This is a genomic window from Rhodococcus sp. NPDC003322 (assembly GCF_053589555.1).
The window spans coordinates 172506-403191 of the sequence record NZ_JBSFSC010000003.1; the positions used below are offsets into that span (position 1 = coordinate 172506).

At 70.0% G+C, this 230686-nt stretch carries 213 protein-coding genes, 3 tRNA genes and 1 pseudogene (2 of these 217 only partly in view); 144 read left to right on the forward strand and 73 right to left on the reverse strand.

Going from position 1 to position 230686, the window contains the following annotated elements; genetic code table 11:
* The 9 genes from ACWDUM_RS13025 to proB form a co-directional block, all read left to right on the forward strand.
* On the forward strand, positions 1–948 hold the final stretch of the coding sequence (locus ACWDUM_RS13025) for a valine--tRNA ligase (protein ID WP_450134307.1). It extends 1716 nt beyond the left edge of the window; the window shows 948 of its 2664 coding nt (coding positions 1717–2664); its start codon lies beyond the left edge, outside the window; it ends in the stop codon at positions 946–948.
* Entirely contained in the window at positions 945–2360 is a 1416-nt protein-coding gene (gene folC / locus ACWDUM_RS13030) for a bifunctional tetrahydrofolate synthase/dihydrofolate synthase (protein ID WP_450134308.1), read from the forward strand. Before ACWDUM_RS13025 ends, folC begins: the two co-directional genes overlap by 4 nt.
* A complete protein-coding gene (locus ACWDUM_RS13035) occupies positions 2357–2773 on the forward strand; it encodes a DUF4233 domain-containing protein (protein WP_450112111.1) in 417 nt (138 codons plus the stop codon). The genes folC and ACWDUM_RS13035 overlap by 4 nt, the downstream gene beginning before the upstream one ends.
* 19 nt (positions 2774–2792) lie before the next feature.
* Positions 2793–3212 carry a nucleoside-diphosphate kinase gene (gene ndk / locus ACWDUM_RS13040; RefSeq protein ID WP_450112112.1) on the forward strand — a complete coding sequence of 140 codons (420 nt, stop codon included), beginning with the start codon at positions 2793–2795 and terminating at the stop codon, positions 3210–3212.
* Between the two features lie 443 nt (positions 3213–3655).
* Positions 3656–6769 (forward strand): translation initiation factor IF-2 N-terminal domain-containing protein, encoded by a 3114-nt coding sequence (locus ACWDUM_RS13045; protein WP_450134309.1) that lies wholly within the window; start codon positions 3656–3658, stop codon positions 6767–6769.
* Positions 6770–6981: 212 nt separating this feature from the next.
* Complete coding sequence (rplU, locus tag ACWDUM_RS13050) at positions 6982–7293, forward strand: 50S ribosomal protein L21 (RefSeq protein ID WP_387470023.1); 312 nt, start codon at positions 6982–6984, stop codon at positions 7291–7293.
* A gap of 43 nt (positions 7294–7336) precedes the next feature.
* Entirely contained in the window at positions 7337–7600 is a 264-nt protein-coding gene (gene rpmA / locus ACWDUM_RS13055; RefSeq protein WP_345343038.1) for a 50S ribosomal protein L27, read from the forward strand.
* A gap of 103 nt (positions 7601–7703) precedes the next feature.
* The gene (obgE, locus tag ACWDUM_RS13060) at positions 7704–9164 is read left to right on the forward strand and encodes a GTPase ObgE (RefSeq protein WP_450112114.1); all 1461 of its coding nucleotides are present in this window, start codon (positions 7704–7706) and stop codon (positions 9162–9164) included.
* A gap of 5 nt (positions 9165–9169) precedes the next feature.
* Positions 9170–10270, forward strand: a complete 1101-nt coding sequence (gene proB / locus ACWDUM_RS13065) for a glutamate 5-kinase (RefSeq protein WP_450134310.1) — start codon at positions 9170–9172, stop codon at positions 10268–10270.
* Between the two features lie 34 nt (positions 10271–10304).
* Here proB and ACWDUM_RS13070 read toward each other — a convergent pair whose 3' ends face one another.
* Positions 10305–11141 (reverse strand): NAD-dependent protein deacetylase, encoded by an 837-nt coding sequence (locus tag ACWDUM_RS13070; RefSeq protein WP_450134311.1) that lies wholly within the window; start codon positions 11139–11141, stop codon positions 10305–10307.
* A 68-nt stretch (positions 11142–11209) separates the two neighbouring features.
* On the opposite strand from ACWDUM_RS13070, the gene ACWDUM_RS13075 reads away from it, so the two are divergent.
* Positions 11210–11671: a VOC family protein gene (locus ACWDUM_RS13075; RefSeq protein WP_450112117.1), complete on the forward strand. Its 462-nt coding sequence runs from the start codon at positions 11210–11212 to the stop codon at positions 11669–11671.
* A gap of 29 nt (positions 11672–11700) precedes the next feature.
* On the opposite strand, the gene ACWDUM_RS13080 is transcribed toward ACWDUM_RS13075, so the two are convergent.
* The gene (locus tag ACWDUM_RS13080) at positions 11701–11865 is read right to left on the reverse strand and encodes a hypothetical protein (RefSeq protein WP_450134312.1); all 165 of its coding nucleotides are present in this window, start codon (positions 11863–11865) and stop codon (positions 11701–11703) included.
* A gap of 161 nt (positions 11866–12026) precedes the next feature.
* On the opposite strand from ACWDUM_RS13080, the gene ACWDUM_RS13085 reads away from it, so the two are divergent.
* Positions 12027–12656, forward strand: a complete 630-nt coding sequence (locus ACWDUM_RS13085) for a TetR/AcrR family transcriptional regulator (RefSeq protein ID WP_450112119.1) — start codon at positions 12027–12029, stop codon at positions 12654–12656.
* A gap of 60 nt (positions 12657–12716) precedes the next feature.
* Here the strand turns inward: ACWDUM_RS13085 and ACWDUM_RS13090 are convergent, their stop codons facing one another.
* The 11 genes from ACWDUM_RS13090 to ACWDUM_RS13140 all read right to left on the reverse strand — a co-directional run bounded on the left by ACWDUM_RS13090 (position 12717) and on the right by ACWDUM_RS13140 (position 24197).
* Entirely contained in the window at positions 12717–14096 is a 1380-nt protein-coding gene (locus ACWDUM_RS13090; RefSeq protein WP_450134313.1) for an ABC transporter substrate-binding protein, read from the reverse strand.
* A 20-nt stretch (positions 14097–14116) separates the two neighbouring features.
* A complete protein-coding gene (locus ACWDUM_RS13095; protein WP_450134314.1) occupies positions 14117–14830 on the reverse strand; it encodes an SDR family NAD(P)-dependent oxidoreductase in 714 nt (237 codons plus the stop codon).
* The gene (locus ACWDUM_RS13100) at positions 14827–15636 is read right to left on the reverse strand and encodes a TauD/TfdA dioxygenase family protein (RefSeq protein ID WP_450134315.1); all 810 of its coding nucleotides are present in this window, start codon (positions 15634–15636) and stop codon (positions 14827–14829) included. Before ACWDUM_RS13100 ends, ACWDUM_RS13095 begins: the two co-directional genes overlap by 4 nt.
* 16 nt (positions 15637–15652) lie before the next feature.
* Positions 15653–16192, reverse strand: a complete 540-nt coding sequence (locus tag ACWDUM_RS13105; protein ID WP_450134316.1) for a hypothetical protein — start codon at positions 16190–16192, stop codon at positions 15653–15655.
* Positions 16193–16241: 49 nt separating this feature from the next.
* A complete protein-coding gene (locus ACWDUM_RS13110; protein WP_450134317.1) occupies positions 16242–16712 on the reverse strand; it encodes a hypothetical protein in 471 nt (156 codons plus the stop codon).
* Positions 16713–16729: 17 nt separating this feature from the next.
* Positions 16730–18118 (reverse strand): aromatic ring-hydroxylating oxygenase subunit alpha, encoded by a 1389-nt coding sequence (locus tag ACWDUM_RS13115; RefSeq protein WP_450134318.1) that lies wholly within the window; start codon positions 18116–18118, stop codon positions 16730–16732.
* Between the two features lie 572 nt (positions 18119–18690).
* Positions 18691–19614, reverse strand: a complete 924-nt coding sequence (locus ACWDUM_RS13120; RefSeq protein WP_450134319.1) for a D-isomer specific 2-hydroxyacid dehydrogenase family protein — start codon at positions 19612–19614, stop codon at positions 18691–18693.
* A gap of 16 nt (positions 19615–19630) precedes the next feature.
* A complete protein-coding gene (locus ACWDUM_RS13125) occupies positions 19631–20029 on the reverse strand; it encodes an ectoine synthase (protein WP_450134320.1) in 399 nt (132 codons plus the stop codon).
* 15 nt (positions 20030–20044) lie between these two features.
* Positions 20045–21307, reverse strand: a complete 1263-nt coding sequence (ectB, locus tag ACWDUM_RS13130; RefSeq protein WP_450112128.1) for a diaminobutyrate--2-oxoglutarate transaminase — start codon at positions 21305–21307, stop codon at positions 20045–20047.
* Positions 21307–21822, reverse strand: coding sequence for a diaminobutyrate acetyltransferase (ectA, locus tag ACWDUM_RS13135; RefSeq protein ID WP_450134321.1), 516 nt, complete (start codon positions 21820–21822; stop codon positions 21307–21309). The genes ectB and ectA overlap by 1 nt, the downstream gene beginning before the upstream one ends.
* Before the next feature lie 278 nt (positions 21823–22100).
* The gene (locus tag ACWDUM_RS13140) at positions 22101–24197 is read right to left on the reverse strand and encodes a DEAD/DEAH box helicase (protein ID WP_450134322.1); all 2097 of its coding nucleotides are present in this window, start codon (positions 24195–24197) and stop codon (positions 22101–22103) included.
* Between the two features lie 89 nt (positions 24198–24286).
* On the opposite strand from ACWDUM_RS13140, the gene ACWDUM_RS13145 reads away from it, so the two are divergent.
* On the forward strand, positions 24287–25513 hold the full coding sequence (locus ACWDUM_RS13145; RefSeq protein ID WP_450134323.1) for an amidohydrolase: 1227 nt from the start codon (positions 24287–24289) through the stop codon (positions 25511–25513).
* Between the two features lie 36 nt (positions 25514–25549).
* Here ACWDUM_RS13145 and ACWDUM_RS13150 read toward each other — a convergent pair whose 3' ends face one another.
* The 3 genes from ACWDUM_RS13150 to ACWDUM_RS13160 all read right to left on the reverse strand — a co-directional run bounded on the left by ACWDUM_RS13150 (position 25550) and on the right by ACWDUM_RS13160 (position 29871).
* Entirely contained in the window at positions 25550–27340 is a 1791-nt protein-coding gene (locus ACWDUM_RS13150; protein ID WP_450134324.1) for an AMP-dependent synthetase/ligase, read from the reverse strand.
* Between the two features lie 75 nt (positions 27341–27415).
* Positions 27416–28306 carry a ribokinase gene (locus ACWDUM_RS13155; protein WP_450134325.1) on the reverse strand — a complete coding sequence of 297 codons (891 nt, stop codon included), beginning with the start codon at positions 28304–28306 and terminating at the stop codon, positions 27416–27418.
* 86 nt (positions 28307–28392) lie between these two features.
* A complete protein-coding gene (locus tag ACWDUM_RS13160) occupies positions 28393–29871 on the reverse strand; it encodes an MFS transporter (protein ID WP_450134326.1) in 1479 nt (492 codons plus the stop codon).
* A 372-nt stretch (positions 29872–30243) separates the two neighbouring features.
* Between ACWDUM_RS13160 and ACWDUM_RS13165 the strand changes: the two genes are divergently transcribed.
* The 11 genes from ACWDUM_RS13165 to holA all read left to right on the forward strand — a co-directional run bounded on the left by ACWDUM_RS13165 (position 30244) and on the right by holA (position 41706).
* The gene (locus ACWDUM_RS13165; RefSeq protein ID WP_450134327.1) at positions 30244–31518 is read left to right on the forward strand and encodes a glutamate-5-semialdehyde dehydrogenase; all 1275 of its coding nucleotides are present in this window, start codon (positions 30244–30246) and stop codon (positions 31516–31518) included.
* Positions 31519–31542: 24 nt separating this feature from the next.
* A complete protein-coding gene (locus ACWDUM_RS13170) occupies positions 31543–32424 on the forward strand; it encodes an AAA family ATPase (RefSeq protein ID WP_450134328.1) in 882 nt (293 codons plus the stop codon).
* 29 nt (positions 32425–32453) lie between these two features.
* Positions 32454–33902 carry a vWA domain-containing protein gene (locus ACWDUM_RS13175; RefSeq protein WP_450134329.1) on the forward strand — a complete coding sequence of 483 codons (1449 nt, stop codon included), beginning with the start codon at positions 32454–32456 and terminating at the stop codon, positions 33900–33902.
* Between the two features lie 45 nt (positions 33903–33947).
* Entirely contained in the window at positions 33948–34649 is a 702-nt protein-coding gene (gene nadD, locus ACWDUM_RS13180; RefSeq protein ID WP_450112247.1) for a nicotinate-nucleotide adenylyltransferase, read from the forward strand.
* The gene (gene rsfS / locus ACWDUM_RS13185; RefSeq protein ID WP_450134330.1) at positions 34650–35114 is read left to right on the forward strand and encodes a ribosome silencing factor; all 465 of its coding nucleotides are present in this window, start codon (positions 34650–34652) and stop codon (positions 35112–35114) included.
* A gap of 101 nt (positions 35115–35215) precedes the next feature.
* A complete protein-coding gene (locus tag ACWDUM_RS13190; protein WP_450134730.1) occupies positions 35216–35797 on the forward strand; it encodes a histidine phosphatase family protein in 582 nt (193 codons plus the stop codon).
* The gene (gene octT, locus ACWDUM_RS13195) at positions 35787–36566 is read left to right on the forward strand and encodes a diglucosylglycerate octanoyltransferase (RefSeq protein WP_450134331.1); all 780 of its coding nucleotides are present in this window, start codon (positions 35787–35789) and stop codon (positions 36564–36566) included. The genes ACWDUM_RS13190 and octT overlap by 11 nt, the downstream gene beginning before the upstream one ends.
* A 5-nt stretch (positions 36567–36571) precedes the next feature.
* On the forward strand, positions 36572–37459 hold the full coding sequence (locus ACWDUM_RS13200; protein ID WP_450134332.1) for a DegV family protein: 888 nt from the start codon (positions 36572–36574) through the stop codon (positions 37457–37459).
* A gap of 87 nt (positions 37460–37546) precedes the next feature.
* A complete protein-coding gene (locus ACWDUM_RS13205; protein ID WP_450134333.1) occupies positions 37547–38383 on the forward strand; it encodes a ComEA family DNA-binding protein in 837 nt (278 codons plus the stop codon).
* A 50-nt stretch (positions 38384–38433) separates the two neighbouring features.
* The gene (locus ACWDUM_RS13210) at positions 38434–40710 is read left to right on the forward strand and encodes a ComEC/Rec2 family competence protein (protein WP_450134731.1); all 2277 of its coding nucleotides are present in this window, start codon (positions 38434–38436) and stop codon (positions 40708–40710) included.
* Positions 40711–40740: 30 nt separating this feature from the next.
* A complete protein-coding gene (gene holA, locus ACWDUM_RS13215; RefSeq protein WP_450134334.1) occupies positions 40741–41706 on the forward strand; it encodes a DNA polymerase III subunit delta in 966 nt (321 codons plus the stop codon).
* A gap of 89 nt (positions 41707–41795) precedes the next feature.
* Here holA and rpsT read toward each other — a convergent pair whose 3' ends face one another.
* Entirely contained in the window at positions 41796–42056 is a 261-nt protein-coding gene (gene rpsT / locus ACWDUM_RS13220; RefSeq protein ID WP_387469975.1) for a 30S ribosomal protein S20, read from the reverse strand.
* A 217-nt stretch (positions 42057–42273) separates the two neighbouring features.
* On the opposite strand from rpsT, the gene ACWDUM_RS13225 reads away from it, so the two are divergent.
* Genes ACWDUM_RS13225 through ACWDUM_RS13240 form a run of 4 tightly spaced genes read left to right on the forward strand, consistent with a single transcriptional unit; the run spans position 42274 to position 46566 of the window.
* Positions 42274–43944: a circularly permuted type 2 ATP-grasp protein gene (locus ACWDUM_RS13225; RefSeq protein WP_450134335.1), complete on the forward strand. Its 1671-nt coding sequence runs from the start codon at positions 42274–42276 to the stop codon at positions 43942–43944.
* A complete protein-coding gene (locus ACWDUM_RS13230) occupies positions 43931–44899 on the forward strand; it encodes an alpha-E domain-containing protein (protein ID WP_450134336.1) in 969 nt (322 codons plus the stop codon). Before ACWDUM_RS13225 ends, ACWDUM_RS13230 begins: the two co-directional genes overlap by 14 nt.
* Complete coding sequence (locus tag ACWDUM_RS13235; RefSeq protein WP_450134337.1) at positions 44896–45738, forward strand: transglutaminase family protein; 843 nt, start codon at positions 44896–44898, stop codon at positions 45736–45738. The genes ACWDUM_RS13230 and ACWDUM_RS13235 overlap by 4 nt, the downstream gene beginning before the upstream one ends.
* Before the next feature lie 54 nt (positions 45739–45792).
* Entirely contained in the window at positions 45793–46566 is a 774-nt protein-coding gene (locus tag ACWDUM_RS13240) for an aquaporin (protein WP_450134338.1), read from the forward strand.
* Between the two features lie 66 nt (positions 46567–46632).
* Here ACWDUM_RS13240 and ACWDUM_RS13245 read toward each other — a convergent pair whose 3' ends face one another.
* Positions 46633–47184 (reverse strand): type II toxin-antitoxin system PemK/MazF family toxin, encoded by a 552-nt coding sequence (locus ACWDUM_RS13245; protein WP_450112147.1) that lies wholly within the window; start codon positions 47182–47184, stop codon positions 46633–46635.
* 140 nt (positions 47185–47324) lie between these two features.
* Here ACWDUM_RS13245 and ACWDUM_RS13250 point away from each other — a divergent pair, with 140 nt between their 5' ends.
* From ACWDUM_RS13250 to ACWDUM_RS13260, 3 genes are all read left to right on the forward strand, one after another.
* Positions 47325–49214 (forward strand): alkyl/aryl-sulfatase, encoded by a 1890-nt coding sequence (locus ACWDUM_RS13250; protein WP_450134339.1) that lies wholly within the window; start codon positions 47325–47327, stop codon positions 49212–49214.
* Between the two features lie 199 nt (positions 49215–49413).
* Entirely contained in the window at positions 49414–51288 is a 1875-nt protein-coding gene (gene lepA, locus ACWDUM_RS13255) for a translation elongation factor 4 (RefSeq protein WP_450134340.1), read from the forward strand.
* Between the two features lie 83 nt (positions 51289–51371).
* The gene (locus tag ACWDUM_RS13260; RefSeq protein ID WP_450134341.1) at positions 51372–52301 is read left to right on the forward strand and encodes an NAD(P)H-dependent flavin oxidoreductase; all 930 of its coding nucleotides are present in this window, start codon (positions 51372–51374) and stop codon (positions 52299–52301) included.
* 109 nt (positions 52302–52410) lie between these two features.
* Here the strand turns inward: ACWDUM_RS13260 and ACWDUM_RS13265 are convergent, their stop codons facing one another.
* A complete protein-coding gene (locus tag ACWDUM_RS13265) occupies positions 52411–54408 on the reverse strand; it encodes a glycoside hydrolase family 15 protein (protein ID WP_450134342.1) in 1998 nt (665 codons plus the stop codon).
* Positions 54409–54472: 64 nt separating this feature from the next.
* Here ACWDUM_RS13265 and ACWDUM_RS13270 point away from each other — a divergent pair, with 64 nt between their 5' ends.
* The 6 genes from ACWDUM_RS13270 to ACWDUM_RS13295 all read left to right on the forward strand — a co-directional run bounded on the left by ACWDUM_RS13270 (position 54473) and on the right by ACWDUM_RS13295 (position 58849).
* The gene (locus ACWDUM_RS13270) at positions 54473–54685 is read left to right on the forward strand and encodes a hypothetical protein (protein ID WP_450112152.1); all 213 of its coding nucleotides are present in this window, start codon (positions 54473–54475) and stop codon (positions 54683–54685) included.
* Positions 54686–54822: 137 nt separating this feature from the next.
* Positions 54823–54912 (forward strand): Ms4533A family Cys-rich leader peptide, encoded by a 90-nt coding sequence (locus tag ACWDUM_RS13275; protein WP_354003507.1) that lies wholly within the window; start codon positions 54823–54825, stop codon positions 54910–54912.
* Positions 54913–55079: 167 nt separating this feature from the next.
* A complete protein-coding gene (locus ACWDUM_RS13280) occupies positions 55080–56126 on the forward strand; it encodes a sulfate ABC transporter substrate-binding protein (protein WP_450112153.1) in 1047 nt (348 codons plus the stop codon).
* A 7-nt stretch (positions 56127–56133) separates the two neighbouring features.
* On the forward strand, positions 56134–57057 hold the full coding sequence (gene cysT, locus ACWDUM_RS13285) for a sulfate ABC transporter permease subunit CysT (protein WP_450134343.1): 924 nt from the start codon (positions 56134–56136) through the stop codon (positions 57055–57057).
* The gene (gene cysW, locus ACWDUM_RS13290) at positions 57054–57860 is read left to right on the forward strand and encodes a sulfate ABC transporter permease subunit CysW (RefSeq protein WP_450112155.1); all 807 of its coding nucleotides are present in this window, start codon (positions 57054–57056) and stop codon (positions 57858–57860) included. The genes cysT and cysW overlap by 4 nt, the downstream gene beginning before the upstream one ends.
* Positions 57857–58849, forward strand: a complete 993-nt coding sequence (locus ACWDUM_RS13295) for a sulfate/molybdate ABC transporter ATP-binding protein (protein ID WP_450112156.1) — start codon at positions 57857–57859, stop codon at positions 58847–58849. The genes cysW and ACWDUM_RS13295 overlap by 4 nt, the downstream gene beginning before the upstream one ends.
* 80 nt (positions 58850–58929) lie before the next feature.
* On the opposite strand, the gene ACWDUM_RS13300 is transcribed toward ACWDUM_RS13295, so the two are convergent.
* On the reverse strand, positions 58930–60231 hold the full coding sequence (locus ACWDUM_RS13300; protein ID WP_450134344.1) for an outer membrane protein assembly factor BamB family protein: 1302 nt from the start codon (positions 60229–60231) through the stop codon (positions 58930–58932).
* A gap of 271 nt (positions 60232–60502) precedes the next feature.
* Between ACWDUM_RS13300 and ACWDUM_RS13305 the strand changes: the two genes are divergently transcribed.
* Positions 60503–60772 (forward strand): hypothetical protein, encoded by a 270-nt coding sequence (locus tag ACWDUM_RS13305; protein WP_450134345.1) that lies wholly within the window; start codon positions 60503–60505, stop codon positions 60770–60772.
* Positions 60773–60789: 17 nt separating this feature from the next.
* Positions 60790–61533, forward strand: a complete 744-nt coding sequence (locus tag ACWDUM_RS13310; protein ID WP_450134346.1) for an acyltransferase — start codon at positions 60790–60792, stop codon at positions 61531–61533.
* A gap of 88 nt (positions 61534–61621) precedes the next feature.
* On the opposite strand, the gene ACWDUM_RS13315 is transcribed toward ACWDUM_RS13310, so the two are convergent.
* The 3 genes from ACWDUM_RS13315 to ACWDUM_RS13325 are packed head-to-tail and all read right to left on the reverse strand — an operon-like array spanning position 61622 to position 65240.
* Positions 61622–62866, reverse strand: a complete 1245-nt coding sequence (locus tag ACWDUM_RS13315) for a glycosyltransferase family 4 protein (protein WP_450134347.1) — start codon at positions 62864–62866, stop codon at positions 61622–61624.
* On the reverse strand, positions 62863–64419 hold the full coding sequence (locus tag ACWDUM_RS13320; RefSeq protein WP_450134348.1) for a 1,4-alpha-glucan branching protein domain-containing protein: 1557 nt from the start codon (positions 64417–64419) through the stop codon (positions 62863–62865). The genes ACWDUM_RS13315 and ACWDUM_RS13320 overlap by 4 nt, the downstream gene beginning before the upstream one ends.
* Entirely contained in the window at positions 64416–65240 is an 825-nt protein-coding gene (locus ACWDUM_RS13325) for a methyltransferase domain-containing protein (protein ID WP_450112250.1), read from the reverse strand. Before ACWDUM_RS13325 ends, ACWDUM_RS13320 begins: the two co-directional genes overlap by 4 nt.
* A 255-nt stretch (positions 65241–65495) precedes the next feature.
* Here ACWDUM_RS13325 and ACWDUM_RS13330 point away from each other — a divergent pair, with 255 nt between their 5' ends.
* The 9 genes from ACWDUM_RS13330 to ligA all read left to right on the forward strand — a co-directional run bounded on the left by ACWDUM_RS13330 (position 65496) and on the right by ligA (position 75248).
* On the forward strand, positions 65496–66281 hold the full coding sequence (locus ACWDUM_RS13330; protein WP_450112162.1) for an electron transfer flavoprotein subunit beta/FixA family protein: 786 nt from the start codon (positions 65496–65498) through the stop codon (positions 66279–66281).
* A 45-nt stretch (positions 66282–66326) separates the two neighbouring features.
* Entirely contained in the window at positions 66327–67280 is a 954-nt protein-coding gene (locus tag ACWDUM_RS13335) for an electron transfer flavoprotein subunit alpha/FixB family protein (RefSeq protein ID WP_450112163.1), read from the forward strand.
* Between the two features lie 145 nt (positions 67281–67425).
* Positions 67426–68220, forward strand: coding sequence for a GNAT family N-acetyltransferase (locus ACWDUM_RS13340; RefSeq protein ID WP_450134349.1), 795 nt, complete (start codon positions 67426–67428; stop codon positions 68218–68220).
* 41 nt (positions 68221–68261) lie between these two features.
* A complete protein-coding gene (locus ACWDUM_RS13345) occupies positions 68262–69068 on the forward strand; it encodes a lysophospholipid acyltransferase family protein (RefSeq protein ID WP_450134350.1) in 807 nt (268 codons plus the stop codon).
* A 171-nt stretch (positions 69069–69239) separates the two neighbouring features.
* The gene (locus tag ACWDUM_RS13350; RefSeq protein WP_450134351.1) at positions 69240–70526 is read left to right on the forward strand and encodes a cysteine desulfurase family protein; all 1287 of its coding nucleotides are present in this window, start codon (positions 69240–69242) and stop codon (positions 70524–70526) included.
* Complete coding sequence (gene mnmA / locus ACWDUM_RS13355) at positions 70526–71641, forward strand: tRNA 2-thiouridine(34) synthase MnmA (protein ID WP_450112167.1); 1116 nt, start codon at positions 70526–70528, stop codon at positions 71639–71641. Before ACWDUM_RS13350 ends, mnmA begins: the two co-directional genes overlap by 1 nt.
* Positions 71638–72663, forward strand: coding sequence for a methionine synthase (locus tag ACWDUM_RS13360; protein ID WP_450134352.1), 1026 nt, complete (start codon positions 71638–71640; stop codon positions 72661–72663). The genes mnmA and ACWDUM_RS13360 overlap by 4 nt, the downstream gene beginning before the upstream one ends.
* Before the next feature lie 9 nt (positions 72664–72672).
* A complete protein-coding gene (locus tag ACWDUM_RS13365) occupies positions 72673–73116 on the forward strand; it encodes a DUF1801 domain-containing protein (RefSeq protein ID WP_450134353.1) in 444 nt (147 codons plus the stop codon).
* 41 nt (positions 73117–73157) lie between these two features.
* Complete coding sequence (gene ligA / locus ACWDUM_RS13370; RefSeq protein ID WP_450134354.1) at positions 73158–75248, forward strand: NAD-dependent DNA ligase LigA; 2091 nt, start codon at positions 73158–73160, stop codon at positions 75246–75248.
* Between the two features lie 31 nt (positions 75249–75279).
* On the opposite strand, the gene soxR is transcribed toward ligA, so the two are convergent.
* Positions 75280–75753: a redox-sensitive transcriptional activator SoxR gene (gene soxR / locus ACWDUM_RS13375; protein WP_450134355.1), complete on the reverse strand. Its 474-nt coding sequence runs from the start codon at positions 75751–75753 to the stop codon at positions 75280–75282.
* Between the two features lie 300 nt (positions 75754–76053).
* On the opposite strand from soxR, the gene ACWDUM_RS13380 reads away from it, so the two are divergent.
* The gene (locus ACWDUM_RS13380) at positions 76054–76542 is read left to right on the forward strand and encodes a GNAT family N-acetyltransferase (RefSeq protein WP_450134356.1); all 489 of its coding nucleotides are present in this window, start codon (positions 76054–76056) and stop codon (positions 76540–76542) included.
* A gap of 49 nt (positions 76543–76591) precedes the next feature.
* Here the strand turns inward: ACWDUM_RS13380 and ACWDUM_RS13385 are convergent, their stop codons facing one another.
* Positions 76592–77242, reverse strand: coding sequence for an amino acid-binding protein (locus tag ACWDUM_RS13385; protein WP_450112173.1), 651 nt, complete (start codon positions 77240–77242; stop codon positions 76592–76594).
* A gap of 298 nt (positions 77243–77540) precedes the next feature.
* Here ACWDUM_RS13385 and gatC point away from each other — a divergent pair, with 298 nt between their 5' ends.
* Both gatC and gatA read left to right on the forward strand, forming a co-directional pair.
* Positions 77541–77840, forward strand: coding sequence for an Asp-tRNA(Asn)/Glu-tRNA(Gln) amidotransferase subunit GatC (gatC, locus tag ACWDUM_RS13390; protein ID WP_450112174.1), 300 nt, complete (start codon positions 77541–77543; stop codon positions 77838–77840).
* The gene (gene gatA, locus ACWDUM_RS13395) at positions 77837–79312 is read left to right on the forward strand and encodes an Asp-tRNA(Asn)/Glu-tRNA(Gln) amidotransferase subunit GatA (protein ID WP_450112175.1); all 1476 of its coding nucleotides are present in this window, start codon (positions 77837–77839) and stop codon (positions 79310–79312) included. The genes gatC and gatA overlap by 4 nt, the downstream gene beginning before the upstream one ends.
* 54 nt (positions 79313–79366) lie before the next feature.
* Here gatA and ACWDUM_RS13400 read toward each other — a convergent pair whose 3' ends face one another.
* The 4 genes from ACWDUM_RS13400 to ACWDUM_RS13415 form a co-directional block, all read right to left on the reverse strand.
* A complete protein-coding gene (locus ACWDUM_RS13400) occupies positions 79367–81520 on the reverse strand; it encodes a molybdopterin-dependent oxidoreductase (protein WP_450134357.1) in 2154 nt (717 codons plus the stop codon).
* A 101-nt stretch (positions 81521–81621) separates the two neighbouring features.
* The gene (locus ACWDUM_RS13405; protein WP_450134358.1) at positions 81622–82758 is read right to left on the reverse strand and encodes an NAD(P)/FAD-dependent oxidoreductase; all 1137 of its coding nucleotides are present in this window, start codon (positions 82756–82758) and stop codon (positions 81622–81624) included.
* 54 nt (positions 82759–82812) lie between these two features.
* Complete coding sequence (locus tag ACWDUM_RS13410) at positions 82813–84153, reverse strand: alpha/beta-hydrolase family protein (protein ID WP_450134359.1); 1341 nt, start codon at positions 84151–84153, stop codon at positions 82813–82815.
* The gene (locus ACWDUM_RS13415) at positions 84150–84782 is read right to left on the reverse strand and encodes a hypothetical protein (protein ID WP_450134360.1); all 633 of its coding nucleotides are present in this window, start codon (positions 84780–84782) and stop codon (positions 84150–84152) included. Before ACWDUM_RS13415 ends, ACWDUM_RS13410 begins: the two co-directional genes overlap by 4 nt.
* Before the next feature lie 280 nt (positions 84783–85062).
* On the opposite strand from ACWDUM_RS13415, the gene ACWDUM_RS13420 reads away from it, so the two are divergent.
* Together ACWDUM_RS13420 and ACWDUM_RS13425 are read left to right on the forward strand one after the other, a co-directional pair.
* Positions 85063–86184: a sensor histidine kinase gene (locus ACWDUM_RS13420; RefSeq protein WP_450134361.1), complete on the forward strand. Its 1122-nt coding sequence runs from the start codon at positions 85063–85065 to the stop codon at positions 86182–86184.
* Between the two features lie 9 nt (positions 86185–86193).
* Entirely contained in the window at positions 86194–86856 is a 663-nt protein-coding gene (locus ACWDUM_RS13425; protein ID WP_450134362.1) for a response regulator, read from the forward strand.
* Between the two features lie 59 nt (positions 86857–86915).
* Here the strand turns inward: ACWDUM_RS13425 and ACWDUM_RS13430 are convergent, their stop codons facing one another.
* Positions 86916–87869, reverse strand: coding sequence for a quinone oxidoreductase family protein (locus tag ACWDUM_RS13430; protein ID WP_450134363.1), 954 nt, complete (start codon positions 87867–87869; stop codon positions 86916–86918).
* Positions 87870–87971: 102 nt separating this feature from the next.
* Here ACWDUM_RS13430 and ACWDUM_RS13435 point away from each other — a divergent pair, with 102 nt between their 5' ends.
* Positions 87972–88547, forward strand: coding sequence for a TetR/AcrR family transcriptional regulator (locus tag ACWDUM_RS13435; RefSeq protein WP_450134364.1), 576 nt, complete (start codon positions 87972–87974; stop codon positions 88545–88547).
* 24 nt (positions 88548–88571) lie between these two features.
* On the opposite strand, the gene ACWDUM_RS13440 is transcribed toward ACWDUM_RS13435, so the two are convergent.
* Positions 88572–89099 carry a mycothiol transferase gene (locus ACWDUM_RS13440; protein ID WP_450134365.1) on the reverse strand — a complete coding sequence of 176 codons (528 nt, stop codon included), beginning with the start codon at positions 89097–89099 and terminating at the stop codon, positions 88572–88574.
* Between the two features lie 119 nt (positions 89100–89218).
* Between ACWDUM_RS13440 and ACWDUM_RS13445 the strand changes: the two genes are divergently transcribed.
* The 3 genes from ACWDUM_RS13445 to ACWDUM_RS13455 all read left to right on the forward strand — a co-directional run bounded on the left by ACWDUM_RS13445 (position 89219) and on the right by ACWDUM_RS13455 (position 93195).
* Positions 89219–90250: an ATP-dependent 6-phosphofructokinase gene (locus tag ACWDUM_RS13445; RefSeq protein WP_450112185.1), complete on the forward strand. Its 1032-nt coding sequence runs from the start codon at positions 89219–89221 to the stop codon at positions 90248–90250.
* Between the two features lie 76 nt (positions 90251–90326).
* Positions 90327–91838, forward strand: a complete 1512-nt coding sequence (gene gatB / locus ACWDUM_RS13450) for an Asp-tRNA(Asn)/Glu-tRNA(Gln) amidotransferase subunit GatB (protein WP_450134366.1) — start codon at positions 90327–90329, stop codon at positions 91836–91838.
* Between the two features lie 133 nt (positions 91839–91971).
* The gene (locus ACWDUM_RS13455) at positions 91972–93195 is read left to right on the forward strand and encodes a cation:proton antiporter (RefSeq protein ID WP_450134367.1); all 1224 of its coding nucleotides are present in this window, start codon (positions 91972–91974) and stop codon (positions 93193–93195) included.
* Between the two features lie 47 nt (positions 93196–93242).
* Here ACWDUM_RS13455 and ACWDUM_RS13460 read toward each other — a convergent pair whose 3' ends face one another.
* Positions 93243–94382 (reverse strand): PQQ-dependent sugar dehydrogenase, encoded by a 1140-nt coding sequence (locus ACWDUM_RS13460; protein WP_450134368.1) that lies wholly within the window; start codon positions 94380–94382, stop codon positions 93243–93245.
* Positions 94383–94458: 76 nt separating this feature from the next.
* Here ACWDUM_RS13460 and ACWDUM_RS13465 point away from each other — a divergent pair, with 76 nt between their 5' ends.
* Positions 94459–95280: a DoxX family protein gene (locus tag ACWDUM_RS13465; RefSeq protein WP_450112189.1), complete on the forward strand. Its 822-nt coding sequence runs from the start codon at positions 94459–94461 to the stop codon at positions 95278–95280.
* Between the two features lie 88 nt (positions 95281–95368).
* Here ACWDUM_RS13465 and ilvD read toward each other — a convergent pair whose 3' ends face one another.
* On the reverse strand, positions 95369–97210 hold the full coding sequence (gene ilvD / locus ACWDUM_RS13470; protein WP_450134369.1) for a dihydroxy-acid dehydratase: 1842 nt from the start codon (positions 97208–97210) through the stop codon (positions 95369–95371).
* A gap of 188 nt (positions 97211–97398) precedes the next feature.
* Complete coding sequence (locus ACWDUM_RS13475) at positions 97399–97941, reverse strand: PH domain-containing protein (protein WP_450112191.1); 543 nt, start codon at positions 97939–97941, stop codon at positions 97399–97401.
* A 284-nt stretch (positions 97942–98225) separates the two neighbouring features.
* Here ACWDUM_RS13475 and ACWDUM_RS13480 point away from each other — a divergent pair, with 284 nt between their 5' ends.
* From ACWDUM_RS13480 to ACWDUM_RS13505, 6 genes are all read left to right on the forward strand, one after another.
* Positions 98226–100169, forward strand: coding sequence for an acetolactate synthase large subunit (locus tag ACWDUM_RS13480; RefSeq protein WP_450112192.1), 1944 nt, complete (start codon positions 98226–98228; stop codon positions 100167–100169).
* Entirely contained in the window at positions 100166–100669 is a 504-nt protein-coding gene (ilvN, locus tag ACWDUM_RS13485) for an acetolactate synthase small subunit (protein WP_387469874.1), read from the forward strand. Before ACWDUM_RS13480 ends, ilvN begins: the two co-directional genes overlap by 4 nt.
* Positions 100670–100732: 63 nt before the next feature.
* Positions 100733–101734 (forward strand): ketol-acid reductoisomerase, encoded by a 1002-nt coding sequence (gene ilvC, locus ACWDUM_RS13490; RefSeq protein WP_450112251.1) that lies wholly within the window; start codon positions 100733–100735, stop codon positions 101732–101734.
* A 149-nt stretch (positions 101735–101883) separates the two neighbouring features.
* A complete protein-coding gene (locus tag ACWDUM_RS13495) occupies positions 101884–103572 on the forward strand; it encodes a SulP family inorganic anion transporter (RefSeq protein WP_450134370.1) in 1689 nt (562 codons plus the stop codon).
* Between the two features lie 156 nt (positions 103573–103728).
* Positions 103729–105321: a phosphoglycerate dehydrogenase gene (serA, locus tag ACWDUM_RS13500; RefSeq protein WP_450134371.1), complete on the forward strand. Its 1593-nt coding sequence runs from the start codon at positions 103729–103731 to the stop codon at positions 105319–105321.
* A 97-nt stretch (positions 105322–105418) separates the two neighbouring features.
* Complete coding sequence (locus tag ACWDUM_RS13505; RefSeq protein WP_450112195.1) at positions 105419–106432, forward strand: 3-isopropylmalate dehydrogenase; 1014 nt, start codon at positions 105419–105421, stop codon at positions 106430–106432.
* Between the two features lie 106 nt (positions 106433–106538).
* Here the strand turns inward: ACWDUM_RS13505 and ACWDUM_RS13510 are convergent, their stop codons facing one another.
* Positions 106539–107753, reverse strand: coding sequence for an MFS transporter (locus tag ACWDUM_RS13510; protein ID WP_450134372.1), 1215 nt, complete (start codon positions 107751–107753; stop codon positions 106539–106541).
* 75 nt (positions 107754–107828) lie between these two features.
* Here ACWDUM_RS13510 and ACWDUM_RS13515 point away from each other — a divergent pair, with 75 nt between their 5' ends.
* The 5 genes from ACWDUM_RS13515 (at position 107829) to ACWDUM_RS13535 (ending at position 110644) form a co-directional block, all read left to right on the forward strand.
* Complete coding sequence (locus ACWDUM_RS13515) at positions 107829–108602, forward strand: fumarylacetoacetate hydrolase family protein (RefSeq protein WP_450134373.1); 774 nt, start codon at positions 107829–107831, stop codon at positions 108600–108602.
* A 96-nt stretch (positions 108603–108698) separates the two neighbouring features.
* Complete coding sequence (gltX, locus tag ACWDUM_RS13520) at positions 108699–110174, forward strand: glutamate--tRNA ligase (protein WP_450134374.1); 1476 nt, start codon at positions 108699–108701, stop codon at positions 110172–110174.
* Positions 110175–110311: 137 nt separating this feature from the next.
* Positions 110312–110383: transfer RNA gene (locus tag ACWDUM_RS13525), tRNA-Gln, on the forward strand.
* 84 nt (positions 110384–110467) lie between these two features.
* Positions 110468–110543, forward strand: a tRNA-Glu gene (locus ACWDUM_RS13530).
* Positions 110544–110571: 28 nt separating this feature from the next.
* Positions 110572–110644, forward strand: a tRNA-Glu gene (locus tag ACWDUM_RS13535).
* Between the two features lie 65 nt (positions 110645–110709).
* Here the strand turns inward: ACWDUM_RS13535 and ACWDUM_RS13540 are convergent.
* The 3 genes from ACWDUM_RS13540 to ACWDUM_RS13550 all read right to left on the reverse strand — a co-directional run bounded on the left by ACWDUM_RS13540 (position 110710) and on the right by ACWDUM_RS13550 (position 112274).
* On the reverse strand, positions 110710–110877 hold the full coding sequence (locus tag ACWDUM_RS13540; protein WP_450112199.1) for a DUF5302 domain-containing protein: 168 nt from the start codon (positions 110875–110877) through the stop codon (positions 110710–110712).
* An 80-nt stretch (positions 110878–110957) separates the two neighbouring features.
* Positions 110958–111461: a pyridoxamine 5'-phosphate oxidase family protein gene (locus tag ACWDUM_RS13545; RefSeq protein ID WP_450112200.1), complete on the reverse strand. Its 504-nt coding sequence runs from the start codon at positions 111459–111461 to the stop codon at positions 110958–110960.
* A gap of 93 nt (positions 111462–111554) precedes the next feature.
* Positions 111555–112274, reverse strand: coding sequence for an IclR family transcriptional regulator (locus ACWDUM_RS13550; protein ID WP_450112201.1), 720 nt, complete (start codon positions 112272–112274; stop codon positions 111555–111557).
* Positions 112275–112432: 158 nt separating this feature from the next.
* Here ACWDUM_RS13550 and leuC point away from each other — a divergent pair, with 158 nt between their 5' ends.
* The 3 genes from leuC to ACWDUM_RS13565 all read left to right on the forward strand — a co-directional run bounded on the left by leuC (position 112433) and on the right by ACWDUM_RS13565 (position 115310).
* Positions 112433–113866: a 3-isopropylmalate dehydratase large subunit gene (gene leuC, locus ACWDUM_RS13555; RefSeq protein WP_450112202.1), complete on the forward strand. Its 1434-nt coding sequence runs from the start codon at positions 112433–112435 to the stop codon at positions 113864–113866.
* Positions 113867–113894: 28 nt separating this feature from the next.
* The gene (gene leuD, locus ACWDUM_RS13560; RefSeq protein ID WP_450112203.1) at positions 113895–114509 is read left to right on the forward strand and encodes a 3-isopropylmalate dehydratase small subunit; all 615 of its coding nucleotides are present in this window, start codon (positions 113895–113897) and stop codon (positions 114507–114509) included.
* Positions 114510–114662: 153 nt separating this feature from the next.
* Positions 114663–115310, forward strand: a complete 648-nt coding sequence (locus tag ACWDUM_RS13565; protein ID WP_450134375.1) for an HU family DNA-binding protein — start codon at positions 114663–114665, stop codon at positions 115308–115310.
* 99 nt (positions 115311–115409) lie between these two features.
* On the opposite strand, the gene ACWDUM_RS13570 is transcribed toward ACWDUM_RS13565, so the two are convergent.
* The 3 genes from ACWDUM_RS13570 to cofC form a co-directional block, all read right to left on the reverse strand.
* Positions 115410–116348, reverse strand: coding sequence for an NUDIX hydrolase (locus ACWDUM_RS13570; protein ID WP_450134376.1), 939 nt, complete (start codon positions 116346–116348; stop codon positions 115410–115412).
* Positions 116349–116374: 26 nt separating this feature from the next.
* Positions 116375–118492 (reverse strand): RNA degradosome polyphosphate kinase, encoded by a 2118-nt coding sequence (locus ACWDUM_RS13575; RefSeq protein ID WP_450134732.1) that lies wholly within the window; start codon positions 118490–118492, stop codon positions 116375–116377.
* A gap of 160 nt (positions 118493–118652) precedes the next feature.
* Complete coding sequence (cofC, locus tag ACWDUM_RS13580; protein ID WP_450134377.1) at positions 118653–119333, reverse strand: 2-phospho-L-lactate guanylyltransferase; 681 nt, start codon at positions 119331–119333, stop codon at positions 118653–118655.
* Positions 119334–119456: 123 nt separating this feature from the next.
* Between cofC and ACWDUM_RS13585 the strand changes: the two genes are divergently transcribed.
* The gene (locus tag ACWDUM_RS13585; RefSeq protein ID WP_450112207.1) at positions 119457–120455 is read left to right on the forward strand and encodes an NAD(P)H-dependent glycerol-3-phosphate dehydrogenase; all 999 of its coding nucleotides are present in this window, start codon (positions 119457–119459) and stop codon (positions 120453–120455) included.
* Positions 120456–120489: 34 nt separating this feature from the next.
* The gene (locus ACWDUM_RS13590; protein ID WP_450134378.1) at positions 120490–121596 is read left to right on the forward strand and encodes a D-alanine--D-alanine ligase family protein; all 1107 of its coding nucleotides are present in this window, start codon (positions 120490–120492) and stop codon (positions 121594–121596) included.
* 109 nt (positions 121597–121705) lie between these two features.
* Here ACWDUM_RS13590 and ACWDUM_RS13595 read toward each other — a convergent pair whose 3' ends face one another.
* Together ACWDUM_RS13595 and ACWDUM_RS13600 are read right to left on the reverse strand one after the other, a co-directional pair.
* Positions 121706–122341 (reverse strand): DUF3515 domain-containing protein, encoded by a 636-nt coding sequence (locus tag ACWDUM_RS13595; RefSeq protein WP_450134733.1) that lies wholly within the window; start codon positions 122339–122341, stop codon positions 121706–121708.
* Positions 122342–122409: 68 nt separating this feature from the next.
* Positions 122410–122643: an Lrp/AsnC ligand binding domain-containing protein gene (locus tag ACWDUM_RS13600; RefSeq protein WP_450112209.1), complete on the reverse strand. Its 234-nt coding sequence runs from the start codon at positions 122641–122643 to the stop codon at positions 122410–122412.
* 182 nt (positions 122644–122825) lie between these two features.
* On the opposite strand from ACWDUM_RS13600, the gene ACWDUM_RS13605 reads away from it, so the two are divergent.
* The 3 genes from ACWDUM_RS13605 (at position 122826) to ACWDUM_RS13615 (ending at position 125043) form a co-directional block, all read left to right on the forward strand.
* On the forward strand, positions 122826–123758 hold the full coding sequence (locus ACWDUM_RS13605; protein WP_450134379.1) for a thiamine-phosphate kinase: 933 nt from the start codon (positions 122826–122828) through the stop codon (positions 123756–123758).
* Between the two features lie 68 nt (positions 123759–123826).
* The gene (locus ACWDUM_RS13610; RefSeq protein WP_450112211.1) at positions 123827–124348 is read left to right on the forward strand and encodes a gamma carbonic anhydrase family protein; all 522 of its coding nucleotides are present in this window, start codon (positions 123827–123829) and stop codon (positions 124346–124348) included.
* The gene (locus ACWDUM_RS13615; protein WP_450112212.1) at positions 124348–125043 is read left to right on the forward strand and encodes a uracil-DNA glycosylase; all 696 of its coding nucleotides are present in this window, start codon (positions 124348–124350) and stop codon (positions 125041–125043) included. The genes ACWDUM_RS13610 and ACWDUM_RS13615 overlap by 1 nt, the downstream gene beginning before the upstream one ends.
* Before the next feature lie 80 nt (positions 125044–125123).
* Here the strand turns inward: ACWDUM_RS13615 and ACWDUM_RS13620 are convergent, their stop codons facing one another.
* Together ACWDUM_RS13620 and rpmB are read right to left on the reverse strand one after the other, a co-directional pair.
* Positions 125124–125921 (reverse strand): enoyl-CoA hydratase-related protein, encoded by a 798-nt coding sequence (locus ACWDUM_RS13620; RefSeq protein ID WP_450134380.1) that lies wholly within the window; start codon positions 125919–125921, stop codon positions 125124–125126.
* Positions 125922–126042: 121 nt separating this feature from the next.
* The gene (rpmB, locus tag ACWDUM_RS13625; protein ID WP_378483851.1) at positions 126043–126234 is read right to left on the reverse strand and encodes a 50S ribosomal protein L28; all 192 of its coding nucleotides are present in this window, start codon (positions 126232–126234) and stop codon (positions 126043–126045) included.
* A 214-nt stretch (positions 126235–126448) separates the two neighbouring features.
* On the opposite strand from rpmB, the gene ACWDUM_RS13630 reads away from it, so the two are divergent.
* The 7 genes from ACWDUM_RS13630 (at position 126449) to ACWDUM_RS13660 (ending at position 136529) form a co-directional block, all read left to right on the forward strand.
* Positions 126449–128083 (forward strand): DAK2 domain-containing protein, encoded by a 1635-nt coding sequence (locus tag ACWDUM_RS13630; protein ID WP_450134381.1) that lies wholly within the window; start codon positions 126449–126451, stop codon positions 128081–128083.
* A gap of 29 nt (positions 128084–128112) precedes the next feature.
* A complete protein-coding gene (recG, locus tag ACWDUM_RS13635; protein WP_450134382.1) occupies positions 128113–130449 on the forward strand; it encodes an ATP-dependent DNA helicase RecG in 2337 nt (778 codons plus the stop codon).
* A 67-nt stretch (positions 130450–130516) separates the two neighbouring features.
* Positions 130517–131050 carry an Rv2732c family membrane protein gene (locus ACWDUM_RS13640; protein WP_450134383.1) on the forward strand — a complete coding sequence of 178 codons (534 nt, stop codon included), beginning with the start codon at positions 130517–130519 and terminating at the stop codon, positions 131048–131050.
* 151 nt (positions 131051–131201) lie between these two features.
* Positions 131202–134615, forward strand: coding sequence for a pyruvate carboxylase (locus ACWDUM_RS13645; RefSeq protein WP_450112217.1), 3414 nt, complete (start codon positions 131202–131204; stop codon positions 134613–134615).
* Positions 134612–135175, forward strand: a complete 564-nt coding sequence (rsmD, locus tag ACWDUM_RS13650; RefSeq protein ID WP_450112218.1) for a 16S rRNA (guanine(966)-N(2))-methyltransferase RsmD — start codon at positions 134612–134614, stop codon at positions 135173–135175. Before ACWDUM_RS13645 ends, rsmD begins: the two co-directional genes overlap by 4 nt.
* On the forward strand, positions 135172–135663 hold the full coding sequence (gene coaD / locus ACWDUM_RS13655) for a pantetheine-phosphate adenylyltransferase (RefSeq protein WP_450112219.1): 492 nt from the start codon (positions 135172–135174) through the stop codon (positions 135661–135663). Before rsmD ends, coaD begins: the two co-directional genes overlap by 4 nt.
* Positions 135664–135764: 101 nt before the next feature.
* A complete protein-coding gene (locus tag ACWDUM_RS13660) occupies positions 135765–136529 on the forward strand; it encodes a DivIVA domain-containing protein (RefSeq protein WP_450134384.1) in 765 nt (254 codons plus the stop codon).
* Between the two features lie 47 nt (positions 136530–136576).
* Here the strand turns inward: ACWDUM_RS13660 and ACWDUM_RS13665 are convergent, their stop codons facing one another.
* On the reverse strand, positions 136577–139363 hold the full coding sequence (locus ACWDUM_RS13665) for a cation-translocating P-type ATPase (RefSeq protein ID WP_450134385.1): 2787 nt from the start codon (positions 139361–139363) through the stop codon (positions 136577–136579).
* 8 nt (positions 139364–139371) lie between these two features.
* Positions 139372–140298 (reverse strand): polyphosphate kinase 2, encoded by a 927-nt coding sequence (gene ppk2 / locus ACWDUM_RS13670; RefSeq protein ID WP_450134386.1) that lies wholly within the window; start codon positions 140296–140298, stop codon positions 139372–139374.
* Positions 140299–140613: 315 nt separating this feature from the next.
* On the opposite strand from ppk2, the gene ACWDUM_RS13675 reads away from it, so the two are divergent.
* The 4 genes from ACWDUM_RS13675 to mutM are packed head-to-tail and all read left to right on the forward strand — an operon-like array spanning position 140614 to position 143025.
* On the forward strand, positions 140614–141192 hold the full coding sequence (locus ACWDUM_RS13675; protein ID WP_450134734.1) for a YceD family protein: 579 nt from the start codon (positions 140614–140616) through the stop codon (positions 141190–141192).
* 2 nt (positions 141193–141194) lie between these two features.
* A complete protein-coding gene (gene rpmF, locus ACWDUM_RS13680; RefSeq protein WP_450112223.1) occupies positions 141195–141377 on the forward strand; it encodes a 50S ribosomal protein L32 in 183 nt (60 codons plus the stop codon).
* Positions 141378–141382: 5 nt separating this feature from the next.
* Complete coding sequence (gene rnc / locus ACWDUM_RS13685) at positions 141383–142153, forward strand: ribonuclease III (protein ID WP_450112224.1); 771 nt, start codon at positions 141383–141385, stop codon at positions 142151–142153.
* Between the two features lie 5 nt (positions 142154–142158).
* The gene (mutM, locus tag ACWDUM_RS13690) at positions 142159–143025 is read left to right on the forward strand and encodes a bifunctional DNA-formamidopyrimidine glycosylase/DNA-(apurinic or apyrimidinic site) lyase (RefSeq protein ID WP_450112225.1); all 867 of its coding nucleotides are present in this window, start codon (positions 142159–142161) and stop codon (positions 143023–143025) included.
* Here the strand turns inward: mutM and pdxR are convergent.
* Complete coding sequence (gene pdxR / locus ACWDUM_RS13695) at positions 142961–144433, reverse strand: MocR-like pyridoxine biosynthesis transcription factor PdxR (RefSeq protein WP_450134387.1); 1473 nt, start codon at positions 144431–144433, stop codon at positions 142961–142963. The genes mutM and pdxR overlap by 65 nt on opposite strands.
* 77 nt (positions 144434–144510) lie before the next feature.
* Between pdxR and ACWDUM_RS13700 the strand changes: the two genes are divergently transcribed.
* From ACWDUM_RS13700 to ACWDUM_RS13765, 14 genes are all read left to right on the forward strand, one after another.
* Positions 144511–145170 carry a pyridoxamine 5'-phosphate oxidase family protein gene (locus tag ACWDUM_RS13700; RefSeq protein ID WP_450112227.1) on the forward strand — a complete coding sequence of 220 codons (660 nt, stop codon included), beginning with the start codon at positions 144511–144513 and terminating at the stop codon, positions 145168–145170.
* A 286-nt stretch (positions 145171–145456) separates the two neighbouring features.
* On the forward strand, positions 145457–145555 hold the full coding sequence (locus ACWDUM_RS13705; RefSeq protein WP_450112228.1) for a potassium-transporting ATPase subunit F: 99 nt from the start codon (positions 145457–145459) through the stop codon (positions 145553–145555).
* Between the two features lie 4 nt (positions 145556–145559).
* Positions 145560–147260: a potassium-transporting ATPase subunit KdpA gene (gene kdpA / locus ACWDUM_RS13710; protein WP_450134388.1), complete on the forward strand. Its 1701-nt coding sequence runs from the start codon at positions 145560–145562 to the stop codon at positions 147258–147260.
* Positions 147257–149368: a potassium-transporting ATPase subunit KdpB gene (gene kdpB, locus ACWDUM_RS13715; protein ID WP_450134389.1), complete on the forward strand. Its 2112-nt coding sequence runs from the start codon at positions 147257–147259 to the stop codon at positions 149366–149368. The genes kdpA and kdpB overlap by 4 nt, the downstream gene beginning before the upstream one ends.
* A 6-nt stretch (positions 149369–149374) precedes the next feature.
* Positions 149375–150019 carry a potassium-transporting ATPase subunit C gene (locus ACWDUM_RS13720; protein WP_450134390.1) on the forward strand — a complete coding sequence of 215 codons (645 nt, stop codon included), beginning with the start codon at positions 149375–149377 and terminating at the stop codon, positions 150017–150019.
* Between the two features lie 7 nt (positions 150020–150026).
* Positions 150027–152579 (forward strand): DUF4118 domain-containing protein, encoded by a 2553-nt coding sequence (locus ACWDUM_RS13725; protein ID WP_450134391.1) that lies wholly within the window; start codon positions 150027–150029, stop codon positions 152577–152579.
* A gap of 20 nt (positions 152580–152599) precedes the next feature.
* Complete coding sequence (locus tag ACWDUM_RS13730; protein WP_450112233.1) at positions 152600–153280, forward strand: response regulator; 681 nt, start codon at positions 152600–152602, stop codon at positions 153278–153280.
* 54 nt (positions 153281–153334) lie between these two features.
* Complete coding sequence (locus ACWDUM_RS13735; RefSeq protein WP_450112255.1) at positions 153335–153778, forward strand: OsmC family protein; 444 nt, start codon at positions 153335–153337, stop codon at positions 153776–153778.
* 13 nt (positions 153779–153791) lie between these two features.
* Positions 153792–154976, forward strand: coding sequence for an SMP-30/gluconolactonase/LRE family protein (locus ACWDUM_RS13740; RefSeq protein WP_450134392.1), 1185 nt, complete (start codon positions 153792–153794; stop codon positions 154974–154976).
* A 2-nt stretch (positions 154977–154978) separates the two neighbouring features.
* Complete coding sequence (locus tag ACWDUM_RS13745) at positions 154979–155269, forward strand: acylphosphatase (protein WP_450112235.1); 291 nt, start codon at positions 154979–154981, stop codon at positions 155267–155269.
* Positions 155270–155602: 333 nt separating this feature from the next.
* Complete coding sequence (locus ACWDUM_RS13750) at positions 155603–156103, forward strand: hypothetical protein (protein ID WP_450134735.1); 501 nt, start codon at positions 155603–155605, stop codon at positions 156101–156103.
* Between the two features lies 1 nt (position 156104).
* The gene (locus ACWDUM_RS13755; RefSeq protein ID WP_450112236.1) at positions 156105–157271 is read left to right on the forward strand and encodes a glutathionylspermidine synthase family protein; all 1167 of its coding nucleotides are present in this window, start codon (positions 156105–156107) and stop codon (positions 157269–157271) included.
* 43 nt (positions 157272–157314) lie between these two features.
* Positions 157315–157770, forward strand: a complete 456-nt coding sequence (locus ACWDUM_RS13760) for a DUF350 domain-containing protein (RefSeq protein WP_450112237.1) — start codon at positions 157315–157317, stop codon at positions 157768–157770.
* Positions 157771–157969: 199 nt separating this feature from the next.
* Positions 157970–158962, forward strand: coding sequence for an alpha/beta hydrolase (locus ACWDUM_RS13765; RefSeq protein WP_450134393.1), 993 nt, complete (start codon positions 157970–157972; stop codon positions 158960–158962).
* Positions 158963–159026: 64 nt separating this feature from the next.
* On the opposite strand, the gene ACWDUM_RS13770 is transcribed toward ACWDUM_RS13765, so the two are convergent.
* Positions 159027–160604 carry an APC family permease gene (locus ACWDUM_RS13770; RefSeq protein WP_450134394.1) on the reverse strand — a complete coding sequence of 526 codons (1578 nt, stop codon included), beginning with the start codon at positions 160602–160604 and terminating at the stop codon, positions 159027–159029.
* Positions 160605–160849: 245 nt separating this feature from the next.
* Here ACWDUM_RS13770 and ACWDUM_RS13775 point away from each other — a divergent pair, with 245 nt between their 5' ends.
* From ACWDUM_RS13775 to smc, 5 genes are all read left to right on the forward strand, one after another.
* A complete protein-coding gene (locus ACWDUM_RS13775; RefSeq protein WP_450134395.1) occupies positions 160850–161734 on the forward strand; it encodes an ABC transporter ATP-binding protein in 885 nt (294 codons plus the stop codon).
* On the forward strand, positions 161731–162582 hold the full coding sequence (locus ACWDUM_RS13780) for an ABC transporter permease (RefSeq protein WP_450134396.1): 852 nt from the start codon (positions 161731–161733) through the stop codon (positions 162580–162582). Before ACWDUM_RS13775 ends, ACWDUM_RS13780 begins: the two co-directional genes overlap by 4 nt.
* Positions 162572–162814, forward strand: a complete 243-nt coding sequence (locus ACWDUM_RS13785; protein WP_450112242.1) for a helix-turn-helix transcriptional regulator — start codon at positions 162572–162574, stop codon at positions 162812–162814. Before ACWDUM_RS13780 ends, ACWDUM_RS13785 begins: the two co-directional genes overlap by 11 nt.
* Positions 162815–162922: 108 nt before the next feature.
* Entirely contained in the window at positions 162923–163702 is a 780-nt protein-coding gene (locus tag ACWDUM_RS13790) for a VOC family protein (RefSeq protein WP_450134397.1), read from the forward strand.
* 54 nt (positions 163703–163756) lie between these two features.
* Positions 163757–167371 carry a chromosome segregation protein SMC gene (gene smc, locus ACWDUM_RS13795; protein WP_450134398.1) on the forward strand — a complete coding sequence of 1205 codons (3615 nt, stop codon included), beginning with the start codon at positions 163757–163759 and terminating at the stop codon, positions 167369–167371.
* 103 nt (positions 167372–167474) lie between these two features.
* On the opposite strand, the gene ACWDUM_RS13800 is transcribed toward smc, so the two are convergent.
* Genes ACWDUM_RS13800 through ACWDUM_RS13825 form a run of 6 tightly spaced genes read right to left on the reverse strand, consistent with a single transcriptional unit; the run spans position 167475 to position 175346 of the window.
* Entirely contained in the window at positions 167475–168254 is a 780-nt protein-coding gene (locus ACWDUM_RS13800) for an SDR family NAD(P)-dependent oxidoreductase (RefSeq protein WP_450134399.1), read from the reverse strand.
* A 37-nt stretch (positions 168255–168291) separates the two neighbouring features.
* Positions 168292–170049 carry an N-acyl-D-amino-acid deacylase family protein gene (locus ACWDUM_RS13805; protein ID WP_450134400.1) on the reverse strand — a complete coding sequence of 586 codons (1758 nt, stop codon included), beginning with the start codon at positions 170047–170049 and terminating at the stop codon, positions 168292–168294.
* Between the two features lie 49 nt (positions 170050–170098).
* Positions 170099–171757, reverse strand: a complete 1659-nt coding sequence (locus ACWDUM_RS13810; RefSeq protein WP_450134401.1) for a class I adenylate-forming enzyme family protein — start codon at positions 171755–171757, stop codon at positions 170099–170101.
* 29 nt (positions 171758–171786) lie between these two features.
* Positions 171787–172827: an NAD(P)-dependent alcohol dehydrogenase gene (locus tag ACWDUM_RS13815; protein WP_450134402.1), complete on the reverse strand. Its 1041-nt coding sequence runs from the start codon at positions 172825–172827 to the stop codon at positions 171787–171789.
* Entirely contained in the window at positions 172827–173966 is a 1140-nt protein-coding gene (locus ACWDUM_RS13820) for a serine hydrolase domain-containing protein (RefSeq protein ID WP_450134403.1), read from the reverse strand. The genes ACWDUM_RS13815 and ACWDUM_RS13820 overlap by 1 nt, the downstream gene beginning before the upstream one ends.
* A 12-nt stretch (positions 173967–173978) precedes the next feature.
* Positions 173979–175346: a flavin-containing monooxygenase gene (locus ACWDUM_RS13825; protein ID WP_450134404.1), complete on the reverse strand. Its 1368-nt coding sequence runs from the start codon at positions 175344–175346 to the stop codon at positions 173979–173981.
* A 198-nt stretch (positions 175347–175544) separates the two neighbouring features.
* Here ACWDUM_RS13825 and ACWDUM_RS13830 point away from each other — a divergent pair, with 198 nt between their 5' ends.
* From ACWDUM_RS13830 to ACWDUM_RS13860, 7 genes are all read left to right on the forward strand, one after another.
* Positions 175545–176192 carry a TetR/AcrR family transcriptional regulator gene (locus ACWDUM_RS13830; protein ID WP_450134405.1) on the forward strand — a complete coding sequence of 216 codons (648 nt, stop codon included), beginning with the start codon at positions 175545–175547 and terminating at the stop codon, positions 176190–176192.
* Positions 176193–176256: 64 nt separating this feature from the next.
* Entirely contained in the window at positions 176257–177762 is a 1506-nt protein-coding gene (gene ftsY / locus ACWDUM_RS13835; protein WP_450134406.1) for a signal recognition particle-docking protein FtsY, read from the forward strand.
* 184 nt (positions 177763–177946) lie between these two features.
* Positions 177947–179320: an ammonium transporter gene (locus ACWDUM_RS13840; protein ID WP_450116904.1), complete on the forward strand. Its 1374-nt coding sequence runs from the start codon at positions 177947–177949 to the stop codon at positions 179318–179320.
* Between the two features lie 5 nt (positions 179321–179325).
* Positions 179326–179664 carry a P-II family nitrogen regulator gene (locus ACWDUM_RS13845; RefSeq protein WP_450116903.1) on the forward strand — a complete coding sequence of 113 codons (339 nt, stop codon included), beginning with the start codon at positions 179326–179328 and terminating at the stop codon, positions 179662–179664.
* On the forward strand, positions 179654–182194 hold the full coding sequence (locus ACWDUM_RS13850) for a [protein-PII] uridylyltransferase (RefSeq protein ID WP_450134407.1): 2541 nt from the start codon (positions 179654–179656) through the stop codon (positions 182192–182194). The genes ACWDUM_RS13845 and ACWDUM_RS13850 overlap by 11 nt, the downstream gene beginning before the upstream one ends.
* Positions 182195–182260: 66 nt before the next feature.
* Positions 182261–183835, forward strand: a complete 1575-nt coding sequence (ffh, locus tag ACWDUM_RS13855; protein WP_450116901.1) for a signal recognition particle protein — start codon at positions 182261–182263, stop codon at positions 183833–183835.
* Positions 183836–183838: 3 nt separating this feature from the next.
* Positions 183839–184933, forward strand: a complete 1095-nt coding sequence (locus ACWDUM_RS13860; protein WP_450134408.1) for an amidohydrolase family protein — start codon at positions 183839–183841, stop codon at positions 184931–184933.
* Positions 184934–185010: 77 nt separating this feature from the next.
* Here ACWDUM_RS13860 and ACWDUM_RS13865 read toward each other — a convergent pair whose 3' ends face one another.
* A complete protein-coding gene (locus tag ACWDUM_RS13865) occupies positions 185011–185685 on the reverse strand; it encodes a TetR/AcrR family transcriptional regulator (RefSeq protein ID WP_450134409.1) in 675 nt (224 codons plus the stop codon).
* A gap of 116 nt (positions 185686–185801) precedes the next feature.
* Between ACWDUM_RS13865 and ACWDUM_RS13870 the strand changes: the two genes are divergently transcribed.
* Positions 185802–186569: a carboxymuconolactone decarboxylase family protein gene (locus ACWDUM_RS13870; protein WP_450134410.1), complete on the forward strand. Its 768-nt coding sequence runs from the start codon at positions 185802–185804 to the stop codon at positions 186567–186569.
* Between the two features lie 52 nt (positions 186570–186621).
* A complete protein-coding gene (locus ACWDUM_RS13875; RefSeq protein ID WP_450116897.1) occupies positions 186622–187452 on the forward strand; it encodes a mycofactocin-coupled SDR family oxidoreductase in 831 nt (276 codons plus the stop codon).
* 12 nt (positions 187453–187464) lie between these two features.
* Here ACWDUM_RS13875 and ACWDUM_RS13880 read toward each other — a convergent pair whose 3' ends face one another.
* On the reverse strand, positions 187465–188259 hold the full coding sequence (locus ACWDUM_RS13880) for an NADase-type glycan-binding domain-containing protein (RefSeq protein WP_450134411.1): 795 nt from the start codon (positions 188257–188259) through the stop codon (positions 187465–187467).
* On the reverse strand, positions 188256–188912 hold the full coding sequence (locus tag ACWDUM_RS13885; RefSeq protein ID WP_450134412.1) for a DUF5336 domain-containing protein: 657 nt from the start codon (positions 188910–188912) through the stop codon (positions 188256–188258). The genes ACWDUM_RS13880 and ACWDUM_RS13885 overlap by 4 nt, the downstream gene beginning before the upstream one ends.
* 284 nt (positions 188913–189196) lie before the next feature.
* Between ACWDUM_RS13885 and rpsP the strand changes: the two genes are divergently transcribed.
* From rpsP to trmD, 4 genes are read left to right on the forward strand one after another with little or no spacing between them, the layout of a single operon-like run.
* Positions 189197–189664, forward strand: coding sequence for a 30S ribosomal protein S16 (gene rpsP / locus ACWDUM_RS13890; RefSeq protein ID WP_450116894.1), 468 nt, complete (start codon positions 189197–189199; stop codon positions 189662–189664).
* The gene (locus ACWDUM_RS13895) at positions 189661–189903 is read left to right on the forward strand and encodes an RNA-binding protein (protein ID WP_450116893.1); all 243 of its coding nucleotides are present in this window, start codon (positions 189661–189663) and stop codon (positions 189901–189903) included. The genes rpsP and ACWDUM_RS13895 overlap by 4 nt, the downstream gene beginning before the upstream one ends.
* Before the next feature lie 4 nt (positions 189904–189907).
* Positions 189908–190483 carry a ribosome maturation factor RimM gene (rimM, locus tag ACWDUM_RS13900; protein ID WP_450134413.1) on the forward strand — a complete coding sequence of 192 codons (576 nt, stop codon included), beginning with the start codon at positions 189908–189910 and terminating at the stop codon, positions 190481–190483.
* Positions 190484–190485: 2 nt separating this feature from the next.
* Entirely contained in the window at positions 190486–191181 is a 696-nt protein-coding gene (gene trmD / locus ACWDUM_RS13905) for a tRNA (guanosine(37)-N1)-methyltransferase TrmD (RefSeq protein ID WP_450134414.1), read from the forward strand.
* Between the two features lie 7 nt (positions 191182–191188).
* Here the strand turns inward: trmD and ACWDUM_RS13910 are convergent, their stop codons facing one another.
* Both ACWDUM_RS13910 and ACWDUM_RS13915 read right to left on the reverse strand, forming a co-directional pair.
* Positions 191189–192277 (reverse strand): hypothetical protein, encoded by a 1089-nt coding sequence (locus ACWDUM_RS13910; protein ID WP_450134415.1) that lies wholly within the window; start codon positions 192275–192277, stop codon positions 191189–191191.
* Positions 192278–192373: 96 nt separating this feature from the next.
* Positions 192374–193897, reverse strand: coding sequence for a serine hydrolase domain-containing protein (locus ACWDUM_RS13915; protein ID WP_450134416.1), 1524 nt, complete (start codon positions 193895–193897; stop codon positions 192374–192376).
* 149 nt (positions 193898–194046) lie between these two features.
* Between ACWDUM_RS13915 and ACWDUM_RS13920 the strand changes: the two genes are divergently transcribed.
* A complete protein-coding gene (locus ACWDUM_RS13920) occupies positions 194047–196410 on the forward strand; it encodes a Tex family protein (RefSeq protein WP_450116888.1) in 2364 nt (787 codons plus the stop codon).
* Between the two features lie 68 nt (positions 196411–196478).
* Here the strand turns inward: ACWDUM_RS13920 and ACWDUM_RS13925 are convergent, their stop codons facing one another.
* Entirely contained in the window at positions 196479–197150 is a 672-nt protein-coding gene (locus tag ACWDUM_RS13925; RefSeq protein ID WP_450116238.1) for a GAP family protein, read from the reverse strand.
* 90 nt (positions 197151–197240) lie between these two features.
* On the opposite strand from ACWDUM_RS13925, the gene ACWDUM_RS13930 reads away from it, so the two are divergent.
* From ACWDUM_RS13930 to ACWDUM_RS13955, 6 genes are all read left to right on the forward strand, one after another.
* The gene (locus ACWDUM_RS13930) at positions 197241–198164 is read left to right on the forward strand and encodes a formylglycine-generating enzyme family protein (protein WP_450134736.1); all 924 of its coding nucleotides are present in this window, start codon (positions 197241–197243) and stop codon (positions 198162–198164) included.
* Positions 198164–199009 (forward strand): hypothetical protein, encoded by an 846-nt coding sequence (locus tag ACWDUM_RS13935; RefSeq protein WP_450134417.1) that lies wholly within the window; start codon positions 198164–198166, stop codon positions 199007–199009. Before ACWDUM_RS13930 ends, ACWDUM_RS13935 begins: the two co-directional genes overlap by 1 nt.
* Before the next feature lie 159 nt (positions 199010–199168).
* Positions 199169–199510 carry a 50S ribosomal protein L19 gene (rplS, locus tag ACWDUM_RS13940; protein ID WP_450116236.1) on the forward strand — a complete coding sequence of 114 codons (342 nt, stop codon included), beginning with the start codon at positions 199169–199171 and terminating at the stop codon, positions 199508–199510.
* Positions 199511–199704: 194 nt separating this feature from the next.
* Positions 199705–200490: a signal peptidase I gene (gene lepB / locus ACWDUM_RS13945; protein WP_450116235.1), complete on the forward strand. Its 786-nt coding sequence runs from the start codon at positions 199705–199707 to the stop codon at positions 200488–200490.
* Positions 200491–200516: 26 nt separating this feature from the next.
* Positions 200517–201209 (forward strand): ribonuclease HII, encoded by a 693-nt coding sequence (locus ACWDUM_RS13950; RefSeq protein ID WP_450116234.1) that lies wholly within the window; start codon positions 200517–200519, stop codon positions 201207–201209.
* A gap of 64 nt (positions 201210–201273) precedes the next feature.
* Entirely contained in the window at positions 201274–201597 is a 324-nt protein-coding gene (locus ACWDUM_RS13955) for a DUF2469 domain-containing protein (protein ID WP_345343313.1), read from the forward strand.
* A gap of 31 nt (positions 201598–201628) precedes the next feature.
* On the opposite strand, the gene ACWDUM_RS13960 is transcribed toward ACWDUM_RS13955, so the two are convergent.
* From ACWDUM_RS13960 to ACWDUM_RS13980, 5 genes are all read right to left on the reverse strand, one after another.
* Entirely contained in the window at positions 201629–202141 is a 513-nt protein-coding gene (locus ACWDUM_RS13960; protein ID WP_450134418.1) for a TIGR04338 family metallohydrolase, read from the reverse strand.
* Entirely contained in the window at positions 202138–202893 is a 756-nt protein-coding gene (locus ACWDUM_RS13965) for a DUF2786 domain-containing protein (RefSeq protein ID WP_450134419.1), read from the reverse strand. Before ACWDUM_RS13965 ends, ACWDUM_RS13960 begins: the two co-directional genes overlap by 4 nt.
* Positions 202894–202988: 95 nt before the next feature.
* The gene (locus ACWDUM_RS13970) at positions 202989–206357 is read right to left on the reverse strand and encodes a DUF4132 domain-containing protein (protein WP_450134420.1); all 3369 of its coding nucleotides are present in this window, start codon (positions 206355–206357) and stop codon (positions 202989–202991) included.
* Between the two features lie 92 nt (positions 206358–206449).
* Entirely contained in the window at positions 206450–207088 is a 639-nt protein-coding gene (locus tag ACWDUM_RS13975; protein WP_450134421.1) for a LuxR C-terminal-related transcriptional regulator, read from the reverse strand.
* Positions 207079–208326, reverse strand: a complete 1248-nt coding sequence (locus ACWDUM_RS13980) for a sensor histidine kinase (RefSeq protein WP_450134422.1) — start codon at positions 208324–208326, stop codon at positions 207079–207081. Before ACWDUM_RS13980 ends, ACWDUM_RS13975 begins: the two co-directional genes overlap by 10 nt.
* A 111-nt stretch (positions 208327–208437) precedes the next feature.
* Between ACWDUM_RS13980 and ACWDUM_RS13985 the strand changes: the two genes are divergently transcribed.
* From ACWDUM_RS13985 to ACWDUM_RS14010, 6 genes are all read left to right on the forward strand, one after another.
* Positions 208438–209202, forward strand: a complete 765-nt coding sequence (locus ACWDUM_RS13985; protein ID WP_450116228.1) for an ABC transporter ATP-binding protein — start codon at positions 208438–208440, stop codon at positions 209200–209202.
* 2 nt (positions 209203–209204) lie between these two features.
* Positions 209205–211673 (forward strand): ABC transporter permease, encoded by a 2469-nt coding sequence (locus tag ACWDUM_RS13990; RefSeq protein WP_450134423.1) that lies wholly within the window; start codon positions 209205–209207, stop codon positions 211671–211673.
* Positions 211674–211785: 112 nt separating this feature from the next.
* Entirely contained in the window at positions 211786–212142 is a 357-nt protein-coding gene (locus ACWDUM_RS13995; RefSeq protein ID WP_450134424.1) for a YraN family protein, read from the forward strand.
* Entirely contained in the window at positions 212142–213650 is a 1509-nt protein-coding gene (locus tag ACWDUM_RS14000) for a YifB family Mg chelatase-like AAA ATPase (RefSeq protein ID WP_450134425.1), read from the forward strand. The genes ACWDUM_RS13995 and ACWDUM_RS14000 overlap by 1 nt, the downstream gene beginning before the upstream one ends.
* A complete protein-coding gene (gene dprA / locus ACWDUM_RS14005; RefSeq protein WP_450134426.1) occupies positions 213647–214765 on the forward strand; it encodes a DNA-processing protein DprA in 1119 nt (372 codons plus the stop codon). The genes ACWDUM_RS14000 and dprA overlap by 4 nt, the downstream gene beginning before the upstream one ends.
* Positions 214766–214812: 47 nt before the next feature.
* Positions 214813–215340 carry a hypothetical protein gene (locus tag ACWDUM_RS14010; RefSeq protein WP_450134427.1) on the forward strand — a complete coding sequence of 176 codons (528 nt, stop codon included), beginning with the start codon at positions 214813–214815 and terminating at the stop codon, positions 215338–215340.
* Positions 215341–215359: 19 nt separating this feature from the next.
* Here ACWDUM_RS14010 and ACWDUM_RS14015 read toward each other — a convergent pair whose 3' ends face one another.
* Positions 215360–215935 carry a hypothetical protein gene (locus ACWDUM_RS14015; RefSeq protein ID WP_450134428.1) on the reverse strand — a complete coding sequence of 192 codons (576 nt, stop codon included), beginning with the start codon at positions 215933–215935 and terminating at the stop codon, positions 215360–215362.
* A 136-nt stretch (positions 215936–216071) separates the two neighbouring features.
* Here ACWDUM_RS14015 and ACWDUM_RS14020 point away from each other — a divergent pair, with 136 nt between their 5' ends.
* Positions 216072–216848 carry a siderophore-interacting protein gene (locus ACWDUM_RS14020; protein WP_450134429.1) on the forward strand — a complete coding sequence of 259 codons (777 nt, stop codon included), beginning with the start codon at positions 216072–216074 and terminating at the stop codon, positions 216846–216848.
* A 40-nt stretch (positions 216849–216888) separates the two neighbouring features.
* On the opposite strand, the gene ACWDUM_RS14025 is transcribed toward ACWDUM_RS14020, so the two are convergent.
* A complete protein-coding gene (locus ACWDUM_RS14025; RefSeq protein ID WP_450134737.1) occupies positions 216889–218076 on the reverse strand; it encodes a multidrug effflux MFS transporter in 1188 nt (395 codons plus the stop codon).
* Between the two features lie 85 nt (positions 218077–218161).
* On the opposite strand from ACWDUM_RS14025, the gene ACWDUM_RS14030 reads away from it, so the two are divergent.
* Positions 218162–219112 (forward strand): tyrosine recombinase XerC, encoded by a 951-nt coding sequence (locus ACWDUM_RS14030; RefSeq protein WP_450116210.1) that lies wholly within the window; start codon positions 218162–218164, stop codon positions 219110–219112.
* A 7-nt stretch (positions 219113–219119) separates the two neighbouring features.
* Here ACWDUM_RS14030 and ACWDUM_RS14035 read toward each other — a convergent pair.
* A pseudogene (locus ACWDUM_RS14035) lies at positions 219120–219599 on the reverse strand (M23 family metallopeptidase); the annotation flags it as partial.
* A gap of 286 nt (positions 219600–219885) precedes the next feature.
* Here ACWDUM_RS14035 and rpsB point away from each other — a divergent pair.
* Both rpsB and tsf read left to right on the forward strand, forming a co-directional pair.
* The gene (gene rpsB / locus ACWDUM_RS14040) at positions 219886–220734 is read left to right on the forward strand and encodes a 30S ribosomal protein S2 (protein WP_450116209.1); all 849 of its coding nucleotides are present in this window, start codon (positions 219886–219888) and stop codon (positions 220732–220734) included.
* Positions 220735–220823: 89 nt separating this feature from the next.
* Positions 220824–221648 (forward strand): translation elongation factor Ts, encoded by an 825-nt coding sequence (gene tsf / locus ACWDUM_RS14045; RefSeq protein ID WP_450116208.1) that lies wholly within the window; start codon positions 220824–220826, stop codon positions 221646–221648.
* A gap of 78 nt (positions 221649–221726) precedes the next feature.
* Here the strand turns inward: tsf and ACWDUM_RS14050 are convergent, their stop codons facing one another.
* Entirely contained in the window at positions 221727–222518 is a 792-nt protein-coding gene (locus ACWDUM_RS14050; RefSeq protein WP_450134430.1) for an SDR family oxidoreductase, read from the reverse strand.
* A 197-nt stretch (positions 222519–222715) separates the two neighbouring features.
* On the opposite strand from ACWDUM_RS14050, the gene pyrH reads away from it, so the two are divergent.
* The 4 genes from pyrH (at position 222716) to ACWDUM_RS14070 (ending at position 225741) form a co-directional block, all read left to right on the forward strand.
* On the forward strand, positions 222716–223459 hold the full coding sequence (pyrH, locus tag ACWDUM_RS14055; RefSeq protein ID WP_450116206.1) for a UMP kinase: 744 nt from the start codon (positions 222716–222718) through the stop codon (positions 223457–223459).
* Positions 223460–223540: 81 nt separating this feature from the next.
* The gene (gene frr / locus ACWDUM_RS14060; RefSeq protein WP_387469699.1) at positions 223541–224098 is read left to right on the forward strand and encodes a ribosome recycling factor; all 558 of its coding nucleotides are present in this window, start codon (positions 223541–223543) and stop codon (positions 224096–224098) included.
* A 3-nt stretch (positions 224099–224101) separates the two neighbouring features.
* Positions 224102–225001: a phosphatidate cytidylyltransferase gene (locus ACWDUM_RS14065; protein WP_450116204.1), complete on the forward strand. Its 900-nt coding sequence runs from the start codon at positions 224102–224104 to the stop codon at positions 224999–225001.
* A 14-nt stretch (positions 225002–225015) separates the two neighbouring features.
* Positions 225016–225741 (forward strand): class I SAM-dependent methyltransferase, encoded by a 726-nt coding sequence (locus ACWDUM_RS14070; protein ID WP_450134431.1) that lies wholly within the window; start codon positions 225016–225018, stop codon positions 225739–225741.
* A gap of 1 nt (position 225742) precedes the next feature.
* Here ACWDUM_RS14070 and ACWDUM_RS14075 read toward each other — a convergent pair whose 3' ends face one another.
* Both ACWDUM_RS14075 and ACWDUM_RS14080 read right to left on the reverse strand, forming a co-directional pair.
* Entirely contained in the window at positions 225743–226651 is a 909-nt protein-coding gene (locus tag ACWDUM_RS14075; protein WP_450134432.1) for a cation transporter, read from the reverse strand.
* A 3-nt stretch (positions 226652–226654) separates the two neighbouring features.
* A complete protein-coding gene (locus ACWDUM_RS14080; RefSeq protein ID WP_450134433.1) occupies positions 226655–227041 on the reverse strand; it encodes a lipopolysaccharide assembly protein LapA domain-containing protein in 387 nt (128 codons plus the stop codon).
* Positions 227042–227136: 95 nt separating this feature from the next.
* Between ACWDUM_RS14080 and rlmN the strand changes: the two genes are divergently transcribed.
* Entirely contained in the window at positions 227137–228246 is a 1110-nt protein-coding gene (gene rlmN, locus ACWDUM_RS14085) for a 23S rRNA (adenine(2503)-C(2))-methyltransferase RlmN (RefSeq protein WP_450116200.1), read from the forward strand.
* A gap of 82 nt (positions 228247–228328) precedes the next feature.
* On the opposite strand, the gene ACWDUM_RS14090 is transcribed toward rlmN, so the two are convergent.
* Positions 228329–228577, reverse strand: a complete 249-nt coding sequence (locus ACWDUM_RS14090) for a DUF2631 domain-containing protein (RefSeq protein ID WP_450134434.1) — start codon at positions 228575–228577, stop codon at positions 228329–228331.
* Positions 228578–228680: 103 nt separating this feature from the next.
* On the opposite strand from ACWDUM_RS14090, the gene ACWDUM_RS14095 reads away from it, so the two are divergent.
* The 3 genes from ACWDUM_RS14095 to ACWDUM_RS14105 all read left to right on the forward strand — a co-directional run.
* Positions 228681–229196, forward strand: a complete 516-nt coding sequence (locus ACWDUM_RS14095) for an SRPBCC family protein (protein WP_450134435.1) — start codon at positions 228681–228683, stop codon at positions 229194–229196.
* Positions 229197–229302: 106 nt separating this feature from the next.
* Positions 229303–230469: a 1-deoxy-D-xylulose-5-phosphate reductoisomerase gene (gene dxr, locus ACWDUM_RS14100; RefSeq protein ID WP_450116197.1), complete on the forward strand. Its 1167-nt coding sequence runs from the start codon at positions 229303–229305 to the stop codon at positions 230467–230469.
* A 35-nt stretch (positions 230470–230504) separates the two neighbouring features.
* Positions 230505–230686 carry the 5' end (the start) of a M50 family metallopeptidase gene (locus ACWDUM_RS14105; RefSeq protein WP_450134436.1) on the forward strand. Its footprint extends 1024 nt past the window's final position, so 182 of the gene's 1206 nt are visible here — the first part of the coding sequence; it begins with the start codon at positions 230505–230507; its stop codon lies beyond the right edge, outside the window.

The window sequence follows — 230686 nt, forward strand, 5'->3', positions numbered from 1 at the left end:
GGCAGCGACCTCGCGGTCGGTGAGGACCACGCGCAGTCGTCCCGCAACTTCGCGAACAAGCTGTTCAACGCCACCAAGTTCGCGCTCATGAACGGCGCCGTCGTAGCCGACCTGCCGCCGCGCGAGCAGCTCACCGACGCCGACCGTTGGATCCTGGACCGCCTCGAGCAGGTCCGCACCGAGGTCGACGAGGCGTTCGAGCGCTTCGAGTTCTCCAAGGCGTGCGAGGCGCTGTACCACTTCGCGTGGGACGAGGTCTGCGACTGGTACCTCGAACTGGCCAAGGTCCAGGTGGCCGAGGGCTCCGTGCACGCCGACGGCACCAAGGCTGTGCTCGGCAACGTCCTCGACACGCTGCTGCGTCTGCTGCACCCGGTGATCCCGTTCGTCACCGAGACCCTGTGGAAGGTGCTCACCGGTGGCGAGTCCGTGGTGATCGCGTCCTGGCCGTCCGCAACCGGCGTCCCTGCCGACGCCGACTCCGCCCGCCGGATCGGTGACCTGCAGAAACTTGTCACCGAGATCCGCCGGTTCCGCAGCGACCAGGGCCTCAAGCCGTCCCAGAAGGTGGCCGCCCGGCTGACCGGCGCCGCCGACGCGGACATCGAGGGCCAGCTGGCGGCAGTGTCCTCGCTCGCCAAGCTCACCGAGCCCGCGGACGGGTTCGCCGCCACCGCATCGGTGGAGGTGCGGCTGAGCCGCGCCACCGTCACCGTCGAGCTCGACACCTCCGGTGCCGTCGACCTCGGCGCCGAGCGCAAGCGACTGGAGAAGGATCTCGCGGTCGCCGAGAAGGAACTCGCCGGCACTGCCGCGAAGCTGGGCAACGAGGCGTTCCTCGCCAAGGCGCCCGACGCCGTCGTGGACAAGATCCGCGGCCGGCAGCAGGTGGCGCAGGAGGAGATCGCCCGCATCACCGCGCGACTGAAGGAGTTGGGTCAGGCGTGAGCGACGAGCAGGGGACACCGTCCCCGGTGGATCTCGCGGAGCTGGCACTGGTCGAGGCGGAACTCGACAAGCGTTGGCCCGAGACGAAGATCGAGCCGTCCCTGACCCGGATCGCGGCGCTGATGGACCTGCTCGGGTCGCCGCAGCAGGCATACCCGGCGATCCACGTCGCCGGAACCAACGGCAAGACGTCGGTGACCCGGATGGTCGACGCCCTGCTCACCCGGCTGCATCGCCGGGTGGGCCGGACCACCAGTCCGCACCTGCAGCTGGCGACCGAGCGGATCAGCATCGACGGCACGCCGATCTCGCCGCGCACCTACGTCGACACCTACAACGAGCTCGCGCCGTACATCCAGATGGTCGACACCCAGTCGCAGGCTGCGGGTGGCCCGGCGATGAGCAAGTTCGAGGTGCTCACCGCGATGGCGTTCGCCGCGTTCGCCGAGGCGCCCGTCGACGTCGGCGTCATCGAGGTCGGGCTCGGGGGCCGCTGGGACGCAACGAATGTCATCGACGGTCAGGTCGCGGTGATCACTCCGATCAGCCTCGACCACGCCGAGTACCTGGGTACCGATCTCGCCGGTATCGCCGCCGAGAAGGCCGGGATCATCAAGAAGGCACCCGACTCGCTGGTCCCGCGCGACACCGTGGCGATCCTGGCGCAGCAGGAACCCGAGGTGATGGACGTACTCCTGCGTCGCGCCGTCGAGGCGGACGCCGCCGTCGCGCGCGAGGGATTGGAGTTCAAGGTCCTGGCCCGGCAGATCGCCGTCGGCGGGCAGCAACTCGAACTGCAGGGCCTCGGCGGCGTGTACACCGACATCTTCCTGCCGATGCACGGCGAGCACCAGGCGCGCAACGCCGCCCTCGCCCTCGCAGCGGTCGAGGCGTTCTTCGGCGCAGGACCGGACCGGCAGCTCGACGTCGACGCGATCCGTGAAGGCTTTGCGTCCCTGACGAATCCGGGTCGGCTCGAACGGGTCCGCAGCGCGCCGACGGTGTTCCTCGACGCCGCGCACAATCCCGACGGCGCTCGCGCGCTCGCCGCGGCCCTGGCCGCCGAGTTCGATTTCCGCAAGCTCGTCGGTGTCGTCGCGGTTCTCGGGGACAAGGACGCCGACGGCATTCTCACCGCGCTCGAGCCGGTGTTCGACGAGATCGTCGTCACCCGCAACGGCTCTCCGCGCGCGATGGACGTCGAGCAACTCGCCGACCTGGCCGTCGCCCGTTTCGGCGACGAACGGGTGGTGGTGGCACCGACGCTCCCGGATGCGCTCGAGACGGCGATCGGGCTGGCAGAGGAGGTCGCCGAACCCGGCGAGGCCATCTCGGGAGCCGGCGTCGTCGTGACCGGATCCGTCGTCACCGCGGGTGAGGCCCGCACCCTGTTCGGAAAGGACCCCGCGTGAGCACCCCCGACAACTCGGCGGCAGACGAATTCGGCGGATTCAAGCCGCCCACCACCGACCCGTGGAAGGGATTCCGCGGCGTGTGCTCCGGCACCCTGATCCTCGAGGCCATCGTGGTCTTCCTCGGGATCCCCGCGGTCGCCAAGCTCGGTACGGGCATCGGTACCGGCTCGATCGTGTATCTGACCGTCCTGGGTGTCCTGATGATCCTGGCGTGCGGTGTGCAGTCCCGTCCGTGGGCGTTGGGCCTGGACCTCGGCCTGCAGGTGGCGCTGATCGCGGGTTGGTTCATCCATCCGGCGATCGGTGTGATGGGCCTGGTCTTCGCCGCGGTGTGGATGTACCTGCTGTATCTGCGCAAGGACATCCAGACGCGGATCGAGCGGGGACTGCTTCACGGCCAGCGGGACTGACCCACTACTCTGACACCCCGTGACTGAGCGCACCCTGGTACTGATCAAGCCCGACGGCGTTGCCCGCAACCTCGTCGGGGACATCCTCGCGCGAGTTGAGCGCAAGGGCCTGTCCGTCGCCGCGCTGGAGATGCGGACCGCCGACGTCGACGTCGCGGGCAAGCACTACGCCGAGCACGCCGAGCGTTCGTTCTACCCGGACCTGCTCGAGTTCATCACCTCCGGCCCGCTCGTCGCGGCCGTCGTCGAGGGTCACCGCGCCATCGCCGCGTTCCGGCAGATCGCCGGCGGCACCGACCCGGTCGAGAAGGCGCTCCCCGGGACCATTCGTGGCGACTACGCCCTCGACGGTCAGCAGAACCTCGTGCACGGATCGGATTCGACCGAGTCCGCCGAGCGCGAGATCGCGCTCTGGTTCCCGCAGCTCGCCCGCTCCTGAAGTTCCCCACTCTCACGACCCGCCTCAGGTTCCCCGGCCTCGCGCCGGGGAACCTGAGGCGGTTTCGGGTGGCTGTGGTGCGGCGTTGGCGCGGGCCGCAGTCGACGTGTGGGATACTGGTGACGGTCGACCCGCACCCGCTTCGTGGTGACTCGAATTCGGGTGTGGTCCGACCGGATGACACCACGACTCGATGCCCGCATCGCTGCCGCCCGGCGGAGGAAATCCCTCCCCGTCGGCACGCTGGATGATCAGGCGCACGGGACGCGGAGATCAGCCTGCCAGGCGCCGCACGAATTGGACGTGACCGCTTCGATCACCGACAAACCGTGCGGGGCGAGACCAGACGAACTCACACCCAGGTGTGAGCACACAGACAGCGCCCTCGAGTGGCCGCGCACATCCGCATGGGTGGACGCGCCCGGGGGCCCGAGGAGACTTACGTGGCCGATCAAGCGCCGCCCGAAACTTCACAGCCCACCGAGCCGGCCTTCCCGGAGAAGATGCGCGTCCACGCGCTGGCGAAGATGCTGGGACTGACCAGCAAGCAGGTCCTCGCCCAGCTCGCCGAGTTCGGCGTGGAACTGCGCAGCGCGCAGTCCAGCCTCGACCGCGCGCTCGCCGAACGCGTGCACGCCGCGCAGAGTGCGCCCGAAGCCGCGCCGGCCGAGCCCACCGGTGCCGAGTCCACCGGTGCCGAGCCCGCCGCCGAAGCGGTGCGGGCCGGAGCCGATCTGATCGCCGAGGCGCAGATCCCCGAACAGCCGGGCCTGTTCACCGACGTGGACACCGAGCAGGCGCCCGCCCCGGCGGACGAGGCTCCGCTGTTCCAGGCGCCGTTGTTCCTGCAGCCCGAGGCCCCGGTAGCCGAGCCCGCCCCGCGTCGTCGCCGTGCCCGACGAGAGGCCGCGGCTCCCGACGAGGCCGCGCCGATCGAGGTCACCACGGCTGGGGTCGCCGAGCCGGCTGCCGCCGAGCCCGCGGTCGTCGAGCCGACCGCGACGGAGGAGGCCGCGACCGAGGCGCCCGCCGAAGCGCACGCCGAGGACGAGACCGGCGAGGGTCACGGCCGTCGCCGCCGCCGTGGCCGCCGTGGCCGAGGGCGTGGCCGAGGCGAGCAGGGCTCGGAGAGCGAGACCACCGAAGAGGCAGAGGCGACCGAGGCCGAGACCGCCGAGGAGACGTCCGGCGGCCCGGAGTCCGAGGGCGCCGAAACCGCGGAGGCAGAAACCGAGGGCGAAGCGGCCGAGGGCGAGGAGACCGAGGGCGAGGAAGGCGGAACCAGCCGTCGCCGCCGTCGTCGCCGCCGCCGCAAGGGCAGCGCCGACACCGACACCACCGAGGACGACGGCGTCGCGACGGTGGTCCACGAACGTGAACCCCGCACCAAGGCCCGGGCGAAGGACGAGGTGCAGGGCATCTCCGGCTCCACCCGGCTCGAGGCGAAGCGGCAGCGCCGTCGCGACGGACGTGACGCAGGCCGTCGGCGCCCGCCGATCCTGACCGAGTCCGAGTTCCTGGCCCGCCGCGAGGCGGTGGACCGGGTGATGGTGGTCCGCGAGAAGAGCGGTGCCGCGCACCCCGACGGCCTGACGCAGGTGGCGGTGCTCGAGGACGAGGTCCTCGTCGAGCACTTCGTCACCACGTCGGCGTCCGCGTCGATGGTCGGCAACGTCTACCTCGGCCGCGTGCAGAACGTGCTGCCGTCGATGGAGGCCGCGTTCATCGACATCGGACGCGGACGCAACGGTGTCCTGTACGCCGGCGAGGTCAACTGGGATGCCGCTGGACTGGGCGGGAACAGCCGCAAGATCGAGCAGGCACTCAAGCCCGGCGACCAGGTGCTGGTTCAGGTCTCCAAGGACCCCGTCGGACACAAGGGTGCCCGGCTGACCACGCAGATCTCCCTCGCGGGCCGGTTCCTCGTGTACGTGCCGGGCGGCACGTCCACCGGAATCAGCCGCAAGCTGCCCGACACCGAACGCAAGCGTCTCAAGGAGATCCTGCGTGAGGTCGTGCCGCCGGAGGCCGGTGTGATCATCCGCACCGCAGCCGAGGGCGTCAGCGAAGAGGAGCTCGCCCGCGACGTGCAGCGGTTGCAGTCGCAGTGGAGCGAGATCGAGAAGCAGGCCGAGGCCGCGGACAAGGGCAAGTCGGGCAACCCGAAGGCCCTCTACGAGGAGCCCGACCTGCTGGTGAAGGTCGTGCGCGACCTGTTCAACGAGGACTTCTCCAAGATCGTCATCGAGGGCGAGAAGTCCTGGTCGACGGTGGAGAACTACATCAAGACCGTCGCCCCCGACCTGCTGCCGCGGGTCGAGCGGTACGAGCCGCAGTCCGGTGGACCGGACATCTTCGCGGTCAAGCGGATCGACGAGCAGCTCGCCAAGGCGCTCGACCGCAAGGTGTGGCTGCCGTCCGGCGGCACCCTGGTCATCGACCGCACCGAGGCGATGACCGTCGTCGACGTCAACACCGGCAAGTTCACGGGATCCGGCGGCAACCTCGAGGAGACCGTCACCCGCAACAACCTCGAAGCCGCCGAGGAGATCGTGCGGCAGATGCGGCTGCGCGACATCGGCGGCATGATCGTCGTCGACTTCATCGACATGGTGCTCGAGTCGAACCGGGACCTGGTCCTGCGCCGGCTCACCGAGGCGCTCGGCCGGGACCGTACCCGCCACCAGGTCTCCGAGGTCACCTCGCTGGGCCTGGTCCAGATGACCCGCAAGAAGCTGGGCACGGGCCTCGTCGAGGCGTTCTCCACCACGTGTGAGCACTGCCACGGACGCGGCATCATCGTGCACGCCGACCCCGTCGAGGTGCGCTCCGGTGACGACGGTGGCGCGCGGACTCAGGGCAAGGGCGAGTCGGGCGGTGGCCGTCGCAAGCGGGGCCGCGACAAGTCGGCCGCGCCCGCCGAGCAGCCGGTGGTGGAGAAGAACGGACACACCCCCGAAGCGGACGCGACCGCCAAGCGCGCCCACCCGGTGGCACTCGCGATGGCCGCGCACCTGCACGACGAGGAGGCACCCGCAGAGCCTTCGGGTGAGGTGAAGGCCGGCGAACCGGAGACCACCACGCAGGCGGAGCCCGAAGTCGTCGCAGCGGTCGAGCCGGCCGCTGCTGCGGAGTCGGCCGCTGCTGCGGAGGCGGAGCCCGAAACAGTCGCCGAGGCGGAGCCCGAAGCAGTCGCGGTGGCGGAGCCGGAAGCTGTTGCGGTGGCGGAGCCGGAAGCTGTTGCGGTGGCGGAGCCCGAAGTTGTCGCCGAAGTGATCGAGGCACCCGCCGCACCTGCGCGTGGGCGTCGCCGGGCACGACGTGCCTCCCGTGCGTCGGCCGCGCCGACGGCCACCGACATCCCGGAGTCGGGCACGGTGGTCACCATCGCGGCCCCCGAGCGGGTGGAGGAGCCGACCGCGGTCGTCGTCGAGGCGCCGGTCGCGGAGCCGGCGGTGTCCGGCGGTGACGGCACCGCGCCGGAACCCGTCGTGGCGAAGCGCCGGCCCCGCAGGCGCGCCGCCGGACGTCCTGCGGGACCGCCCGCGGAGGCGTGAGCGGCCGACCGGTCGAGGTCACGGGAATGGTGACGGGTGGGGCGGTTTGACCCTGCCTCGCGCCATCCCGTAATCTTGACCGGTCGCTACTCGGTGACACAGCTCTGCTGCGCCCGACAGGGTGCCGGGGGTGTCCGGGAAGCAAGTACACCAGACCAGTCGCGTGGCTACTGCCGCGCGAGCACGTTCGAACTAGCAAGGGGTAGCCGTCGATGGCAACGTATGCGATCGTCAAGACCGGCGGAAAGCAGTACAAGGTCGCTGTTGGTGACCTCGTCAAGGTCGAGAAGATCGAGGGTGAGCCCGGCGCTGCTGTCTCGCTGACCCCGGTTCTCGTCGTCGACGGATCCGAGCTGACCACCGACGCCGACAAGCTGGCCAAGGTCACTGTCACCGGTGAGGTCGTCGAGCACACCAAGGGCCCGAAGATCCGGATCCACAAGTTCAAGAACAAGACCGGCTACCACAAGCGTCAGGGCCACCGGCAGAAGCTGACGGTCCTCAAGGTCACCGGCATCAAGTAACTCGAACTTCCGAGACTTTTTCTAGAACCCAGGAGGGTCCGTCATGGCACATAAGAAGGGTGCATCCAGCTCGCGCAACGGTCGCGATTCGAATGCCCAGCGACTCGGCGTGAAGCGTTTCGGCGGTCAGTCCGTCAGCGCAGGCGAGATCCTGGTGCGTCAGCGCGGCACGCACTTCCACCCGGGCGTCAACGTCGGCCGTGGCGGCGACGACACCCTGTTCGCCCTCGCTGCCGGTGCCGTGGAGTTCGGCACCAAGCGTGGACGCAAGACCGTGAACATCGTTCCGGTCGAAGCACAGGCCTGAGTCTGCTGCTTCGAGCAACGCTTCCAGGAGGGGCGGGCCAGGGTCACACACCCGGCCCGCCCCTCTTGCTTTTCACCGACTGAAGGAAAGGGATCCGGCAGTCATGTCACGATTCATCGACCGCGTGGTGCTGCACGTCAGCGCAGGCAAGGGCGGCAACGGTTGCGCCTCCGTGCACCGCGAGAAGTTCAAGCCGCTCGGCGGCCCCGACGGCGGCAACGGCGGCCGGGGCGGTGACGTGGTCCTCGTCGTCGACTCCAACGTGCACACGCTGCTGGACTTCCACTTCCACCCGCGCGCCAAGGCCACCAACGGCAGGCAGGGCGAGGGCGGAAACCGGGAGGGCGGCAACGGTTCCGACCTGATCCTCAAGGTTCCGGACGGCACCGTCGTGCTGGACAAGGACGGCCGGATCCTCGCCGACATGATCGGCACCGGAACGCAGTTCATCGCCGCGCAGGGCGGTCGCGGTGGCCTCGGCAACGCGGCGCTGTCGTCGAAGGCACGCAAGGCGCCCGGCTTCGCCCTCCTCGGCGAAGAGGGTGTCGAGCGCGACCTGGTGCTGGAACTGAAGTCGGTCGCCGACGTCGGCCTGGTCGGTTTCCCGTCCGCGGGTAAGTCGTCGCTGGTGTCCGTCCTGTCCGCCGCCAAGCCCAAGATCGCGGACTACCCGTTCACCACGCTGCAGCCGAACCTCGGTGTCGTCTCCAGCGGTGACACCACCTTCACCGTCGCGGACGTGCCCGGCCTGATCCCCGGCGCCAGCGACGGCCGCGGTCTCGGCCTGGACTTTCTGCGTCACCTCGAGCGGTGCGCGGTGCTGGCACACGTCGTCGACTGTGCCACTCTCGAACCGGGCCGCGACCCGGTGTCCGACGTCGACGCGCTCGAGGCGGAACTGGCGGCGTACAAGCCCGCCCTGTCCGGCGACGCGAGCCTCGGCGACCTGGCGGACCGGCCGCGCATCGTGATCCTCAACAAGGCCGACGTGCCGGACGCCGCGGAACTCGCCGAGATGGTGACTCCCGAATTCGAATCGCGCGGCTGGCCCGTGTTCACGATCTCCGCGGTGAGCAGGGAAGGCCTGCGGCCCTTGACCTTCGCGCTCGCGAAGATGGTCGAGGAGTACCGCATCGCGCATCCGCCGGCTGCGCCGAAGCGTCAGGTGATCCGGCCGATCGCCGCCGACGAGACCGGGTTCAGCATCATCGCCGACCCCGAGACCCCCGGTGGATTCATCGTCCGCGGCACCCGTCCCGAGCGCTGGATCCGGCAGACCGCATTCGACAACGACGAGGCCGTTGGCTACCTCGCAGACCGGCTGGCCCGGCTCGGTGTCGAGGACCAGCTCGTCAAGATGGGTGCCGAGCCCGGTTGCTCGGTCACCATCGGTGACGTCAGCTTCGACTGGGAGCCGCAGACTCCCGCCGGCGTCGATCTCACCCGTACCGGACGCGGCACCGACGCCCGACTCGACCAGGTCGATCGCATCGGTGCCGCCGAACGCAAGCACGCGCACCGGGTTCGGCGCGGCCTCGAGGCCGCGGACCCCGAAGACCAGTGACCGGGGTGTCGAGCACTCGCACCCAGATCGCGGGCGCACGCAGCGTCGTGGTGAAGATCGGCTCGTCCGCGTTGACGAGCCTCGAATCCGGTTTGGACCGGCGCAAACTCGATGCCCTCGCGGACGCGATCGAGGCGCGGATGCAGGCCGGATCCGATGTGGTCGTCGTGTCGTCGGGCGCGGTCGGTGCGGGCATCGCCCCGCTCGGGTTGTCGAGGCGTCCCCGGGACCTCGCGACCAAGCAGGCCGCGGCCAGCGTGGGCCAGCTCCGGCTCGCACACGCCTGGGGCACGTCGTTCCACCGCTACGGCCGGGTGGTCGGGCAGGTGCTGCTCACCGCCGACGACATCGCCCGCCGCACCCAGTACCGCAACGCGCAGCGGACCCTCGACCGGCTGCGGTCCCTGCACGCGGTCGCGGTGGTCAACGAGAACGACACCGTCGCCACGGCGGAGCTGCGGTTCGGTGACAACGACCGGCTCGCGGCGATGGTCGCACACCTGGTCAGTGCCGACGCGCTGGTCCTGCTGTCCGACGTCGACGGCCTCTACGACGGTGATCCCCGCAAGGGCGGTGCGACGCTGATCCCGGAGGTGACCAGCCCCGAAGACCTCGACGGCGTGGTCGCCGGGTCCGGGGGAGCGCTCGGCACCGGCGGCATGGCGTCGAAGCTGTCCGCGGCCCGGCTCGCCGCCGACTCCGGGGTGCCGGTGCTGCTCGCCGCCGCGACCGACGCCGCGGAGGCACTGTCGGCCGCGAGCGTCGGCACCGCGTTCGCGGCGCGGCCCACCCGGCTGTCGGCGCGCAAGTTCTGGGTCCGGCACGCCGCCGACACCCGGGGGGAGCTGCACCTCGACGCCGGCGCGGTCCGGGCCGTCGTGGACAAGCGCCGATCGCTGCTGCCCGCGGGCATCACCGCCACGAGCGGGCGGTTCCTCGGCGGTGATGTGGTGTCGCTCGTCGGCCCCGAGGGTGCGCCCGTGGCGCGAGGGGTGGTGGCGTACGACGAAGCCGAACTCGAGGAGATGCTCGGCCGGTCGACGATGGAGCTGCCCTCCGACATGCAGCGCCCCGTCGTCCACGCCGACGACCTGGTCCGCCTCTGACCCCACCCCGGGGGAGGGTGGAAGCCGGTAAGGGTCAGGTGGTGAGGGCGGCGAGGGTTTCGGAGCAGCCGGCGTCGAGCTTGAGGGTTGCGAACTCGTCGCCGCGGGTGGTGCCGCGGTTGACGATCGCGACGGGCATGCCGAGCTTCGCGGCGCGCCGGACGAACCGCAGGCCCGACATCACCGTCAGCGACGAGCCCAGCACCAGCAGCAGGTCGGCGGACTCGACCATGGCGAACGCGGCGTCGACGCGGTCGCGGGGGACGGACTCGCCGAAGTACACGATGTCCGGCTTGAGGATGCCACCGCAGCGTTCGCAGTCGACGACGCGGAAGTGTGCGGTCTCCTCGATCACCGCATCGGCATCCGGCGCGATCTCGACGCCCGTTGCGGCGGCGACGGATTCGGCGAATCCGGGGTTCGCGGCGTCGAGGCGTTCGGCGAGGGCGATGCGCGAGATCCGGTGCTCGCAGCCCATGCATCGCACCTGCGCGTAGCTGCCGTGCAGGTCGATCACCGACCTGCTGCCCGCCTTGGTGTGGAGCAGGTCGACGTTCTGGGTGAGCACGCCGCGTACCACGCCGGCCCGTTCGAGCGCGGCCAGTGCGCGATGCCCCGCGTTGGGCCGGGTGCCGTCCATGTACCGCCAGCCGAGGTGGTTCCGCGCCCAGTAGTGCCGCCGGAACTCGGCATCGCCCATGAACTGCTGGTACGTCATCGGGTTGCGGGGAGGGGAGTCGGGCCCGCGGTAGTCGGGGATGCCGGAGTCCGTGGACACACCCGCGCCGGTCAGCGCGACCGCGGTCCGGCCCCGGATCAGCGTCGCCAGGTTCGCGACATCCGTCGACGGCGGTACGGACGTGGCGGTCATGGAATCCAGGCTAACCCTGTCGTGAATCTTCAAGACCCTGAGCCTGCCGGCGGCGCAGGCTGGCTGTCATGACCACCGTTGATCCCATCCCCGCCGGATACCGCACCCTGACCCCGTTCCTCGCCGTGCCCGACGGCGCCGCCGCCCTCGACTTCTACCGCCGCGGCCTCGGCGCCGAGATCGTCGATCGGATGGACGCCCCCGGCGGCGGCGTGATGCACGCCGAGATCCGGGTCGGCGACTCGATGCTGCAACTGTCCGACGAGATGCCCGACTACGGTCTGCGCGCGCCCGAGCCGGGGTGGGTGCACAGTTCGCTGGTCGTGTATGTCGAGGACTGCGACGCCTTCGTCGATCGTGCCGTCGGAGAGGGCGCGACCCTCGTGACAGAGGTGCAGGACACCTTCTCCGGTGACCGGCACGGCGTGTTCATCGACCCGTTCGGTCACCGCTGGGCCGTGTGCACCAAGGTCGAGGACGTCCCGTCCGAGGAGGTCGCACGCCGCGCCCGGGAACTGTTCTACGCGTAGGTGTTTCGGTTCACACGCCGTGGTCGCCGTCAGCGGTCCCTGTGTTTGCCCTCGTCGTCGATCACCGTCGGCGGGCCGTCGGGGTGCGGTGCGCCGCCCTCGTTGAGCCAGTCGGCGATTTCGGCGGCGTCCTCGGATGTGACGGGCCGACGCTTGCTGAACAGGGATTTGACCTTGTTGCCGATCTTCGACATGAGCTGATGCTATCGGCGCGGGCGCCGCGGGCCGACGAGCCCGGCGAATCCCCAGCTACCCGGGCGTGGCATGCGACCGCCCATCGGTGGTCGGACCCGGCCGGGTCGAGGCCGGGTGTGAGAAGGTTGGCGGAGAAGCTTCCGACCAATCAGGAGATGTCGTGTCGACCACCTCGCTGCCGCTGGGGCGACCCGTGGGGTCCAAGGGGGAGGAGACGCGGGAGCGCATCATCGCGGCGGCGATGCGTTGCGTGGCCGAACTCGGGTACTCGCGTGCCACCATTCGCGAGATCGCGCGGACGGCCGGAATCACCAGCGGCAGTCTCTACCACTATTTCCCCAACAAGTCCGAGCTCGTCACCGCGACATTCCTCGAGCTCGCGGAGCTCTCGATTCCTCGGTTCACGGCCGCCGCGGACCGGGCGGACGGCGTCGTCGACAAGCTCATGGCGGTGTTCGACGAGGGTGGCCGGCTGATGCGCGACTACCCCTTCGCGGTTGCGTTCGATCGGGCCATCCGGGTCGAGGCGGCCGAACATCTGCATCTCGGCGAGGACAGCGATTCGATCTTCGCGGCGCTGCGCGGTGTCGTGGTCGGCATCGTCGAGCAGGCGGACGCGGACGGTGCACTCGCTTCGGGCGTGGAGGTCGACAGCGCTGTGAACGTGATCCACGCGATTCTGCGCGGGCTCAACGAGCAGGCGGCGACGGCGACACCGGAGGAGTACCACGCGACGGTGCGTGCGTTGAAGTTGCTGCTCCAGGGCAGTCTGTTCCACATGACCGGATAGACGCATCACGCACCGCGGTGGCTCCGCGGTGCGTGATGCGCTATTGGTCACGCCGTGCTGTCAGCGAAAGTCGCTCTGGCTCAGGCCGACATCGGCGAGGGTCATCGGCTGACCGAAATCGGCCGTGTACTTGCGAGGCGGAATGTCGCAGCGGTAGATGCCGTTGTCGGGCTTGAAGTCCGCGGCGGTCCATCCACTGGACGTCGCGCGCTCGACGTTGAAACAGGGTTGCGGCGGAATCGGTTCGGCCAGGTTTGCCGCGGCGTGCAATCCGCCTCCGGTCCAGGCGGTCTCCTGCTGTGCCTGGTTGAACACACACGCGCGGGTGAGGTCGTCACCGCAGTGTGACGCCGCCTTGGCGAACAGCAACCAGGACGACCACGCCCGCATGGCGGGCAGTGTGATCTTCGCGTCCGGCGCGTACTTGTCGTACAGCGACCGGAGTTCGGCAACGGTGGGGTCGTCGCTCTCCAGCGGGGTCATGCCGCTGAGGTCGACGACGTTGTTCTGGAAATCTGCGGACTTGCCCAGCAATTCGATGAACTGGGGGTTGTAGGCGTTGTTGTTCGCGTCGATCCAGTCGAGCTTGTAGTCCATGGCGGTGAGGACGTCCTCGAGCTTCGCGAGTTGCTCCCAGGTTCCCATGAAGATGAGACCCTTGACGCCCTTGCTCTTGATGGCCTGGGCGTATGGCGTCCAGTCCGACACCCCCATGGCCGGGTACAGCTCGTCGTAGACGACCGTCGCACCCATGGATGCGAGCGTCTCGGCGTTCATCTGACCGAGGACCTTGGTGACGGCCGAGTCGCCGTTGATCATGCCGACGGCCGCCTTGGAGTCCGGATACGCCTCGTTCAGCGTCCACGTGCGGAACCCGGCGTAGTTGTCGTATCCCGGGATCTTCGCCGGCGATGCACTTATCTCGAGGTCGGCGCCTGCGGACCGTTCCTGGACCACCTGGGCAGGAAAGCTCGGCAACAGGCAGCTGAGCCGTTCCTTGACGCCGAGGGCATCGAGGCCCGCGCCGCCGCCGCACAGTGCGAAGTCCTCCCGGCACGCTTCGATCATCCGCTGCCGCGGCTCCATCAGCTTCGCGTCGCGGGTCTCCGCGACGATCTTGCGGCCGTTGATGCCGCCGGCGTCGTTGCACCACGACGTGAACACCTTTGCGGCGTCGACGAACTCGGAGTTCTTCGTGAATCCGATGTCGGAGAACACCCCGACCTGGATTGCGTCGGCGGTGACGCCCTGGGCGGACGCACTCGAGGCGTCTCCGGGCTGACAGATGTCCGTCAGATCACCGAAATCGGCGGAGGCCGCAGCCCCCGAGGGCGACTTCGCGGGCCCCGCGTCGGATTCCACGCTACCGCTGCGGCCGCTGCATCCGGCGACCAGCACGGCCGTCGCCGCCAGCGCTACCACTACCTTGTGTCGTTTCAACGATGGCTCCTTCTCTCGGCCTAGGTGTTGCGCCCGCCGTTCACGCCGAGAATCTGGCCGGTGATGTAGCCGGCTTCCTCGGACGCGAGGAACGAGCACGCGGCGGCGATGTCCTCGGGCCGGCCCGCCCGGCGGACCGGGGTGCGTGCGATGTGCTCGTCCACGGTGCCGCCCAGCTGACCGCGGGACTCGGCCCGGCGCAGCATCGGGGTGTCGACGAACCCCGGAGGAACGGCGTTGACCGTGACACCCCGCGGGCCGTACTCCAGTGCGAGCGCCTTGGTCAGGCCGTTCACCCCGGACTTCGCGGCGACATACGAGGACATGAACGGCTGGCCCGAATGGGTACTGGACGAGGAGATGTTGACGATCCGGCCCCAGCCTGCTTCGACCATGTCGGGCAGCGTGGCCTGGGTGCAGTGGAAGACGCCGTGCAGGTTGACGTCGATCGTCGCCCGCCATTGCTCGAAGGTCAGCTTGCGGAACGGTCCGAACACCTCGTTCCCCGCCCCGTTGACCAGGATCGTCACCGGCCCGAACCGCTCGCGGACCTCGGCGAGGGCCTCCTCCACCCGGTTCCGGTCGGTGACGTCCACGACGTAGCCGTGCTCGTCGTCGGCCGGCGCCAGGTCGAACACCGCGACCCGGTGTCCGTCGAGCCGCAGCCGCTGTGCGACCGACTTCCCGATGCCGGACCCGCCTCCGGTGACCACCGCGGTCCGCGCTGCGCTCACGTCCACGGCTCGTCACCGACGACGGTGCTGCGCCGCATGAGACGTTCGGACGACGCGTCGTAGGGCAGGGCACGGTGCAGCATCCCGGTGTTGTCCCACACCACCATGTCCCCGGCCTCCCACTCGTGGGTGTGGCAGAAGCGTTCCTGCGTCGCCCACTCCTGCACCTCGTCGAGAAGGGCGCGGCTCTCGACCGGGTCCATCCCGACGACGTGGTCGGCGGTCGCACCGATCACGAGCGATCGGCGGCCGTCGCGGCGTTCCCAGATCAGCGACGACTCGTGGGTGGGCAGCGTCCGCCAGCCGGCGAGCTGTTCGTCCGTCGGATCGGGGCAGGCGGTGCGCTGCGCCGCCTCGAAACTGTGCAGCACCCGAAGTCCTTCGTACCGTTTGCGTTCCGCCTCCGGCAGTGCCTCGTAGGCCGCGTAGGTGCTGGCGAACTCCGTGCCACCGCCGGTCGCTGCGGGCTGCCGGCAGGTCAGCACCGTCACCTTCGCCGGTACGTCACTGCAGGTGTCGTCGATGTGCCAGTTCAGGGTGGCGTGGAGGTACTCGGCCGACCGGCTGACCGCCGGATCGAGGGAGACGGTCATCAGTTCCATGCCCGTCCGTGGTTGCACCACCTCGCCGAACCGCCGGCTGAAGGCGAGCTGTGCCTCGTCGTCGAGGTGCAGTCCCCGCACCACCAGGACGCCGCGCCACCGCAGGGCCTCGGTGAGACGCGCGACGACGGTGTCGTCGGTGAGATCGACGTCGCCGGTCACCTCGACACCGAAGGTGGCGGCCAGGGCTTTCGTCGCCATCATCGGATTCCCCTCCGGCTCACAGGGACACGCCGGCTCGGTCGAGGCACCGGTGTACCGCCTCCATGTACGCGGTTTGGCCGTGGAACGGCCCGCTCACCCCGATCGCGACCTCGAGGAAGGGGCTGTACTCGTCGTTGACGTGGGTCTCCCAGCGGGTGATCTCGGCGTCGTCGTTGGTCTCGACGAAACTGTACGAGTAGAAGCCCATCGAGACGCCGTCGACCGTGGTGCCCTGCCAGCGGGTCTTCATGACGAAGCCGTTCTCCGCCGGCCAGTGCTTGAAGCTCGTCGGCTTCCAGTCCGGGAAGGTCAGCGAATACGCCTTGGCCTCCAGGGTTGAGGTCCGGGCCGTGTCCTCGGCGACCTCGCTCATGAGGATCACCTGCTCGCCCGTGAAGTAGGGCGAGGTGTAGATCGCGTCGGGCGCGAATTTCCACGCACCCGGGCCGTTTTCGTCGGTGTACTCCTCGCCGTCCTGCACACCTTGACGCAGGTATGCGTTGCCGTAGCCCTCGGCCATGGCGCGATGGCGTGCGATGCGTTCTTCCAATTCCACTTTCGGTCTCCTCACTCGAATGTTGTGAATGCTGGGTGCCGGCAACCGGTCACCCCGAGATCTCGACGCCCTCGTAGCTCTCGAGCATCCCGTTATCCGGCAGTGCCATCTGCAGGTAGACGTCGATGTGTCGGATCCTGTCCGAGTCGTCGAACTCGTACACCGACACCGAGTTGACGACGCTGCTGAAATCGCCGATGGTGCTGCGTTCTTCGAGTTCGAGGAACACCGCGTCCGGCGTCTCGGTGACGCGCTTGAACGAGCAGTCCCAGTCGGAGGATGTGGCCCAGTTGGTGAGGAACTCGACGTAGCCGGTCCAGTCCATCACTTCCTTGAAGTTCCCCACACGCTCGAACTCGTCGACTGCCACCAGGCGAGCCAGCGGCGCCCAGCCGTCGGTGGTGAAGCCGGGCTTCTTCGCCTCGTCGACGAGACGTTTGGTGGTGAGGCCGTACTCGAGGACGCGGCGTGCGCGCCCGGTGTGCTCGTCGAGGACGTCTTCGATTCGCTTTTCGGTCATGGGTTTCTGCTCCCGTCTCAGGACGTCGCGGCTGCGTCGAGGTAGCGGTCGACGACGGCGTGGTAGTGCGCGATGACGACTTCCTCCTTGACCAGGGTGAGGTGGTCGAGTGCGCGATTGCGCAGACCCCGTTGCTGTCGCGGCATCTGCTCGTAGTCCTGCTGGAGGGCGAGGAAGTACTTGAAGCTCCCCGGCTCGTCGACCTCGATCGGTTCGGCGCGGTAGGCGTCACGCAACTCCTGTGGCAGCCACATATAGCTCGTGACGTGCCAGATGCAGCGGTTCGGGTCGCCGTCCGGATCGGGCAGAGCCATGATGACGGTGGCCTCGCCGGCCCGGATCGTCATGAAGAAGTTGGGGAAGAGCACCCATCCGTGGTTGTCGCTCATCTGCGCATCGGTGAGCTCGCTGACGTCCAGGCCCATCGCAGTCAGGGTGTCCCGGGTCGCTTCCTGCAGAATCGTCCGGGCGGTCACTCCGTCCGGGAAGGTCAGCGGGCTGCCCTCGGTGCGGTGCGCGTCGACGAGTTCCTCGAATCGGGGCAGGATCGCGGTGAGAGACGGGAAGGTTTCGGGGAGTTCGCGGATTCCTTCGACCTGTTCCTCGGGGCCGGCGTCACCGACCTGCGCGACCTCGAACGGCGCGCACGAGACGATGTGCTTGTCCAGGAAGCGGTAACGGCTCATCGTCGGGTCGATCGTGATCGCCCTGAGCAACTGGGGGTGGATTCCGGAGATGTGATAACCCTCGGAGAAGGCGTCGATGACCACCTTCCAGTTGCAGTCCAGTCCCTCGCGGACGTTCATGACGGTGACCATGTCCTCGAGGTGATACGGCTCGAGCATCGCGCGGACCTCGGGGCCGAGGAAGTCGGCCAGTGGTTCCGCGTCCGGGTCGGGATTGAGGAAGACGAACCCGGCGAAGGTGTCGACCGAGACCTCGAGCAGTGAGTTCTCGTCCTTGTCGATCGGTCCGAGCACCTTCTCGTGCAGGACGCCGCGCAGTTTGCCGTCGAGATCGTAGGACCACAGGTGGTACTGGCACAGGAATCGCTTCGAGTTTCCCCGGCCGGCGCACAGCGGGTTGCCCCGGTGTCGGCAGGCGTTGACGAAGCCCCTGATCCGCTCGTCCTTGCCGCGCACGAGGATGAAGGACTGGTCCAGAATCTGGTAGACCTTCCAGTCGCCGACCGCGGGCAGTTCGTCGACGCGACCGGCGATCTGCCAGATCTTCATCCAGACCGCATCGCGTTCCCGGTCGGCGTATTCGCGGGAGGTGTAGCGGTCGGTGGGAACGCGCATGGTGAACTCGTCGGGTCCGATGTCGGCCAGGCCGCGACCGGTGTCCACCCAGTCGCCCGGACGCGGGGGCTGTGCCGAGTCGGGTGTCGTTGATACGGACTGCATCGAATTCGCTCCTCTTGGTGGTGAGCACCCCGGTGTCGGGGGAGGGCTGTGGGTTCACCGACACCCGTACGCCGGGTGTCGGTGAAGGAACTGTCTGTGGCGCAGATGGTTACGAGACAGGTGTGGACACGTCGAGGCATGCCCCGACGGCACGAGCGCGCAATGGCTGGTGCCGGGGACCGGTGACGGTCGTACAACTGGTGGTGAGTGGTGCCGGTTTCCGATCGAAACGGAGACCGCAGATCACGTGCGGGACTGGCTCTCTCCCCGTGCGTCGAGGGCGCGACGCCGTGGTCGAGGTGAAGCTGTCTACGGGCTGACGTGCTCACAGGCGGGGGTGGTGTGACCGCGCCGGTGTCGCCGGACTGTGCGTCGGGTTCGCGCGGTGGGCGCGGACCCCCATCCCCTAAAATCAATCGCGTGATTGATTAATTCATGATGACCACAGCGGTCCGGGGTTGTCAATGGGATTCGGCGGATTCGGCACGAGACAGCAGTGCGCCCCGGGTGGCGACCGGTGCGAGTGCAACCGGTTGCCACCCGGGGCGCGGGGGAGCGTGTCAGTTGGCCGGTCAGTAACCGGTCGACGGGTCGATCCGGGCGACCAGCGGCTCGCCGCCCGCGAAGCGGGCGACATTGGCGGCGACGTGCTCGGCGAATGCCGGGGGCCGCACCGCCGGCGGGTTCGAGCAGTGCGGGGTGATGATGGCGTTCGGCAGGGCCCACAGCGGATGCCCGTCGGGCAGCGGTTCGGGGTCGGTGACGTCGAGCCCGGCACCGCCGATCGTGCCGTCGCGCAGCGCGGTGACGAGGGCGTCGGTGTCGACGAGGGAGCCGCGCGCCACGTTGATCACCCAGGACCGGGGGCCCAGCCGCCGCAACTCCTCGGCACCGACCAGGTGCCGGGTGTCGGCGGTCGCGGGGGCCGCGATCACGACATGGTCGACCTGGCTCCACATCTCGTCGGTGCGCTCGGCGGGCAGCGTCACCTCGGCGCCGGGTACCGGTGTTCCGGACCGGTTCACCGCCACCACGGTCGCGCCGACCGCCGTCAGCATCGGGACCAGCGCGCGGCCGATGCCGCCGGCGCCGAGGATGCCGACCCGGCTGCCACGCAGCGTCCCGACCCGGCCGAAGAACTCCTGCTGCCGCCAACGGGTCGCGGTGATCTGGTCGGGGAGCGAACGCACACCCGCAAGCAGCAGGGTGAGCGCGTGCTCGGCGACGGTGGCCGCGAACGCCCCCGCCGCCGAGGTCCATTCGACCCCCGGATGGCGGGCGATGATGCCCGCGGCGAACCACTCCTCGACCCCGGCCGAGTAGAGCTGCACCCAGCGGATCGACTCCGGCAGCGTCTCGGGGAACCTCTCCGGCCCGGCGTCCCAGACCAACGCCCGTGCCCCCTCCATCGGTGACCACTGTCCGCCGGCGCGGACGATCGCGTCCATCAGGGCCGGATCGGCGTGAGGTCCGAGGGCGACGGGCACGGGCGTCATGGCGTACTCCTGAACGTCAGGCGGGCATCTCGATCAGCGGGTAGACGCCATTCTCGTCGTGCACCTCCCGGCCGGTGACCGGGGGGTTGAACACGCACAGCATCCGCATCTGCGTGACCGGTTCGACGCGGTGCCGTTCGTGGCCGTCGAGCAGGTACATGGTGCCCGGCCGCAGTTCGTGCACCTCGCCGCTGTCCAGGTCGGTGAGGATGCCGTCGCCCTCGATCAGCCAGACGGCCTCGATGTGGTTGGCGTAGTGGAACTCGTTGACCGAGCCGGGGGCGATGGTGGTCTCGTGGAAGGAGAACCCGACGCCGTCGCCGGCGAGCACGATGCGCTTGGAACGCCAGTTGCCGTCGGCGCTCGTGATGTCGCGGTCGGTGTCGGTGATCTCATCGGTGGTGCGAACGATCATTGGGAAATCTCCTCGTCAGGCGCAGACCTTGGCAGTGGCTTCGGCGAGAATGCTCAGGCCGTGGTTCAATTCGTCGCTCGTGATCGTCAGGGGCGGAAGAAGTTTCACGACCTCGTCCGACGGGCCCGAGGTCTCGGCCAACAGGCCCTCGTCGTATGCGAGGCCGCACACCTTCACCGCCTTGCCCGGATCGTCGAACACCAGGCCCTGCACCATTCCGCGACCGCGGGTGCTGACGCCGTCGAACGAATCCGCGAGGTTGGCGAAGATCTCCCCGATCCGCCGGCCCTTGGATGCGGTGGACAGCTGCAGCAGATCGTCGGACCAGTACTGCTCGAGCGCGGCGGTGGCCGTGACGAAGGCGGGGTTGTTGCCACGGAAGGTGCCGTTGTGTTCGCCGGGGGACCAGACGTCGAGTTCCGGCTTGAACAGGGTCAGTGCCATCGGAAGGCCGTAGCCGCCGATGGACTTCGAGAGGGTGACGATGTCGGGCGTGATGCCGGCGATCTCGAATGAGAAGAACGGGCCGGTGCGACCGCAGCCCATCTGGACGTCGTCGACGATGAGCAGGATCCCGCGCGAGGAGCACAGGTCGGCGAGGGCGCGGAGCCACTCGGGGCGGGCGACGTTGACGCCCCCCTCGCCCTGGACGGTCTCGACGATGACGGCGGCGGGCCGGTTGAGGCCGCTGCCCGCGTCGTCCAGGACGCGCTCGAACCAGTGGAAGTCGGGCATCTCGCCGTCGAAGTAGTTGTCGAACGGCATCGGCGTGGAGTGGACGAGGGGGACCCCCGCGCCCGCGCGCTTCATGGAGTTGCCGGTGACCGAGAGGGATCCGAGGGTCATGCCGTGGAAGGCGTTGGTGAAGTTGACGATCGACTCGCGTCCGGTGACCTTGCGGGCGAGCTTGAGCGCCGATTCGACCGCGTTGGTGCCGGTGGGTCCGGGGAACTGGACCTTGTAGTCGAGTCGGCGCGGCGTCAGGACGAGGTCCTCGAAGGTCTCGAGAAAGCGCCGCTTGGCGACGGTGTGCATGTCGAGGCCGTGGGTGATGCCGTTGGCGTCGATGTAGTCGAGGAGGGCCCGCTTGAGGACCGGGTTGTTGTGGCCGTAGTTCAGTGCGCCTGCCCCGGCGAAGAAGTCCAGGTACTCGCGACCGTCCTCGGCGCGCAGCCAGGACCCGGACGCGGACTCGAAGACGGTCGGCCAGGACCGGCTGTAGCTGCGGACCTCGGATTCGAGGGTGGTGAAGATACTGGTGTCGACTGCGGTGGTCATCATCGCGCTCCTTCGGTGCTCTCGTCCCCGACGACGTAGAGCTCTTCGGATTCGTGCGTATCGGGAAAGTGACTGGGGGTGAAAAGTTCTCGCTTCGTGATGGTGGTGTAGCGGTTGCGGGCCAATGCCGTGAACAGGGCGATCGACGCGGTGTTGTCCGGGCTGATCGTCGTTTCCAGGCGGGTGATCCCCTGGTGTGCAAGGTGATCGAGGAGGTCGCCGAGCATCGTGGCGGCCACTCCCTGGCCGCGTGCGCTCTCGTCGACGGCGACCTGCCAGACGAACACGGTCTGCGGGTCCTGTGGCCGGACGAATCCGGTGACGAACCCGACGACGCGACCGTCGATCTCGGCGACGGTGGAGCTGTCGTGGAAATCTCTGCACCACAACAGGTAGGAGTAGCTGGAATTGAGATCGAGCACTCGCGAGTCGCGGGCGATCTCCCACATCCTGGTTCCGTCGGCGACCGTCGGCCTGCGGCAGGCGGTCGCCCGGTGCCTCGGGTCGTCCGTCATCGTCGGCGGGTGAAGTGACAGGGTTGGGGTACTGCTCTCCGTAGCTGGCTTCATATGCAATCCGAACGTAACAACGGGAGCACGGCCGTTTCACCCCCGTGATGCGAAATTGGTTGCAACACGCCGGGTTCGATGCTGGTGAGACCATGGATGTGATGTACGACACATTGTGTAGCGCTCGGGGTGTTTCGGGCGATTGTGGTCGTCCTCGCGGACCTCGTCGGCGCGGCACCCGACAGGCGGACGGGCACCGTCGTCAGGGGCCGTCCGCGGCTCGATCAGCTGACGCTCGCCAACGCGAACGGCAGGACGGCGTCGGCGCCCGCCGACCGGAGTTCGCGCGCCGCCATCGTCAACGTCCAGCCGGTGTCCGACAGGTCGTCGACGAGCAGGATCGGCCCGCTGACCGCGGTCAGGTCCGGTGCCGTCCACGCGCCCGCCAGCCCGGCGACGCGGTACGCGGAATTCGCCGCCGACACCGGGGGGTGGCCGGGTGTGCGGGGCAGGACGCCGAGATCGGTCAGCCGGCCCACCTGCGCCAGCCGGGCCGCAAGCGACGCCACCAGCTGCGGTCGGGACTCGGACTCGAGCGCGATCACCGAGGTCGGGCGCACCTCCCAGTCCCAGGACGCCAGCACCTTGATCGCGGCGTCGACCACGGCGTCCGGGACGGGACCGTCCGGGCCGTCGAACAGTGCGCGCAGTCGCTGACCCCAGCCGAGGTCGGACAGCCTGCCGAGCACCCGCCCCGTCTCCGGGCCGTCGGTGATCTTCCCGGACAACGAGACTCCGAGCTTCGCCAGGCCGGTCGGCCACTGTTTGCGGGGCGCCAGGTCCACACCGGGGCGGTCCAGGCGGGCCCTCGCCCGGGCGATCGACTCCGCGTCGACGGTGGCGTCGACGGCGACGCCGGTGCAGTTGTCGCAGCGACCGCACGGCGCCGCAGCGTCCGACAGCAGCGGGTCGTCGAGCTGGCGACGCAAGAACTCCATCCGGCACATCGACGTGGTCTGATAGTCGACCATCGCCTGCTGCTCGGCCGACCGGGCCCGCTCGAGCCGCTCGTAGCGCGGTGCGTCGTACACCCACGGCTGCCCGGTGCCGATCCAGCCGCCGCGCACCCGGCGGACCGCCCCGTCCACATCGAGCACCTTGAGCACCATTTCCAGCCGCGACCGGTTCAGCTCGACCAGCGGTTCGAGGGCCTGCGTGGACTGAGGACGCTCGGGGTCGAGCACCTCGAGCACGCGCCGCACCACGTGTTCACGCGGGAAGGCAACGGAGGCAAAGTAACTCCAGATCTGCCGATCCTCGTGCCCGGGCAGCAGCACCACCTCGGCGCGGTCGGTGGAGCGGCCGGCGCGGCCGACCTGCTGGTAGTACGAGATCGGGGAGGACGGCGCCCCCAGGTGCACGACGAACCCCAGGTCGGGCTTGTCGAAGCCCATCCCGAGGGCCGACGTCGCGACCAGTGCCTTGACCCGGTTGTTCAACAGGTCCGCCTCGAGTTGCTCACGCTCGGCGGTGTCGGTTTGCCCGGTGTACGCGGCGACCGTGTGCCCCTGCTCGGCCAGCAGCGCGGCGAGGTCGCGGGCCGCGGACACCGTGAGGGTGTAGATGATGCCCGACCCGGGCAGCGAGTCGAGCCGTTGCCCGAGCCAGGCCGCCCGCTCGGTCGCCTCGTCGATACGGACCACCGACAGCGACAGCGACTCGCGTTCGAGTCCACCGCGCAGCACCAGCGTCTCGGCGCCGCCGACGCCGAGCTGGGCGGAGACGTCCGCGACCACCCGGTCGTTGGCGGTCGCGGTGGTGGCCAGCACCGGGATGCCGTCGCCCAGTTCGGCGATCAGGGTGCGGATGCGCCGGTAGTCGGGACGGAAGTCATGGCCCCAGTCGGAGACGCAGTGGGCCTCGTCGACCACGACGAGGCCGGCGTCCGCGGCCAGGGACGGCAGCACCTGGTCCCGGAAGTTGGGGTTGTTCAACCGTTCGGGGCTGACCAGCAGCACGTCCACCTCGCGGTCCGCGATGCGCTGGTGGATCTCGTCCCACTCGGTGACGTTGCCGGAGTTGATCGTCGCCGCCCGCACCCCGGCGCGTGCGGCGGAGTCGACCTGGTTGCGCATCAACGCCAGCAGCGGCGAGACGATGACGGTCGGGCCGTGCCCGCGGGCCCGCAGCAGCTTCGCGGAGATGAAGTACACCGCGGACTTGCCCCAGCCGGTGCGCTGCACGACCAGTGCGCGCCGCCGCTGGACGACCAGCGCCTCGATGGCGACCCACTGGTCCTCCCGCAGCCGTGCGTCCGGGCCTGCGAGCTCCCGTAGCAGGGCTTCGGCGTCGGCGCGTAGGTCCGTGGTGGCTGAGGTCATGGCGTCCATCGTGCCCGACGACACCGACAACGATGACCGCCTGCCGGGACCTGACGCCGAAATCCGCTACGGCGTGGTAGGCCTGACGGATGGACGTGACCGATCACACGATTCTGTCGGGTTTCGACGCGCTCGCCGCCGAGCTGGTCGACCTCTACCGAGACCTGCACGCGCATCCCGAGCTCTCGCACGCCGAACACCGCACGGCGGGAATCGTCGCCGAGCGCCTCGCCGCGTCCGGGTACGAGGTGACCGCGGGGATCGGAGGCACCGGCGTGGTCGGGGTGCTGCGGAACGGCGACGGGCCGGTGGTGCTGCTGCGGGCCGACATGGACGCGTTGCCGGTCCGCGAGGACACGGGGCTCGAGTACGCGTCCACCGCCACCGCGGTCGACGGCGCGGGCGACACAGTGCCGGTGATGCACGCGTGCGGTCACGACATGCACGTCACCTGCCTGCTCGGTGCCGCGGACCTGCTCGCCGCCGGGCGGGAGCAGTGGTCGGGCACTCTCGTCGCGCTGTTCCAGCCCGCCGAGGAGCTCGGCGACGGCGCCCGCCGGATGATCGACGACGGTCTCTACTCGAAGATCCCCGCCCCGTCGGTGGTGCTCGGCCAGCACGTCATGCCGGGCCCGGTGGGCACCGTGTTCGCCAGCCTCGGCACCGCGATGGCCGCGGCGCGCAGCGTGCAGATCCGGATGTTCGGCCGCGGCGGGCACGGGTCGATGCCCGACCACACGATCGATCCGGTCGTGATGGGCGCCTCGACCGTGATGCGGCTGCAGACCCTGGTCTCGCGTGAGGTGTCGCCGACCAACCCGGCCGTGGTCACCGTCGGCTCGTTTCAGGCAGGCACCAAGGAGAACGTCATCCCGGACGAGGCGGTGCTCAAGGTCAACACCCGAGCCTTCGACACCCACGTCGCCGAGCAGCTCGCCGAGGGCATCACCCGGATCGCCAACGCCGAGGCCGACGCGTCCGGTGCCCCGATGCAGCCGGAGATCACCGAGCTGAACAGCTTCCCGCTCACCGTGAACGACGCCGACGCCACCCGGCGCACCCTCGGGGTGCTGCGCGGCCTGCTCGGCGACGACAAGGTGTTCGAGATCGGGCCCGTCGCGGGCAGCGAGGACGTCGGCGACCTCGCCACCGAACTCGGAATCCCGCTCGCCTACTGGTTCTTCGGCGGGTTCGACATGAGCGACGGAACGCCGCTGCCGTCCAACCACTCCCCGCAGTTCGCCCCCGCGATCCGGCCCACCCTGGACACCGGGGTGGCGGCGCTGGTGACGGCCGCGCTGGAGTGGCTGGACTGACGGCGGCGCCGGGGTGGGCGCCGCCGTCCCGGCGGGTCAGTCCGTGTACATCGCGTCGAACACGGCGGCGAAGTTCTCGCCGACCACCTTCCGTTTGATCTTCAGGGTCGGGGTCAGCTCGCCGGTCTCCTGGGACAGGTCCCGGTCGGCGATGGCGAACTTCTTGACCTGTTCGGGCTGAGCCAGTTTGGCGTTCGCGGCGTCCACAGCCTGCTGGACGAGATCGACGACGGTCGGGTGTGTCGACAGCGCGGCGATCGAATCCGGGAGGCCCTGGGCCTGCGCCCAGGGCAGTACCGTCTCCGGGTCGAGGGTCACCAGCACCACCGGGTAGGGGCGGCGGTCGCCGTGCATCACGGCCTGGCTGATCCACGGCGACCGCTTGAGATCGTTCTCCAGGTTCGCCGGTGTCAGGTTCTTGCCGCCGGAGGTGACGATGATGTCCTTCTTGCGGCCGATGATCGAGACGTAGCCGTCCTCGTCGATCGACGCGAGGTCGCCGGTGTGCAACCAGCCGTCGGTGATCGCCCCGAACGACGCGTCCTCCATCTTGTAGTAGCCCTGGAAGATGTTGCCGCCCTTGAGTAGGAGCTCGCCGTCCTCGGCGACCCGGGCCTCGATGCCGGGCAGCGTCCGGCCGACGGTGCCGAACCGGTGGTTCCGGGCGGTGTTCACCGTCGCGCCCGTGGAGGTCTCGGTCATTCCGAAGCCCTCCATCAGCGGCACGCCGCAGCCGTAGAAGAACTCGAGGATCTCCTTCGAGATCGGGGCGGTTCCCGTGATCGCGAGATCGAGGTTGCCGCCGAACAGGCCCCGCACGCCCTGGAACAGTGCGGCATCGGCGGCGTCGAACTGCGTCCTCAACTCGGCGGGCACCGGTTCGCCCGCCTGCTCCATGTCCCGCACCCGGACCCCGAGTGCCGCGGCGGCGAGGATCCGGTCACGCTCCTCGGCAGGCTTGGATCCGACCGCCAGGGTGTAGACCTTCTCGAACACGCGCGGCACCGACGGCAGATGGGTGGGCCGCACCTGCATCACCTCGGCGACGATGCGGGCGGTGTCGCCGCCCCAGTAGGCGATGACCCCGCCGCGGTCGAACGCCAGCAGTTGGAAGAGCAGCGCGAATGCGTGCGCGAGCGGCAGGAACAGGTACAGCACCATGTCCTCGTCGGATTCGATGCCCTCGATCTCGTCCAGGGCGACATTCGCGGTCATGATCGCGCGGTAGTTGCCGTGGGAGAGGACGCAGCCCTTCGGCGGCCCCGTGGTGCCCGAGGTGTACATGAACACGTACGGATCCGACGGATCGACCGCGGCCGAACGTCGCCGCAGTTCCTCGGCGCCGGCCGCGCGGCCCCGTTCGCGGATCTCGTCCGCCGGCACCGCACCCTCCGCCTCACCGCCCTGGACGACGATCCACTCCAGAGCCGGGAGCTGGTCGCGGACGGCCGCGATCTTGGCGACCTGCTCGGCGTTCTCGCAGACGATGCCGCGGGCCTCCGAATTGCCCACCACCCACGCGCATTCTTCCGCGGAGTTGGTCGGGTAGACCGAGACGTGCACGCCGCCCGCCGCGACGATCGCCAGGTGCGCGATCGACCAGTCCGGGCGGGTGGCTCCGAGGACCGCGACGCGGTCGCCGGGGGACAGCCCGAGGTCGATCAGGCCGGCCCCGAAGTCGGTGACCCGGTCGGCGAGCTCCCGGTAGTTGATCTCTTCCCACTGGTCCGGTGCGCTCTGCCAGCGCGCGGCGGGACGGTCGCCGTACGCCTCGGCGGCACGGAACGCGAGATCCGCGATGGTCGTGCCCGCAACTGTCCGGTTCATCCGGTACCCCATTCGACGGGCGGCATGTGATCTGACTCACTCTGGCCGCAGTGGGGCGATGGTATGCCAGGCGAACTAGTTGCGCATCGGTTTGGCGTCCGGATGTCGCGCGAGCAGATCGTCCACCTCCGCGGCGGTGGGGGAGGACGCCGCCGCGCCGGGTCGGGTGGTCGCAAGTGCCCCGGCCGCGGTCGCGCGCTGCAGCGCCGCCGTCGGACCGAGGTGCCACGACGCGGCGAGGGTGCCGGTGAACGCGTCGCCGGCGCCGGTGGTGTCGACGACCGCGACGGCGTGCGCCTCGGCGTGCGCCGAGGCACCGTCGGGTCCTCGCCAGCGGGCGCCGCGACCGCCCAGTGTCGTGATCAGGTGGGGCACCCGGTCCAGGGTGGCTTCGCCGAGTTGCGCGGCCTCGGTCTCGTTGACGACGAGTACATCCACGGCAGCGACGAGCGCATCCGGAAGTGGCCCCGCCGGAGACGGATTCAGGAACACCGTGCTGCCCGCAGCGCGGGCGTGGGCAGCAGCGGCGGTGACCGTCGGGACCGGCAGTTCGAGCTGGCACAGCAGCACGTCGGCGCGTGCGACGGCGGCGAGGTCCGCCTCGGTCAGGGTGGTGACGGTGGCGTTCGCGCCGGGCACCACCACGATCGAGTTCTCGCCCGTCGCATCGACGGTGATCGCGGCGACCCCGCTCGGTCCGGGCGCCACGCGCAGCAGTGTCACGTCCACCCCCGCGTCGGCCAGGCCGGCCCGCAGTGGTGCGGCGAACGTGTCGTCGCCGACCGCACCGAGGAAGGTGACGTCCGCGCCCGCGCGTGCCGCCGCGACCGCCTGGTTGGCGCCTTTCCCGCCCGACCCCGTATGGAATCCGTTGCCCAGCACTGTTTCTCCTGGACGCGGCATTCGGGGAGTGGTGGCCACGAGGTCCATGTTGACGCTGCCGAGGACGGTCACGGTGCCGGACATGAGCTCAGGGTACTGACCGAATGTGGGATTCGATCACTTCACGTGATCGAATCCCACATTCGGTCGGATGGTGGGGTTGTGACTGCTCAGGCGTGATCGGCCTGCGGCCGGCGGGCGAGTTCGGTTGCGGCGTGTGCGGTTCGGGTCCGCAGGCGCCGCAGCACGGTACGGGCCTCGGATTCCGTGGCGACCGCGGGGGCGCAGCCCTCGAGCGGGCGTCGTGCGGTCTCGGGGATCAGCAGGACCGCGAAACCACCGATCAGGGCGGCGCCCATCATGTAGAAGGGTGCGACGAGGGTGCTCCCGGTCGCGTCCTCGAGTGCCGTGATCGCCAACGGGGTCGTGCCGCCGAACAGTGAGACCGCGAGGTTGTACGCGATCGCGAGCGCACCGTAGCGGACACCGGTGGGGAACAGGGCGGGCAGCACCGACGGGAAGACGCCGACGAACAGCAGCAGCAACGCACCGAGGATGGCCAGGCCGACGATCACCGGGAGGTAGCCGCCCTGTCCGATCAGCAGGTACGCCGGCAGGGACAGGACGAAGAAGCCGGCGAAACCGATGAGCAGCAGTGGCTTTCGGCCCAGCCGGTCGGAGAGTGCGCCGACCCGGGTGATCGCCACCATCATCGCGACCATCACCACGATCATCAGGAGCAGGCCGTGCGTCTCGTCGTATCCGAGGGTGTTCGACAGGTAGGTCGGCATATAGGTGAGCAGACCGTAGTGCGCGATGTTGTAGGTCGCGACGAGGACGATGCACAGCAGCATCGGCCGCCAACTGCCCGTGACGGTCTCCCGCAGCTTCGCCAGCGCACTCACCTGGGGGGACTCCGCGGTCCCGTCGGTCTCGGTGCGGGCGTCCTCCAGCGCCCGGAATGCCGGTGTCTCCTCCAGCCGCAGACGCAGGTACAGGCCGATCAGCCCGAGCGGGCCCGCGATCAGGAACGGGATCCGCCAGGCCCAGCCGACCAGGGCCTCGTCCGTGGTCAGCGCCTGGATCGTGGTCACGAGGGCTGCGGCGGCGACGTAGCCGGCGAGCGTGCCGAGTTCGAGGAAGCTGGCGAAGAATCCGCGGCGGCGGTCCGGGGCGTACTCGGCGACGAAGGTGCTGGCGCCGCCGTACTCGCCACCGGTTGAAAAGCCCTGCAGGAGACGGAACACCACCAGCAGGATCGGTGCGGCCACCCCGATCGACGCGTAGCTCGGCACGAGTCCGATCGCGAACGTGCTGGCGGCCATCATGACGATCGTCGTGGCCAGCACGCGTTTGCGTCCGATCCGGTCGCCGAGTGGCCCGAAGAAGAGCCCGCCGAGTGGGCGCACGACGAAGGCCGCGGCGAAGATCGCGAAGGTGGACAACAGCTGTGCCACGCCGCTGGCCTCGGGGAAGAAGACCTTCCCGAGTGTGGTCGCCAGGTAGGCGTACACGCCGAAGTCGAACCATTCCATCGCGTTGCCGAGCATCGTCGCCTTCACGGCCCGCTTGACCGATGACTCGTCGACAACGGTGACGTCGGGTGACGCGGTGATGTCGGCGCTGCTGATCTGTGATTGTGGGTTCATGTGTGCGCTCCTCAGCGCTGCCGTCCCGAGCTCGTGCCCGGCAGGCATGTGCCGCGCCGGCGGGGTACGTACCTGATGCACGCATCTTTTCGACGCCCGCACGGCGGCGGTGCTGGTCGGGTGTCGACGGCGCGCGGCCCTGTGGCTCTGTCCGGCCCCCACCGGATGGCTCTGGCTCGCGGCAATGCTCCGAAACCGTTCCGGTACACCGTCACGTCGACGCGGTACCCGGTCCGAAGCCACCAGCGGATAACGAAGCCACGCTAACAATCGCCCATGTGCGTGTCGAACTTCCGTGCGCGTGTCGAACTTCGCGGTGTCACGGGCTCTCCGCCCCGTACCCCTGTGCTTAGCGGTCGTTACGCTGTACTCATGACCGCCGTGAACGAGGGTGCCCAGGTGACCGACTCCGTCCGGGAGGCCGTGCACGCGGCCGCGCGCCGCGCACGTGTGGCGTCGCGAACGCTGGCGCTGCTGACCACGGCGCAGAAGGACGCGGCACTGCACGCCGCCGCCGACGCCGTCCTCGCCTCGACCGACACCGTGCTCGCGGCCAATGCCGCCGACGTCGAGGCCGCGCGGGCCGCCGGCACCGAGGAATCCCTGATCGACCGGCTGCGGCTGACCGCCGACCGGGTCGACGGCATCGCCTCGGGCCTGCGGCAGGTCGCCGGTCTCGCCGACCCGATCGGCGAGGTCGTCCGCGGCACCACCCTCCCGAACGGCCTCGAGATCCGGCAGCTGCGCGTCCCGCTCGGCGTCGTCGGCATGGTCTACGAGGCCCGCCCCAACGTCACCGTCGACGCGTTCGGCCTCGCGCTCAAGTCCGGCAACGCGGCCCTGCTGCGCGGCTCGTCGTCGGCGAAGAACTCCAACGCCGCGCTCGTCGAGGTGCTGCGCGGCGCGCTGACCGCTCAGGGGCTGCCCGCCGACGCCGTCCAGCTGCTGCCGAGCGAGGACCGGTCCTCGGTCACCCACCTGATCCAGGCCCGCGGACTCGTCGACGTGGTCATCCCGCGCGGCGGGGCCGGGCTGATCAGTGCCGTCGTCCGCGACGCCACCGTGCCGACCATCGAGACCGGCGTCGGCAACTGCCACGTCTACGTGCACTCCGCCGCCGACCTGGTCAAGGCGGAGAAGATCGTGATCAACGCCAAGACCCGCCGGCCCAGCGTGTGCAACACCGCCGAGACGATCCTGATCGACGCCGCCATCGCGGACACCGCGGTCCCCGCGCTCACCCAGGCGCTGCAGGCGCAGAGCGTCGTCATCCACGGCGACCTGCCCGGCCAGGTGCCCGCCACCGAGTCCGACTGGGCCGAGGAGTACCTGACCCTCGACGTCGCCATGAAGGTCGTCGCCGACCTGAACGAGGCCGTCGAGCACATCGACCGCTACGGCACGGGGCACACCGAGGCCATCGTCACCGACGACCTGTCCGCGGCCCGCGAGTTCACCGCCCGCGTCGACGCGGCCGCGGTCATGGTCAACGCGTCGACCGCCTTCACCGACGGTGAGCAGTTCGGGTTCGGCGCCGAGATCGGCATCTCCACCCAGAAGCTGCACGCCCGCGGACCGATGGGCCTGCCCGAGCTCACCTCCACCAAGTGGGTGGTGTGGGGCGACGGTCACACCCGCCCCGCCTGACCTCCAGCCCGAAAGGTTCCCATCGTGGATCGAGCACTCCCCGCCACCCCGCCCGTGTTCAGCAGCGTCGACGACGTCATCGCCCGGCTCGCCGAGACCGGGTACCTCGCCGACAAGGGCACCGCGACCGCGGTGTTCCTCGCCGACCGACTCGGCAAGCCGCTGCTCATCGAAGGTCCGGCCGGTGTCGGCAAGACCGAGCTGTCGCGGGCCGTCGCGCAGACGTCCGGCGCCGAGCTGGTGCGGTTGCAGTGCTACGAGGGCGTCGACGAGGCGCGCGCCCTCTACGAGTGGAACCACGCCAAGCAGATCCTGCGCATCCAGGCCAGCTCGGAGCACTCGTGGGACGAGACGAAGCAGGACGTGTTCGCCGAGGAGTTCCTGCTCTCACGCCCGCTGCTGACCGCGATCCGCCGCGAGGATCCGACCGTGCTGCTGATCGACGAGGTCGACAAGGCGGACGTCGAGATCGAGGGGCTGCTGCTCGAGGTGCTCAGTGATTTCGCGGTCACGGTGCCCGAACTCGGCACCATCACCGCCACCCGCAAGCCGTTCACGGTGCTGACCTCCAACGGCACCCGGGAGCTGTCCGAGGCGCTCAAGCGGCGCTGCCTGTTCCTGCACCTGGACTTCCCCGACGCCGACCTCGAACGCCGCATTCTCGCCAGCCGGGTTCCCGAGCTGCCCGAGGCCGTCGCCGAACAGCTCGTGCGCACCATCCGGGTGCTGCGTGGCATGCAGCTCAAGAAACTGCCGTCGGTCGCGGAGACCATCGACTGGGGTCGCACCCTGCTCGCACTCGGGATGGACACCCTCGACGACGACGCGATCCGCACCACGATGGGCGTCGTCCTCAAGCACCAGTCCGACCAGCAGCGGGCCGCGGCCGAGCTGCGCCTCAACTAGGTCGCGGGCGAGAAGACACAGGAGGCGTCATGGCCGTCACCGCAGGCCCGTCCGGGGTTCCCGCGGCACCGTACGGGCTGCCCGGGCATCTCGTGGACTTCGTGGAGGCCCTGCGCAAGCGGGGGATCGCCGTCGGGCCGTCGGAGACCGTCGACGCCGGTCAGGTGATGTCGGTGCTCGACCTCCTCGACCGGGAGGCGCTGCGGGAGGGGCTCGCCTGCGCGCTGCTGCGCAGGCCCACCCATCGGGCCACCTACGACGCCCTGTTCGACCTGTGGTTCCCGGCCGGGGTCGGGCAGCGCGCCGACGGCACCGGGGAGATCGACGTCGACATCCCGCGGGGCGAGGACGGCGAGGTCGACTTCGAGGCGCTGCGCGAGCTGATCGCCGGACTGCTCGTGGACGGTTCCCCGGAGGCACTTGCCCGGGTCGAACAGTTGACGGCGCAACTCGTCGAGCAACTCGGTCAGTACCAGTCCTCGAAGGGGCCCTCGTTCTCCGCCTACCAGGCGCTGCGGGACGTGGCGCCGGAGACGCTGCTGTCGCGGATCCTCGACGGCCTGCTCGGCAACGCCGGCCAGGCCGAGCACGAGGCCGCCGACTACGCCACCGAGATCGCCCGCCGCACGGCGGCGCAGCGGATCGCGGACTTCCGCAAGATGGTCGAGGTCGAGACCCGCCGCCGCTCCGCCGAACAACTCGGCAGGGAACGGGTCGCGAGCTACGGGGTGCCCAAGCTCGCGGAGGAGGTCGACTTCCTGCGCGCGTCCGACACCGAGATGGTGGCGTTGCGGCGCACCGTGAGCCCGCTGGCGCGCAAGCTCGCGAGCAGGCTCGCCGCCCGCCGCAGGCGGTCCCGGGCCGGGGCGATCGACCTGCGCAAGACCCTGCGCAAGTCGATGTCGACCGGCGGGGTCCCGATCGACCTGGTGCTGCGCAAGCCCCGTCCCGCCCGCCCGGAGCTGGTGGTGTTGTGCGACGTGTCGGGATCGGTGGCCGGGTTCTCGAACTTCACGCTGCTGCTCGTGCACGCGCTGCGGGAGCAGTTCTCCCGGGTGCGGGTCTTCGCGTTCATCGACACCACCGACGAGGTCACCCGGTTCTTCGACTCGGGGGCCGATCTCGGCGCGTCGATGTCGCGGATGATCCGGGAAGCCGACCTGATCGCCTACGACGGGCACTCCGACTACGGCAACGCGATCGGGGTGTTCGCGGAGCGGTTCGCGCACACGCTGACCGGGAAGACGTCGATGCTGATCCTCGGCGACGCCCGCAACAACTACCGCGACACGAACGTCGCGTCGCTCGCACACCTGGCCACCGTCGCCAAGCACACGCACTGGCTGAACCCGGAGCCGCGCGGACAGTGGGGCAGCGGCGACTCCGCCGCCAAGGTGTACGCCGACGTGGTGCAGATGCACGAGTGCCGCAACGCGCAGCAGTTGGCGGCCGTCGTCTCCGGGCTGCTGCCGATCTGACGCCGGACCGTGCCAGTAAGCTCGATCCTCGTGCGAAACGCAGAGATGGCCGGCAAGCGCCGACGGCGGCTGGGCGTGATGGGTGGCACGTTCGATCCCATCCACCACGGACACCTCGTCGCGGCCAGTGAGGTAGCCGACCGCTTCGACCTCGACGAGGTCATCTTCGTCCCGACCGGGCAGCCCTGGCAGAAGGCGGGCAAGGACGTCAGCGCCGCCGAGGACCGCTACCTGATGACGGTCATCGCGACCGCGTCGAACCCGAGCTTCTCCGTCAGCCGGGTCGACGTGGACCGCCACAAGGACACCTACACCGTCGACACCCTCCGTGACCTGCACTCCCAGCACCCCGACGCGGACCTGTTCTTCATCACCGGCGCCGACGCGCTCGAGACGATCCTGTCCTGGCAGAATTGGGAGGAGATGTTCGAGCTGGCCAAGTTCGTGGGTGTGAGCCGGCCCGGGTACGAGCTCGGCGACGACCACCTGGCCGAACATCTCGCCGACCGCCCGGACGCCCTGACCCTCGTCGAGATCCCCGCAATGGCGATCTCGTCCACGGACTGCCGGAAGCGGGCAAGTGAGAACCGGCCCGTCTGGTACCTGGTGCCGGACGGGGTGGTGCAGTACATCTCCAAGCGCAACCTGTACCGACCACGCGATGCCGAGCGCCTCGACGGGGCGGTCACGGTGTCGGGGCCGGCACCGCAGAACAACATCAGTCAACCGAACCGGGAGAACACCTAAGTGAGCGCATCCGCCGAAGCACTCGAGATGTCGCGGATCGCCGCGCTGGCCGCAGACGAGAAGCTGGCCAACGACGTGGTGGTGCTCGACGTGTCCGAGCAGTTGGTCATCACCGACTGCTTCGTCATCGCCTCCGCCTCCAACGAGCGCCAGGTCAACTCCGTCGTGGAGAACATCGAGGACAAGCTCCGCGAGGCCGGGCACAAGCCGGTCCGCAAGGAGGGCACCCGGGAGGGCCGCTGGGCGCTGCTCGACTACGTCGACCTGGTGGTCCACGTCCAGCACGACGACGAGCGCAACTTCTACGGCCTGGAGCGGCTGTGGAAGGACTGCCCGATCGTCCCGGTCGACGGCATCGAGCCGCGCAGGGCCGAATGGGGTGCCGACTCCGACGGTGACGTCGTGGACGAGCAGGCCGCCGAACTGGGCGGCGCCGACCAGGGCGAGCCGGAGTCCGGGCGGTGACAGCTGCCGCGGCGTCTCCGGCGCGGCATTCGATCGCGGCCCCGCCGCGGCGACTGATCCTGCTGCGGCACGGGCAGACCGAGTACAACGCCGGTGACCGGATGCAGGGTCAGCTCGACACGGACCTGTCCGAGCTCGGGCGCGTGCAGGCCAAGTTGGCGGCCCGGGCGTTGGGCGAGCGCGGCCCGGCCGAGATCGTCAGCTCCGACCTGCGTCGGGCGCTGGACACCGCGACCGCGCTCGGTGATCATGCCGGGCTGGCCGTCGCCACCGACCAGCGACTGCGGGAAACCCACCTCGGCGAGTGGCAGGGGCTCACCCACACCCAGGTCGACGAGCGTGATCCCGGTGCCCGCGCCGCCTGGCGTGCCGACGCCACCTGGGCCCCGCCCGGCGGGGAGAGCCGAGTCGACGTCGCCAGGCGGTCGGTCCCGGTCGTGCAGGAACTGCTCGCCGCCCGCCCGGGATGGGGCGAGGACCCGGTCGTGCTGGTCGCGCACGGTGGCCTGATCGCCGCACTGACCGCCGCGCTGCTGGATCTGCCGGTGGACCGGTGGCCGGTGTTCGGCGGTCTCGGCAACACCAGTTGGGTGCAGTTGACCGGGCACGGGGAACCCGACGCGGTGTCCTGGCGCCTGGACGTGTGGAACGCCTCCGCGAGGGTGGCCGGCGATGTCCTCTGACCTGGATACGGCTCCCGGGCGGGGCGACCGCCCGACCCTGCTGGTGATCGCCGACTCGCTCTCGTACTTCGGACCCAAGGGCGGCCTGCCCGCCAACCATCCTCGGATCTGGCCGAATCTCGTCGCCGCCGAACTCGGCTGGGACGTCGAGTTGGTCGCGCGGATCGGCTGGACCAGCCGGGACGCGTACTGGGCGCTGATCCAGGATCCGCGGGTGTGGGCGACGGTGCCCAGGGCCGCTGCGGTCGTGTTCGCGGTCGGCGGGATGGACTCGCTGCCGTCCCCGTTGCCGACCGCGCTGCGGGAACAGTTGCGGTACCTGCGGCCGCCGGCGCTGCGCCGTCAGGTCCGCAACGCCTACCAGTGGCTGCAACCCCGACTGTCCCCGCTCGGGTGGCCGGTCGCGCTGCCGCCGAAACTGAGCGTCGAGTACCTCGAGGAGTGCCGCACGTCGCTGGCCTACATGCGGCCGGAACTGCCGGTGATCGGCTGCCTGCCGTCGGTGCACCTGAGCGACGCCTACGGCAAGGTGCACGCCGGCCGGCCGGCCGCGGTCCGTGCGCTCGAGCAGTGGAGCGCCGAAACGGGTGTTCCCCTGGTCGATCTGGCACAGGCGGTCCGCCCGGACATCTTCTCCGGCGAGGGAAACCCGGACGGCATCCACTGGGGCTGGGCCGGACACGAGGCCGTCGCCGAGGCGATGCTGTCCACGATTCGCGGCGTCCTCGCCGGGGACGGCGCGCACGCGGTCGTCGACGAGGCCCGGTAGGCCCGATGTCCGTCGTCGTCGTCACCGACTCCTCGGCCTACCTCGACCCGGACCTGGCCGAGGAACTCGGTATCCGGGTGGTTCCGTTGCACGTGCTCGTCGACGGGGAGGACCTGCGGGAAGGGCTCGACCCGATGCCGGAGGATCTGTACATCGGTACCGGGGTGACCACCTCCGGCGCCTCGCCGGGCGAACTGACGGCCGTGTATGCGCAGGCGCTCGAGGACAGCGGCGGCGACGGCGTCGTCGCCGTGCACATCTCGCGACAGTTGTCCGGGACGTGGGAGGCGGGCCGACAGGCTGCGCAGGAGCTGGGGGAGAAGGTTCGCATCGTCGACTCCCAGTCCACTGCAATGGCTTTGGGATTCGCCGTACTGGCGGCGGCTCGGGTCGCGCGAGCGGGTGGCGGATTGCGCGCCGTCTACGAGCGGGCCGTCGAGGTCGCGGACCGGGGCCGGGTCCTGATCATGGTCGACCGGCTCGACCACCTGCGTCGCGGCGGCCGTATCGGTGCCGCCGCCGCGCTGCTCGGTACCGCGCTCGCGATGAAGCCGGTGCTGCACCTCGTAGACGGCAAACTGGTGCTGCGGGAGAAGACCCGCACCGCGACCAAGGCGCTCGCCAAGCTGGTCGACGCCGCCGTCGACCAGGCCGGTCCCGGCGACGTCGCGGTCGCGGTGCACCATGTCGGCGCAGCCGAGCGGGCGGCCGAGGTGGCCGCGGCCCTGCGCCCACGACTGCCGGACGCGAGCGAGTTCGTCGTCGCGGAGTTGGGGCCGGTCATCGCCAGCCATCTGGGGCCGGGTGCGGTCGGGTTGCTGGTCGTCCCGGGGGGTGCGGGCGCAGGTCCGGAAGTCGGCGACCCCGCGCCGGACCCCGGCGACGCCGAGTAGTCCACAGCGCCGGAATTCATCCACAGCCCAGCGGGTTTGCGCTCGTTGTGCGGAAATTCGCTCCGAGCGCCGTCCTAGCGTCGGGGCATGGGCAGCACCGACGAGGCACGCGAGCAGATCCGGCGCAGACTCGACGCCGTCACCGGACGAGGCGCAGCGGCGCCCGGGACGGGGGAGGGCGCCGACCCGTCACCTGACGACGCGCAGCCCGGCTGGCTCGACCCGGATCCCGAGCCGTCCGGTCCGCGGCTGCGCTTCGCACCCGGCCGGCGAGGGGTGGTCGCGCTGGCCCTCGTCGCACTGACCGCGGCAGGGATCGGCGCGGTCGTGGTGTGGCGGGACCGTCCGGTCGCGCAGACGGTGGCACCGCTGCCGGTCGCCGCGACGGTCCCCGCCGGCGACGAGCCGACCGACCCGCCGCGGTCCGACCCTGCGCCGTCCGGGCCGCCGGCCGAGGAGCTCGTGGTCAGCGTGGTCGGTCTCGTGCACACCTCCGGCCTGGTCCACCTGCCGGAGGGCTCACGGGTCGCCGACGCGCTGGCCGCTGCGGGAGGTGCCCGCGACGGGGCGGACCTGTTGGGGCTCAACCTCGCTCAACGACTGAACGATGGAGATCAGGTGCTGGTCGGGGTCGCTCCGCCGCCCGGTGCGGCACCGGTCGCGGGCAGCGCGACCGTGGGTGCCGGGCCGGGTGCCGGGACGGCTGCGGCCGGCTCGGCCGGTGCGAACGGGCCGGTGAACCTGAACGCGGCCACCGAGCAGCAGCTCGATGCGCTGCCCGGCGTCGGTCCGGTCACAGCCGCCGCGATCCTCGCCTGGCGCACCACCAACGGCCGGTTCACCGATGTCGAGCAGCTCGGAGAGGTGGACGGCATCGGCCCGGCCCGCCTGGAGAAGCTGCGCGACCTCGTGACGGTTCGGTGACGGACCGGCAGGCCCGCCCGATCGACCTGCGGCTGCTGCCCTCCGCCGTGATGTGCTGGGCCGCAACCGCGATCGGACTCGTGGCCGGCTGGCGTGCGGCACTGTGGGTGGCGGTCGTCGCCGTGTCGGGTGCGGTGGCGATCGGGCTGATCGTCCGTCGCGGCCGGTGGTCCGCGCTGGCCGGAACCGCCGTCGCGGCGTTGCTCGTCGGCGCCGGATTCGCGGGAGCCACCGCGGTGCGTGCACACGCCGTCGCGACGCATCCCCTCGCCGACCGCAGCGGGTACGTCACCCTCACCGTCGACACCCGCGGCGATCCCGAGCCGGTCCGTTCCGCGCGCGAGGACACGGTGATGGTGCGGGCCGCGTTGCGGACGATCGGGCAGGGCACCGGCGCGGTCGAGGTGGGCGGCGCGGTCCTGGTGTTCGCGCCGTCCGACGGCTGGCAGGATCTGTTGCCCGGCCGGCGCGTGGAACTGCGTGGCGCGGTGAGCAAACCGAAGCGCGCCGACCTGACCGTCGCGGTGGTCCGCGCCACCGGCCCACCCCGCCCGCTCGGGGAGCCGTCCTGGGCGCAGCGGGCCGCCGGACACGTGCGGGACCGGTTCGCCGCGGCATCGGCGCGGTCCCTGCCGCCCGACGCCGCGGGACTGCTGCCGGGACTCGTCGTCGGTGACACCACCGCTCTGCCGGAACTGGTGGAGGACGACTTCACCGCCGCCGGGCTGAGCCACCTGACGGCGGTCTCGGGCGCCAACGTGAGCATTCTGCTCGGTGCGGTGCTGCTGCTGACCCGCGCGCTCGCGCTCGGGCCACGCACGACCGCAGTCGTCGCCGGAATCGCGTTGGTGGGCTTCGTGATTCTCGCCCGGCCGTCGCCCAGTGTGTTGCGGGCCGCCGCGATGGGGGCGGTGGTCCTGCTGGCGATGGTCGTTGGCCGGCGGCGGCAGGCGATGCCCGCGCTCGGCGCCGCGGTCATCGCGCTGCTCGCCCTGTACCCGGACCTGGCCGTCAGTTTCGGCTTCGCACTGTCCGTGGCCGCGACCGCGGCGCTGGTGCTGGTGGCGCCGCGCTGGGCGCGGTGGCTGCAGCGGCGCGGCTGGCCGCGGGTGGCGGCCGAGGCGGTCGCGGTTGCCGTGGCCGCGCACGCCGTCACGGTGCCGCTCGTCGCCGCGATGGCCGGGACCGTGAGCACGGTGGCGGTCGCGGCGAACCTCGCGGTCGCGCCGGTCATCGCCCCGGTCACGGTGATCGGCGCGGTGGTCGCGGCGGCGGGCACGGCGTGGCTTCCCCTCGGTGCGCTCGCCGCCCACGTCACCGCGCCGCTGCTGTGGTGGCTGCTGTGGGTGGCGCGGACGTCGGCCGCCCTCCCCGGCGCGTCGGTCTCGGTGCCGTCCGGTGCGATCGGGTTCGCGGTCATCGCCGCCGTGGTGGTCGCGGCGGTGACGGCGATCGCCGTGCGGCGGCTGCGGGTCCTGCTCGCCGCGATGCTGCTCGGGGTGGCCCTGGTGTGGCTGCCGGTCCGGATGCTGTGGCCGGGATGGCCGGCGCGCGGCTGGGTGCTGGTGGCGTGCGACGTCGGGCAGGGCGACGCGTTGGTGCTCGACGCCGGGAACGGGTCGGTGGTGGTCGTCGACGCGGGGCCACAACCGAGACCGGTCGACGACTGTCTGCACCGTCTCGGCGCGCGATCGGTGGCCGCCGTCGTGCTGACCCACCTGCACGCGGACCACATCGACGGACTGCCCGGGGTGCTGCGAGGGCGGTCGGTGGGCGGCGTGGTGACCGGCCCGATGCGGCTGCCGGAGGAGGGGTTCGGCCAGGTGCAGCAGCAGGCGTCGGCGGCGGGGGTGCCGGTGGTCGAGGCGCGGGCCGGGCAGACGCTGACCGCGGGGGCACTCACATTCCGGGTGCTCGGCCCCACCCTGCCCGCGCCGCGCGACCCCGGCGACGGCGACGACGCCGCCAACGACCAGTCGCTGGTGCTGTCCGTGGACACCGACGCAGGCCGGGTCCTGCTCACCGGGGACGTCGAGGCGGACGGACAGCGGGATCTGCTGCGGGACCGGGTTCCGGTCGCCGCGGAAATCCTCAAACTTCCGCACCACGGCTCGCGCACCACCACGCCGGAGTTCCTTCGCGCGGTCGGGGCGCGGCTGGTGATCGTCTCTGTCGGCGCCGACAACACCTTCGGCCATCCCAACCCCGGGATCCTGAGGACCCTGCAAGAGATGGGCGCGACCGTCGCCCGCACCGACCGCGGCGGCGACGTCGCGGTCAGCCGCGGCGGGGGCGGGGGTGTCGCCGTCACGCACCGCCGACGCTGACGCGTCGGCCGGGCGTGACAGGATCGTGGGGTGACCTCCGCCGCTCCCGCACAGCTGCATCTCGTTCTCGGTGACGAGGAGTTCCTCGTCGCCCGTGCCGTCTCCGCCATCGTCGCGGAGGTACGGGCGGCGTCCGACAATCCCCAGGACGTGCCCGTCAGCCGGTTGCGGACCGGCGACACCAGTCCCGCCGAACTCGCGGAACTGCTCAGCCCGTCCCTGTTCGCCGAGGACAAGGTCATCGTCCTCGAGGCCGCCGCCGAGGCAGGCAAGGATGCGGTCACCCTGGTGCTCGACGCCGCGGCCGCGCCACCCGACGGGTTCACCATCGTCGTGCTGCACTCCGGGGGAGGCCGGGCGAAGGCGATGGTCGGGGCGCTGCAGAAGTCGGGCGCCCAGGTGCACGAGTGCGCGAAACTCAAGCCGACGGAACGCGCCGACTTCGTGCGGTCCGAGTTCCGTGCCGCGGGGGTGAGGGTGTCCCCGGAGGTCATCGAGACGGTGCTCGACGCGGTCGGCTCCGACCTGCGCGAGCTCGCCGCGGCCTGCTCACAGCTCGCCGCGGACACCGGCGGGAAGATCGACGCCGCGGCGGTGCAGCGGTACTACTCCGGCAAGGCCGAGGTGTCCGGATTCGACGTCGCGGAACTGGCGGTCGCGGGGGACCGGTCCGGGGCACTGGAGGCTCTGCGCTGGGCGATGCTTCGGGGTGTGCCGCACGTGCTGCTCGCCGACGCCCTCGCCGACGCCGTGCACACGATCGCCCGGGTGGACTCGGCCGGCCGCGGCGACCCGTTCCGGATGGCGTCGGGCCTGGGCATGGCCCCGTGGAAGGTGAAGAAGGCGCAGGCGCAGGCGCGTGGCTGGCGGCCGGAGACTCTCGGTTCGGCGCTCGAGGTGGTGGCCCAGCTCAACGCCGACGTCAAGGGTGCCGCGGCCGATGCCGACTACGCGGTGGAGTACGCCGTCCGCCGGGTTGCCGAGCTGCGCGGCTGACCGGTCTTTCGCATGTCCGGCCCGGCCCCCGGACATGCGAAAAGACCGCCCGGTCGAGGACCGGGCGGTCTCCAGCGATGACGTTTAGGTCAGAGCTTGTTCGCAGCCAGCGCGAGCGCCGACTTCTTGTTGGCAGCCTGGTTGGCGTGGATGACGCCCTTGCTGGCAGCCTTGTCGAGCTTGCGGCTGGCGGAGACGAGGAGCTCGTTGGCCTTGTCCTTGTCGCCCGCGGCAGCAGCCTCGCGGAAGGAACGGATCGCGGTACGCAGCGAGGACTTCACCGACTGGTTGCGCAGTCGCTGACGCTCGTTGGTACGGATCCGCTTCACCTGGGACTTGATGTTGGCCACGCGTAAAATCCTGTCGTCTTCGCTGGTTTTCTGGTTGAGAAAGCTTCGGGTGCGTATGTGCACCGACAGGCCACGTTACCAGTGCCGAACCTGATGACCCAAACCGCGGGTCGCTCCAGGCTGTTGCCAGGTGCCGGAAACGCAGTTGTTTCAGGCTGCTCACCTGCACGTTACCGTGCGCGCTGCCGGGTGGCTGCCGCTGGCGGACCATGGGCGGATGAACGCCCGAACAGTCACGAAACCAGTCCCCGGAACCGGGGCCGGGGACGTGTTCGACGGATACAACGACATCGGCCGCTACGCCCTCGCCTACGACGAGATGTTCGATGCAGGCGGTGCCGTGCGGCCACCCTACGAGGGGATCTTCGCTGCCCTCGAGCCGTCGAACGCCGCCGATCTCGCCGCCCGCGCCGACGCGCTCGCCCGGGCGTTCGTCGATCAGGGGGTCACCTTCTCCCTCTCCGGGCAGGAGCGGCCGTTCCCGCTGGACCTGGTGCCCCGGGTGATCGCCGAACGCGAGTGGGCCACCCTCGAGCGGGGCATCACCCAGCGCGTCCGGGCGCTGGAGATGTTCCTCGCCGATGTGTACGGAGACCAGGAGATCCTGCGTGACCGGGTGGTCCCGAAACGTCTCGTCACCTCGTGTGAACACTTTCACCGCGAGGCTGCCGGGATCGTGCCGCCCAACGGTGTCCGGATCCACGTCGCAGGCATCGACGTCGTCCGCGACGCCACCGGCACCTTCCGGGTGCTCGAGGACAACCTCAGGTCCCCGTCCGGGGTGTCCTATGTGATGGAGAACCGCCGCACCATGGCGCGGGTGTTTCCCGACCTGTTCTCCTCGCACCGGGTGCGGGCCGTCGGTGACTACGCCGCACAACTGCTGCGGGCGCTGCGGGCGTCGGCCGCGGTCAACACCGCGGACCCGACGGTAGTGGTGCTGACCCCCGGCATCGCCAACTCCGCGTACTTCGAGCACTCGCTGCTGGCGCGGCAGATGGGTGTCGAACTCGTCGAGGGCCGGGACCTGTTCTGCCGCGACAACGTCGTCTACATGCGCACCACCGAGGGGGAGCGGCAGGTCGACGTCGTCTATCGCCGCATCGACGACGACTTCCTCGACCCGATGCACTTCCGGCCCGACTCCGTCCTCGGCGTCGCCGGGCTGCTCAACGCGGCCCGCGCGGGCAACGTCGTCATCTCCAGCGCCGTCGGCAACGGGGTCGGTGACGACAAACTGGTCTACACGTACGTGCCCGCGATCATCGAGTACTACCTCGGCGAGAAGCCGTTGCTGGCGAACGTCGACACCTACCGGTGCTGGCTGCCGGACGAGTGCGAGGAGGTGCTCGACCGGCTCTCCGAGCTCGTGATCAAGCCGGTCGAGGGGTCCGGTGGCTACGGCATCGTGTTCGGGCCGGACGCCTCGCGCCGGGAACTCGCCGAGGTCGCCGCGAAGATCCGCGCCGACCCGCGCGGCTGGATCGCGCAGCCGGTGGTCCAGCTGTCCACCGTGCCGACCAAGGTCGGGGACGTCCTCGCGCCGCGACACGTGGACCTGCGCCCGTTCGCCGTCAACGACGGCGAGGGCGTGTGGGTGCTGCCGGGCGGGCTGACCCGGGTGGCGCTGCCGGAGGGGTCGCTCGTCGTCAACTCCAGCCAGGGCGGCGGCAGCAAGGACACCTGGGTGCTGGCCGGCCGGGTCCCCGACACCGAACGCGAGCTCGGCGGCGGCGAACTGGTCGGGGAGCCGGTCCGGCCCGGGCACAGCGAACTCGGCCCGGAACTGTCCGCCGGACAGCAGCAGCAACAGCAGCAGCAAAACGCCAGACAACGGCAGGCGGCCGGGTCGGACGGGAAGGCGGTGGGCCCCGATGCTCGCACGTAACGCGGAGTCGATGTACTGGATCGGCAGGTACGTCGAGCGGGCCGACGACACCGCCCGGATCCTGGACGTCGCGGTCCACCAGCTGTTCGAGGACTCCACCGTCGACCCGGACCGGTCGTCACGGCTGCTGCTTCGGGTGCTCGGCATCGACACGCCGGAAGGTCCGCTCGACGTGTGGTCGCTCACCGATCTGGTCGCGTTCGGTAGGGATCGAGGGGGCTCGATCGTCGACTCGCTCTCGCGCGCACGGGAGAACGCCCGCGGTGCAAGGGAAGTGACGTCCACCGAGATGTGGGAGTGCCTGAACACCACGTATCACGGTCTCGCCGAACGGGAGAGGGCCGCGCGCAGGCTCGGTCCGCACGAGTTCTTCGCCTACGTCGAGACCCGCGCCGCCATGTTCGCCGGCCTCGCCGACTCCACCCTCAGTCGTGACGACGGCTACCGCTTCCTGCTGCTCGGCCGCTCCGTCGAGCGGGTCGACATGCTGGTGCGACTGCTGCTCTCGCGTGCCGGGGACCGCAACAGTTCCCCGGCCTGGGTGACGGTGCTGCGGTCGGCCGGCGCCCAGGACACCTACCTGCGCACCTACCGCGGGGCCCTCGACGCCCACCGCGTCGTCGAGTTCATCCTGCTCGACCGGTTGTTCCCGCGGTCGGTGTTCCACGCGATCCGGCAGGCGGAACTGTGTCTCGACCAGCTCGACACCCACCCTCACAGCCGGGTCGGGACCCGCGACGAGGCGCAGCGCATCCTCGGGCGGGCCCGCAGCGAGCTCGAGTTCCTGCCGCCAGGGGTGGTGATGGAGGACCTGCAACTGCGCCTGCTCGCGCTGCAGGACACCTGCCGCACCCTGGGGGAGGCGATCGCGCAGCAGTACTTCCACTCCGCCCCCTGGGTGGCGTGGACCGACGCCGGGGCCGGGGTGGCCGCGGGAGTGGAGGGGGAGCGATGACCTGGCGACTGAGGGTGGTGCACACCACCGGGTTCGCGTACAACGCACCGGTGACGTCGTCGTTCAACGAGGCCCGGTTGACGCCGCGCAGCGACGCGCGGCAGAACGTCATCCACAACCGGGTCGAGACGGTGCCCGCCACCCGGGCGTACCGCTACACCGACTACTGGGGTACTGCCGTCACCGCTTTCGACCTGCACGCCCCGCACACCACGCTCGCCGTCACCGGCTCGTCGGTGGTCGAGACCGAGGCCGTCACGATCCCGGCGGACACCGTCGGCTGGGATCGGCTGGGCGAGGATCACATTCGCGACCAGTACGGCGAATACCTGTGCGGCACCGGCTATGTCCCGGCCAGTGACCACTTCGACGACGTCGCGCAGCGTCTGCGTCGCGAGTGCCGGCCCGCCGAGGCCGTCGTCGCGGCCGCCGGATGGGTGCACGAGCAGATGTCGTACGTTCCGGGGTCGACCGGCGTGCACACCTCCGCACTGGAGGCGTGGGAGGAGCGACGCGGGGTCTGTCAGGACTACGCGCACCTCACCTTGCTGCTGCTGCGTGCCATGGGAATTCCCAGCCGATACGTGTCCGGCTACCTGCATCCGAATCCGGATGCGGCACTGGGGGAGGCGGTCAGTGCCGAGTCACATGCCTGGGTTCAGGCGTGGACCGGGTCGTGGTGGGGATACGACCCGACGAACGCGGTCCTGGTGAACGAGCAGCACGTGTCGGTTGCCGTCGGGCGGGACTACGCGGACGTGCCGCCGCTCAAGGGAATTTACTCGGGAGGCGGCTCGACAGACCTCGATGTCGTTGTGGAGATGGTACGTCTCGCGTAGCGTCCGACCGGAGCTATTCCCGTTCCGTCCTTCGACGCAGCAAAAAGGTGGCACATGTCTCCCACAGCACAGGAAATCTCCGAGAAGGAACACTTTTCCGATGCCAAGAAGTACGTCGCCGAAGGCATCGGCACGTTCGTGCTGGTGTTCGTCTCGGTCGGCACGGCCGTCATCGCGGGCAGCAAGGTCGGCAATCTCGGGGTCGCGCTCGCGTTCGGTCTGACCCTGGCGTTGCTCGTCTACGCGATCGGCCCGGTGTCCGGCTGCCACGTCAACCCGGCGGTCACCTTCGGCCAGTTCCTGATCGGGCGCATCGAGGCCGTGAAGGCGTTGATGTACGTGGGCGCCCAGGTGCTCGGCGGTCTCGTCGCCGGTGTGGTGCTGTTCGCGGTCGCCAAGAGCCTGCCCTCCTACGATCGGGCGACCAACGGGCTCGGCGCGAACGGATGGGGCGACCACAGCCCGTCCGCGATCCAGGGGCCGCTCGGCGGCGTCCTGCAGAGCGGCTACGGGATCGGCGCGATGATCGTGATCGAGATCCTGCTCACCGCGCTGCTGGTGTTCGTGGTCCTCGCGTCCACCGACCAACTGTCCGACGTGCCGCTCGCCGGCATCGCGATCGGCTTCACCCTCGCCGTCATCCACATCATGTCGATCCCGATCGACAACACCTCGGTCAACCCGGCGCGCAGCTTCGCCGTCGCCTGGTACCAGGACGGCGCGCCGGTTCAGCTGTGGGCCTTCATCGTGTTCCCGCTGATCGGTGGTGCGCTGGGCGCGTTCGCCTACCGCTCGCTGTTCGGACGCTTCGACCGGCTCCACGACTGACAACTCGTTTCGCGACCGATGATCGGGCGCCGGCCACTGTTGGCCGGCGCCCGATCCGCGTTCGTGTCAGGACCAGCCGTGGTCTCGGCGCAGCCGGGCGGCGACCTTGTCGAAACGGCCCTTGTCGAGAATCGCGCCCTCACGGCGGATCCCGGCCTCGGGGACGTCGAGGACCCGGTCGAGTCGCACCCAGCTCGGGCGGTGCTCGCCGTCCCAGGCGCCGGCACCCAGCGCCAGCCAGTTGCGCTGGCCCTCCCGGTCCGAGTTCGACGACAGCATCAGGCCGAGCAGGGTCTCGCCGTCGCGTCCGACCACGAGCACCGGCCGGTCCTTGCCCTTGCCCGCGTCCTCCTCGTACGCGACCCAGGTCCAGACGACCTCGCCGGGATCGGCGCGGCCGTCCAGGTCCGGTGCATACGCGACGGTGCGGGCGCGGTGCGCCGTCGGGGCCGAGGTCGACGACACCGGGCGCCCGGGCCGGACCGGCTTTCGTTCCGGCGCCGCGGTCTTCGCCCGGGGCAGCACCCCGGATTTCTGCAATCCCTTCAGCAGCCGCGGACCCTCACGCAGTGCGATGTCGCCGAGTTGCCTGCCGATCCGCGTCCACTTCGAAGCCATGCCTCCAACCTAGCGACGGGTGCGGTCCGGTCGGATGGGCACCCGCCACGGCACCGATTCATCCGGTCTGGATGAGGGCACCGGATCGTCGCCGGTGACATGCTCGCGGCGAGCCCCGAGGAATCACGAGGAGAGATGCCATGAGCAGCGATGCCACCGCGACTGTCCAGAACGGGAACGCGAGCGCGTCCCGAGAGCTCCCGTTCGGCGACGTTCAGGACTTCGAGGACGCCCGCCGCGGCTTCGTCGCGGCGCTCGAACCCGGGGTGGTCACGAACGCGAGCGGCGAGGTGGTGTGGGACAGCGACGGATACGCGTTCCTCGACGAGGACTGCCCGCCAACGGTCCATCCGAGTCTGTGGCGGCAGTCCCAGCTGTGCGCGATGCAGGGGCTGTACGAGGTCGCCGACGGGATCTACCAGATTCGCGGGCTGGACCTGTCCAACATGACCCTGGTCGAGGGCGACACCGGGGTGATCGTGATCGACCCCCTGATCTCGGCCGAGACCGCCGCGGCCGGGCTGGCCCTGTACCGCGAGCACCGCGGTGAACGGCCGGTGACGGGAGTGATCTTCTCGCACTGCCACATCGATCACTTCGGCGGCGTCAAGGGCGTCACCACCGAGGAGGACGTGGCCGCGGGGCGCTGCCCCATCCTGGCGCCGACCGGATTCGTCGAGCACGCGGTGGCGGAGAACGTGTACGCCGGCACCGCCATGGGGCGGCGGGCGGCCTACATGTACGGCGCTGCGCTGCCGCGCGGGCCGCACGGAGCGGTCGGCGCCGGTCTCGGACCGACCACCTCGACGGGAACGCCGACCCTCATCACGCCGACCGTCGACATCGGCCGGACCGGGCAGACCGAGGTGCTCGACGGCGTCCGCATCGAATTCCAGCTCACCCCCGGCACCGAGGCGCCCTCGGAGATGAACTTCCATTTCCCGGACCGGCGAGCCCTGTGTATGGCGGAGAACGCCACGCACACGCTGCACAACCTGCTCACCCTCCGGGGTGCGCTGGTCCGCGACCCGCACGTGTGGGCGAAGTACCTGACGGAGTCGATCAACCGGTACGCGGCGGAATCGGACGTCCTGTTCGCCTCGCACCACTGGCCGACCTGGGGCACCGAGCGGCTCACCGAGTTCCTGTCCCTGCAACGCGACCTGTACGGCTACCTGCACGACCAGACGCTGCGGGCGATCAACAAGGGCGTCACGGGAATCGAGTTCGCCGAGGAGATTCAGCTCCCGCCCGCGATCGAGCAGGCGTGGCACACACACGGCTACTACGGTTCGGTCAGCCACAACGTCAAGGCCATCTACCAGCGCTACATGGGCTGGTTCGACGGCAACCCCGCGACCCTGTGGCAGCACACGCCCGTCGACGCGGCGCAGCGGCACGTCGAGTTCATGGGCGGTGCGCAGGCGGTCCTGGACAAGGCCCGCGAGTCGTTCGCCGCGGGCGACTATCGCTGGGTCGCACAGGTGGTGAACTATGTGATCTTCGCCGATCCGGACAACGCCGAGGCGAAGGCGCTGCAGGCCGACACGCTCGAGCAACTCGGATTCGGGTCCGAGAACGGCACGTGGCGCAACTTCTTCCTCATGGGCGCCTACGAACTGCGCCACGGCGCGATCGGAACCCCCACCGTCACGGCATCCCAGGACATCTCCGCGGCGCTCAACGTGGAGCAACTGTTCGACGCGATCTCGCTGCGGGTCGACGGGCCGCGCGCCTGGGCAGCGAGGATCACGATCGACTGGCATCTGACGGATCCCGCGCTCACCCACCGCACCCAACTCCGCAACGGGGTGCTGGTGCACTTCGACGTGGACGGCGAGATGCCCGCACCCGATGTCGCGTTCACCCTGACACGGCAGAATCTGCACGACGCCCTGCTCGGCCGCCGCGGTCTCGACGCCATGATCGCGGCGCAAGAGGTGGCGGTCGACGGTGACGCCGGCAAGCTGGTCGAGCTGGTCGGCTATCTCGATGCGCCCGACCCGGACTTCGCCATCGTGACGCCCTGACCTCACGGCCCACCTTCGACCCCGGACCGCCGGACGTGCGGTCCCCGCGCAGTGAAGTCGCCGGTGGTGACCCTCGATGTGTACGCGCACCTGCCGTCAAGGGATGATGGGAGGGCACGGGACGCGGCAGACGTCGTCCCGGTGCGGGACCAGTGCGGGACGGGCGACCGGACCGGGTCGGTACAGGTGCGCGAGTGAGATGAGGGAATTGGGCTTGAGCAGCAACTTCGCGGAGACGACGTTCACGGATCCGTCGCGGATCCGGAACTTCTGCATCATCGCGCACATCGACCACGGCAAGTCGACGCTGGCGGACCGGATGCTGCAGCTCACCGGGGTCGTCGAGGAGCGCGCGATGCGCGCGCAGTACCTCGACCGGATGGACATCGAGCGCGAACGCGGCATCACGATCAAGGCGCAGAACGTGCGGCTCCCGTGGACCGTCGAGAACGAGGACGGCACCACCGAACAGATCGTCCTGCACCTGATCGACACGCCGGGCCACGTCGACTTCACGTACGAGGTCTCCCGCGCGCTCGAGGCATGCGAGGGTGCGGTGCTGCTCGTCGACGCCGCGCAGGGCATCGAGGCCCAGACCCTGGCCAACCTGTACCTGGCGATGGAGAAGGACCTCACCATCATCCCGGTGCTCAACAAGATCGACCTGCCCGCGGCCGACCCGGACAGGTACGCCGCCGAGATCGCGCACATCGTCGGCTGCGAGCCGGAGGACGTGCTGCGGGTCTCCGGCAAGACCGGTGTCGGTGTGAAGGAGCTGCTCGACGAGGTCGTCAAGCAGGTGCCCGCGCCGGTCGGCGACGCGGACGGTCCGGCGCGCGCGATGATCTTCGACTCGGTCTACGACGCCTACCGCGGCGTCGTCACCTACGTGCGAGTGGTGGACGGCAAGATCCGTCCCCGCGAGAAGATCACCATGATGTCGACCGGTACCACCCACGAACTGCTCGAGGTGGGCATCATCTCGCCCGAACCCAAGGCCACCGTCGGCCTCGGAGTCGGCGAGGTCGGCTACCTCATCACCGGCGTCAAGGACGTGCGCCAGTCGCGAGTCGGCGACACCGTCACCACCTTCCGCAACGGCGCGACCGAGCCGCTGACCGGCTACCGCGACCCCAAGCCGATGGTCTACTCCGGTCTGTACCCGATGGACGGCTCCGACTACCCGGTGCTGCGCGACGCGCTGGACAAGCTGCGCCTCAACGATGCCGCGCTGGCCTACGAGCCGGAAACGTCCGTGGCGCTGGGCTTCGGCTTCCGCTGCGGCTTCCTCGGCCTGCTGCACATGGAGATCACCCGGGACCGCCTGGAGCGTGAGTTCGGCCTCGACCTCATCTCCACCGCACCGAACGTGGTGTACCGCGTGATCATGGAGGACGGCTCCGAGCACGAGGTGACCAACCCCTCGTACTGGCCCGAGGGCAAGGTGCGCGAGGTGTACGAGCCGATGGCCAAGTGCACCGTCATCGCGCCGAGCGAGTACACCGGCGCGATCATGGAACTGTGTCAGAGCCGCCGCGGCGAGCTCGGTGGCATGGACTACCTCTCGGAGACGCGTGTCGAGCTGCGTTACACGCTGCCGATGGGCGAGATCATGTTCGACTTCTTCGACGCCCTCAAGTCCCGGACCAAGGGCTACGCCAGCCTCGACTACGAGGAGGCGGGCGAGCAGCAGGCCGCGCTCGTCAAGGTCGACATCCTGCTGCAGGGCGAGGCCGTCGACGCGTTCAGCGCGATCGTGCACAAGGACGCCGCCTTCGCCTACGGCAACAAGATGACCACCAAGCTGCGCGAGCTGATCCCGCGCCAGCAGTTCGAGGTGCCGATCCAGGCCGCGATCGGCTCGAAGATCATCGCCCGCGAGAACATCCGCGCGATCCGCAAGGACGTGCTCGCCAAGTGCTACGGCGGCGACATCAGCCGTAAGCGCAAGCTGCTCGAGAAGCAGAAGGAGGGCAAGAAGCGGATGAAGACCATCGGTCGGGTCGAGGTCCCGCAGGAGGCCTTCGTGGCGGCGCTGTCGAACGAGTCTGTCGCGGACAAGCCCAAGAAGTAGGCGCTGCGCGCCCGTGAGTCTTACCGGTCCGCACCGGGCCGCACAGACTCACGGGCGGCGGAGTCGCAGCCGAGAGGGGAACGATGCTCGAGACCTGGTTGACGGAGACGTTGGGACTCGAGGTGCCGATCCTCGGCGCCCCGATGGGTGGACGCGCCGGCGGCGCGCTGGCCGGCGAGGTGTCGAAGGCCGGTGGCCTCGGCATGCTCGGCGCGGCCCGGTACACGACGCCGGAGTGGATCGCGGCGGAGGCGGCGGTCGCGCGTGAGCGCGGCGGTCGGGTCGGCATCGGCCTGATGACGTGGTCGCTCGACGACGACGACACCCTCCTCGGCGCTGCGATCGACGAGAACCCGACACTGCTGACCCTGTCGTTCGGTGATCCCGAGCCGTACGTGAAGCGGGCGCACGCCGCCGGGATTCTCGTTGCCTCCCAGGTGAACACGCTCGAGGATCTGCGGGTCGTCGAGCGGGCCGGGGTGGACGTGGTCATCGCGCAGGGCGGCGAGGCCGGCGGGCACACCGGGCGGATCGGCACCCTGCCGTTGCTGCAGGAACTGCTCGACGCCACCGAGTTGCCGGTCCTGGCGGCCGGCGGCATCGGCACCGGCCGCGGCCTGGCGGCGGTGATCGCGGCCGGTGCGCAGGGTGCGCTGATCGGCACCGCGCTGCTGGCCAGCCCCGAGACCGTCGGCCCCGACTACGCCCGCACCGCCGTCGTCGACGCAGGCAGCGCCGACACCGTCTACACCGCGGTGTTCGACCGGGCACGGCACCAGCCGTGGCCCGAGCGATGGGGCGGACGGGCCATCGCCAACGACTTCACCCGCGACTTCCACGGCACCGACACTCCGGTCGAGCAGTTGGAGCAGGCGTACGACGCCGCCGATCCGCGCCGCGGCGTGGTGTACGCGGGCGAGGCCGTCGGCCTGGTGCGCGACGTGCGGCCCGCGGGTGAGGTGGTGCGGCAGATCGCCGCCGACGCCGAGCGGCTCCTGTCCCGCTTCTCCTGACCCCTGGCACACCCCGTCCATCTGACCGAATGTGGCATTCCGTCACTTGAAGTGACCGAAGGCCACATTCGGTCGAATGGGCCGGGGGTGGCGGGACGGGCGGGTGGGCTCACATGGGGGAGTGCGCGGGCTGGAAGGCTCCGGTGTCGCCGGCCTCCTCGGCGCGGATGACGTGCACCACCGCGTTGATCAGCGCCAGATGGGTGAACGCCTGCGGGAAGTTGCCGAGATGCCTTCCGGTGCGGGGGTCGATCTCCTCCGCGTACAGCTTGAGTGGACTCGCGAAGCCGAGGAGCCTCTCGCACAGGCGCTTCGCGCGGGCAAGCTCACCGATCTCGACGAGTGCGGACACCAGCCAGAACGAGCAGATCGTGAACGTGCCCTCCTCGCCGGACAGTCCGTCGTCGGTGGTTTCGACGCGGTAGCGAAGCACCAGGCCGTCCTCGGTGAGCTCGTCCGCGATGGTCAGCACGGTGGCGCGGACGCGGTGGTCGTCGGCGGGCAGGAAGCGCAGCAGCGGGACCAGTAGCAGCGAGGCGTCCAGCGACGGGTGCCCGTACCGCTGGGTGAACACCCCCCGCTCGTCGACGCCGTGCTCGAGGACGTCGGCCTTGATCTCGTCTGCGATCTCCGACCACTGCTGCGCGTACGACTTCTCGCCGTGCAGCGCAGCGAGTTTCGAACCCCGGTCGAGCGCCACCCAGCACATCACCTTCGACGAGGTGAAGTGCTGTGGTTCGCCGCGCACCTCCCAGATGCCGCGATCCGGTTGCCGCCAATGCTTGATCGCCTCCTCCACCTGGCGTTTGAGCAGCGGCCACAGTGCGTCCGGCACCTGGTCACGGGAGCGGACGTGCAGGTACACCGAGTCGAGCATGGTGCCCCAGATGTCGTGCTGCTTCTGGTTGTAGGCGCCGTTGCCGATGCGGACCGGGCGGGCACCGTCGTAGCCGGACAGGTGGTCGAGTTCGGACTCCTCGAGCGTCTTCTCGCCGCCGATCCCGTACATCACCTGCAGCGAGTCGGGGTGTCCGTGGTCGGACTGCGACACGTCGGAGATGAACGCGAAGAAGTCGTTGGCCTCCCGGTCGAGTCCCAGGGTGTACAACCCCCACAACGCGAACGTGGAGTCCCGCACCCACGCGTAGCGGTAGTCCCAGTTTCGCTCCCCACCCGGCGTTTCCGGCATCGACGTGGTGGACGCGGCGAGCAGTGCGCCGGTCGGGGCGTAGGTCAGTCCCTTCAGCGCCAGGGCGCTGCGCTGCAGGTAGCCGCGCCACGGGTGGTCGGGGAAGCGGCCGATGGTGATCCACTGGCGCCAGCACTCGGCTGTCGTCCACATCTTGTCGGCGGCCTCGTCGAACGTCTGCGGCGCAGGCAGATCCGACCACGACAGCGCAACGAAGACGTTGTCGCCCTCCTTCATCCGGGTGCGGGCCCGCGCCTCGCGGCCCTCGATGCCCAGCTTCAGGTTGGACGTCAGGCGCAGCGTCGGGTGTGCGCCGATCGCGCTGCCGTCGCAGGTCGCGGTGGCCTCCTCGTAGACCTTGCCGGTGTACTCCCACTTCGCCGGAGTCCGGTGGTAGTCGAACGAGGGCTCGCAGCTCATCTCCAGCTCCACCACGCCGCTGACACATTTCACCGTGCGCAGCAGAATGTGCTCGGCGTCCCAGTCGGTCGGGGTGCGGCGGTGGCTGCGCGACCGTTGGTCGTTGTTGTGCCACGCACCCATCACCAGGGCATCGCGGACGATCAGCCACCCGGTCTCGGTCTGCCAGGTGGTCTCGACGATGAGCCCGCCCGGCAGGTACCGGCGGGCCGCCGGGACGTTCTGTCCGTACGGACCGATCCGGAAATGACCCGCGCTGCGGTCCAGCACCGCGCCGAACACGCTCGGCGAGTCCGGTCTCGGGATGCACATCCACTCCACCGAACCGTTGCGCGCGATCAGGCACGTCGTCTCGCAGTCCGAAAGGAACGCGTAGTCGTCGATCGGGGGAAACCTGCTGCGGTGCGTCGTGGTCTCGACCGTCGCAGGCAGGTTCGCGGAGAGCGACTCGTCGGTGCCGGTGCTCAGCCCGTTCACATCGTGTTCGGTGGCCGTCATCTCCACATCATGGGCGCGGTGGGCGCCGTCGTCCACCGCAGACGCGCCCGCGTAGGGTGAGGGCGTGAATCAGATCGCCAGTTGGTGGGACGGCCTCGAATTGTGGGTCATCGGTCTGCCCTACGTTCCGCAGTTGCTGCTGGTGATGGCGGTCGCGATGCCTGCCGCATACGGTGTCGCGCGCATCTTCGACGTGGCGCTGGCGCGGGCGCTCGCCTTGCTCGGACGCGACCGGGACCAGGTCTCGGCGGAGGTCGTCGCGGCGGGTGAGCGCTGATGCCCCGGTCTCGCGTCACCCTGATGCTCATCGCGCTGCTGGTCCTCGTCCTCATCGGCTGGCTGCTGACCCGCTGACCCGCCCCCCGGCGGCCGCCGGGTTAGATCCGTCACCCGACCTCTGCTAGATTCGTCGGCGTGTCTGCCACTGCCGTACACCAGGTCCGCCATGAATTGGCGTTGATCGCTGTCGGCATGCTCGCAGTCGCCGACATCGACTGTTGTTGATCCCCTCCGCCGTTGCGCATCGCGCCGGCCGGTTCGCCCCACGCAGCGGGCACCTTCCTCACACTTCGTGTCCGTGAACGCAGCCGCCCGGCCGCGGCGTTCACGGCGGTCTCGACGACCCCCGTCCCCCCATTCGCCCCGCGCGGCGAATCGTGAAAGGCATCTCGATGAGCGTTCGTGCCCGCATCTCCCGTTTCGGCCTCCTGGCCGCCGTCGTCACCGCGGGAGCCGTCGCCCTGACCGCGTGCAGCGGCGGGTCCAGTGACGTGGCCGGGGGAGGCGAGAGCGGTTCCGGTGACGGCAGCGGCGGCACCGTCAGCCTGTACGCCTACGCCGTGCCGAAGCCCGGCTTCGACAAGGTGATCCCGGCGTTCCGGGAGACCGAAGCCGGCAAGAACGTCGATTTCCAGCAGTCCTACGGTGCGTCCGGTGACCAGTCGCGGAAGGTCAAGGACGGCGCGCAGGCCGACGTCGTCAACTTCTCGGTCGAGCCCGACATCACCCGCCTCGTCGACGCCGGCCTGGTGAGCGCCGACTGGAACAAGGACGCCTACAACGGAATTCCGTTCGGGTCGGTCGTCACCCTGGTCGTGCGCGAGGGCAACCCCAAGGGCATCAAGGACTGGGACGACCTGCTCGCGCCGGGCGTCGAGGTCGTCACCCCCAACCCCTTCAGTTCGGGCTCGGCGAAGTGGAACCTGCTCGCCCCGTACGCGGCGAAGAGCGACGGCGGCAAGAACCCGCAGGCCGGTCTGGACTACGTGAACGCGCTCGTGACCGATCACGTGAAGGTGCAGCCGAAGTCGGGCCGGGAGGCGACCGAGACCTTCCTGCAGGGCACCGGTGACGTGCTGATCAGCTACGAGAACGAGGCGATCTTCACCGAGCGCAACGGCGATCCGGTCGAGCACGTCACCCCGCCGACGACCTTCAAGATCGAGAACCCCGTCGCCGTGATCCAGAACAGCAAGGTCCTCGAGCAGGCCAACGCCTTCAAGGACTTCCTCTACACCACCGAGGGGCAGACCCTGTGGGCCGAGGCCGGCTTCCGGCCGGTGGACCCGGCGGTCGCGGAGAAGTTCGCCGCCGACTTCCCGGCTCCGGCGAAGCTGTGGACCATCGCGGACCTCGGCGGCTGGAAGGCCGTCGACGCCTCGCTGTTCGCCAAGGACACCGGGTCGATCGCCGTGATCTACGACGCCGCGAGCAAGTAGTCTCACCGTGACCAGTACCACTACGACGGGGGGATCGGTGTCCGAGATCGGCGGACCCGGCCCCGAGCCCGAAGACTCGTCCGCGACGCCGAGCGCGTCCACCCCACCCACCCGCCGCAGGCGCCGATGGTTCACCGTCACCGGCACCGTCGGGCCGCTCGGCATCGGCATCACGATGCTGTGGCTGAGCGTGATCGTGCTGCTGCCGCTGGCGGCGCTGACGGTCACCTCGTTCGAGGACGGCCTCAGCGGCTTCTGGGACGCGATCACCAGCCCCGCGGCCCTCGCGTCGCTGCGCGTCACCGTCTGGGTGTCGGTCGTGGTGGCACTGATCAATGTGGTGATGGGGACACTCATCGCGTGGGTGCTGGTGCGCGACGAGTTCCCCGGCAAGCGTTTCGTCAACGCCCTGATCGATCTGCCGTTCGCGCTGCCGACCATCGTCGCCAGCATCGTGCTGCTGTCGCTGTACGGGCCGAACAGTCCGATCGGCGTGCAGCTCAACGCCACCCAGCCCGGACTGGTCGTCGCGCTCGCGTTCGTCACCCTCCCGTTCGTGGTCCGGTCGGTGCAGCCGGTGCTGATCGAGACCGACCGTGAGGTCGAGCAGGCCGCCGCATCGCTGGGCGCGAGCAACTGGACCATCTTCCGCAAGGTGGTGCTCCCGACCCTGACCCCGGCGATCATCAGCGGTGCCGGCCTCGCGTTCGCCCGAGCCATCGGTGAGTACGGGTCCGTCGTCCTGATCGGCGGCAACATCCCTCGCGAGACCCAGATGACGTCGCAGTACATCCAGCAGCAGATCGAGATCGACCGGCCCGTGAACGCGGCAGCGGTGTCGGTGGCGCTGCTGGCGATCGCGTTCGTGACGCTGTTCGTGCTGCGCATCCTCGCGAGCCGCAGCCAGCGACGTGAGGAGCAGACGGCATGAACGTCTCGACCCCGACCCGCCTCGGTATGCGGGTGGTCGCCCTCGGCTACCTGGTGCTGCTGCTCCTCGTGCCCATCGGGGTGATCCTGTGGCGCACGTTCGAAAGGGGCATCGTCAGCTTCTTCGAGGCGATCTCCACCCCGGCGGCGATCTCGGCGCTGAACCTGTCGCTGCTGATCGTGGCGATCGTGGTGCCGATCAACGTGATCTTCGGCGTGATCACCGCCCTCGCGCTGGTCCGTGGCCGGTTCCCCGGTCGCGGACTGGTGCAGGCGGTGGTGGACCTGCCGTTCGCGGTCTCACCGGTCGTCGTGGGTGTGTCGCTGATCCTGCTGTGGGGTGTCAACGGCTGGTTCGGCGGGCTGGACTCGCTCGGGTTCCGGGTGATCTTCGGGCTGCCCGGCATGGTGCTGGCGACGATCTTCGTGACGCTGCCGTTCGTCGTTCGTGAGGTCGAACCGGTGCTGCACGAGATCGGCGACGAGCAGGAGCAGGCCGCCGCGACGCTCGGCGCCTCCAAGTGGCAGACGTTCTGGCGGATCACCCTGCCCGCGATCCGCTGGGGTCTGACGTACGGCATCGTCCTGACCGTCGCCCGCTCGCTCGGCGAGTTCGGCGCCGTGATCATGGTGTCGTCGGGCTTCCCCGGCGTCTCGCAGACACTGACCCTGCTGGTGCACTCGCGCTACATCGACGACCACAACACCTACGGCGCGTACTGCGCGGCGACGCTGCTGATGGGCATCGCCCTGGTGACGCTGCTGCTGATGACGCTGCTGGACCGCAAGAGGAGCAACGCATGATTTCGGTGATCGGCGCCCGTAAGAACTACGGCGACTTCGCCGCGCTCGACAACCTCACCCTGGACATTCCGTCGGGATCGCTGACCGCGTTGCTCGGACCGTCGGGATCCGGCAAGTCGACGCTCCTGCGGTCCATCGCCGGGCTCGAGCATCCCGATTCCGGCTCCATCACGATCGCGGGCAAGGACGTGACGGGGGTGCCGCCGCAGAAGCGCGACATCGGGTTCGTGTTCCAGCACTACGCGGCGTTCAAGCACATGACGGTGCGCGACAACGTCGCGTTCGGCCTCAAGATCCGCAAGCGTCCGAAGGCGGAGATCGACAAGCGGGTCAACGAGCTGCTGGAGATCGTCGGGCTCGACGGCTTCCAGCACCGTTATCCGGCGCAGTTGTCAGGTGGACAGCGTCAGCGCATGGCGCTGGCCCGCGCGCTCGCGGTCGACCCGCAGGTGCTGCTGCTCGACGAGCCGTTCGGTGCCCTCGACGCGAAGGTTCGCGAGGACCTGCGCACCTGGCTGCGGCGTCTCCACGACGAGGTGCACGTGACGACCGTGCTCGTCACGCACGACCAGGAGGAGGCGCTCGACGTCGCCGACCGGATCGCGGTGCTCAACAAGGGCCGGATCGAACAGGTCGGCACCCCGCGCGAGCTCTACGACAGCCCGGCGAACGACTTCGTGATGTCGTTCCTCGGCCCGGTCGCCAAGCTGAACGGGCAGTTGGTGCGCCCGCACGACATCCGCGTCGGCCGCGACCCCAGCATGGCGGTCGCGCAGAAGGCGGGGACCGCGGAGTCGGCCGGCGTCACCCGGGCGACGGTCGAACGCGTCGTGCATCTCGGCTTCGAGGTGCGGGTCGAGCTGCGCAACGCGGCCACCGGTGACCTGTTCGCCGCTCAGGTCACCCGCGGTGACAGCGAGGCGCTGCAGTTGAAGGAGGGCGAGACCGTCTACGCCCGCGCCACGCTGATCCCGAACATCCCGGCCTGACTCGAACGAGAGCCGAGTCGAACAAGAGCGGGGCCCGGTGGTTCTCACCACCGGGCCCCGTTTCGCGTCTCGGGCGCCGCTCAGGGCTTCAGGACGAACAGTTCGCCGATCAGGGTGGGGGTCAGGACCTCGCCGCCGGGGCCGATGGAGGTTCCGACGGTGAAGCCCGTGCCTCCCGGCAGCGTGTCCTGGTCGACGGTCTCGCCGGTGGCGGTGTCGAAGGTGATCACGGCGAGGCCGTCCTCGCCCTCACGGACGGCCGTGTAGGCGGTCCCGCCTGCGGTCTGGGCGGGGACGCCGAGGTGCAGCAGATCCTTCCGCTCCCAGATCACCTCGGCATGGTCGCCGCGGTCGCGGAGCGCGAGCAGGTGCCCGTCGCGGCCGCCCGCCGGAATGATCAGACCGTCCCCGGAGGTGGAGGGACTACCCGCGGCGGCGTACCCGATGTCGTGGTGCCAGCGAGGCTCGCCCGTCGACGCGTCGAGCGCCCAGAGTGCGCCCTCGTTGTCGTTGACGTAGACGGTGGCGCCGTCGGCGGAGATGTCGGGGCTCGATGCGCTGCCCCCGGGCAGGACGTCGGAGGACCACTCCTCGGTCAGCGCGCCGCCCTGGTAGCGCATCGCCACCAGGTCTGCCTGTGGCCGACCCGGCCGCCAGAGCGTGAGGTAGAAGCGACCGGTGGACAGATCTATCGCCGGGGTGTTCGCGACCGGGCACTCCGCGGATCCGAAGAAGCACTTGTCGAGTCCCTGCGCGGCGGCGGGCAACGGGACGTTCTGGGCCTGGTCCGCCGTCGGTGCCGGGATCAGCTGGTAGGACGGGACGATCTCCTTGCCGGTCTGGGGGCTGAGCACGGAGACGACACCGAAGTGGGTGACGAAGAGCAGGTTGCCGTCGCCGGTGAACTGCGCCGAGAGCGGGGTGCCGCTGACGACCGTCCGCCACCGCAACTGTCCGTGTTCGTTGAACGAGTTCATCGCGCCGTCCTCGCCGATGTACACGTTCGTTGCGGAGTCGACGAGGGGAGTGGATGCCGCGACGCCGGGGCCGAGTCGCGTGCACCAGCGTTTGCGTCCGGTTTCCATCTGAAATGAGAACAGGTTGCAGCCGTTGTCGCTCCGGGTGGTGACGAATATCTGGCCGGTGGCGGCCACGGAGGCATAGGTGGCGGTCGGGGCGCCGAGTGGGCGGGACCAGTCGAGTGAAATCGAGCGGGAACCGGTCACCGGGCTGGTGTCGCTGTTGCGGGCGTCGGCGTGCATGGCGGGCCAGCCGCCCGGCGAGTAGTTGCCGATGACCTGCGAATCGCTGCCGCAACCGGCTGTGACCAGCGCTGTCGTCGCTGTCAGTGCCACCGCTGCCGACCGTAGGACCCGCCGCATGCATCACTCCTCGTGTGGATTTCGCTCGCTGCACACTATCCGGAGGACGGGGCGGGGTGAGCACCCGACCTGGGTGGCTCTCGGCCCCGGTTGGACACGCGATGTCCGGCCCAATTTCCCAATTACTGAAAGGTAATAATTGCTCGAAATGTGACGGATGGGAGCCCTGTGACCTCGTGATTGTTCTGTGATTGATTCTTGGACAATTGTCCTGAAATGTTAGTCATTCAAATTAGGAGAAATTCGGCGGCCGTGTGTGTTGAAATGACTCATGGCATCGGTCGGGGTGAACGCCGGAACGACGCGCTCGTCCGGAATCGACGGCGACGTCGACCACCTGCTCGGGTCGCCGGTCGCGGGTGTCGTGATCGTCGTCGCTCTCATCGTGGGCAGCGCCGCGCTGATCGGCGTGATGACCAGTTCGCTGCTCGCCGTCGCGGTCGTCGGGGTCGGCGCGGTCGGGGTCGCGCTGATGCTCAGTGGGCTCGATCGTGCGGGACGGCGCTCGGGGCCGGGCCGTGACCGACCTCACCATCGGTGAACGTAGGCTGTCGGGTCATGACCAGCATGTGGGGCGCACCGTTGCGCACGAGGTGGCGTGGATCCCGGCGGACCGACCCGGATCAGGCCAAGTTCCTTACCCGTGACTCGCTGCGGTGGGTGATCGCGAACAAGGCGTACACGCCGTGGTACCTGGTGCGGTACTACCGGCTCGCGAAGTTCAAACTGGCCAACCCGCACGTGATCCTGCGCGGGATGGTCTTCCTCGGCAAGCGGGTCGAGATCCACTCCACGCCTGGCCTGTCGCGGCTCGAGATCGGCCGGTGGGTCCACATCGGTGACGGCAACGCCATTCGCTGCCACGAGGGCTCGCTGCGGATCGGCGACAAGGTCGTCTTCGGCAAGGACAACGTCGTCAACACCTACCTCGACATCGAGATCGGCGCCTCGACCCTCGTCGCGGACTGGTGCTACATCTGCGACTTCGACCACCGCATGGACGACGTCAACACCCCGATCAAGGATCAGGGCATCGTCAAGGGGCCGGTGCGGATCGGACCCGACACGTGGATCGCCGCGAAGGTGACCGTCCTGCGCAACACCATCACCGGCCGTGGCTGTGTCCTCGGTGCACACGCCGTGGTCAAGGGCGTGGTACCGGACTACAGCATCGCGGTCGGCGCGCCGGCGAAGGTCGTCAAGAACCGCAAGGAGGCGTGGGAGGCCGGCGCGGAGGAGCGCGCGAAGTTCATCGCCGCGCTCGAGGACATCGAACGCAAGAAGGCCGCGGCCGCCGGATAGGCGTCGCGGCCGCCAGAAGGGCGCGTCGCGCCTGTGCGCCTTTCCGGTGGTTCTCGCTACCGGAAGCGCGCACAGGCGCAGTGGCCCGTCAGCGGCCGGGCAGGGGACGCTGGGGGATCTCGGGGCGGCCGAGGGGGTGCCGGACGCGACGCTTGGCGCTCAGGTACACCTGTGCGGTGTCCAGCGCCACCTGGTGCCAGTCGAAGTCCTCGGTCAGCCGCTCCCGGGCGGCCCGGGCGCGGCGCTGAGCCGCCGTCGGGTCGTCGAGCACCTCCCGGACCGCGGAGGTCAGCCCGTCCACGTCCCCGGGCTGGAACGACAGCCCCGTCAGCCCGTCGACGACGGCCTCGCCGAGTCCGCCCGCGGTCGAGGTGACCAGTGGGGTTCCCGCGGCCGCGGCCTCGAGCGCGATGATGCCGAACGGCTCGTACCGGCTCGGCAGGACGATCGCGTCCGCGCCGTGCAGCCAGCCGAGCAGCTCCGTGTGATCGAGTGAGCCGAGGAAGTTCACCGACCGCAGCACCCGATGCGTGCGGGCCTGTTCGCGCAGCCACTCGTACTGGGTGCCCTCCCCGGCGACCGCGAGGGTTGTGCCGGGGTGGCTGCGCCGGATTCGCGGCAGTGCGGCGATCGCGTCCTGCACGCCCTTCTCGTACTCGAGCCGGCCGACGAACAGCAGCCGCGGCGGCCCCGACCGTGGCGCGCGGTCCCGGTAGCTCCACGTGGCGACGTCGATGCCGTTGCGGATCACCGTGACCGGCGCGAGGTTCGGGCCGTAGAGGTCGCTGACCTCCTCCTCCATCGACGCCGAGCACGTGATGATCGAGTCGGACTCGTTGGCCAGCCACCACTCCACCGAGTGCACCTGACGGTTGATCGTCCCCGAGAGCCAGCCGCTGTGCCTGCCTGCCTCGGTGGCGTGCAGCGTCGACACCAGCGGGACGTCGTAGTACTCGGCCAGTGCGATCGCCGGGTGCGCGACCAGCCAGTCGTGCGCGTGCACGACGTCGGGCCGCCAGCCCTCGCCGATCCCCGGGCGGGCCAGGCCGACTCCGGCCCGGACCATCGCGTGCCCCATCGCGAGGGTCCACGCCAGCATGTCCTCGCCGAAGACGAAGTGCGGCGCGTCCTCCGCGACCGCCACGACCAGCACGCCCTCGGCGATGTGCGTGACCGTCGGGTGGGTCGACGCGTCGGTGCCGGTGGGGCGCCGCGAGAGCACCACCACCTCGTGCCCGGCCGCGACCAGTTCGGTGGCCAGGTGGTGGACGTGCCTGCCGAGGCCGCCGACGACCACCGGCGGGTACTCCCACGACACGATCAGGACCTTCATCTCGTCACCCCCACCTCGGCGTCGGCGGGCAGTCGCCGGGCGTCGAGCCCGGGGAACAGTCCGTCGGCGTGATTCCAGCCGTCCGCGAGCCGCCGGGCCCGGTCGGGATGTCCCGACGCGAGGGCCTCGGCGATCTCCCGGGTCGCGTGTGCGTGTTTGTGGGCGCGGTCGCGGGCGTATCCGGCGGCCGAGTCCTTGCTGACCATGAACGCCCAGTCGCTCTGCACCGTCATGATCGCCTCGCGCAGGATCTGGTCGTTGACCCGGTCGCGCAGTTCGGGTCGGCCGGGAGCACGGGTGGCGCCGCGGGCCTTGTCGACGGTGTCCAGCGCGGTCTGCACGACCTCGGCGTTCAGCTGCACCAGGTCCGCGACCTGATCGCCCGCCCACACCCGCCAGTCCTTGCCGCTGCCCCACGAGGAGTCGGTGAGCTCGACCGGCTCGCCGACGTAACCTTCGGCCCGCGCCTGCGCGAGGGTGCCGACACGGACACCTGCCTCCGGCAGCGCGCGCAGCACCTTCTCCAGCCACTGCGGTCCCTCGAACCACCAGTGGCCGAACAGTTCGGTGTCGAACGCGGCGACGACGAGCGCGGGCCTGCCGGTGCGGTCGTGTTCGCTGCGAATCCGGTCGACGACGGTGCGCACGAAGTCCTCGACGTGCCGGTCCACTGCCGCGGCCGCCAGTTCGGGGTCGTAGGGCGCCTTGTCCTTCGAGTCGACGGTCTTGCCCGTCACCCGCGACGGTTTCAGCCCCGTGTCGTGGTCGTAGGTGTGGAAGTCGCGGTAGGCGGCGTGCCCCGGGTAGCCGGACTTCGGCGACCAGACCCGGTAGGAGACCTGCAGGTCGCGACCGAACGCGACGACGTCGGACTCGCGCACCGGTCGGCCGACGGAGGTGTCGCCGCGCAGCGAGGGGCCGTCCACCATGAAGTGGGTGATCCCGGCGTCGGCGTACTCGCGTTCCATGCCGGCGGTGTACCCGCATTCGGGCGCCCAGATGCCGGAAGGCTTTGTGCCCCAGCGCATCCGCGCGTCCTCCAGGCCCTCCGCGAGTTCGAAGCGACGCAGTCGGGGATGCAGCAGCGGCTGGAACGGGTGCGCGAGCGGCCCGCCGAGCAGTTCGATCGTGGAATCGTCGATCAGCCGGCGCAGCACCGGGGACGCGCCGTGCCGCCAACGCTCCTCGAATTCGGTGAGCGCCTGGGCGGAGAGCCGGTGCTCCCGGGCGCCGAGGTCGCGGCGCGCGCGGTCCGGCATCAGGGCGGCCTCGTGGGCGCGCAGCTGCCAGTTCCCGAGCCAGTGGTGCATGCCCGCCAGGCAGTGTGGGTCGTCGAGCATGGCGGCGAGCACGGGGGTGATGCCGAGCGTCAGCAGGTTCTCGCGGCCCTCGTCGGCGAGCGTGCGGAGCACCCGCGTCACCGGCAGATAGGTCGCCGCCCACGACTGGTAGAGCCACTCCTCGCCGACCGGCCAGCGGCCGTGGTTGGCCAGCCACGGCAGGTGCGAGTGCAGCACCAGGGCGAACATGCCCGGTTGGGTGGGGCTCGTCATTTGTCGACCTCGGGAACTCGGGGGGTGGTGCCTGCCCCCGGCTTGCGCGCGATGGCGACCAGATCGAGGCTGGCGTCGATGTCGGCCTCGGTGAGGGCGAAGTCGTCGATCGTGATCGACTCGACGTCGCGGACCAGGTCCGCCGGCCACGGCTCGCCGGCCAGGGCGCGGTCGATCTGGGCGTCGATGAACGATCCGCCGTGTGCGGCATCGAGTTCGCGCAGGCGCGCGCCGTGGTGCACGCCGGTCATCGTCGTCACCTCGAAACCGGCCTCCTCGAGCAGCTCCGTCAGTTCGGCGGCGTTGAGCTCGCGGGTGTGGAACGGGTTGAGCGGGGTGTCGCGGCCGGGGGAGAAGGTGATCCGGTTCGGGGTGCTGATCAGCAGTTCGCCGCCCGGCTCCAGGACCCGGAAGCACTCGGCGAGGAACTGCGCCTGATCCCACAGGTGCTCGATCACCTGGAAGTTGACGACCGTCCCGACGGTGGCGGCGTCGAGGGGCAGTTCGGCGAGGTTGCCCTGCCGCATGTCGATCCGCGGGTACCGCGCGCGGACGTGTTCGACCGCCGAGGTGTCGTAGTCCAGGCCGATGACCTGCTCGGCGACGTCCGCGATCATGTTCGCGCCGTATCCCTCCCCGGATCCGGCCTCGAGAACGACACGCCCGGCGCAGCGGCCGAGCAGGCGCTGGTAGACCACCTCGTGGCGGCGGAACCAGTAGTTCTCCTCGGGCACGCCGGGGACGGTGCGCTCGCCGGTCAGCGGCAGGGTCGCGTGGTCGCCGGTCGTGGCGGTGGAAGGCGCACCGGCGGTGCCGGTCATCGGCGCAGATGAGTCACTCACCGGTGCCAATTTACTGCTACGTGTTCCAGTGCGGGTCGTGGTGGTTCAGATCACAGGCCCGGCAACGGGGTTCGGGGCCGCGAACGCCGGAAATTCAGCCTAAGTTACCCATCGGTAACTTAGCGTGTTGTAGTGTGACGCACGGTCATCGTGCGAAGTAGATGAATACCCGAGAGCTCGGCCACCGCAGAGCAGCTCACTGAGAAGACAGACACAGGAGGTCGACGAAGACCCATGACGAACATCGTCGTTTTGATCAAGCAGGTTCCCGATACCTGGTCCGAGCGCAAGCTCACCGACGGTGACTTCACGCTCGACCGTGAGGCCGCGGATGCCGTGCTCGACGAGATCAACGAGCGCGCCGTCGAGGAAGCCCTGCTCATCAAGGAGGCCCAGGGCGGTGAGGTGACCGTGCTGTCCGCCGGTCCCGACCGTGCCACCGACGCCATCCGCAAGGCGCTGTCCATGGGTGCCGACAAGGCCATCCACCTCAACGACCCGGCTCTGCACGGCTCCGACGCGATCCAGACCGCGTACGCGCTCGCCGCTGCACTCGGCCAGATCGAGGGCGTCGAGCTGGTCATCGCAGGCAACGAGGCGACCGACGGCCGCGCCGGTGCCGTGCCCGCGATCATCGCGGAGTACCTGGGCCTGCCGCAGCTGACCCACCTGCGCAAGCTGACCGTCGCCGACGGCAAGGCCACCGGCGAGCGCGAGACCGACGAGGGCGTCTTCTCGCTCGAGGCCCCGCTGCCCGCGATCGTCTCGGTCACCGAGAAGATCAACGAGCCGCGCTTCCCGTCCTTCAAGGGCATCATGGCCGCGAAGAAGAAGGAAGTTCAGGTCCTGACCCTCGCCGAGATCGGCCTGGACCCGTCCATCTTCGGTGTCGCGAACGCCGCCACCACGGTCACCGCGTCCACCCCGAAGCCCCCGCGTACCGCTGGCGAGCGCATCACCGACGAGGGAGAGGGCGGCAACCAGATCGCCGCCTACCTGGTCGGTCAGAAGATCATCTGATTCGCGCCCCACAACCAGCAGACTCACACGTAGGAGAAAGAAGCAATGGCTGAAGTACTCGTGCTCGTCGAGCACGCCGAGGGCGCGCTCAAGAAGGTCAGCACCGAGCTGATCACCGCCGCCCGTGTCCTGGGTGAGCCCTCCGCCGTCGTCGCGGGCCCCGCCGGCACCGCCGACAAGCTGCAGGACGCCCTGGCCGCCGCCGGTGCCGCCAAGGTGTACGCCGCCGAGTCCGACGACATCGACGGCTACCTGATCACCCCGAAGGTCGACGTCCTCGCCTCGCTGGTCGAGTCCGTCTCCCCGGCAGCGGTCCTGACCGCCGCCTCGACCGAGGGCAAGGAGGTGTCCGGTCGCCTGGCCGCGCGCATCGGTTCCGGCCTGCTGGTCGACGTCATCGAGGTCAAGGCCGACGGCGCCGTGCACTCCATCTTCGGTGGCGCGTTCACCGTCGACGCCAAGGCCAACGGCGAGGTCCCGGTCATCTCGGTCCGCCCGGGTGCTGTCGAGGCCCAGCCGCAGGCCGGTGCCGCCGAGCGCGTCGCGGTCGAGGTCCCGGCGCAGGAGGAGAACGCGGTCAAGGTCACCGCGCGTCAGCCGATCGTCGGTGGCGACCGCCCCGAGCTCACCGAGGCGTCGGTCGTCGTCTCCGGTGGCCGTGGCGTCGGTTCCGCCGAGAAGTTCTCGGTCGTCGAGGAGCTCGCCGACGCGCTCGGTGCCGCCGTCGGCGCCTCGCGTGCCGCCGTCGACTCGGGCTACTACCCGGGCCAGTTCCAGGTCGGTCAGACCGGTAAGACGGTCTCCCCGCAGCTGTACATCGCCCTCGGCATCTCCGGCGCCATCCAGCACCGCGCCGGCATGCAGACCTCGAAGACCATCGTCGCGGTCAACAAGGACGAAGAGGCCCCGATCTTCGAGATCGCGGACTACGGCATCGTCGGCGACCTGTTCAACGTCGCCCCGCAGCTCACCGAGGCCGTGAAGGCTCATAAGGGCTGATTCACGCCGCTCGCGGCACGCGCGGCCCCGCTCCCCTCGAGGGGAGCGGGGCCGTTGCCGTTTTCCGGGCATGTTCATCGACCCGCCATCGACGTGACATGCCGGCGACGCCGGGTCGCCGCCCGGCAGGTCGACGCTTCCCGGTATGAGTGCCATCGAGGTCACGGCTCCGATCCGCCCCGACGTTCTCACCTCCCGATATCGACTGCTGCTGTCCTCCGATCGCGAACACCGCGAGGCGGCACAACGCCTGCGCCACACCGTGTTCGCCGCCGAACCCGGATTCACCGCGGCCACCGGGCCGGGTGACCGGGATGTGGACCGCTTCGACGAGTACTGCGAGCACCTGCTGGTCCGCGACGAGGTGGCCGACGAGACCGTCGGCTGCTACCGCATCCTCACCCCGGACGCCGCGCGCGCGGCCGGTGGCCTCTACACGGCAACGGAATTCGACGTCGATGCCCTCGACCCGCTGCGTGCGGACATGGTCGAGCTGGGCCGGGCGTGCGTGCATCCGGGCCACCGGACCGGTGCGGTGCTCGCCATGATGTGGGCAGGGATGCTGAACTTCCTCGACCTCTCCGGTCACCGGTGGGCGGTCGGCTGCGTGTCGGTGCCGATGCGGCTGCGAGCCGACGACGCCGAGGGTGCCAATGTCCGCGCGGTCCGCGACCGGTTGCTCGCCGACCATTCGAGCGGGGCGGATCTTCGGGTCCGCCCGCTGCGGCCGGTTCCGGGAATCGACACCCTTGTGCCCCCGGCGAGGCCAGAGCTGCCGCCCCTGTTGCGTGGCTACCTCCGTCTCGGCGCCCGGATCTGCGGGGAACCCGCCCACGACCCGGACTTCGGGGTCGCCGACTTCGTGGCGCTACTCGGCATGCACGACGTCGACCCGCGATACCTGCGGCGACTGCGGTCGGTCCCGGTGGCGATGCGATGAACCACGCCTGGATGCCGTCGAGCCCCTGCGGGGACGGATGCATGACCGACCACGGGATCCGCGCCGGAGCGGTGCGTATCGGACTGCGGGGTGCCGGGCTGGCCGTGCTGCTGTCGGGGTTGCCGATGCTGGCGGTTGGCGCGGCCCTGCCGTCGCCGTGGCGACGCGGCCTGCACCGCGGCTACGCGCGGTCGGCGCTGCGGGTGCTGGGACTGCGGCTGCGGGTCAGCGACGAGCGGGACCGGACTCCCGAGAGCGGGGGAGTGCTCGTCGTCGCGGGCCACGTCTCGTGGCTCGACGTGCTCGCGCTGACGGCCGTCGAGCCCGGCGCGTTCGTCGCCCGCTCCGACCTGCTCGACTGGCCGCTGATCGGACCGTTCGTCCGGCGCGTGCGGGTCGTGCCGATCGACAGGGCGCGGCTGCGGGCGCTGCCCGCGGTCGTCGGCGACGTGGCGACGCGCCTTCGCGGCGGAGCTCGTGTGGTCGTGTTCCCCGAGGGCACCACCTGGTGTGGGAGGGCGTACGGCCGCCTGCGCCCGGCGCTGTTCCAGGCCGCCGTTGACGCGGGCGTCGCAGTGGCCCCGATCGGGTTGCGGTACGTGGGTCCGGACGGGACGACGGCGACCGGGGCCTGTTTCGTCGGAGACCAGACCTTCGTGGCGTCGCTGCGGCGGATCGTCCGGCTGCGCGAGGTGCACGTCGAGGTCCGCCTGGCCCCACTGCAGCAGCCGGGCACCGATCGCCGCGAGCTGGCCGCCCGATGTGAGCGGCTGATTCGCGACGGTCGCCGCGAGTCCGGCGCGGCACCGTCCGCGTTCCCGCGGAGCCGAGCGTCGCTCGCCGCGTGAAAGCGCCGGGCACCGCCGGCCGCGTGAAAGGGCCGCGTGCCGCCGGCCGTGGGAAAGCGCCGAGCACCGCCGGCCGTGGGAAAGCGCCGAGCACGGCCGGCCGTGTGAACCCGCCTACCTGCGCGGTCGGCGTCCGGCCCGACACGGGGGACGGGCTATCCTGGTCGGGTCATGACTTCGCCCCGCCCCCACACCACCGGAGCCGGTGATCACGGCCGCGCCGACGCGCCGCGGCCCGCCCCGTCGCGCCCCGTGTATCTGGATCACGCCGCAACCACGCCGATGCTGCCGGAAGCGATCGCCGCGATGACCGACGTCCTCGCGACCGTCGGCAATGCCTCGTCCCTGCACGGCTCCGGTCGCGCGGCCCGTCGCCGGGTGGAGGAGTCGCGGGAGTCGATCGCCGCCGACCTCGGTGCGCGGCCCTCGGAGGTCGTCTTCACCTCGGGTGGCACCGAGTCCGACAACCTCGCGGTCAAGGGCATCTACTGGGCGCGCCGGGACGCCGACCCGCGCCGTCGCCGGATCGTCACCAGCACGGTCGAGCACCACGCCGTTCTCGACGCGGTCGAGTGGCTGGCGGCGCACGAGGGTGCCGAGGTGACCTGGCTGCCGGTCGACGCGGACTGCCGGGTGGACCCGGACGACCTGCGCCGCGAACTCGAGATCCATGCAGACGAGACCGCGCTGGTCACCGTGATGTGGGCGAACAACGAGGTCGGCTCGATCATGCCGATCGCCGAACTCGCCGCGGTCGCAGCGGAGTTCGGTGTGCCGATGCACAGTGACGCCGTCCAGGCCGTCGCGCAGCTGCCGGTGGACTTCGCTGCGAGTGGACTGTCCGCGCTCAGCGTCGCGGCTCACAAGTTCGGCGGTCCTCACGGGTCCGGTGCCCTGCTGCTCGGCAGGCAGGTGCCGTGTGTGCCGCTGGCTCACGGCGGCGGGCACGAACGAGACCTGCGCGCGGGCACGCTGGACACGGCCGCAACGGTGGCCACCGCGGCCGCACTGCGCAAGACGGTGTCGGACAGGGAGTTCCGTGCCGCCGAACTGACCCGGTTGCGGGATCGGCTGATCGACGGCGTGCGCGCACTGGTGCCGGACGCGGTGCTCAACGGTCCGGCCGGTGCGGACCGGCTGCCCGGCAACGCGCACTTCACCTTCCCCGGCTGTGAGGGCGACTCGCTGCTGATGCTGCTGGATGCGGCCGGTGTCGAGTGCTCCACCGGGTCGGCCTGCACGGCCGGAGTGGCCAGCGCCAGCCACGTGCTGCTCGCGATGGGGGTCGACTCCCGCATCGCGCGCGGGTCACTGCGATTCTCGCTCGGGCACACGTCGACCGACGCGGACGTCGACGCCCTGCTCGCGGCGCTGCCGCAGGTCGTCGAACGGGCCCGCGCGGCGGGGTTGGCCGGCTCGAGGTCGAGGCGCATGCAGAGCACGGGAGGAGCGCGCTGATGCGGGTACTGGCGGCAATGAGCGGCGGGGTCGACTCCGCGGTGGCGGCGGCCCGGGCGGTCGAGGCCGGGCACGAGGTGGTCGGGGTGCACCTGGCGCTGTCCACGGCCCCGGGCACCTTGCGCACCGGGTCGCGCGGCTGCTGTTCCAAGGAAGACGCCGGTGACGCGCGTCGTGCCGCGGATGTACTCGGAATCCCGTTCTACGTCTGGGATTTCGCGGACCAGTTCAAGGAAGACGTGATCGACGACTTCGTCGCGGCCTATGCCGCAGGCGAGACGCCGAACCCGTGCCTGCGGTGCAACGAGAAGATCAAGTTCGCCGCCCTCGCCGACCGGGCGATCGCACTGGGCTTCGACGCCGTCGCCACCGGGCACTACGCGCGTTTGGAGGACGGGGTCCTGCGCCGGGCCGTGGACGAGGACAAGGACCAGTCCTACGTGCTCGGTGTGCTGACCGCCGAGCAGCTCGCGCGGGCGATGTTCCCGGTCGGGGACACCCCGAAGCCGCAGATCCGGGAGGAGGCCGCGGCGCGCGGACTCGCGGTCGCGGACAAGCCGGACAGCCACGACATCTGCTTCATTCCGTCCGGGGACACCCGCGCGTTCCTCGGCGCGAAGATCGGTGTCCGGCCCGGCAAGGTCGTCGACGCGGACACCGGCGCCGAACTCGCCGACCACGACGGCGTGCACGGATTCACCATCGGTCAGCGGAAGGGTCTCGGTGTCGAGGGCCCGGCCGCCGACGGCAGGCCCCGCTACGTCACCGCGATCGAACCCGACACGGGGACCGTGAAGGTCGGGTCCGCGGAACGCCTGCAGGTGTGGACGATCCGCGCCGAGAGGGCGATCTGGACCTCCGGTTCGGCGCCGGACGGGCCGATCGAGTGCACCGTCCAGGTGCGTGCCCACGGTGGCCTCGCAGACGCCGTCGTCGACGACGTCGACGGGGGACTCGTGGTGCGACTGCGCGAACCGTTGACCGGTGTCGCGCGGGGGCAGGCGGTGGTCCTCTACCGCCGTGACCCCGCCGGTGACGTCGTGCTCGGCAGCGGCACCATCGCAGGCACCGGCGGTGCCGACGAGCCCGGCGCCGCCGGCAGTGAATCACGGTGACGGACACCGTCTTTCCCGTCGGTGTCGCGACGGGCGTCGGCTCGTGGCCGGGCGTCGACGCTCGCGAGGCCGCCGCGATCGTGGTCGGCGAACTGCCGGAACTGCCGCACCTGGTGGAGCTTCCGGCGCGGGGGCTCGGCGCCGACATGATCGGCCGTGCCGCGGCCCTGCTGGTCGACCTGCCGCTCGACACCTCGACGACGGGCTACCGCGTCGCGCAGCGGCCAGGGCCGGTCACCCGTCTCGCCCGCGACCTGCTCGCCCGCGACCTCGATGCGCTCGAGGAGTCGTGGGAACTTGCCGGCCGGCGTGGTACCGACCAGCCGGTGAAGGTGCAGGCCGTCGGACCGCTCACTCTGGCCTCACAGGTGGAACTCGTCGGCGGGCACCGCGCGCTGACCGACCCCGGGGCACTGCGGGATCTGGCCGAGTCGCTGGCGGAGGGCGTCCGCGGGCACGTCGCGGAGGTTGCGCGGCGGCTGGGCTCGCCGGTGGTGCTGCAGTTCGACGAGCCGGGACTGCGATCGGTACTGGACGGATCGCTGTCCGGGGTGTCGATCCTGCAGACGCCGCGCGCCCTCCCCGAACCGGAGGCGCTGGCGGTCCTGCAGTCGGTGATCGCGGCCGTGGACGTTCCGGTCCTCGTGCACTGCTGCGCCGCGACCCCGCCGCTGGATCTGCTGCGTCGCAGCGGTGCCGCGATGGTGGGCCTGGATGTCGGCGTGCTCCGGGCCGCGGATCTGGACGGGGTCGGGGAGGTGCTCGAGTCGGGACTGTCGCTCGCCCTGGGCCTGGTGCCACCGGTCGCGCCCGAGCGGGTACCCGGCTGGCGGGACCTGGCGCGACCGGCGGTCACTCTCGTCGACCGGCTCGGTTTCCCGCGCACCGTGCTGGCCGAGCGGGTGCTGATCACCCCGGCCTGCGGGCTGGCCGGGGCGGGCGCCGAATGGTCCCGACGGGCGTTGCGCGGCGCGGCCGAGGTCGCCCGGGCGTTCGCCGACGGAGCCGAGTTCGACCAGTAGGCTGCCGCCATGGCAGATCCTCGTGGGCTGGACCCGGCGGTGCGGACCTTCCTGGACGGGGTGAGTCACCGGGTCCGCAGGCGCGACGCCGAAACCCTGCTGGCACTGATGGAGTCCGTGACGGGGGAGCGCGCCGCACTGTGGGGGCCGTCCATCGTCGCCTTCGGCACCTACCACTACAAGTACGAGAGCGGTCGCGAGGGCGACGCGCCCGCGGCGGGTTTCTCGCCACGTAAGGCCGCGTCGGTGGTCTATCTGTCCGACGGTGTCGGTGCGCATGCCGACCTCGTCGACCGTCTCGGGCCGCACACCTCCGGGGTCGGGTGCCTCTACATCAAGGACCTCACGCAGGTGGACCTCGGCGTGCTCGAACAGCTGGTGGCGCGCTCGTACGCCGCGCTCACCGCCGGAACCCACGGGCTGCGGGCGAGGGAGGGCGGCGCGGGCTCCTGAGGCGTCGGGCGGTGTCGGCCCGCTGGGATAGCCTTTCTGGCGTGACCGAGAACGTGGCAGCGACCGCCGAGGAACGTGACGAGTGGCAGCGGCTCGCGGAGGAGGTGCGTGAGCACCAGTTCCGCTACTACGTCAAGGACGCGCCGACCATCTCGGACGGCGAGTTCGACGCGCTGCTGCGGCACTTGACCGACCTCGAGGACCGTCACCCGGACCTCCGCACCCCGGACTCGCCGACCCAGCTCGTCGGTGGCGGCTTCGCCACCGAGTTCACCGCGGTCGACCATCTCGAACGAATGCTCAGCCTGGACAACGTCTTCGACGAGGCGGAACTGCGCACCTGGATCTCCCGAGTCGAAGCCGAGACGGGCCCCGATCTGCACTACCTGTGCGAGGTGAAGATCGACGGCGTCGCGCTGAGCCTGGTCTACGAGAACGGCAAGCTGGTTCGGGGCGCCACCCGCGGCGACGGCCGCACGGGGGAGGACGTCACCCTCAACGCCCGCACCATCGACGACATCCCCCACACCCTCACGGGAACCGACGAGTACCCGGTGCCCGCGCTGCTGGAGGTGCGCGGCGAGGTGTTCTTCCGGCTCGAGGACTTCGAGGCGCTCAACGCCTCCCTCGTCGCAGAGGGCAAGGCGCCGTTCGCGAACCCCCGAAACTCCGCCGCCGGTTCGCTGCGGCAGAAGAACCCCGCGGTCACCGCGAAGCGGCGGCTCGGGATGATCTGCCACGGCATCGGCCGAACCGAGGGTTTCGACCCGGTCAGTCAGCACGACGCCTACACCGCGCTTGCCGCGTGGGGGCTGCCCGTCTCGACGCACACCGCGCGGGTGCGGGGCGCCGACGCGGTCGTCGCCAAGGTCGCCTACTGGGACGAGCACCGGCACGACGTCGAGCACGAGATCGACGGCCTGGTCGTCAAGGTCGACGAGATGTCCCTGCACCGCCGCCTCGGGGCCACGTCGCGGGCGCCGCGGTGGGCAACCGCCTACAAGTACCCGCCGGAGGAGGCCACCACCAAGCTGCTCGACATCCGGGTCAGCGTCGGCCGCACCGGTCGGGTCACCCCGTTCGCGTACATGGAACCGGTCACCGTGGCCGGGTCGACGGTGGCGCTGGCGACGCTGCACAACGGGTCCGAGGTCAAGCGCAAGGGCGTGCTGATCGGCGACACCGTCGTCATCCGCAAGGCGGGCGAGGTGATTCCCGAGGTCCTCGGCCCGGTCGTGGACATGCGCGACGGCACGGAACGCGAGTTCGTGATGCCCACGCACTGCCCCGAGTGCGGAACGGAACTGGCGCCCGCGAAGGAGGGCGACGCGGACATCCGCTGCCCCAACACGAGGTCCTGCCCGGCCCAGTTGCGGGAGCGGGTGTTCCACGTCGCCGGCCGCGGAGCATTCGACATCGAGGTGCTCGGCTACGAGGCGGCGACCGCGCTGCTCGAGGCGGGCGTGATCCGCGACGAGGGTGACCTGTTCTCACTCACGGCCGACGACCTGATGAAGACGTCGCTGTTCACGACCAAGGCCGGCGCCCTGTCCGCGAACGGGAAGCGTCTGCTCGACAACCTGGACTCGTCGAAGACGCAGCCACTGTGGCGGGTGCTGGTGGCCCTGTCGATCCGGCACGTCGGCCCGACCGCGGCCCGCGCGCTGGCCTCGGCGTTCGGCAGCCTGGAGCGGATCGAGTCGGCGTCGGTGGAGGAGCTGGCCGCGGTGGACGGCGTCGGCGGCACCATCGCCGCGGCCGTTGTCGAGTGGTTCGCCGTCGACTGGCACCGCGACATCGTCGAGAAGTGGCGCGCCGCAGGCGTTTCCATGGAGGACGAACGGGACGAGTCGATCGAGCGCAACCTGGAGGGGCTCTCCATCGTGGTCACCGGGTCGCTGGTCGGATTCACCCGCGACGGCGCGAAGGAGGCCATCCTGCAGCGCGGCGGCAAGGCCGCCGGCTCGGTGTCGAAGAAGACCGCGTTCGTGGTCATCGGCGATGCACCGGGCTCGAAGGCGGACAAGGCCGAGCAGCTCGGCGTTCCCATCCTCGACGAGGACGGATTCGTCCGGCTGCTCGCGGGCGGTCCGGAGGCGGTGACCGCGGCGGTCGAGGGCGAGTCGGACTGACGACTGCGAGAGTTGCTCTGCAGCAACCGGATCAGTGGTGGTGATCTCCGCCGTCGCGGTGGAGTGCCTCGGGCAGGAAGGCGGCGCCGGGACCATAGGTGGCGGCGGAGTCGTTCGGGTTCGAAAGCGCGCAGGTCTGCAGCGACAGGCAGCCGCAGCCGATGCAGGACTCGAGGCCGTCGCGCAGCGCCTCCAGTGCCTCGATCTGCTCGTCGAGGCGGGCGCGCCAGCTACGGGACAGGCGCGCCCAGTCGGCCCGGGTCGGCGCTCGCCCGCCGGGCAGTGTGCCCATGGTCGCGGCGATCTCGTCGAGGCTGAGCCCGATGCTGCGGGCGGCCCGGATGAACGCGATCTTGCGCAGCACGCTGCGCTGGTAGCGGCGCTGGTTGCCGGACGTTCGGGTGCTCTCGATCAGCCCCTGGCTCTCGTAGTACCGCAGGGCGGATGCGGCCAGCCCACTGCGTTCGGACACCTCGCCGACCGTCAGTAGATCCGTGGTGCGCACGCGGTTCCTCCTCTGCGGGTGCCGTCAACACAGGTGAAGTCGACTTCAGCTTCCGCTCGGACGGGGCCGGCGGCAAGTGGTCGATCTCACGACGAACCACCCGTGGTGGTGATCATCACCTCGATGTGCGCCGTGGTGGCCGCCGAACACCTCGCCGGCGATTCCGTCACAGCCGACGATTGTGCAGGTGAGCGGGCTGTCGGTGATTGCGGGACCGTCCGGCCGGGGTGCTGCTCCGGGCCCCGACCTGCCCGTTCGGGGAGGTTGAGGCGGGTACGCCGTTGCTGCGATAGTGACGCCATGATCTCCATTCGCCCCGTCGACCCCGCCGATTTCGACGCCGTCGCGGACCTGACCGTCGACTCCTATGTCGGCGGCGGATTCGTCGCCGAGGCCAGCGGCTACGTCCAGCGGCTGCGTGACACCGCGACCCGCGCCGATCAGGCCGAGGTACTGGTCGCGGAATGGGACGGTGAGGTCGTCGGCTCGGTGACGATCGCCGAGCCGGGCACCCCGTTCTCCGATGTCGCGCAGGCCGGCGAGCTCGAGTTCCGGATGCTCGCGGTCTCCTCCGAGGCTCGCGGCAAGGGTGCCGGTTCCGCGCTGGTGCGGCACGTGCTCGACACCGCCTACGACCGGGGGCTGCAGGCCGTGGTCATCTCCACCGAACCGGAGATGGTCGACGCCCGCCGCATCTACGACCGCAACGACTTCGTGCACGTCCCCGACCGGGACTGGCAGCCGGTGCCGGGGATGGAGCTGACCGTCCTGGTCCGCGAGATCGTCTGATCCGTCGGCCCCTCCGCCGGTCGGACCCGCAGACCGCCGATCGGACCGGTCAGCCCAGCACCGTGGCGACGATGCCGGCGAGGTATCCCAGCCGGGCGATCTCGGACGGCCGGAATTCCGGACCGCCGGAGCGCCCGAGCAGCAGCACCCGGCCGGAGTGGCCCAGCGGAGCCGCGGCGAGGGTGGTGTCGACGTTCCTCCACGTGTCCGGCACCCAGTCGGCCTGGTCGTCGAGGATCGTCGGCTTCTGCAACGGCATCCACGGCACGTCACCGGCGTGCGTCTCCGGTGCGCCGCCGCTGCCGACGACGCGGAAGGCGCCGTGCGGCCCGATCCCGATCACGGTCGCCCAACTGACGCGCAGCACGCGGGCGGCGCCGTCGACGAGGACCTGCAGCCGATCGTCGCGCGCGGTCGCGACCTGGTCGATCAGTTCCAGCTCGCGGTGTGTGTCGAGCAGTCCGGTGTAGGGGCGGATCGAATCGACCCGAACGCCGGAGAGGTTCTCGGCGGCGGTGATGAGGGTGTCCGGCAACGATCCCTGCGCCACGTCGACCACCAGGTCGTCGACGGCGAAACCGGCGCCGCGCTCGACGACGTCGAGGGAGAGGATGTCCGCGCCCACGGAGCCGAGCGCGACGGCGAGCGAGCCCAGGCTGCCGGGTCGGTCGGGTAGCTGGACACGCAGTAGGTACGACACGGAATTCCTTTGTCACAACGGTTCGGCGGCGGTCGAGGCGGCTCGGCCGCCCGGCCGGACGGGGAGTCGTCGATGCCCCCGCGGCAACCATCCTTCCACCCCGGACCGACCGGTGAGGGCTGTGCCGGAACACCCCGTGGGAAACGCCCAGCTCGCCGCAGAATCGTCACCGCCGAGACATGCAGGCGTTCCGAGACGGAAACAGATCGCCCGAGCGAGGCGCTGGATGCAGGCCGCCGCGGCGCAGCCGATAGGCTGGTGGGCATCGTGTGTTCGCCGACCTGAAAGGGGCCCACGGGTGCCTGCCATCTCCCGCGACGAGGTCGCCCACCTCGCCCGGCTGTCCCGGCTCGCGCTGACCGACGCGGAACTCGACGAGTTCGCCGGCCAGCTCGACTCGATTCTCAGCCACGTCAAGACCGTCGCAGAGGTCGCCGCGGATGACGTGCCGCCCACCGCGAACCCGTACGCGCTGGTCAACGTGACCCGCCCCGACGTCGTCGTGCCGGGACTGTCTCCCGAGCAGGCGCTGTCCGGTGCGCCCGCCGTCGAGCAGGAACGTTTCGCCGTCCCGCAGATCCTGGGAGAAGAGCAGTGACCGCCGAGCTGACCGCACTCGACGCCTCCGTCCTCGCGTCGAAGATCCATGCCCGCGAGGTGTCCTCGGTGGAGGTCACCCAGGCGCATCTGGACCGCATCGCCGCCGTCGACGGCGAGTACAACGCCTTCCTGCACGTGTCCGGCGAGGCGGCGCTCGCCGCGGCCAAGCAGGTCGACGACGCCCTCGCGGCGGGTGAGGCGCCGGCCTCGCCGCTCGCCGGAGTCCCGTTGGCGCTCAAGGACGTTTTCACCACCACCGACGCCCCGACCACCTGCGGATCGAAGATCCTCGAGGGCTGGGTCGCGCCGTACGACGCGACGCTGACCACCCGGTTGCGCGAGGCGGGCATCCCGGTGCTCGGCAAGACCAACATGGACGAGTTCGCGATGGGCTCGTCGACGGAGAACTCCGCGTACGGCCCGACCCGGAACCCGTGGGACACCAGCCGGATTCCCGGCGGCTCCGGCGGCGGCAGCGCGGCCGCGCTGGCCTCGAACCAGGCGCCGCTCGCGATCGGCACCGACACCGGCGGCTCCATCCGGCAGCCGGCCGCTGTCACCGCCACCGTCGGCACCAAGCCCACCTACGGCACCGTCTCCCGTTTCGGCCTGGTCGCCTGCGCGTCGTCGCTGGACCAGGGTGGCCCGTGTGGCCGCACCGTCCTCGACACCGCGTTGCTGCACGAGGTGATCGCCGGGTACGACCCGCGCGACTCCACGTCGATCGACGCGCCGGTGCGTCCGGTTGTCGAGGCCGCCCGCCAGGGCGCGACCGGAGACCTGAAGGGTGTCCGGATCGGTGTGGTCAAGGAACTGCACTCCGACAGCTACCAGCCCGGCGTGATCGCCTCCTTCGACGCCGCCGTCGCCCAGCTGAAGGAACTCGGCGCCGAGGTCGTCGAGGTCTCCTGCCCGAGCTTCGAGTACGCGCTCGCGTCCTACTACCTGGTGCTGCCCAGCGAGGTCTCCTCGAACCTGGCCCGATTCGACGCGATGCGGTACGGCATGCGCGTCGACGACGGAAACATGAGCGCCGACCAGGTGATGGCCGCGACCCGTGCCGCCGGTTTCGGCAAGGAAGTCAAGCGCCGCATCATGATCGGCACCTACGCGCTGTCGTCGGGCTACTACGACGCCTACTACGGCTCCGCGCTCAAGGTTCGCACCCTGATCGCCCGCGACTTCGACGCCGCGTACGAGAAGGTCGACGTCCTCGTCTCGCCGACCAGCCCCTTCACCCCGTGGAAGCTGGGGGAGAAGGTCGACGATCCGCTGGCGATGTACCTGTCCGACCTGTGCACGCTGCCGACCAATCTGGCCGGGCACTGCGCGATCTCGGTGCCGTCCGGTCTCTCGGCGGACGACGGCCTGCCGGTCGGCCTGCAGGTGATGGCCCCGGCTCTCGCCGACGAGCGGCTCTACCGGGTCGCCGCGGCCTACGAGGCCGCCCGCGGACCGATCACCCGCTGACGCCGTCCGCTGACGATCGGCCCGACATTCGCCGCGGATGTCGGGCCGATCGCGTCACCGCGCCGCGGTCACACACACCATGGTCGCGTTCACCGCGGCGTTCCCGGTGAACGTGTCGGTCACGGCGGGATCGTGGAGCAGGTTGACGTTCGCGCCGGGGTGCGCCGCGGCGGTCGACCAGCCGACCCCCTTCTCGCCGTGTCCCCATCCGTGTGGGATCGCGACGGTGCCGACCCGGATCTCGTCGCTGACCTCGACAGGGACCTCGATGCTGCCGACGCGTGAGCGCACCGTCACCGGCTGCCCGTCGACGAGTGCCCGGGCCGCGGCGTCGTCCGGGTGCATCAGGACGGTGCAGCGATCACGGCCCTTGACCATGGCCGGCACATTGTGCAGCCACGAGTTGTTCGATCTCAGGTGCCTGCGGCCGATCAGCCTGAGATCGAATTCGTTTTCGAGGCACTCGGTTTCGTTCGTCTCGACGAGTCGCCGGGCCTCCGCGACGAATTCCGCAGGCGCGAGTTGCACCCGCCGGTCCGGGGTCGAGATCAGCGACGCGAGGCGGGGCTCGAGAGGGCCGAGGTCGACGCCGCCGGGCGTGCGCCGGATCCGGTTCATCGTCAGCCCGCCGCGGCCGCGGCGCAGCATGCCGTGCGGGCCGGTCAGGACGCCGAGCGCACCGATCCGGAGCGGGCTGATCCGGTCGATCACTCGCCGAAGCGGTGTCGTCAGCAGCGATCGCAGCGGAACCGGCACCACCTCCAGCAGCAGCCGGGCGAGGATCTGCCAGTCCTCGAGCGCGTCCTCCGGCGGATCGAAGACGCGCGCATTGAAGCGGGCGTTGTTTCGGACCGAGAAGACCGGGAACAGGAAGTCGAACTCCTCCCGCTCGAGGTGTGACGTCGGCGGCAGTACGACGTCGGCGTGCCGCGAGGTCTCGGTGAGGTACATGTCGACCGCGACGTAGAAGTCGAGTGCGTCGAGCGCCTCGTCGAGCCGGCCGCCCTGCGGGGTGGACAGCACCGGATTGCCCGCGTAGGTGATCAGCGCCCGGACCGGTCCCGGTGATCCGGGCCCGTCGCCGAGGATCTCGTCGGCGAGCCCGACCACGGGGAGCTCGGTGCGGAAGGCCTTGCGGTCCCCGCCGCGGTTCGTCCACCGTCCGTATCCCGACCCGAGGCGGCGCACGAATCGCGCGGCGTCGATCGGGGGCGTCGCGTACATCTGCCCACCGGGCCGGTCCAGATTGCCGGTCACGGCGTTGAGCGTGTTGACCAGCCAGTGCGTGATGGTCCCGGTGACCTGGTGGCACACGCCGATTCGGGCGTACGCCACCGCCGAGGTCGCGTCGCGATGGTCGCGTGCGAGTCGCCGGATCGTGTCCGCGTCCACCCCGGCCCTCGGTGCCATCGCTTCGGGCGTGTACGGGCGGACCAGGTCGGCCAGCTCACGCCAGCCCGCGATCGGCACGGTGCCCTCGGGTTCGGTTGCGCCGTCGGCGACGAGGGTGTGCAGCATTCCCAGCAGCAGGTACGGGTCGCCGCCCGGTCTGATCGCGACATGCTCGTCCGCCAGTCGCGCCGTCTCCGTGCGGCGCGGGTCGACCACCACCACCGTCCCGCCGCGGCGGCGGATCGCGCGAATGCGGCCCCGGGCGTCCGGCATCGTCGTGATCGAGCCGTTCGACACGGCGGGATTGGCCCCGAGGACCAGCAGCCGGTCGGTCCGGTCCACGTCGGCGATCGGCATCAGCACGTTCGAGCCGTACATCTTCCACGCCGCGAATTCCTGGGGGAACTGGTCGATCGACGAGGCCGAATAGAAGTGCCGGGTCAGCAGGGCGACGCGCAGCGCCATCCCGTAGACCACCGAGGAGCTGTGCGCGGCCGGGTTGCCGAGGTACATCGCGATCGCGTCCCGGCCGTGCCTGCGCCGGACCGCGCGCAGGTTGCGGCCGATCAGCGCCGATGCCTCCTCCCAGCCGATCTCCTCGAAGCCGTCACCCACTCGGCGCAGGGGGCGCCGCAACCGCTCCGGATCGTGGTGCAGGTCGCCAAGCGCGGTCGCCTTCGGGCAGATGTACCCGTGGGACAGCACGTCGTCCGGGTCGCCCTCGACGCGAGTGACATGGTCGTTCTCGACGGTGACCAGGACGCCGCAGTGTGCCTCGCAGAGCGTGCACTGCCGGGCGACGGTACGTGTGGACATGCTCGGGCCCCTCCACGGTTGTGCCCGGAACTTAGCACCGGCGAGTCGGTCCGGTGAGCGGTTCCGCCGTGCCGGACGACAGGTGGAACCGGCCTGCCGTCTCAGGGCCCGAACCAGCGCCGCCGACGGTCGGCTGCGAACTCGGCCTTCTCCCTGGCGAATTCGACCGACGGTCCGCGGAACGGGGCGACCGGGGTCGGACCGGACAGGAAGTCCGCCTCCACCTTCCCGACTAGACCGCCACCGAACTCGATGTGGCACGTGCCCTGGCCGAGATACCTGTCCCCGTGCGGGCTGTCGTGCAGGTGGGAGATGATGTCCACCGCGACGGTCCGCGCGGCGGTCTCGGCGAACACCCCCGCCCGGGGTACGGGGGCGTCCGCGCAGTCGCCCAGCGCGTACACCCCGGGGTGCGGGGTCGCGAGGGTCGCCGCGTCGACGTGGATCCAGCCGTCCGCGCCGCCCTCCGTCAGTCCGGAGGTCTGCACGACGTCCGGCACCCGGTGGCGGGGGACCCCGATGAACAGGTCGTAGGCGAGATCGCCGTCGTGCGTCGACGCGGTGTGCGTGGCCGGGTCCAGCGCGTGCACCCGCGTTCCCGGCGTGTATTCGATGTCGCGGTCCGCGAGTGCGCCGACGATCGCGGCGTTGGAGCTGGGGGACACGGGGATGGGGGAGTCCATCGGGGTGAGCAGCTGCATGCGGGTCGCACCGCGCAGGTCCCGCCGGACGAGTTCCTCGTGGAGCAGCAGCGCGCCCTCGTACGGTGCCGGCGGGCACTTGAAGGGGACACTGAGAATCGAGAGCAGGATGGTGCCGCCGGTGAAGGCGTCGAGGCGTTCCCGCAACCGGTGGACGCCCTCGAGCGAGTAGAACTCGTGACCGTCCTCGACGAATCCGGGGGTCGCACCGCAGTCGTACTCCGCGCCGAGCGCCACGACGAGCGTGTCCGCCCTGTACTCGCCGCGGTCGGTGGTGACGTGACGCGTGGCGGGATCGATCGCGGTGACCGTCTCGCGGCGGAACTCCACGGCCGGAAGGTTGAGGGTGTCGTACGGAATCCGGACGTCGTCGATCGTGCGGCCCCGGAACAGCACGTCCATCTTGGCGAAGCCGAACACGAATCCGTCGGCGCGGTCGAGGAGGGTGACCCGAACCTCGTCCGGCACGGATCGGGACAGGCTGGCGGCGAGTTCGAGCCCACCGAACCCCGCTCCCAGGATCAGCACGGTGTGCATCGTTCGAGTATCCACCCTCCCGCGTACGAAACCCAGGGTTGACAGCCGGAGCGGTCACGGTGCCGGTCGGCAGTCCGGCAGTGCGGTGCCCTGATCGGTGCCGTACCGATGGCCGTGGCCCGGTGCGGCGTCCAGCGAGGTGACCAGGTCGACCGTGGTCTGCAGGAAACTGACCACCGGCAACCACGCCGGGGTCGGGGCATCCGGCCGCACGCCGTCCAGTCGGGGCGGCGCCACCAGCAACCGGGGCGACCAGTGGACGACCGGGTCGGACGCGTTGGCGAGCACCGTCGTGCCCGGACGGATCGGTGCGCCCCCGGGCGGCCCGGCGAGCAGGACGCCGCAGTCGGCGCCCACGGCCGCGGCTCCGAGCGCGCCGAGGCTCTGTCCGTACAGGTGCAGCGCGGGACGTTCGTCCGGTGACATTCGCGAGATTCTCTGCGCGAGTGCGGTGTAGAGGGCGCGCGCCGACTCCGTCGCGCCGGCGCGGTCGGTGACGAAGGTGACCCAACTCGGCGCCGCCGAGTACTGCACCGCGATCTCGGCGACGTCCCCGCCGAAGCGTCGTTCGAACCCGGCGACCGCGTTCGAGTCGATCCACCCCGATCCGGTCGGCACCGCGACCACCACGTGCGACCGCGCCAGTCCACCGGCCCGGTCCAGTTCCCGGACGGCCAGGTCGACCCGGGCGTCGAGGCTCGGTGCGCTGCCCAGACCGACATAGGTGCGCACCGTCCCCGGGGCGGCCGGGGCCGAGACGAACCGCCGCCCGTGCGCGCCGAGCGACTCCCAGGGGACGAGCGAGTCGGCTGCTCCCGACATCGACGACGTCGCAGGACGGGCAGGGCCGCTGGCGTCCGCGGTCCGGGAGAGCGCGGCCGGCGCGCCCCAGGCCGTCGCGGTGACCGCCGTGACGAGCACCGCGGCGCCGACCCGTCTCCCGTGCGGCCGCCGCGCCAGCGCGCCGAGCCCCCGCGCACCGCCGATCAGGACGGCGGCCACCGCGCCGCCGAGTACCAGGACCAGTGCCCAGTGGGCGGGCCCGACCGCGGCGACACCCATCGCGGACCGCACCCCGTTCTGCCAGTGGTCGGCGATCAGCACCGCCCACCCCACCGTCACAACGCCCGCGCCTGCGGCCACCGTCCGCGTCGTCGATCCGGATTCGGTTGTCGCCGAGCGCCGGCCGGGGCGCCGATGCCACAGCGCTGCGAGTCCCCATCCGGCCGCCACGAGCAGGCCGGTGAGGAGCGCCTGCACGAGCGCGGGGCGGGGCAGCAGTGACGGCGCGAGCGACGCCGTCGCGGCGGACGCCACGGCCACCGTCGTCGCGATCCGGGGTGCGGTGACCGTGACACCGGGCAGCGACAGGGCACGGGGGAGGGTCGCCGTCATGCCGTCACCACCGGTGCGGCGGTGCCGTTGCTCCCGGACCGGCGGCGGAGGGCGACGGCGCCGCCGAGCGCCGCCGTGCCCAGGAGGGCCGCCGACAGGCCGATCGGTTCGGGGTGGGGCGCGGCGTAGTTCTGCCGCCACGAATTCGAGTTCACCGCGGTCGCCGCGACCGTCGCGACCGCCCGGCACGAGGCCCGGGTGACATCGTCGGGGCGGGCGGCGCACGCGGCGTGCAGCCGATCGTCGAGCTGCCGGTCCAGACTCAGCCGGGCCCACGCACCGACCGGCGCCCCGGCCCGGTCCGCGTAGCGGAGCAGATCGTATCCGAGGTCGTGCCCCATGCAGGCGGTGTCGAACTCGGCGGGCAGCGGGACCGGCGACGAGCAGGTGCCGTGCGGGTTGACGAGCATCCCGTCCCGGACCAGGGGCCGGTACCCGAAGTCCTGCTCGAAGTCGGCGGGAATCCGCGCCGCGGCGGCGATCGGATCGGTGGTCGTGAGGGCCTCGATCGCGAGCGCGGCCGGAGCGTCGCGCTCGTCGGGAGTGGCGCCGGCCGTGTGCGGCGCGAGGAGGGTGGAGGCGGCGATCGCGCATCCCACCGCGAGGACTGTCCAGGTCGATTTCCGCATGGTTCCGACGCTAGAAATCGCCCGTACCTGCGAACATCACTCCGCGGCTTGGTTCGCTGCCGGCACCGTGGCGTCGGGGAACCGCCCGGACTCACCCGTCGGTGCCAGGGCGATCTCACCCCACGGTATGAGGACATCTCGGGTCCCGCTTCCTAGGGTTCTTCGCGTGGGTAGGACGAAACGAGCACTTCGCAGGACCGCACAGGGGGCCGCGACGAGAGCGAGACCGAGGCTCGCGCGACTGAGCGGCGGCCAGTGGCTCGACATCGGGGTGGTGTTCGTGACTGCGGTGCTGTTCGCGATCGCGTGGCCGACACTGCAACTGACCCACCGGGTTCCCGTGGGAGTGCAGCCGGTGATCGCCGGCCTCGCCACGCTGCCGCTGCTGTTCATTCGAGCGAATCCAGCTCTGGGCTGGGCGATCTCGGCCGCCGGGGCGCTGGTCATCCCGGTCGCCTATGACCGCACCGCCGACTACGACTTCCCGTGGCAGGTCGTGCACGTGATGGTGCTGATGGCCCTGCTGCTTGCCGTCAGCCTGCGGTCCCCGCTGCCGGTGGTTGCCGTCGCGGGAGTGTCGACCGCCCTGCTCTTCCTCGCGAACGCCCCCGGGCAGGACGGACGCGGGTGGGCCGTCGGGCTCACCGCCCTCGTCGCGTTCGGGTTGCTGATCCGCTGGCTGGTGCTCTCCCGTCGGCAACTCGCCCGGCAGGAGGAGGAGAACGAGGTCGAGCGGGCGCGCCGCGCGATCCTCGAGGAGCGGGCGAGGATCGCTCGCGACCTGCACGACGTCGTCGCCCACCACATGTCGCTGGTGGTCGTGCAGGCGCAGAGCGCCCCCTACCGCCTCGGCGGCCTGTCGGCCGAGGCGACAGCCGAATTCGACTCGATCGGTGCGACCGCCCGCGAGGCGTTGAACGAGATCCGCGGCATGCTCGGCGTGCTGCGCAGCGACGGTCAGGCCCCCGAGAACGCCCCGATGCCCGGACTCGACCGGATCGACGAGTTGATCGAGGCCGGCCGGCGGGCCGGAATGGCGGTGACCGTCGAGCGCGGGCCGCTGCCGGCGTTGCCCGAGACGTCCGGACTCGCGCTGTACCGGATCCTGCAGGAGTCGCTGGCGAACGCGGCGCGCCACGCACCGGGCGCGGCCGTACGGGTGGACCTGGCCGGGGACGCGGCCGTGACCGAACTGGTGGTCGTCAACGAGGCCGCGGCGCAATCCGTGCCGGCCTCGAATTCCGGTGGCGGCCACGGCATCGTCGGGATGCGGGACCGGGCCCGGTCGGTCGGGGGAACGCTGACCGCGCATCCCGCGGTGGGCGGCGGATTCGAGGTGCGGGCCCGGGTCCCGTCGACCGCGGGCGGCTCGGTGCCCGAACCGGGCGTGGGTCGGGCCTAGGCTTGCCGGGTGGCGATCACGGTCTTCATTGCAGACGATCAGGCGATGGTGCGGCAGGGGTTCGGGGCGCTGCTCGCCGCACAACCCGACATCAGCGTGGTCGGCGACGCCCCGAACGGGAAGGTCGCGGTCGACGAGGTGCTCCGGCTGCGGCCCGACGTCGTGCTGATGGATGTGCGGATGCCGGAGCTGAACGGGTTGGAGGCCGCAGAGCGGATCCTGTCCGCGGCGCTGCAGCCGCCGGTGCGGGTGCTGATGCTCACCACCTTCGACATCGACGACTACGTGTACGAGGCGCTTCGGGTGGGGGCGAGCGGCTTCATGCTCAAGGACGCGCCCGCCGACGAACTGGTCCGCGCGGTCCGTGTCGTCGCGGACGGTGAGGCGCTGCTCGCGCCGTCGGTGACCCGCCGCCTGATCGCGGACGTCACCAGTCGGCGTGCTGCCCGCCGGCCGGAGCCTGCGCGACTCGCGACGCTGACCCCCCGGGAACGCGAGGTGCTCGAGCTGATCGCCCGCGGGCTGTCCAACACCGAGATCGCCGAGTCGTTGTTCGTCGCCGAACAGACCGTCAAGACCCACGTGGGGAAGGTGCTCGCGAAGCTGCATCTGCGTGATCGCGCGCAGGCGGTCGTCCTCGCGTACGAGGCCGGGGTGGTCACTCCCGGCTGAGGCCGGCCGCGAGTCGGTCCTGTTTCGCCGAGCGACGTAACGGACGGCCCCGGCCCGGTTCAGGGGGTGAGTACGAACATGCCGTTCGCGTGTCGCATTTCGATCCGGTCGTGTGCGCGCCCCGCGTCGTCGAACCCGATCACGCTGTCGATGATCGGGGTGAGGGCGCCGCCCGCCGCGAGTTCGAGGGCAGCCGATCGCGCGGAGGCAACCCGACCGAGCCAGGCCGGGCCACTGCAGCCGGTGAGCGACAGCCCGTGGGTCAGCAGGTCCGAGGGCGTGATGGCGGCGGGTGTGCCACCGAGCATTCCGTAGTAGAGCATTCGCCCGCTCAGTGGCGTCATCGCGTCGAGGACGGCGAGTGAGCTCGCGCCGCCGATGGATTCGAAGACGACGTCGATCGTGGCGCCCCGCAACGCCTCCGGGAGGCGAGCGGCCCAGTCCGGTTCGGTGTGGTCGATGACGACGTCCGCCCCGAGACTGCGGGCGCGTTCCCGGTTCGCGGGGTTGCCTGCGGTCGCGATGATCCTGCCCGCGCCGTGCGAACGCGCGAGCTGGGTCAGGTAGCCGCCGACGCCGGTGCCGGCGGCTTCGATCAGGACCGTGTCGTCACGCGTCAGGCGTGCGGTCTCGTGCAGGGTCATGGCGACGGATCCGCCCATCATGACCGCGGCGGCATCGACGGACGAGAGCCCGTCGGGGATCGGGACGGTGGATGTCGCAGGCGCGCACACCAACTCGGCATGAGCGCCGATCCCCATGCCCGCGGCCATCACTCGGGTGCCGACGAGCGCCGTGTCGACGCCTGCGCCCACCTGGGTGACGACGCCTGCGGCCTGCGTACCGAACACCGCCGGTGGCCCCGCCGGGGCGGGAAAGACGCCGGATCTGATCTGCGTCTCGACGAACAGAATCGGGGTGGCCTCGGTGCGGATCAGCACCTCCCCGTCCGCCGGGGACGGCGCGGGGACCTCTCGGGTGACGAGGACGTCGGGGCCACCAGTGGCCGTCATCACGACTGCTTTCATTATGATCTCCCCTAATCTGACCGTCGGTCCGGTTCCTGGTGCATCCGAACGATATGGACCGTCGGTCAAGTTGTCAATGGAGGTTTTGTGTCGTCCGACGGCCAGAGAACAGAGCGAGCCGATGCCGCGCGGAACAGGCGCGCAATCCTCGATGCGGCAGGTCGGCTGCTCGCCGAACACGGCCCGGGCGAGGTGTCGATGGAGCAGATCGCGGCGGCGGCCGGCGTCGGGAAGGGGACCCTCTTCCACCGCTTCGGCAGCCGCGCCGGCCTGATGCGCGCGCTCGTGCTCGAGCGGGCCGAGGACCTGCGCCGGGCCGTGACGAGCGGCGAGCCTCCGCTCGGCCCGGGGGCGCCGGCAGGCGAGCGGCTGCTGGCGTACTTCGACGCCATGACCGACCTCGTCGTCGCCAACATCGGGCTGATGGTGGCCTACGACACCGCCGCCGACGATCCGCACGCCGACGAGATCCACGCCTTCTGGTACCGGCACATCGCCGAACTGCTGTCGCAGGCCCGACCGGACGTCGACGCCGACATGCTGGCACGGCTCCTGCTCGGCACTCTCGGCGGCGAGCTCGTGCTGCATCTCATCCAATCGGGGCAGACCGCACGACTCAAGGCCGGTGTCCACCAGCTCGTCGACTCCGTTCTGCGCACCTGAACCGACGGAGCGCGGACAACCCGATCACCGCGCCTGGTGCAGGCCCCGCACGTACGCGGCCTGCCCCAGGTGCTGGAGGCAGTCCCCGATGACGCTGACCAGGCGCACCGCGACCGTGACCGGGGGATCCCACCGCCGGTCCACGATGCGGTCGAGCTCGGTGGGGGTGAGCTCGTCGACGTACTCGAGCGTCGCGAGGTGCACGTCGCCGTGGTAATCGGCGAGCAGGGCCGCCTCCGGGTGCACGGCGGCGACTTCGGAACTGCCGTGCCCGTAACCCGTGTCGGAGGCCGGGAACGGCAGATCGAACCGCTCCCGCCAGCCTCGGGAGGTCCACGCCTGCTCCACGTCGGCGGCATCGCTGACGTGATCGTCCTGCACGCGGGTCAGGTGCCAGATCAGCCAGGCGATCGAGTTCGCCTGCGGGCCGGGGCGATAACCGGCCACCTCCGGTGTCAGGCCGTCGGTCACCGCGACCACCAGTTCGCGGATCCTCTCGAACTGATCCCGCAGGACTGCGCGCGCCGCGTCCGTCTCGGTGTCCCGGCTCATCCCTCCACGGTAGGAGCGCGCGGGGAAGTGCGCAGCCGATCGATCAGGATGCCGCGGGCACCCGGCGGGTGCAGTATTGGTCACGGACCCAGCCGAGGGTGCGCGGACAGGGGTGTGCGATGACGAAGGTCGGGATTCTCACCAGTGGCGGTGACTGCCCGGGACTGAACGCGGTCATCCGAGGTGCGGTGCTCAAGGGCACCACCGTGTACGGGCAGCAGTTCGTCGGGTTCCTCGACGGGTGGCGCGGCCTGGTCGAGGGCGATGTGATGGACCTCGACCGCCCGACCGTCCGAGGGTTGTCGCACGAGGGCGGAACCATCTTGGGCACCAGTCGATTCGGTCCGTACCAGGGCCCGCACGGAGGGCCGGAGAACATCGCGCGAACCATGGAACGCCTCGGTGTCGACTCGGTGATCGCGATCGGTGGTGAGGGCACCGCGGCCGCCTCGCAGCGTCTGTACGACGCGGGCATCAAGATCGTCGGGGTCCCCAAGACCATCGACAACGACGTCGACCAGACCGACTACACCTTCGGCTTCGACACCGCCGTGGAGATCGCCACCGAGGCGATCGACCGGCTGCGCACCACCGGCAACTCGCACAAACGGTGCATGGTGCTCGAGGTGATGGGGCGCGGCGCCGGCTGGATCGCGCTGCACTCGGGCACCGCGGGCGGTGCGCACGCGATCCTCATCCCCGAGCACCCGGAGAGCATCGAACAGATCTGCGCGTGGGTCACCAGCGTCCGGGATCGGGGTCGCGCGCCGATGGTCGTCGTCGCCGAGGGGTTCACCCTGCCGGACATGACCGAGGCGTACTCGACGAAGGGGCTCGACGGGTTCGACCGGCCGCGCCTCGGCGGCGTTGCCGAGGTGCTGGCGCCGATGATCGAGGAACGCACCGGGATCGAGTCACGCGCGACCGTGCTCGGGTACATCCAGCGTGGCGGCGTGCCCACGGCCTTCGACCGGGTTCTCGCGACCCGCCTCGGGATGGCGGTCACCGACCTCGTCGCGCGGCAGGAGTGGGGAAACATGGTCGCGTTGCGCGGCACCGACATCGTGCAGGTGCACTTCGACGAGGCCCTCGCCGACCACAAGAGTGTCCCGCTGGAGCGATATCAGGAGATGCGGGTCATCTTCGGCTGAGCCGGATGCGAGTCGTGCCCGGGCCGAGCCGGATGCGAGTCGTCCCTCCCCGGCGGGGGCGAATAAACTCGGGACCATGACTGCCGCCATGTCCGATGCCCTGCTCGCCTACGACGAGGTGCTCGCGAAGTTCGAGCCCGTGATGGGCATGGAGGTGCACGTCGAGCTGCACACCGCCACCAAGATGTTCTGCGGCTGCCCGACCACGTTCGGGGCCGAGCCGAACACCCAGGTGTGCCCCGTGTGCCTGGGCCTTCCGGGTTCGCTGCCGGTGGTCAACCGGTCCGCGGTCGAGTCCGCGATCCGGATCGGTCTGGCACTGAACTGTTCGATCACCCCGTGGGGGCGGTTCGCGCGCAAGAACTACTTCTACCCGGACCAGCCGAAGAACTACCAGATCTCCCAGTACGACGAGCCGATCGCCACCAACGGCTACCTCGACGTGGTCCTCGACGACGGCACCACCTGGCGGGTCGACATCGAGCGGGCGCATATGGAGGAGGACACCGGCAAGTCGCTGCACGTCGGCGGCGCGACGGGACGCATCCACGGCGCCAGCCACTCGCTGCTCGACTACAACCGCGCCGGTGTGCCGCTGGTCGAGATCGTCACCAAGCCGATCACCGGTGCCGGCGAGCGGGCACCGGAGGTTGCGCGCGCCTACGTCACCGCGCTGCGGGACCTGCTCAAGGCCCTCGACGTGTCCGACGTCCGGATGGATCAGGGGTCGATGCGCTGCGACGCGAACATCTCCCTGATGCCGATCGGCGCGCAGGAGTTCGGCACCCGCACCGAGACCAAGAACGTCAACTCGCTCAAGTCCGTCGAGGTCGCGGTGCGCTACGAGATGCGCCGGCAGGCCGCGGTCCTGGTGTCCGGCGGTGAGGTGATCCAGGAGACCCGGCACTTCCAGGAGGCCGACGGCACCACGTCCGCCGGGCGCCGCAAGGAGACCGCCGAGGACTACCGCTACTTCCCCGAGCCCGATCTCGAACCGGTCGCACCGGACGCCGAATGGGTCGAGGAACTGCGTGGCACCCTGCCCGAGCTGCCGTGGCTGCGCCGCGCCCGGATCCAGGCCGAGTGGGGCGTGTCCGACGAGGTGATGCGCGACCTGGTCAACGCAGGCGCGCTCGACCTGGTCATTGCCACCACCGAGGCCGGTGCGCCCGCCGACGCGGCGCGGTCCTGGTGGGTGTCCTACCTGACGCAGCAGGCCAACACCCGCGGTGTCGAACTTGCCGATCTGCCGATCACCCCGGCTCAGGTCGCTCAGGTCGTCGCGCTGATCGACAGCGGCAAGCTCAACAACAAGGTCGCCCGTCAGGTCGTCGACCACGTGCTCGCCGGCGAGGGCGACCCGGAGCAGGTCGTCGCCGCCCACCCGGAGCTGGTCGTGGTCCGTGACGACACCCTGATCAAGTCCGCGGTCGACGAGGCCCTGGCCGCGAACCCCGATGTCGCGGAGAAGATCCGCAGCGGCAAGGTCGCCGCGGCGGGCGCCATCGTCGGCGCCGTCATGAAGGCCACCAAGGGACAGGCCGACCCGGCCCGCGTCAAGGAACTGGTCATCGAGGCCTGCTCCTGACCCACTCCGGCTGACGCCGGGTGCGCGGTTGCCGTCGTCGCCTCTGGCGCGATGCGATGATATCCGCACACTCGGCGGGCCGGACCGGCGCGGGCTGACCCGAAACGGGCTGCGCGGCCACCATAATCGGGCAATGCCCTCGGTCGGAGCCTCCCTCTTCTGGATAGCCCTGTGCGCGGTGATCGCGCCGCTGCTCGCGGGTCTGGTGCCGCGCAAGCTGGTGCCCGAGGTCGTGCTGCTGTTGATCGCGGGCATCGTCATCGGCCCGCACGTCCTCGATCTCGCGGTCCAGGGGCCGGAGATCGGGCTGCTGCGTGAACTCGGGCTGGGCATGCTGTTCCTGCTCGCCGGCTACGAGATCGACACCGACGAGCTGACCGGGCGGGGCGGACGCCGCGCGTTGGTCACCTGGCTGGTGTGTCTTGCGCTCGCGTTCACCGTGATCGGACTGCTCGGGATGGCCGAGGTGATCAATGCCGAGGTCGCGATCGCGATCGCGCTGACCTCGACCGCACTCGGCACGTTGCTCCCGATCCTCAAGGACAGCGGGGTGATCGACACCCGACTCGGGAAGACGGTGCTCAACCACGGCGCGGTCGGGGAACTCGGGCCGGTCGTCGCGATGGCGGTGCTGCTCGGCTCGCGCGGCACCGTCGGTTCGCTGATCGTGCTGGCGCTGTTCGCCGCTGCGGCGGTGGGCGTCGCGTTCATTCCGGCGACGGTGCGCCGTGAGGGCTCGAAGGTGCTCTCGATCATCCGCCTCGGGTCCGAGACGACAGCCCAGACCACGGTGCGGTTGACGATCCTGCTGCTGGTCTCGCTCGGGGCGCTGGCGAGTATCTTCGACGTGGACGGCATCCTGGCCGCGTTCGCCGCCGGCTTCATCCTCCGCCGGGCCTTCCCGCGCGGAGACGAGAAGCTCGAGGCCAAGCTCGACGGGTTGGCGTTCGGACTGCTCATCCCGATCTTCTTCGTCACCTCGGGCATGTCGATCGACGTGTCCGCGGTGGCAGCCCATCCCGGCGTCCTGGTGGCCTTCTTCCTGCTGATCCTGCTGGTGCGTGGGTTGCCGGTGTTCGTCGCGGAGCGCTTCGACCGGGGCGGCGACGGGACGCAGCAACCACCAACGGTCCGCGAGCGGGCCCGGGTGGCGCTGTACGCGGCGACGGGTCTGCCGCTGATCGTCGCGGTCACCGAGGTCGCGGTGAACGCGGGACAGATGACCACGGCGAACGCGTCGATCCTCGTCGCCGCCGGGGCGATCACCGTCCTCCTGCTGCCCACCGCCGCATCGCTTCTCGGCGGATCGAGACGGGACGCGGCCGCCGTGCCGCAACCCGCAGGCGAGACGAGCTGACCGGAGGGAGACGGCGGTCCGCGGTTTCGCCGTTGCAGCGCCCGCGGTCAGTCGAAGCCGCCGCCGCCCTGGGGCGCGGGGATCCGGACCACGCGGTCGTCGCTCGGAGCCGGGACGTCGCCACCGGACTTGTTCACCGTCGACACCCACACCTCGCTGTTCGCGCCGAGGGCGGCCCCGCCGAGTCGGCCGTACTTGTCCTGCGCGACAAGGGACGGTGCGGCCTGGGCGGCACCGGTGTGCGCGTCGAGCGGCAGCACCGCGAGGGCCTTGCCCGCCGACAGGGACACCGCGACGCCGCCGTCGACCGGGGTGCACCCGGCCACCCCGGGACGATCGGGCCAGGTCCACACCGGCATCCCGGTGGCGCCGTCGGCCGCGACCCGCTGCAGGCGGTCCTCGAGGACGGTCCGGTCGGTGATCCAGACGCCACCACGGGGGTCCGGGCAGACGTCGCCGGCGGTACCGATCCCGGACAGCACGATCTGGGGCATCGGCTGCACGGGCGCCGGTGTCAGGGCGGTCACCCGCAGGACCTTTCCGGCCAGCGATCCGGGATCGTTTGCCGCAGCGGGGTTCCCGGCATCGCCGGTGAGAACGGTCAACTCGCCGGGGGCGGTGAACAGGAGTGCGCCCGCATTCCCGCTCGCGCCGCGTGGAATGCCGGTGAGCACGTCCTTCGGGGTGTCGCCGGGGGCGATCCGCACCACCCGGTTGTCGCCACCGGTGGTGACGTACGCGTACAGCAGGTTGTCCTCGGTGTACGTGGGGGAGAGCGCGACGTCGAGCAGTCCGCCGTCGCCGGATCCGTCGACGGCGAGCCGGGCCACCTCCTGGACGGGTGTGCCGGGCGTCACCCGCAGGATCCGTCCGGTCCGACGCTCGGTCACCAGCACCGACTGTCCGCCGGGCAGCATCGTGACCGAACCGGTGGTGTCCAGGCAGGTGGCCACCACGGCCGGGTCGGGATCGGCGCAGGGCATCGGGGTGGCGGTCGGTGCGGCCGCACCCGGTGTCGGGGTGGGCGGTGCACTGGGCTCGCGGGGTCGGACCTCCCCGGCGGAGAAGGACGGTACCGGGGTGAACGGGCTGGACGCGCTGTCGTCGAAGCGTGCGCAGCCGGCGACGGCGACCGCGGCGAGGGTGGACAGCACCGCGGTGCGGTACGCCGCACGAGAGATCGCCATACCTGGCACGGTACGACAAACGTTGTCCCGCGCGCCGAACCGGTCGGTGGTCCTCACCCGTTCTACGCTGGGATTCGTGACCGACAACCCGCGACAGAACACGGACACCGAGAGCTTCGGCCGGTCCGCGTCCAGCCCGTTCGACCAGCCGACGGAACGGTTTCCGACCACCGACGACGACCTCGGGTTGATGCCGACCGAGCAGATTCCGACGTACTCCGGGGCCCGCATCCCGGACCCGGAGGACGACGTGGTGGCTCCCGCCATGCATCCGACCGAGGAACTGCGGACCGCCGACTCCTACGACCGCGAGCTGGCGGCCGCGCTGGCCGCGCCTGTCGCGGCACCCGAGGTGGTGGCCCCGACGCCGGCGCCGGTCACCCCACGAGGCACGCTCGACCTCGGGCTGCTCGTGCTGCGGGTGGCGGTGGGTGCGTTGGCGCTCGCGCACGGGCTGCAGAAACTGTTCGGCCTCTGGGGCGGGCCGGGTCTCGACGGTTTCGAGATGTATCTCGTCGACTCCGGTTATCAGCAGGCGAAGCTGCTGGCCACCGCCGGGGCGATCGGTGAGGTCGTGGCCGGTGGGTTCCTGATCCTCGGCCTGTTCACCCCGCTCGCCGCGGCCGGGTTGCTCGCCGTGCTGATCAACGCGTGGTGCGTCCGGCAGGCCGCCGAACCCGGACTGCAGTGGTTCGCGCCGGACGGTCCCGAACTCGAACTGCTCCTGGTGGCGATGCTGGTCGCGATCATCCTCGCCGGCCCGGGCCGGATCTCGGTCGAGGGACGGCGCAAGTGGGCCACCCGCCCGCACGTCGGGTCGTTCCTGGCTTTGGTGCTCGGCGTCGCGGGCGGTGTGTGCCTGTGGATCTTCCTGAACGGGGCGAATCCACTGGTCTGACCGGGCCGGGCGCGAACCCGAACGAACGGAAGCAGGCAGTCGATCGGATCGACTGCCTGCTTCCGTTGTTCTGTCTCGTGCCGTGGAGTTACGGGACCTGTCGGACCGCGCCCTTGTCCGCGGAGGTGGCCAGCGCCGCGTAGGCGCGCAGCGCGGTGGTCACGGTGCGCTGCCGGTCGACCGGCTGCCACGGGCGCTCGGACGCCTCCATCTTCGCCCGCCGCTCGGCGAGCACGCCGTCGTCGACGAGCACCTCGAGGGTGCGGGTCGCGACGTCGATCCGGATCTGGTCGCCGTTCTCGACGAGTCCGATCACGCCACCGGCCGCGGCCTCGGGGGAGATGTGGCCGATGGACAGGCCGGAGGTGCCGCCCGAGAAGCGGCCGTCGGTGATCAGCGCGCACACCTTGCCGAGACCGGCGCCCTTGAGGAATGCGGTCGGGTGCAGCATCTCCTGCATGCCGGGACCGCCCTTGGGGCCCTCGTAGCGGACCACGATCACGTCGCCCGGCTTGATCTGCTTCTGCAGGATCACCGAGACCGCCTCCTCCTGCGACTCGACGACGACCGCCGGGCCCTGGAAGGAGAAGAGGTCTTCGTCGATGCCCGCCGTCTTGAGGATCGCGCCGTCGACGGCGATGTTGCCGCGCAGCACGCAGAGGCCGCCCTCGACGGTGTAGGCGTGCTCGAGGTCGCGGATGCAGCCGCCCTCGGCGTCGGTGTCGAGCGCGCTCCACCGGTTGTCGGTCGAGAACGGCTCGGTGGTGCGGACGCCACCGGGCGCGGCGTGGAACAGTTCGAGCGCCTCGTCGGACGCATTGCCGGAGCGGATGTCCCAGGTGTCGAGCCACTCGTCGAAGCTCTTGGTGTGCACCGTGGAGACCTCGGTCTCCAGCAGGCCGGCGCGACGGAGCTCCCCGAGCAGGGCGGGGATGCCACCGGCGCGGTGCACGTCCTCCATGTGGTAGTCGGAGTTCGGGGAGACCTTCGACAGGCACGGCACGCGGCGGCTGATCTCGTCGATGGTGGACAGGTCGAAGTCGACCTCGCCCTCCTGCGCCGCGGCGAGGGTGTGCAGCACCGTGTTGGTGGAACCGCCCATCGCGACGTCGAGCGCCATTGCGTTGCGGAAGGCCTTGGGGGTGGCGATGTTCCGGGGCAGGACCGACTCGTCCTCGTCGCGGTAGTAGCGCAGCGCGGCCTCGACGACGGTGGTGCCGGCCTTGCTGAACAGCGCGCGGCGGGCCTCGTGAGTGGCCAGCGTCGAACCGTTGCCCGGCAGCGCGAGGCCGAGAGCCTCGGTGAGGCAGTTCATCGAGTTCGCGGTGAACATGCCCGAGCACGAACCGCACGTCGGGCACGCACTGCGCTCGACCTCGTCGAGGCCCTCCTCGGACACGGAGTCGTTGGCGCTCGCGGAGATCGCGGTGATCAGGTCGGTGGGAGCCTGCGCGACGCCTCCGACCACGACGGCCTTGCCGGCCTCCATCGGACCGCCGGAGACGAACACCGTCGGGATGTTCAGGCGCATCGCGGCATTGAGCATGCCGGGAGTGATCTTGTCGCAGTTGGAGATGCACACCAGCGCGTCGGCGGTGTGGGCGTTGACCATGTACTCGACCGAGTCGGCGATGATCTCGCGGCTCGGCAGCGAGTACAGCATGCCTCCGTGGCCCATCGCGATGCCGTCGTCGACGGCGATCGTGTGGAATTCGCGCGGGACACCGCCGGCGGCGCGGACGGCCTCGGCGACGATCTCGCCGACATTCTTGAGGTGCACGTGACCCGGGACGAACTGGGTGTAGGAGTTCGCGATCGCGACGATCGGCTTGCCGAAGTCGGAGTCCGTCATTCCGGTGGCACGCCACAGCGAGCGGGCTCCGGCAGCGTTGCGTCCGACAGTGGTGGTGCGTGACCTCAGCGGGGGCATGGGTGTCCTTCGCTCATCGGGGCGCGTCCGCCGGGCCGGTGGGCTGGGACCGTCGGGTGCGCCGTGAATCGTCGAACCCGACGTGCGGGGCTGTTTCGGACGGTCACAGGGGCTGTGCCCAGGAGGTCGACAGAGCCGAAGGACCGCCCGACCGACGTCGGGTGCTCGTCGTCAACGGTACGCGCGTGTTATTCGGTGTCCGGAGCCGACTCGGCCCCATGCTCCTCGGCGGCCTCGCGTTCGGCCCGCTCCTGCTCGCGCCGTTCGCGTTCGATGCGGTCGGCGACCGCGTACGGGTCGGTGACCCGGCCGCCGCTCGCCTCGGCGATCAGGGGGAGCCGACCGAAGGTGACCACCGGCAGTGTCTTCTCGGTGCCGTCGGTCAGTTCGGCGCGCGCCCAGCCGCTGCGCTTCGGGAACCGGATGCCCTTCACCTGGTCCCAGGTGATCACCTCGCTGCTGAACGGTCGGCGAACGTGCAGGCCGACGGTGTCGACGACGGTCCGGACGCGCAGCATCCAGTAGGCGACGGCGATCGGGATCAGCCACAGGACCGACACCCACGGCGGGCTGGGGAAGATCACGAAGCTCAACCCGAAGGCGAGCAGGAACACCCCGAGCAGGCCGAGGCTCGAGATCTGGATGGAATGCCGGACCGGCTCCGTCGCGGCGGCGGGCTCGGCGGCGGTGTGGGACGGCTCGCCGGTGTGGGAGGATGAGGGCGGTGGCACGGGCTGCGATGGGGACGACACAGCACCATCCTCGCATTGCGGCCGGCGCTTCTCACATTCTGGAACAGCTTGCTCAAAAAGTTGACTGTTCACCCTTGACGCGCCTACCTTCGATCGCGTGAAGCAGAATGAGTTGCTCGTAATCGGCCGGCGCGTCGTCGCCTGAGTCGATTCCACGTCAACTCGCAAAGCACGACGCGCCACCCTCGTACAGCAGACAATGCTGACGGGGGTTTTTTGTTGCCCGGAGTCAGCTCGAACCGTCAACGCCAGAGGAATCACCAGTGAGCGCACCAACCGCACGGCCGCAGCCCACGCCGCGCAAGACCGGGGCTCAGCCCGGCCCCACGGCGGCCGCACCCCAGCCCGGAACCCGACGCCAGGTCGCCCCCGAGCGGGTCACCGGCGCCCAGTCTGTCGTCCGCGCCCTCGAGGAGCTCGAGGTGGACACCGTGTTCGGTATTCCCGGCGGCGCGGTCCTCCCGGTCTACGACCCGCTCTTCGATTCGCAGAAGGTTCGGCACGTCCTCGTCCGGCACGAGCAGGGCGCCGGCCACGCGGCGACCGGCTACGCGCAGGCGACCGGCAAGGTCGGTGTCTGCATGGCCACCTCCGGTCCCGGTGCCACCAACCTGGTGACCCCCCTCGCGGACGCCCAGATGGACTCGGTCCCCGTCGTCGCGATCACCGGCCAGGTCGGTCGCGGCCTGATCGGCACCGACGCATTCCAGGAAGCCGACATCTCCGGCATCACCATGCCGATCACCAAGCACAACTTCCTGATCACCGACGGCATCGACATCCCGCGCATCATGGCCGAGGCGTTCTACCTGGCGTCCTCGGGACGTCCGGGTGCCGTCCTCGTCGACATCCCGAAGGACGTGCTGCAGGCGCAGACCACGTTCTCCTGGCCGCCGGAGATGCGGCTGCCCGGCTACCGCCCGGTGTCCAAGCCGCACGGCAAGCAGGTGCGTGAGGCGGCGCGGCTGATCGCGGAGTCCAAGTCGCCCGTGTTCTACGTCGGTGGCGGCGTCATCAAGGCCGAGGCCAGTGCGGAGCTGCTCGCGCTCGCGGAACTGACCGGCATCCCGGTGGTCACCACCCTGATGGCGCGTGGCGCGTTCCCCGACAGTCACCCGCTGCACTGCGGCATGCCCGGCATGCACGGCGCCGTCGCCGCCGTGGCCGCATTGCAGAAGTCGGACCTGCTGATCACCCTCGGTGCCCGCTTCGACGACCGGGTCACCGGCCAGCTCGACTCGTTCGCACCCGACGCCAAGGTCATCCACGCGGACATCGACCCCGCGGAGATCGGCAAGAACCGCTACGCGGACGTGCCGATCGTCGGTGACTGCAAGGAGGTCATCGTCGAGCTGATCGAGGCGATCCGCGCCGACCAGGCCACCGGCACCACCCTGGACCTGACCACGTGGTGGGAGTACCTCGACGGTCTCCGCAAGACCTACCCGCTGGCGTACGGCAAGCCGTCCGACGGCGCCCTCTCGCCCGAGTTCGTCATCGAGGCCGTCGGCCGGCTCGCCGGACCCGACGCCATCTACTGCGCCGGCGTCGGCCAGCACCAGATGTGGGCCGCGCAGTTCGTCAAGTACGAGAAGCCGCGCACCTGGCTCAACTCCGGCGGCCTCGGCACCATGGGTTACGCGGTCCCCGCCGCGATGGGCGCCAAGATGGGCATGCCGGACAGGGAAGTGTGGGCCATCGACGGCGACGGCTGCTTCCAGATGACCAACCAGGAGCTCGCGACCTGCGCGGTCGAGGGCGTGCCGATCAAGGTCGCGCTGATCAACAACGGCAACCTCGGCATGGTGCGGCAGTGGCAGACCCTCTTCTACGAGGAGCGCTACTCGAACACCAACCTGGGAACGCACGGCACGGTCCGGATCCCCGACTTCGTCAAGCTCGGTGAGGCCCTGGGCTGCCACTCCATCCGCGTCGAGCGTGAGGAGGACGTGGAGGCCGCGATCCGCGAGGCGCAGTCGATCAACGACAAGCCGGTCGTCATCGACTTCATCGTCGGCGCGGACGCCCAGGTGTGGCCGATGGTCGCCGCGGGCACCAGCAACGACGAGATCCAGGCGGCGCGGGGCTTCCGTCCGCTGTTCGACGACGACGAGGCCGCCGCCGAGCCTGCCGTCATCCACGAGGCCATGGAGCGCGAGCAGCGCTCCGGCGCCGCCGCTGCCACCGAAACGGAGGACACCAAGTGAGCACCAGTCACACCCTCAGCGTTCTCGTCGAGGACAAGCCGGGCGTGCTGGCGCGAGTCGCGGCGCTGTTCTCCCGGCGTGGGTTCAACATCGAGTCCCTCGCCGTCGGTGGCACCGAGCTGCCCGACATCTCGCGCATGACGATCGTCGTCACCGTCGACGAGTTCCCGCTCGAGCAGGTCACCAAGCAGCTGAACAAGCTCGTCAACGTCATCAAGATCGTCGAGCAGGAAGGCGAGGCTTCGGTCGCGCGGGAGCTCGTGCTGATCAAGGTGCGTGCCGACGCCAGCGTGCGCACCCAGGTCATCGAGACGGTGAACCTGTTCCGCGCCAAGGTGATCGACGTCTCGCCCGAGTCGCTCACCGTCGAGGCGACCGGCACCCGGTCCAAGCTCGACGCGCTGCTGCGGATGCTCGACCCGTACGGCATCAGGGAGATCGTCCAGTCCGGTGTCGTCGCCGTCGGACGTGGCCCGAAGTCGATCACGGCCACTCGCTAGCTAAGTTCTACATATTCACGCAAGGCTCTAACCAGAGGAGAGGTAATACCAGTGGCAGTCGAGATGTTCTACGACGATGACGCCGACCTGTCGATCATCCAGGGCCGCAAGGTCGCGGTGATCGGCTACGGCAGCCAGGGCCACGCGCACTCGCTGAGCCTGCGCGACTCCGGTGTCGACGTCCGCATCGGCCTCAAGGAGGGCTCGAAGTCCCGCGCGAAGGCCGAGGAGCAGGGCCTGACCGTCGGCACCCCGGCGGAGGTCTCGGAGTGGGCCGACGTGATCATGGTGCTCGCACCCGACACCGCGCAGGCGTCGATCTTCAAGAACGACATCGAGCCGAACCTCAAGGACGGCGACGCGCTGTTCTTCGGTCACGGCCTCAACATCCACTTCGACCTGATCAAGGCTCCGGAGTTCGTCACCGTCGGCATGGTCGCCCCGAAGGGCCCCGGCCACCTGGTGCGCCGCCAGTTCGTCGACGGCAAGGGCGTTCCGGCCCTGATCGCCGTCCACCAGGACCCGAAGGGTGAGGGCCAGGCCCTGGCTCTGTCCTACGCCAAGGGCATCGGCGGCACCCGCGCCGGCGTCATCAAGACCACGTTCAAGGAAGAGACCGAGACCGACCTCTTCGGCGAGCAGGCCGTGCTCTGCGGTGGCACCGAGGAGCTCGTCAAGACCGGCTTCGAGGTCATGGTCGAGGCCGGCTACGCGCCCGAGATGGCCTACTTCGAGGTGCTGCACGAGCTCAAGCTCATCGTCGACCTCATGTACGAGGGCGGCATCGCCCGCATGAACTACTCGGTCTCCGACACCGCCGAGTTCGGTGGCTACCTCTCCGGCCCGCGCGTCATCGACGCCGGCACCAAGGAGCGCATGAAGGAGATCCTGGCGGACATCCAGTCCGGCGAGTTCACCCGCCGCCTGGTCGCCAACGTCGAGAACGGCAACACCGAGCTCGAGGGCCTGCGCAAGGCGAACGCCGAGCACCCGATCGAGGTCACCGGCAAGAAGCTGCGCGACCTGATGAGCTGGGTCGATCGCCCGATCACCGAAACCGCTTAGGCGGCTGCGCCACCCGTGCGCTGATTTCACCCTTCACGGGTGAGAGCGCCGACGGCGCGAAGCGCATTTCGGGACCCGATGTCCCTCTCCGGCAGTGCACACTGTTCGGGAGGACATCGGGTCCTCGCGTTTTGCGAGGCGGTGGGCGCATGGCACGTGAATCGTTGTTGCGCACGTGGTTACCGGGCGTCGTGGTTGCCCGGAACTATGAGCGGTCCTGGCTGCGTTCCGACATCACCGCCGGTATCGCGCTGACCGCACTGCTGATCCCGGCCGGGATGGGTTATGCGCAGGCGGCAGGTCTGCCACCGGAGACCGGCCTGTACGCGACCATCGTGCCCCTCGTCGTCTACGCCCTGGTCGGTCCCTCCAAGATCCTGGTGCTCGGCCCCGACTCCTCACTCGCCCCGATCATCGGCGCGGCCGTCCTCCCGCTCGCTGCAGGAAGTCCGGACCGGGCTGTCGCCCTCGCGGGACTGCTCGCGATCCTCATGGGCACGATCCTGATCGTCGGCGGACTGCTCAAACTGGGCTTCGTCACCGACCTGCTGTCCAAACCGATCCGGCTCGGCTACCTCAACGGCATCGCGCTGGTCGTCGTCGTCAGCCAGATCCCGAAACTGCTCGGATTCTCCGTCGACGGGGTCAACCTGATCGACGAGATCCGGCAGACGGTGTCCGCGATCGTCGGAGGCGAGATCGACGGCCGAGCGGCGGCCATCGGTGTCGGCGGTATCGCGGTGATCCTGGCGTTCAAGCTGTTCCACAGTCGCATCCCCGGTGTGCTTGTCGCCGTGATCGGATCGATCGTGGTCGCATATCTGCTCGGCCTCGCCGACGAGATCCCGATGGCCGGCGCACTGCCACACGGTCTGCCCGCGCCCGCCCTCGGCGGCCTGCAGTGGTCGGACGTCGGCGAACTGATCGGGCCCGCAGCGGGAATCGCGCTCGTCGCATTCGCCGACACCGGCGTCCTGTCGCGGACGTTCGCGGCCCGCCGCGGCGAATCCGTGGACGGCAGTCACGAGATGCGGGCGATCGGGACCGCGAATGTCGCGAGCGGACTGCTCGGCGGGTTCCCGATGTCGGCGAGCTCCTCCCGAACGCCGGTCGCCGAACAGAACGGTGCCCGAACGCAGCTCGCCGGTGTGGTCGGGGCGGTCCTGATCGTGGTGTTCATCCTGGTCGCACCGCGTGTCACCGCCTACCTGCCGTCGGCTGCCCTTGCCGCCGTCGTGATCGTCGCTGCGACGTCGCTCGTCGACATCCGGAGCATTGTCGAGATGTGGCACATGAGCCGGGTCGAGACCGGCCTCGCGATCGCCGCGTTCCTCGGGGTCGCCCTCGTCGGGGTACTCGAGGGCATCCTCGTCGCGATCGCCCTGTCCTTCGTGTCGGTGGTGGTGCACGCGTGGCGTCCCTACCGGACCGAGCTGGTGGTGACGCCGGAGGTGGCCGGCTATCACGACATCAAGCGCTACCCGTCCGGTGCCCGGATCCCGGGATTGGCGATCGTGCGGTTCGACGCGCAACTGTTCTTCGCCAACGGCGCGATCTTCGACGACTACACCCGACGGGTCGTAGCCCGTGCGCCGGAGCCCGTCCAGTGGGTGGTCATCGCCGCCGAACCCATCACCGGTGTCGACACGACCGCGATGGACGAACTCGTCGAACTCGATCAGTACTTGTCCGGCAACGGGATTCAACTCGTATTCGCCGAAATGAAGGATCCGGTCAAGGACAAGCTGCGCGCGCTCGGACTGGGGGAGCGGTTCGGGACCGACCACTTCTATCCGACCATCGACACGGCGGTGGAGGCGTTCCGGAGCCGGTCGTGAACACTTCCGTCGGCGTCCACGATGTGGTATTGCCGACCCGCGGGGTGATATCGGGCCGTCCGGGCCACTAAGCTGTTCGGGTCACGAACTCGTGGGCGCCGATGGGGCCCGGTTCGCGGACGATCCGCCCAGACACCTAGCACAGGGAGTTCACTCGTGAGCCAGAATGGCCGCCCCGTTGTCCTGATCGCCGACAAGCTCGCACAATCGACCGTCGATGCGCTCGGAGACGGTGTCGAGGTGCGTTGGGTGGACGGCCCGGACCGTCCCGCCCTGCTGGCCGCCGTGCCGGAGGCCGACGCGCTGCTGGTGCGCTCCGCGACCACCGTCGACGGCGAGGTGCTCGCCGCCGCGACCAAGCTGAAGATCGTCGGCCGCGCCGGCGTCGGCCTCGACAACGTCGACATCCCGGCCGCGACCGAGCGTGGCGTGATGGTCGTCAACGCCCCCACCTCGAACATCCACTCCGCCGCCGAGCACGCCGTGTCGCTGCTGCTGTCGACCGCCCGCCAGATCCCGGCCGCCGACCGCACCCTGCGTGAGAAGACCTGGAAGCGGTCCAGCTTCAACGGCACCGAGATCCTCGGCAAGACCGTCGGCGTCGTCGGCCTCGGTCGCATCGGCCAGCTGTTCGCCCAGCGCCTCGCCGCGTTCGAGACCAACGTCATCGCGTACGACCCCTACCTGCCCGCCGCGCGCGCCGCGCAGCTCGGCATCGAACTGGTCGACATCGACGAGCTCGTCGAGCGCGCCGACTTCATCTCCGTGCACCTGCCGAAGACCAAGGAGACCGCCGGCCTGATCAACGCCGAGCGCCTCGCCAAGGCCAAGGACGGCGTCATCATCGTCAACGCCGCCCGCGGCGGCCTGATCGACGAGGACGCGCTCTACGACGCGCTCGTCGGCGGCAAGGTTCGCGCCGCCGGCCTCGACGTGTTCAACACCGAGCCGTGCACCGATTCCAAGCTGTTCGACCTCGACAACGTCGTCGTCACCCCGCACCTCGGCGCCTCCACCTCCGAGGCGCAGGACCGCGCAGGCACCGACGTCGCGAAGAGCGTCCTGCTGGCCCTGGCCGGCGAGTTCGTGCCCGACGCCGTCAACGTCTCCGGTGGCCCGGTCGGCGAAGAGGTCGCGCCGTGGCTCGAGCTGGTCCGCAAGCTCGGCCTGATCGCCGGCACGCTGTCCCCGGAAGCCGTGCAGAACGTGCAGGTCGTCGTCAGCGGTGAACTGTCCGCCGAGAACGTCGACATCCTCGGACTGGCGGCGCTGCGTGGTCTGTTCTCCGCGAGCAGCGACGAGGCCGTCACCTTCGTCAACGCCCCGCAGCTCGCCGAGCAGCGTGGGGTTGCGGTCGAGGTCGACAAGCACAGCGAGGCACTGACGCACCGCAGCGCCGTCGAGGTGCGCGCGGTCGCCGCGGACGGCACCGTCACCGCCGTTGCGGGCGCGCTGACCGGTCTCCAGCAGGTCGAGAAGATCGTCAACATCAACGGCCGCAGCTTCGACCTGCGCGCCGAGGGCCACAACATCGTGGTCCACTACGCGGATCGTCCGGGTGTGCTCGGTGTGCTCGGCACGGTGCTCGGCACCGCCGGCATCGACATCCAGGCCGCCGCGTTGAGCCAGGACGTCGAGGGCGAGGGCGCCACCGTCATCCTGCGTGTCGACCGTGTCGTCGGTGACGCCGAGGTCGCGCAGGTCGTGGAGAAGCTCGACGCCCGCGTCGCGCAGGTCGACCTGTCCTGATCCCCTCCATCTCCACCCGGTGGCCGCGATCGTCGACGACGGTCGCGGCCACCGTCGGATTCTCCCGCTGTCGGTTCTACGAGAAGAGAGTGTGTCCATGAAGCTTGCGGTCATCCCCGGTGACGGCATCGGTGTCGAGGTCACCGCAGAAGCGCTGAAGGTACTGCGGAAGCTGGTGCCCGACGTGGAGACCACCGAGTACGACCTCGGTGCCAAGCGCTACAACGAGACCGGCGAGCTGCTGCCCGAGGCGGAGCTCGCGGAGATCCGTCGGCACGACGCGATCCTGCTCGGTGCGATCGGTGACCCGCGCCTCGTCGGTCCGGGCATCCTCGAGCGGGGCCTGCTGCTGAACATGCGGTTCCTGCTCGACCACCACGTGAACCTGCGCCCGGCCCGCACCTACCCGGGCTCGAGCTCGCCGCTGGCGGCCAACCCGGACATCGACTTCGTCGTCGTCCGCGAGGGCACCGAGGGCCCGTACACCGGCAACGGCGGCTCGATCCGCGTCGGCACGCCGCAGGAAGTCGCGACCGAGGTGTCGGTCAACACCTGGTTCGGTGCCGAGCGTGTCGTCCGCTACGCCTTCGAGCTGGCGCAGACCCGGCGCAAGCACCTGACGCTGATCCACAAGACCAACGTGCTCTCGAACGCGGGCCGGATCTGGACCCGCGCCGTGGAGACCGTCGGCGCCGAGTTCCCCGACGTCGAGACGGCGTACTGCCACATCGACGCGGCCACGATCTACATGGTCACCGATCCCGCGCGCTTCGACGTGATCGTCACCGACAACCTGTTCGGCGACATCATCACCGACCTCGCCGGCGCGGTCACCGGTGGCATCGGTCTGGCCGCGAGCGGCAACATCGACGCCTCGGGCACCAACCCGTCGATGTTCGAGCCGGTTCACGGCTCCGCGCCGGACATCGCCGGTCAGGGCATCGCGGACCCGACCGCCGCGATCCTGTCCGTCGCGCTGCTGCTGCGTCACCTCGGCCGCGAGGACGACGCCGCTCGCATCGAGCGGGCCGTCGAGGCCGATCTCGCCGCGCGCGGTGACGCCCCGATCGTCACGGCCCTGGTCGGAGACCGGATCGCCGCCGCGCTCTGATCCACACGAGCACACGACACCGCCCGCGCACCGATCGGTGCGCGGGCGGTCTTGTCGGTCGGGGCGTCCTGCCTGCCCGCCCGCGTGAACGGAGCGTTCGGCCGGTCTACTCGACCGAACGATCCCGTTCGGTCGAGGCATCGGAGGGGACGAGGGGCACCGCGAGGGCCGGAACCAGCGCCGCCAGGGCGAACGCGGCGGGGAACCCGATGGCGCCGACAGCGGCACCGAACACCGGACCGACTGCCGCTGCGGCGATGAACTGGCCCGTGTTCTGGACGCCAAGCGCCCGTCCACCCCAGTAGGGGCCGGCGATCTCGGCCACCGCCGTGAAGGCCAGGCCGTTGGGGGCGACGGTGGCCACCGACGCGATCACCAACAGCACGACGGCGACCGGAGAGCCGGTGGCCGCGGCGGCCGCCAGTGCGCACATGGACGCGACCACTGCCACCGCCACGAGCCGCAGGGGGCGCAGCCGGCTGCCGACCCGATCGGACCACACACCCGCCGCGACCCGGCCCGCCGCACCGAGGAACTGTGCCGCGGTGATCACGATGCCTGCGGCAGACTCGGCCCACCCCTGATCGGTGACCAGCCACACCAGCGCAAACGTCCACACCACGTATTGCGGCACCACCAGCAACACCGAGGTGGCGTGGATGCGTTGCAGGACGCTGCCCTGCCGGTACGGATTGGCGAGCAGGCCGAGCTGCGCGGCGTGACCGCGTTCGGGGCGCGGCGGATCGGCGATCCCGACGGCGCACGCCACAGCCGCGAGCGCGGCCACCGCCGCGGGGAAGGCGAGTGCCCAGCCGATCCCGTGGTCGCGGGCGAGCAGGGGGATCGTCAGGGCCGCGAGCGCGACACCGAGGGGAATCGACATCTGGCGGATTCCCATGGCGAGTCCGCGTTGGTCCGGTGGGAACCACCCGACCACGACCCGCCCGCTGGCGGCATTGGCAGCCGCGCTCGCGGCGCCTCCGAGTGCCAGCAGTACCGCCAGCGCGGCCGTGGACGAGGTGGCGGCCGCAGCGGTGGTGGCCACGGCCGCCAGCGCCAGGCCGGCGGTCAGGACGAGGCGTTCGCCGTACCGGTCGGCGAGTGCGCCCCAGGCGACGAGGGTCAGCATCACGCCGAACACCGGTGCGGAGGCGAGGGTTCCCGCCTGGGCGAGGCTCAGCCCGTACTCGTCGTGCAGCGTCGGGATCAGGAACGCGGTTCCGTTGACCAGGACGGCCTGGGCCGCCTGGGCGAAGACGCCGAGCCCGAGGACGACCCAGCGCCGGGCGGTGTGGCCGGGGGGCGCCTGAATGCTGGTCATGCCTCCACGGTACGTAGCCCTTCTCAAAGAATGAAACGCATTTCTCATAATGTGAAACAGCGCTAGTATTCGCACATGCGCCTAGGTCGAATTGCCAGCCCGGACGGGGTCGCCTTCGTGTCGATCGAGGGGGAGGGGGACGCGCGGACCGCGAAGGAGATCGCCGAACATCCCTTCGGGACTCCGACGTTCACCGGTCGCAGCTGGCCGCTCGCCGATGTCCGGCTGCTCGCGCCGATTCTCGCGAGCAAGGTGATCTGCATCGGCAAGAACTACGCCGCTCACGCCGCCGAGATGGGCGGTGAGGCGCCGGAGGATCCGGTCATCTTCATCAAGCCCAACACCTCGATCGTCGGCCCGGGTGCGCCGATCGTGTTGCCGCCCAGCTCGAACGAGGTCCACTACGAGGGCGAGCTCGCGATCGTCATCGGCCGGCCCTGCAAGGACGTGCCCGCGTCCAAGGCCCTCGACGTGGTGCTCGGTTACACGGTCGCCAACGACGTTTCGGCCCGCGATCACCAGCGCCAGGACGGTCAGTGGACCCGAGCGAAGGGTCACGACACCTTCTGTCCGCTCGGCCCGTGGATCGAGACGAACCTCGACGCCTCCGATGTCGAGATCCGCACCGAGGTGAACGGCGAGGTCAAGCAGCGCAGCCGGACTTCGCTACTGCTGCACGACATTCCGAAGATCATCGAGTGGATCTCGGCGGTCATGACGCTGTTGCCCGGTGACGTCATCCTGACCGGGACGCCCGAGGGTGTCGGTCCGATCGTCGCCGGGGACAGCGTGAGCATCACGGTCGAGGGCATCGGAACGTTGACCAACCCGGTGGTCGCGAAGGGCTGATCACCGCCCTCGCCGTGGCGACGGCACGCACGCGGCATTTGCGTCGGGGAGGACTAACCTGGGAGTGACCCCTGTCCTCCTCGACCCAAGTGAGCCATGACCACCAGCGAAGTGCGCGTCCGTTTCTGTCCGTCTCCCACCGGAACCCCGCACGTCGGGCTCGTCCGCACCGCCCTGTTCAACTGGGCCTATGCGCGGCACCACGGCGGCAAGTTCGTCTTCCGCATCGAGGACACCGACGCCGCCCGCGACTCGGAGGAGTCGTACCAGGCGATCCTCGACGCGTTGCGTTGGCTCGGCCTGACCTGGGACGAGGGTCCCGAGGTCGGCGGCCCGTACGAGCCGTACCGGCAGTCCCAGCGCCGCGACCTGCACCTGGACGTCGTCGCGAAACTGCTCGCGGCCGGTGAGGCGTACGAGTCGTTCTCCACGCCCGAGGAGGTCGAGGCTCGGCACATCGCCGCGCGCCGTGACCCGAAGCTCGGCTACGACAACTTCGACCGCGACCTGACGCCGGAGCAGCGGCAGGCGTACCTCGACGAGGGTCGCAAGCCCGTCGTGCGCCTTCGCATGCCCGACCACGACCTGACCTGGGTCGACCTGGTTCGGGGGGAGACCACCTTCAAGGCGGGCACGGTCCCCGACTACGCGCTCACCCGCGGCAACGGCATCCCGCTGTACACGCTCGTCAACCCGGTCGACGACGCGTTGATGAAGATCACACACGTGCTGCGCGGCGAGGACCTGCTGTCCTCGACCCCGCGGCAGCTGGCACTGTACGAGGCGCTGCAGCGCATCGGTGTGGCGGATTTCACTCCGGAGTTCGGCCACCTGCCGTTCGTGATGGGGCAGGGCAACAAGAAGCTGTCCAAGCGTGATCCCGAGTCGAATCTGTTCATCCACCGGGATCGGGGCTTCATCCCCGAGGGCCTGCTGAACTACCTGGCACTGCTCGGCTGGAGCATCGCCGACGACCGCGATGTGTTCTCCCTCGACGAGATGGTCGCGGCCTTCGACATCGGCAAGGTCAACTCGAATCCGGCGCGGTTCGACCAGAAGAAGGCCGACGCCATCAACGCCGAGCACATCCGGCTGCTCGAGCCGGCGGACTTCTCGGCCCGCCTCCGGGCGTACCTGACGTCGCACGGCCATCCTGTCGACGCGGTGACCGCCGATCAGTTCGACGTGGCCGCCGACCTCGTGCAGACGCGCATCGTGGTGCTCTCGGACGCCTGGGACCTGTTGAAGTTCCTGTTCGTCTCCGAGGGCGAGTTCGCGATCGATCCGGCGGCCGCGGCGAAGAACCTGGGTGCCGACGCCGCACCGGTGCTGGACGCGACCATCGCGGCGCTCGAGGGCCTCGCCACGTGGGCGACGGCCGACCTGGAGGAGTCGCTCAAGGTCGCACTCATCGAGGGGCTGGAGCTCAAGCCGCGCAAGGCGTTTGCCCCGGTGCGGGTCGCGGTCACCGGCTCGCACATCAGCCCGCCGCTGTACGAGTCGATGGAACTGCTCGGCCGGGAGACGACCCTGAGCCGGCTGCGCGCCGCTCGCGCGTCCATCACCCAGTGACTCCGTCGGCTGGTCGGGCGGCTCAGTTAGGGCCCCTGACCAGCCGATTTGGAGGATTGCGGGTGGGCTTTGCTATTGTTCTCCTCGGTTCGAACGACGGCCGAAGCCGCGCAGCGGAGGTCGTCGGGACAAGCCATTGGGGTATGGTGTAATTGGCAACACAGCTGATTCTGGTTCAGCCATTCTAGGTTCGAGTCCTGGTACCCCAGCGGAAATCCGGTGAACGTTCACTGTGATGCTCAGGCATCGCGGCGGTCGAATATCGGGTTGCCATGCAGTACGGCACGTTCCCTGGCCCCGTCGTCTAGCGGCCTAGGACGCCGCCCTCTCAAGGCGGTAGCGCGGGTTCAAATCCCGTCGGGGCTACCACGGAGAGCGTGCCTGTTCTGCAAGTCCTGGCCCCGTCGTCTAGCGGCCTAGGACGCCGCCCTCTCAAGGCGGTAGCGCGGGTTCAAATCCCGTCGGGGCTACAAAGCGAAGGTCCCTCCGGCACACGCCGGAGGGACCTTCGTCGTTGTGGGGGTCGCCGCGTCCATCAGCCGCTCTTGCGGCGGAATTCACGCTTGTGGTCGGCGGGCCCGTGGGTGTGATGAATCTTCGAATCACCGGCGGTCGCCGTGGTCGGCGCCGCGTTCTTGTGGTTCTTCTTGTCGAGAGCCTCGCGGAACTGTTGCTTGATTTGTTCGTTCTCGGACTCGGTCACGATGCGTTCCTCCTGTTTGTCGGTCGCATCGTGACCGTACCGCCGTACGGGCGCCGCGTCGCGCCCATTTTCGACCGGAACTACTCCGGCAGGTACTGCGCGGTGCTGCCGCCGAGCGGCATTGCCGGCAGCCCGAGCTTGCGGTGGTCCCAAGAGCGCACCCGGTCCGGCTTCACCCGGACCGCAACGCGCTTGTTGAGCATCATCTCGATCGCCGGATCGACGTCCTTGGTGTACGGACCGGTGTAGCGCTCCCAGATGCTCACGCCGACCGCCCACAGCGCGGCGGGGTCGTCAACGATCTCGGCGGTGCCCTCGAAGGAGACCCCACGGAGGGTGTCGTAGGTTTCGCCGTCCTCGATCATCACCGTGATGCGGTTGTCGCGGCGGAGATTGACGGCCTTCTGCGACTTCGCCTTTGTCTCGAACCACAATTCGCCGTCGACGATCGCGTACCACATCGCGATCAGATGCGGGGCGCCGTTCGGCCCGATGGTGGCCATCGTCGCGACCCGGCTGCGTTCGACGAATTCGGTGATCTCGGCGTCGGTCATGGTGACCTGCGCCCGCTGGTTGGTGCCCACTGCGGCGGCTCCCGTTCGGATCGAAGGAACGTGTTCTCGCAAGCACTGTGCCACGAGCGGACCGCGCAGGAAACGGTGATGGACCGGCGGATTTCAGAGTCGCTTGTGCAAGGCTTCCGCGGCCGCAAGCAGATCCGCCGCCCAGCGGGCCCCCGGGCGACGACCCATTCGGTCGATCGGCCCGGACACCGAGATCGCGGCGACGACTGCACCGGTGCGGTCCCGGACCGGAGCCGCCACGCTCGCGACGCCGGGTTCGCGCTCGGCCGCACTCTGAGCCCAGCCGCGCTTGCGGACCTCGGCGATGACCCGTTCGCTGAAGAGGGCGTCGGGCAGGACGGTTCGCTGCACCTGGGGGTCCGCCCACGCGAGCAGCACCTTGGCGCCGGAACCCGCGGTCATGGGCAGGCGGGCGCCGACGAGGACCGTGTCGCGCAGGCCGGTGGGCGGTTCCATCGCGGCGACGCACACGCGCTGCACGCCCTCGCGCCGGTAGAGCTGAACGCTCTCGCCGGTGATCTCGCGCAGTCGGGGCAGCACGAGTGCGGCGGCCTCGAGGAGGTTGTCGTTCGCGGTCGGTGCCAGCTCCGCCAGTCCGGGACCCGGTCGCCACAGTCCGTCCGCGTCGCGCGCGAGCAGTCGGTGCACCTCGAGTCCGACGGCCAGACGGTGCGCGGTCGCGCGGGGGAGTCCCGTTCGTGCGCACAGCTCGCCGAGATTGCAGGGCGCTTCGGCCACCGAGTGGAGAACCGACATCGCCTTGTCGAGAACCCCGATCCCGCTGACAGCCGCAGGGGCGCTATGCTTTCTCATAGATCGATACTAGCGTCTCGCATTCTGAGAATCCCAATCGAATCCCAATCGGGATCGACATCCGGTCGAGACGGTGGCAACGACACGAACCGAGAGATGATGGAGGTCGGATCCCGGCGGGCCAGCCCGTAGCCCGCGAGCCGACCGATCACGAAGAGGTGGAGAACATGGCCAGCAGAGGGCGCACTCTGGCGGAGAAGGTGTGGGATGACCACGTCGTCGTCCGCGGTGAAGGCGAAGGCGCTGCGCGTCAGCCCGACCTGATCTACATCGACCTGCACCTCGTGCACGAGGTGACCAGCCCGCAGGCGTTCGACGGGCTCCGGTTGGCGGGACGCCGGCTTCGGCGCCCGGACCTGACGATTGCGACCGAGGATCACAACGTCCCCACCGTCGACATCGACCAGCCGATCGCCGATCCCGTTTCGCGACTTCAGGTCGACACGTTGCGACGCAACTGTGAGGAATTCGGCGTCCGACTGCATCCGATGGGTGACCTGGACCAGGGCATCGTGCACGTGGTCGGTCCGCAGCTCGGTCTGACCCAGCCGGGCACGACGGTCGTCTGCGGTGACAGCCACACCTCCACGCACGGCGCGTTCGGTGCTCTCGCAATGGGAATCGGCACCAGCGAGGTCGAGCACGTGATGGCGACGCAGACGCTGTCGCTGCGTCCGTTCAAGACGATGGCCATCACCGTCGACGGTGAACTCGCCCCCGGTGTCACGAGCAAGGACCTGATCCTCGCCGTAATCGCCAAGATCGGCACCGGTGGCGGTCAGGGCTACGTGCTGGAGTACCGGGGCGAGGCCATCCGCAAGATGTCGATGGAAGCCCGAATGACGATCTGCAACATGTCGATCGAGGCGGGCGCCCGGGCCGGGATGATCGCCCCCGATCAGACGACGTACGAATTCATCAAGGGTCGTCCGCACGCCCCGAGCGGTGCCGACTGGGACGCCGCCGTCGCCGCGTGGGATCAGCTGAAGACCGACGACGACGCGGTTTTCGACGCCGAGGTGCACATCGACGGGGCGAGCCTGACACCGTTCGTCACCTGGGGTACCAACCCCGGTCAGGGTGCCCCGCTGGGCGACTCGGTGCCGAACCCCGCCGACATCGTCGACGAGAGCGACCGTGCCGCAGCCGAGAAGGCGCTCGACTACATGGGTCTCGAAGCGGGTACGCCGCTGCGTGAGGTCGCCGTCGACACCGTCTTCGTCGGCTCGTGCACCAACGGCCGGATCGAGGACCTGCGGGCGGTGGCCGGAGTCCTGAAGGGCCGCAAGGTTGCAGATGGGGTGCGGATGCTGATCGTGCCCGGCTCGATGCGGGTGCGAGCGCAGGCCGAGGACGAAGGTCTCGGTGAGATCTTCACGGCCGCCGGTGCGGAGTGGCGTCAGGCGGGGTGCTCGATGTGCCTGGGCATGAACCCGGACCAACTGGCTCCGGGTGAGCGTTCGGCATCGACGTCCAACCGGAATTTCGAGGGACGTCAGGGCAAGGGCGGTCGGACCCACCTGGTTTCGCCGCTCGTCGCCGCGGCGACTGCGGTCCGCGGAACGCTGTCGGCGCCGGCGGACCTCGACTAGAGACTGGGAACGAGTAGGAGATATTTCGATGGAAGCCTTCACCACTCACAAGGGCATCGGCGTCCCGCTGCGACGTTCCAATGTCGACACCGACCAGATCATCCCCGCGGTCTACCTAAAGCGCGTGACCCGCAGCGGTTTCGAGGACGGCCTTTTCGCCGCCTGGCGCACCGACCCCGGATTCATCCTGAACACCGAGCCGTACGACAAGGGCACCGTTCTGGTGGCCGGTCCGGACTTCGGAACCGGGTCCTCCCGCGAGCACGCGGTGTGGGCGCTGTCGGACTACGGTTTCCGTGTCGTCATCGCCTCCCGCTTCGCGGACATCTTCCGCGGCAACGCCGGCAAGGCCGGTCTGCTGGCCGCTCAGGTCGAGCAGTCGGACGTCGAATTGCTCTGGAAAGCGCTCGAAGAGCAGCCCGGTCTGGAAATTGTCGTGGATCTCACTTCTCGGACTGTGAGCGCCGGAACTTTGGTGGTGCCCTTCGCCATTGACGACTACACGCGCTGGCGTCTTCTGGAGGGTCTCGACGACATCGGGCTGACATTGCGCCAGGTAGACGCGATTTCCGAGTTCGAAAAGTCAAGGCCGTCATGGAAACCGGTGACCCTCCCGGCCCGGGTTGAGGGCACCGACTCGTAGGGGCGCTAAGCACATCGGAAGCCGGAATTGGGTAGCCACGCCGCTGAGTGAGGCATGAGAATTGGCGTGGCACATAGACTCTTGCCCAATTCCGGTTTACCGTGTTTGCTAGTCGGTCCATCAGTGGGCCATTGGTATGCGGAGGAACATCCAATGAACAAAGCAGAGCTCATTGATCAGCTGACCGAACGGTTGGAGTCTGATCGACGCAGCGCCACCGATGCGGTCGAGCACATCGTCGACATCATCGTCCGTGCGGTCCACGCCGGCGAGAACGTCACCATCACCGGTTTCGGTGTCTTCGAGCAGCGTCGTCGCGCGGCTCGCGTCGCGCGCAACCCGCGCACCGGTGAGACCGTCAAGGTCAAGCCGACGTCGGTTCCGGCGTTCCGTCCCGGCGCTCAGTTCAAGGCCGTCATCGCGGGCAAGCAGAAGCTGCCGGCGTCCGGTCCGGCCGTGAAGCGTGGTTCGGCGGCTGCGGCTCCCGCGAAGAAGGCGGCGGCCAAGAAGACCGCGGCGGCCAAGAAGGCTGCGCCCGCGAAGAAGACGGTCGCGAAGAAGGCGGCTCCCGCGAAGAAGGTCACCGCGGCGAAGAAGACCACCGCCACCAAGGCGGCCGCGGCGAAGAAGACCACCGCGGCGAAGAAGACCACCGCCACCAAGGCGGCCGCGGCGAAGAAGACCACCGCGGCCAAGAAGGCGGCACCGGCGAAGAAGACCGTCGCCAAGAAGGCTGCGCCCGCCAAGAAGGCTCCGGCCAAGAAGGCTCCGGCCAAGAAGACCACCGCCCGCAAGCGGTGACACGGGTCTGAACCAACGAGGGTGGCGACGGAGAAATCCGTCGCCACCCTCGTTTTCGTGTGTACACGGGACGGGGCCCTGCCCGTCCCGGCCGGTGGTTCAGGCTTCGGGGAGTGCGCTGTCGATGTGGTTGGCATCGACCAGCCTGCCGCCCGACAGTGACAGCACCCAGGTGCTGCCCTTGCGATTGCGGGCCGCGGGCAGGGCGACGCCGTCTCGATCGGCCCACCACTGCAACAGGTCGGGAATCACCCGGCCCTGACTGCAGATCACCTGGACGCCGCCGAGGGCGGCGATCTTGCGGACCAGTGCCTGTGCCGCCGAGGGATCCTCGAGGTATGCCTCTTCGGTCAGAGCCGGTTCGAGGGTGATGCCGGTGCCGAGGTGGCGGGCGAGCGGTTCGACGGTCTGCACGCAGCGGGTCCGGTCCGCCGAGTGGATCTCCGTCGCCCCGAAGGCCTGCAGCAGTACCGACAGCGCCTCGGCCTGTGTGCGTCCGACCTTGTCCAGCGGCCGCAACGTGTCGTCCCCCTTGTATCGGCCGCGCCGGCCGGCCCTGGCGTGCCGCACCATCAGAACCGTTGTGGTGTCGGCCGGAACCTTCAGGAAGCGGCGTGTCACCTTGAGGTCGACGGGGTACGACAGCGCGGCGGGCAGGTCTTCGGGCGGCAGCCACCGCAACTCGTCGACCTCGTCGTTGGGTACGAACTCGCCGCCGCGTGCCTCCGCCGCCCAGTAGTCGACGCGCTTGCGCTTGCGGTGCCCGGGCACCTCGTAGGCGACCCGGGTGACGTGCCGGCCCAACTGGACCCGCATGCCCGTCTCCTCCTCGACCTCCCGCACCGCGGCCACCACCGGGATCTCACCGGGATCGAGCTTGCCCTTGGGGAACGACCAGTCGTCGTACTTGGGGCGGTGGATCAGCGCGACCTCGATCTCGTACGGGTTGGTGGGGGACTTGCGCCACAGCACTGCCCCCGCGGCAAAGATGTTGGCCTTGATGGCGGTCGACTTGGGGCGATCCGACTTCGAGCTCACCTTCTACCTCCTGTCGCAGTCGGCGGCTACGCCGAGCCGCCCCGCCGACTGCGCATCAGTTCCTCTTGGTGCTCGCGGACGCGTTCGCCCCGTTCCGGGGACGCGGCCCAGTGTCCGTCCGACTGCAGCACCCAGCAGCGGGTCGTGGGATCGAGTGCGGAGTCGAAGATGTCGCCGAGCTGGCGGGTGAGGCGGGGATCCTTCACCTGTGCCATCACCTCGACGCGGCGATCGAGATTGCGGTGCATCATGTCCGCGCTGCCGATCCAGAACTCGTCCGACCCCTCGAAGTGCATGATCCGAGAGTGCTCGAGGAAGCGGCCGAGAATCGAACGGACCTCGATGTTCTCGCTCAGTCCCGGAACGCCGGGACGCAGTGCGCAGATGCCTCGGACGACGACCTGGACGGGAACACCGGCCTGTGACGCCCGGTAGAGCGCGTCGATGACCTGTTCGTCGACGAGGGCGTTGGCCTTGAGTCGGATGCCTGCCGGCCTCCCGGCCAACTGGTGGTCGATCTCTCCGTGGATCCGCGCCACGATGCCGGCCCGTACGCCGTGGGGGGCGACGAGGAGATTGCGGTAGTTGGCTTTTCGGGAGTAGCCGGTCAGCGTGTTGAACAGGTCGGTCAGGTCCGCGCCGATCTCGGGGGCCGCGGTGAGCAGGCCCACGTCCTCGTACAGGCGGGCCGTCTTCGGGTTGTAGTTGCCGGTGCCGATGTGGCAGTACCGACGGATCGTCGAACCCTCGCGGCGAACGACGAGGCATGTCTTGCAATGCGTTTTGAGACCGACCAGTCCGTAGACGACGTGGACGCCGGCCTGTTCCAGCTTTCGCGCCCACTTGATGTTCGCCTGCTCGTCGAAGCGCGCCTTGATCTCCACCAGCGCCACCACCTGCTTGCCTGCCTCGGCGGCGTCGATGAGTGCGTTGACGATCGGGGAGTCGCCGGAGGTCCGATACAGGGTCTGCTTGATTGCCAGCACCTGCGGGTCCGCGGCCGCCTGCTCGATGAACCGTTGCACGCTGGTGGAGAACGAGTCGTACGGGTGGTGCACCAGGACATCGCCCTCGCGCAGGGTGGAGAAGACGCTCTTGGGCGTTTCGCGCTCACCGAAGGCCGGATGGGTGGCGGGCACGAACGGGGCGTCCTTGAGCCCGGGGCGGTCGACACCGTACACCTGCCACAGGCACGACAGGTCGAGCAGGCCGGGCACCTGGATCACGTCACCGGGATCGACGTCGAGTTCACGCAACAGCAGATCGAGCATGTGCTCGGTCATGTCGTCGGCCACCTCGAGACGGACCGGCGATCCGAAACGGCGGCGGGCCAGTTCGCGTTCGAGGGCCTGCAGCAGATCCTCGTCGCGATCCTCCTCCACCTCGAAATCCGCGTTGCGGGTGATCCGGAAGGCGTGGTGCTCGACGATCTCCATCCCGGGGAACAGCACGTGCAGGTGGGCGGCGATCAACGCCTCCATCGGCAGGAACGCCGGGATGGCCGTCGGTGCGTCGCTGCGGGTGACCCGCACGAACCGGTCCACGTTGTCGGGCACCTTCACGCGCGCGAAGTGCTCGCCGCCGGTCGACGAATCCTTCACCGTCACCGCGAGGTTCAGACTCAGTCCACTGATGTAGGGGAACGGGTGCGCCGGGTCGACGGCGAGCGGGGTCAGCACCGGGAAGACCTGGTCCTGGAAGTACTCCGACAGCCGGGCGGCCTCCTCTTCGTCGAGGTCGGACCACCGGATGATCGAGATGCCCTCGTGCGCGAGCTGCGGGAGGACGTGGTCGAGGAACGTGCGCGCGTGCAGTTCCGCGATCTCCTGGGTGCGTTCGTTGATCAGCGCCAACTGCTCTCGTGGCGTGAGCCCGTCGGCGGACCGCACCGACAGTCCGGTCTCGTCCCGGCGCTTGAGCCCGGCGACCCGCACCATGTAGAACTCGTCGAGGTTCGAGGCGAAGATGGCGAGGAACTTGGCCCGTTCGAGCAGGGGGAGTGACGGGTCCTCGGCGAGGGCGAGAACCCGGGAGTTGAAGTCCAGCCAACTCAGTTCGCGATTGAGGTAGCGGTCTGCTGGGAGCGGGACCCCCGAGCCGTCCACCGTGAGGGGAGTTGCCGCGGGCGGTACGGTCGGGATCACCGGGAGGTGTCCGCTGACCGGCGACGGCCCGCCTGCCTCGCCGTCAACCGTTGTCGTCTGTACCGTCTCGTGTCCCGCGCCCTCGCCGTTGCTCACCGGTCGATCATCCCTCAGATCGTGAGCACGCGACAATCAGACGTGCCTGGATTCGGGTGAATTCTCAACGACAGCGGGACGAATCCCACCATCCGATCGACCGTAGCGCTCGCGTCGTCTCCGGACCGGGGCCGACCGCTGCGGCCGCGTCGAGGTCGGCCGGGGTGTCGACGTCGAGTCGCAGGCCCGGCCAATCGCCGGTCAAAGCCGTTGCCCCGGAGTCGATGTGCTTGCGCGCGGAATCGGAGCCGAAGCGCGGTGCCAGGTCGGCGGCCACCGCGGCGATCAGTGCGGAGGTCCCGGTGCCGTGGTGGTCGACGACGACCGCGCGCCGGTGCGTTCGTGCGGCGACGACCGCCTCCGACAGTTCGGCGGCGGACAGGCACGGCAGGTCGCCCTGCAGTGCGACGACAGGTCCCCGATCGTGTCCGCGGGCGCGTGCGGCCGAATCGAGGATGCGGTTCAGTCGATCGGGGTCGTGGTCGCCGTCGTCCGGGAACCACGCGGCGCCGGCGGCTTCGGCCGCGGCCGCGACCACCGGGTCGGGGGTGATCACGGTGACCTCGGCGACGGCATCCGATGCCCGCGCGGCGGCGAGGGTGTCGCGCAGCATTGCCAGCACCAGCGTGGCCCGCTGGCCGCCGTCCAGTCGCGGCGCCAGCCGACTCTTCGCTCTGTCGAGGTGCTTGACCGCGATCAACACGTGGGCGCGCACCGCCGTCGGGGGTGGGGGTGCGGCGCTCATGTGACCAATCCTGCCAGTCCTGCCCGGTGTGGACTCGAGTGCTCCGTGCGCAGGACCGATTCGCCGGGCCGGTACTACTGTCGTCACTGCCAAACAGTTGGGGCGCGAACGGTCGGAGGGCAGATGGTCAGGGCGGCGGTACTGGGTGCGGGATCGTGGGGGACGGCGTTCGCGAAGGTGCTGGCCGATGCCGGAACCGACGTGACGATGTGGGCGCGCCGGCCCGAGGTGGCCGCGACGATCACGAACGACCATGCCAACCCCTACTACCTGGACGGCATCGAGCTGCCCCCGACGCTGACCGCGACCAGCGACCACGAGACGGCGCTCGCCGGGGCGGACCTCGTCGTGCTCGCCGTCCCGTCCCAGTCGTTGCGAGAGAACCTCGCGGGATGGGCGCCGTCGATCGGGACGGACGCGACGCTGCTGTCGTTGGCGAAGGGCATCGAGTCCGGCACCCTGATGCGGATGAGCGAGGTGATCGTCGAGGTCGCCGCGGTCGCACCGGAGCGGGTCGCGGTGCTGTCCGGACCGAACCTCGCGCGCGAGATCGCGATCGGGCAGCCGTCCGCGACGGTCGTCGCCTGTGTGGATCACGAGCGTGCAGTCGCCGTTCAGAAGGCTTGCGCCACGGGCTATTTCCGCCCGTACACGAACGTCGACGTGGTCGGCTGCGAGATCGGCGGGGCCTGCAAGAACGTCATCGCGCTGGCCTGCGGCATGGCATCAGGACTCGGATTCGGCGAGAACACCAATGCCTCGATCATCACCCGCGGACTCGCCGAGATGATCAGACTCGGCGTCGCACTCGGGGCCAATCCCGCCACGCTCGCCGGCCTGGCCGGGATCGGCGACCTGGTTGCCACCTGCTCGTCGCCACTGTCGCGGAACCGGACCTTCGGTGCACATCTCGGGCACGGGGGAACCCTCGCCAGCGCCCAGGCCGCGACCAAGGGACAGGTGGCCGAGGGCGTCAAGTCGTGCACCTCCGTGCGGGCGCTGGCCGCACAGCACGGTGTCGAGATGCCGCTGACCGACGCCGTCCACAAGGTCTGCCACGAGGGCCTGTCCGTGCCGGAGGCGGTCGGGATGCTGCTCGGGCGGCGCATCAAACCCGAGTGAGTCCGCGGTGCCCGTACAACGGTAGGGTTTCCGGGTGAACAATCCTCGTACCAGGGTCGCTGTCGTTTTCGGTGGCCGGAGCAGTGAGCACTCGGTTTCGTGCGTTTCCGCCGGTAGCGTGCTGCGCAATCTCGACCCGGAGGTCTACGAGGTGGTGCCGATCGGCATCACCCCGGACGGTGCGTGGGTGCTCGCGTCCACCGATGCCGACGCGCTGACCATCGACGGCCGCGCGCTTCCGACCGTCGATGCGTCCGGAGCCGCACTGACCCTGACCGCCGACCCCACCCGCTCCGGTGCGGTGGTCGCGCTCGCCGCGGACCAGGCCGGTCAGGTCCTCGCCTCCGTCGACGTGGTGTTCCCCGTCCTGCACGGCGCGTACGGCGAGGACGGCACCATCCAGGGACTGCTCGAACTCGCCGGCCTGCCCTACGTCGGTCCCGGCGTGCTGGCCAGCGCCGCAGGCATGGACAAGGAATTCACGAAGAAGCTCCTCGCCGCGGAGGGTCTGCCGATCGGGCACCAGGTCGTGCTGCGGCCGGGTGTCGACACCGTGTCCCCCGAGGACCGTGAGGCGCTGGGCCTGCCGGTGTTCGTCAAGCCCGCCCGCGGCGGATCCTCGATCGGCATCACCCGGGTGACGAGTTGGGACGGTCTCGACGCGGCCATCGCCCACGCCCGCACCCACGACCCGAAGGTCATCGTCGAGGCCGCGATCGTCGGGCGCGAGGTGGAGTGCGGCGTCCTCGAGTTCCCGGACGGCACCGTCCGTGCGAGCGTTGTCGCGGAGATCCGGATGCCGGAGATCACCGAGGACGAGGGCGCCTTCTACGACTTCGACACCAAGTACCTCGACGACATCTGCGAGTTCGACGTGCCTGCCAAACTGGACGACGACGTCAGCGACGAGATCCGGGCGATCGCGGTCCGCGCGTTCGAGGCGCTCGACTGCCAGGGCCTCGCCCGGGTGGACTTCTTCGTCACCGAGAACGGCCCGGTCATCAACGAGATCAACACCATGCCGGGCTTCACCTCGATCTCGATGTTCCCGCGCATGTGGGACGCCGCCGGCATCGACTACCGGACGCTGGTGTCCACCCTGGTGGACACCGCTCTCGCGCGCGGCACCGGCCTGCGCTGACCGCCGGTCACCGGTAGGCCGGTCGCCGGGAAGCCTGCCGTCACGACGCGAAAAGGGGCGCCGCCGTCGAACTGTCGACGGCGGCGCCCTTTCCGGTGCGACGAAGGGGTCAGGATCCCGGGGCAGGGGCCGGTTCCGGCGCGGGGACTGCAACCGGCGCCGGGTCGATCGGCTTGGCCTCGAGTGCGCCGGACACTGCGGCGGACGCGTCCTGCAGCGGTGTCGGGCCCAGGCCGTGCGGGACGGTCAACGCCACGTAGACGCCGCGATCGACAGCGAACCAGGTGCTCGCATCGACGCCCTCGCCGCCGGGGATCTCCAGCCACTGCACGCCGTCGACGACCTGCAGCGCGCTGGCGGCATCGAATTCCGCCGGACGGTCCAGGCCGCAGCGCAGCACGATCTCCTGCGCGTCAACGGACTGCCACGCGGCGGCGCCCTCGGGTGCGGGATCGACGAGCTCGGCGCGACCGAAGTCGCCCACCTGGTCCGGCAGGTTCTCGAGCAGTGCGGTGCATTCGGCGGACCCGGCGGCAGGCGCGGGGACCGGACCGAGCGCGACCGGATCGAGCGCGGGGTTGCGGTTCGCCACGATCGCGGCGGCGACGATGCCGGCGACCAGCGCGACGGGGAGTGCGACCGCCGCGGCGATCAGGGCGGGGCTGCGGCGGGCGTCGGGAGCGTCCGTGTCGGTGCCGGTCGTGCTGCTGGGGGATTCTTCGCTGTTCTGGGCTTCTTCGTTCACGAGGTCGGTGCTGTCGTTTCGGTAGTCGGGTGCGGCCGTGTCTGAGTCCGGGTTCGGGGTCGGCGATCTCACGCGCTCGCGGCCACCTCGCAGGTGAGGGTCCGGGTGATCCCGGCGACCTGCTGGATGCCCTTCACGACCGGCGCGAACCCGGAGCCGTCCTGTCCCTCGATCCGCACGACCACGTCGTACGGGCCGATGACGTCCTCGGCGGTCAGCACCCCCGGCAACTGCCGGATCTGATCGGCGATCACTGTGGCCTTGCCCACCTCGGTCTGGATCAGTATGTATGCCTGCGCCACCGGTGGGCCCCTTCCCGGCACAGCGCCGCCGCGGCCTCGGTAGAGTCGCGGTGGCTCTGGCTCTGTCATGCTCGGCCGGGTCGTTTCCCGGCCGCCTTCCCAGGGTACCGCGACCGATTTCGACGAAAGGCCCTGTCATCGACACACCGGATCCGGCCCGGGACCCGGACAAAGGACCCACCGTGGCCGACATCGGGGAGTTCGCCGTCATCGACCGCGCGGTGGCCGGTCGCGCCCAGCCTCGCACCACGCTGCTCGGCCCCGGTGACGACGCCGCGGTGGTGCGCGCCGCCGACGGCCGTGTCGTGGTGTCCTCGGACATGTTGGTGCAGGGCAGGCATTTTCGGCTGGACTGGTCGACACCTGCGGAGGTCGGGCGCAAGGCGGTGGCGCAGAACGGCGCGGACATCGTGTCGATGGGTGCGTGGCCGACCGCGTTCCTCGTTTCGCTCGGATGTCCGCCCGACACCCCGGTCGCGGTGGTCGACGCGCTGACCGAGGGGATCTGGGCGGAGGCGTCCGCGCTGGGCGCGGGTGTCGTCGGCGGCGACACCGTGCAGTCCGATCAGGTGGTGCTCTCGATCACGGTGCTCGGCGACCTCCAGGGCCGTGCCGCGGTGCTGAGGTCAGGGGCGCGGCCCGGGGACCAGGTCGCGGTGGCGGGTCGGCTGGGGTGGTCCGCGGCGGGCCTGGCGCTGCTGTCGTCGGGCGACGAGAGTTTTCCGGAAATCGTTGCAGCGCATCGTGTTCCGACTCCACCCTATGGGAGTGGGCTGGATGCGGCACGGGCGGGAGCGACCGCGATGACGGACAACTCCGATGGTCTGATCGCCGATCTCGGTCACCTCGGCGTAGCCTCGGGCGTCCAGATCGACCTCGAACCGGTCGCGTTGGACCCGGATGCACCACTGCACGCCGCTGCCGAAGTGCTCGGCGCGGATGCACTGCACTGGGTGCTGACCGGGGGAGAGGACCACTCCCTTCTCGCCACCTTCCCGAGCGGCACCGCACTGCCCGACGGCTGGCGCCGGGTCGGAGTCGTCCGCGAGGGTTCGGGGGTCCTCGTCGGCGGCCGTGAGTGGACCGGATCCGGCGGCTGGCAGAGCTTCGACTGACGGGTGGGCGGTACGGACCGATCCGACACCGTCATCCGGCGTGAACCCCGCATGGTTAGGTGGCACCCATGGCCATTTACGCACTCGGCGATCGCGAGCCCGACATCCATCCCGACGCCTACGTCCATCCCGATGCCGTGGTGATCGGCGCCGTGACCCTGGGGGCGGGGGCGTCGGTGTGGCCACAGGCCGTGCTGCGCGCCGACTACGGGACGATCACGATCGGTGAGCGGACCAACATCCAGGACGGCACCGTCATCCACTGCACCGCACTGGAACCGACCGTTCTCGGGGCCGGGTGTGTGGTCGGTCACAGCGCCCACATCGAGGGCGCGACAATCGGAGACGAGTGCCTGATCGCGTCCGGATCCGTGGTCCTGAACGGGTCGACGATCGGCGCCGGTTCGATCGTCGGGGCGGGGGCGGTGATCCCGTTCAAGTTCGAGGTGCCGCCGCGCCGAATGGCGCTGGGCGTGCCCGCGAAGATCCGGGAGGGCTACGAGGTGCCTGCCGGTCACCTGGAGCTGAACGTGAAGATGTACGCCGCGAACGCGGCGTACTACCGCGACGCACTGCGCAGGCTCGACTGATGGCCGCCCGCCCGCTCACCGAGCTGGTCGACCCCGGTTGGGCCCAGGCGCTGGCGCCGGTCGCCGACCGGATCGCCGCGATGGGGGAGTTCCTGCGCACGGAGAACGACGCCGGTCGCGGCTATCTGCCCGCCGGAGAGAACGTGTTGCGCGCGTTCAGCCAGCCGTTCGACGACGTCCGGGTCCTGGTGGTCGGCCAGGACCCGTACCCGACACCGGGTCACGCGGTGGGGCTGAGCTTCTCCGTCGCCCCCGACGTGCGGCCGGTGCCACGGAGCCTGACCAACATCTTCACCGAACTGGGCACCGATCTCGGGCTGCCGACGCCGGCGAACGGCGACCTCACACCGTGGGCGCAGCAGGGGGTGCTGCTGCTCAACAGGGTGCTGACCGTGCAGCCCGGGCAGGCCGCGTCGCACCGGCGCAAGGGCTGGGAGGAGGTCACCGAGCAGGCCATTCACGCGCTCGTGGCCCGAACCGACCCGAGCGGTCGGCGTCGACCGCTCGTCGCGATCCTGTGGGGCCGCGACGCCGGGACGCTGAAGCCGATGCTCGGTGACACCCCGTTCGTGGAGTCCGCCCACCCGTCGCCGCTGTCGGCGTCGCGCGGCTTCTTCGGGTCGCGGCCCTTCAGCCGCGTCAACCGGCTCCTCGAGGAGCAGGGCGAGAAGCCGGTCGACTGGAGCCTCGCCTGACCGACCGTGACCGCATGAACGGAACCGTTCAGTCGATCAGATCGAATGAACGGTTCCGTTCATGCCGCTGGGGGAGTGGGTCAGCGGACGGAGGTGAAGTCCGGCTTGCGCTTGCCGACGAAGGCGTCGACGCCCTCGCGGCCTGCGGCGCTGCCCGCGGCCGAGGAGATCGACGCGGCCTCGGCGTCGAGCTGATCCGACAGGGTGGACTCCTCGGACCGCGCGAGCAGGGTCTTGATGCCGGCGTACGAGCTGGTCGGGCCCGCGGCGAGGCCCTGCGCGACCTTCAGCGCCTCGGACTGCACCTCGTCGTCCGCGACGGTCCGGCTGAGCACCCCGAGATGAACGGCTTCCTCGGCGTCGAGGATCGCGTCGGTGAGGATGATCTCGCGGGCGCGGCGGGCGCCGACGATGCGCGGCAGGTTCCAGGACATGCCGCCGTCCGGGGTGAGCCCGATGCCGGGGTAGGCGGGCCGAAGCTTGGTGGAGACGCCGCCGATGGCGATGTCGGACGCGCAGACCAGGCTCATGCCCGCGCCGGCAGCCCAGCCGTGCACGGCCGCAACGACGGGGACGGTGACGTCGGCGACCAGACGGACGAAGTCGTGCAGTTCGTTCGCGATCTCGAGAAGGTAGGCGGAACGATCCGGCGCGCCCGCGAAGGCTCGGACGTTGCCACCGGCGCAGAAGTTCGCACCCTCACCGACGAGGAGTACCGAGCCGGCGGCGATCTCGCCCGCTGCGAGCGCGCGCAGCGCGGTGGTGCCCTGGTTGACGCCGGTGAAGTCGAGGGAGGTGCCGTTGTCGGCGGTGGCAATGGCGATGCGGAGGACGCCGCCGTCGAGGCGGACGTGGCTGAGGCCGTCGAGTGAAGTCACCGTTAAACCTTATCCGTGCGCACGATTCGCCTGTGGCGCAGCTCCCATCAGGTGACCGGATGCGCAGACGACTGTGCCCCCGACACCGGATGGTGTCGGGGGCACAGTCGGTGCTGAAAAATCAGCCGCGGACGACCTTGCCGGCCTTCAGGCAGGAGGTGCACACGTTGAGCTTCTGACGCGTACCGGATCCGACCTGGGCCCGGACAGTCTGAATGTTCGGGTTCCAGCGACGGTTGGTACGCCGGTGCGAGTGCGAGACCGACTTACCGAAGCCGGGTCCCTTGGCGCAAACGTCGCAGACGGCAGCCATAGTCGCGAACTCCTTGATGTGATGCGGATGGTTTTCAGTCGCGGGCAGGGGACAATGGTGCGGCCCTTGCCAGGCAACCGTGTCAGATTAGCCGGAACAACCTCGTTTGACCAAACCGGCGTCCTGAGGTGCTGCGAGGTGAGCGGGCTGTCGGGCCCTGCCGCTAATCTTGCGGAACCGACGATACCGAACCGGGGCGGAGGACGGAACCGAGGTGCTCGAGGCCCTGCAGAACGTGGACGGCACGGCGTTGCGCCGCTGGGCGAGGGTCTGTGTCGACGGACTGACCAGCCGCTGCGACGACATCAACCGACTGAACGTGTTCCCCGTTCCCGATTCGGACACCGGCACCAATCTGCTGTTCACCATGCGCGCGGCAGCCGACGAGGCATGTGCGACGGATCCGGATGCCCCGGCCTCCGAGGTCGCGGCGGCGCTCGCACGCGGTGCGGTGACCGGGGCTCGCGGCAACTCCGGGGTGATCCTCTCGCAGGTGCTGCGGGGGATCGCCGAGGTCGCCCGCGCCGGGTACCTCGACGCCGACACCGTCCGCAGCGCATTGAACGAGGCCGCGGTGCTGGCGACCGAGGCGATCAGCATCCCAGTCGAGGGCACCATCGTCACGGTGCTGCGCCACGCGGCCGCCGCCGCGGACGGATGTCCGGCCGGCACGCCGCTGGCCGGGGTCGTGACCGTGGCCGCGGAGGGTGCCGTCGAGGCCCTCGCCCGGACGCCCGCGCAGTTGGCCGAACTCGGCCGGGCCGGAGTCGTGGACGCCGGCGGATTCGGCCTGGTCGTCATCCTCGACGCCCTGGTCGGAGTGGTCACCGGTGTCACACCCGACCGGGCCGGCCTTTCGTTGGTCGCGCCGCAGGTCGCCGTGACGGCGCCCGAGCCGGTGTCAGGCGTGTGCACCGACGAGGCCGGCGACCAGGACTACGAGGTGATGTACCTGCTGGCCGGCAGCGACGAGCGGCGGGTGGGGGAGTTGCGCCGGAGTCTCGACGGCCTCGGCGACTCGGTGATCATCGTCGGGGATGGGGCGGGAGCGTGGTCGGTCCACGTGCACTGCACCGACCCCGGGGCGGCGGTGGAGGCCGGTCTCGCGGCCGGCGCCGTGCACAGCATCCGGATCTCCTGCTTCGCGCTCGACGCGATTCGTGCGTTGCCCGGCGCGACCGTCCCGGTGCCCGGGAAGCGGCGCATCCTCGCGGTCGTGTCCGGGGACGGCGCCGCCGACCTGTTCGCAGTCGAGGGCGCCGAGGTCCTGCGCAGCGACGAACCGGTCACCCCGCAGCGGCTGCTTGCCGCGATTCGCGGCCTCGACTGCGCGGAGGTCCTCGTGCTGCCGAACGGGGCGCTGCCGGCGCAGGAACTGGTGACGGTCGGCGTCGCCGCCCGCGACGACCACCGGGCGGTGCACCTGTTGCCGACGTCGTCGGCGGTGCAGGGGCTCGCCGCGCTCGCCGTGCACGACGACGGTCGCGCCGCCGTCGACGACGCGTTCGCGATGTCCGAGGCGGCCGCGTCCACCAGGTGGGGTTCGGTGCGGGTCGCGGAGGAGCGGGCGCTGACGCTGATGGGCACCTGCGATGCGGGGGACGGGCTGGGGCTGATCGGACACGAGGTGGTGGTCATCGCCCCGGATGCCGCCGAGGCCGGGCGAAGGCTTCTCGACCAGGTGCTCGGGGTCGGCGGCGAACTGGTGACGCTGCTGGTCGGGGTGCGGGCGCCGACAGCCCTGGCCGACGCCCTCGCCGACCACGTCACCCGCAACCATCCCGGTGTCGAGGTGCACGTGTACCCCGGCGGACAGGACGGCGACCTGCTGCAGGTCGGCGTCGAGTAGGACTTCCAGGCAGGACGAGAGACGCACCGATGGCAACCCTGAACGACCGCATCGACCACCTGCTCGGGACGAAGGTCGCCGCGCCGCTGGCGCAGGACTTCGAGATCCACACCGTGGAGGATCTGCTGCGGCACTACCCGCACCGGTACGCGACGCAGGGCGCGGACCTCGGCGAGAGCAAGCCCCCCGAGGGTGAGCACATCACGATGGTCGCGACCGTCGTCAAGGCCGACGTCGTGTCGTTCAAGAACCGCAACGGCAAGATGCTCCGCACGGTGCTCGCCGCGGACACCCAGCGGGTCGACGCCACCTTCTTCAATCCGCAGAAGGTGGCGCATGTGATCAAACCGGGTGTGCGGGCAATGTTCTCGGGAACCGCCAAGTACTTCCGGGAGCAGCTTCAGCTGACCCACCCGAGCTATCTGATCCTGCCGACCGGCGACGGCGAGCCGGTCGTCGGCGGTCGGGTCCGTGGATCCGGCGAGCTGGCGGACATGGCCCGCAGCGCCCAGGGGTCCGACTCGGCCGTGGACATGGAGATCTTCGACCGCGCGCTGATCCCCGTGTACCCGTCGACCCGCGACGTGCAGAGCTGGACGATCGCGAAGTGTGTGCGGCAGATCCTCGACCAGCTCGATCCGGTGCCCGACCCGCTGCCCACCGCGACCCGCGCCGAGCTCGGCCTGATCGGTCTGGACGAGGCGTTGCGGCTCGTCCACCAGCCCGACACGAAGCAGGACGTCGAGCGGGCGCGCGAGCGACTGCGGTTCGACGAGGCGGCGGCCCTGCAGCTGGTCCTGGCGCAGCGCAGGCACGCCGTGGACGAGCGAGTCGCGCCCGCATGCCCGCCGAAACCCGGCGGGCTCGCGGCGGCATTCGACGCGCAGTTGCCGTTCACCCTCACCGACGGCCAGCTCGCGGTGGCCGAGGAGATCTCCGCCGACCTGGCCCGTCCGCACCCGATGAACCGTCTGCTGCAGGGTGAGGTCGGCTCGGGCAAGACGATCGTCGCACTTCGGGCGATGCTGCAGGTGATCGACGCCGGGTACCAGTGCGCGCTGCTGGCGCCCACCGAGGTGCTCGCCGCCCAGCACGCCCGGTCGCTACGACAGATGCTCGGAAGCCTGGCTCTCGCAGGCGAACTCGGAGCCGCTGACGGTGCCACCCGGGTGACGCTGGTGACCGGGTCCATGTCGGTGCCGGCCAAGCGGGCGGCGCTCAACGAGGTGATGGTCGGGGACGCGGGCATCGTGATCGGTACCCATGCGCTGATTCAGGACAAGGTCGAGTTCTTCAACCTCGGCATGGTGGTCGTCGACGAGCAGCACCGCTTCGGTGTCGAGCAGCGGGACGCCCTGCGCGGTCGGGCCAGGGAGGGACTGAGCCCGCACGTGCTGGTGATGACCGCGACCCCGATCCCGCGGACCATCGCGATGACCGTTCTCGGCGACCTGGAAACGTCCGCGCTGCGGGAGCTTCCGCGCGGCCGCTCGCCGATCGTCAGCAATGTGGTCTCGGCGTCGGAGAAGCCGGCGTGGGTGGACCGGGCGTGGGCGCGGATCTGCGAGGAGGTGGCCGCCGGTCGTCAGGCGTACGTCGTGTGCTCCCGGATCGGGGAGGGCGACGAGGACGCCGAGGACGGCGGCGAGCTCGAACTCGACCCCTTCTCCGACGACCTCTTCGCCGACCGCGCCGCGCCGCAGCCGCGCAAGCCCGCCCGTAAGGCGAAGCCGCCCAAGGGTGGTGAGCCGCCGCAGACCGCGGCCGCGCTCGCCGTGTTCGAGGAGTTGCGCCACGGCGCGCTGGCGTCGGTGCGGGTCGGGTTGCTCCACGGCAGGCTGCCGTCGGACGAGAAGGACTCGGTGATGCGCGATTTCACCGTCGGCGACATCGACGTCCTGGTCTGTACGACCGTCGTCGAGGTCGGTGTCGACGTGCCCAACGCCACCGTCATGGTGATCGTGGACGCGGATCGGTTCGGTGTCAGTCAGTTGCACCAGTTGCGTGGCCGGGTGGGCCGCGGCGCCCACCAGGGGCTGTGCATCCTGATCACCGGGTCGCGGCCCGAGTCGCCGGCGTTCCGGCGGCTGAGTGCGGTTGCCGGCACCAACGACGGCTTCGAACTCGCGCAACTGGATCTGGCGCAGCGCCGCGAGGGCGACGTGCTCGGCGTCGCCCAGTCCGGCACCTCCACGAAACTGCGTCTGCTGTCGCTGCTCGATCACGAGGAGGTCATCGAGACGGCCCGCGAGTTCGCTCGGCAGGTCGTCGCAGAGGACCCCGACCTGTCTGCGCACCCGGGTCTGGCCTCGATGGTCACCGCGGGCCTGGATGCCAGGGGCGTCGAGTTTCTGGACAAGTCGTAGGTTGGTCGCGGCGGTGGTCATCGGGCCCCGCCCGCCGAAGCCCGCAACGCAGACCCGAGGAAGAGTCATGACCGACGACCTGTCCGCTCCGTCCGACGACCTGTCCGCGTACGAGGACGACCTGTCGGCAATCGAGCGGCGGGTCACCCGGGAGTTCTCCTTCGGCAGGCTGCGCCCTGTCGTCGTGGGGCTGATCGCGACACTGGTGGTCGCGCTGTTCCTGCCGCACGCCGGCGGGCACTCGGCGGTCGCGGTGATCGGTGGTGCGGGCGGTGCCGGAGTGACGGTGCCGCTGCGGCTGTTCCTCGGGTTCGTGGTCGTGTTCGGCATCGGGGTCGGGACACTGGCGGTCGTGACCCGGCGATGGGCGTTGTCCTGGCTGGCGATGATCGGCACGTCGATGGGCATCGTGTTCGGCATGCTGGCGTGCTGGTCGCAGCAGTCACTGCCCGCGGAGACGCGACCCTCGGGACTCGGTGCGGGGCTGCTGCTGGCGTGGGCGGCGACGACGCTGCTTGCGATCCAGTGGGCGTCCGTGACGTGGAGTCGCGCGAACGTCATGCAGGCCCGTCCGAGGCGCGGTACGGGCCTCCGGAAGTAGCGGAATCTGCAGCTCACCGTGGGTGCCGTGGTCGTGTGAGGTGGGGCACGGTAGCGTACTGCATCGTTACAGGCGTCCGAACGTCCGGGGGTTTCCCGGATGTTGGAACGTTCAGCCGTGTTGGCCGTGAACGCAAGGGTAGTTTTCAGCGATGTTCTCAAAAGTCTTGGTTGCCAATCGCGGTGAAATCGCGATCCGGGCATTCCGTGCCTCCTACGAGCTGGGTGCGGGCACCGTCGCCGTCTTTCCGTACGAGGACCGCAACTCGGTCCACCGGTTGAAGGCAGACGAGAGTTATCAGATCGGCGAGCAGGGGCACCCGGTGCGGGCGTACCTGTCGATCGGCGAGATCGTCTCGGCGGCGAAGAAGGCCGGTGCGGATGCCATCTATCCGGGCTACGGGTTCCTGTCGGAGAACCCGGACCTGGCGGCGGCGTGCGCGGCGGAGGGCATCACCTTCGTCGGCCCGTCCTCGGAGATTCTGGAGCTGACGGGCAACAAGGCCCGCGCGATCGCCGCGGCGAAGGCGGCCGGGTTGCCGGTGCTCGCGTCGTCGGCGCCGTCCGCGGATGTCGACGAGCTGGTGGCGGCATCGGAGTCGATGGAGTTCCCGATCTTCGTCAAGGCGGTCGCCGGTGGCGGTGGCCGCGGCATGCGTCGCGTCGCCGAGCGGGCCCAGTTGCGAGAGGCGATCGAAGCCGCGGCCCGCGAGGCGGAGTCCGCATTCGGTGACCCGACGGTGTTCCTCGAGCAGGCCGTCGTCGACCCGCGGCACATCGAGGTGCAGATCCTCGCCGATCAGCAGGGCAACGTCATCCACCTGTTCGAGCGCGACTGCTCGGTGCAGCGCCGCCACCAGAAGGTGATCGAGCTCGCGCCCGCGCCGAACCTGCCGGAGGAGCTGCGGCAGAAGATCTGTGCGGACGCGGTCGCGTTCGCCAAGCAGATCGGCTACTCGTGCGCCGGCACCGTCGAGTTCCTGCTCGACACCCGGGGCAACCACGTCTTCATCGAGATGAACCCGCGAATCCAGGTCGAGCACACGGTCACCGAGGAGATCACCGACGTCGACCTGGTGCAGGCGCAGCTGCGGATCGCGTCGGGCGAGACCCTGGCCGATCTCGGTCTGTCGCAGGATTCGATCACGATCCGCGGTGCGGCACTGCAGTTGCGGATCACCACCGAGGATCCGGCGAACGGGTTCCGTCCGGACACCGGCCGGATCACCGGCTACCGCACCCCCGGCGGCGCCGGTGTGCGCCTGGACGGCGGCACCATGGTCGGCGCGGAGGTCGGCGCCTACTTCGACTCGATGCTCGTCAAGCTGACCTGCCGCGGGCGCAGCCTCGAAGCAGCCGTCGCCCGCGCCCGCCGCGCGGTCACCGAATTCCGCATCCGTGGTGTCGCGACGAACATCCCCTTCCTGCAGGCCGTTCTCGACGACCCGGATTTCATCGCAGGCAACGTGACCACCTCGTTCATCGAGGAGCGGCCGCAGCTGCTGACCTCCCGCGCCTCGGCGGACCGCGGCACCAAGATCCTGACCTACCTCGCGGACGTCACGGTCAACAAGCCGCACGGCGATCGGCCGTCGACGGTGTACCCGCACGACAAGTTGCCTGCCATCGACCTGAAGGCGGCCCCGCCGTCCGGGTCGAAGCAGCGTCTGATCGAGCTCGGCCCGGAGGGATTCGCCGCGGCGCTGCGCAAGCAGGACGCCCTCGCCGTCACCGACACCACCTTCCGCGACGCGCACCAGTCGCTGCTGGCCACCCGGTTGCGCACCCGCGACCTGCTCACCGTCGCCGGGCACGTGGCCCGCATGACGCCCGAGTTGCTGTCGGTGGAGGCGTGGGGCGGCGCGACGTACGACGTGGCACTGCGGTTCCTGCACGAGGATCCGTGGGAGCGGCTCGCGGCGCTGCGTGAGGCGATGCCGAACATCTGCCTGCAGATGCTGCTGCGCGGCCGGAACACCGTCGGCTACACCCCGTACCCGGAGACGGTGACCCGCGCGTTCGTGCGGGAGGCCACCGCGACCGGTGTCGACATCTTCCGGATCTTCGACGCACTCAACAACGTCGACCAGATGCGGCCGGCGATCGACGCGGTCCGCGAGACCGGCACGGCGGTCGCCGAGGTCGCGTTGTCCTACACCGGCGACCTGTCGAACCCGAACGAGGATCTCTACACCCTCGACTACTACCTCAAGCTGGCCGAGCAGATCGTCGACGCCGGTGCGCACGTGCTGGCGATCAAGGACATGGCAGGCCTGCTGCGTGCCCCGGCGGCCGCGACCCTGGTCACGGCGCTTCGCTCGAACTTCGACCTGCCGGTGCACGTGCACACCCACGACACCCCCGGCGGGCAGCTCGCCACCTACCTCGCCGCCTGGCAGGCGGGTGCGGACGCCGTCGACGGTGCCAGCGCCGCCATGGCGGGCACCACCAGCCAGCCGTCGCTGTCCGCGATCGTCGCCGCGGCCGCGCACTCGCCGCGGGACACCGGCATCGACCTGCAGGCCGTGTGCGACCTCGAGCCGTACTGGGAGGCGCTGCGGAAGGTGTACGCGCCGTTCGAGTCCGGGCTGCCGTCGCCGACCGGACGCGTCTACACCCACGAGATTCCGGGCGGTCAGCTGTCGAACCTGCGCCAGCAGGCCATCGCGCTCGGACTCGGCGACCAGTTCGAGGAAGTCGAGGCGAAGTACGCGGCCGCGGACCGAATGCTCGGCCGCCTGGTCAAGGTCACCCCGTCGTCGAAGGTGGTCGGCGATCTCGCGCTGCACCTCGTCGGGTCGGGCGTCGACACCGACGAATTCGCCGCGAACCCGGCCGGTTACGACATCCCCGATTCCGTCGTCGGGTTCCTGCGCGGCGAGCTCGGCACCCCCGCCGGTGGCTGGCCGGAACCGTTCCGCACCAAGGCCCTCGAGGGCCGCGGCGCCGCGAAGCCGGAGACCCCGCTCAGCGCCGACGACGAGGCCGGTCTCGCCGGCGACCCGCAGGAGCGGCGCGCCACCCTCAACCGGCTGCTGTTCCCCGGTCCGACAAAGGAATTCGGCGAGCACCGCGACAAGTACGGCGACACCTCGAGGCTGTCCGCGAACCAGTTCTTCTACGGTCTGCGCCGGGGCGAGGAACACCGCGTCCAGCTCGCGAAGGGTGTCGAACTGCTCATCGGCCTCGAGGCCGTCTCCGAGCCCGACGAGCGCGGCATGCGGACCGTGATGTGCATCCTCAACGGCCAGTTGCGGCCGGTGTCGGTTCGCGACCGGTCGATTGCCAGCGAGGTTCCCGTCGCGGAGAAGGCGGACCGCGCCAACCCCGGCCACATCGCGGCACCGTTCGCCGGCGTGGTCACCCTGGTGGTCGCCGAGGGTCAGAAGGTCGCGGCCGGGGACACCGTGGCCACCATCGAGGCGATGAAGATGGAGGCCGCGATCACCGCACCCCGTGGGGGCACGGTCTCCCGCCTGGCGATCACACCCGTTCAGCAGGTCGAGGGCGGCGACCTGCTCGCGGTGATCTCCGTCGTTGCCGCGGAGGAGGACGGCCCGCAGTGACCCGGATCGTCGCCGGCGCCGCGGGTGGGCGCCGGCTCCGGGTGCCCTCCCAGGGCACCCGCCCGACCTCCGAACGGGTGCGGGAAGCGCTGTTCAGCGCGCTCGACGCGCGGATCGACCTCGACGGTGCGCGGGTGCTCGACCTCTACGCCGGTTCGGGAGCGCTTGGGCTCGAAGCGCTTTCCCGGGGCGCGGGCCACGTGCTGCTGGTCGAGTCGAACGCCCGCGCTGCCGCCGTGGTGCGGGAGAACATCGCCGAGGTGGGCCTGCCCGGCGCGGTCGTCACGACCGCGCCGGCGGCCGCCGTCGTCGCGGGCACCCCAGACGGGGAGTACGACATCGTCATGCTCGATCCGCCGTACGCTCTGGGGGAGAACGAACTCGGCGCGGTCCTCGCCGACCTCACCGCCAAGCGGTGGATCGGGGAGGGATCGCTGGTCGTCGTCGAGCGGGCCAGCCGATCGCCGGAGACGGTGTGGCCGGACGGATTCGAGGTCGAGCGGGCCCGCAAGTACGGTGACACCCGCGTCGAGATCGCCTGTTACCGTCTGCAGACATGAGCAAGGCGGTCTGCCCCGGTTCCTTCGATCCCGTCACCAACGGTCACCTCGACGTGATCTCGCGTGTCGCGGTGCAATTCGACGAGGTCGTCGTGACCGTCGTCATCAATCCGAACAAGCAGGGCATGTTCACGATCGAGGAGCGGCTCGAGATGCTGCGGGACGCGACGGCGGATCTGCCGAACGTGACCGTCGACTCCTGGCAGGGCCTGCTCGTCGACTACGCGACCGCGAACGGCGCGACCGCGATCGTCAAGGGACTGCGCGGCGCCAACGACTTCGACTACGAGCTGCAGATGGCGCAGATGAACCACAAGCTCACCGGCGTCGACACGCTCTTCGTCGCCACCAACCCGCGGTTCAGCTACCTGTCCAGTTCGCTGGTCAAGGAGGTCGCCACCTACGGCGGCGACGTCGCGGACATGCTGCCCGCGCACGTGCACGCCCGGCTCATCGAGCGGATCGCCGAGCGCAAGGCCGCGGGCTAGATCCTCGACACATCCGCATGCCCGTGGGCGTGGCGTCGCGCCGCGCTCGCGGGCTGCGGCAAGATTGACGTGAAAGCCGCTGTCGAGGATTGGGGTGTGGCGTGTACCGGGTATTCGAGGCGCTGGACGAGCTCGTCGCGATCGTGGAAGAGGCCCGCGGTGTCCCGATGACCGCCGGCTGTGTCGTCCCGCGAGGTGACGTCCTCGAACTGCTCGACGACGTGCGCGACGCGATCCCAGGTGAACTCGACGACGCACAGGACGTGCTCGATCACCGCGACAAGCTCGTCGGTGACGCGCGCACGCACGCCGAGCAGACCGTGTCCACCGCCAATGCCGAGGCGGACGAGACACTGACGAGCGCGCGGGACAACGCCGACCGGATCCTGGCCGACGCCAAGGACAAGGCCGACCGGATGGTCGCCGAGGCCCTGGCCCACGCCGAGCAACTGGTCGCCGACGCCCGCGACGAGGCCGAGCAGACCGTCTCGGATGCGCGGCGCGAGTACCAGGACGTGACCGGCCGCGCGGCGGACGAGGCGGAGCGCATGGTCGAGTCGGGGCGCGCCTCGCAGGAACGCTTCATCGCCGAGGGGCGGGCCGAGCAGGAACGTCTCGTGTCGCAGACCGAGGTCGTGCAGGCCGCGCACACGGAGTCGGCGCGGGTGATCGATGCCGCGCACGCCGAATCGGACCGCCTGCGCAGCGATTGCGATCTCTACGTCGACAACAAGCTCGCCGAGTTCGAGGAGTTCCTCACCGGCACCGTCCGTTCCGTCGGCCGGGGCAGGCAGCAACTGCGCACCGGCTCCGGCACTCCGACCTACGACGAGCCGGAGGACCGGCGCTCCGACCGGCGGCGCTGAGGGATCGGCGCTCCGACCCGCGTGGCCGCGCGCGCGGCGTCAGCGAGTCAGTGCACCCGTGCGCGGAGGGGCGTGACCGCGTCGGCGGCGGACATCGGAGCGGGCGCGTGTGCCCGACGGCGACGGCGCACAGCCTTCTCGGCCTCGACGACGATCGGGACGATCAGTGACCAGCCCAGGCACGCCAGCCACTGGCGACCGGTCAGGGACGTCGTCATCAGGAGGTCCTGGAGGAAGCCGAGTTCCACCGCGAACACCGTGACCACCACTGGCACGGACAGGATCTTCAGCGCGCCGAGCACCGGCGCGGTGACGCCGGACTCCGGGTCGCGTCGCATGACCAGTCCCGCGAAGATCGACGCGAGCGAGAGCACCACGAACGCCATCGTCATCGGAACGTTCGCCTCGGTGGTGCTCATCTCGCCGGGGGCGAGGAGCATGGCCGCGAGGGTGACCGCGAACTGCAGAACGCCGTAGGCAAGCCACTGGATGAACGCGGGCCGGTTGGCGATGGGCAGCGCGGGATCGCGCGGCGGCTTGTTCATCAGGTTCGGCGGCGCCGGGTCGACCATGATGACCGCGACCGGGAACAGGGTGATGAAGAAGTGCTGGAACAGCACCATCAGCGGGGTCAGCGCGACGCCGTCGTTGATGTTGAAGATGCTCGCGACGAGGAACAGCAGCACCAGCGAGAACAGCTTCGACATCTGGTAGCGGATGTACGAGACGATCTTCTCGTAGATGCTGCGGCCCAACCGGATCGCGGTGATCAGCGTCCCGAAGTTGTCGTCGGTGAGCACCATCTTGCCCGCCTGCTTGGTGACCTCGCTTCCCGAGCCCATCGCCACACCGATGTCGGCCTTCTTCAGCGCGGCGGCGTCGTTGACGGCGTCGCCGGTCATCGCCACCACCGCACCCGAGCGCTGCATGATGTCGGCCAGGCGCAGCTTGTCCTGCGGGGTGACCCGGCCGAACACGTGCAGGTTCGGTAACACCGCCGACAGTTCCTCGTCGCTCATGCCCTGCAGTTCGGCTCCGCCGATCGCGCCCGGACCGAGTCCGAGTTCCGCGCCGATCGCCGAGGCGGTGATCGCGTGGTCGCCGGTGATCATCCGGACGTCGATGCCCGCCTCGTGGGCGGTGCGCACCGCGTCGACCGCCTCCGGTCGCAGCGGGTCGATGATGCCGACCATGCCGATGAAGGTGAGATTCCCGACGTGCCCCATGGGATCGGCGCGGACCGCGTCCTCCTGTCCGTCGAGGTCGCGCGCGGCGAACGCGAGCACGCGCAGGCCCTTCTCCGACATGGCCCGGTTCGCCGCAAGCAGCTCGTCTCGGACCTCGTCGATCGGGACCTGTTGCCGGCCCGGCCGGAACGCGGTCGTGCACCGGTCGATCACGACGTCGGGTCCGCCCTTGACCACCTCCACGAATCGGGTGGCGCCGTCGATCTCGAGGTGGTGGAACGTCGCCATGAACTTGTAGGCGGAATCGAACGGCACCTCGGCGACGCGGGGGTAGGCCTGCCGGGTGAGCGGGGCGTCGACGCCGATCTTGGCGGCGAGCACCACCAGTGCGGCCTCCGTGGGGTCGCCGACGACGTCCCCGGCATCGGAGACGGTGGCGTCGCTGTCGAGGCAGAGCCCGTAGGCGAGCATGGTGAAGTCGGGCGCCTCCTCGCCGGCGGCGTGGGTGATCTTCCCGGACTTGCTGTAGCCCTCGCCCTCGACCGTGTACCAGCGGGTGTGGAAGTACAGCGACCGCACCGTCATCTGGTTCATCGTCAGGGTGCCGGTCTTGTCCGAGTTGATCGCGCTGGTCGCGCCGAGCGTCTCGACGTCGGTCAGGTTCTTCACGACGGCCTTCGCCTCGGCCAGTTGACGTGCCCCGTACGCGAGCATCGCCTGGACGAAGGTGGGCAGACCGGTCGGGATCGCGGAGACGCCCATCGAGATGCCGAGCAGCAGCACCGTCGTGACACTCTGTCCTCGGACCACGCCGATGACGACGATGATCGCCACCGCGATCCACGCGATCAGGCCGAGAACCTTGGTCAGCGAGTCCAGTTCGCGCTGCAACGGTGACTTGCTCGGCGCCACGGCCGAGAGCATCGAGGCGATCCGGCCCATCTCGGTGTGCATCCCGGTGTCGGTGACCACCAGGGTGGCGGTGCCGCGGGTGACCGAGGTGTTCTGGAAAACCATGTTGCTGCGGTCGCCGAGGGGCATGTCGGCGTCGGGCAGTCTCGCGGGATCCTTTCCGATGGGGGCGCTCTCGCCGGTCAGCGCGGCTTCCTGGGTTTCCAGGGTCGCCGACCGGATCAGCCGCCCGTCCGCCGGCACGATGTCACCGGCCTCGAGCTCGACGATGTCGCCCGGCACCAGTGCGGTCGCGTCGAGTTCGACGAGCGTCCCGTCGCGGACGACCCGCGCCTGCGGGGTCTGCATCTTCGCCAGCGCGTCCACGCTGGCGCGGGCCTTGAGTTCCTGCTGCGTGCCGAGGACCACGTTCAGGAGTACCAGTGCGGCGACGACGATCGCCGTCGGAATCTCGCCGATGACGAAGCTGACGACGGCCACCGCGACCAGCATCAGGTTCATCGGGTCCCGTAGCTGCCTCAGCGCGGTCGCCCACAGGGAAGGGGAGGGTTCGGCGGCGATCTCGTTGACGCCGTAGCGCTGGGTGCGTTCCGTCGCGTCGGCCGTCGTCAGTCCCGCCCGCAGGTCGGACGACAGCGCCGTGACGACGGCATCGGCCTCCTGCGTGTGCCACGGCGGCGACGGCGGGGTGACGACGGCGGCCGGGGGAGCGGAGTGGTGTTCGGTGGTGGACATGGGACTCCTCAGTACGGGGTGGGAATCCAGTGCAGGGGCTGGTGGGTGGGCTGATAACCGTGTGGGGACTGCCGCGGCGGCAGCTCGACGTCGTGATGCTCCGGCGGTTCGTAGGGCACCTGGTCGAGCAGGTGGCTGATCACGTTGAGCCGGCCCCGCTTCTTGTCGTCCGTGTTGACCAGGAACCACGGCGCCCACCCGGTGTCCGTGAGCCGGAACATGTCGTCGCGGGCCCGCGAGTAGTCGTACCAGCGGGTGTACGACTCGAGGTCGAGGTCGGAGAGCTTCCAGATCTTGCGTGGATCGTCGATGCGACTCTGCAGTCGCAGGGTCTGCTCCTCCTCGCTGATCTCGAGCCAGTACTTGAGCAGGATCACGCCGGATTCGACGATGGTGCGTTCGACCGCTGGTATGGCCTCGAGGAACTGAAGCGACTGGTCCTCGGTGCAGAAGCCCATCACACGCTCGACTCCCGCGCGGTTGTACCAGCTGCGATCGAAGATGATCACCTCACCGGCCGCGGGCAGGTGCGGCACATATCGCTGGATGTACATCTGCGATTTCTCGCGTTCGGTGGGGGCGGGCAGCGCGATGACACGGAAGACCCGGGGGCTGACCCGTTCGGTGATGGCCTTGATGACCCCGCCCTTGCCCGCGGTGTCCCGGCCCTCGAACACGATGCAGATCTTGGCGCCCGAGGACCTGACCCATTCCTGCATCGCGACGAGCTCGGCCTGGAGCGGCACGAGCAGGTGGCGATACTCCTTGTACTTCATCCGGTCGGGTGCCGGCTCGGCGCCCGGCGCGAGGAGCTCGTCTCCGGTGGAGTCCGGGGTGCCCGCGGACTTCCCGCCCTTCTTGTTGCCGCCGCCGTGCTTGTTGCCACTGCCGTGGTTGCCGCCGTCACCGTGGTTGCCGCCGTGCTTCTTTCCCACCGAACACCCCTGACCTCGTCGGCCCGGTGGGGGACCGTCTGCCGGGACCCCGCGTCGGGACCGGTCGACTGCGCCCTCGCCGCGCGGCTCGGATGAATCGCTGGTGACATCATGCTCCCGGTCGCGGGACGGCGCGAGGTGGAACCGCGCCGCCCCCGTGGGGGCACGGTTTCGTGTGCGCGTGGACATCGCGTACCCTGGGGTGGTTGCCCGTTGCGGTCCTTGACCGCCTCGACGACCTGTCCCTCTCGACGAAAGAGTGCTCGCGTGTCCTCCCACAGCTCCACCGCGCCCCGTCCGCATGACGGTGGCTTCGTGCTGGACACCCGCAAGCTCGGTCGGCGACCCGGGTCGATGACGACCCTCACCCGGACGCTGCCCGCGCCGGCGAGGATCGGTCTCGACCTGATCGCGGTCCCGGAGGGTGCCGACGTGGAGCTCGATCTGCGGCTCGAGTCCGTCTCCGAGGGTGTGCTGGTCACCGGTACCGTGCGCGCCGCGACGAAGGGGGAGTGCTCGCGCTGCCTCGAACCGTTCGACGGCGAGCTCGACCTCTACCTGACCGAACTGTTCGCGTACCCGGACAGCGTCACCGAGGAGACCACCGAAGAGGACGAGGTCTACCGGATCGTCGACGACCTGATCGACCTGGAGCCGGTCGTCGTCGATGCCGCCGGGCTCGAACTTCCGCTGCAACCCTTGTGCAGCGAAGATTGCCAGGGACTGTGTCCCGAATGTGGGATTCGCCTGGCGATTGCAGAATCCGGGCATGGGCATGAGATACTGGATCCTCGCTGGGCTGCCCTCGCGGGGAAGTTGGTTGACGCCGACGGTGTCGATGCCGATGCAGAGTCCAGCACGAGTCGTGTGAACACCGAAGCCGAGGAGAAGTAGAAGTGGCTGTCCCCAAGCGCAGAATGTCGCGATCCAACACCCGGTCGCGGCGCAGCCAGTGGAAGACCACTGCGCCCACCCTCATCACCTGCCCGAACCGCGCCTGCGGCGAGAAGACCCTTCCCCACATCGCGTGCCCGTCCTGCGGCACCTACAAGGGTCGTCAGGTCACCGCTGCGGTCTAGTCGCAGTGACACGCAGTACGAGCCCTACAGCTCCCGCCGGCGGCGAGGAGGGACAGCATGCTTCCCTCCTCGCCGCTCTTGGCGTTGAGTTGGCCGAACCACTCCTGACGCTCGCGCTGACCCACCGGTCGTACGCGTACGAGAACGGTGGCCTGCCGACGAACGAACGGCTCGAGTTCCTGGGCGACTCCGTCCTCGGACTCTCCGTCACCGAGCGTCTGTACACAGCGCACCCGGACAAGTCCGAGGGTGAGCTGGCGAAGATCCGCGCGAGCATCGTGAACATGCACGCCCTGGCGGAGGTCGCGCGCGGTCTCGGCGAGGGCGGTCTCGGTGCCCATCTCCTGCTCGGCAAGGGCGAGGAGATGACCGGCGGCCGGGACAAGGCCAGCATTCTCGCCGACGGTATGGAGTCGCTGCTCGGCGCCGTGCACCTGCAGCACGGCATCGACACCGCCCGCACCGTCGTCCTGACCCTCTTCGCGGACCTGCTCGAGCGGGGACCGAAGCTCGGCGCCGGCCTGGACTGGAAGACCAGCCTCCAGGAACTGACCGCCGAACGCGGTGACGGTGTACCCACCTACGAGATCACCTCCACCGGGCCCGATCACGACAAGGAGTTCACCGCGACGGTCCTCGTCGCCGGTGCGCCTCTCGGCGTCGGCATCGGCCGGTCGAAGAAGGAAGCCGAGCAGAAGGCCGCCAGCACTGCCTGGAAGGCGCTGACGGACGTGCAGTCGGACTCCTCCGGCGGCGACTCCGACGCGAGCGAGTAAGCCTCGTGCCGGAGCTGCCCGAGGTCGAGGTGGTGCGTCGTGGGCTCGATGCCCACGTCGTGGGTTCCCGCGTCGACTCCGTAGAGGTGTTGCACCCCAGGGCGGTTCGCCGGCACCTGCCCGGCGGACCCGACCTCGTCGCCCGGCTGACCGGGCTCTCCGTCACCGCCGCGCGGCGTCGCGGCAAGTACCTGTGGCTCGAGGTCGACCCGGGGGACCTCGCCGTCGTCGTGCATCTGGGGATGAGCGGGCAGATGCTCGTGCAGTCGCCGGAGGTCGCGCGCGAGAAGCACCTGCGGATCCTCGCGGAACTCGACAGCGGCCGGCAGTTGCGGTTCGTCGATCAGCGCACGTTCGGGGGCTGGGCGCTGGCGCCGCTCGTGGAGGTCGCGGGCACCGCCGTCCCGGAACCGGTCGCGCACATCGCTCGCGACCCCCTGGACCCGCTCTTCGACCCGGACGCCGCGATCGCGGCCATCCGGGGCAAACGCTCCGAGATCAAACGGGTGCTCCTCGACCAGACCGTGCTGTCCGGGGTCGGCAACATCTACGCCGACGAGGCGTTGTGGCGCAGCGGGATTCATGGCAATCGACCCTCGGACCGGCTGACCCGACCCCAGGTGCGGTCCCTGCTCGACTCGGTCACCGAGGTGATGTCCGAGGCCCTCGCGCAGGGCGGCACGTCCTTCGATGCCCTGTACGTCAACGTCAACGGCGAATCCGGCTACTTCGATCGTTCGCTGTCCGCCTACGGTCGCGAGGACGAGCCCTGCCCGCGGTGCGGGGCGCCGATCCGGCGGGAGAAGTTCATGAACCGCTCGTCGTACAGCTGCCCGAAATGTCAACCGCGCCCGCGGTCCGTGCGCGGATGACCTCCGAGATCACCGCCGCGGCATCGTCGGCGCGCGATTCCGGTAGCCGCGCGTAACCGCACAGCAACCCGCGGGGACCGGTCGTGTCCACCCGGTACGCGGCAAGCGCCCGAACCGCGAGACCTCGCCGCGCGATCGCCTCGGCGACGGCGCCGTCGTCCGCCACGTCGGGCAACCGCAGTGCGACGTGCAGTCCCGCCTCGACGCCGAGTGGGTGCACGTCCGGCAGGTACGCGCGCAGCGCCTCGACGAACGCGTGCCTGCGCGCCGCGTAGGTCCGCGACGACCGGGCGAGATGCCGGGTGAGCGCACCGGATTCGATGAATCCGGCGAACGCGTCCGCGGTGATCGCGCAGACCGCCTCGCCGCTGACCGCCAGTGCCTCGTGGATCCGGGGCAGCAGCCTTGCGGGCGGGACGAGCCACGCCAGGCGCACCGACGGCGTGAGGATCTTCGATGCCGTTCCGACATAGGCGACGTGGTCATGTCCGCCCTCGATCGCGCGCAGGGCGGGCAATGTCGCCACGCCGTACCGGAATTCGCCGTCGTAGTCGTCCTCGATGAGCAGTCGCCCGGCCTCGGCCGCGTCGGACACCAGCGCCGCACGCCGTGTCGCAGGCATCCGGGCACCCAGCGGGTACTGGTGCGCGGGAGTACAATACACCGCCACATCCGCCGCGCGGATCGTCTCCGGATCGAGTCCGTCGGCATCAACCGGTACCGGCCGGATGCGGCAGCCCGCCGCCTCGATTGCCAGCCTCGCCTTCGTGTATCCGGGATCCTCGAACGCGACCTGCCGTCCCGCGAGGCCGGCCGCGGTGACCAGAGTTCGCAGCGCGGCGGCGACGCCGGGTACCACGACGATCTCGTCGGCACTCGCCGCGATGCCCCTGGTGCGGCGGAGGTGCCCCGAGAGTGCCTCGCGGAGCCGTCGATTCGAGTTCGGCCCGGGTACGCCGTTCGGAACCGGAGCGGCTGCGGCCGCACGCCACGCCGCCTTCCAGTCGCGGGACGAGACCAGGGCGGTGTCGGGGTAGCCGGGGGACAGGTCGAGCATCGTGTGGGGGAGGCCGGTGCGCGGAGCGGATTCCCGCGCGGCCCCGCCGGTGACGTGCGGGGTGACGCCGGCGCGGGCGGCGGCGTCCGCGCCCGCGGCGACGCGGGTTCCGGATCCCGCGCGGGTGTCGACGAAGCCCGCGGCGGCCAGTTCGTCGTAGGCGTCGACGACGACCGTGCGCGAGACACCGAGTTCGGCGGCGAGCGCTCGGCTCGACGGCAGCACGTCCCCTGGCCCGAGCGTGCCGCTGCGCAACGCGGTGACCACGGCACCGGCGATGCGGCGGCGGAGCGGTTCGCCGCTGTCCTCCAGTGTGAGGTGCAGTGTCGAGGGCGTCGCTGTCCGGCTCACTCCCGCAGGATACTGGTCTGCGAATATCCGCAGAACTGGATCTGGATCGCGGACCGGTATCGGGCGACAGTGGAGGCATGACGACCGACCTCGAACTCTCGCGTATCCGCAGACTGCCCGAACGCGCGAGCGCCGACCGCGCCGACCTCGACGCGGTCCTGGACGCCTCTGCATTCGGCACGCTCGCCACCGTCGTCGACGGACTTCCCTGGGTGGTGCCGATGCTCTACGCCCGGACCGGCGACCGGATCCTGCTGCACGGATCCACCGGCGCCGGGGCACTGCGCCACGTCGCGGCGGGCGCCCCGGCGTCACTGTGCGTGACGCACCTCGACGGAATCGTCTTGGCCGACAACCTGTTCAACTCGTCCGCCAACTACCGGTCCGCCGTGGTGCGCGGCCGACTCGTCCCGGTCGGGACCGACGACGCGGAAGCCGCCCTGATCGCCCTGTCGGATGCGCTGATCCCGGGTCGCAGCGGCGAGGTGCGGCCGTCGACGCGGAAGGAGCTCGCCGCGACACTGACGATCGCGCTGCCGATCGAGAACGGGAAATGGACGGTCAAGGTGCGGTCCGCGCCCCCGAGCGAAGGCGACGCGGATCCGGACACCTGGGCCGGCGTGGTGCCGCTGCGCACGGTCGCGGACGCCCCGATCCGGGCGCCCTGGGTCGGCGACGACGCGACCGTACCGCCGTCCGTCCACAGGCTCGTCCGCGGCCGCGCCGCCCGTGAGTGAACGGCCGTCGGGGTGAAAATCGCGCACGGGCCGGGGAGGACGTAAGGATCGCGTAAACGTCCCCTGGTCGCGGTGTCAGCGACTCGTCAGGGGCGAGGAAATCAGGCAATTCCGGGAGCACTCTGCACTGTGGCCCTTGAACGGGTCGGGCGCGCCGACGGACGGCGGCCCTTTTGCAGTGTGAAGAGGAATGCGTGATGGCTGATCTGGCCTACGTGATGCTGATCATCGGCACCTTCGCCGTCTGCGCGGCCGTGCTGCGCGGGCTGCAGACGAAGGCGAACCGGTGACGGCCGCGGGCGTGCTGAGCGTGGTGCTGATCGTGCTCGCGGCCGCCCTGGTGCTCTACCTGCTCGTCGCGCTCGTCGACCCCGAAAGGTTCTAGACCTGTGAATCCCGCACTCGCAGCGGGACTGCAGATCGCGTTCGTCGTCGGCGTGCTCGCGATCGCATACGTCCCCGTCGGTGACTACATGGCCAAGGTCTACACCACCGATGCAAACCTGAGATCCCGCGACCTGCGGATCGAGACGGTCCTCTACCGGCTCTGCCGGATCAATGCCCGCTCAGAGCAGACCTGGTACGGCTACGCCGGTTCGCTCCTCGGCTTCTCCGCCGCGAGCGTGCTCTTCCTGTACTTCCTGCAGCGCATCCAGGGCGTGCTACCGCTGAGCGGCGGACTCGAGGGGGTCAGCCCCGCGGTCGCGTTCAACACGGCGGCCTCGTTCGTGGCGAACACCAACTGGCAGTCCTACGCGCCCGAGACCACGATGAGCAACCTCACCCAGCCGCTCGGGCTGGCGGTGCAGAACTTCGTGTCCGCCGGGGTCGGCATGGCCGTCGCGGTCGCCCTGATCCGCGGCTTCGTCCGGGTGTCCCGGGGCGGCGAGATCGGCAACTTCTGGGTCGACCTGACCCGGGGCTGCCTGCGGATCCTGCTGCCGATCTCGTTCGTCATCGCGCTGATCCTGTTGAGTCAGGGCGTGATCCAGTCCTTCCGGACCGGATTCGAGTCCACCGGACTGGACGGGAACGTCGTCACCAACGCCCTCGCGCCGGTGGCCTCGCAGGAGGCGATCAAGGAACTCGGCACCAACGGCGGCGGCATTCTCGCCGCGAACTCCGCGCACCCGTACGAGAACCCGACCCCGGTCACCAACATCGTCGAGATCCTCGCGATCCTGCTGATCCCGGTGTGCCTGACCCGGACCTTCGGCACCATGGTCGGCGACCGGAAGCAGGGACTGACCCTGCTCGCGGTGATGGGCGTGCTGTGGGGCGGTCTGCTCGCGGTGACGCTGGCCGCCGAGTCCGGCACGCGTGGGGTGGCCGCGACCGCGGCCGGCGTGATGATGGAGGGCAAGGAGGTCCGGTTCGGGATCCCCGGCAGCGCGCTGTTCGCGGTCACCACGACCGGAACCTCCACCGGCGCGGTCAACTCCGCGCACGACAGCATGTCGCCGCTCGGAGGCGGTGCGGTCCTGCTGAACATGCTGCTCGGCGAGATCGCCCCCGGCGGTGTCGGCACCGGCCTGTACGGCATCCTCGTCCTGGCGATCATCGCCGTGTTCGTCGGCGGACTGCTCGTCGGTCGCACCCCCGAGTACCTCGGCAAGAAGCTCGGCAGGCGGGAGATCACCCTCGCCGCACTGTCGGTGCTGGTGATGCCGGCCCTGGTGCTGATCGGCACCTCGATCACGGTGATCCTCGGCTCGACCATCGGATACCTCGGCAATTCCGGGGATCCCGGCACCCCGCAGGCAATCCACGGCTTCAGCGAGGTGCTCTACGCCTTCGCGTCCGCGTCGAACAACAACGGCAGCGCCTTCGGCGGGCTCACCGTGACCAGCGACTGGTTCCAGTCCTCGCTCGGGGTCTGCATGCTGATCGGCCGGTTCCTGCCGATCCTGTTCGTCCTGGCCCTGGCCGGATCGCTTGCCGCACAGAAGCGTTCCGAACCCAACGCGGGCACCCTCCCCACCGCCGGACCGATGTTCGCCGGACTGCTCACCGGCACCGTCGTTCTGGTGGCTGCACTCACCTTCTTCCCGGCCCTCGCGCTGGGCCCGATCGCGGAGGCTCTGCAATGAGCGTGAACACCAAGGAACGTCCCCGGACGATCCCCGGACCCGACGGTGGTCCGGACCCGAAACCGGTCAAGGCCGGCCTGTTCGACCCCCGGCAGATGGTGACCGCGCTGCCCGGTGCGGTCCGCAAGCTCGACCCCCGCCACCTCGCGCGCAATCCCGTGATGTTCGTGGTCTTCGTCGGCTCGGTGGTGACGACGGTGATGGCGCTCGCCGACCCCTCCGTCTTCGCGTGGGTGGTCGCCGGCTGGTTGTGGTTCACCGTCCTGTTCGCGAACCTCGCCGAATCCGTCGCCGAGGGCCGCGGCAAGGCGCAGGCCGCCAGCCTCCGAAAGGTCAAACAGGACACCACCGCCCACCGGATCACCGACAGCGGGGCGATCGAGTCGATCCCCGGCACCGATCTGCGGGTGGGGGACCGGGTGGTGGTGGTCGCCGGTGAGGTGATCCCCGGTGACGGCGACGTCGTCGAGGGCATCGCCACCGTCGACGAGTCCGCGATCACCGGTGAGTCCGCGCCCGTGGTCCGCGAGTCCGGCGGCGACCGCTGTGCCGTCACCGGCGGCACCGTGGTGCTGTCCGACCGGATCGTCGTCGAGATCACCGCCGCCCCCGGGCAGTCCTTCGTGGACCGGATGATCGCTCTCGTCGAGGGCGCGGCCCGGCAGAAGACGCCCAACGAGATCGCGCTGAACATCCTGCTCGCGTCGCTGACGATCATCTTCCTGCTCGCCGTCGTCGCGATCGGGCCGATGGGTCTGTACGCGGGCCACGAGCAGGACCCGATCAAGCTGATCGCCCTGCTGGTGTGCCTGATCCCGACCACCATCGGCGCGTTGCTCTCGGCGATCGGCATCGCAGGCATGGACCGGCTGGTGCAGCGCAACGTGCTGGCGATGTCCGGCCGGGCGGTCGAGGCCGCAGGCGACATCGACACCCTCCTGATGGACAAGACCGGCACCATCACCTTCGGCAACCGTCGTGCCACCGCCCTGTACCCGGCACCGGGCGTCGACGCCGTCGACCTCGCGGCCGCGGCGCGGCTGTCCAGTCTGGCCGACGGCACCCCGGAGGGGCGCAGCATCGTCGAGTTGTGCGCCACCGAGTTCGGCCTGTCCGCGGACCCGACCGAGGCCGAGAAGGCGGCGGAGTTCGTGCCGTTCACCGCGCAGACCCGGATGAGTGGGCTCGACATGCGGGACGACACGGATGAGGTCCGGCAGATCCGTAAGGGTGCCGGCGACGCAGTCCTCGGGTGGGTGAGCGCGCAGGGCGGAGCCGCCGACGTCGCAGTCACCGACACGGTCGGCGACATCGCCGCAGGCGGTGGCACCCCGCTGGTGGTGGCCGACGCGTCGCCGGACGGGGTGCGGGTGCTCGGCGTGATCAAGCTCGCCGACGTCGTGAAGCCCGGTATCGCACAGCGGTTCGCCGAACTCCGGGCGATGGGCATCAGGACGGTGATGGTCACCGGCGACAACCCGTTGACCGCCAAGGCGATCGCGGCGGAGGCCGGGGTCGACGACTTCATGGCCGAGGCCACCCCGGAGGACAAGCTCGCGCTGATCCGCCGCGAGCAGAGTGGTGGCCGGCTGGTCGCGATGACCGGCGACGGCACCAACGACGCGCCCGCGCTCGCGCAGGCCGATGTCGGGGTCGCGATGAACACCGGAACCTCCGCCGCCAAGGAGGCGGGGAACATGGTGGATCTCGACTCCGACCCCACCAAGCTGATCGAGGTGGTCGAGATCGGCAAGCAGTTGCTGATCACCCGCGGCGCGTTGACCACCTTCTCGCTGGCCAACGACCTGGCGAAGTACTTCGCGATCCTCCCCGCGCTCTTCAGCGTGATCTATCCGCAGCTGGACACGCTGAACATCATGCGTCTGGCCACGCCGGAGTCGGCGATCGTGTCCGCGGTGGTGTTCAACGCGCTGGTCATCATCGCGCTGATCCCGTTGGCGCTCAAGGGTGTCCGCTACCGGCCGGCGACCGCCTCGAAGCTGCTCGGACGGAACCTGTTGGTGTACGGAATCGGCGGTGTCGTCACGCCGTTCATCGGCATCTGGCTGATCGACCTCGTCGTCCGACTGATTCCCGGGATTGGGTGAGTGACCATGCGATTCACGATCGGATTTCTGCGTCAGGTCGGAGCGGGACTTGCCGTCCTGCTCGCATTGACCGTGGTACTCGGCATTGCGTACCCCGCCGCCGTGTGGGGGATCGGGCGCCTGTCGTCCGGATCGGCTGAGGGCTCACCCGTCCGCGACGCCACCGGGTGTGTGGTCGGCAGCCGGTGGATCGGCATCGACCCACAGGTGTCCGCCGGGGAGCCGGACCGGTTCTTCCATCCCCGGGTGACCGGGTCCGTCTCCGACGACGACCCGTTCGCGCCCGGTGACCCCGCCGTCGCCCTACCCACCAATCAGGGGCCAAGCAGCGAGATCCTGGCCGGTTTCGTCGAGGCCCGGCGCACGGCGATCGCCGACCGCGAGGGCGTGTCGCCGGATCGGGTACCGGTCGACGCGCTGACGGGGTCCGGTTCCGGTGTCGACCCGCACATCAGCCCCGCGTACGCGGAGCTGCAGGTGCGCCGCGTCGCCGAGGTCAACGGGCTGAGTGAGGACAGGGTGCGTGCCCTCGTCGACGAGCACACCGACGGCCGCCAGCTCGGCTTCCTCGGCGCGGAGCGGGTGAACGTGCTCGAACTGAACCTCGCGCTCGGGCTCACGGCACCGGATTGTGCGACCGCGGGTGGATGATGGCGGGGTGAGTGGCATCGAACCCGTGCCGCGGTCTGCGACGAGCGGCAGCGACACCGCCCGCAAGCGCGGCGAACTGCGCATCTACCTGGGCGCAGCGCCGGGCGTCGGCAAGACCTACGCGATGCTCGGTGAGGCACACCGGCGACGCGAGCGGGGCACCGATGTGGTCGCGGCCGTGGTGGAGACGCACGGCCGCGCCCGCACCGCCGCGCAGATCGGTGATCTCGAGGTGATCCCACCGAAGATCATCGAGTACCGGGGCACACGGATGGGGGAGCTGGACGTCGACGCGGTCCTGCGTCGGCGGCCCGCCCTCGTCCTCGTGGACGAGCTCGCGCACACCAACACCCCGGGCAGCCGGAACGAGAAGCGCTGGCAGGACGTCGAGGAATTGCTCGCCGCGGGCATCGACGTGCTGTCCACGGTGAACGTGCAACACCTCGAATCGCTGAACGACGTCGTCCAGCAGATCACCGGGGTGGTGCAGCGGGAGACGCTGCCCGACGAGGTCGTGCGTTCGGCCACCCAGGTCGAGTTGGTCGACATCACCCCGGAGGCGTTGCGGCGCAGGCTCTCCCACGGAAACGTCTATGCGGCGGAGAAGGTCGACGCCGCGCTGAGCAACTATTTCCGGCGGGGGAACCTCACCGCGCTGCGAGAACTGGCGTTGCTGTGGGTGGCCGACCAGGTGGACGCGGCGCTGGCGAAGTACCGCGCCGAGAACGCGATCACCGACACCTGGGAGGCGCGGGAACGGGTGGTCGTCGCGGTCACCGGTGGCCCGGAATCCGAGACGCTGATCCGGCGGGCGAGCCGGATCGCGTCGAAGGCCAGCGCCGAACTGATGGTCGTGCACGTGGTCCGTGGCGACGGGTTGGCCGGGGTGTCGGCGCCGGAGATGGGGAAGGTGCGCAAGCTCGCGGCGAGCGTCGGCGCCAGCCTGCACAGCGTCGTCGGCGACGACGTCCCGGCGACACTGCTGGATTTCGCCCGCTCGGCGAACGCAACCCAGTTGGTGCTCGGCACCTCACGCCGGTCCCGGTGGGCGCGCATCTTCGACGAGGGCATCGGCGCGACCGTCGTGCAGCAGTCCGGCGGCATCGACGTGCACATGGTCACTCACGGCGAGACGAAGCCGCCCCGCCGGTGGCTGCCCACCGGGTCCCGGCCCCGCCGCGCGGTGTCGTGGATCGCGGCGCTGCTGGTGCCGTCGTTCGCCGCGCTGCTGATGTGGGCGATCAATGCCAGATACGACGTCGGCGGCGAGAGCGCGCTGTTCTTCGTCGTGGTGCTCATCGTGGCGCTGCTCGGCGGGGTGGCGCCGGCGGTGCTGTCGGCGCTGATCTCCGGGCTGCTCCTCAACTACTTCTTCACGCCGCCGCTGCGCAGTTTCACGATCGCCGAGCCGGACAACTTCATCACCACCGTGGTGCTGCTGGTCGTCGCGGTCGCGGTCGCGGTGCTCGTCGACGCGGCCGCCAAACGCGCGAGGGAGGCCCGCCGGGCGTCCCAGGAGGCCGAGCTGCTCGCGTTGTTCGCGGGATCGGTGCTCCGCGGTGCGGACCTGCCTGCGCTCCTGGACAAGGTCCGGGAAACCTACGGACAGCGGGCCGTCAGCGTCATCCACCGGGAGGGCGGGGTGGTCAGCGCGGTCGGGGAGGACCCGCCGCGCACGCTCGACGCCGCGGACACGGTGTGCGAGGCGGGCGATGCCGATTACGCGTTGGCGCTGAGCGGATCCGACGTGGCGGCGCGCGACCGGCGGGTGCTCACCGCGGTCGCGAACCAGGCCGTCGGGCTGATCCGGCAGGAAGAGTTGGCGGCGGAGGCCATGCAGGCGCGGGCACTCGCCGAGGCCGACCGGCTCCGGCGGGCCCTGCTGTCCGCGGTCAGTCACGACCTGCGCACCCCGCTGGCCGCGGTCAAGGCGGCCGTGTCGAGCCTGCGCAGCGACGACGTCGAGTTCTCGCCCGAGGACACCGCGGAACTGCTTGCCACGGTGGAGGAGTCGACCGACCAGCTGACGAACCTGGTCGGCAATCTTCTCGACTCCTCGCGGCTCGCCGCAGGTGTCGTCCGGCCTGCCCTGCGGCCGGTGTACCTCGACGAAGTGGTGCACCGGGCGCTCGTCGGTGTCGGGGTCGGCGCCACGGCGGGCTCCGCGCGGGCACTGCGGGACCGGGTCCAGGTGGACGTGGGTGGTCACGCCGTCCTCGCCGACAGCGGACTCCTCGAACGCGTGGTGGCGAACCTGGTGGACAACGCGCTGCGGTACGCCCCGCAGGGAGTGGTGCGGATCGGCGCCGGGGCGGTGAAGGATCGGGTGCTGATCACCGTCACGGATTCCGGCCCGGGCATCCCTCGCGGTGCCGAAGAGCAGATGTTCGACTCGTTCCAGCGACTCGGCGACCGGGACACCACGACCGGCGTCGGGCTCGGGCTGTCGGTGGTGCGCGGCTTCGTCGACGCCATGGGCGGCACGGTCGGCGCCACCGACACGCCGGGCGGGGGACTGACCATGGTGGTGGATCTGGCCGGAATCGGAAAGGCTGACTGAGTGACGGAAGGGCTCGCCGCATGACGCGGATATTGGTGATCGACGACGAACCGCAGATCCTTCGCGCGCTGCGGATCAACCTGAGTGTCCGCGGATACGACGTGACGACCGCGGCCAACGGCGCCGCCGCGTTACGGGCGGCCGCCGAGCGGCATCCCGACGTGATCGTGCTGGACCTCGGCCTCCCCGACATGGACGGCATCGAAGTCCTTGCCGGGCTGCGCGGTTGGTCCACGGTGCCGGTGATCGTGCTGTCCGCGCGTACCGACTCGTCGGACAAGGTCGCCGCACTCGACGCCGGCGCCGACGACTACGTCACCAAGCCGTTCGGCATGGACGAGTTCCTCGCCCGCCTTCGGGCGGCGGTCCGGCGCGGGGCGGCCGCCTCGGACGCCAACGACCCGGTGGTGGTGACCGATTCGTTCACCGTCGACCTCGCCGCGAAGAAGGTGACGAAGGCGGACGCGGAGGTCCATCTGACCCCCACCGAGTGGGGCATGCTGGAAATGCTGGTGCGCAACAAGGGCAAGCTCGTGGGACAGAAGGAACTGCTGCGGGAGGTGTGGGGACCGGCGTACGCCACCGAGACCCACTACCTCCGGGTGTATCTCGCGCAACTTCGCCGCAAACTCGAGGACGACCCCTCGAGGCCGCGACATCTCATCACCGAGGCCGGGATGGGATACCGCTTCCAGGAGTGACGTTGCGGACGGGTGCTCGACCGCCGGTCGCAGCGGCAATGGCAGGATTGGGCCATGACTGATCAGAGCCCCGAGAACAGCCACGCCACGACCGAGCTGTGGGTCGAGCGAACCGGCACCCGCCGCTACACGGGCCGCAGCTCCCGCGGGGCCGAGGTGCTGATCGGGTCGGAGTCCGTCGAAGGCGTGTTCACCCCGGGCGAGCTGCTCAAGATCGCGCTCGCGGCCTGCAGCGGAATGAGTTCGGACCTTCCGCTGTCGCGGCGCCTCGGCGACGACTACGACGCCACCGTGCGGGTCTCCGGCGCGGCCGACCGCGAGAACGAGGTCTACCCCCTCCTGGAGGAGGTGCTCGAGCTAGACCTCAGCGAACTCGACGCCGACGCACAACAGCGGCTGATCACGGTGGTGGAGAAGTCGATCGACAAGGTGTGCACGGTCGGTCGTACCCTCAAAAGCGGCACTGTCGTTCGGCTTTCGATTGAAACCGATTCGTGATCTGATAGGCGCCATGACTCTGTCCCGCGTTGCGATGGTCGGCGCCGTGGTGGCTGCCGGCGTGGTCGCCGGTGCACCACTCGCCGCCGCTCAGCCCAGCTCGGTCGCGCCCACGAGCACCGCGCCCACGAGCACCCTGCCGGTGCCCCCGCTTCCGGCTGCCGAGCTCCCGGTACAGATTCCGACACTGCCGCCGCTGCCGGTCCCGTCGCTGCCCGCCCTTCCTGCGCTGCCCGGCGCGGAGCAGACGACCGGCACCGCCCCGACCACCACCGCCGCACCCGCGTCGTCCGCGGCCCCCGCCGCGCCGATGTCTGCCGTGGCGACCACCACCGCCGCGCCGACGACAACACCGGTCGCGCCGCCCGCGTGCACGACGTGGCGGGTCAGCACCGTCGCGAGCGGATTCGGTGTGCTCGAGAACCTCGCGTTCGACGGAGACGGCGGCCTGCTGCTCTCGGAGAGCCCGGCCCTCGGCGAAGGCGCCATCCGCACCCTGACTCCCAGTGGCGAGAAGGGCACGCTGGTGTCCGGTGTGCCTTCTCCCGGCGGCATCGTCGTGGACGACGACCGCGTGGTGTTCACCACCGGCAACAACGTGATGGCCGGTCTGTACAACGGCACCAACGGCACCGTCGAGTCGGTCCGCCGCGACGGCGGGGACCGCACCACACTGGCCAGCGGGCTGACGATGCCGAACGGTCTCACCCGGCTCGAGAGCGGCGACCTGCTGGTGACCCACGCGCTGGGCAGGGAGCCGGGGCTGACCCGCGTCCCCGCCGGGAGCACGGACAAGTCCGAGACCGTGCGCAGCGACATCGGTTCGGCCAACGGCATTTTCACCTCGGGCTCGCGCGTGTACATCGGCAACACCTTCGAGAAGACCACCGAGGTGCGCATCCTCGACGCTGCGGACCTCGACGGCGACGTCACGACCGTCTCCCTCCCCGGGAACGGTCAGACGAACGCCGGAGACGACCTGACCGTCGACGCCGACGGCCGGGTGTACATGGCTCTCAACGGCGCAGGCAAAGTCGTGCGCCTCGACCCCGCGACCGGCGACAGCTGCGAGATCGCGTCCGGTCTGCCGCTGACGTCCTCGGTCCGGTTCGGCGCCGGACCCGGGTGGGACGCGGCGTCGCTGTACACGACCGGTTTCGACGGCACGGTGCACCGCCTCACGCCACCGACGAACTGACCGTGGCCGCAGTGGACGCGCAACGGGTTCGGTTGACCGCGTGGGTGCACGGCACCGTGCAGGGCGTCGGCTTCCGGTGGTGGACCCGTTCGCGGGCACTGGAACTCGGCCTGGTCGGGCACGCCACCAACCGACCCGACGGTCGCGTCCTGGTGATTGCCGAAGGACCACGCCCGGAGTGCGAAAGGCTGCTGGACCTGCTCAGATCCGGATCGACACCCGGCGTCGTCGACCTCGTCGTCGAGAGCTGGTCGGATGCGGCCGGGAACCTGGTCGGATTCGTCGAGCGCTGACCCCGTCCAGAGGGTGGGGGTGCCGCGCGGGGACCTGCACGACGTGACCTAGGGTCGGTGCGAGTGTCGACACACAGGGGGGAGGGGCCGATGGGACCCGAGGAACAGCACCCGGATGCCGGCGCCGCAGGTGAGTCCGGCTCGGGCGGATCGCAGCCGCGGTCGGGTGGTGACGACGCCCGTCCTCCGGCCGGCGGTGACGACGTCGGTCCTCCGGCCGACGGTGACGACGTCCGTCCTCCGGCCGGCGGTGACGACGTCCGTCCTCCGGCCGGCGGTGACGACGTCGGTCCTCCGGCCGACGGTGACGAGATCCGTCCTGCGGCCGGACGTATCCGCCGCCAGGAACCCGGCAAGACCACTCCTCGACCGCCGACCGTTGCCGAGGCGCGCGCCCGGGACAAGGCGCGTCGCACCCGCGAGGAGGAGGAGCGTCTCGCCGCCGAGCAGGCCGCCAAGGACGAGGCGAAGCGGCGCACCCGGCGCAAGGCCATGATCGGTGGCGTCGCCGTCGTCGGGGTCGTCGGCCTGGTCGCCCTCGGCTACTCGGTGTTGTCCTCGGACGAGGTCGAGGCCACCTGCATCGACCCCGAAACCGAGGTCGTGGTCGACGAGTCCTACTGCACCACCGGTACTCCCGGGGCGGGCGGGGTCTTCATCTACGCCGGGTCCACCTATCGCTACTACTACGGCGGCAACACGGGACCGGTCGGCACCAAGGTGTCGGGCGGGACCGTGGTCACACCGAAGGGGACCACCATCAAGACCAAGTCCGGCACCACCATCCAGCGGGGCGGCTTCGGCAGCAAGAGCAGCGGAAGCGTCGGGACCTGACGTGAGGCGACTGCGAAGCACCCCCCGTCCGCGCTGGAAGGAGACCGTCGCCGCGCAGGGCATGGTGTTCGGCACTCCGGCGCGGATGGCCGACGGCACCGACCGCCCGTACTGGGACGAGTCCGTCCACTACGAGTTCGAGATGGACGAGATCCTCGCCCTCGAAGCGGATGTCGAACTGCTGCACTCGATGTGCCTCAAGGCCGTCGACCACGTCATTCTCACGGAACGCTTTCGCGACTTCGGGCTGCCGGAGTGGACGTGGGAGCCGATCGCACAGTCGTGGCGCCGCGGCGACCCACACGTGTACGGGCGCTTCGACCTGCGCTACGACGCGCGGCGGCCGGCGAAGCTCCTCGAGTACAACGCCGACACCCCGACCACGCTGTTGGAGGCGTCGATCCTGCAGTGGCACTGGCTCACCGACACCCATCCCGGTGACGACCAGTGGAACTCGCTGCACGAGAAACTGGTCGCACGATGGGCCGAGATCCGAAGCCAACTGCCCAGTGCCGAACTGCATCTGGCGTGGTCGAGCGCGGACCTGAGCGGCGAGGACAACGTCACTGTCGCCTACATGCAGGAATGTGCGGCGGAGGCGGGGCTGGACACCGTCGCCCTCGCGATCGAGGAGATCGGCTTCGACCCCGACCTGCACCGGTTCGTCGACCTCGAGGAGGCGCCGATCTCCTCGCTGTTCAAGTTGTACCCGTGGGAGTGGATCCTCGACGACGAGTTCGGCAGGCGCGCAGTCGAACTCCTCCCCGAAACCCTGTGGGTCGAACCGCTGTGGAAGGCGATCCTGAGCAACAAGGCGATCCTCGCGGTGTTGTGGGAGATGTACCCGGGTCACCCGAACCTGCTCCCGGCGTACATCGACGACCCGCACGAGCTCACCGAGTACGTGCGCAAGCCGAAGCTCGGCCGTGAGGGCGCCAACGTTTCCATCGTCGGCGCCGGGATGGACACCGCCACCGGCGGCATCTACGGCGAGGAGGGGTTCGTCTACCAACTGCTCGATCCCCTGCCCGAATTCGACGGCATGCGACCGGCGCTCGGCGCGTGGATCGTGGGAGACGAGGCCGCCGGCCTCGGCATCCGCGAGACCGCCGGACTGGTCACCGACGACGGTGCCGCGTTCGTGCCGCATCGAATCCCGCAGGCCTGACCCACCCCCGAATCACCTCACGATCCGACGAAGGAGCATCACGATGACCACTGCGGTGGTAGCCCTCGGCAGCGACTACTGGTCCACCCTCGGCCGGGGCGTCTCGGCGATCGTGCTGTACGCGATCCTCGGGCTCGTCCTGATGGTCCTCGGCTTCTTCGCGATCGACTGGACGACCCCCGGTCACCTGCGGACGCTGGTTCGGGAGGGGCGACCGAATGCCGCCGTGGTCACCGCGTCCGGCATGGTCAGCATGGCGCTGATCGTCGTGCTGGCGATCTACGCCTCGTCCGGCAAGCTGGTTGAGGGCCTGATCTACAGCGCGGTGTTCGGCCTGGTGGGCATCGCCGCACAGGTGATCTCCGTGCGACTCGTCGAACTGGTGACGGCCATCGACATCGGCGAGGTCCTCGTCCGCGACCGGTTCACGCCCGAGGTCCTCGTGGTCGCCGCCGCCCACCTGGCGCTGGGACTGGTCGTCGCGGTCGCGATCCTCTAGCGAATACCGGTAGGTCTCGGTCGAGTACACCGTCCGATCTCGATCGGGGCACGCCTCGGGCGAAACACCAGTCCCACCTGTAACACTGTCCGGTGGGTCGGGTCAACACCGAGCTACACATTCGTCGAACGGTGGTGGGTGGCGTCCGAGCGGGCGCGGCCGTCGTCCGCGGTTCGGCGAGGGGGAAAGGTCTTCGCCGATGTCGAGAGCAGGATGGTCCCGTCGGATCGGACGCGGGTTGCGGACGCTGGCCGCGACGACGGTCGTCGCGGGCGTGATCGCCGGAACGGCGGGCGGCGCGGTCGCCGGTGCCGCCCCGATCACGCACCGAGCGCCGTGGGGTGGCTACGAAGAGGTCTGGGTGCCCTCGGACATGGGCCCGGTCAAGGTGCAGATCCAGTGGGCCAGGCGCGGCGGCAACGCGGCGCTGTACCTGCTCGACGGCATGCGGGCGCGCAACGACTACAACGCCTGGGCGCACGACACCAACGCCCTCGCCCAGTACGGGAAAGACAACGTCACGCTGGTGATGCCGGTGGGCGGGGAATCCTCCTTCTACAGCGACTGGCTGGCGCCGTCGAACTTCAACGGGCAGCAGACCGCCTACCGGTGGGAGACCTTCCTGACGAAGAACCTCCCGGACTACCTGGCGACGCGCGGTGTCTCGCGCTCCAACAACGGCGTGCTCGGCCTGTCGATGGGCGGCTCCGCGGCACTGACGCTGGCGGCCTACCACCGCGACCAGTTCAGGTTCGCCGGCTCGCTGTCCGGGTACCTGAACATCTCGGCGCCCGGCATGCGCGAGGCGATCCGCGTCGCGATGCTCGACGCCGGCCGCTTCAACGTCGACTCGATGTGGGGCCCGCCGTGGAGCAGGGCGTGGCTGCGCAACGACCCGTTCGTGTTCGCCCCACAGCTGCGGGGTCTGTCGCTGTACGTGTCGGCCGCCAGCGGCCTGCCCGGCCAGTTCGACCACCCGAGCGCGCCGATCGACTACTACCACATGGCCAATGCGATGGGACTCGAGGCGCTCGCGCTCGCCAACAGCAGGGCCTTCCAGGTACGGCTGGACACCCTCGGTGTCCCGGCGACCTACAGCTTCCCGGCGAACGGTGTCCACTCCTGGCCGTACTGGGAGTCCGAGCTGTGGAAGGCCCGCCCGCAGATCCTGAACGCGCTGAACGCCTGGTGACGTGAGACCCCGGGTTCCCGGACCGATCCGGGAACTCGGGGAGGGAAGGGGTTTCGGCTCGTGGTCAGTGCCGGCCCGCGTCGACGCGTTCCTCGGCCGGGAGTCCGCGTGCGACGGTGTCGCCGTCGAAGAATGCGGGTTCGCGGCGCTTGCACCACCACATCAGCGGCAGGCCGACGAGCATCGAGCCGACCCCGAGCAGGAACACCCCGCCGACCTGCCAGTGCGGGGCGAACGGCAGGGTCCACGCCGTCTCGCCGTAGTCGGCGGCGAACGACGTCACCGTCGTCCATCCGGCCGCGAACAGCAGCATCGCCCCACCGGTCAGGGGGAGCAGCACCTGCAGCCATGCCTTCCGGCCGCCCTCGCGCAGGGTGTCGCGGTACAGCCACGCGCAGGCCAGCCCCGTCATCCCGTAGTAGAAGCCGACCGCGATACCGATCGCCGCGACGGAGTCGTAGATCAGGTCGCCCGCCGCGATGAAGTTGAACACCACGTAGAGGGCCGCTGACACGCCGCCCATCGCCAGCGTCGACACCGTCGGTGTCCGGAACCGCGGATGCACACTCGCGAAGGACGCGGGCAGCGCCTTGAACACGCCCATCGACAGCGTGGTGCGCGCCGTCGGGAGGATCGTGGTCTGTGTGGACGCGATCGCCGAGGTCAGGATCATGAGCAGCAGCACGTGCACGAGGAACGCCCCGACCGGTCCGTCCCCGAACACCGCGGTGCCGAGGGCGGCGAAGAAGTCGTCGAAGTGCTCGGGGTTGGCCAATCCGGTGCCGTCGTCGCCGACACCGGCGAACGACTGAGCGGCGATGGTCACCAGCACGTACAGGGCGACCAGCACGACTGTGGAGATCACAGCGGACCGGCCCGGGGTGTGCCTCGCGTCGACGGTTTCCTCGTTGACCGAGACCACCGAGTCCCAGCCCCAGTAGATGAAGACCATCAGCAGGATCGCGTTGACGAAGGTGGAGAAGGAGCCGATTTCGAAGGGGTTGAACCAACTCCACTGGGGTGTCAGGGCCGCCTCGCCCGCGCGGCCCAGCCACACCCGAACCAGTGCGACCACCGCGAACACCACGAGCGCCACGAACTCCACCGTGAGCAGCAGTCGCTGGATCCGGGCGGAGAGTTCGATGCCGCGGAAACACAGCCACGACATCGCGAGCATGAACACGACGCCGAGCACGAGGACCGCGATGTGTGTCGGATCGTGTCCGATGCCGTCCGCGCCCAACAACAGGAAGGTGTACTGTCCGGCGACCTGGGCCATGCTCGCCATCACCAGCACGTCGGCGACGACGATGGCCCAGCCGCACATCCAGCCCCAGGACGGGCCGAACGCGCGGGTCGCCCACACGAAGGTGGTGCCGCAGTCGGGTTCGACGCGGTTGAGTTGCTGATACCCGAACGCGGCGAACAGGATCGGGACGAACGCCAGCAGTGCGATGACCGGCGCCTGCAGGCCGACCGCGGCCACCACCAGGCCGAGCGTCGCGGCGATGCTGTACGCCGGTCCGGCCGACGCGACCCCGATCACCACACTGGACGTCAGGGTCAGTGCCCCCGACCGCAGCCCCTTGTCCGGGACGCCCGCGTCAACATGCTTTGCGGCCGGCGCCGCCTCATCGATCACTGGCGGCAGCTTAGGGCACGTCTCCCGCTTGCTGTTTCGGCGCCCCTCGCCCCGGATCGCGCCGCTGTGTCGGCGGCGCCGACCCCGGTGTCCGACCGAGGCCGTGGGGTGACTGCATCCGATGCTCCGCCGGAGTATTGCCGCATCGAAATGTAGTAGGTATGCTACATAAAATCGAAGGTTGATTATGGGGAGGGGTCATGGGTTCGAGGGACGGTGTTGTGCTCGATGTCGACGCTGTGCGAATGCGATACGGAGACACCGACGTTCTGCGCGGGGTGACCTTCCAGGCGCGCCGCGGTGAGGTGCTGGTCATGCTCGGCCCCAACGGGGCGGGCAAGACGACCACCATCGAGATACTGGAGGGCTTCCGCACTCGGTCGGCGGGTGGCGTCACCGTCCTCGGTGTCGATCCGGAACACGGCGACGAACGCTGGCGCGCCCGGGTGGGTGTCGTCCTGCAGTCCTGGCGCGACCACGCCAAGTGGCGCGTGCGCGATCTGCTCGAGCACATCGCCGTGTTCTATCGCCCATACCTCGGTGAACGATTCCAACAGCCTTGGGACACAACTGAACTCATCGACCTTGTCGGGCTGTCCGGTCAGGCGGGAGCCAAGATCGGCACGTTGTCCGGTGGTCAACGGCGCCGGCTGGATGTGGCGATCGGGATCGTCGGCCGTCCGGAGTTGTTGTTCATGGACGAACCCACCGCGGGCTTCGACCCCGCGGCCCGCCGTGACTTCCACGACCTCGTGCACCGACTGGCCGATCTCGAGGACACGACGGTACTGCTCACCACCCATGACCTGGACGAAGCGGAGAAGATCGCGGACCGGATCCTGATCCTCGCGGGCGGGTGCATCGTCGCCGACGGCTCGCCCGACGAGCTGACCCGCGCGATCGCAGGTGAGGCGGAGGTGCGCTGGACCGTCGACGACCAGCGCTTCGTGCACACCACCACCGAGTCGACGAAGTTCGTCCACGAACTGTTCAAACAGCACGGCGATTCCATCGGCGAACTGGAGGTGCGCCGCGCCTCGCTGGAGGACACCTACATGGCCCTGGTCCGCCGCCACGAGTCCGGCGACGCCCCGACCGGGGTGCCCACACTCTCGGAGGTCGCACGATGAACCCCACGTCCAATGCGGTCCGGGCGGGCTTCACTCGCGGATGGATCGAGCTTCGTCAACTGTTCACCGCCGCCCCCGACCTGATCGGTCAGTTCCTGACGCCGGCCATCGCACTGGTCGTGCTCTACCTGCTGCGCAATCGCGGGTACCCGGGTGGCGAGCTCTCCGTCGCGGAACTGGCGCTGCCCGGGTTGATCGGGTCGATCATCGTGTTCAACGGTCTGTTCGCGATCACCAACGTGCTCGTCCTCGACAGGGAGGACGGAACGCTGTTGCGGGCCAAGGCGGTGCCGGGCGGCATGATCGGCTACGTCGTCGGCAAGATCGTCTCCGCCGCGGGATCCGTTGTCGTGCAGGTGGCTGTCGTGCTGGCGGCAGGGATGGCGATCATCGGCGGGTCCTCGCTCGACGGGGCCGCGGCGTGGCTGACGTTCGTCTGGGTTCTGCTGCTCAGCCTGCTCGCCGCGCTGCCGGTCGGGGCGATTCTCGGCGCCGTCCTCGACGGACCGCGCGCGACGTTCCTGCTGACGATGCCGCTCATGGGACTCGTTGCGATCTCCGGCATCTTCTACCCGATCACCGCGTTGCCGGGCTGGCTGCAGGGCGTGGCACAGGTGTTCCCGATCTACTGGAGCGGTCTCGGAATGCGCTCGGCGCTGCTGCCTCCCGAGGCGGTCTCCATCGAGATCGGCGAGTCCTGGCGGCACATCGAGACGGCTGCCGTGCTCGGCGTCTGGGCCGTCGCAGGGCTGCTGATCGCGCCGGTAGTGTTGCGGCGCATGGCGCGTCACGAATCAGGATCGAGTATGGCGGCACGGCGAGAGAAGGCGATGCAGCGTGCCTTCTGAGGTCATCTACAACCGCATCGCGATGCTGCGTGCCGAGCGGGGCATCTCGCGGCGGGAGTTGGCCGAGGCGCTGGGCGTCCACTATCAGACGGTCGGGTACCTCGAACGCGGCGAGTACAGCCCCAGCCTGCACCTCGCTCTGCGGATCGCCGCGTACTTCGAGGTGGCCGTCGAGGTCGTGTTCTCGACCGAGCCCTTTCCCCGACTGGGCTCGGGTGCGGAGACCGCCTGACGTCGGCTGAAATTGCGCCGTGATCGGGGTGGGAGGAGGCTGGGACCGTCCACTGGCTGCCGGTGGCATCCGGCAGTCCAGGCCGCACCGACCGCCCCAGGAGCTGTGATGAGCGTCGTCTCCACGAACCAACCGCTGGGCACCCCCACCTGGATCGACCTGGGCATCCCCGATCTCGATCGGGCGATGTCGTTCTACGGGGCGGTCTTCGGCTGGGAATTCGACATCGGCCCCGAGGAGGCGGGGCGCTACACGATGTGCCTGCTGCGGGGCAAGAAGGTCGCCGCGTTGATGCCCAATCCCGATCCGGTGGCAACGGAATTCTGGTGGAGCGTCTATCTGGCCACTGCCGACGTGGACGAAACGGTCGCGCGGGCCACCGACGCGGGTGGCATCGTGCTGGCGGAGCCGATGGACGTGATGGGCGAGGGACGGATGGCGATCGTGCGGGATCCCTCCGGCGCACAGTTCGGACTGTGGCAGGGCTTCGCACACGTCGGCTGCGAACTGGTCAACGAGCCGAACACCCTGCTCCGCAACGATCTGGTGACGCCCAACCCGGGCCCGGCCCGGACCTTCTACTCCGCGGTGTTCGACTTCACACTGGACGGGAACGATGACCTGCCCGGTATGGACTTCACGTTCCTCCGCCGACCCGACGGGCACGAGATCGGGGGCATCCTCGGCGACCCGACCGCGTCCGGATCGGCCTGGGGCACGCTGTTCCAGGTCGTCGACGCCGACAAGGCAGTCGCCGCCGCCCGCGCCGCCGGTGGCACCGCGAAGAATGCGACGGACATGAAGTACGGGCGAACCGCGGAGATCACCGATCCGTTCGGTGCGACGTTCACCGTGGGTGCCCCGTTGCCGGGAGTGCACGAGGGGTAGGCGCGGGAACGCAATCGCGGAATCGGTCGGTGGGGTGCCGTAATCTAAGCCGCTGTGCACCTCAAGAGTCTGACGCTGAAAGGATTCAAGTCCTTCGCCTCCGCGACGACTCTGCGGTTCGAACCCGGCATCACCTGTGTCGTCGGTCCCAACGGATCCGGGAAGTCGAACATTCTCGACGCCCTGACCTGGGTGATGGGGGAGCAGGGCGCCAAGGCGTTGCGCGGCGGCAAGATGGAGGACGTCATCTTCGCCGGCACCACCGGCCGGGCGGCGCTCGGCCGCGCCGAGGTGACGTTGACGATCGACAACAGCGACGGCGCGCTGCCGATCGAGTACTCCGAGGTGTCGATCACGCGGCGGATGTTCCGCGACGGTGCCGGCGAGTACGAGATCAACGGCACGTCCTGTCGTCTGATGGACGTGCAGGAACTGCTGTCCGACTCCGGCATCGGCCGGGAGATGCACGTGATCGTCGGGCAGGGCAGGCTCGCGGCGATCCTCGAATCCCGGCCCGAGGATCGGCGGGCGTTCATCGAGGAGGCCGCCGGCGTCCTCAAACACCGCAAACGCAAGGAAAAGGCGGTCCGCAAGCTCGACTCGATGCAGGCGAACCTGGCTCGCCTGACCGACCTGACCGCCGAACTGCGGCGCCAGCTCAAACCGCTCGGCAGGCAGGCCGAGGTGGCGCGCCGCGCGCAGACCGTGCAGGCCGACCTCCGCGACGCCCGGTTGCGACTGGCCGCCGACGACCTGGTGACCCGCCGCACCGAGCTGGCCTCCCAGTCGGAGAACGAGGCGGTCGTCCGCGCCCAGCAGGAACACGTGCAGGCCGAACTGGAGGCCGGGTCCGCGGAACTCGGCTCCCACGAGCAGGCTCTCGCCCGGCTCACCCCGGGGGCCGAGGCCGCGGGCCAGACCTGGTTCCAGCTTTCGGCGCTCGCCGAACGTGTCGGAGCCACGGTCCGGATCGCCACCGACCGGGCCCGGCACCTCGACGGCGATCCGGTCGCGCATCGGGGCCAGGACCCGGACCAGATGGAGGCCCAGGCCGATCGGGTCGCCGCCGAGGAACTGGAACTGCAGGAGGCGGTCGAGATCGCGCGGGCGACCCTCGACGCCGCGAAGGAACAGCTCGCCGAGTACGAGGAGGCATCGGCCGCCGCCGAGCGGGCCCACCTGGCCGCGGTCCGTGCCGTGGCCGACCGGCGCGAAGGTCTTGCCCGGCTGTCCGGCCAGGTCGACACCCTGCGCACCCGCGCCGATTCGGTCGACGCCGAGGTGGCCCGGCTGACGCTCGCGATCGACGACGCCCGCGCCCGCGGCGACGCGGCCCAGGCCGAATTCGAATCGGTGCAGGAACGAATCGACGAACTCGACGCCGGTGAGCTGGGCCTGGATTCGCACCACGAACGGTCGGTCACCGCGCTCGAGTCGGCGAGCGCGCGGGTCACCGAACTGCAGGACGCCGAACGCGCCGCAGGTCAGGAGGTTGCCTCGCTGCGGGCCCGGATCGACGCCCTGGCGATCGGCCTGCAGCAGAAGGACGGCGCCGCCTGGCTGCTCGAACACCGGTCCGGTGACGGGCTGGCCGGGCCGCTCGCCGGGCTGTTGCGCATCACTCCCGGGTACGAGGTGGCGATCGCGGCCGCCCTCGGACCGGCCGCCGAGGCCGTCGCCGCCGAGTCCGCCGGCGCCGCGCACGCCGCCGTGTCGGCCCTGGAACAGGCCGACGGGGGACGGGCGGCACTGGTGGTCGCCGACACCCCGGTCGCAGGGACGGCGCCGGCCGGGCTGCCCGCCGGGGCGCGCGCCGCGCTCGAACTGGTCGAGCACCCGGAATCGATGCGGGGCGCGCTCACCGCGCTCCTCGGGTCGGTGGTGGTCGTCGACGACCTCGGGTCGGCGGCAGAAGTCGTCGCGGCCGGGCCGCAGTGGCGTGCCGTCACGCGGACCGGCGACCTGGCGGGGGCCGGCTGGGTGATCGGCGGCTCCGACCGCAGGCCCTCGACGCTCGAGGTGCAGTCCGCGATCGACCAGTCCACGGTCGCGCTGGGCGAGGCCGAGCGTCGGTCCGAGGACCTGACCGCCGCACTGGCGGGCGCGCTGGCCGAACAGGCGGATCGCGCCGAGACCGCGGAAGAGGCGCTCGCCGCGTTGCACGAGTCCGACGCCGCGATGTCCGCGATCTACGAACAGCTCGGCAGGCTCGGGCAGGTGGCCCGCGCCGCACACGCCGAGTCCGATCGGCTCACCGCGCAGCGCACGGCCGCCGAGACCGGGCGCGAGGACGCGATCACGGCGCTGCGGGACCTCGAGGAACGGCTCACCCTCGCGCAGCAGGAGCAGTCCGGCGACGGCACCGAGGTGGGCACGGACAGCGGGGAGCGCGAGGCCGCGGCCGCCGCGCTGGCCGAGGTGCGCGCCGTCGAGGTCGAGTCGCGGCTGTCGCTGCGCACCGCGGAGGAGCGTGCGGAATCGGTGCGCGGCAAGGCCGACGGGCTGCGCCGCGCCGCCCGTGCCGAACGCGAATCGCGGGCGCGGGCCGAGCGGGCGATGGCGGCGCGCAAGAACGCCGCCGCGGTCGCCGCCGCGGTCGCCGAGTCCGGAGCGAAGGTCGCCGCCCACCTGGACACCGTCGTCGCCGCGGCCCTCGCACACCGCGACGACCTGACCCGTCAACGCACCGATCGCGCACAGCAGGTCGAGACCGTCAAGGAACGGGTCCGGCAGCTCACTGCGCAGCTGACCGCCCTCACCGACGCCGTGCACCGCGACGAGGTGGCCCGCGCGCAGGCCGCGACCCGCATCGAACAGCTCGAGGCCGCGATCTCCGAACAGCACGGCATCGGCCTCGACGACCTGGTCGCGGAGTACGGGCCGGATGTGCCGCTGCCGCCGTCGCCGCTCGAGATCGCCGAGTACGAACAGGCCCGCGAGCGCGGGGAAGCGGTGGTCGCGCCCGCGCCGATGCCGTACGACCGGGCGAGTCAGGAGCGGCGGGCCAAGCGTGCGGAGAAGGACCTCGCCACGCTCGGCAAGGTCAACCCTCTGGCGCTCGAGGAGTTCGCGGCACTGGAGGAGCGCTACAACTTCCTGTCCACGCAGCTCGAGGACGTGAAGAACGCCCGCAAGGATCTGCTCGGGGTGGTCGCCGACGTCGACGCCCGCATCCTGCAGGTGTTCACCGAGGCCTACGCGGACGTCGAACGCGAGTTCGTGCAGGTGTTCGCGAAGCTGTTCCCCGGTGGCGAGGGCCGACTGGTCCTCACCGACCCGGGCGACATGCTCACCACCGGCATCGAGGTCGAGGCCCGCCCGCCCGGCAAGAAGGTCAAGCGGCTGTCGCTGCTCTCCGGCGGCGAGAAGTCGCTCACCGCGGTCGCGATGCTGGTCGCAATCTTCCGGGCCCGGCCGTCCCCGTTCTACGTGATGGACGAGGTCGAGGCGGCGCTCGACGACACCAACCTGCGCCGGCTGATCGGGCTGTTCGAGCAGCTGAGGGAGAAGTCCCAGCTGATCGTGATCACCCACCAGAAGCCGACCATGGAGATCGCGGACGCCCTGTACGGCGTCAGCATGCGCGGCGACGGCATCACCCAGGTGATCTCGCAGCGCCTGCGTGGACAGAACCTCGCGGCAGCAGAGCCCGTCCCGGACCCGGCCTGACGGGTGAGCCACCCCCCCGGAACCACCGAATGTGGGATTCGGTCACTTCACGTGACCGAATCCCACATTCGGTGAAAAGGGGTCTAACAGGGGGCGGCCCGGGTCACCCGAGCCGGCGGAGGTCGGGATAGTTGGACAGCTCCCAGCCGCCGTCGACGACCAGGCTCGCGCCGGTGACATAGGTTGCGTCGTCGCTGGCCAGGTAGAGGCACGGCCCGGCGATCTCCTCGGGCGTGGCCGCCCGCGCCACCGGGATGCGTTCGAGGAACATCTCGTGCGCGGGCTCGTACGCCATCACCGGGGCGACCAGCGGCGTGTCGACCAGCCCCGGAAGCACTACGTTCACCCGGATTCCGTCGGGGGCCAGCTCGACCGCCGCCGTCTTGCTGAACATTTCCGCGCCGGCCTTGCCCGTCGAGTAGGGGCTGCCCGCCGGCATCGGCACGTGGGCGTTGAGTGATGCGACGTTCACGATCGCGCCGCCGCGACCGCCTGCGCGCATGTGCCTGGCCTCATGCTTGGTGCACAGGAACACGCCCTTCTGCACGAGGTCGACGGTGAAGTCCCAGTCCGCCTCGTCGAGGTCGACGATCGCACCGACGCGGGAAGCGCCCGCGACGTTGAACGCGAGGTCCACCCGGCCGAACCTCGACGCCGCGGCGGCGAGAGCGGATTCGACCTCCGCCTCCACGGTCACATCGGCAGGGGTGGGCAGAAACGCGTTGCCGAACTCCTCCGCCATCCGCTCGAGGCGATCGGTCGCGAGGTCGATGCCCGCCACCGTCGCGCCCTCGGCGAGCAGCCGCGACGCGATCGCCTCGCCGATACCGGATGCTGCCCCGGTGACCACGGCGGTCCGCCCGGAAAATCGTCCACTGCTCACAGAATCGCCTCCATTTCGGTTGTCACATGGTGTCGGATCATCGGGCGGCGCGCTCTCCGGCACGCAGGAACCGTCCGGTCCGTCGGCTGCCGAGGACGGTGGTCGGTTGTCCGTCCCGGACGACGCATTCGCCGCGGACGAACACCGCGGTCACTGCGTCGTTGTTCCGGTTCACCATCCTGGAGAGACCGTCGTACTCGGGGACCGGGCACTCGGCATAGGCGTCGAGCGAGGCGTCGAGATGCTTCGGGTCGATCACCACCACGTCGGCCCGGTCACCTTCGCGCAGGTGCCCGGCGTCGAGTCCGTACCAGTCGGCGAGCTCGCCTGTGAGCCGGTGCACCGCCTGCTCGACGGACATGAACGGGGTCCCCGCCTGCTCGGCGTCGCGGACGCGACGCAGCAGGCGGAGGCCGAAGTTGTAGAAGGCCATGTTGCGCAGGTGCGCGCCTGCATCGGAGAAGCCCAGCTGGATACCGGGATCAGAGGCGAACTTGTTGAGTACCTCCGGCCGGTGGTTCGAGATCGTGGTTCGCCACCGCACCTTGGTCCCGTACTCGACGACCAGGTCGAGGAAGGCGTCCACCGGGTGTACCCCACCCCGGTCGACCCCGACCTGCCCGAAGGTCTTGCCGATCACCGACGGGTCCGGGCACTCGACGATCTCGGCGTCGAAGAAGTCGCGGTGCCACACCCGCGGTCCGTACTTCTTGTCGTAGTCCTTGCGGAACCGGCGGCGGTAGGACTCGTCGGCGAGCAGCGCACTGCGCGCCTCCAGTTGGTTGGACAGGTCCAGCGCCGCGGCCCCGGACCCGAACTCCTCGAACACCGGCAGGTCGATACCGTCGGAGTACACCTCGAACGGCACGGGAAGGTGCTGCCACCGGAAGTCGCCGCGCAGCCCGTTGACTGCCCGCGCCATCGCCGGGAAGACTTGTGCGATCCCCGGTATCGCCTTCACGTCGGCGGCCGACAGGAGGCTCACCTTCAACGGGCGGCGGAAGAGCCCCACGCTGCTCAGCGCCAACGCGACCATGGACTGCGGGCGGCCCACGTCCGGGCCGGCCTGCAATGCCCGGCCCCGCCGCCGCAGGATCGAGGTGAGCCTACGACGTTCCTTCCGCGTCGAGTACGTGGACGGCAGCGTGCGGGACCGGCAGGTCTCGCCGTCGAGCTTGTCGAACAGCAGTTCCTGCGAGGACATGCCGATGAAGCCCGCGTCGAGCGCCTCCTCGAGCTTGGCCGCCATCGCGTCGAGTTCGGCCGGGGTGGGCTTGACGTCCTTACGGGTCGCCCGGTCCAGGCCCATCTGCGCCGCACGAATGTCCGAATGGCCGATGAAGGACGCCACGTTCGGGCCCAGAGGCAGGGCCTCGAGTGCCTCGACGTACTCGTGCGCCGAGGTCCACGTCCGGGACTCGGTGAGCGTGTCCACCACGAACTTGCGCGGAATTGCCTCGACCCGGCCGAACAGGTCGCCGGCGTCGGACGGACCGGCATGGACGGCCGACAGCGAGCACGACCCCAGGAAGATCGAGGTGACGCCGTGCCGCACCGACTCCGTGAGCCCCGGACTCAGGATGACCTCGACGTCGTAGTGGGTGTGGATGTCGACGATGCCCGGGATGACCCACTTCCCGGCGGCGTCGACCACCTGCGGACAGTCCGCCTCGTCGAGCGCGGCATCCGTGACGGCCGCGACCCGGCCGTCACGGATGCCGAGGTTGCGGGTCTCGGGTCGTGCGCCGGTGCCGTCGAACCACAGGCCGTTCTTGATGATGACGTCGTAGGTCATCGCAGACCACTCCATTCTCGTCGTGTGGTGGTTGCCGACCGGGGCTCCATCAGAGGACCACCTCGGTGCGCATCGTCTTGCCGGTTGCGTTGCGGGGCAACGCAGTGGTGGTGATCCGCCAGCGGGCCGGAACCTTGAAGTAGGCCAGTCGTTCGGCCGCGAACTCGCGCAACTCGTCTTCGGTCACCGAGTCTCCGTCGCGGACCACGACCACCGCGGCGACCTCCTGGCCGAGGTCGGGGTGCGCCACCCCGATCACCGCGCACTCGAGGACCTCGGGGTGCTCGTCGAGGCACTGCTCGATCTCCACCGGGTAGATGTTCTCGCCTCCGCGCAGGATCAGGTCGGAGCGCCGTCCGGTCAGGCGGACCATGCCGTTCTCGAGGACGCCGAAGTCGCCGGTCCGCAGCCACCGGTCGGGGGTGATCGAGGCCGCGGTCGCGGTGTCGTCCTCCCAGTAGCCCAGCATCACGTAGGGGCTGCGGACGCAGATCTCGCCCTCCACGCCGTCGGGAACCGGGTCGCCGAGCGGGTCCCGCACCTGCACGGTGACGCCGATGATCGGCCGCCCCAGTGTGCCCGGGAACGCCTGCAGGTCCATCGGCGTCGCGACGGACACCGCGGTGCTGCACTCGGTGAGCCCGTAGCTGTCCACCAGGGCGCCCCTGGCGAACGGCAGCTTCTCCCGCAGCCGCTGCTGGAACGCGGGGGAGGACGGCGCGGACGCCAGGGCGAACGCGGTCAGCGACGACAGGTCGTACCTGTCGAGCCCGTCGTGCTCGAGCAGCCGGTTCGCCATGGTGGGGACCGCGCCCCAGTTGCTGACCTTCTCGCGCTCGACCAGTCGCAGTACGCGGTCCACGTCGAACGAGCCCTGGTGGATCACGACGGCCCCGCCGGTGGCCAGTCGCGGGACGACCAGATTGTGCAGGCTGGCGATGTGGAACAGCGGCGAGGTCAGCAGGTACCGCAGGTCGCTCGGGCCGTCGCCGATCGGGGCGCCCGCGAACGCGGCGGCGAGCGCGTCGCTGTACCGGTGGTAGTCGATGACTGCAAGCAGGTTCCGGTGCGAGTGCACCGCACCCTTGGGGCGGCCGCTGGTCCCGCTGGTGTACAGGATCACGGCCGGGTCGTCCTCGGCCACCTCGGCGTGCGGGAGCTCGCCGCCGGCGAATTCCTCGATGAGCCGGGGAATGTCGCGCTCCATGGTCAGGACGGTGATCCGGAGGTCGAGTTCGCGGAGCAGTTCGGCGCGCTTGCTGTCGACGATCACCACGGTGGGCCGGGTGTGCGTGACCCCGTACTCGATCTCGCGTGGAGCCCACCAGGCGTTGAAGCCGACGGCGATCGCGCCGAGGGCCTGGGTGGCCCAGAACGACACAACCCACTCGGGTGTGTTGGCGGCGAGGATGCCGATGCGGTCACCCGGGTCGACGCCGTAGCGCTCGCGCAGCGCTCGCGCCAGCGCGTACGCGGCTCGGCCGTGCTCCGCGTAGCTCATGCGGCGATCCTCGGTGACCAGATAGTCGCGGTCACCGTGGGCGAGCGAGGCCGCGAGGACATCCCCGAGTGCGCGGTCCCGGTTCTTCATCACGGGGATCTCGGTGCCGAGTACATCCTCGGTGCCGAGTTCGAACCGTCCGCCCGGGCCCGTCAGCCCGGCCATCACGGATGCGATGTACGCCTGCGGGTCAACGGGTTTCGTCATTGTCGTTCCTTTCGATCACTGGGTTCACGTCAGGGGATGAGGACGGCACGACCACGAATCGTCCCCGCTTCGAGGCGGTCGAACGCGGTCCGGGCATCGGCGAGGTCGAACCTGTCGACCTCCACGGTCAGCCGGCCCGCCTGCGCCAGTGCGATCGAGTCGACGAGGTCGCTCCTGGTGCCGCCGTACGACTTCCGGACCGACGCGCCCCACGGCCAGCCGGGGCCGCCGGACGGTTCGGCCGTCACTCCCGGGACCCCGCCGCCGAGGCCGACCATCCGGTAGGCGCCGTTGGGGGCCACCGACTCGACCGACATCCGTGCGGTGGCGTCGATCCCCACGAAGTCGAACACCGCATCCGCGCCGCGTCCCTCGGTGAGGTCGAGGATCTGACGGGCGGTGTCCGGCCCGGACTCGAGAGTGATGTCGGCGCCGCACCGCTTCGCGAGTTCGAGCTGCGTCGCGCCCACATCGACCGCGACGATCCGGGTGGCGCTCACCGCGCCGAGGATCTGCACGGCGACGTGCCCGAGCCCGCCGACGCCGATCACCACCGCGGTCGAGCCGGGGCGCAGGTGGTCCCGGGCCCCACGGATCGCGTGGTAGCTGGTCAGCGCGGCGTCCGCCATCGGTGCCGCCTGCAGGAAGTCCAGGTCGCCGATCGGGACGAACGACCGGGCCGGGATCCGGACGTACTCGGCCATGCCGCCGTCCGGGCCGAGCCCGGGGCACGGCGGCATGGCGGTCCGGCCCGCGGCCAGGCAGACGTTCTCGTTGCCGCTGACGCACTCGCGGCAGACGCCGCACGACCAGCACAGGTAGACGATCCCGCGTTCGCCGGTGTGGCGGCCGTCCACCTCGCTGCCGACCGCTTCGATGGTGCCTGCGATCTCGTGCCCGAGGGTGAGCGGCTCCTCCCTCATCTTCACCGGGAAATGCAGCAGGTGAAGGTCGGAGTGGCAGATCCCGGCCGCGCCGACCCGGATCAGCAGGTCCGACGGGCCGATCTCCGGAACCGGGACCTCCCGGATCTCGACCACGCCGGGATCGGTCAGTTGTAGTGCGCGCATCACGCCACCGCCTCGAAGGTCGCATTCAGGTAGGCGTCGGCACGGTCGGAACCGATGAGCCCCGGCGCCATCTTGTTCATCGCATACGCGAAGGTGATTCCACGGTCGACGTCGTTGACGACGAACGACCCACCGACCCCGGCCCACCAGCAGACCTTGCCGTCGGGAACTGCGGGCGCCGTCTGTGCATGCGGCAGTCCGTAACCGATCCCGAACCGCAGCGGCGTCATGATTCCCAGGTCCAGACCGTTGGACTGCTCCCGGAAGATCGCCTCGACGGTGTCCGGCGACAGCCAGATCCGGCCGTCGAGGACGCCGCCGCCGGAGACGATCGACTGCAGTCGGGCGATCGACCGAGCGTTGCCGTGACCGTTGACGGCCCCGATCTCGGCCTGGCGCCACTGCGGGTCCGAGGTGCGCTCGTAGTCGAGCAGCGGGCAGGTGAGCGTCTTGACCAGGATGCTGTCCTGGTCGAGGGTCGCCATGTCGAACTCGAGCGCGGGCGGCGGCACCAGCGGCGCGATCCGGCCGAAATGCTCGGGGCCGGTACCGATGTGGAAGTCCGCGTCCAGTGGTCCGGCCAGTTCCTCGGCGAAGAACCGGCCCAGGGTGCGTCCGTCGATTCGCCTGACGACCTCGCCGATCAGGTGCCCGTAGTTGAGCGCGTGATAGCCGGACGCGGTGCCCGGCTCCCACCACGGGGCCTGCGCGGCCAGTCGGGCGGCGGCGGACTCGTGGTCGTAGACGTCCTCGAGTTCGATCGGCCGTTCCCAGCCGGACACACCGGAGGTGTGCGAGAGCAGGTGCCGGATCTCGATGTCCGCCTTGCCGTTCGCTCCGAACTCGGGCCAGTAGTGCGCGACCTTCTCGTTCAGGTCGAGAACGCCGCGGTCCACGAGCAGCAGCGCGCTGAGCGCGGTCATCGTCTTGGTGATCGAGAAGACGTTGACGATGGTGTCCCGCTGCCAGGCGGCTGTGCGGTCGATGTCGGTGTGACCGCCCCAGATGTCGACGACGGGTTCGCCGTCGACGGTCACGCAGATGGACGCCCCGAGCTCCTCGCCGGAGGCGAGCTGCAGCTCGAGTGCCTCGCGAACCGGCTCGAAGCCCTCCGCGCAGAGTCCCTGTGTCAGTGTCATCGAATCTCCTTATCAGGCGTTCTGCAGCGCGCGAGCGGGAACGGGCAACACGTTGCCGGCGGCCCGGGCGCGTTTGCCGCCGTCGGCGATTTCCTTCTTCAGGTTTCGCACGTAGGGGTCGAACTCGCACTGGATGGTGTGTCGCGGGGATTCGTAGTAGGGGCCGAGGTAGTACTTTTCGTCGGCGGCGAGGACGGACTGCATCTCGCTGGGCGACGGGGGCAGGTACTTGCCGGCGAGGTAGGCGGCGACGAGCTTGCTCTGCTGCTCGGCGAAGTTCACCAGGGTCGGCATCGGCTGCGCGAGGCCCATGAAGAACAGATTGTCGATGCCGGGCTTCATCATCCGCTTGAACAGCGGGAAGCGGTTCTCACTGTCGGGCAACAGGTTCGGATCGGTGAAGAACGGGAAGCTGATGTGGTAGCCGGTCGCGCAGACGATCACGTCGACGTCCTCGGTGCTCCCGTCGGCGAAACGCACCTGCTTGCCCTCCAGCGCGGTGATGGCCGGCTTGAACGCGATGTCGCCCGAGCCCGCCTTGCCGAGGAACTCGCCGCTGGCGGACGGGTGCGCCTCGAAGGGCTGGTGGTCGGGCTTGGGCAGGCCGTAGCCCTCCATGGGGCCGAGGTTCTTGTTCAGGAAGCGTCGCTTGAGAGCGAGGCCGACGGGGCGGGGAATCCACGCGGGCATCGTCATCTTGTCGCCGGCCGTGCCCTTGAGGTACTTGGGCAGCACCCAGACGCCACGGCGCGCCGAGACCGTCAGTTTCTTGGCGAGGAACCGCTGGGAGAGTTCGGACGCGATGTCGAGGCCGGAGTTGCCCATCCCGACCACCACGACGTTCTTGCCGCGCATGTCGATCGGGTCGAACGGGTCGTTGTACTCGTGGCTGTGGATCAGCGTGCCGTCGAACTCGCCGGGGTAGTCCGGGGTCCGCGGATCCCAGTGGTGCCCGTTGCACACGATCAGCGCGTCGTAGGTGCGCGTCTCGCCGGTGGACAACGTGACGGTCCACAACCCGTCGTCTCCCCGTTCGGCGTGGTCGACGGAGGTGTTGAACGTGATCGTGTCCCGCAGGTCGAAGTGGGCGACGTAGTCCTTGAAGTACTGGAACAGCAGCGAATGGTGCGGGAAGTCGGGCCACTCGGCGGGGACCGGAAAGTCCTCGAACGCGAGCCGCCATTTGGAGGTGTCGATGTGCAGGCTCTGGTAGCAGGCCGACATTCCGTTGGGATTCTTGTAGTACCAGTTGCCGCCGACCTCGTCGGAGGCCTCGAAGCAGTCGTAGGGGATGCCGAAGTCCTTGAGCCGTTTCGCGGTCGTGATTCCGGACGGTCCTGCGCCGATGATGCAGACGCGAGGTAGCGGGGTGCTCTTCATGACGATGTTTCTCTCTGCGCGGGGTGGGCAGGCGCGGGATCGACGGTCGCGCCACCACCGTCGGAGGATGCTCGGTGAAGCCCAATCGGTGTGACATGCGCCATAGAACAGGTTTACTGACGGTGTGTCAAGTGACTAACGAAACGCACTGTGAATGTCGTTACGTCGATTGAGTAGGTGCGGGGTAGTGTCAGCGCCATGGCGGACGTGGCGAGCAAGTCGACCGGTGCAGGGAAGGCGAGAAGGGGAACCCTGCGCGACGAGCAGAAGCGGGCAACCCGAGCGCGACTGCTCGACGCCGCGCGGTCGCACTTCGGCGCCCGGGGGTACGCGGCGGTCACCGTCGACGACATCGCCGCGGAGGTGGGTTGCAGCAGGGCGACCTTCTACCTGCACTTCCCGGGCAAGGTGGACGTCCTGCGCGCACTCAGCGAAGAGGGCACGGTGCCGAGCACACTGGCGATCTACCAGGACCTCGACCGCGTCCTCGACACCGGATCGCGCGAGGAGTTCACCGGCTGGATCACCCGGGCCATCGAGTGGTTCCGGGAGTACCGGGAGATGCTTCGGGCATGGGACGAGGCGACGGTGCTCGAACCCGAGTTCGCGGCGATCGCGAGGGACGGAATGCTGGCCCTGCCCAATGCGATGACGAACTACCTGGCGCGATGGCCCGAGTCGAGCCGTGACGAGGCGCGCCTGCGGGTCGAACTCCTGTCGACCCAGTTGGAGCGGTTCTTCACCCGCTGGGCGATGCAGGGGACGATCGACGTCTCGGCCGAGCGGGCCGCCGAGGTGCTCACCGACATCTGGTTCCCGGCCCTCTCGGCGCCCACCGCCGACTGACCGTTCCCGCTCTCCCGCCTCACCGCGGTTCACCACCGCCGTCCCGGCCTGAGAGTATGGGTCGGTGACTACCGGAGCTTGGATCGCCATCGCGGCCGTACTGGCCGTCCTCATCGTTGCGCTCGTCGTCGGTACGGTGCTGTACCGCCGGCGGCAGGTCAGCCTGACGCCGAAGTCCGAACAGCCCGAGGCGCTCGGCGAAGCGAAGGACCGCTCCGGCGGGTACAAGTCGGCCGGCGGGTTCAGTTTCAGCGAGGGCTCCACGGCAACTGCGCCCCCGAAGCCGCAGCCGGTCCCGGTCGAGCCCAAGATCGTCGAGAAGCCGCTGGTCGAAAAGCCCGCCGAGGCTCCCGTGGCCGAGCCGGAGGTTGCCGAGGAGCCGGTTGCCGAGCCGGAGGTTGCCGAGGAGTCGGTTGCCGAGCCGGAGGTTGCCGAGGAGCCGGTCGCCGAGCCGGAGGTTGCCGAGCCCGAGGTAGTCGAGAAGGTTGCCGAGCCCGAGGTAGTCGAGAAGGTTGCCGAGCCGGAGGTTGCCGAGCCGCCGGTGGAGGCCCCGGCTGCTCCCGAGGTCGTCGCGCCCGAGCCCGAGGTCGCGCCGACGATCACCGCCCCCGCGCCGGAAGCTCCCGCGGCGCCCGCGATCGAGGAGATCGCGCCGACCGAGGGCCGTCTCGGCCGTCTGCGCGGCCGGCTGTCCCGCTCCCAGAATGCTGTCGGCAAGTCGCTGCTCGGCCTGCTCGGCGGCGGTGACCTCGACGAGGACTCCTGGGAGGAGATCGAGGACACGCTGATCATCGCGGACCTGGGCAGTGCGGTCACCGAGGAGGTCGTCGGCAAGCTGCGCGCGGAGATCGCGTCCGGCACGGTCAAGACGGAGGCTCAGGCCCGGGCGATGCTGCGCAAGGTTCTCGTCGACGCGCTGCACCCGGAGATGGACCGCTCCATCCGGGCGCTGCCGCACGACGCCACGCCCGGCGTGCTTCTGGTGGTCGGCGTCAACGGCACCGGCAAGACGACCAGCACGGGCAAGCTCGCCCGGGTGCTCGTCGCAGACGGACGCCGGGTGCTGCTCGGCGCCGCGGACACCTTCCGTGCCGCCGCCGCGGACCAGCTGCAGACGTGGGCGGAGCGGGTCGGTGCCGAGGTGGTCCGCGGCAAGGAGGGCGCCGATCCGGCCGCCATCGCCTTCGACTCGGTCACCAAGGGCATCGAGACCGGCGTCGACGTCGTCATTGTCGACACCGCGGGTCGCCTGCACACCAAGACCGGCCTGATGGACGAGCTCGGCAAGGTCAAGCGGGTCGTCGAGAAGCGGGCCAAGGTCGACGAGGTGCTGCTGGTCCTCGACTCCACAATCGGTCAGAACGGCCTGGTCCAGGCCCGGGTGTTCGCGGAGGTCGTCGACATCACCGGTGTGGTGCTCACCAAGCTGGACGGCACGGCCAAGGGCGGAATCGTCTTCCAGGTGCAGCACGAACTGGGCGTCCCGGTGAAGCTGGTCGGCCTCGGTGAGGGCGCCGACGACCTCGCACCGTTCGAACCGGAGGCGTTCGTCGACGCGCTCCTCGGCTGACCGCCGCCCGTCCCGGACTCTGTTCTCGGCGGATTTCACGACGAAACCTGAAAGCAACAGAGTTCCGGGATGCGTTCACTTGCTCGAAACACCGGAGCGTCACAGCCGAAACACCAGGTGAGCAGTCTTCTCCTTAAGTCGAAAAGCCGCGAGCACGCGGGGCGACAGAAGGAGGAGGCACAAGGTGGAATTCCCGACTATCGGAGCGCCGGACGCCGGTGACACCGCGTGGATGCTGATGAGCGCCGCGCTGGTGTTGTTGATGACGCCGGGTCTCGCGTTCTTCTACGGCGGCATGGTTCGCGCGAAGAACGTCCTGAACATGATCATGATGAGCATCGGCGCGATGGGCGTCGTCGGTGTGCTCTGGGCCCTGTACGGCTACTCGATGGCCTTCGGTGACGACAAGGGCGGCCTGATCGGCGATCCGACCCAGTTCTTCGGACTCAAGGGTCTGTTCGGTGGCTCCTACCTCGCCGATGCCGAGACCGGCGCCGCCGCCGCGATCCCGCTCGTGGGCACCATTCCCGCGACGGTGTTCGTCGCCTTCCAGGCGATGTTCGCGATCATCACCGTCGCGCTGATCTCCGGCGCCGTCGCCGATCGCCTGCGGTTCGGTCCGTGGCTGTTGTTCGCCGGCCTGTGGGCGACGATCGTGTACTTCCCGGTCGCACACTGGGTGTTCTCCTTCGACGGTGTGACCGCCGAGACCGGTGGCTGGATCGCGAACAAGCTCAAGGCGATCGACTTCGCCGGTGGCACCGCGGTGCACATCAACGCCGGTATCGCCGGCCTGGTCCTGGCGCTGGTCCTCGGCAAGCGCCGCGGATGGCCGACCACCCCGTTCCGTCCCCACAACCTGCCGTTCGTCATGCTCGGTGCCGCCCTGCTGTGGTTCGGCTGGTTCGGTTTCAACGCCGGGTCCGCGGTGGGCTCGAACGGGATCGCCGGTGCCGCCTTCGTCACCACGCTCGTCGCGACCGCCGCCGCGATGCTGGCCTGGCTGCTCGTCGAGCGGATCCGTGACGGCCACGCGACCACCCTCGGTGGCGCGTCGGGCATCGTCGCCGGCCTCGTCGCGATCACCCCGTCCTGCTCCTCGGTCAACGTGCTCGGTGCCCTCGCCATCGGTGTCGTCGCCGGCGTGCTGTGTGCCCTCGCCGTCGGACTGAAGTACCGCTTCGGCTTCGACGACTCGCTCGATGTCGTCGGTGTGCACCTGGTCGGCGGCATCGTCGGCACCCTGATGGTCGGTTTCGTCGCCACGGCGGAGGCCCCGGCCGCGGTCGACGGCCTGTTCTACGGTGGTGGCTTCGACCAGCTGTGGCGTCAGGCGGTCGGTGCGGGCGCGGTCCTGCTGTACTCGCTGGTCGCCACGACCATCGTCGCGCTCATCGTGAAGTACACGATCGGTCTCCGGGCGAGTGACGAGGCCGAGGCCCGTGGCCTGGACGATACTGAGCACGCCGAAAATGCGTACGACTTCGTCGCTCTTGGTGGAGTCTCAGCAGGTTCGGCAATCTCGGCACCGGTGCGCACGTCCGTCAGGGAGGCATGAAAACAATGAAGCTCATCACCGCAATCGTCAAGCCGTTCACTCTCGAGGACGTCAAGACCGGGCTCGAGCAGGCAGGCGTGCTGGGCATGACCGTCAGCGAGGTCCAGGGCTACGGCCGCCAGAAGGGCCACACCGAGGTGTACCGCGGAGCGGAGTACTCGGTGGACTTCGTCCCGAAGGTCCGCGTCGAGGTCGTCGTCGACGACGGTGCAGTCGACAAGGTCGTCGAGGTGATCGTCGAGGCCGCACGCACCGGCAAGATCGGTGACGGCAAGGTCTGGGTGAGCCCCGTGGATTCCGTCGTCCGGGTTCGGACCGGCGAACGGGGTGCGGATGCAATCTGACCCGACTGGGTCCGCTTTCGGTGGCCCCGATCCCGTCGCACTGTCGGCGGGGTCGGGGCCACCCGCGTCTGCGGCCCACGAAGCACATGCGCACATCGTCGCCGCCGACGACCTGGCCCGGGCCCGGAAACAGCTGCTGGACCGAGGGCCCCGGTCGCGCCGGCTCGACGCGGCGACGTTGCGTCAGGCCATGGTCGAACTGCACGAGTTCTGGTTGACGACCAAGGGGACGGAACTCGGCATCACTCCGGACAGCGGGTTCGCGATCGTCGCGGTCGGGGGACTGGGACGGCGGGAGTTGCTGCCGTACTCGGATCTCGACCTGGTGCTGCTGCACGACGACATGGATGCCGACATCGTGTCCCAGGTGGCGGACTGCCTCTGGTATCCGCTGTGGGACGCGAACATCAAGCTCGACCACAGTGTGCGGACGGTGCCGCAGGCGCTGCAGGTGGCGTCCACGGACCTGACCGCGGCGATGGGCCTGCTCGAGGCCCGTCACATCGCCGGTGACGCGGAACTGACCAACCTGCTGATCGGTGGGGTGCGGCGGCAGTGGCGGACCGGAATCCGGTCGCGCTTCGACGAGCTGGTGGAGATGACGCAGGCAAGGTGGTCGCGCAGCGGCGAGATCGCGCACCGCGCCGAACCGGACGTCAAGAACGGTCGCGGCGGCCTCCGGGACGTCCAGCTGCTCGACGCGTTGGCGATCGCGCAATTGACCGACGCCGCGACGAGCCTCGGTCCGGACGCCCCCGGCGGCGGTCTGGACGCCGCGCACGACCGACTGCTCGACGTCCGAACCGAACTGCACCGGGTCGCGGGCCGGGGCCGGGACCAGGTGCGGGCACAGGACGCCGACGAGATCGGCGCCGCGCTGCGGATCGGCGACCGGTTCGATCTGGCTCGGACCCTGAGCGACTCTGCCCGCACCATCGGCTACTCGGTGGACGTCGGACTGCGCACCGCGGCCAACGGTCTGCCTCGGCGGGGACTGGCCCGACTGCGGCGAGTGCCGGTGCGCCGGCCCCTCGACGAGGGCGTCGTGCAGCACGCGGGGGAGGTGGTGCTCGCCCGCGACGCGAAACCGAACAAGGACCCGGGGCTGATCATGCGGGTCGCCGCGGCGGCCGCCCAGACCGGCATGCCGATCTCGTCGTCCACCCTGGGGCGGCTCTCCGACAGCGCCCCGGAGCTACGGGAACCCTGGCCGAAGGAGGCGCTGGGCGACCTCCTGGTGCTGTTGGGTTCGGGTCCGCGGATGGCCGCGGTCATCGAGGCCCTGGACCGCACCGGCCTGTGGGGGCGGCTGCTGCCCGAGTGGGGCGCGGTGCGGGACCTGCCGCCGCGGGACGCGGTGCACACCTGGACCGTCGACCGGCACCTGGTCGAGACCGCGGTGCAGGTCGGGTCCTTCACCACCCGCGTCACCCGTCCCGACCTGCTGCTTCTGGGGGCGCTCCTGCACGACATCGGGAAGGGGCGCGGCGGCGACCACAGCGTGGTCGGTGCCGAGCTGGCCAACCAGATCGGCAACCGGCTCGGGCTGTGGCCGTCCGATGTCGCGCTGCTCAGCGCGATGGTCCGGCACCACCTGCTGCTGCCGGACACGGCGACCCGACGCGACCTCGACGACCCCGCGACCGTGCAGATGGTCGCGGACGCGCTCGGACACGACTCGGTGCTGCTCGAGCTGCTGTACACGCTCGCCGAGGCGGATTCGCTGGCGACCGGACCCGGCGTGTGGGGGGACTGGAAAGCGTCGCTGATCGGTGAACTGGTGCGGCGCTGCCGGCTGGTGATGGCCGGTGAGACGTTGCCGGAGCCGGACCCGGTCGACCCCGAGCACGCGGCGCTGGCCGAGACCGGGGGCGTGCACGTGATGCTGGCGCCCGCCGAGGGCCCGCACACGTACACGGTGACGGTGATCGCGCCGGACGTGCCCGGGCTGCTGTCCGATGCCGCCGGGGTGCTGGCCCTGCACTCGCTGCGGGTGCTGTCGGCCTCGGTCGGCAGTCATCAGGGATCGGCGGTCAACTCTTTCACCGTCTCGCCCCGGTTCGGGGCCCCGCCGCAGGCGGGGCTGCTGCGGCAGGAGTTGATCCGTGCCACCGCCGGGGAGCTGGACCTGGTGGCGATGCTGGCGGAGAAGGAACGGGTCGCCAACGAGGAGCAGGCGCTCGAGCTCGGCGTCGCGGGCGTGCCGGTGCAGTACGCGCAGGCGCCGCCGCGGATCATCTGGTTCGAGACGGCCGTCGACGGTCAGGTGATCGTCGAGCTGCGCACCGAGGACCGGCTGGGCCTGCTGTGCAGGCTGGCTGCCACCCTCGAACAGCACGGCGCGGACGTGCGGTGGGCGAAGGTCGCCACCCTGGGCAACGCGGTCGTGGACGCGTTCTGCCTGCACCTCGGCGAGGGTGACTCCCGGGTGACCCGGGAGGATCTGGAGACCGCGATCCTGGCGGTGGTGCCCGCACCGGCCCCGGCCAAGAAGGACGGGGAGGAGGGGAGCATGGCCGGCAGCGGCTAGTCTGGACGGAAGTGTCCGCGGACAGCCAGTCCAGACCGCCCCGTCTCACAGCCAGGAGCTCGATCGGTGTTCGAATCCCTTTCCGACAGGTTGACAGGTGCCCTCAAGGACCTGCGCGGCAAGGGCCGGCTGTCCGGCGCCGACATCGACGCAACGTGCAGGGAGATCAGGCTCGCCCTGCTCGAGGCCGATGTCGCGTTGCCGGTCGTCCGGTCCTTCATCGCCAGGATCAAGGAGCGCGCGAAGGGCGCCGAGGTCTCCGGTGCGCTGAACCCGGCCCAGCAGGTCGTCAAGATCGTCAACGAGGAACTGGTCGGGATCCTCGGTGGTGAGACGCGCCGGCTGCAGTTCGCAAAGACCCCTCCCACGGTGATCATGCTCGCCGGTCTGCAGGGTTCCGGTAAGACCACCCTCGCGGGCAAGCTCGCGTCGTGGCTGACCGGGCAGGGCCACACTCCGCTGCTGGTGGCGTGTGACCTGCAGCGTCCGGGTGCGGTCAACCAGCTTCAGATCGTCGGTGAGCGGGCCGGGGCCGCGGTGTTCGCACCGCACCCCGGCACCTCGATCGGCGGCGGGGAGAACGAGCTCGGCCAGTCCGCGGCCGACCCGGTCGACGTGGCGCGCCGCGGCGTCGAGGAGGCCCGCGCCAAGCACTTCGACGTGGTCATCGTCGACACCGCCGGTCGCCTCGGCATCGACGAGGAGCTGATGGCGCAGGCCGCAGGCATCCGCGACGCAGTGCAGCCCGACGAGGTCCTGTTCGTCCTCGACGCGATGACCGGTCAGGACGCCGTGCACACCGCCGAGGCGTTCCAGTCCGGCGTCGGGTTCACCGGCGTCGTCCTGACCAAGCTCGACGGTGACGCCCGCGGTGGCGCCGCGCTGAGCGTCCGCGAGATCACCGGCAAGCCGATCATGTTCGCGTCCACCGGCGAGAAGCTCGAGGACTTCGACGTCTTCCACCCGGACCGGATGTCGAGCCGGATCCTCGGCATGGGCGACGTGCTCACGCTGATCGAGCAGGCCGAGCAGGTCTTCGACGCCAAGCAGGCCGAGGCTGCCGCACAGAAGATCGGCTCCGGCGAACTCACCCTCGAGGACTTCCTCGAGCAGATGATGGCCGTCCGCAAGATGGGCCCGATCGGCAACCTGCTCGGCATGCTGCCCGGTGCCGGGCAGATGAAGGACGCCCTCGCCCAGGTCGACGACAAGCAGCTCGACCGAATCCAGGCGATCATCCGCGGCATGACCCCGGCCGAGCGCGCCAACCCGAAGATCATCAACGCGTCCCGCCGGCTGCGGATCGCGAACGGCTCGGGTGTCAAGGTTTCCGACGTCAACCAGTTGGTCGACCGGTTCTTCGAGGCCCGCAAGATGATGACGGCGATGGCCGGCCGGATGGGGATGCCGGGTGCCCGCACCCAGCGCTCCAAGAAGGGCAAGAAGGGCAAGAAGGGCGGCAAGGGCCCCACGCCGCCGAAGATCCGCGGAGGATTCCCGGGCATGCCGGGCGGATTCCCCGGTGGCTTCCCCGGCCTGCCCGCCGGGATGGACCTGTCGAAGATGCCGAAGGGCCTCGACGAGCTGCCGCCCGGCCTCGAGGGCCTCGACCTGTCCCAGCTCAAGCTGCCGAAGAAGTAGCCGGTGGCGCTCCGGCTGGCCGGCCGCGGCCTGCCCGACGAACAGGGTGTCGAGCTGTGGGTCGACGACGACGGCCTGATCTCCACCGACCCGATCCCGGGTGCACGGACGCTGACCGAGACCGGGTGGATTCTGCCGGGGCTCGTCGATGCGCACTGCCACGTCGGGATCCGGTACGGCGGCGGCCACGAGGACGAGAGCGGGCTGCTCGCGCAGGCCGAGACCGAGCGCGACTGCGGCGTCCTGCTGCTACGTGACGCGGGGTCCCCGGTGGACACCCGCATCGTCGACGGCCGGGACGACCTGCCCCGGATCATCCGGGCGGGCAGGCACATCGCGCGCCCCAAGCGGTACATCCGTGGGCTGCCGATCGACCTCGAGGACGAGGCGCAGCTGCCCGGCGCGGTGACCGAGCAGGCGTTGCGCGGAGACGGCTGGGTCAAGCTCGTCGGCGACTGGATCGACCGCGAGGTCGGGGACCTGCGGCCGCTGTGGAGCGACGCGGTGCTCAAGGAGGCGATCGCGGCCGCGCACCGGGTCGGTGCCCGGGTGACCGCGCACGTCTTCGGTGAGGACGCGCTGCCCGGACTGATCGGCGCCGGCATCGACTGCATCGAGCACGGCACCGGGCTGACGGATGCGACGATCGAGATGATGGTCGAGCACGGCACCGCGCTGGTGCCGACGCTGGTCAACATCGCGACCTTCCCGGAGATCGCGGACTCGGCGGACCGGTTCCCGGTGTACGCCGTGCACATGCGCGACCTGCACGCGCGGGTGGGGGAGACGATCGGCGCCGCGCACGACGCCGGGATCCCGATCTACGCGGGCACCGACGCGGGTGGGTCCATCCGGCACGGCCGGATCGCCGACGAGGTCGCGGCACTGTCCGCCGTCGGGTTGGGGCCGACCAAGGCCCTCGGCGCCGCCTGCTGGGATGCCCGTCCCTGGCTCGGGCACCCCGGCCTCGACCCCGGCGCACCCGCGGACCTCGTTGTGTACGAACAGGATCCGCGTACCGGCCCCGGCGTGCTGTCGCAGCCGGACGTGGTGGTGCTGCGCGGGAAGGTCGTCACCCGGCGCGGCCGGTTCGCGTAGCGAACGCGGCTTCGACAGGGCCGGTTCGCGTAGCGGGGCCGGTTTTCCGGTGGGACCGGTGTCGGCTGCCGTGTGCCTCAGGGCAGCAGTCGTAGCGGGGGTTGATCGGAGGGGACGCCTTCGAGTGCTGCGAGCGTCTCGTCGGACGGCGGGGTGGCGAGGATGGCCACCAGGCCGTCGAGCAGTTGACTCACGTGCAGCGCATAGGGCGCGATGGGCAGTCCCAGGGTTCGGCGCCGGTGCCGGTCGGCGCACACGTGCAGGCACACCGACGAGACTTGGTTGATTCGGATGTCCCGCAGCGGTTGTGGGACGAAGTCCAGCATCGTGCGGAGGCGGTCGTAGTACGCGACTTCGGACCCGCGGTGGCTCGCGGGGAGATTCTCGAGTGGGTGTTCGTGCTGCGTCAACTTCTCGAGGAACGGCAGGTAGTAGCAGTTCTCGTCCTCGCCGAGTTCGATCAGTGGCAGCTGATGGGCTTCCACGGTGCCGCGGAGGTCGCCCACCTGCACACGGGCTTCGAGAAGTGCGCGCCGTCTGGTGAGGTCGTCCACGCGGTTGAACAGGATGGCTTCGATCAGCCCTTCCTTGGTGCCGAAGTGGTACTGCACGGCCGATTTGTTCGCCATGCCCGCTTCCGTGCCGATACGCCGCAGTGGCACGCCGTCCAGTCCGTGGATCGCGAAGAGGCGTTCGGCAGTGAGCACCAGCTGCTGTTTGGCCGACGGCGCGACCGGTTCCGGCTTGGACATAACCCACATGAAACCACTCTGGACAACCTAAGTCTTAGGACTTAATCTTAATGCACACGAATTGAGAGTGGGTGTCCCGAATGAAAAGTCAAGTCGCCGAGGAGCTTCGGGGTGTGATGACCGTTGAGCCCGAACCGTCGGACACCCCGTTCGACGAGTTCAACCGGCGTTTCGTCTTCGGGCAGATCTGGTCACGCCCGGGCCTGAGCCGTCGCAACCGCCGATGGGTGACGCTGACCTGTGTCGGGGCGGCGGACGCGCCACGGCCGATCGACGATCACGTGTACGCGGCCCTCAACAGCGGCGACATGACCGTGGACGAGCTGCTGGAGTTCGTACTGCACTTCGCCGTGTACAACGGCTGGCCCAAGGCATCCCACCTGGAGGGTGTCGTGCGCAGGCAATGGGCACGCATCCAGCAGGACCGCGGCCTCGAACGCTCGCCCTCGCGGCCCATGGAGAACAGCACACTGGGGCAGGCCAACTGGGACGAGCGCATCGAGCGCGGCATCGAGGAGTTCGTCGACGTCAACCTGATCGACGCGCCGACACCCGACACCCCTTACATCCACGCCGGAATCCTCAACTTCGTCTTCGGTCACGTCTGGCAGCGTCCGGGCCTGACCCGCCGCGACCGCCGCTTCATCACCGTCGCGTCGGTTGCGGTGAACGACGCGATCACGCCGCTGCAGTCCCACGTGGGTTCGGCGTTGGAGTCCGGCGACATCACGAAACCGGAAATGGACGAGGTGGTCCTGCAATTCGCGGCCTACTCCGGTTTCGCCAAGGGGCAGGCCCTGCACAGCACCGCGAACGAGGCATGGGACCGAATCAGCCGCCGAGGCGCGCCGACATCCCGGGGCGTCACGAGTCACAACCGATAGCCAGCCGATCCAACTCGAAACGGCACAGGTGCCGAGAAGGAGTCACAGAGCAATGCCCGGACTCGAAGGACGCGTCGCATTCATCACCGGAGCAGGTAGGGGGCAGGGTCGAGCCCACGCGGTGCGACTCGCACGGGAAGGTGCCGACATCATCGGGATCGACATCTGCGAGAACGTGGCGTCGATGACCTACCCGAACTCGAGCGAGGCCGATCTCGAGGAGACCGTTCGCCTGGTCGAGAAGGAAGGCCGCACGATGGCCGGACTCAAGGCGGACGTCCGTGACTACGAACAACTCCAGAACGCCTTCGATGTGGGTCACGAGCAGTTCGGCCGCGTCGACATCGTCATCGCCAACGCGGGCATCATTCGGATGGGCCCCGAGTCGGAGGACTTCCTGGCCGACTGGAACGACGTGATCGACACCAACCTCACCGGCGTCTACCACACCGTCCGCGCCGCGCTGCCCGCCCTGCGCGCCGGTGGGCGCGGTGGCTCGATCGTCATCACCAGTTCCACCGCCGGGCTCAAGGCGTCCGCGTCGTTGAACGCGAGCGGGAACGCCTACGCCGCAGCCAAACGCGGTGTGGTCGCATTGATGCAGGGTCTGGCCGCCGAACTGGCCCCGGAATGGATCCGGGTCAACACCATTCACCCGACCGGGGTGGCCAGCGGCATGACGATGAACGCCGCGATGGCCGCCCTGATGGAGGAGGCCGCGGCCGGCGGAGCGAACTCGATCTCCGGCATGCAGAACGCGCTGCCGCTGCAGATGATCGAGGCCGAGGACGTGGCCAACGCCGTCGCGTACCTGGTGTCCGACGAGGCGAGGTTCATCACCGGCATCCAGTGGCCGCTCGACGCCGGATTCATGATCCGGTGACCGGCCCGCGCGCTAGCGGACGCAGCCGTCCCCGCCGTCGCCGGCGCGGGCGGTGAAGCGGATCTCGCTGATGGACGTGACGTCGTTGAACGGGGCGGACCGCTCGCCTGCCCGGTTGGTGACCGGCTGACCGTCGACGGTGGCCAGCACGGTCAGTGTCGCGGTACGGGCGGTGGTGTCGACGGGCATCGTCTGGATGCCGCGGCGCGGCTCGACCTGCTGTTCGACGCTGGTGCCGTCGTCGAACGTCCACTTCACCCGGGTGACCTTGCGGTTCTGGGCGAACCGGTCGGAGCCGTCGGGATCGGTCTTGTCGTGGCCCGGGTCGATTCCGACGGTCGCCAGGTGGACCGAGCACGGGAAGCTGATCGCGAGGGTCTGCCCCTGTGTGCCCTTGCACCGCCAGGCGGTGGTGACGTCGCCGTCGATCGCGTTGGGGGCCTCGTAGGCGTGCGAGCGACCCGCCGAGTCCACGGCAGGCGGCAGGGGAGTGCAGGTGGGCAGGACCGCCGTCGGAGCGACGGCGATGGTGTCGGTGTCCGCGCCGAAGTCGAAGTCGCCCCCGGTGGCGAAGTCGCCGCCACCGAGATCGCCGTTGTCGTCGGCAGCCGGCGCCGCGCTGCCCGTAACCGTCGTCTCGTCGTCGCCGAGGGTCCGGTTGAGGAGATAGCCGCCTCCGGCGAGCAGCGCGAGGACGGCGGCCGCCGCGGCCGCGACGGCCAGCCATCCGCGTACCGACAGCGGTGGGCGGGGCGGTTCGGGCGGGAGCGGATTCGGCGGCTGCGGTGCGGGTGCGCTCTCGCTCATACGGTGTCGGCTTTCGTGGGTGTGGGCGCATGGTCGGTGGACTCGGACGCCGGTGTGGGGAGGGGGCCCGGCGCCAGGAGCATCGTGCGGCGGGTCTGCACCAGCCCGACGTCGTAGGCGAGCGCGACGAACGCGGTGATCGCCTGCGCCACCGCCAGCGCGAGGATCGCGATCCCGGCCCAGCCCAGCCCGACGACGAGTTCGGTGTCGCGGGTGAGACCGGAGATCAGATCGGTGGGTCGGGCGACGCCGACGATCACGATCAGCGCGAACGCGGCGAGCAGGGCACCGACCGTGGCGGCGGCCGTGGCGAGGGCGTGCAGGACCGGGGTGGCGCCGCGAACCTGCTTCAGGCGGGGCAGCGTCGACAGTCCGGCGACCAGCCCGGAGAACAGCAGGCAGGCGACGACCAGCAGGCCCTGTGGCACGACGAAGGCACTCGCCGTCAGCTCGCCCGAGTCGGTCTGCACCCGAAGCAGCGGACCGAGCCCGGTCAGCAACGCGGCCAGGCCGAGCAGCAGCACCAGCCACGCCAGGGCGGTGGCACGCCCTCGCTCGGGAACCGGAGGGCCGTCGGCGAAACTGGGGTACGGGTTCGCCGGAGGAGTCGTGACCGGCTCCGGCGGGGTGGGCGTGGGCGGCGTGGACGACAACGTCGAACCCCCTTCGAGACGTCGAACGAACCCGCAACGCGCGGCTGACCGGAGTCTAGGCAGCGACCCCGCCGAGGAGAGCGGTATCACCGGTGTTGGCGAGTCGCGGGGCGGCGGAACGGGCGATTCGCCCGTCGGCGTCCCCGTCTGGCAGAATGGACCGCTGTTCGCCCGTCTCCGGTTACGTACCGCGCGGCGGTCACGACACCCCCTCAAACGCAAAACCGGGTGCGCACGCCTTGCGCATCGCTGAATTGCGCCGTGACCATTCGAAAGGCTCCACCATGGCTGTCAAGATCAAGCTCACGCGGCTCGGCAAGATCCGCAACCCGCAGTACCGCATCATCGTCGCGGACTCTCGCACCCGCCGCAACGGCCGTGCGATCGAGACCATCGGCAAGTACCACCCGAAGGAAGAGCCGTCGCTGATCGAGATCGACTCGGAGCGCGCGCAGTACTGGCTCGGCGTCGGCGCCCAGCCCACCGAGCCGGTCGAGAACCTGCTCAAGATCACCGGTGACTGGCAGAAGTTCAAGGGCCTGCCGGGCACCGAGGGCACCCTCAAGACCAAGGAGGCCAAGCCCTCCAAGCTCGAGCTGTTCCAGGCCGCGCTCGCGCAGGCCGAGAACGAGCCGGTCGCCGAGGCCATCACCCCGAAGAAGAAGGCCGCCAAGAAGGACGCGGACGAGGCTGCTGCCGAGGCGCCCGCCGAGGCCGAGGCCGCCGCGGATTCCGAGGCTGCTGACAAGTGAGTGCCGTTGTCGCCGACGCCGTCGAACATCTCGTTCGCGGCATCGTCGCCAATCCCGACGACGTCCGGGTCGAACTGATCACCGGGCGTCGTGGGCGCACCGTCGAGGTCCACGTCAACCCCGACGACCTCGGCAAGGTGATCGGCCGTGGTGGCCGCACCGCCACCGCACTGCGGACCCTCGTCACCGGCATCGGTGGCAAGGGGATCCGCGTCGACGTGATCGACACCGATCAGTAGATCGGTGGAACTCGTTGTCGGCCGTGTCGCCAAGTCACACGGCATCAGGGGCGAACTCGCCGTCGAGATCCGCACCGACGAGCCGGAGCTGCGCTTCGCCGTCGGTGCGGTCCTGCACGGCCGTAAGCCCCGTGATCGGAAGCTGACCGATTACACGGTGGAAGCCGCCCGGGAACACTCCGGGCGGCTTCTGCTGCGTCTGAAGGGCGTCGACGACCGCACCGCGGCCGACGCGCTGCGTGGAACGCTGTTCGTCGTCGACACCACGGAGCTGCCGCCGTCCGAGGACCCGGACTCGTTCTACGACCACGAACTCGAGGGTCTCGAGGTCCGGCTGGGCGACGGGACCGTTGTCGGCACCGTGGTCGAGGTGCTGCACTCGGCGGCAGGGGAGCTGCTGTCCGTGCGGCCGGCCGGCGCCGTGCCGGATTCGTCGGCACCGTCGACCGCCCCCGCGTCCCCGGCACCGTCGGCGGGCGAAATCCTGATCCCGTTCGTCACCGCGATCGTCCCGATCGTCGCTGTCGCCGACGGCTACGTCGAGATCGACCCGCCCGAAGGATTGCTGGACCCGGAGTAGCCGTGCGCCTCGACGTCATCACGATTTTCCCCGAGTACCTCGAACCGCTGCGAACGGCGTTGCTGGGCAAGGCCATCGACAAGGGTCTGGTGTCCGTCGGCGTGCACAACCTGCGCGACTGGACGCACGACGTGCACAAGGCCGTCGACGACTCGCCGTACGGCGGCGGGCCCGGCATGGTCATGAAGCCCACCATCTGGGGCGACGCGCTCGATGCGGTCTGCCCCGACGACGCCCTGCTTGTGGTCCCCACCCCGGCCGGGGTGCCGTTCACCCAAGCGACCGCCCAACGCTGGTCTCGGGAGAAGCATCTCGTCTTCGCCTGCGGCCGGTACGAGGGCATCGACCAGCGCGTCTTCGACGACGCCGCCCGCCGCGTGCGTGTCGAGGAGGTGAGCATCGGCGACTACGTGCTCATCGGAGGCGAGGCCGCGGTGCTCGTCATGGCGGAGGCCGTGGTGCGGCTGATGCCCGGCGTGCTCGGCAATCAGCAGTCGCACGAAGAGGATTCGTTCTCCGACGGGCTCCTCGAGGGACCCAGCTACACCCGGCCGGTCAGCTGGCGCGGACTCGACGTCCCCGAGGTGCTGCTGTCGGGCAACCACGCGAAGGTCGAGCAGTGGCGCCGGGAGCAGTCGCTGCGCCGGACCGCGGAGCGGCGGCCGGACCTGCTGCCGGATCACGGCGCCGGCCGGTAGACCTCCGCTACCCGATTCGCCCCTCCGGGAACAGGGTTCGCACCACCAGGGTCATCGTCTCGCGGGCGTGTGCGGCACTGGCATCGTCCGCCGCCGAGTCCAACGAGGTGTCGGGCAGCGTCGGGTACGCCTCCTGTTCGTCGCCCTCGGCCCCGCGGTCGGTGGCATCGGCGTAGTCCACGGTCTCGTGTGCCGCGACGACCAGCACGTACCGCGAGTCCGGCCCGACCACCGCCGTCGACACGTGGACCCAGCGGCCGGCCGTGCAGCACATCCAGCCCTGTTTGACCGCGACATCGCCGTCCTGTTGCGCGCCCAACGCCTCCGGGATGCCGAACCGCTGGTCGTAACCGTCGGCGGCGAGGGGACTGGACCGGCGCAGGTGCCCGAGGATCTCCGCGGTCGCGTCCGGTGCCAGTCCGCCTCCGCCGTCGAGGAATTCGGCGTAGTAGTCGACCAGATCGGCAGTGGTGGTCTCGGTGTTCCACCAGTTGCCGTCCCATGGCGGGCGCGTGTCGGGCAGTTGGTAGCGGTCGGCGACGGAGTCGACGATCGCGCTGCCGCCGTATCGGAGCCACAAGCTGTTCGCGGCGTCGTCGTCGGACCGTTCGAGCATGCGGACGAGCAGGTCCTCGTCCTCCTCCGAGATCGACGCGTCCTCGTGCAGCATCTCGTCCGCGATGAAAAGCTTGGCGACCGAGGCAGTCTCGACGACGTCGGTCTCGGCGGTGCCGAACCGGTCGCCGGTCACGCGGTCGAGCAACGTCACCGACGCGTCCGCGCCACGGGCAGAGGCGGCGGCGGTCGCAGCGCCGATCCGGGCCTCGATGTCGGCCGGCAGCGGACCCGAGGCGCGGGGCACCGGAGTCCACGTCGCGGCCATCGGCGGTGGCGGCGCAGCCGTCGCGGAGGAGGCGGGTGGTGCCGGGACGGGGGGAGGGTCGTGCAGCGTCGGCACCTGCTGCTCCGCCTGCCATGTCGGCGCGTCCGGTCGGGCGGGGAGGGTGGCCTGCTCGGACTCGGTCGGCACGGTGCATCCGCAGGCCCCGAGTGCGATCGCCGCGGCGAGTGCGATCGCCGCGAAACGCGCGCGCATGGGTGCCTCCTCGGTGCCGTGTCCGTGCCGGTGTCCCAGGGTAGGGGGCGGGCAATGGTCGCGGATCGGAATCCGGCCCGCCGCCATGGGACCGACCTACCTTGCTCGTCTCATCCTGCCGGACACCACCCGTCCGAGTACGGCCGCCGCCGCGGCGGCGCCGGCGCCCTCGGCCCACAGCCGCGGATTCGTGGTCCTCGGCTTCCTGTGCGCGGAGAGCGGCATCATCTCCAGGTGCACCGCCATGACGCCCGAATCCGGGTCGCGACCGAACACGACCGGGAAACTGCCCACGCCGAACTCCGAGAGGTCGAGCCGAAACGCGTAGGGGTCCGCCGGGTCGTCCGGGTGCAGCGGCAGTCCGCGCAGCAGGGGCGGGACCGGTCCGAGGAATCGGAAGGTCAGCCGGCCGCGGCGGACGAGAACCTCGAATCCGGCGCCCATCAGCGACCGCACCCGGGTGTCCGTGAGTGAGCCGGGGAGCTGATACCAGCCGCACAGCTCGTTCCAGAACTCGGGTCGCTGTGGGACATCGGTGCGGATCCCGTCGTCGGGCACGTCGATCAGCCGGCCGAGCAGGCCGCCCACCTCGACCGGCAGCCACATCCCTCCCTGCCGGGTCCCGTTCGTGAACGCCATGATCGCGACGCCGTCCTCCGGCGCGACGACGATCTGCGAATCGAACCCCGGCAGCAGGCCCTGGTGTTCGATGACGGCGTGCCCGCCCGGGTTCTTACGAAAGAACGCCAGGCCCATGCCCGGAATGCGGGGGTGGGGCCGGTACTGGGGCGCGAACATGCTCGCGAGCGTCGCCGACTGCAGGACGCAGCCGTGTTCGTTGCTGCCGCCACCCAGCAGTGCGGCGAGGTACCGACCCATGTCCCGTGGGGTGGAGAGCGCATTGGCGGCGCCCGCTGTCACCCACTCGCGGAACGGGACCACGCGGGCACCGTCGGGACCGAGTGTGTACCCGGTCGCCAGTCGGGCGGGGTCGACCTCGGAGCGCAGCAGGGTCGTGTCCGTCATGCCCAGCGGTGCGAAGACGTGCTCGCGCAGATAGCGGTGCAGGGGGATTCCGGTGACGTCCTCGACGATCTGCCCGAGTGTCGCCGGACCGTGGTCCCCGTACCGGAACACCGTGCCCGGCTCCGCGTCGAGGCGGACGCCGCCCCGATAGTGCTCGGCCAAGGTCGGCACCGGCCGCCCGGGCGCGATGCTCTCGCCGAAATCCCGCCGGAGAAGACCGGATCGGGGCGCCAGCTCCCCGATCCCGGCGGTGTGGGTCAGCAGGTGACGCAGGGTCGCCGGCCGCCATCCGGATTTCGACGGAACCAGTCGGTACGCACGCAGGTACTCGTCGGCGGGGGCGTCGAGGTCGACCAGCCCCTGCTCCTGCAGTTGCAGGATCGCGATCGCGGTGAAGGTCTTCGTGATGGAGGCGATCCGGAACACCGTGTCCTCGGTGATCGGAGCGTGCGCCGCGATGTCCGCCAGGCCGCTGGTGTGGAGGAACTCGGTCGACCCGTCGCGCACGATTCCCAGCGCGAACCCGACGGCCGGCTGACGGCCCAGGATTCCCCGGACGTGGGTCATGGTCTCGGTCGGATCGATTCCCGGCATCCGCGCACCTCCGGTCGGTTGACGAAACGACGTTCCGCGCCTCGCGCGCCGCACTCTCGAATCGTCGCACGCACCACCGTCGGTGGTGGCCGTACGCGACGGGCGTCGCGCGAGTGTGGTGTCGGTCGGCACCGGTAGGGTTCCCCGATGTGACGACTGCTCTCAAGACCGTGAACCAGCGCATCGCCGAGGAACTCGACGTCCGGGAGGAGCAGGTCCGCGCGGCCGTCGATCTCCTCGACGGCGGTGCGACGGTCCCGTTCATCGCCCGGTACCGCAAGGAGGTCACCGGTGGCCTCGACGACGTGCAGCTGCGGCAGCTGGACGAACGCCTGCGCTACCTCCGTGAACTCGACGAGCGCCGGGCCGCGGTCATCGAGTCGATCCGGTCGCAGGACAAGCTGACCGACGAGCTCGAGGACCAGCTGATGCTCGCCGACACCAAGGCGCGGCTCGAGGACATCTACCTGCCGTACAAGCCGAAGCGGCGCACCAAGGCCCAGATCGCCCGCGAGGCCGGACACCAGCCGGTCGCCGACACCCTGCTCTCCGATCCGTCCGTGGACCCCGCCCAGTACACCGCCGAGCAGCTCGACGGCGCCCGCGCGATCCTCGTCGAACAGTTCGCCGAGGACGCCGACCTGGTCGGTGAGCTGCGCGAGACGATGTGGCGGCGCGGCCAGGTGAGCTCCTCGGTCCGCAAGGGCAAGGAGACCGAAGGCGCCAAGTTCGCCGACTACTTCGAGTTCTCCGAACCGTTCGAAAAGCTGCCCTCACACCGGATTCTCGCGTTGCTGCGCGGCGAGAAGGAAGAGGTGCTCTCGCTCAGCCTGGACGCCGACACCGAGGAACCGGTGCCGGGGGAGCCGTCCGTGTACGAGGGCCGCATCGCCGCCCGGTTCGGTGTCGCCGACCGGGGCCGTCCCGCCGACCGCTGGCTGCTCGACACCGTCCGCTGGGCGTGGAAGACGAAGCTGGCGGTCAGCCTCGGCATCGACACCCGGATGCGCCTGCGGCAGTCCGCCGAGCAGGACGCCGTCGACGTGTTCGCGGCGAACCTCAAGGACCTGCTGCTCGCCGCGCCCGCCGGCACCCGCGCCACCATGGGCCTCGACCCCGGATTCCGCACCGGCACGAAGGTCGCGGTGGTCGACGCCACCGGCAAGGTCCTCGCCCACGAGACCATCTACCCGCACCAGCCCGCGAACAAGTGGGACCAGTCCCTGGCCACCCTCGCCGGGCTCGCCGCGAAGTACCGCGTCGACCTCGTCGCCATCGGCAACGGCACCGCGTCCCGCGAGACCGACGCTCTGGTCGCCGATCTGATCGCCAAGTTCCCCGATGCCGGGCTGACCAAGGTGATGGTCTCCGAGGCGGGGGCGTCGGTCTACTCGGCGTCCGCGTACGCCTCGCAGGAACTGCCCGACCTGGACGTGTCGATCCGCGGCGCCGTTTCGATCGCGCGTCGGCTCCAGGACCCGCTCGCCGAACTGGTGAAGATCGACCCGAAGTCCATCGGTGTCGGCCAGTACCAGCACGACGTGTCCGAGTCGCTGCTCGCGCGGTCGCTGTCCGCGGTCGTCGAGGACGCCGTGAACGCCGTCGGCGTCGACGTCAACACCGCATCGGTGCCGCTCCTGTCGCGGGTGTCGGGCATCGCGGGTTCGCTCGCGGAGTCGATCGTCGCGCACCGCGACGCCAACGGACCGTTCCGGACCCGCGCCGCGCTCAAGGACGTGCCCCGGCTCGGGCCCAAGGCATTCGAGCAGTGTGCGGGCTTCCTGAAGATCACCGACGGCGACGACCCGCTCGACGCGTCCGCCGTGCACCCGGAGGCGTACCCGGTGGTGCGGCGCATCGTCGACGCCCAGGGCTCGACGGTCAAGGAGATCATCGGCAACACGACGGTGCTGCGGTCGCTGCGCCCGCAGGAATTCGCCGACGACCGGTTCGGCGTCCCGACCGTCAGCGACATCATCGCCGAACTCGAGAAGCCGGGCCGCGACCCGCGACCGGAGTTCAAGACCGCGACGTTCGCGGCGGGCGTGGAGAAGGTCGCCGACCTCAATCCCGGCATGGTGCTCGAGGGTGTCGTCACCAACGTCGCCGCGTTCGGCGCGTTCGTCGACGTCGGTGTGCACCAGGACGGCCTGGTACACGTGTCCGCGATGTCACACAACTTCGTCAAGGATCCGCGCGAGGTCGTCAAGTCCGGTGACGTCGTCAAGGTGAAGGTGATGGAGGTCGACGTGCCGCGGCAGCGGATCGGCCTGAGCCTGCGCCTCGACGACGAGCCCGGTGCGCCGAAGCAGTCGGGTCCGCGTCAGGGCGGCCAGCAGCACCGCTCGGGCGGCAACGGTGGCGGTCAGGGTGGTCGCAACGGCGGTGGGCGCGGCAACGGCAACGGCGGCGGTCGGGGCAACGGCGGGCAGCGTCAGGGCGGGGGCCGGTCCGAGCGGCCGGCCAACGGATCGATGGCCGACGCCCTCCGCAAGGCCGGCTTCGGGAAGTAGGCGCTGCGCACTCGTGCGCACTTGTGGTGGCGGGAGCCACCACAAGTGCGCACGCGGCGGCGTGGCCGCTAGTACCCGCCGATGCCCTTGCCGATCATCACGACACCGATGACCAGCAGCAGCGTCGCCATCACGGCGGCGTTGTTCGCAGTCAGCCACACCTTCAGGTTGTTCAGCCAGCCGGTTACCCGCTCACGCGCCGCGAAGTAGGCGATCACCGGCACCGCCACCGTGCTCGCCGCGATGACGGTGAACACGATCCCGGCCACGGTCAGCACCGAGCCGCTGACGCCGAGCTGCGCGACGGCCACCGCCGCGCCGACGATCATCAGCAGGTTCTTCGGGTTCACCACGGAGAGCACGACACCGAGTCCGAGTGCCTTGCCGGGCGTGACCTTGTCGATCGCGGCGAGCCAGGCCGGCATCTTCGGGTCCTCACCGGGCGCGGGGCGGTCCTTCCACTGCTTTGCGGCGAGCAGGAGCAGCAGCACACCCAGCACGATCTTGATCGTCGCCGTGGTGGCGTTGCCGTCCGAGGACGAGCTCAGTCCGACGGCACTCGCGATCACCACGAGCACCGCGTAACCGACCGCGATACCCAGGACCCAGCCAGCGGTGAAACTGGTGGCAGTGGTGCCCGCCTTCGGGGTCAGGAGCATGAGGATCGCCGCGATGATCGGGATCGGGCTGATCGCGACGCCGAGCGCGAGGGGGAGGATGTCACCGATTGCAGTACCCATGCCCAGATCTTCGGCGGAGGGTCTCGTACCGACACCATCCGTGATGGGTGAGATGCTGTGGCAATGGTGACCAGCGGGGCGCGCAAGGACATGTCGTGGGTTCCCGGTGGCGTGTTCTGGATGGGTTCGGAGGATTTCTATCCGGAGGAACGTCCCGTGCACCAGGTGCAGGTCGACGGGTTCTGGATGGACACCCACCCGGTGACGGTGGCCGAGTTCCGCCGCTTCGTGAAGGACACGGGGCACGTCACCATTGCCGAGACCGCGCCCGACCCCGCCGACTACCCGGACGCCGACCCGGGCGACCTGGTGCCCGGTTCGCTGGTGTTCACCCCGCCGCCGGGGAGGGTCTCCCTCGACGACTACCGGCAGTGGTGGTCGTGGGTGCCCGGGGCGGACTGGCGCCGCCCCGAGGGACCCGGCAGCAACGTCGGTGGGCGTGAACGGCATCCGGTCACCCACGTCGCCTACGCCGATGCGCTCGCCTACGCGGCCTGGGCTGGCAAGGAGTTGCCCAGCGAGGCGGAGTGGGAGTTCGCGGCCCGCGGCGGCCTCGACCGCAAGACCTACGCCTGGGGCGACGACGTCACGCCCGGCGGCCGGTACCAGGCCAACACCTGGCAGGGTGAGTTCCCCTGGCAGAACCTGGCCGAGGACGGTTTCGTCGGCACCTCGCCGATCGGGTCGTTCCGTCCCAACGGGTACGGCCTGGTCGACATGGCCGGCAACGTGTGGGAGTGGACGACGGACTTCCACACCGCCGACCACGGCGCGTCGGGACGCAACGTCGCGCCTGCGAGTGCCTGCTGCATTCCGCGCAATCCGCGGGTGGAGGCGGCGGAGGTGCGGGCCGGCGAGGTGTATCCGCGGCGGGTGATCAAGGGTGGCTCGCACCTGTGCGCGCCGAACTACTGCCTGCGCTACCGCCCGGCGGCCCGGCAGGGGGAGACCGAGGAGACGTCCACCTGTCACGTCGGCTTCCGGTGCATCGTCAGGGGCGAAGGGCCGGCCTGATGCGGCACTGGCTGGAGGACGAGATCGTCGCACGCGGCCGGTTGCCGCTGTTGTTCTTCCTGCTCGGCTTCATCGCCGGTTTCGTCTTCATCCGCTTCAGCGTCCGCATGATCCGTGCGAAGGTCCGGTGGTGGCCGGGCAACGTGACCCCTGGCGGTCAGCACGTCCACCATGTCGTCTTCGGGGTGGTCGCGATGCTCGTGTCGGGGGTCGGGCTGATCGCGATCTACGAGGACGGCACGCAGGCATCCGGTGCGGTGCTCGCCGCGTGCTTCGGCGTCGGTGCCGCGCTGGTGCTCGACGAGTTCGCGCTGATCTTCTACCTCAAGGACGTGTACTGGGCCGAGCAGGGGCGTGCGTCGGTGGATGCCGTGTTCGTGGCCGTCGCCGTCACCGGCCTGCTGCTGCTCGGGGCGCGGCCCGACGCGATCGTCAACCCGTCCGACTTCCGGGACAACCCTGAGCTGTGGGTGCGGGCCGTGCTGGCCGTGCTGTCACTGCTGAGTCTCGCGATCGCGGCGGTCGTGATCGCGAAGGGCAAGATCTGGACCGGTCTGTTCGGCATGTTCTTCTTCCCGATGCTGCTGGTCGGCGCCATCCGGCTGAGTCGACCCGGGGCGCCTTGGGCCCGATGGCGGTACACGGACAAGCCCAGGAAGATGGCGCGGGCGATTGCACGGGAGAAGCGGTACCGGCGGCCGATGATCCGCGCGAAGATCTACGTGCAGGACCTCATCGCCGGCAAACCGAGCGTCGAGCACGCGGTGACGGCGACCGAGCAGGAGTTGGAGCGGACCGTGCGGGCCGCGCCGCCCGTCGGGCATGGCGGCCGGGACGGCGTCTGACGGGTGATTTCGCCTGGGAACAGCCCGTCTGGCACAATTGACGGGTTGCCTGCACAGGCGCACCCATTGAATCGGAGTACGAACCAGCCGAGCATCGCGGATCCGCGGTGCCGCTCGGGTCCTCTGCTCGTGCGAAGAAACGCAAGGATGGATCAACCGATGAACACACTGGACTTCCTGGACGCCCAGTCACTCCGTAGCGACATTCCGGAGTTCCGTCCCGGCGACACCTTGAACGTGCACGTCAAGGTCATCGAGGGCTCGAAGGAGCGCGTGCAGGTCTTCAAGGGCGTCGTGATCCGGCGTCAGGGCGGCGGCATCCGCGAGACCTTCACCGTCCGCAAGGTGTCCTTCGGCGTCGGTGTCGAGCGCACCTTCCCGGTGCACAGCCCCAACATCGCCTCGATCGACGTGCTCACCCGCGGTGACGTGCGTCGCGCCAAGCTGTACTACCTGCGCGATCTGCGTGGCAAGGCCGCGAAGATCAAGGAAAAGCGCTGAGCGTTCGCGCGCAAGCGCACTGAGCTCTGGCTCACAGTGTTGGCCCGGCCCGGAATTTCTGGGCCGGGCTTTCCGCTTTCGAGCGAAGGTCGACGCGTGGGGGGCGAAGTGCGACGGGAAGCCGTGACCACGTAGCCCTCGTGCTGCTGTGCCAGTAGCAGCAATCGGAAGTGCGCAGACGCTAACCTGTTCCAGTGGTAGATACCCCGCAGGAATCGACGGCGCCGGGCAGCGGCGCCGATGGCCCCGACAGTGCGTCGGAGCGGCCCAAGAAGAAGCCCCGCTCGTTCTGGCGGGAACTCCCCATCCTCATCGTCGTCGCGTTGCTGCTGAGCTTCGTGTTGCAGACGTTCATCGCGAGGGTGTACCTGATCCCCTCCGAGTCGATGGAACCCACCCTGCACGGCTGCGCCGGCTGCACCGGCGACCGGATCCTGGTCGAGAAGATCAGCTACCGCTTCGGGGACCCCGATCCCGGCGACGTCATCGTGTTCAAGGGTCCCGATTCGTGGAACGGCGAATGGTCGTCCACCCGGTCCGACAACGTGGTGATCCGCGGCGTCCAGGAGTTCGGCTCGTTGGTCGGTCTGGTGCCGCCGGACGAGAACGACCTCGTCAAGCGGGTCATCGCGACCGGAGGCCAGAAGGTGGAGTGCTGCGACGAGCAGGGCCGCGTCCTGGTCGACGGCAAGCCACTCGACGAGCCGTACGTGGTCAGCGACTTCCCGTTCACTCCCGGCATCCAGACGTGCGACACCCCGATCAAGTCCGGCCGCTGCTTCGGCCCGTACACCGTGCCGGAGGGCAACGTGTGGGTGATGGGCGACAACCGCAGCAACTCGGCGGACTCGCGCTACCACGTCGGGGACGAGTACAACGGAACCGTGCCGATCGACAACGTGATCGGCAAGGCCGTCGCGATCGTGTTGCCGCCGTCGCGGTGGGGCACGATCTCCTCGCCCAACCCCCAGACGAACTGATCCCGAGACGAACTGACACAGAAGAATTGACCAGTTGGCCACCGCGCACCGTCATCCGCAGAGCATCCGGGCTGCGGACGATGGAGTCTGCGCTGATCCGGACGGGTCTCGGCCCGGTCGCCGGGGTTGACGAGGCGGGCCGGGGGGCGTGCGCGGGACCGTTGGTGGTGGCCGCGTGCGTCCTCGGTCCGAAGCCGCATCGTGCACTCGCCGGGCTCGACGACTCGAAGAAACTGACCGAGCGGGTCCGGGAGGAATTGTTCCCGGTGATCCAGCGCCTCGCCCGAGCGTGGTGCATCGTCGAGATCCCCGCCGCCGAGGTCGACGCGCTGGGCGTGCACGTCGCCAACATCGAGGGCATGCGCCGCGCCGTCGCCGGCCTGTCCTCACCGCCGGGTTACGTTCTGACGGACGGATTCCGGGTGCCCGGACTGGCCGCGCCGTCGCTGCCGGTGATCGGCGGTGACGCGTCCGCCGCGTGCATCGCGGCGGCCAGCATCCTGGCCAAGGTGTCCCGGGACCGCACCATGGTCGCGCTGGACGAGGACCTGCCCGGGTACGGCTTCGCCGGGCACAAGGGGTACAGCACACCCGTTCACACCGCGGCGCTGAGCGCCCTCGGACCGAGCCGCGAACACCGCATGTCGTACGCGAACGTGCGGGCCGCCGCAGGCGTCGGGACGGGTGCGATGTACACCGCCGCGGTCGGTGCGGGATGATGGGGCGTCAGGTCCGGACACCGGGCTGCCTGGACCAGCGAACAGCAGGAGGACAACGAAACCGATGAGCGCCGAAGATCTCGAGAAGTACGAAACGGAGATGGAGCTCTCGCTCTACCGTGAGTACAAGGACATCGTCGGCCAGTTCGCCTACGTCGTCGAGACCGAACGGCGGTTCTACCTCGCGAACTCCGTCGAATTGGTGCCGCACAACGCGGACGGGGAGATCTACTTCGAGGTACGGATGGCCGACGCCTGGGTGTGGGACATGTACCGGCCCGCCCGGTTCGTCAAGCACGTGCGGGTGATCACCTACAAGGACGTCAACATCGAGGAACTCGAGAAGTCCGACCTGCGGCTGCCCGACAACGGCCCGTTCGGGTCCTGAGCTCCGCGCGGCCCGGGATCACGCGGTCCGGTCAGGCCAGCCGGACTCCGTTCTCGACGAAGACGGTGCGCAGTACGAAAGCGGCCTCGCCGCCGAGGATCTCCTCGACGAGCACCAGGTAGCGGTCGACGAACTCCGGGCCGTGCGGCGCCAGATCGGCGCCGTCCGGTTCGAGGTGGTGCGCCAGCTCGTGCAGGACGACCAGTTCCCGCAGTGCCCAGCGGGATCGGCCGCCCACGACGGGCACGGCGAGGGTGGCGGTGCCGGGTTCGTAGTGCGCCGCCTTCGCGCCGGCGCGCGTCCGCACCGTCACCGGCACCGCGGACCGCGGCCAGCGGGCACGGACCCAGTTCAGGGTCAGCACCCGGTCCGCGTAGTCCTGCACCGACTCCACCGACGCGAAGCGACGCTCGACCGGCAGGGTCAGGTGCGAGCCGAACAGTTCGAGCTGCCGCCCGGTGCCCCGGTCGGCGCGGTCGAAGATCCCGCGCACCACCGATTCCGCGTCGTACACCAGCGAGCGTTGGCTGTCGCGGACACTCACGCGAGCCGCTTCCGTGCGCCGGGCAGTTCCGGATTCGCCCCCAGCCGGGCGTCCCGGCCGGCCCGGTCCCCGGCCCGGCGGGCCTTGTCGGAGCGGGCGACGCTCGCCTGCGCGCCCCGCCAGGTGCCACGCGCCTTCGACGTCTGCGAGTAGAAGTCGCGCAGCTCGATCTGCTTGTCCCGCAACACGAGTGCGGTACCGGTCGGATCGGTGTTGCCGGTGTCGGTCCGCACGGCGTCCGCTTCGGCCTCGCGTTTGGCGGTGGCGAGGCGTTCGCCGATCCGTGCCGCGAAGGCGAGCTGGAAGTTCAGCCGGGCGGTCACGCCGGCGACGGGGCGGTGCGCCCCGGACCGGATGTACGCGTCCGACGCCCGGACCATCTGCATGAGCAGCGAGGCGTACAGCGTCTGACAGGCGTCGATGTCGGTGTCGAACCCGTACGCGAACACCTGCGTGGAATTGTGGGCGACGTCGCACTGCACGTCGTTGGCCGCGGCGATCGCCACGAACAACTGCACGTAGGTGCGCAGTCCCTTGCGTCCCGGTTCGCCGATCGAGATCGCCCGCTGCACCGGGGTGGCGCGGCGTTCGCGGGACGCGGTGTGCGCGCGGGCCACGGCCAGGTCAACGGCGGTGGCGGTCGCGAGCCGCTGCGCGGCCTCCATGAACGCCTGCGCCTCGTGCGGGTTGTCGGTCGACTCCGCCTGCCGTAACAGCCCGCCGATCCGGACCAGCATCTTCTCCGAACTCACCCGGTCGAGAGTAGCCGGAGGGTGCGACGGCGGTGCCCTCCCGCGAACCTCGCGGTGCGGCACCCGTGCGCCGGCGTGAGGTCGGACACGGTGCGTCAGGACGCGAAACCCGCCAGATCCGCGATGAGCTCCGAGACGGTCGCCCTGTCGACGTCGTCCAGGGTCCCTCCGCGAAGGTTCACCGAGACGAGCTTCTGGTCGGGATACCCGTCGTACGGGCTGCCCGTTCCCATCCCCGGTTCCAGTCCGAGCAACACCGACACCTCGTCGCTGAGCCGATACAGCAGCCCCTGACCCCAGGACGCGGGGTTCTCCCACACGGGTTCCCATCCGCGATACGTCAGCCGCAGGGCCTGACTCGGTGTCGCGGTCACCCCGGTGAATCGCGACAGTCCGCTCCCGTCGGTGTCACCGGGCAGGGGGTGGTGGACGGTACGGCCGAGTTGGGGAAACGGTTGCGCAATGTCGTGAGCGGCGAAGACGTCGGACCAGGCGCCCACGATGTCGGGTATGTGGGCGGGGTGCACGAGCCCGATCGGGCCGTCCGGCAGGGCGACCGCGCGGTCCTCGACGTCGGCGAGCGTGTTGTCCTCCGCGACCCGGAACACGACCACGGGACGGGAGTTCTCGTCGAACGAGGCCCACAGCAGGCGGCGTGCCATGTGCACGAGCACGGGATGACCGAGAACGAAGTCGGTGAATTCGTCTCCGCTCCAGCGGCGCCCGGTGACCATCGACCGGTTGAACCGCTTGATCTGCTCCGCGGCGACAGTTTTCGCCTCACGTTTCAGTTCCGAGAACCGCTTCTTCGCGTCCTCGGCCAATGCCGGGTCGTCCCCGGCGCTCGCCTTGGGGAGTCCGGCCGTCTTCGTGCCGGCCTCGTCGAGGACGAACGGCACCAGTGCCTCGGTGAAACCCACGGCGAACGTGCGCGATCCGAAGTCGAACGTCATCGTTCCCTCGGGCGTGAGATCGAGATCGGGCACGGTGCGGTCCGCCAGTTGCTCGGGGTCGAGCCCGAGATCCTGGGCCACGTCCGCGACTCGTTGCCGGGCACCGTTCTTCAACGACTTGAACTTCATCTTCCGGGAGATGCGATCGAGTTCGGTCAACGCCCGCGCCGACCCGCGTGCGGCGAGCGCATCGAGCCCGAGTTGAGCTCGGGCGGTGCCGTTCTCGCCCGGCCACCGCCGGATGAGTGGTGCCAGCCTGGCGACGGTCGAATCGTCGCCGAGCCAGCCCAGGGCGAGGATCACCCAGTTGTCCTTCGCCGGGGCGCCGGCTCCCCACCAGCGTTCGAACAATTCCCATGCGGCCGCGGCCAGCGATGTGCGATCACAGAACGCGGCGACGACGTCGAGTCCGGCGTACGGGGCGTCCGCGGTCCCGATCGCGCACATCGTCAGCAGGGTCGACACGGCGGAGGCGGGGAGCGCCGCGGATCGATCGGTCGTCAGAATCGGCGGCAGCGACTCGATGTCCGCCCACGCGGGAATCTTGGGGATCCTCTTGGGTAGCGCCTCGAGCGGGTCGAGATCGACCAGGTTTCCCAGGATCTTCGCGGCGTCGGTTCCGTACCGCTCGGCGCCGTCGACCACCGTCTCCCGAGCGGTGGCGCGGGCCAGCGCTCGCAGGGCGGCGGTGGCGTGATCGCGTTGCGGCCCTACCGGTCCCACCGCATCCGGAGCCAGCAATGCGACCGCGTCCGCGGCGTGTCGCACGAGCCACGACAGTGCCGGTCTGCGGAGATTCTTGCGGGTGGCGAACATCGTCGCGTGCAGCCGCGCGACGTCGATGTCGACGTACGGCATCAGGTACGGGGCCGCGGCGCCGGGATGCGCGCGGGCGAACTGCAGCATCAGCGGCAGGGCGTCGAGTTCGTAGCGGGCCACGACGCGAAGCGGGTCCTTGAGCGACGTTCCCGCCCAGTCCGTGAGCAGCGGTCGGGCAATCTCGTCCGGGGCGATCAGGAAGATCACCCAGGCGTCCCACTCGTTCACACCCTGCGCGGTCGTCTCGCGGACGTACTGCCGGTACTGCTCCCACGTGGTGTACCAGTAGTCGTGCGGAGTGTTCCGCAGCTCTTCGAGTTCGCCCGGTAGCCAATCGATTCGGCGAACAGCGGGGGCGACGAGCCCGTCCAGCACGGTCGGCGGGGTCGGCTTTCGCCTCTTCGACCACGGCGGGCTGACCAGGATCGAGGGAAGATCGGTCGCCTCGGGCGCCGTCGTCGTCAGTTCCTCGACCCGGCGCCGGGCCCACGTGGGGAGGGTGTCCGCCAGCTCGGCGGCCAGGGCCGGATGTTCCCGGACATGGCGGTCGAACAACCCCGAATCGGATCGGGCCAGGATCTTGAAGGCGCGGCGCGGGTAGTTCTCCATCGCGTGCAGCACCGCGGGAAGTGCGTTCTTCAGCTGCGCCCGGTCGACCAGTGCGGCGAACGCGTCCTCGGTGGGGATCGACGACAGTGCGTGCAGGATGCGCAGCCGGATCTCGTCGTCCCGAACGCTGCGGTAGGGGAATTCCGTGTCGAAGGCGGTGGTCAGTGCCGTCGCGACGTCGGCGCCGACACCGTCGACCACGCCCGCCAGAACCGCTTCGTCGTCGAGCCACGCGTGGCGCCCGTTCCGGCCGATCACCCGCCCGAGTTCGGCGGTCGTGTTCGACGACACCACGAGATGGGTGCGCCAGTGGTATGGGACCTCGTCCATCCCCATGATCAGCTCGTTGGACCAGTCCCGTTCGGTCGGGAAGAGGTACGTCGCGGTGAGGCTCCGGATCGTGTTCGTGCGCAGCCCCGATGCCGCATCGCGCGCCGCGGCGTAGTCGTCGTCCGACGCGGCGGCCAGTAGTGCGCGCATGCGGTCGAGCATGTGTTCGCGGACGGTGTGGCGCACCTGCTCGTTCAGGTCGCCGGTCTGCGTGAGCACGTCGCGCATCACGTGGCTCGGCGGGCCGACTTCCGCCGACGACTCGCGATTCGATCCGATGCCCCCCACCACGAAGGTCACGAAGACGAAGTCGGCGTTCTCCGGCACCGGCACCCGGGTGCTGACCTGCCGCATGTCGGATGCCTGCAGCAGTGCCTCGACCGCGAACGGCACTCCGTGCCTCGCCGCCCACCCGTCCACGACGAGTGCGCCCGTCTCGGGCGTCGTGAATCGCGTGAGCAGGACCATCAGTGCGGCCGCACCGACCGGCGAGTACTCGCCGGCCTGGTAGCGGCGCGCGGCGGCGGCGAGCGCGTTGGGATTGGGATCTTTCACCAGATCCCAGGCGGCCCATTGCAGATGCTGTTCGTTGGACTCGATCTCGTGGTCGAGGACCGTGCCCGCGTCGGGGTCGACGGGGGCGACGTCGGCCGCGAAGCCGCCCCGCCGCGGATACTTCACGGGAATCCACGAGGCGGGTGGCGCGAAGGCGGACTCGTCGTCCCGGGCGTCGGTGGTCGTCCTGTCGCTCACGAAGCTCCTCGAGGTCCCGTCCGGTTTCTTCGGACGCTTCCCGCGAAGGTAGCGACGGGGTCCGACAGGAGATCGCTGTTGCGTCTCGGTCGTCAGGCGCGGAGGTAGGCGAGCACCGCGAGGACCCGCCGGTGACCCGCATCCGACGCCGACAGTCCCAGCTTGGCGAAGATGTTGCCGATGTGTTTGCTCACCGCGGTGTCACTGACCACCAGTCGCGCGGCGATCGACGTGTTGTCCAGGCCCTCGGCCATCAGACCCAGGACCTCGGACTCGCGTGGGGTGAGGGACCGGATCGGGTCGTCGGCGCGGCGCCGGCTCATCAGCTGCGAGATCACCTCGGGGTCCATCACCGTCCCGCCCTCGGCGACGCGGCGCAGAGCGTCGGTGAACTCGGCCACCCGGCCGACGCGTTCCTTGAGGAGATAGCCGAGACCGCTCGCGCCGTCCGCGAGCAGCCCGCTGGCGTAGCGGTCCTCGACGTACGCCGAGAGCACCAGAACCGGGAATCCCGGCCGCCGCCGCCGCGCCTCGGCCGCCGCCAGCAGTCCTTCGTTGGTGAACGTCGGCGGCATTCGGACGTCGAGCACCGCCGCGTCCACCGAGTCGAGGGTCTCGAGGAACGAGTCGGGATTGTCCACCGCGGCAACGACATCGAACCCCTCGCTGCGCAGCAGCAGGGCCAGGCCCTCCCGCAGCAGTGCATCGTCCTCGGCGATCGCTATGCGCACGGCAACTCCACTCTCAACGTCGTCGGTCCACCGACCGGGCTGTCCAGTTCCACTCTTCCCTCGAATGCCCGTGTCCGGCGACGGATCCCGGCGAGGCCACCGCCGTCCCGTTCTCGCGCTTCGCCGCCGCCGTCGTCGACGACCCCGATCGTGAGGACGTGTCCTGCCTCCGCCGCTTCGGTCCGCACGGTCACCGCGACCCGGGCCGCGCCGCTGTGCTTGACCACATTGGTCAGGGCCTCCGCGACCACGAAGTATGCCGCGGACTCGACGGCGGCAGGTACCCGCGCGAGCTCGTCCACGTCGAGCACGCACGGCACCGCGCAGCGCCCGGCCAGCGCCGACAGGGCGCCGTCGAGGCCCAGTTCGTCGAGGATCGGGGGGTAGATGTCGTGCACCACGGTCCGCAGGCTCGCGAGCGCATCGGCGGCGGCCTCCTGCGCCCGCGCCAGCTGCGGCAGTGCCTGCGCCGGATTCGTGGTCAGGGAGCGTTCGGCGAGACCGAGCATCATCACCACACCGACGAGTCGATTCTGGGCGCCGTCGTGCAGATCCCGTTCGATGCGCCGTAGTTCGGCGGCATGCGCGTCCAGCGCGGCCGCCCGGCTCTCGGTCAGCTCGCTCACCCGCGCCGCCAACTCCGATTCGCGTGCCGGCGCCAGGAGCCTGCGGGTGAGCGCGGACAGGCCGCGAGCCATCGCCGGGACCAGCCACAGGGCCAGCCCTGCGTAGAGCGCCGCGACCACGGGCATCGCCGCGGCGGTCCACCAGGACGTCACCGGGAACGGGTTGGTCACCGGCTCCTCGGGCGGCATTGTCGACCAGTAGGCCGGGACGAGCAGCGAGTTCAGGACGCCGAGGGGGAGACCAACGGCCAGCGCACCGGCAATCGGCGCGAGGACGCCGTGCAGGACCACCCACCACGCGTCCCGCCGCGTGGACGGTGCCGTCAGCAACCGTCGCGCGTCGGCGAACGTGGGCTCGCCCGGGATCGGGGGATACCGCTGCGGCACCGTCTCGCCGACGAACCGACCGATACGAAGCCGGGCCAACCCCGCCCACCACCGCAGCAGTCGCACCGCGTGCGGTGCCGCCAGCCAGCCGGGACCGATCACGGTGAACACGACGAGCAGCACGCCGACGGGGAGCAGCGCCAGGGACACGAATCCGGCCAGCCCCTCGATGACCAGGAAACGGGTCGCCCGCCACCACCTGCGCAGGATCCCGGTCATCGACATGGACCCCAGCATGCCGCACCGGGCCGGGCCGGACGGTACAGCCAGCTACACCATTGATCGGGTACCACGGTGGATCGGCAGGATGCAGCAGCGTCAATAGCGTTGGGAGTCATGCAGACATCAGCAGTGACCCCGGTCCGGGTCCCGTCCGGGACCGCTCTCCGGCTCGACTCGGTGACCAAGACGTACGGCTCCGGCGCGGCGGGCGTCACCGCCTTGCGCGGAGTGGACCTGCATCTCGCGCGGGGCTCGTTCACCGCGGTGATGGGGCCGTCCGGCTCCGGGAAGAGCACCTTCCTGCACTGCGCGGCCGGCCTCGACCGCCCGACGAGCGGATCGGTGTGGCTCGGTGGCACCGACATCTCGCGGTTGAAGCCGAAGGCGCTCACCAGGTTCCGCCGCGACCACGTGGGCTTCGTGTTCCAGGCCTACAACCTGCTGCCCGCGCTGACGGTAGAGCAGAACATCACCCTGCCGTTGTTGCTGGCGGGCCGGTCCGTCGATCCGGCCTGGCTGGACTTCGTGGTGGACGCTGTCGGACTGGCCGAGCTCCGTGGGCGCAGGCCCGCGGAGATGTCCGGTGGTCAGCAGCAGCGGGTGGCCATCGCCCGCGCCCTCGTCACACGTCCCGACGCGGTGTTCGCGGACGAGCCGACCGGAGCACTCGATTCGCGGACCGGCCGCCAGGTGCTCGACCTGCTGCGGCGGACCGCCACGGACCTCGACCAGACCGTGGTCATGGTCACACACGATCCCGTCGCCGCCGCGCACGCCGACCGGGTGGTGTTCCTCGCGGACGGCGTCTTCGTCGGTCACCTGGACCGGCCGACGCCGCAGCAGGTCGCCGACCACATGACCCACCTCGGGGAGTGGTGACGATGAGGGCACTCGCCAGGGCCGGTGTCCGCGAGCACCGCGGCGGCTTCGTCGGCATGTTCGTCGCGGTCCTGTGTGCCGCGATGCTCGTCACCGGACTCGGGGTGCTGATCGAGTCGGGCATCCGCGGCGGGGTGGCGCCGCAGCGCTATGCCGGTGCGGACGTCGTCGTCGGCGCGTCACAGCGCCTGGCCGTCCCGGAGGACATCGATCAGGCGCTGCCCGAGCGGGCGACGTTGCCTGCGGGTGTGGTCGGGGAACTCGCGGCGCTGCCCGGCGTCGGCCGGGCGGTGGCCGACACGACCGTCCCGCTGTCCTGGGCGGGGCGGCCGGTGCAGGCGCACGGCTGGTCCGCGGCGGCGATCACCCCGTACGAGATCCGGCAGGGCCGGGCCCCCGGGATCGCGGGCGAGGTGGTCGTCGACGACCGACAGCCCGCCCGGCTCGGTGACCGGATTCCGCTGGCACACGGCGGCATCGGAGCGGAATACATCGTCGTCGGCGTCGCCTCCGCGGGGGACGGCGACACCCCGGACCGGGCGGCGCACGTCTTCGTCGCCGACTCGCGTGCCGCGGAGTTGTCACCGCGCCCGGACACCGTGGACGCGATCGCGATCGATGCGGCCGACGGCACGTCGGTGGGGGACCTGGTGAACGAGATCCGCCGGGCCGCGCCCGAACTCGAGGTCCGCACCGGCGCCGCCCGAGGCGATGTCGAGTTCCTCGACTCCGGTGCCGCGCGAGGCGAACTCGTCATGATCGGAACGTCCTTCGCGGGCACCGCGGTGCTGATCGCGATGTTCGTCGTGGCCACCACCCTGTCGCTGACCATCGCCAGGCGCAGGCGCGAATTCGCGCTGCTGCGCGCGGTCGGCGCCACCTCCCGGCAGATCCACCGGCTCGTCGGCCACGAGGTGCTGCTGGTCGGCGCCGCCGCGGCCGCGCTGGGCACGGTGCCCGGGTATCTGCTCGCCGGGCTCCTGCGGTCACGGTTCGCCGCCGTCGGGATGCTGCCCGCCGACTTCGGCCTGGCATGCGGCCCGCTTCCGGCAGTCGCGGCGGTGGTACTGAGCGTGCTCACCGCGCGGATCGCCGCGGCCGTCGCCGCCCGCCGACCCGCACGGATCGACCCGGTCGACGCACTGCGAGAGGCGTCGGCCACCCCGGCCACGCTCGGCCGTGGCCGGGTGATCACCGGGCTCGTCCTCGGCGCTCTCGGCCTCGCCACGTCGATGCTGCCGGTGGTCGTGCACGGCCCGGCGGCCGTCGCCGGTGCCGCGAGTTCGGCTGTGCTGCTGATGATCGCCGTGGGACTGCTGGGGCCACGACTGGTCGCCGGCGCGGTGTCCGCGATCGGGGGACCGCTGCGAAGGTCGGGCCGGCCCGCACTGTTCCTCGCCGCCGCGAACACCGGCAGCAATGCGCGTGGGCTCGCGTCGGCGATCACCCCGCTGGCGCTCGCGATCGGGCTCGGGTGCGTGCAGGTGTTCGCCCAGACGACCGTCGCGGCGGAGGCGAACCATCAGGCGAGGGAAGGCGTCACCGCCGACTTCCTCGTCACCGCCCCCGGTTCCGGCCTCTCACCGGGCGTCGGCGCCGCGGTCGCCGCGCTGCCGGGAGTGTCGGCCGCGAACCCGATCACCCGAAGCCAGGTGTTGATCCCGCACGGGGTGGGGGAGGAGTCGGTCACGGAGCGGTACGCGCTGCAGGGCGTCGACCCCGCCGCGGCAGCGGACACCATGGACCTGAAGGTGACCGACGGCAGCCTCGCCGGGCTCGCCGCCCCGGACGCCGTGGCGCTGAGCACCGATGCCGCGCAGACGATCGGAGCCCGCATCGGGGAGACCGTCGACCTGTACCTCGGCGACGGCACCCCGGTCGCCGCGACGGTGGTCGCCACCTATGGCCGGGGGCTCGGATTCGGTGACGTCACGATGGCCGGCACCATCGTCCGGGCGCACACCACCAGCGGGCTCGACGACTCGATCCTCGTCCGCACCGAACCCGGCAGGCAGGCCGAGGTCGGGCAGGCGCTGACCGCGGCTGGCCTGGAGGCCGCCGACCGCGCTGCACTCGGTGCCGCGGGCGAGCAGCAACGGGACGCGCAGTCGTGGACCAGCCTGATCGGACTCGCCGTCCTCCTCGGCTACCTCGCCGTGGCCGTCGTGAACACGCTGGTGATGTCGACCGTGGAGCGAGGACGCGAGTTCACCCTGCTTCGGCTGGTCGGGTCGAGTCGGCGGCAGGTGCGGGCGATGATGCGGGCCGAGTCGGTGATCGTCGTCGTGATCGCCGCGGTGGTCGGCACCCTCATCGCGCTGCCGCCGCTGGTGGGCGTGAGCATCGGGATCTCCGGGCAGCCGATCCCGGCGATCTCCCCGGCCGTGTACGGCGGGATCATCGCCGCGACGGTGTTGCTGGGAGCGCTCGCCATCGCGATCCCGACGCGGGTCGCGGTCCGGAGGACCTGACCGATTCGGCACGGCGTGGTCCTTGTCCACAGCCCCTGATTTCATCCACAGGCCCGCCGAAACCGCTGGTGGCTCTGGGGCTTCGGGCGGTGGTGGGGTGCAGGGTCGTGGCATGGCACGCAATGTGGAGTTGGGGGCGTTCGGCGAGGAGCTGGCGGTCGAGCATCTGGTCGGGAGGGGGATGGTGGTGCTGGACCGCAACTGGCGGTGCCGGTACGGCGAACTGGACGTGATCGCCGAGGACGGCGGCGCGGTGGTGTTCGTGGAGGTCAAGACCCGCACCGGGCGCGGTTTCGGGACGCCGGCGGAGGCGGTGACGTTTGCGAAGCAGGCGCGGATTCGGCGGTTGGCGGGGCTGTGGCTGCGGGAGCAGGCCCGGGGGTGGGCGCGGGTGCGGTTCGACGTGATCTCGGTGCTGGCGACGCCGGGATGCGCGCCGGAGCTGACCCATCTCGAGGCGGTGTTCTGATGGCGCTGGGGCGGGCGCACTCGGTCGCGGTGCGGGGTGTCGAGGGGGAGTTGGTGGAGATCGAGGCCGATCTCGGTCGGGGTCTGCCGGGGACGCATCTGGTCGGGCTGCCGGACACGGCGTTGCAGGAGTCGCGGGACCGGGTGCGGGCCGCGGTGACCAATTCCGGTGAGAAGTGGCCGGATTCGCGGATCATCCTGGCGTTGTCGCCGGCGACGCTGCCGAAGGGTGGCAGTGCCTACGATCTGGCGCTGGCGTGTGCGGTGCTGGCGGCGGCCGGGGTGGTGCCGGTCAGGGATCTCGAGAAGAGCGTCCTGCTGGGGGAGTTGGCGCTCGACGGTCGCCTGCGGACGGTGCGGGGCATTCTGCCCGCGGTGCTCGCGGCGAAGCAGGCCGGATGGTCGACGGTGGTGGTGCCGTATGTCGCGCTTGCCGAGGCCGGGCTCGTCGACGGCGTCGATGTCCTCGGCGCGCGTGACCTGCGCGAGGTGGTCGAGTGGCTGCGCGGTGAGCTGGTGCTCGCGAAACCGGGTGCGATCGACCGTGATCCGGTGCGGGTGGTGCCGGACCTGAGTGACGTCGCCGGGCAGGAGGAGGCCCGGCTGGCGCTGGAGGTCGCCGCGGCCGGCGCGCATCACCTGATTTTGACGGGGCCGCCCGGGACCGGGAAGACGATGCTCGCGCAGCGACTTCCGGGGATCCTGCCCGCGCTGAGCGAGGAGGAGTCGCTGGAGGTGACGGCGATCCACTCGGTGGCGGGACTGCTCACGGCCGATCAACCGCTGATCACCGAACCGCCGTTCGTGGCACCACACCACACGTGCTCGATCAGCGCGCTCGTCGGTGGCGGGTCGGGGATGGCGCGACCGGGGGCGGTGAGCCGGGCGCATCGGGGCGTGCTGTTCCTCGACGAATGCGCCGAGCTCGGGGTGAAATCACTCGAGGCGCTGCGGACCCCGCTCGAAGACGGTGAGGTGCGCATCGCCCGCCGCGACGGCGTCGCACGATATCCGGCCCGCTTCCAACTGATCCTCGCCGCCAACCCCTGCCCGTGCGCCCCGCCGCGCGCCGAGGACTGCATCTGCGCTCCCACCGCCCGCCGCCGTTACCTCGGCAAGCTGTCGGGTCCGTTGATGGACCGGGTCGACCTTCGGGTGCAGATGTTCGCGCTCTCGGTCGGCGCGCTCAACGGCGACGCGGGGGAGAGCACCGCCGCGGTGCGTGCGCGGGTCGAGCAGGCCCGCGCGGCGGCGGTCGAGCGCTGGCGTGAATTCGGGTGGCGCACCAACGCCGAGGTCCCGGGACCGGCTCTGCGGCAGCGGTTCCGGCTCGGCCGGGGCGCGCTCGCCGGGATGGAGCGGGCCCTGCGGGCCGGTGAGATCACCGCCCGAGGCGCCGACCGCGCGCTTCGAGTTGCGTGGACGCTGGGAGATCTGGCCGGGTTGACCGTCCCTGGTGAGGACCAGGTCGGACTGGCCCTGGGCTACCGGGACCGGTGGGCCGCGTGAGCGCGCGGACCCTGGCGTGGGCGTACCTGTCGCAGGTGGCGCTCGGCCCGTGCGCGCCGCTGGCCGAACTCGTCGCGGCCGTCGGACCGGAGGACGCGGCCCACGCGGTCCGCGAGGCGGATCTGCCCGAGGTGCTTCGGACGCGCACCGAGGCACGCCGGCATCTCGACACCGCCGAGCGCGACCTCGAACACCTCGAACGGCTGGGAGGCCGCCTCCTGACGCCGGACGACGAGGACTGGCCGGCATGGAAACTGCTGGCGTTCGACGGGATCGACGCGGTCCGGGACCGGGAGGCCGCGCCGCCGCTCGCGCTGTGGGCGCTCGGCGAAGGATCGGCGGCCGACCTCACCGACCGCGCCGTCGCCGTGGTCGGCACCCGCGCGGCCAGTGGGTACGGCGAGCATGTGACGACGCAGTTCGTCGAGGACCTGTCCGGCTCCGGGTGGACGATCGTCTCCGGCGCGGCGTACGGCGTCGACGGGGCCGCGCACCGGGCCGCGCTGGCCGCAGGCGGACCCACAGTCGCGGTCCTCGCGTGCGGCGTGGACCGGGCGTACCCGGCCGGGCACGCCCGGATGCTCAAGGAGATCGCCGCCACCGGGTTGGTGGTCAGCGAGTATCCCCTCGGGACCACCCCTGCGCGGCACCGGTTCCTGGCCCGCAACCGGCTGGTCGCCGCACTGTCCGACGCGGTTCTCGTCATCGAGGCGGGGGCACGAAGCGGTGCCCGCAACACGGCGGCGTGGGCGGCGCGGCTCGGCCGCCCGGTGCTGGCAGTTCCGGGACCCGTGACGTCCGCGGCGTCCGTGGGATGTCACCGGATGATCCGCGACGGTGCCGCTCAACTCGTCACGCGGGCCTCGGAGGTCGTTGCGGCCGCGGGACCGATCGAGGCAGGGGAGAACGAGTCCGGCCCGGCGCGACGCCTCGATGCGCTGTCCGTCACCGAATCCCGGGTGTACGAGGCGCTGCCCGCGTCGGGCGCGGTCGGGGTGCGCGAGCTGTCCGAGTCGTCGGGGCAGCCGCTTGCCGCGGTCCGAGGGGCACTGCCCACGCTCGAACTCGAGGGTCTGGTCGGGCAGGACGAGACGGGCTGGTTCCGGCGGGGATGAGAAGAGGCGGGACGAGCTGTGTCGGAACAGAAGGGGAGGAGCAGGCAATGCCGATTACACGAGGTGACGTCGGGTGCTGGATCGTCAAGGGCAACCCGGCGGTGTGGGACTATTTCGCCGGCATCGACGAGGAGCGCGGGCCGGAACCGCATCCGAGCAGATGGAGTCTGAGCGCCGCCTCTCGGCGCCCCGGACTCGTCGAACGCGGAGACCTGGTGGCGTTGTGGATCACCGGGCCGAGGAATCCCGGGATCTACGAGTTCGGCAGGGTCACCAGCGACGGCGCCGTCGACTGGCCCGGCGGATTCGGCACCGCCCACGCGGTCGACAGGGAGAAGGCGTCCCAGCCCTGTCTCGGTGTCGAGTTCGACGCGATCAGGCTGACGCGTACGACGTACCTTCCCCGGGAAGTGATGCGGGCGACGCCCGCTCTGCAGCGGTGCGAGCAGTTCCGGGCGCCGCGGATGTCGAATCCGAGCTTCCTCACATCGGACGAAACGGCGGCGTTGGCGGCACTGCTCGTGGACCGGGTGCCGACCGGCCTGCCTGCCCGGGTGGGATGGAACCCCGGGTAGCCGGTCGGCAGGCCGCGGGTCAGGCCCCGAACTGCGGGCAGAGGTACTCGAGGGCTGCGTCGGCGAGCTGGCGGGTGCCCTCGCTGTCGTCGCCGCGCGACATCATCTCCACGTAGCCGTTCCAGTCCGACCAGGCGTCGGTGGAGACGGCCGAGGGGCGCAGCTGCTCGTAGGTGTCGCAGAAGGTGTGGCCCGTGGACACGATGGCGGCCCGCTGCGTGCGGAGCCCGGGCGTCGACGTGCCATCGGCCGACGTGTGGTCGTCCCAACGGGACTGCCCGCACACGGCTTTCGCGAACTCGGCGTCCCCGCCCTCGGGAACCGCGGTGAACACGCTGCTGGCCTGCATCCGCTCGATCTGCGCTGTACGGGACTCGTCGAACATGGCGGCCAGTTGCCGGTAGGTGTCGTCGGGCTCCCCGACCGGCTGCGGGCGAAGCACGTCGATGAGCTCCTCGGCGGTCGCGTTGGGCTGCGAGGCGTCAACGCAGGTGGAGTCCGCGGCCGCGTCGGCCTCGGAGGTGGACGAGCAGCCGGTCAAGACAGCGGCGGCGACGAGCAGGACGGCGGGCGCGATGCGACGTGCGAGATTCATGATCCTCCGATGGAAGCGGCTGCGACCGAAGGAGTATGCCAGCCGTGGTCGATCGGTCGGACCGAATCCTCGCCCTCGCGGCGCCACGACCCGGACGCGTACAGTTAGGTGAACCTAATAAGTGGAGGCTTGAAGCATGACGCGACCGACCGTGACGCTGACCGTGCAGCGCACCGAACAGCTCACCCCGCACCTGGTCCGGGTTCACCTCGGTGGGCCGGGGTTCGAGGAGTTCGTGTCCAACGGCTACACCGACGCCTACGTGAAGCTCGTCTTCGGCACCGACGAGGATCCGGTGTTGCGGACCTACACGGTGCGCCGGGTTGACGACGAGAAGCGGGAAGTCGCAATCGATTTCGTGGTGCACGGAGACGAGGGCATCGCCGGCCGGTGGGCCGCGGGCGCGAAGCCGGGAGAACGGCTACAGCTGCGCGGGCCGGGTGGCGCCTACGCCCCGCGTGCGGACGCGGACTGGCACCTGCTCGCCGGGGACGAGTCCGCAGTGCCCGCGATCGCGGCCGCGCTCGAGGCGCTGCCGGCCGGCGCCCGTGTGCAGGTGTTCATCGAGGTCGCGGGCCCCGAGGACGAGGTGGAGCTGCGCACCGACGCCGACGCGACGATCACCTGGGTGCACCGCGGTGGTGGCGCGAACGAGGTCGGCGACGAACTGGCGGGGGACAACGCCCTCCTGATCACCGCGGTCAAGGCCGCCGACTGGTGGCCCGGCCGGCCGCACGTGTTCGTTCACGGTGAGGCGCACGCCGTCATGCACGGCATCCGTCCCTACATCCGCAAGGAACGCGGCGTGAGCGCCGAGTGGGCGTCGATCTCCGGGTACTGGCGCCGCGGCCGCACCGAGGAGGGCTTCCGCGTGTGGAAGTCGGACCTGGTGGCGGCCGAGCAGGGCCGCTGACCCCGGGTGGCTCCCGAACCCCGGTTCGGGAGCCACCGCACTACTCGGCCGCCACCGTCACCGGAACCGGGTGCTCGGCTCCCGCCTTCGGCCGGGTGAGGGTGAACAGGGCGAGCAGCGCGACGGCCGCGCACACCAGGATGCTCGTCGCCATGCCCGCGGCAGACCCGCCGGCCAGCGGGGACACCAGCGCGCCCAGGCCGAACTGGCCCGCGCCCATCACCGCGGATCCGGTGCCCGCGGCCTCGCGCACCTCGGACTGACCGAGCGCGGTCGCGTTGCCCATGATGAAACCGATCGCGGTGGTCGTCACGAACAGCAACGGCAACACCACGGCCCGATTGGTGCCGCCCACCGTGACCTCCAGGAGCAGGGCGACCGCGGCGGCGGTCAGCACCAGCACACCGAAGGTCAGCATCTGCCGGGCGTGGAACCGGCCGATCAGCCGGGTGTTGACGATGCTGCCGAGCACGATGCCGATCGAGTTGACGCCGAACACGACCGAGAACTGGCCCGAGCTCAGACCGAGCACGTCCTGCATCACGAACGGCGACGCCGAGATGTACGAGAAGAGCGCACCGAACCCGAACATGAACGTCAGCGCGTAGCCGACGAACCGCCGGTTGCCGAGCACGTACCGGGCGTTGCGGGCCAGCGCCGACAGTCCGCCGCCGTGGCGGCGTTCCGGTGTGAGGGTCTCCGGGATCAGCGCGAGCACGCCGACCACCATCACGACACCCGCGCCCGCGAGGACCCAGAAGATGCCGCGCCAGCCGATCGGTCCGAGCAGCGCGCCACCGGCCATCGGCGCCACCACCGGGGCGACGCCGCCGATGATCATCATGATCGAGAACAGTTTCGCGGCCGCGTCGCCGGACGCGCGGTCGGCGATCACGGCGCGCGCCAACACGATCGCCGCGCCGCCGCTGAGCCCCTGCAGGAGCCGGGCGGCGATCAGGACGCCCGCGGACGGTGCGAGCGCGCAGAGGAGGCCGCTGATCGCGAACAGGACGGTGCCGCCGAGGAGCAGCTTGCGGCGCCCCCAGCCGTCGGAGAGCGGACCGACGATCAACTGCCCGATGCCCAGCCCGGCCATGAAGGTGGTCAGCGTCAGCTGGATCGTCGAGGTGGACGTCGCGAGATCCTCGCCGAGCGCCGGCAGGCCCGGCAGGTACATGTCGGTCGCGAGCGGCGCGATCGCCGATAGCAGGGCAAGGGTCAACAGCATCGGAACGGATATCGCACGGGTCACATGAGACACCCAGCGGCGCGTGTGCTTGCTTTATTCCCGTGGCGGGGCAATCTTTTTGACCATGACCTCCGACGCGCAGGGTGACGGGCCCGACGAGCTGCCCGCGCGCCTGGCCGAACTCCTCGACGTCTACGCCGACCACTTGCGCCTCGAACGTGGACGTTCCGAACACACCGTGCGTGCCTATCTCGGGGACGTGCGCTCGCTGCTGACCCACGTCGTCGCCGCCGATCCGGAGGCCCGGCTCGAGGACCTGGACCTGGCCACGCTGCGGGGCTGGCTGTCCGGGCAGGCCGCCGCCGGTGTCGCCCGCACCACCCTCGCCCGGCGCACCGCCTCCGCGCGGACCTTCACCGCGTGGCTGACCCGTACCCGCCGCATTCCCCGCGACCCCGGGGTGCGGCTGGCGTCCCCGAAGACGCACCGCACCCTGCCGGCGGTGCTGCGGCAGGGACAGGCGGAAGAGGCGATGAGGGCCGCCGAATCCGGTGCCGCGCAGCATGACCCGGTGGCGGTCCGGGATCGATTGATCGTGGAGATGCTGTACGCGAGCGGGATCCGGGTCGGGGAACTGTGTGGACTCGACCTCGACGACGTGGACCACGACCGGCGGGTGGTCCGGGTGGTCGGCAAGGGCGACAAGCAGCGGTCGGTGCCGTTCGGTGGCCCGGCCGCCGAGGCCCTCGACGCCTGGCTGCGAGTCGGGCGGCCCGCACTGGCGAACTCGCAGTCCGGGAACGCTCTGCTCCTCGGCAAGCGAGGCCGTCGGCTCGACCAACGCCAGGCCCGGACGGTCGTGCACGAGGTACTCGAAGCGGTGCCGGGCGCGCCCAGCCTGGGGCCGCACGGGCTGCGGCACTCCGCCGCGACCCACCTGCTCGAGGGCGGCGCCGACCTGCGCGTCGTGCAGGAACTGCTCGGGCACAACAGCCTGGCGACCACCCAGCTCTACACACACGTGTCCGTCGCCCGGCTGCGCGCGGTGCACGACCAGGCCCACCCGCGGGCATGACGCGCCGGCCCCGCAGCGGCTTCAACCGCACCGGGCCCGATCGCACCAGGGCCAGCGGATCGAGGTACTCCTCCCGGCCACGGCGCACGCCCCAGTGCAGGCAGGTGTCCGGGCATCCGGAATGCCCGGTGACCAGGACCCCGATCTCGGTTCCCCGCGTCACCCGCTGACCGACGCGGACGCCGGCCGTCACGGGTTCGTAAGTGGTGCGCAGGCCGTTCGGGTGGTCGACCGAGACGACCGGTTTTCCCGCCACCGGGCCGGCGAACACCACCACGCCGTCGCCCGCGGTGAGCACTGTTTGTCCGGGTGCGCCGCGCAGGTCCACCCCGCGGTGTCCGGGCAGCCAGTCGTGGGCGGGCGGGTCGAACCCGGTGACCACGGTGGGCCGGGGGCGCAACGGCCACCCGAAACCCGCCGCGTCGGCGGGAGGACCGCCGCCGAGCATCATCAGTCCGCACAGTCCGAGCACCACGGGCATTCGCATGCCGACCACTCTCGGCCGCCGAGCGGCGTGCGGGGAGCCCGCCGAGTAGATCTGTGGATCCTCTCGCGCCGAACTCCACAGGCAGAGGGACCGGTTAGGTCGGGCGCCGTGGACCCCGTACACTCGACACGCGGTCTGTGTTCGCGCAGTCCGACTTCGCGCGCCCGCGCAACGAACAACGGCCCTCGGCTGGTCCTGCATTCGTGCAGGTCCGAGGGTTGGTGGGCGCCAGGGCAGGGGTCACCCGACCACCTGCGACAACCGGCAATGAAAGAGGTACACAGCCATGGCTGTCGTGACCATGAAGCAGATGCTCGACAGTGGTACCCACTTCGGGCACCAGACCCGTCGCTGGAACCCGAAGATGAAGCGATTCATCCTCACGGACCGCAACGGCATCTACATCATCGACCTGCAGCAGACCCTCACGTACATCGACAAGGCGTACGAGTTCGTCAAGGAGACCGTCGCCCACGGCGGCACCATCCTGTTCGTCGGCACCAAGAAGCAGGCGCAGGAGTCCATCGCCGAAGAGGCCACCCGCGTCGGCATGCCGTACGTGAACCAGCGCTGGCTCGGCGGCATGCTCACCAACTTCACGACCGTCCACAAGCGCCTGCTGCGCCTGAAGGACCTCGAGGCCATGGAGCAGACCGGCGGCTTCGAGGGTCGCACCAAGAAGGAAATCCTCATGCTCACGCGTGAGATGACCAAGCTGGACCGCACCCTCGGTGGTATCCGGGACATGGCCAAGGTTCCGTCGGCCATCTGGGTCGTCGACACCAACAAGGAGCACCTGGCGGTCTCCGAGGCGCGCAAGCTGAACATCCCGGTCATCGCGATCCTGGACACCAACTGCGACCCCGACCTCGTCGACTACCCGATCCCGGGCAACGACGACGCCATCCGCTCCGCCGCGCTGCTGACCAAGGTTGTCGCCTCCGCCGTCGCCGAGGGCCTGCAGTCCCGCGCCGGCCGCAACGCCGCCGACGACAGCAAGCCCGAGGCCGGCGCCGAGCCGCTCGCCGAGTGGGAGCAGGAACTGCTCTCCCAGGCCGCTCCGGCTGCTGACGCCGAGGCCGCGCCCGCCGCCGAGGCCGCTCCCGCGACCGACGCCGAGGCCCCGCAGGCCTAGTCGATCCGGCCCCGACCCTCGCATGCACCACCGGGTCGGGGCCGTTTCGCTCCCCACCACCGAAACTCACTCGAGGAGGCTCGCCCCCGATGGCGAACTACACCGCCGCTGATGTGAAGCGGCTCCGTGAGCTCACCGGCTCCGGAATGATGGACTGCAAGAACGCGCTGACCGAGACCGACGGTGACTTCGACAAGGCCGTCGAGCTGCTGCGCATCAAGGGCGCGAAGGACGTCGGCAAGCGTGCCGAGCGTTCCACCGCCGAGGGCCTGGTCATCGCCAAGGACGGCGTCATGATCGAGCTCAACGCCGAGACCGACTTCGTCGCCAAGAACGCCGAGTTCCAGGCGCTGGCCGACACGATCATCGCCGCTGCCGCCGCCGCGAAGCCGGCCGACCTGGACGCCCTCAAGGCGGTCGAGGTCGACGGCAAGACCGTCGAGGCGCTGGTTCAGGAGCTGTCCGCCAAGATCGGCGAGAAGCTCGAGCTGCGTCGCGTCGTCTCCTTCGACGGCCCGGTCGCGACCTACCTGCACAAGCGTGCCTCCGACCTGCCGCCGGCCGTCGGCGTGCTGATCGAGTACACCGGCGAGGGTGACGCGGCGGCCGAGGCCGCCCGTGCCGCCGCCATGCAGGTCGCCGCGCTCAAGGCGAAGTACCTGACCCGTGACGAGGTCCCCGCGGACGTCGTCGAGAACGAGCGTCGCATCGCCGAGCAGACCGCGAAGGAGGAGGGCAAGCCGGAGGCCGCTCTCCCGAAGATCGTCGAAGGCCGCGTCAACGGCTTCTTCAAGGATGTCGTGCTCACCGAGCAGTCCTCGGTCACCGACAGCAAGAAGACCGTCAAGGCCCTGCTCGACGAGGCCGGCGTGACCCTGGTCCGCTTCGCGCGGTTCGAGGTCGGCGCCAGCTAGTCGCCAGGCAGTAGCTGCGAGCGGCCCCGTCACCAATTGTGGTGGCGGGGCCGTTTTGCGCACGGGCAGCAAAGCTGCTCACAGGTCGGGGAGGCCGAAGTCCAGGTTCGGGGTCTGCAGGCCGCCGTCGACCTCGAGGACCTTGCCGGTCAGATACGACCCCGCCGGTGAGCAGAGGTACAGCACCGCGGCGGACGCGTCCTCCGGGTCGCCGATCCGGTGCAGCGGGGTGGCCGCCTCCATCGCGGATTTGATCGACTCGTTCTGCGCGACCACGTCCAGTGCCGACGTGAGGACCGACCCGAGACTGACGCAGTTGACGCGGATCCGCGGGGACAGATCGGCCGCGGCCAGGCGGGTGTAGTGCGCGACGGCGGCCTTCGCGGTCCCGTAGGCGGCATACCCGCGTCCGCCGACCCTGCCGACCACCGAGGACACGTTGACGATCGCGCCGCCGCCCGCCGTCTCGAGGATGTGCGGCACCGCGGCCCGGACCAGGGCGTGCGCGGTCGAGACGTTGAAATGGAACGCCTCCTCCAGCTGTCGGGGCTTCGTCTGCAGCAGCGGCGTCGGCAGCGCGCCGCCGACATTGTTGACGACGATGTCCAGACGCCCGAACGCCTCGACGGCCGCACCGGCGAGCCCGGCGACGGCGTCCAGATCGGCGAGGTCGGCGGCGACCACGTGGGCACGGCGACCGGCCGCACGCACCCGGTCCGCGACCTCCTCCAGCTGTTCGGTGGTGCGTGCTGCGAGTACGACGTCCGCGCCGGCCTCGGCGAGCGCCACTGCGGACGCCGCACCAACGCCCCGTCCGGCACCGGTCACCACCGCCACCTGATCGGTCACCCGGAAACGGTCCAGAATCATGGCACTCCTTCGTTCCGGAGTCCGGGGACTCCTCGTTGTCCTCGCGCCCACGCGGTGCGCCGCGCGAGCCTACGGCCCCGAAGGTGGTCTGCGGGCCCGGATAAGGCAGGATGAAGGGGTCATCTGTGGCTGTACCGCCGAGGGTGGCCGATTCATGCTGGTCGCACCATCCAAGCGGCCCGAGACGAAAGAGAGCCATGACCGAATCCGCCCCAACCGACACCACGCCCCGACGCGACGGCTTCAAGCGCGTCCTGCTCAAACTGGGCGGCGAAATGTTCGGTGGCGGCGAGGTCGGTCTCGATCCGGACGTCGTGCAGACAGTGGCCCGTCAGATCAAGGCCGTGGTCGAGTCCGGGGTGCAGGTCGCGGTCGTGATCGGCGGCGGCAACTTCTTCCGCGGCGCCGAACTGCAGCAGCGCGGCATGGACCGGGCCCGGTCCGACTACATGGGCATGCTCGGCACCGTGATGAACTGCCTTGCGCTGCAGGACTTCCTGGAGAAGGAAGGCATCGACACCCGCGTGCAGACCGCCATCACGATGGGGCAGGTCGCCGAGCCGTACCTGCCGCTGCGGGCCCGCCGCCACCTGGAGAAGGGGCGCGTGGTCATCTTCGGGGCCGGCATGGGCATGCCGTACTTCTCCACCGACACCACCGCCGCCCAGCGCGCCCTCGAGATCGGCGCCGAGGTGGTCCTGATGGCCAAGGCCGTCGACGGTGTCTACACCGCCGACCCGCGCGTCGACCCGACCGCCACCATGTACACCGAGATCAGTCACCGCGAGGTCATCGAGCAGGGCCTGAAGGTCGCCGACGCGACCGCTTTCAGCCTCTGCATGGACAACCGGATGCCGATCATGGTCTTCAACCTGCTCACCGAGGGCAACATCGCCCGCGCGGTGTCCGGTGAGAAGATCGGGACCCTGGTGAAATCGTGACCAGTGAAGTCGTGACCACTGCCGTCGTGAACAGCACGACGGCAGGCAGCACCGCCATCCCCGCGAGCCTGGAGGAACACCGTGATCGATGAAGCGCTCTTCGATGCCGAGGAGAAGATGGAGAAGACCGTCGCGTCGGCGAAGGACGACCTCGGCGGTATCCGAACCGGCCGTGCCAACCCGGGCATGTTCAACCGCATCGCGATCGAGTACTACGGCGCGATGACCCCGATCTCGCAGGTCGCGTCGATCACGGTGCCGGAGGCCCGGCTCGTCGTGATCAAGCCGTACGAGGCGTCCCAGCTCGGGCCGATCCAGAACGCGATCCGCAACTCGGACCTGGGTGTCAACCCGACCGACGACGGCACCCTGATCCGCGTCTCGGTTCCGCAGCTGACCGAGGAGCGGCGCCGCGAGCTGGTCAAGCAGTCGAAGGCCAAGGGCGAGGACGCGAAGGTCGCGATCCGCAACGTGCGCCGCAAGGCGATGGACGAGCTGAACCGCATCCAGAAGGACGGCGAGGCCGGCGAGGACGAGGTCGCGCGCGCGGAGAAGGAGCTCGACAAGACCACGGCCAAGTACGTGGCGCACATCGACGAGCTGGTCAAGCACAAGGAAGCCGAATTGATGGAGGTCTAGGCGGTGTCCACCGACAGTCCCACCGGCGCGGAGCGCCACGATGGGACGGATGGCTCCCGTGCGAACGGGACAACCGCCGCTGTCACCTCCAAGGCGGGTCGAAACCTGCCCGCCGCGATCGCGGTCGGGGTGGGCCTCGGCGCGCTGGTGATCGTGTCGCTGTTCTTCGTGCCGAAGGTGTGGTTCGGGATCGTCGCCGCGGCGATCGCGATCGCGACCTGGGAGGTGGCGTCGCGGCTGCGGGAGAGCGACGTCCTCGTCCCGTTGATCCCGTTGATCCTCGGCGGGCAGGCGATCATCTGGCTGGGGTGGCCGTACGGCACCACCGGGGTGCTGGCGGGATTCGCCGGCACCGCGCTGGTGTGCATGGTGTGGCGGCTGCTGGCGCAGGGCCTGCAATCGGCGCCGCGAAACTACCTGCGGGACATGGCGATCACCGTGTTCGTCGCGGCGTGGCTGCCGTTGCTCGCGTCGTTCGCGACCCTGATGGTCACCCACGAGGGCGGCAACAAGTGGGTGTTCGTGTTCATGATCGGTGTCGTCTGCTCGGATGTCGGCGGCTACACGGCCGGGGTGCTGTTCGGTAAGCACCCGATGGTGCCCGCGATCAGCCCGAAGAAGTCCTGGGAGGGTCTCGGCGGGTCCCTGGTCTTCGCGGTCCTCGGGTCGCTGGCGACGGTCACCCTGATCCTGGACGCCAACCCGTTCATCGGCGTCCTGCTCGGTGTCGTGCTGGTGATCACCGGAACCCTCGGCGACCTGATCGAGTCCCAGGTCAAACGCGACCTCGGGATCAAGGACATGGGCACCCTGCTGCCCGGGCACGGCGGCATCATGGACCGGCTCGACTCGCTGCTGCCATCGGCGTTCGTGACCTGGCTGGTGCTCACCGCCCTGCTCTGACGCCCGCCGAACCCATGACTCGCCGACCGCCCCCGGGCGTCCCGATCCCCAGCCCGAACATCTGGCACTGGCCGCGGATCTACGAGGTGGAGAACCGCGCCCAGGACGTGGACGGCGCGATCTTCGAGACGCTGGCCCGCGTCGCCGACTGGACCGACCGCGACGTCCTCGACGTCGGGTGCGGCACCGGTTTCCACCTGCCGGTGTTCGCGGCGGACGCGCGCAGCGTGACCGGGGTCGAACCGCATCCGCCGCTGGTCGACGCCGCCCGTGAGCGCACCGCGCGGTTGCCCGGCGTGCGGGTGCTTGCCGGCAGCGCGGAGACGCTGCCGGTGCCGGACCGCAGCGTCGACGTCGTGCACGCCCGGACCGCGTACTTCTTCGGTCCCGGCTGCGGCCCCGGGATCACCGAGGCGATGCGCGTGCTGCGGCCCGGCGGGGTGCTCGTCGTCGTGGACCTGGATGCGAGGGCGCCCGGCTACGGCGACTGGATGCGCGCGGACCTGCCGCACTACGACCCGGCGGCGGTGGAGGCGTTCTTCGCCGCGCAGGGCTTCGACCTGACGCGGGTGGCGACGCGGTGGGAGTTCGAGGACCGGCGCGCGCTGCGGGCCGTCCTCGGTATCGAGTTCACCGAGCGGACCGCGGACCGGGCGTTCGCGCAGACCTCGGGGCGGTCACTCGAGGTCGGGTACCGCGTCCACACCCGGCGGGCGCCGCAGGGCCTGGTCCTGCGTTGACTCAGACCAGCTCCGGGTCGGTGGTCAGCTCCACCGTCGCCCACAGGTCGTAGGGCAGTTCCCGCAGACGGCGGGCGACCTGCCTGCGGACCTCGTCCTCGGTCGCCAGGTCCCAGGCCGTGCCCGAGACCAGGAACACCACCTCGACGTACACCTTGCGACCGACCTTGCCGATCGCGATGTCCGGCGCGGGTAGATCGAACTTGTCGCGGACCTGCTCCACCGCCCGGTGGATCGGCTCCTGGATCTGCGGTCCCGGGGCGCTCTCGAGCAGTTCGAGCATGCCGCCGCGGATCAGGGTCCACGGCTGGGGGAGCAGCACCGCGCAGCTGATGAGCACCAGCGCCGAGTCGACGTAGCGGTCGGCCGACGAGTACTCGGTCCGGCCGAGCACCCACACGACGACGCCGCCGACCGCGACGACGGCGCTGAACACCGCCGAGGATGCCCACTGGGTCGCCTCCGCCGCCAGCAGATCCGACGCGGTCGCGGCCCGGCGAACGTACAGGTACGTCGCCGTCGCCGCGATGGTGCCGATCAGGCCGTACACCAGCAGCGATCCGCCGGCGACCTCGGATCCGCCGTCGACGATCACCCGGACCGCCTCCATCGCGGCGTAGCCGAGCGTGAGGAGCAGCGCGAGACCCTGGACCACAACGACCACCGGGGTGAGGGCCTCGCGGCCGAACGGGAAGCGGGCGGTCGGCCCGCCCGCGACGATCCGGGACGCGGCCAGCGACAGCCATGTCAGGGCGGCGCCCAGCGCGGCGTAGGCGCCGTCGAGGAGGATCACCTGCGAGTTCGACGTGATGCCCCACGCCACCGCGAGCACCGCCAGGGTGCAGGTCACCGCCATCGACACCCGCAGGACGCTCCGTTCGCGACGCAGGTCGGCGGCCGTGGGCGCCATCGGTCAGTCCGCGGTGGTGGCCCGCTTGGCCAGGCGCCGGATCTGCAGGATCCGCACCCCGCCCGCCAACGCCATGATCAGCGCACCCGCGATGGCGGCGAGCAGAAGGCTCACCCCGAGCGGCAGCGAGAACTCCCACCAGAACAGGTTCCACGTCACCGAGTCCAGGTTCTGCAGGATGAACACCAGCAGCAGGATCAGTACCAGCGCCCCGATCACCAACCCGGTCCACGTGGCCGCGGCCCGGGTGCCGCCGAGGGCCGGTGCGGTGTCGGACGCAGGAGCGGTGGCCGCGGGCACGTCGGCACGCGCCGACTCCGGCTCCGGCTCCGGCGGCGGGACCGGCGGAGTCGACTCGTGCGGATCGGGGGTGTCGTGCGTGGGGGACATGCGCTGATCATCACGCACCGGATGTGTGATTGCACGCGCATCCCGCCGGCGAAATTCGCATGTCGCCGGTGGTCGGTGGGACACTGGGCAACACTATGGCCGTTTCCCTGCCCCTCGTGTTCAACGCCCCGCGTCGCGGCATGCCGCCGACGCACCTCGCCGACCTCGATGCGGAGGGCCGGAAGGCGGCCGTCAAGGAACTCGGCCTGCCCGGTTTCCGTGCCGACCAGCTGGCCCGTCAGTACTACGGCCGGCTCGAGGCGGACCCCGACAAGATGACCGACCTGCCCGCCGCCGTGCGGGAGAAGGTCGGTGACGCGCTGTTCCCGACGCTGCTGACCCCGGTCAAGCACGTCGCCTGCGACGACGGCACCACCCGCAAGACGCTGTGGAAGGCGAACGACGGGACGCTGCTCGAGTCGGTGCTGATGCGCTACCCGGACCGCGCGACGCTGTGCATCTCCAGCCAGGCAGGCTGCGGCATGGCCTGCCCGTTCTGCGCGACCGGGCAGGGTGGACTGAACCGGAACCTGTCGACCGCGGAGATCGTCGACCAGGTCCGGGCGGCCGCCGCCGCGATGCGCGACGGCGAGGTGGCCGGCGGTGAGGGCCGGCTGTCGAACGTCGTCTTCATGGGCATGGGCGAACCGCTGGCGAACTACAAGCGCGTGGTCGCTGCGGTGCGCCGCATCACGTCGCCCGCGCCCGAGGGGCTCGGGCTGTCGCAGCGGTCGGTCACCGTCTCGACGGTCGGGCTTGCGCCGGCGATCCGCAAGCTCGCCGACGAGGGTTTGTCGGTGACGCTGGCGGTGTCGCTGCACACCCCGGACGACGAACTGCGCGACACCCTGGTTCCGGTGAACAACCGGTGGTCCGTGGCGGAGGTGCTCGACGCCGCCCGCTACTACGCCGACAAGACCGGGCGCCGGGTGTCGATCGAGTACGCGCTGATCAAGGACGTCAACGACCAGCCGTGGCGCGCCGACATGCTCGGCAAGAAACTGCACAAGGCGCTCGGCTCGCTGGTGCACGTGAACCTGATCCCGCTGAACCCGACCCCGGGCAGCGAGTGGGACGCGGCGCCGAAGGACGTCGAGCGCGAGTTCGTGCGCCGCGTCATCGCACAGGGCGTCTCGTGCACCGTCCGCGACACCCGCGGCCAGGAGATCGCCGCCGCGTGCGGTCAGCTCGCCGCGGAGAACTGACGAGACCTGCCGGGGACACGGCGAAACGACGACGGCCGCGCGGCTCCGGGGGAGCGGCGCGGCCGTCGTCGTAGGTGTGTGGTTACCGCGGCTTGCGGCGACGAACGATGTCGAGCACCAGCATGACGATCATGGCGGCGGAGAGGCCGACCAGCCACAGGTCCTCGACCTTGCCCTCGTGGTTGCCGATCGTGTACAGGAGCAGGAACAGCGCGAAGAACCAGCCCAGGAAGCGGAACAGTCGCGGCGCCTCACCGCTCCAGCCCCATTCCGCAGAGGGCACCTCGGCGGTGTCGACTTTGCTGGTGACGATGGGCTCGCTGGCGGCCACGGCCGATCCTCCTGCTCGTGCGGGTGTGCATATTGCTCGCATATCGTGGCATACGACCCGCCGTCGTAGCGAGCGGGGTGGGCATGTGGGAGGGGTGTTTCGCGTGACCGTCACACCGACCGGACGGGTCGTTCGCCGCGACAGCGGTGCGGATCTCGTCATCGACCGCCGGTTTCCCGACCCGATCGAGGAGGTGTGGGCGGCCGTCACCGAATCCGACCGCACGGCAGCCTGGTTCGGTCCGTGGACCGGAACCGGGGCCCCGGGCAACACCATTCGTGTGCAGATGCTCTTCGAGGAGGGCGAACCGTGGATGGACATGACCGTCGAGGCCTGCGAGGCGCCGACCCGATACGTCGTGTCCTCGTCGGACGAGTTCGGGTCGTGGCTGATGGAGGTGCAGTTGGTCGCGGAACCGGACGGAACCCTCCTGAGCCTGATCCAGCATCTCGACGAGGCGTCGGTCGCGGTGGCCGTCGACACCGGACCCGGCTGGGAGTACTACCTCGATCTGCTTGTCGCCGCCCGCACGGGTGGATCGCGGCCGCGGTTCGACGACTACCTCGCGATGAAGGGTCACTACGAGTCGGAGGTGGCGCGGCTCGGGGAGAGCCGATGACGATCCGCGTCACCTGTGCCGCCAACGCGCAGTGGCCGACGGCCCACACCGCCCGGTCCCGGTGACCGTCGGCCTGTCAGGTTGCTCTCAGGCGCCATCGGGAAGAATGGACGGCGTGTCTGACACTTCTCCCGTTCGGGTGCTCCTGCTCGGCAGCACCGGCTCCATCGGCACCCAGGCCCTCGAGGTCGTCGCCGCGAACCCCGGCAAGTTCACCGTCGTCGGTCTGGCGGCGGGCGGCGGCAACGTCGACCTGCTCGCCGAACAGATCCGGGCGACCGGCGTGACGCGGGTCGCGGTCGCCGACCCGGCCGCGGCGGCCCGGCTGGACCTGCCGGGTGTGCTGTCGGGCCCCGGTGCGGTGACCGAGCTCGTGCGGACCACCGAGGCGGACGTGGTGCTCAACGCGCTCGTCGGCTCGCTCGGACTGGAACCGACACTCGCCGCGCTCGAGTCCGGCGCCCGGTTGGCGCTGGCGAACAAGGAGTCCCTGGTCGCCGGCGGGCCCCTGGTGACCGCCGCCGCCGCGCCCGGTCAGATCGTGCCCGTCGACTCCGAGCACTCGGCGCTCGCGCAGTGCCTGCGTGGCGGGCGCGCCGAGGAGGTGGACCGGTTGGTGCTCACCGCGTCGGGCGGGCCGTTCCGCGGCTGGACCGCGGAGGCGCTCGAGTCCGTGACCCCGGAGCAGGCCGGCGCCCACCCGACGTGGTCGATGGGCCCGATGAACACCCTCAACTCGGCGTCCCTGGTGAACAAGGGTCTCGAGCTGATCGAGACGCACCTGCTGTTCGGCATCGACTACGACCGCATCGACGTCACCGTGCATCCGCAGTCGATCGTGCACTCGATGGTCACGTTCACCGACGGCTCGACCCTCGCGCAGGCCAGCCCGCCGGACATGAGGCTGCCGATCGCCCTCGCCCTCGGCTGGCCCGACCGGGTGCCCGGCGCGGCCGCCGCCTGCGACTTCACCACCGCCGCGACGTGGACCTTCGAACCTCTCGACAACGCCGTCTTCCCGGCCGTCGACCTGGCCCGGGCGGCGGGGAAGGCCGGCGGCTGCATGACCGCGGTCTACAACGCCGCGAACGAGGTCGCCGCGCAGTACTTCCTCGACGGTGCCGCGACGTTCCCGTCGATCGTGCGGACCGTGGAGCGTGTTCTCGCCGGTGGCGGCCAGTGGTCGGCGGCACCGGCTACCGTGGACGACGTGCTCGCGGCTGACTCCTGGGCCCGGGCCCGGGCACACGAGCTCGTCGAGCGGAAGGGCTAGGACGAAACGGTGTTGATCGGGGAGGCCGCGGCCGCATGTTGATTATCGGTGTGGTGCTGTTCGCGCTCGGCATCACGGTCTCGATCGCGCTGCACGAGGCGGGCCACATGTGGACCGCGCGCAAGCTCGGCATGAAGGTCCGTCGCTACTACATCGGCTTCGGTCCGAAGATCTTCTCCTTCCGGCGCGGCGAGACCGAGTACGGGCTCAAGGCCAT

Coding starts and splice junctions, on each gene's coding strand:
- rplU (WP_387470023.1), top strand. CDS start 6,982: ATGGCAACGTATGCGATCGTCAAGACCGGCGGAAAGCAGTACAAGGTC.
- rpmA (WP_345343038.1), top strand. CDS start 7,337: ATGGCACATAAGAAGGGTGCATCCAGCTCGCGCAACGGTCGCGATTCG.
- obgE (WP_450112114.1), top strand. CDS start 7,704: ATGTCACGATTCATCGACCGCGTGGTGCTGCACGTCAGCGCAGGCAAG.
- ACWDUM_RS13070 (WP_450134311.1), bottom strand. CDS start 11,141: ATGACCGCCACGTCCGTACCGCCGTCGACGGATGTCGCGAACCTGGCG.
- ACWDUM_RS13075 (WP_450112117.1), top strand. CDS start 11,210: ATGACCACCGTTGATCCCATCCCCGCCGGATACCGCACCCTGACCCCG.
- ACWDUM_RS13080 (WP_450134312.1), bottom strand. CDS start 11,865: ATGTCGAAGATCGGCAACAAGGTCAAATCCCTGTTCAGCAAGCGTCGG.
- ACWDUM_RS13100 (WP_450134315.1), bottom strand. CDS start 15,636: ATGATGGCGACGAAAGCCCTGGCCGCCACCTTCGGTGTCGAGGTGACC.
- ACWDUM_RS13110 (WP_450134317.1), bottom strand. CDS start 16,712: ATGACCGAAAAGCGAATCGAAGACGTCCTCGACGAGCACACCGGGCGC.
- ACWDUM_RS13115 (WP_450134318.1), bottom strand. CDS start 18,118: ATGCAGTCCGTATCAACGACACCCGACTCGGCACAGCCCCCGCGTCCG.
- ACWDUM_RS13120 (WP_450134319.1), bottom strand. CDS start 19,614: ATGACGCCCGTGCCCGTCGCCCTCGGACCTCACGCCGATCCGGCCCTG.
- ACWDUM_RS13125 (WP_450134320.1), bottom strand. CDS start 20,029: ATGATCGTTCGCACCACCGATGAGATCACCGACACCGACCGCGACATC.
- ectB (WP_450112128.1), bottom strand. CDS start 21,307: ATGACCACCGCAGTCGACACCAGTATCTTCACCACCCTCGAATCCGAG.
- ectA (WP_450134321.1), bottom strand. CDS start 21,822: ATGACGGACGACCCGAGGCACCGGGCGACCGCCTGCCGCAGGCCGACG.
- ACWDUM_RS13140 (WP_450134322.1), bottom strand. CDS start 24,197: ATGACCTCAGCCACCACGGACCTACGCGCCGACGCCGAAGCCCTGCTA.
- ACWDUM_RS13145 (WP_450134323.1), top strand. CDS start 24,287: ATGGACGTGACCGATCACACGATTCTGTCGGGTTTCGACGCGCTCGCC.
- ACWDUM_RS13150 (WP_450134324.1), bottom strand. CDS start 27,340: ATGAACCGGACAGTTGCGGGCACGACCATCGCGGATCTCGCGTTCCGT.
- ACWDUM_RS13155 (WP_450134325.1), bottom strand. CDS start 28,306: ATGTCCGGCACCGTGACCGTCCTCGGCAGCGTCAACATGGACCTCGTG.
- ACWDUM_RS13160 (WP_450134326.1), bottom strand. CDS start 29,871: ATGAACCCACAATCACAGATCAGCAGCGCCGACATCACCGCGTCACCC.
- ACWDUM_RS13165 (WP_450134327.1), top strand. CDS start 30,244: ATGACCGCCGTGAACGAGGGTGCCCAGGTGACCGACTCCGTCCGGGAG.
- ACWDUM_RS13175 (WP_450134329.1), top strand. CDS start 32,454: ATGGCCGTCACCGCAGGCCCGTCCGGGGTTCCCGCGGCACCGTACGGG.
- nadD (WP_450112247.1), top strand. CDS start 33,948: ATGGCCGGCAAGCGCCGACGGCGGCTGGGCGTGATGGGTGGCACGTTC.
- ACWDUM_RS13190 (WP_450134730.1), top strand. CDS start 35,216: ATGCAGGGTCAGCTCGACACGGACCTGTCCGAGCTCGGGCGCGTGCAG.
- octT (WP_450134331.1), top strand. CDS start 35,787: ATGTCCTCTGACCTGGATACGGCTCCCGGGCGGGGCGACCGCCCGACC.
- ACWDUM_RS13200 (WP_450134332.1), top strand. CDS start 36,572: ATGTCCGTCGTCGTCGTCACCGACTCCTCGGCCTACCTCGACCCGGAC.
- ACWDUM_RS13205 (WP_450134333.1), top strand. CDS start 37,547: ATGGGCAGCACCGACGAGGCACGCGAGCAGATCCGGCGCAGACTCGAC.
- ACWDUM_RS13210 (WP_450134731.1), top strand. CDS start 38,434: ATGTGCTGGGCCGCAACCGCGATCGGACTCGTGGCCGGCTGGCGTGCG.
- ACWDUM_RS13225 (WP_450134335.1), top strand. CDS start 42,274: ATGAACGCCCGAACAGTCACGAAACCAGTCCCCGGAACCGGGGCCGGG.
- ACWDUM_RS13230 (WP_450134336.1), top strand. CDS start 43,931: ATGCTCGCACGTAACGCGGAGTCGATGTACTGGATCGGCAGGTACGTC.
- ACWDUM_RS13235 (WP_450134337.1), top strand. CDS start 44,896: ATGACCTGGCGACTGAGGGTGGTGCACACCACCGGGTTCGCGTACAAC.
- ACWDUM_RS13240 (WP_450134338.1), top strand. CDS start 45,793: ATGTCTCCCACAGCACAGGAAATCTCCGAGAAGGAACACTTTTCCGAT.
- ACWDUM_RS13245 (WP_450112147.1), bottom strand. CDS start 47,184: ATGGCTTCGAAGTGGACGCGGATCGGCAGGCAACTCGGCGACATCGCA.
- ACWDUM_RS13250 (WP_450134339.1), top strand. CDS start 47,325: ATGAGCAGCGATGCCACCGCGACTGTCCAGAACGGGAACGCGAGCGCG.
- lepA (WP_450134340.1), top strand. CDS start 49,414: ATGAGGGAATTGGGCTTGAGCAGCAACTTCGCGGAGACGACGTTCACG.
- ACWDUM_RS13260 (WP_450134341.1), top strand. CDS start 51,372: ATGCTCGAGACCTGGTTGACGGAGACGTTGGGACTCGAGGTGCCGATC.
- ACWDUM_RS13265 (WP_450134342.1), bottom strand. CDS start 54,408: ATGACGGCCACCGAACACGATGTGAACGGGCTGAGCACCGGCACCGAC.
- ACWDUM_RS13280 (WP_450112153.1), top strand. CDS start 55,080: ATGAGCGTTCGTGCCCGCATCTCCCGTTTCGGCCTCCTGGCCGCCGTC.
- cysW (WP_450112155.1), top strand. CDS start 57,054: ATGAACGTCTCGACCCCGACCCGCCTCGGTATGCGGGTGGTCGCCCTC.
- ACWDUM_RS13295 (WP_450112156.1), top strand. CDS start 57,857: ATGATTTCGGTGATCGGCGCCCGTAAGAACTACGGCGACTTCGCCGCG.
- ACWDUM_RS13300 (WP_450134344.1), bottom strand. CDS start 60,231: ATGCGGCGGGTCCTACGGTCGGCAGCGGTGGCACTGACAGCGACGACA.
- ACWDUM_RS13305 (WP_450134345.1), top strand. CDS start 60,503: ATGGCATCGGTCGGGGTGAACGCCGGAACGACGCGCTCGTCCGGAATC.
- ACWDUM_RS13310 (WP_450134346.1), top strand. CDS start 60,790: ATGACCAGCATGTGGGGCGCACCGTTGCGCACGAGGTGGCGTGGATCC.
- ACWDUM_RS13315 (WP_450134347.1), bottom strand. CDS start 62,866: ATGAAGGTCCTGATCGTGTCGTGGGAGTACCCGCCGGTGGTCGTCGGC.
- ACWDUM_RS13320 (WP_450134348.1), bottom strand. CDS start 64,419: ATGACGAGCCCCACCCAACCGGGCATGTTCGCCCTGGTGCTGCACTCG.
- ACWDUM_RS13325 (WP_450112250.1), bottom strand. CDS start 65,240: ATGACCGGCACCGCCGGTGCGCCTTCCACCGCCACGACCGGCGACCAC.
- ACWDUM_RS13330 (WP_450112162.1), top strand. CDS start 65,496: ATGACGAACATCGTCGTTTTGATCAAGCAGGTTCCCGATACCTGGTCC.
- ACWDUM_RS13335 (WP_450112163.1), top strand. CDS start 66,327: ATGGCTGAAGTACTCGTGCTCGTCGAGCACGCCGAGGGCGCGCTCAAG.
- ACWDUM_RS13340 (WP_450134349.1), top strand. CDS start 67,426: ATGAGTGCCATCGAGGTCACGGCTCCGATCCGCCCCGACGTTCTCACC.
- ACWDUM_RS13345 (WP_450134350.1), top strand. CDS start 68,262: ATGACCGACCACGGGATCCGCGCCGGAGCGGTGCGTATCGGACTGCGG.
- ACWDUM_RS13350 (WP_450134351.1), top strand. CDS start 69,240: ATGACTTCGCCCCGCCCCCACACCACCGGAGCCGGTGATCACGGCCGC.
- mnmA (WP_450112167.1), top strand. CDS start 70,526: ATGCGGGTACTGGCGGCAATGAGCGGCGGGGTCGACTCCGCGGTGGCG.
- ACWDUM_RS13365 (WP_450134353.1), top strand. CDS start 72,673: ATGGCAGATCCTCGTGGGCTGGACCCGGCGGTGCGGACCTTCCTGGAC.
- ACWDUM_RS13380 (WP_450134356.1), top strand. CDS start 76,054: ATGATCTCCATTCGCCCCGTCGACCCCGCCGATTTCGACGCCGTCGCG.
- ACWDUM_RS13400 (WP_450134357.1), bottom strand. CDS start 81,520: ATGTCCACACGTACCGTCGCCCGGCAGTGCACGCTCTGCGAGGCACAC.
- ACWDUM_RS13405 (WP_450134358.1), bottom strand. CDS start 82,758: ATGCACACCGTGCTGATCCTGGGAGCGGGGTTCGGTGGGCTCGAACTC.
- ACWDUM_RS13410 (WP_450134359.1), bottom strand. CDS start 84,153: ATGACGGCGACCCTCCCCCGTGCCCTGTCGCTGCCCGGTGTCACGGTC.
- ACWDUM_RS13415 (WP_450134360.1), bottom strand. CDS start 84,782: ATGCGGAAATCGACCTGGACAGTCCTCGCGGTGGGATGCGCGATCGCC.
- ACWDUM_RS13430 (WP_450134363.1), bottom strand. CDS start 87,869: ATGACGGCCACTGGTGGCCCCGACGTCCTCGTCACCCGAGAGGTCCCC.
- ACWDUM_RS13440 (WP_450134365.1), bottom strand. CDS start 89,099: ATGAGCCGGGACACCGAGACGGACGCGGCGCGCGCAGTCCTGCGGGAT.
- ACWDUM_RS13445 (WP_450112185.1), top strand. CDS start 89,219: ATGACGAAGGTCGGGATTCTCACCAGTGGCGGTGACTGCCCGGGACTG.
- gatB (WP_450134366.1), top strand. CDS start 90,327: ATGACTGCCGCCATGTCCGATGCCCTGCTCGCCTACGACGAGGTGCTC.
- ACWDUM_RS13455 (WP_450134367.1), top strand. CDS start 91,972: ATGCCCTCGGTCGGAGCCTCCCTCTTCTGGATAGCCCTGTGCGCGGTG.
- ACWDUM_RS13460 (WP_450134368.1), bottom strand. CDS start 94,382: ATGGCGATCTCTCGTGCGGCGTACCGCACCGCGGTGCTGTCCACCCTC.
- ilvD (WP_450134369.1), bottom strand. CDS start 97,210: ATGCCCCCGCTGAGGTCACGCACCACCACTGTCGGACGCAACGCTGCC.
- ilvC (WP_450112251.1), top strand. CDS start 100,733: ATGTTCTACGACGATGACGCCGACCTGTCGATCATCCAGGGCCGCAAG.
- ACWDUM_RS13495 (WP_450134370.1), top strand. CDS start 101,884: ATGGCACGTGAATCGTTGTTGCGCACGTGGTTACCGGGCGTCGTGGTT.
- ACWDUM_RS13505 (WP_450112195.1), top strand. CDS start 105,419: ATGAAGCTTGCGGTCATCCCCGGTGACGGCATCGGTGTCGAGGTCACC.
- ACWDUM_RS13510 (WP_450134372.1), bottom strand. CDS start 107,753: ATGACCAGCATTCAGGCGCCCCCCGGCCACACCGCCCGGCGCTGGGTC.
- ACWDUM_RS13515 (WP_450134373.1), top strand. CDS start 107,829: ATGCGCCTAGGTCGAATTGCCAGCCCGGACGGGGTCGCCTTCGTGTCG.
- gltX (WP_450134374.1), top strand. CDS start 108,699: ATGACCACCAGCGAAGTGCGCGTCCGTTTCTGTCCGTCTCCCACCGGA.
- ACWDUM_RS13550 (WP_450112201.1), bottom strand. CDS start 112,274: ATGAGAAAGCATAGCGCCCCTGCGGCTGTCAGCGGGATCGGGGTTCTC.
- leuD (WP_450112203.1), top strand. CDS start 113,895: ATGGAAGCCTTCACCACTCACAAGGGCATCGGCGTCCCGCTGCGACGT.
- ACWDUM_RS13565 (WP_450134375.1), top strand. CDS start 114,663: ATGAACAAAGCAGAGCTCATTGATCAGCTGACCGAACGGTTGGAGTCT.
- cofC (WP_450134377.1), bottom strand. CDS start 119,333: ATGAGCGCCGCACCCCCACCCCCGACGGCGGTGCGCGCCCACGTGTTG.
- ACWDUM_RS13585 (WP_450112207.1), top strand. CDS start 119,457: ATGGTCAGGGCGGCGGTACTGGGTGCGGGATCGTGGGGGACGGCGTTC.
- ACWDUM_RS13610 (WP_450112211.1), top strand. CDS start 123,827: ATGGCCATTTACGCACTCGGCGATCGCGAGCCCGACATCCATCCCGAC.
- ACWDUM_RS13615 (WP_450112212.1), top strand. CDS start 124,348: ATGGCCGCCCGCCCGCTCACCGAGCTGGTCGACCCCGGTTGGGCCCAG.
- rpmB (WP_378483851.1), bottom strand. CDS start 126,234: ATGGCTGCCGTCTGCGACGTTTGCGCCAAGGGACCCGGCTTCGGTAAG.
- recG (WP_450134382.1), top strand. CDS start 128,113: ATGGCAACCCTGAACGACCGCATCGACCACCTGCTCGGGACGAAGGTC.
- ACWDUM_RS13640 (WP_450134383.1), top strand. CDS start 130,517: ATGACCGACGACCTGTCCGCTCCGTCCGACGACCTGTCCGCGTACGAG.
- ACWDUM_RS13645 (WP_450112217.1), top strand. CDS start 131,202: ATGTTCTCAAAAGTCTTGGTTGCCAATCGCGGTGAAATCGCGATCCGG.
- coaD (WP_450112219.1), top strand. CDS start 135,172: ATGAGCAAGGCGGTCTGCCCCGGTTCCTTCGATCCCGTCACCAACGGT.
- ACWDUM_RS13665 (WP_450134385.1), bottom strand. CDS start 139,363: ATGTCCACCACCGAACACCACTCCGCTCCCCCGGCCGCCGTCGTCACC.
- ACWDUM_RS13700 (WP_450112227.1), top strand. CDS start 144,511: ATGACGACCGACCTCGAACTCTCGCGTATCCGCAGACTGCCCGAACGC.
- kdpB (WP_450134389.1), top strand. CDS start 147,257: ATGAGCGTGAACACCAAGGAACGTCCCCGGACGATCCCCGGACCCGAC.
- ACWDUM_RS13720 (WP_450134390.1), top strand. CDS start 149,375: ATGCGATTCACGATCGGATTTCTGCGTCAGGTCGGAGCGGGACTTGCC.
- ACWDUM_RS13730 (WP_450112233.1), top strand. CDS start 152,600: ATGACGCGGATATTGGTGATCGACGACGAACCGCAGATCCTTCGCGCG.
- ACWDUM_RS13735 (WP_450112255.1), top strand. CDS start 153,335: ATGACTGATCAGAGCCCCGAGAACAGCCACGCCACGACCGAGCTGTGG.
- ACWDUM_RS13740 (WP_450134392.1), top strand. CDS start 153,792: ATGACTCTGTCCCGCGTTGCGATGGTCGGCGCCGTGGTGGCTGCCGGC.
- ACWDUM_RS13760 (WP_450112237.1), top strand. CDS start 157,315: ATGACCACTGCGGTGGTAGCCCTCGGCAGCGACTACTGGTCCACCCTC.
- ACWDUM_RS13765 (WP_450134393.1), top strand. CDS start 157,970: ATGTCGAGAGCAGGATGGTCCCGTCGGATCGGACGCGGGTTGCGGACG.
- ACWDUM_RS13775 (WP_450134395.1), top strand. CDS start 160,850: ATGCGATACGGAGACACCGACGTTCTGCGCGGGGTGACCTTCCAGGCG.
- ACWDUM_RS13780 (WP_450134396.1), top strand. CDS start 161,731: ATGAACCCCACGTCCAATGCGGTCCGGGCGGGCTTCACTCGCGGATGG.
- ACWDUM_RS13790 (WP_450134397.1), top strand. CDS start 162,923: ATGAGCGTCGTCTCCACGAACCAACCGCTGGGCACCCCCACCTGGATC.
- ACWDUM_RS13805 (WP_450134400.1), bottom strand. CDS start 170,049: ATGACCTACGACGTCATCATCAAGAACGGCCTGTGGTTCGACGGCACC.
- ACWDUM_RS13810 (WP_450134401.1), bottom strand. CDS start 171,757: ATGACGAAACCCGTTGACCCGCAGGCGTACATCGCATCCGTGATGGCC.
- ACWDUM_RS13815 (WP_450134402.1), bottom strand. CDS start 172,827: ATGCGCGCACTACAACTGACCGATCCCGGCGTGGTCGAGATCCGGGAG.
- ACWDUM_RS13820 (WP_450134403.1), bottom strand. CDS start 173,966: ATGACACTGACACAGGGACTCTGCGCGGAGGGCTTCGAGCCGGTTCGC.
- ACWDUM_RS13825 (WP_450134404.1), bottom strand. CDS start 175,346: ATGAAGAGCACCCCGCTACCTCGCGTCTGCATCATCGGCGCAGGACCG.
- ACWDUM_RS13830 (WP_450134405.1), top strand. CDS start 175,545: ATGGCGGACGTGGCGAGCAAGTCGACCGGTGCAGGGAAGGCGAGAAGG.
- ACWDUM_RS13845 (WP_450116903.1), top strand. CDS start 179,326: ATGAAGCTCATCACCGCAATCGTCAAGCCGTTCACTCTCGAGGACGTC.
- ACWDUM_RS13850 (WP_450134407.1), top strand. CDS start 179,654: ATGCAATCTGACCCGACTGGGTCCGCTTTCGGTGGCCCCGATCCCGTC.
- ACWDUM_RS13865 (WP_450134409.1), bottom strand. CDS start 185,685: ATGTCCAAGCCGGAACCGGTCGCGCCGTCGGCCAAACAGCAGCTGGTG.
- ACWDUM_RS13870 (WP_450134410.1), top strand. CDS start 185,802: ATGACCGTTGAGCCCGAACCGTCGGACACCCCGTTCGACGAGTTCAAC.
- ACWDUM_RS13875 (WP_450116897.1), top strand. CDS start 186,622: ATGCCCGGACTCGAAGGACGCGTCGCATTCATCACCGGAGCAGGTAGG.
- ACWDUM_RS13880 (WP_450134411.1), bottom strand. CDS start 188,259: ATGAGCGAGAGCGCACCCGCACCGCAGCCGCCGAATCCGCTCCCGCCC.
- rpsP (WP_450116894.1), top strand. CDS start 189,197: ATGGCTGTCAAGATCAAGCTCACGCGGCTCGGCAAGATCCGCAACCCG.
- ACWDUM_RS13910 (WP_450134415.1), bottom strand. CDS start 192,277: ATGCGCGCGCGTTTCGCGGCGATCGCACTCGCCGCGGCGATCGCACTC.
- ACWDUM_RS13915 (WP_450134416.1), bottom strand. CDS start 193,897: ATGCCGGGAATCGATCCGACCGAGACCATGACCCACGTCCGGGGAATC.
- ACWDUM_RS13925 (WP_450116238.1), bottom strand. CDS start 197,150: ATGGGTACTGCAATCGGTGACATCCTCCCCCTCGCGCTCGGCGTCGCG.
- ACWDUM_RS13930 (WP_450134736.1), top strand. CDS start 197,241: ATGTCGTGGGTTCCCGGTGGCGTGTTCTGGATGGGTTCGGAGGATTTC.
- ACWDUM_RS13935 (WP_450134417.1), top strand. CDS start 198,164: ATGCGGCACTGGCTGGAGGACGAGATCGTCGCACGCGGCCGGTTGCCG.
- rplS (WP_450116236.1), top strand. CDS start 199,169: ATGAACACACTGGACTTCCTGGACGCCCAGTCACTCCGTAGCGACATT.
- ACWDUM_RS13955 (WP_345343313.1), top strand. CDS start 201,274: ATGAGCGCCGAAGATCTCGAGAAGTACGAAACGGAGATGGAGCTCTCG.
- ACWDUM_RS13980 (WP_450134422.1), bottom strand. CDS start 208,326: ATGTCGATGACCGGGATCCTGCGCAGGTGGTGGCGGGCGACCCGTTTC.
- ACWDUM_RS13985 (WP_450116228.1), top strand. CDS start 208,438: ATGCAGACATCAGCAGTGACCCCGGTCCGGGTCCCGTCCGGGACCGCT.
- ACWDUM_RS13990 (WP_450134423.1), top strand. CDS start 209,205: ATGAGGGCACTCGCCAGGGCCGGTGTCCGCGAGCACCGCGGCGGCTTC.
- ACWDUM_RS13995 (WP_450134424.1), top strand. CDS start 211,786: ATGGCACGCAATGTGGAGTTGGGGGCGTTCGGCGAGGAGCTGGCGGTC.
- ACWDUM_RS14000 (WP_450134425.1), top strand. CDS start 212,142: ATGGCGCTGGGGCGGGCGCACTCGGTCGCGGTGCGGGGTGTCGAGGGG.
- ACWDUM_RS14010 (WP_450134427.1), top strand. CDS start 214,813: ATGCCGATTACACGAGGTGACGTCGGGTGCTGGATCGTCAAGGGCAAC.
- ACWDUM_RS14015 (WP_450134428.1), bottom strand. CDS start 215,935: ATGAATCTCGCACGTCGCATCGCGCCCGCCGTCCTGCTCGTCGCCGCC.
- ACWDUM_RS14020 (WP_450134429.1), top strand. CDS start 216,072: ATGACGCGACCGACCGTGACGCTGACCGTGCAGCGCACCGAACAGCTC.
- ACWDUM_RS14025 (WP_450134737.1), bottom strand. CDS start 218,076: ATGCTGTTGACCCTTGCCCTGCTATCGGCGATCGCGCCGCTCGCGACC.
- ACWDUM_RS14030 (WP_450116210.1), top strand. CDS start 218,162: ATGACCTCCGACGCGCAGGGTGACGGGCCCGACGAGCTGCCCGCGCGC.
- rpsB (WP_450116209.1), top strand. CDS start 219,886: ATGGCTGTCGTGACCATGAAGCAGATGCTCGACAGTGGTACCCACTTC.
- tsf (WP_450116208.1), top strand. CDS start 220,824: ATGGCGAACTACACCGCCGCTGATGTGAAGCGGCTCCGTGAGCTCACC.
- ACWDUM_RS14050 (WP_450134430.1), bottom strand. CDS start 222,518: ATGATTCTGGACCGTTTCCGGGTGACCGATCAGGTGGCGGTGGTGACC.
- pyrH (WP_450116206.1), top strand. CDS start 222,716: ATGACCGAATCCGCCCCAACCGACACCACGCCCCGACGCGACGGCTTC.
- ACWDUM_RS14070 (WP_450134431.1), top strand. CDS start 225,016: ATGACTCGCCGACCGCCCCCGGGCGTCCCGATCCCCAGCCCGAACATC.
- ACWDUM_RS14075 (WP_450134432.1), bottom strand. CDS start 226,651: ATGGCGCCCACGGCCGCCGACCTGCGTCGCGAACGGAGCGTCCTGCGG.
- ACWDUM_RS14080 (WP_450134433.1), bottom strand. CDS start 227,041: ATGTCCCCCACGCACGACACCCCCGATCCGCACGAGTCGACTCCGCCG.
- rlmN (WP_450116200.1), top strand. CDS start 227,137: ATGGCCGTTTCCCTGCCCCTCGTGTTCAACGCCCCGCGTCGCGGCATG.
- dxr (WP_450116197.1), top strand. CDS start 229,303: ATGGACGGCGTGTCTGACACTTCTCCCGTTCGGGTGCTCCTGCTCGGC.